The organism is Bradyrhizobium sp. USDA 4510, from assembly GCF_054059095.1.
Map to the genome: position 1 here is coordinate 2,291,717 of NZ_JBSSBT010000001.1, position 227,754 is coordinate 2,519,470.

The window sequence follows — 227,754 nt, forward strand, 5'->3', positions numbered from 1 at the left end:
CGGCGCCGTGTTCGTCAAGGTGGCGTTGATGGACGGCAACGCGATGCTGTATGCGCCGGCGCCGCAGACGGTCTATGACGACAGCCGTCCGGTCGAGCGGCTGTTCGTGCCGATGGCACCACAGCCGGTATCCGAGCCGTCTGTCGAGGAGCGCTTGACCAAGGAGCTCCGCTTTGATCCCGATGCCTGGATCGTCGAGACCGAGGACCGTGCCGGGCGGCACTTTCTTGATCTGGCGAAAAACTAGCTTCCGGACTTCTGGTTGCGAATGGCGGGCGCGCTGCCGGGCTGCAACGCGGGGCGCGTCTGCGACGCCGTCGCGCGCACGCGATGACGCTCATCGTCATAGAGCGACGAGCGATACCTGGCGCGGGCCACCGCCATGGTCGAGCCGCGCCACGCCGCCAGCATCACCAACGCCGAGCGCTCGCTCAGGCGATCGTAGAGCCGCGACAGCCGATAGACGTAGTTGACCGAGGAGCCGGCTTCCGGATTGAGGAACATCAGGATCCGCTGGAACGCGGCGCTCGACACGTCAAGCGCCCGCATCGCGCAGGCGAGCGGCTCGCCGCCGGGATCGTTGACGACGTCCGCGGCGATCCGCGACGGCAGGATCAGCGCCTCGCCGAGTTCGAGCGTGAAGTTATCGAGGTCCTCGGCAAACGCTGCCATCTCCAGGATATGGATCGCGCGCGCGGCGCGCGCGGCCGGGATCCGCGCCGCGGCCTTCAGCGGCGTCTCCTGCAGATTGTGCAGGATCTGCGCGCGCTCCCTCGTGCTGGCGGCAAAGAACATGTCGGAGATTTCGGCGGCATCGTTTGGCCGCATGGCAAGGCTCGCGGCCATCCGCAGCTCGGCTTCGGTCGGGACCTTGGCCGGCAGCGCTGACGGGGCGGGCGCGGGAATTGGCGTGGCCGCCGGCATCGGCTGGTCGGGACCGACGCGGCGCAGCCCGAGCTTGTCCACGATCCGCGCGGGCGTCGCCGGATAGATCGCAAGCCGCGCGCGGACCGCGGCACGCGTCGCGTCGTCGACCTCGTCGATCAGGCGCGTCGTCAACTCGACGAACTGGCGCTCTTCATCGGCGGAGTGGGCGCTCGCCTGCACATAGAGGTCGGTCAGGACGCGCAGCAGCGTCGGGCGGATGTCGACGCCCTCGCGACGGGAGAGCGTCATCAGCCCATCGAAACCAGGAAATAGCGGAGCTGCGCTCATCTCGGGCGTACGCGACTTGCCAGTGAACTTCGGTTTGAAAGCCTTGTGGCAGCGAGCCTACGCAGGCTGTTTTAAGAGGCAGTTAAGGAAAACAAGCCGTGAAGGTGAATGCTCGAATTTGCGCGTGTCTATTAAGGCACAGCGCCATATCCGTAACCGTCCGTACCGGCGGCTTAAGATGTCATTAACCATGCGCGTTCTTAACTCGGCGTGCGCGGGGCAAATCATGTCCGTGCGGGGCCAGAGAGAACGGAACATGGGCACCATCGTTGAGTTTCCGGCGGATGCGGCTGCACGGCGGCCGGGCATGGCCGGTGCTGCCGGCGAAGGCATGGGGACCGTACTGATCCTTCCCGTCGTCCGGATCGAGCGAACGACGGAGGAGACCGGCGGTGGTCGCGGACCGGAGCAGGGCACTGCGCAGGGCCGCCGTCGCCGACGCCGCTCCTGATCGCGGACATCGGGCAATGCCGGAGCTTGTGCAGCGGACCGTCGCGCGGCGGTCACTCCCGGCGCTGATCCTGCTGCTGGCAGGCTCGGCGCTCGCCGGCTGCAGCGGCGGCGATTTCGGCCGCACCCGCGCCGATTTCCGCAACGACGATATGCATCGCTGGATCGGTGCCGAGGCGACCGGCAGCATCGGCAAGAACGCCTCGCAATTCCAGCTCACCGAACACGAACGTCAGCTGCGCGACCTCGCCTATCAGTTCATCGAGCCGCCGCTGTCGCGTCCGGCGTGGAAGAGCGTATTCGGCGACTACCAGCCGCTGCCTTCGCCGTGGCGGCAGAGGGTCGTGTTCGATCGCACCGCCTATGGCCGCAATTTGATCGACGAGCCGCATCGCTCGTTCGCCTCGCGCTATTCGCTGCTGATCGACGAGGTGCGCGACGACATCACCCGCTTCGAGCCGTTCTTCGCCACCGCGATCCAGGTGATCGAGCTCGATCGCAAGCGCAATGCCAGCCTCCACATGATCGCCGATGTGTCGCCGCGTGAACGCGCCGATGCGGTGGCGCGGATGGAAGAGAACACGCTGATCGTGCAATGGGTCCAGCAGGCCCTGGAGCGGCGCATCTCGTCCTATCGCTGGGCGCTGGAGCGGCTGGTGATCCAGGCGCCAGACGGCATGGCGGCCGACGCCGAGCGCCAGATCAACGAACTCGCCCGGCTCACCGCCAATGCGCCGCTCATCTCCGCGCCGGTGACGGGCCAGGCCGTGGTGACGAAGGGCTAGTCTAGGCACGCTTCGTTTTCTTCGCCGTCGATTTGACCCGGCGACTGTTGGCTTGCCGTGGCAAGCTCGCAATGAATGCCTTCAGCGCATCGGAGGGCGGGTGGGCCGAGGGGTAGGCGAGGCCGACCTGGCGCGTCACGTCGATATCGATCGCGCGCGTCGCGACGTCCGGATTGCCGCGCGCCACGCCCTCGGGGACGATCGCGACGCCGACCCCAGCCGCGACCAGCGCCATCGCCCATTCCTCGGATTCCGCGATCGCCACCGGCTTGCGCGGCGGTGAGGCACCCTTGAAGAATTCCTGCTGCTCGCAATGGCAACGATCGATCATCGGAACGCCGGCGAAGTCGGTGGTCCGGAGCGTCTCCTTCAGCGTCAGCGGATGCGAGGGCGGCAATGCCGCGACATAGCGCTCGCTCCACAGCGGGATGAAGTGCTCGCCGGCGCCGACCATGGTCTTGGCGACGATCCGCGCGTCGGCCTTCTCGCTGGCGCCGACCAGCCGGAGCGCAAGATCGGTATTGCCGGTCAGCGGCTTCAGCAGCGCGATGGTCCGGGTCTGATCGAGCGTCCGCAACAGGCCGAGCGTCAGCGCCTGCCGCGTCGCGGGCTTGCGGAAGAGGTTTCGCGCCGCGTCCGCCTCGTCGATGATCCTGCGGGCGATGCCGTGAAACTGCGCGGCTGAGGCGGTCGGGGCCATGCCCTTCTTGTGCCGGATGAACAGCGTGGTGCCGAGCTCGGCCTCGAGATTGGTGATCGCCGCCGAGATCGACGGCTGCGAGATGAAGCAGCGCTTCGCCGCGGCGGTCAGATTGCGCTCGCGGTAGACTGCGGCGAAGTAGCGGAGTTCGCGGATATCCATAGGCACATCCTATCACATCGATAGAAAGACAATATTTTACCTATGGAAATGCGAGTGGCAAGTCTGCGCCTGTTACAGCGGAGGACTTGTCATGCGCATCCACCATCTCAACACCGGCACGATGTGCCCGATCGGAAAGCGGCTCGTGAACGGCAGCGGCAGCATCTTCCAGCGGGCGCGGATGGTCTGTCATTGCCTGCTGGTCGAGAGCAATGACGGCCTCGTGCTGGTCGACACGGGAATCGGGCTCGACGATATCGGCGACCCACCGCGGCTTGGACGCAAATGGGTGCGGCAGACGACGCCGCGGCTCGATCCGGCCGAGGCGGCGGTGCGGCAGGTCAAGGCGCTCGGCTTCTCGCCGGACGATGTGCGCCATGTGCTGCTGACGCATCTCGACCGCGATCACGCCGGCGGCGTGCCGGACTTTCCGAAGGCCAAGGTGCACGTCCATCGGAAGGAGTACGACATGGCGGTGACGCATCAGGTCGCGCCGCCGCAGGGGCGCTACATCACGGCGCAGTGGCAGCACGGGCCGGACTGGGCGTTCTACGGTGCCGGCGGCGAGGACTGGTTCGGCTTCAAGGGCGTGCGCGCGCTCGGCGACCGCGAGCCTGATATCCTGATGATCCCGTTGCCGGGCCACACGCTCGGCCATTGCGGGATCGCGGTGCGCGACAAGGACAGCTGGCTGCTGCACGCCGGCGACGCCTATTTCCACCATGCGCAGCTCGATGCCAGGCCGCGGATCCCGCTGGTGCTCGGCATGTTCCAGCGCCGGGCGGACATGGATCGCGCGATGCGCATCCAGAACCAGGAGCGGCTGCGGCAATTGAAGGCGGCGCATGGCGCTGATGTGACGATCGTCAACAGCCACGATCCCGTCGACTACGAGACCTGCCGCTGCGGCCGGCACGCGCTCGCCGCGAGCTAGCGCTTGCGTGCCGCAGGCGGCGGGGCCGGCACAGGCAGCGGCGGCGGCGCCTCCTGCTTGGCCGCGACCGGCTCGGTCTGCACCTTGCAGGAGGAGGCGGCGAGCGAGGCCTGCGCCTGCGGCATCAGGCCGGGCTCCGGCGCCAGCGCCTTCAGGAGGATCAGGCCGGTTGAGGTCGGCGAGTCGATGATCAGCCGGTCGGCAGCGGTGATTTCCTCGTCCTCCGGCAGCTCGTTGTGCTGCGCTTCCGTCATCAGGTCGAGCTCGATCACCTTCTTGCCGGCCGAGCGGTCGTTGATCGCGTAATAGGCGACCTCGTTGCGGGTGTAGAACGACACCGACGTATAGGCCTGGCTGACCGGCACGGTGAGCTTGAGCGGCCCGGTCGAGAGATCGTAGCGGCAGATCGCCACCGCGAAGGCCGGATCCATCAGCGGCATCGGCGAATGGCTCGGGTCGGCCAGCGGCAGCTGCGTCACCTCGTTGAGCTTGGTCATCGGCGTCAGTCGCGAATAGGCGTCCTGCGAGGCGATGCGCGGCAGCGCCAGCACGCTGACGAGATGCACCACGCCGCCGAGCAGCACGCCTGCGAGGATGGTGAGCAGCACGCGGATCATGGGCAGCCCGTCGTTGTGATCGACGGCATTGGCGCGTCGCGCTGGGTGCGGGTCGCGACCCCGACCGGCGTGTCGTAGAGCCGCAGCATCAGCGCGTAGCGCTCGATGCCGCCGGTCGGCAGCCAGTTGCCGGCGCGCGAGCGCGAGGCGATGTGGATCTCGAACGTGCCGTCGGAGGCGCGCATGATCTCCTGGCTGGTGAAGCCGTAGCGCTGCAGCGAGTTGGCGACCAGGTGCCCCTTGCGGTCGAACAGTGTCAGCGTCCAGAACCGCGCCGCCGGTGTCACGCCGCTGACCACGATGTCGCAGCGGCCGTCGAGCGGCTTGTTCTTGTCGTCTGTGGTCGCCGAGAACGCGATGCCGTCGCCGGTGCCGATCGGCAGCTCGCCGCTGCGCGCGATGGTGGCGCGCGAGTAGGGATCGACATCGGAGGTGCCGCTCTTCGGCCGCGCGGTCCAGGCACCGATCTTCAGCGTGCCGAGATCGGTGCCGCGGGTCGCCGTCGCGTAGGTCAGGCCGAGGCCGACGGCGGTGGCGATGACGAGTGCCAGCAAAGTGGTGAGGAGGAGCCGCACGTCAGTTCTTGCGTGGCGGTGCCGGTGTCGCGCCGTCCGGCCCGGCCGCGGCAACGTAGTTTTCGGGGAACGCCAGCGCGCTCGAGGACTCGGCCTTGCCGGTCTTCGAGGACTCGTTCAGCGTGGTCTTGCCGGTGGTCTTCTCAGCCGTCCTGGCCGCGTCGTCGAGCAGCTTCTCGACCCGCACCAGGATATCCGCGCCGCGCTTGGTCAAGACCGGCGGCGGGCCCGGCTTGGTCTCCAATACGCGCGGCGCCGCGTTGGCCTGGGCATTGGCCTGCGCCGGCTGCGGCGGCAGCTTCTGGCCCATGCCGACGCCGACGAGCTCCTTGACCTCCACGCCCTGATGCGCCGCGACCATGATGTCGTGCCAGGTCTGCGCCGGCAGCGAACCGCCGGTCATGCGGTTGGTCGGCGAATAGTCGTCATTGCCGTACCAGACCGCGCAGGTGAAGTTGCCGGTATAGCCGACGAACCAGGCGTCGCGATAGGCGTTGGTGGTGCCGGTCTTGCCGGCGGTCGGAATGCCGTCGAGCGCGGCGCGGCGCGCGGTGCCTTCGCTGACCACGTGGCTCATCATGCCCGCCATATCGGCGGCGATGTTCGGCGGAATCGCTTGCCGCGGTTTCGGGCCGTCGCGGTCCCAGCGCCAGACCAGGTCGCCGGCGCCGGTGCGCACCTCGAGCACCGAATGCGGCGTCACTGCCTTGCCGCGGTTCGGGAAGGTCGCATAGGCGACCGCGTGCTCCAGCACCGTGACTTCGTCGGAGCCGATCGGCAGCGATGGCGTATCGGGCAGCGGCGCCTTGAGGCCGAAGCGCCGCGCGACTTCGACGATCTTGGCGCGGCCCGCCTTCGGCCCTTCCTTGCCGCCCATCATGATCGAGAGCTTGACCGGCACCACGTTGATCGAGCGGGTGATCGCCTGCGTCAGCGTGACCTGACCCGAATAGGAATGGCCATAGTTTTGCGGGCACCAGTTGCCGATGCAGACCGGGCCGTCGACGATCTTCGAGTTCGGCGTGAAGCCGTTCAGCAGCGCCGTGGTGTAGACATAGGGTTTGAACGACGAGCCCGGCTGGCGATAGGCGTCGGTGGCGCGGTTGAACTGGCTCGCACCGTAGTCGCGTCCGCCGACCATGGCGCGGATGCCGCCGTCGAGATCGGACACCACGGTCGCGGCCTGCGTCGCGTGATAGTCGCGCCCGAACTGTCGCAGCTGGTTCTCGATCGCTTCCTCGGCCGCCTTCTGCACGTTCATGTCGATCGCGGTGCGGACCACGAAGACGCGCTCGGTGTAGGATTTCGGGAAGGTGTCGACCAGCTTGCGCATCTCGTCGAAGGCGTAGTCGAGATAGTAGTTCGGCGAGTTCTCGTCGCGCCGGTCGACCGCGACCGCCGGATTGCGGCGGGCGCCGAACACCTGGCCCTCGGTCATGAAGCCGGCATCGACGAGGTTGTCGAGCACGACATTGGCGCGGGCGCGGGCCGCGGGCAGGTTGATGTGCGGGGCGTATTTGGTCGGCGCCTTGAACAGGCCGGCGAGCATCGCGGCCTCCGCGAGATTCACGTCGCGCACCGACTTGTTGAAATAGAAATGCGCCGCGCCGTCGACGCCGAAGGTGCCGCCGCCCATATAGGCGCGGTCGAGATAGAGCTTCAGGATCTCGTTCTTGGTGAGCCGCGTCTCCAGCCAGATCGCGAGGAAGGCTTCCTTCACCTTGCGCTCGATGGTGCGCTCGTTGTTCAGGAACAGGTTCTTGGCGAGCTGCTGGGTGATCGACGAACCGCCCTGGCGGACGCCGCCGGCCTGCGCGTTGGTGACCAGCGCGCGGGCAAGGCCCGGCACGTCGATGCCGAAATGGTCGTAGAAGCGGCGGTCCTCGGTCGCGAGCGTCGCCTTGATCAGATTGTCCGGAAAATCTTCCAGCGGGATCGAGTCATTGTGCTTGATGCCGCGGCTGCCGATCGGGTTGCCGTAGCGGTCGAGGAACGTCACCGCGAGGTCGGACTTCTTCAGCCAGTCCTCGTCGGCGGTCTCGCGGAAGGCGGGGATCGCGAGCGTCAGCATCAGGATCATGCCGCCGAGCCCAAGGGTTGCGGCCTCCGACAGCGGCTCGATGAACACCCAGCGCTTCCAGCGGCCGACATAGAAGCGGTCCATGAAGGTGGAATAGCGCTCGTAGAGCTCGCGCAGGCCCTTGCCCGACGAGAACAGCGTCGAGTCGATACGCGCATCGAGGTCCAGGAAGAAGTTCCGGACCCTCTGTTTCCAATGGGACGGCATGATCTGAAAGGACCGGACCCTTGATCAGTTCGACTGCGCTGTGGGCGCCCAAACCGGGCACAGGGCAGCGTCTTGCTTCGATGTTGCGGCAATCCCAAGGCGCTTTTGCGTCGATGGGGACTCGTTCGTTGTTCTATCCGAGCGGCTGCCATAAACCAATGGCGCGGCTTGTGAATTTAATGGGAGCCCTAACGCTGCCCACCGGCTTTTTCGACCCCGCAATACCACCCCCTTGCGCAAGCGTTGCCGGCATCCCAAGAAGAGTTGCACCGCCATTTCAGGGATATCATGACCGCATCGCCCAAGCGCCCGTCGGACCAGGAGGGATTCTTCTGGAAAACCAAGACGTTGGAAGAGATGTCCAACGCCGAATGGGAGAGCCTGTGTGACGGCTGCGCACGGTGCTGCCTGGAGAAGCTCGAGGACGAGGACACCGGCAAGATCTATTTCACCCATATCTCCTGCAAGCTGCTCGATTCCGGCCTCTGCACCTGCAAGGACTACCCGAACCGTTCCGACCAGGTTCCGGATTGCGTCCGTCTGACACCCGAAAACGTCCGGACGCTGAACTGGCTGCCGCCGAGCTGCGGCTACCGGCTGGTGGCCGAGGGGCGGGACCTCTATTGGTGGCATCCCCTGATCTCGGGCGATCCCAACACCGTCCATGAAGCCGGCGTCTCGGTGCGCGGGCGGGTGGAGGGCACCGAGCTCGATGTCAACGACGCCGATCTCGAGGATCATATCGTGCGATGGCCGGCGCTGCTGCCGAAACGGGCACAATTGAAGAAGCGGCCGAAAACGCTGGGCAAGACGACCAAAGCGTGACGTCGTCGCCGCGTCCGCGATCACGTCACCGCGAGAACATCGCGGCGGGATGCACCCATGCGCTGGGGTGCCTGCCTCAGCATTCAATTGCTGCATAAATTGCGAAGCAGAGAATGATTCCATCGCGGGACGCGCCCGCGCAGCAGCATTACGCCTCAAATGAACAAGTATGAACGGCAGAGCCGGATTCCTGCCGACCAAGAGACATTGCCCGACGACATTGCCGAAGAGCTGTCCCGCCTTCCGAGCGAGGTGATCGAACTCAGCGAAGCGCCGCCGCTGGCGCCGCCGGCACCACTCAATCCGGACGAGGTCCGCACCATCGTCATCAGCCTGATGCTGACGATGTTCCTGGCCGCGCTCGACCAGACCATCGTCGCGACCGCGCTGCCGACGATCGGGCGCCAGTTTCACGACGTCACCAATCTGTCCTGGGTGATCACGGCCTATCTCTTGGCCTCGACAGCGGTGGCGCCGGTGTTCGGCACGCTGAGCGACATCTATGGCCGCCGCGTCATGATCATCACCTCGCTCAGCCTGTTCGTGGTCGGCTCGGTGCTGTGCGCGATCGCGCCCAGCATGACGATGCTGATCGTTGCCCGCGGCCTGCAGGGGCTCGGCGGCGGCGGCATCATGCCGGTAGTCCAGACCGTGATCTCCGACGTGGTGAGCCCGCGCGAGCGCGGCCGCTATCAGGCCTATTTCTCCAGCGTCTGGATGGCCGGCGGCATTCTCGGCCCGGTGGTCGGCGGCGTGTTCGCCGAGCATCTGCACTGGTCGATGATCTTCTGGATCAATCTGCCGCTCGCGGCGGCGGCGCTGGCGCTGCTGTTGCCGAAGATGGGCAAGATCCCGGTGTTCCACCGCAAGCGCAAGGTCGACTGGCTCGGCGGCATCCTGCTGATGGCCTCGGCCGTCGTGTTGATGCTGGTGCTGACCTGGGGCGGCACCCGTCTGTCCTGGCTGTCGCCGACCATCACCGCGATGGTGGGCGCCTCGATCGCGCTCGCCGGCGCCTTCGTCTGGCACGCGCGCCGCGCCGACGAGCCGTTCCTGCCGCTGTCGCTGCTCGGCGGCTCGGTGGTGCCGTTCGCGATGGGGGCGGGCGGCTGTGCGCTCGGCGCCATGGTCGGCCTCACCGTGCATCTGCCGCTCTATTACGAGGTGGTCTATCATCTCACCGCCAGCGAGGCCGGCCTCGCGCTGATCCCGCTCGCGGCGATCTCGACCTTCGGTGCGGCGATCGCCGGCCGGACCATGGCGAAGGCCAAGCACTACAAGCGCGTCGCCATCGTCGGCACCTCGGTGGCCGCGATCTGTGCCGTCGGCATGGCGGTGACGACGCTGCCGCTGTGGGGATTATTGCTGTTGATGAGCGTGTTCGCGCTCGGCCTCGGCACCACATTCCCGATCAGCGTGGTGTCGTTGCAGAACGCGGTGGCGCGGCCGCAGGTCGGTACCGTGACCGGCGCGATGAACTTCTTCCGCGCGATGATGGCCTCCTTCACGGTCGCCGCCTTCACTACCATCCTGCTGATGACGCTGGGGACCGACATCTCGCTCGCCGGCGAGCATCATGCCGCCTCCGCCGGCACCGTCAGCGCGATCCCGATGGCCGACATGATCCATGCGTTCCGCTACGTGTTCGGCGCCGCCGCCGTGCTGCTGACCACCGCCTCGATCTGCATGATCACGATGGAAGAGCGCCCGCTCGCTGGTCCCGCCGCCCGCCCGCCGGCGGAGATGGCGGAGTAGAGGCAGTCGACTCATACACCGCTGTCGTCGCCGCGGCGGATGTTGTGAATCGGACTCGTCGTTCCAAATCGCGTAACAATGAGCATCCGTGGTTGTGGGTCCCCGCTTTCGCACTAGGGCATTTACACATCTCTTCGAGGCTAGAAAACCGACTCATCATCAAGGGGTTAGCTACTAGGCGAGAGCCGAAATCGGCGGGCGCAACCCTAGTGCAGATGAGTAAGCTCTCTGCGGTTTTCGGCCAACTCTTTGAGAAGACTCCGGAAAGACTGCGGAGGATATGTATATACGCTAGCGCTTTCGCAGGGACGGCACTGAGCTTGTCGCACGGCCAGCGGGCAACAATCCGCGTTCTCGCGACATGAATTGCCCGAGCCGTGCTTTTCGTTCCGCTCTCTCCGCTTCGCTCGCCCCGCGTAATTTGCGCAGCGGGGAATGACGATCTGAGCGATCGGTGCACCACCACTTTATTCCCCCGCTGCCTCATGTTTGTTCATTTGGTGAGCGCCGACCCACTACTTTAGTCACCGTCCTTGCATGGCGATCTGCGCGCAGTTTCACTTGCTGCGCATTTTGTCGCGGCTATAGTCGCGCCCCAAGAGCTCGAAGCAGCCGAAGAAAAAGAGGAGAGAAACAGGGTGACAAGAACATTGCGACTCCCCGTGCACGCGATGCAGAAACTTGCAGGAGCGGCCATGTTGGGCCTGTTGGCTGCGGCGCCGAGCGGAGCGCTGGCTGCCGACACCCTCAAGATCGGCGTGATCGCCGAAGCGCAGGCGATTGCCGGTGCATCGATCCCACAGGCGGCGCAGCTGGCCGCCGACGAGATCAATGCCAAGGGCGGCATCGACGGCCGCAAGATCGAGATCGTCAGCTACGACAACCACTCGTCCTCGGCGGATTCGGTGCGCGCGTTCCAGCGCGCGGTCAACGAAGACAAGGTCAACGTCGTCATTTCGAGCTACATCAGCGAAGTGGTGCTGGCGCTCGAGCCCTGGGCTTCGCGCCTGAAGACGCCGTTCGTCACGCCCGGCGCCGCCTCCAACGAGATCAGCAAGAGCGTCCACGCCGATTACGAGAAGAACAAGTACACCTTCCACGGCTACCTGACCTCGGCCGCGCTGGCGCTGTCGGTCTGCGACGCCGCCAAGGAGCTGCTGGTCGATCAGAAGCACATGAAGACCGCGGTCATCATGAGCGAGGATGCCGCGTGGACCAAGCCGCTCGATGTCGGCTACGAGGAGTGCCTGCCGAAGATCGGGCTCAAGGTCGTCGACCATATCCGTTTCTCGCCCGACACCACCGACTTCACGCCGATCTTCAACAAGGTCGAAGGCTCCAAGCCCGACGTGATCATCACCGGCATCTCGCATGTCGGCGTGCAGCCGACGGTGCAGTGGAAGAACCAGCAGGTGCCGATTCCGATGTTCGGCATTTCCTCGCAGGCGACCAATGAGACCTTCGGCAAGGACACCAACGACGCGGCGGAAGGCGTGCTGTATCAGGGCGTGTCCGGCCCGAACGTCGCGGTGACGCCGAAGTCGGTGCCGTTCGCGGAAGGCTTCAAGAAGCGCTACGGCAACTATCCGTCCTACGCGGGCTACACCGCCTATGACGAGGTCTACTACATCGCCGATGCGGTGAAGCGCGCCGGCTCGGTCGAGGCCGACAAGATGGTCGATGCGCTGGAGAAGACCGACTGGGAAGGCACCATCGGACGCGTCCAGTTCTACGGCAAGGACGATCCGTTCACCCATTCGATCAAATACGGCAAGGGCCTGATCACCGGACTGATGCTGCAGTGGCAGGGCGGCAAGCAGGTCGCGGTCTGGCCGAAGGAGGTCGCCAAAAGCGATCTCAAGTTCCCGAGCTTCATCAAGGTCACCACGAACTGACCGATGATCATGCTCCCGGGCCCCACCCGGGAGCATCCCTGTTCGGTTCTGTGTCCTCCACAACAGGCAGCCCTGCTGCCGCGGCCAATCTGAGATGCTTGCCTTACAAATCCTGATCGATGGCTTTGCCATCAGTGCGCTCTATGCGCTCGGCGCCACCGGTTTCACCCTGATCTTCGGTGTCTCCGGCGTCCTCAATCTCTCCCACGGTGCCATCATGGTGGCCGCGGCGGTCGCGGCCTGGGCCGCGGCCAGCGTGCTGCACCTCGACATCTACACCGGCGCGCTGTTCGGTGTCGGCGTCGCGCTGATCGTGTCGTTCGCGACCTATTTCGCGGTCGTCAAGCCGATCCAGAATTCAACGCGGATCCCCAACGAGGAAAAGGAAATCTTCGTCCTCACCGGCACCCTGCTGTGGGGCATCATGATCCAGGAGCTGATCGCCTATTTCTTCACCAACAACGCCAAGACGGTGCTGCCGATCGTCGAGGGTGTCGTCGATATCTTCGGCAACCGCACACCGCGCAACAATATCTTCACCGCGCTGGTCTGCTGCCTCGTGATCGGCCTGCTGTGGCTTCTGGTGAACCGCACCAGGACCGGCAAGGCGGTACTGGCGGCCTCGATGAACCCGCGCGGCGTCACGCTGCTCGGGCTCGAGCTCACCCAGATCTACATCGTGGTGTGGGGCATCTACGGCATTCTCGCCGGCATCGCCGGCGTGCTGCTCGGCATGTTCCTCGGCGTCAGCTCCTACAGCGTCGGGCCGCTGACCGCGAGCGCGTTCTCGATCGTCGTGCTCGGCGGCCTCGGCAGCGTGTCGGGCTCGCTGATCGCAGCCTTCGTCGTCGGCTATCTCGAGACCATCACGGCCTACATGATCTCGCCGGCCTATCGCACCATTCCGGCGCTGCTGCTTCTGGTGTTCGTGATGTATATCCGGCCTCAGGGCCTGCTCGGGAGGCGCTGAGATGGCCAGCTTCTTTTCCTCGCGCCTGTTCTTCATTTCGCTGGTCTGCGTGGTGGTCGGCGCGACGCTGCCGTTCTACGTCTCGGGCTACATCCTCGGGCTGCTGACCGTCGCGTTCTATTTCGGCGTGTTCGCGATGGCCTGGGACCTCCTGTTCGGCTTCGCCGGCGAGGTCAATTTCGGGCCGACCTTCCTGATCGGCACCGGCGCCTACACCGCCGGGATCCTCAACAACCAGTTCGGCTGGTCGGTCTATCTCTGCATCCTGCTCGGCGCGCTGGCGTCGGTCGTCGCGGGCTTCGTGCTGGCGCTGCCGGCGCTGCGGGTGAGGGGGCCGTATTTCGGCCTGACCACGCTGGTGGCGGTCTTGATGCTGCAGAACTTCGTCGTGGTGTTCGCCGATCTCACCGGCGGCGAGATCGGGCTCACCATCCCCGACGTCATCACCATCAATGCCGGCGCCAATTACTGGATCGCGCTCGGCTTCATGACCGTGAGCGCGGCCATCCTCTACGGCCTGTCGCAATCGCCGGTCGGCCTCGTGCTGCAGGCGAGCGGGCAGGATCCGGTGCAGGCCGGTGCGCTCGGCTTCAACATCGTCAAGCACAAGCTCGCGGCCTTCATCGTCAGCGCCTTCTTCTCGGGACTGTCGGGCGCGCTGCTCGTGTTCTACTTCGGCACCGCCTCGGTCGGCACCGTGGTTGACGTTGCGGTCGGCGTGAACGTGATCGTTTCCGCCGTGCTCGGCGGCCGGCGCACCGTGCTGGGAGCCGCGCTGGGCGCGATCTTCCTGATCGTGGCCGGCGAGTTCCTGCGTCCGACCGGCGAGCTAGCGACCTTCATCGTCTCGGCGGTGGCGCTGCTCGTCGTCCTGTTCTTCCCCGGCGGTTTCCTCGGAGCGGCCCTGTCACGCGAGGCCCGCTCTTAAATGGATCAGACTGTGACCACCGCAACGCTCACCGTCCGCGGATTGACCAAAAGATTCGGCGGCCTGACCGCCGTGAAGAACCTCTCGTTCGATCTGCATCCCGGCGAGATCCTCGGCCTGATCGGACCGAACGGCTCGGGCAAGTCGACCGCGATGAAGAGCGTGATGGGCATCGAGCGCCCGACCGCGGGCGAGGTGCTGTTCGAAGGCGAGAACGTCGCCGGGCTGCCTGCGCACAAGATCGCGCGCAAGGGCTTCGGCATGGTGTTCCAGCACTCGCGGCCGCTGAACCGGCAGACCGTGCTGGAGAACATCATGGTCGCGCTGTTGCCCGACAGCCTGTTCATGCTGTTTCCCGACAAGGCGCTGACCGAGCGCGCCAAGTGGATCGCCGAGCGCGTCGGGCTAGGGGCAGTGATGGACCGCCGCCCGCCGACGCTGCCGTTCGCCGACCTGCGCCGGCTGGAATTGGCCAAAGCGATCGCGCGCGACCCCAAGGTCGTGCTGGTCGACGAGCCCTTCGCTGGTCTCACCAGCGCCGAGGTTGGCACCTTCTCGGCATTGATCCGCAGCTTCCGCGACGAGGGCCGCGCGGTGATGCTGGTCGACCACAACGTCAAGAGCGTCGCGGCGCTGGTCGACCGCGTGCTCGCGATGTATCTCGGCGAGGAGATCACGACCGGCCGCGCCGAGGACGTGATGAAGAACGAGACCGTGCGGCGGGTCTATCTCGGCGGCGCGATCCAGACGCACGCGCGGCCCGAGACCTCGTTCAAGGACAAGGTGCCGCTGCTGCAGGTCGAGAATATCAGCGTGCATTACGGCAAGGCGCAGGCGCTGGAAAACGTCTCGATCCACGTCCATGAGGGCGAGTTCGTCTCCGTCGTCGGCCTCAACGGCGCCGGCAAGACCACGCTGTTCAACACCATCTCGGGTTTCCTGCCGTATACCGGCGAGATCCTGCGCGGCGGGCAGCCACTGCGCGGCACGGGACCTGCGAAGATCGCTCGCTCCGGCCTCGTGCAATGTCCGGAATCGCGCGAATTGTTCGGCGAGATGACGGTGCGGGAAAATCTCGACCTCGGCGGCCAACATCTCGACGACGCGGCGCGGGCCAAGCAACTCGCCTGGCTGTTCGAGCTGTTCCCGATCCTGAAGGAACGCCAGGGCCAGATGGCGCAGACGCTGTCCGGCGGCGAGCAGCAGATGCTGGCGATCGGCCGCGCGCTGATGATGCAGCCGCAGATCCTGATCCTGGACGAGCCGACGCTGGGGCTTGCGCCTGTCATCCTCGAGCTGCTGTCGAAGGCGCTGGAGAAGCTGCGCCAGACCACCAAGATCACGGTGCTGCTGGGCGAGCAGAACGTGACGTTTGCGCTTCCGCATGCCGACCGCGTCTATGTGCTGGAGCACGCGCGGATCGTCTGGGAGGGCGATCCGGGCCGGTTCGCCGCGGAGGCCGGCAAGGACTTTCTCTGACGTTCGCAGTTTGAAAAGAAGAAAGCAAAGCAAGGGAGATCATGATGACAGCATATTCAACCGCGACCCGCGTGAGCCTGTTGGCCTCGGCGCTCGCGCTCTGCCTCGCGGCACCGGCCTATGCGCAGTCCAAGGACCCGATCAAGATCGGTATCATTGCCGAAGTGCAGTCGATCGCGGGCGCGGCGACGCCGGGCGGCGCGCAGATCGCAGCCGACGAGATCAACGCCAAGGGCGGCGTGATGGGCCGCAAGATCGAGATCGTCACCTACGACAACAAGAGCTCGTCGGCGGACTCGGTGCGCGCCTTCCAGCGCGCGGTGAGCGAGGACAAGGTTTCGGCCGTGATCGCGAGTTACATCAGCGAGGTCGTGCTGGCGCTCGAGCCGTGGGCTGCGCGGCTGAAGATGCCGCTGATCACGCCCGGCGCCGCCTCGAACGAGATCACCAAGGCGGTGCACAACGACTATGAGAAGAACAAGTACACCTTCCACGGCTACCTGACCTCGGCCGCGCAGGCGCAGCTGGTCTGCGACGCGGCCAAGGAGCTGTTGGTCGACCAGCTCAAGTTCAAGTCGGTCGCGATCATGAGCGAGGACGCGGCCTGGACCAAGCCGCTCGACGTCGGCTACGAGGCCTGCCTGCCGAAAGCGGGCCTGAAGGTGGTCGAGCACATTCGCTTCTCGCCCGACACCACCGACTTCACGCCGATCTTCAACAAGATGGAAGCCGCCAAGCCCGACGTGATCGTCACCGGCATCTCCCATGTCGGCGTGCAGCCGACCGTGCAGTGGAAGAACCAGCAGGTGCCGATCCCGATGTTCGGCATCAGCGCGCAGGCGCTGAGCCCGACCTTCTGGGGCGATACCAACGGCGCGGCCGAGGGCGTGCCCTCGCTCGCGGTGGCAACGCCCGATGTTGCGGTAACGCCGAAGACCAAGCCGTTTGCGGCGGCGTTCAAGGCCAAGTTCGGCACGCCGCCGGCCTATACCGGCTACACCGCCTATGACGAGGTCTACATCATCGCCGAGGCGATCCAGCGCGCCGGCTCGACCGATCCGGACAAGATGGTGACCGAGCTCGAGAAGACCGACTTCGAGGGCACGATCGGCAAGATCCAGTTCTATGGCAAGAACGACGAGTTCACCCACGGCATCAAGTCCGGTCCGGGCGCGGTGACCGGCCTCGTGTTCCAGTGGCAGGGCGGCAAGCAGATCACGGTCTGGCCGAAGGCGATCGCCGAGGGCCAGATGAAGTTTCCGAACTTCGTGAAGCTGTCGCAGTAGCAGACGTACTCGCCGTCGTTGCGAGGAGCTCGCGACAAAATTGCGAAGCCATTTTGCGCTGTAGCGACGAAGCAATCCATCTATCCCGGGGTGGATTGCTTCGCGGAGCCTGTCATCCGGCGGCGCTTCGCGCCGACCGGGTGGCTCGCAATGACGATCGGCGAATGTGAGTCCAAACTACTTGCGCGTCGGCGGCGCCGTCTGGATCGTCGGCGCGGCCGCGGCGAGCAGCGCGGCGCGGTCGCCGTTGCGTGGCGGATAGATGCGCTGCTGGTTGATGGTCTGCTTGGTGAGCTTGGCGGCGGCGCCTGTGGTGTGCACCTCGCGGTCCCAGCCGGTGGTGTAGAGCGCACCCCAGGCGCCGAGATCGAGCACCGTCACATACCAGTCGATATTGAGCGGCAGCAACTTCTCGCCAAACAGGTCCGCCACCACATTGTGGCCGGCGAAGCGGCCCATCGGCCGCGCGAACTGGCACGACATCACGGTCGGGTGCTCGCCGTCGATCAGGCAGGCGGCGACGTCGCCGGCGGCGAAGACGTCCGCAAGGCCTTCGACGCGCATGGTATGGTCGACCTTGATGCGGCCGAGCGCGTCGCGCCTGACCGGCAGCGAGGCGGCGAGGGGGCTGGCGCGCATGCCGGCGCACCACACCACGGTTTTGGTCGGAATGATCTCGCCGCTATCGAGCGTGATGCTGTCGGCGCCGACGGCACTGACCCGGACATTCAGCCGCGTCTCGACGCCGAGCGTGGCCAGCGCCTCGTTGATGACCGGGCGGCCATGCGCGCCGAAGGTCGCGCCGACGACGGGATTGGGATCGATCAGGATGACCCGATGATCGCCGGTGATGCCGGCGTGCGCCAGCTTGGCCGGCATCTCGGCCGCGACCTCGATCCCGGTGAACCCTGCGCCGACGATGGCGACGCTCGCGCGTGCTTCTGAGGGCGGCTCGTTGCCGAGCGCCGCCAGATGCGCGTCGAGCCGCATCGCTGCCTCATACGTGTCGACATCGAAGCCGTGGGCGGCAAGGCCCGAAATGGCGGGGCGGACCAGCTCACTGCCGGTGGTCAGCACCAGCCGGTCGTAGCTCAGAACCTCCGCGCCCGCGCTGGTCTTGATCGTGACCGCGCGCGTCGCCGGATCGATCGCCGCGACCTCGGCCACCATGTGGCCGACGCCAACCGGATCGAGCAGGTCCTTGAGCGGCAGCGCGACATCGCCGAGATCGACCTCGTAATTGCGCACCCGGATGTTGTGATAGGCGTTGCGATCGACGACGAGGATCTCGGTGTCCGCTGCCCGTGCACCGATCTCGTCGCGCTTGCGGGCTGCGCCGAGCGCGGCCCATAGCCCGGCAAAGCCGGCCCCCAGCACCAGGATGCGCGCCATCTCTCCCTCCGAAGTTGCACCGGAGGGAGCTTGCCTGCGCTGGCGCGGTCAAATCAAGTGGCAGAGCGGCGTGTGAGTTGCCGTCACGTCCCCGGCCGCGACACCTCGGTCTCCTTGCTGGTGATGAATTCCAGCAGCACCGGCACGCCTTCCTTGGTCTTCTGGATGCCGCGCTTGATCGCGGGGATGATGTCCTCGGGCTTGGTCACCCGTTCGCCGTAGCCGCCGAAGGCCTGGGCCATCGCGGCGTAATCGCCGGAGATGTCGGTCGAGCGGTATTTCTCGGTCGAGATCGGCATTACCTTCAATTCGATCGCCATCGAGAAATTGTTGAGCAGGATCGACATGATCGGAATCCGCTCGCGCACCGCGGTCTCGAAGTCCATCCCCGTAAAGCCGATCGCGGCATCGCCCCAGACATTGATGCAGAGCTTGTCCGGCTTTGCCAGTTTGGCGCCCATCGCAAGGCCGAGGCCGTAGCCTAGCTGCGTGGTCTTGCCCCAGCCGATATAGGACAGCGGCTCGACCGACTTCCAGAACGGCGAGAGCTGGTCGCGCGGGCTGCCGGCGTCGTGGGTGATGATGGTGTTGTGGATGTCGACGGTGTGCTGCAGGTCCCACAGCACGCGGTAGGGATTGAGCGGCGCGTCGTTGTGCGTCAGCTTCGGCATCCACTTGGCGAGCCACTCCTTGTGGGAAGCGGCAATCTCCTCGGCGACCGCACTTGCGTTGCGGTCCGAGGTCACGGTCTTACCGATCTCCTCCAGCAGCGCGTCGAGCACCAGGCCGGCGTCGCCGACCAAACCGACCTTGGCCTCGACATCCTTGTTGATGTGGTTCGGATCGAGCGTCGAATGGATGATGGTCTTGCCATTCGGCATCGCGATGCCGAATGACGTCTCGGTGAAGGAGCAGCCGATGCCGAAGATCACGTCGGCTTCGGAAAGAAATTTCGGCACCGCGCGCGGCACCGCGAGGCCGCCGGAGCCGAGCGAGAGCGGGTGCGTCTCGGGGAAGGACGACTTGCCGCCGAGGCTGGTGGTGACCGGGATCGCGAGCCGTTCGGCGAGGCGCTTCAGCTGCGGCCAGGCCTTTGCATAATGCACGCCCTGGCCGGCATAGATCACCGGACGCTTGGCGCCAACGAGCAGGGCGGCTGCTTCCTTCACATGGACGGGGTCGGCGCCGTAGCGGGTGCGCAGCACCGGCGTGTAGTTCAAAGGCTCCGGCACCTCCTCGTTCCACATGTCGACGGGAATTTCGACGATGACCGGCCCGCCGCGGCCGTTCTTCAATTTTGTAAACGCCCGCCGAAAGATGTTGCAGACCTCGGCTGCGATGTTGATCGGCTCCGACGATTTTGAAAACGCCTTCATCGCCTGGCTGGAATTGAAGTTCGGGTCGATATTCGCCAGCCGACGCGCATAGCCCATCGGCAGCACCAGGACGGGCACGGATTCGCCGTAGCACTGCGCGACGCCGCCCATCGCGTTCTCCGCGCCGGGGCCGTGCTGCATGCAGAAGGCGCCGATCTTCTCGCCCGAGGTGACGCGGGAGATCGCGTCTGCCATGTGCACGCCGATGCGCTCCTGGCGCACCATCACCGGGCGGATGTCGGCATTGGCGGCGTATTCGATCAGGTGGTTGACCGGGTAGCCCGTGAGGATCTCGATCCCCTCGCGCTTCATGATTTCCGCGATTGCGGTGCCGAGCTTCATGACGGTCGCTCCCTTTGCATGCGGCCGGTTCGTTCCGGCCTCGTTGTCGCCTGTCCGATAAAGGAACAGGATTCCGCGGCACCGGTAAAGCGCGGCCGGGGCCGGATCAGGTAGTTCTGATATGCGTTTACGACTGGAGCTGTTTCCGCTCAGACAGGATCAGAACGGAGCTCTAGATACTTGTTTTGACGCGTTTTCTTTGCGCGAGCCGGTGTCCACTTCGCTGGAAAGCGCTCCGGCCGCGGCCAAGTGCCTCGCCCGGCGGCAACCCGATGCAGGCAGAACTAGCACGGAAATTCGCTGCAACTTTTAAGCGACCGTTCATCCTTTCCCTCAATGGGCCGTCAACCAATGTGGCCTAGTTTGGCCGGCATATTACTACGGCGCGGGAGAAAAAGCCGCGAGCGTCGGACAGGAGCTTTTCATGCGCGCGTTGATGGCAAGGTTTCTGCGTGATGAGGTCGGGGCGACGGCCATTGAATACGCCATCATCGCCGGAGGCATCAGCATCGTGATCGTCGCCGGCGTCAGGGGCATCGGCACCAGCGTGAGCGGCCAATTCAATGCCGTCAGCTCGGCATTCAAGTAAGCCCTGCCGGCAGCTCGGCATTTTCCGGATTCAGTCGTCCCCGTTCAACGCGCGCAGCATCGCGATGCGCGCGAACATCAACCAGCCGGCGCCTTGTTCCGCCGCATTGATCAGATGCTCGACCGCGATCTGCCAGCGCGTTTCCTGCTGGGTGTCTTCCGATAGCTTCATGATGTAGTCGGCGGCGTGCTGCAGCGTCACCAGTGTGCCGCCGCGATGCAGCGCGATCGGTTCGTCAAACGGCGTCGACCAGGGCATCTCGACCGGGACATCTCAGGCGCTATGGACCGGGCTCATCTTGCGGTCGCTGCGCTAGCCTGCCTTCTTGCGCGCCGCGGTGCCCTGGGCACGCGTTGTCTTCTCGGCCTTCTTCGGCTCGGGCTTGGCGGCCTCCTTGGGCTCGCGCTTGCCGCTGCCCGAGATCGGCAGCAGCATTTCGCGCTGGCCCTCGATGCGCTTCTTCGGCTTCTTGCCCTTTGCTGCCTTTGCCTCGGCCTTGGCGGGCGCGGCCTGCTTCTCGTTGGCGAGGCTCTTCTTCAGGGCGTCCATCAGGTTGATGACGTTGCCGCTGGTCTTCGCCGCGGGCTTGGCGACCTTGATGCCGTTGCGCTTCTGGTTGATCAGGTCGATCAGCGCCTGCTCGTAGCGGTCCTCGAACTCCTCCGGATCGAAGTCGGCGGACTTCTGCTCGACGATGTGCTTGGCGAGATCGAGCATGTCCTTGGTGATCTTCACATCCTGGATGTCGTCGAAATACTCCTTCTCGCTGCGCACCTCATACGGGTAGCGCAACAGCGTGCCCATCAGCCCGTTGTCGAGCGGCTCGAGCGCGATGATGTGCTCGCGATTGGTCAACACCACGCGGCCGATCGCGACCTTGTTCAGGCTGCGGATGGTCTCGCGGATCACCGCAAAGGCGTCGTGGCCGACCTTGCCGTCGGGAACGAGGTAGTAGGGGCGGATCAGATAGCGGCTGTCGATCTCGCTGCGCGGCACGAATTCGTCGATCTCGATGGTGCGGGTCGAATCCAGCGCGATGTCGTCGAGCTCTTCCTTGGTGACCTCGATATAGGTGTCGGTGTCGACCTTGTAGCCCTTCATGATGTCTTCGGTGGAGACTTCCTCGCCGGTCTCCGCGTCGACCTTGGCGTATTTGATCCGGTGGCCGGTCTTGCGGTTGATCTGGTTGAAGGAGACCTTTTCGGTATCCGATGTCGCCGGGTACAGGGCAACCGGGCAAGTCACGAGCGAAAGGCGCAAAAAGCCCTTCCAATTGGCGCGAGGGGCCATGGGGAAACTCCAGGGAAACTCCGATTACGCAACCGACGGAACGGTCAAGGATAACACCGGGAACCCCAGTTTGAAACAACACGGCCCGGTGAATCTCGCAACGGCGTTAACCGTGTCCTCGCGCTGCGCCCGTTTGACGCGGCGGGCGGGACTGCCGTCGGCCCAGCCGTCAACGCTCTCGGAACATCGCTCCCGATCACGCGTTGGCTGTCGAAGGGGCGCGGCAAACGCCGGAATTACAGGCACTTAAGCAAAGAGGTTGCCATGGCAACGGAACGACACGGTCAAATCGTCGAAACCCCGACCGAGGCACGGCAGGCCGAGCCTGGACCTTCGGTTCTCGCGCTGCTCACGGCCTCGACAGGGCTGGCCGTCCTGATCCTCGGCATTGTCTGGTTCGCCTTTTTCCGCGTGTGAGGCGATTATCATTGGTTGACCGCGTGCGAGGACTTGATTGTTAAACTGAGAGGCAGGGCGAAGCGGGCAGATTGCTCCCGGGAAGAATCCGTTCGGTCGCGCCGGCCTCCGGCGCGCGGCTATCCTGCATGCCGGCCACATCGCATGGTCAAGCTGCACGACCGTCTTGATCGACGTATGTGACGTCGATCGGGCGAGGATCCGAAGGGAAATTCCGGCGCGCGGGCCGCCGCGATCGCCGACGTAAAATTCCTGATCGTGTCGAACGGAATTTCCACTGCGCGATGGCGTGCGGCCTGGCGGCGTTTTGCAGCGGTGATCTGTGATGCGCGATGCGAATGGCTGCTGCGACCCGTCACGAGATCATCGAAATTGACTGCTAGCTGATTTGAATCAGTTACGCCTTGAGCCTGAGATGTTCTACTCGCAAGAAGAAAAAAACTCGTTGCTGGCGCGCTTCAAGGAGAAAAGCGTTTCAGGTGTCTTCGTCGGACTGACGGTGCTGGCGATGGCGGGGTGGATTTATCTTCTCAGCTCGATGTTCCTGAAATTCATGCTCTGGTGGTTCTCCTGAGACGTTCTCTCGCGAGAACAATTATTGTCGACGCCTGATCATTGATGCGTCGTTCGATTGCACAAAAATTCCAGCGGCTGAACAATCTTTCGGCGCGTCCAATCATGATGTCGTCACAACTTCGAATGTTAATAACATCGGGGCGAACGTGGACGGTTGTGATGGTTTCTCCTGCTCTGATTCTCGCGGCGGTGTTCGTCGCAGGCTTCTTCTCCGGTTTCGCCGCGCGCTCGTGGCGGTCGCACAAGCGCCGCGCGCAATATCGGATCTATGCACCGTATGTGGCGCCATCAGCCGCGAAATCGTCGAGGCGGGAACAGCCGGTCAGTGCGTTCGGCCACATGCGTCGCGCGTTCTAGCGGAGTAGTTCGATCGAGGTAGCGCGACGGTGTGCGGTGAGTTGGGGTTGGCTGGCAACATGCAATCGGTCATCATGTCGGCGTCCGTCGCGGCAGGCGGGTTGGTTGCATGCCAGCGTGCCCCTGATCTCGTCGCCAGCCCCGCGGATCGCAAGGGAACTTTCACGTCATGAGTGATCTCAGGGGGCATTCGCCAAGGCGGTATGTCGTCGATGTCAGTGGCAGGCGTGTGCTGGTCGGGCTGACGCTTGAGGAGACGTCGGAGTTCGAGGACCTGGACTCCTCGCTGCCGGGACTGGCGGACGGGCACGATAACGGGACGGGCCTGGTGCCGTCAGCCGGTGAGGGACGGTGGCTCGAGCTCTATGACAAGCACGACAAGGCCTGGATCAAGTGGAAAGCCGACCTGAGGGCCGGGCACGAGGGCAATTCACCCTTTTTTAACTAAGACCGGGCGATTTTGACCTGTGCTGCCTCAATGGGCCCGAACCGGATACTGACAGATGTTTCAGCTGTTTTTGCGGTCTCGCGCGCAGGACCTGATCAAATCGCGGCGCGGCGAGGAAGGTTTCAAGGCACGCTCGGCCGAGCGCGATGCCGAGACCGATCGCGCCCGGATCGGATCGATCATGGCCGCGATCGAGGCCGCGTTGCAGGCGGCCGAAAGCGAGCAATCCGGTCTTGGCCGCCGCGTCGATGATGTTCTGGCCCGTGCCGCGGTGACTCTCGGCAACGGCACTGACGAATATCTGGAACGCGAGGCGCTTGACAACTATCATCAAGACCTGTTTGACGCCGAGATCTCCAACGGCCAGCGCCGGCTGAAGGAATTGGCGACCGAGATTGCGCACTTCAAGTTCATGAAGGCCGCGGTCCTGAGCCGCTTTCCAGACTACAAGCCTCCGGCCGCCAGCAACTGACGCCTGGCGGCGCGCAACGCGAAGACGGCTGCGGCTGCCGCGTGTAACGGCTTATTCGAATGGTCCGGCGCAAGGCGAAAGGCACGGGCAAGACGTGGTGATCGCAGGCAATCTACTCGTCACGGGCTGCGCCGGCTTCATCGGCTTCCATCTGGCGGAGCATCTGCTGCGGGCAGGGCAGCCGGTCATCGGCCTCGACAATCTGAACGACTATTACGACCCGGCGCTCAAGCGCGCGCGCCTCGATCTGCTCAAGCAGCACCGTGGCTTCACCTTCGTGGAGCTCGACCTCGCCGACCGAGCCGGCATGAAGGCGCTGTTCGAGCGTTATCGCTTCGAGGTCGTGGTGCATCTCGCCGCGCAGGCCGGCGTGCGCTATTCCCTGCAGAACCCGCACGCCTATGCGGATTCCAATCTGGAGGGTTTCCTCAACGTCCTCGAGGGCTGCCGGCACACTGCGTGCAGGCACCTGTTGTTTGCGTCCTCATCGTCGGTCTATGGCGCCAACACCAAATTGCCGTTTTCGGTCCACGACAATGTCGACCATCCGGTCAGCCTGTACGCCGCGACCAAGAAGGCCAACGAGCTGATCGCCCATTCCTATAGCCATCTGTATCGCGTGCCGGCAACCGGGCTGCGGTTTTTCACCGTGTATGGGACGTGGTATCGGCCGGACATGGCGCTCTATGCGTTCGCCGACGCGATCACCAGGGGCAAGCCGATCCAGCTGTTCAACAACGGCAACATGCGGCGCGACTTCACCTATGTCGACGACGTGGTTGAGGCGATGGTGCGGTTGATCGGCCGCGCGCCGGAAGGCGACGTCAACTGGTCGGGAGCGCATCCCGATCCGGGCTCGAGCCGGGCGCCGTGGCGGGTCTACAATATCGGCAACAGCAGGCCGGAAGAACTGATGCATGTGGTGGCGCTGCTCGAGCAGGGCTTGGGGCGGCAGGCCGAAAAGCAGTTGATGCCGATGCAACCGGGAGATGTACTGGAGACGTCCGCCGACGTCTCCGACCTGGAGCGTGAAATCGGCTTCCGCCCGCAGACGCGGATCGAGGATGGCATTGCCAGGTTTGTCGCCTGGTATCGGGCCTATCACGACGTCGATCGGACCTAGGCGCCGCGAGAAGCGTCGTCGTGTTCCAGCTCGCGGTCAAAGCTTGATCTTCGCGCAAACGCGATCCGCGTTTTGTTGCGACGGAAGACCGCTTCGCACTTCTCCGGATCATGCTTTAGTGCGCTCATTGCGAGTCCGGGCTCGAGAAAAAAACTGATTCAGTTTGGAACGGAGTGTGGCAATGCGAGTTATCTCGGGTTCTGCGATCGCCTCAGCCGTGATCATGATCTCCAGCGCAATGGTTCCCGCGCATGCGATCGACGTGCAGGTGGCGCGCGCCTGCGATGCCTTGGTCGCGAAGGCATTTCCGCCGCTACAGCCCGGCAATCCCGCTTCCGGGAGCGCGCGGGGAGGCGCCAAAGCCCAGCGGGACTATTTCAACAAGTGCGTCGCCAATGGTGGCAAGATGGACGACGATACGCCTCCTAAATCGAAATAGCGCGCGATCGCGACGCGGGGCGAATTAGCGATGCTTATGGCGAATCTTCGCTGTCGCTGCTGTTCGTGAGGGCTGTGCAAGCGCGTGCGAATGCAGCGACAAGCGCGCGAAAGGCGTCCGCTCCCTTGTTCAAGCCCGACGCTTCGGTCCCGCTCATTTTAATTAGAATAGCGTTAGCGCGGTTGGGTCCGGCGGAGGCGAAATCGCGCTTGATCCGATGTCCAGCGTTGAATTCATTTCGCTGGATTGCTCGAGCGCTTCAAGGCACCGTCAGCCGCTTCAATATTCGCAACCGGTCGAAACACTCTGCGATCCTTGATGGACGTGGCAGCAGCAGATTTTGCGTCTAAGGAGCAGCTTTGGTGGAATATCTTGTGTGCACCTGAGCGCGTCCCTGGAAGCGCGATCGCTGTAACACGGCGACATTGTGATAGCCGGACAATGCACGTTCGGTTGAACGACGCGGCAGCCATCAATGATCACCAAGCAATATCATGCGCTTGGTAGAGCTTCCGACCCACATTGAGCCGCGTTGTCCAGCCGCGCGCCTCATAGCTGCCGCTGCCAACTCATCTGTACGACACATCAAAGGCCGCCGATCGAGCGCTTCGCGATCAGGTTGTGGAACCTGATTGAGAAAATTTAACTCGGAGCCATGTTGGTCGCAAACCTGCCCCATTAACCGCCTTCCATGTGCGCGGAATAACCCTGTCATCGAAACTTCAATCACATCGCTCATACCCTTAACCGCAGAGCGAGGGCGCGCCATGAAGCAGCACAAAGTTCAACATTTGCATCAGCCGATCGAAGAGGCGTTGCTCGCGACCAATCAATCGCTGCGCAACGAAGTCGTTGCGCTGATGCTTGATATCGCTGAGTTACGTGAAATCCAGGAACGCCCGGGCTCGTCGCGTTCGTTCGGCATGTCTCGAGAGCAGAACACTCCGCGCGTCGCGCTGCGCCGGGTTCACAGCTGAAGTCCGTCAGCCTCTTTCTCATCGGCAGAATATGCGGCCACATCCTCGCCAATCCGGCGAGCATGCTCGCGCGCCTGCAGTTGCGGACATTTCAATTCTAAATTGAATGATGCGCTGGCCCGATGCTCGTTTAGGCGAGCTGGCGGACGTTGCTGCGGATAATCGCGGTCGTGAGGGTGGGGGCGGTCAGTGCTCCAGCGGCACGGACTTGCGTGCCCCGACATCGGACAGACGCTCGCGCAGGATCCAATTCTGCAAGACCAGTTCGACCGCGGTATGCCGGAGCTCGCAATTCTCCGCGACGAGGCGTTCCAGGATGTCGGCCGCCTCGCTTGACGCGGGTTGGTTCCCCTCGAAGACCTTGAGACGCGCCATGGTGTCGATCCTCGCAAAAATGTTGATCAGAGGCTGGCTCTGACAAGCGTCAGCACAGAATGGTTCGCGGATTATCGGGCGGACGTGGTTCCGCCTGATGGCCTCGGGTGGGAAAGCGCTTAATTGATAATTCGTGGATCGAGATATGAGCGTTAGGTTTCGTGAAAATAATCCTCAAATATGTTGAAACCCTCGTGACACCTAACATCCTAGTAACTACTGCTGGGCGTGTATGCCCGCAAGCGGCCGGACGCGAAACTCGCGGGATTAATTTGTTAGAAATTTGTGAAAGTTGCGCTTGACCGGTGGGGCGATTATCGCGGCGAGGCATGGCGCACTCACAATCTGTCGAGAGACCGATTGAATATTCTCATTTGCTTCCCGTTTGAGAATGCAAACAGTGCGCCAGTTATCCCGATTAAACTCTCATACACAGAAAGTCGTATAACTTTTTTTATCGGGCCCTTTCAGCGGAGGAATATTCCCCGTATATTCTGCTCAATACCTTGCAGCTTCGGCGTTTCTTCGCACTATGTGTTGCTGCCGACCGGCAAGTTCGAGGCTCCCGAAAGGCCCCCGGGAAACCCTCAATTTGAATTTCCTGTTGCATTTACATAGCTTATAGGCCATGCGATGATTGCTAATCTAGGGGGCAATGAGATGACCAATGAGGCGTCATTCTACTGAGGAGATCAGTTCCAAGGTCAAACAGGCCGAGGAACTCATGGCGCGGGGGCAGTCCCAGGCCCAAGCGTGCAAGGTGCTGGGCGTTAGCGTGATGACGTTTCATCGCTGGCGCAAGCAGGAGGCCGCGCGCGGCCACCAGGCGAATGGTACTGTTACCGAATTCGCCGCTCGCACCGATGATAGAGATGGGATCCCCCCTGTCCATAACCGTATTGATGAATTACGGCTGGAAAATGAACGGCTGCGCCGGATCGTGACCGACTTGCTGCTCGAGAAAATGAAGATCGAGGAAAAGCTTGCGCTCAGGTCCGGCGGCGGGAGCGGCTTGCCCCGCCGTGGTGAAGCCCAAAGCTGACGTAAGCTATCCGTTAGTGGATGCGTGAAGGCCTGGGAGCCAGCAGCAGCTGGTCGCTCAGATGTGCCTTCTCCGACCTTGCGCGCAGCTCTTCGAAGATCGGACGCAGTCTGGCCTGCGCAAGGTCAAGGCCCCTGACGATGTCCTGATTCGGCATGTCGGCCGGGAAGCGCGCCGCGCGCAGCTTTGTCTCGATCGCCTTGACCAGCACCTCGACGTCGTCGCGGTGCTGGCCCGCGACGAGCTCGGCGCCCATCAGGCGGATGAGATGGAGGAGGGCCACCAGCGCGGCCTCGGTTTCGCCAGCCGATGAACTCATGCGCGCTCTCTATCCGATATCCGCAGCAGCTCTTGCGAGCTCACGACCCGCCTGATAATACACATATGAATTGTTAACACGAATGTTAATTCCCGATGACCGACCTTTCGGACGCTCGATTGGCGAAGGTACCGGTTAACTTCGGCGCCTTCTCGTTCGCTTTCGCCTCCCTCGAGGCGTTTGCCGTCGCGTTCGAGATGATAATCGTCGTGCTGTCCAGCATCGTCGGCGGCGCGGCCTATCACCTCTTTTACTACCACACGGTTTATAGCAACAGCTTCGAGGGTTTTCTAGGGATCGGGGTCCTCGCCGCCATCCTTCACATGTTCGTGGCGAAGTCGCAGGGCCTTTACAATGCGCAGGTGCTGGCCGGTCTCGACCGGCGCTGGAGCAGCCTGCTCGGCGGATGGCTGCTGGTCGTTCTGCTGATGACCCTGATCATCTTCCTTTTGAAGGTGGGTTCCGGCGTCTCGCGCGGGTCGGTGCTGTCATTTGGCCTGATCGGCGGCCTCGGGCTGGTCGGCGGACGGATGCTGCTGCAGGCGCCGCTGCAACGCGCGATCGACCGCGGCATGCTGGCAACGCGCCGCGCGGTCGTGGTCGGGATGGCGGACGAATTGTCCCGGGTGCGGCAAGCGAGCCTGCTGCGCGATTTCGGCCTCAGCGAGGTGCGACGGGTCCAGCTCTCCGGATCGTCCGACGACGCCGGCGACCGGGCCGCCGTCGCGTCGGCCATTCTTGCAGCCCGCGAGTGCGGCGCCGACGAGATCATCCTGGCCATGCCCTGGCAGCAGGAGCCGCGCATCCAGTTCGTGTGCGATCAGCTGCGGGCATCGCCGCTGCCGGTGCGGCTGCTGCCGGACCGGACCGCGGAGCGGTTCCTGGCACTGCGGATGGTGGCGACCGGCCCGATCCCGACGCTGGAAATGCAGCGCTCGCCGCTTACTTCGCTCGAGCGCGCCGGCAAGCGACTGTTCGACATCGTGGCGTCCAGCGGCCTCCTGGTGCTGTTCGCGCCGCTGCTGATCGGAACGGCGATTGCGATCAAGCTCGACTCCAGGGGGCCGGTCCTGTTCCGGCAGCGCCGCAACGGCTTCGACGGCAAGCAATTCACCATTCTCAAATTCCGCTCGATGCACGTGCTCGAGGATGGCGCTATCATCACGCAGGCCCGCCCGAACGATCCGCGGCTGACCGGGATCGGCGCGACCCTGCGCCGCCGCAGCATCGACGAATTGCCGCAGCTGGTGAACGTACTGCGCGGCGACATGTCGCTGGTCGGGCCGCGGCCGCACGCGCTGGCGCATGACGACAAATATTCGAAGCTGATCGCGAGCTATGCAGAGCGCCAGCACGTCAAGCCCGGCATCACCGGTCTCGCGCAGGTGCAAGGGCTGCGCGGCGCGACGCCGGCGATCGAGGACATGCAGCTGCGGGTGGCGCATGACCTCATCTACATCAAGAGCTGGAGCTTCGTGCTCGACCTGCGCATCCTGCTGCGCACGGTCGGCGCGGTGTTGCGTCACAAGGGTATCTGACGGCTGGGCATCTGGGCGCCAGGCGCGCGTTACTGCGGAATGCTCTGGTTGGCGTCCTTGAACTCCGCCTCGATGATGCGCCGGTTGGCGTCGCCAGCCACGCGATAGGCCTGCCCGATCGCGCCCTTCAGTTCCGGCGCCCGCGTGAGGATCAGGCGGATCTGCCGCTGCAGCAGGTCGACCAATTCGACATCGCGCGTGGTGTCGACTTGCGCCAGGAGGATCAGGCGCGGCGCGATCAGATCGCTGCGGTTGAAGCCAGTATAGTAGGACATCTTGAGCGCCTTCGACGCGGTCGGGTTCAGCCAGTCGAACCGTCCGGTTGCCGAGGCGAGGCCGAACCAGGCGCCGGCGTCCATCGGCGAGAGGCGAAGCGCCCGCGTGAACGCGGCTTCGGCCGCCTCCGGTGACGTCTGCAATTGGCTCCAGCCGTCGCGCAGCCACAGCTCGCCTCTGACCATGCCGACCTCTGCGGCGATCGCCGGTTTGGCGCGCAATGCATCGGCGGCAAGCCACCAGGCCGACAAGGCCAGCGTCGCCGCGCCGATCGCAGCGGCGGCCGGCACGAAGGCCGGCGAGAGACGCCTCGCATTCCGGCCGATCGCGTCAGCCATCGCATTAGCCATGGCGCGCGGCCCGGTTGCCGGTCATCAGCAGGGTTCGCCGGGCTCCCTCGAGCTTGACGCAGGTCAGGCGGCCGGTCGCATAGGCACCGGTGTCGACATTGATGCGGTTGCGCAGCAGCTCGGCCTCATGCACCGGCGTATGGCCGTGGACCACGACCTTGCCGAAATCATCTTCCGAGATCAGGAAGTCGTCGCGGATCCAGAGCAGATCCTCCTTGCGCTGCTGGTTGAGCGCGACGCCGGGCCTGACGCCGGCATGGACGAAGAAATAGCGTTTGTGCACATAACAGAGCGGCAGCGAGCGCAGGAAGGCGAGATGGGCCGGCGGCATCTGGCGGATCAATTGCCGGGCGAGCGCCCTGCGTTCGGAAGCGTCGGGATTGGGCGAGGGCGTCAGGCCGTAGGACATCAGCGTTTGCAAGCCGCCAAACTGCCGCCATTGCGCGAGCATGTCGGGATTGACGAGAAATTCCAGCAGGCAGGCCTCGTGATTGCCGAGCAGGCAGACCATGCTGCGGGTGCGGCGGCGTTGTTCGAGCATGGCGATGACATCGCGCGAATCCGGTCCGCGATCGATATAGTCGCCGAGGAACACCTGGATCGGTCGCGCCGGCCGGAACCGACGGATGTCGGCATCGATGCGGGCGCAGATCTCGTGCAGCAGGTCGGCATGACCGTGGATATCGCCGACGGCGTAGATGCAGGTCTCGTCGCCCTCATGTTCGAGATCGCCGGTCTGGCCGACAAGACGCTGGAGGAAGCTGCGCATCTGGCGTCTAGCCCGCCTGCGACCGTGAACGGCTGATCCGCTGTGCCAGTCCTGTTCCGATCACGGCTCCCAACACGATCACTCCGGGCAGCGCCGGCAATTCCGGCAAGGTGAAGCTAGCCAGCAGCAGCGTCAGCAGGACGGCTGCGGCCGATGCAGGGTAGGACCAGTCGCGGCCGCGATTGCGCGCACCGGCCGTGAACGCTGCGATGCAGACGATGATAGCCGCGACTAAAGTCCAGAACATGGCGGAACCGAATTGCGCGATCAAGGCCGCGGCGCTGGTCGCAACCACGGGCCGCGTGGTGGCGCCCTGCCAGTCCATATAGGTCGACGCCAGCGTTGCCGTGGTGCCGGCGCCGCTGCCGAGCGCGGGCAGGTCGGCGAGCAGATTGTGGGTCGATTGCACGAACTCGGACGGTGCATGAACAAAGGCGATCGCAAGCGGCACGTCGGGATGACGATTGCCGATCGCCGTCGCCAGGGCGATCAGCGCGATCGCTGTCGCCGCAGCAGCGCTGCTCCAGCGGTGCAGATGAAGTTTCCGCGCGGCGAAGGTCATCAGGACGAGGGCGATGCCCGCGGCGATCGCGATCGCGGCGCCGCGCCGCCCAACCCAGCAGGCGCTGGCGGCGCAGAGCAGCGCGCCGGCAGCGAGCAGCCAGCGCAGCCGTCTCAATTGGGCGGCGGTGCGGCCATCGGCGTGTCCGCCGACGTCGAGCGCGCGCGCAAGGCCGAGCGGAACGCCAACGAGAACGACGACCAGGAATCCGTTTGCCGTCTCATCGCGTGCAGCGCCAGACCAGACTTTGACCGGATCGCTTGATAGCAGCAGGATCAGGGCCGCGACGGCCGCGGTTGCTGCAACGGTGCGGGCCACCATATCGGCGCGGCGGGCGTCGATCGCGACAGCGGCGGCGGTGATCATGGCTGACATGAGTGACAGCCAGATCAGCAGCGCGCCGAAGCTTGCGCCGGTGTCGATCGTGATGCTGCCGCTGAGCTGTGCTCCCAGCGTTTCGCCGGCGAACTTCCACACCGGATGCGCCAGGGCCGCCAGCGGAAACATCTGCAGGACGATCCAGAGCACCGGCAGAAGCGCCACCGCCACAGCGGCACCGGCGACCGACTTCAGGAACGACAGCTCACCTGGACGGATCGCCGCGAGGCTTGCGAGCAGCCCGAGCGACGTCGCCGCGCCGACGAGACCCGTCGCGAGCGATGCGTCGATGAGACCGAGCGGAATCGACGCCCCGATCAAGATGCAGATGAAGGCCGTGACGTTCCACACGAGAGGGGGAGGTCCTGCAGAGGATGAGACGCAAGGCAGCGGGATGCCCCGGGCTTGCCGCGAGGTCAACGGAAATCGGCCACGCCAAAGCGGGCAGTGTCATGCCCTGCTATTGCGAACGGCGCAGGGCGAGACGTGGCGTCGAGGTGCGAGACCAGAACAGCGGCGCGAAGGTGCTCGCCAGATATCCGACTTGCAGCGCCACGATCGCAGCGATCATGAGCAGCGCGGTTTCCGACCACGACAGGCGCGCGACTCCGATGGCGGCCAGCAGCGCGAGTTCCGCGAGCGCCACCTGCGCCAGCACCAGACAGTGCTGGCGCAGACCGAGAACGGTGCCGCCGATCAAATTGCCAAGGAAAGCAAATAACATAACCAAACCCTGCGCCCGCATGATATCGGGCCGGGCCTAAGCCGGGGTTAACCCGCACGTCGCAGAGCCGCCGGCGCGGTGCCGGCCTACGCTCGAATGGCCTGTGGTTTTGTTAGTCAATTAACATTCAGAACGGGCGCAGATCGCCGTAACTATAGGCCGCCCAATAATCGCGGCCGCCATACGGTCCATAGGCGCCATAGAGCGGCGCGCAGGAGTAGCGATCGGGACAGCCGTGCCAGCAAACCCGTTTCCACTGGCAGACGTCGCCACGACAATATTGCAGCCGCTGACAGTTGCCGCTGACCCGTTGCACGGCGCGCGGGGCCGGGGAAACGCTTAGTTCTGCGGCGAAAACCCCGGAGCCGCCGAGGGCGCCTATCAGCGGCAAGGCGACCATTCCCAACGCGATCGCGGGTAGCTTCCTGCGGGCCATCGAACCCTCAATTGGTTAACTCAAACCATCTCATTCACAGATAACGGGGAGATTGGACGAAAGCAAAGCCGGAGTGACGGCGCGCGGGGCTTTGTCTCACGGCGGTGCGCCGGTGTCGCCGAATTGCCTCACCTCGCTAACATTATTTATCAATTGCATCGCAATATATCGCGGAAACTTGTGATTGTGATAGTCGGCGTGTTACGGCACGCCCGGAGTATTTGAATGTCGCGTGCGAATTTCATTCGGGTGATGTTATTGCTTGCGGCCGCCTGTTGGGTCAGCGGTTGCCATTACATGCCGACCAACGGCCCGACGAGCTCCGATGTCGTGGCCGGGCAGCGCGATCCCGAAAGCCTGCCCTATGCGATGGTCAAGATCACACCGCAGATCGAGAACGTGCTGGCGTCATTCGCGCCGCAACTCGCCGGCGGCATTCAGGGCCCGCCGCCGAAGGACATCCGCTTCGGCATCGGCGACGTCGTCAGCGTCACGATCTTCGAGGCCGCGGCCGGCGGTCTGTTCATTCCGGTCGAGGCCGGCGTGCGTCCCGGCAACTACATCACGCTGCCGAACCAGAACGTCGATACCGACGGCAACATCTCGGTGCCTTATGCCGGCGCGATCCGCGCCAAGAACCGCACACCGACCGAAGTGCAGCGCTCGATCGTCGATGCGCTGAAGAACCGCGCGATCGAGCCGCAGGCCGTGGTCGCCCTGATCGAGCAGCGCACCTCGTTGATCTCCGTGCTCGGCGAGGTCAATTCGCCGAACCGCTTCCCCGCCAATGCCGCGGGTGAGCATGTGCTCGACGCCATCACGCGCGCCGGCGGCCCGAAAGGGCAGGGCTTTGACACATGGGTCATGCTCGAGCGCGACGGCAAACGTACCACGGTGCCGTTCGGCCAACTGGTCTACGAGCCCAAAAGCAATATCTACGCCCATCCCGGCGACACCATTTATGTCTACCGCGAGCCGCAGACCTTCGTCGCCTTCGGCGCGTCGGGTGCGCAGGGCCAGTTCAATTTCGAGGCCTGGCGCATCTCGCTCGCCGAAGCCGTTGCCAAGGCGGGCGGCCTGAACGACTCCTCGGCCGATCCGGCTTCGGTGTTCGTCTATCGCGGCGAACTGCCGGAGGTGGCCGCCAAGCTTGGCGTCGACGTCAGCAAATATTCAGGGCCGATCATCCCGGTCGTCTACAACATCAATTTCCGCGATCCGGCCGGCTATTTCCTGGCCACGCGTTTCCAGTTGCGCAACAAGGACGTGCTCTATGCGTCGAACGCGGCATCCGTCGAGGACGCCAAGGTGATGCAGCAGATCCGCCTCGTGACCGCAACGGCGAACGATCCGATCGTGGCCGCCTACAACGCAACCTTACTTCGTAATTCGATCAAGCTTGCGCCCTGATATTGGGGCGTGAGCCGGCACGGCCGGCTTCATGACACGTTTGCGATTAGCTTCCGGCTCAAGCGAGGCGACGGCGTTGCCGTGGCCGGTGCGCTGGTCATCGTGGCTGTTCTGCGCCGTCGTCGCTTTGGCGCCGCTGCCGCTCGGCTCGGTCGGTACGGTTGCGCCCGCGATCTGGTCGATCCTGCTCGGGATTGCACTGCTCGGGGTGTTGCCGATGCGCCTGCGCGGCAGTCAGCTCATGATCCTCGCCGTGACGGCGTTGTTGACGGCGCTTGCCATGCTGGTGCTGCACGAGCAGTCGGTCGTCCGGCCCTGGTCGGGTGCGGCGCCGAACGCGTTGTGGGCGCAGGCCGGCAGATTGCTGCCTGCCGAGCTGCCGCCGGCCGTGTCGATCGCGCGCGGTCAGCCGTTCTATTCGATCGGCGTCGGAATCGTTTGCCTGCTCAGCTTCGCCATCGGCGTCGTGCTCGGTGCCAACCGCGGACTGGCGCGCGGGTTGTTGCGGGCGGTGGCCGCAGCGGGGCTGGTCTATGCGATCTGCGGCATCATCACTTTCGTGATCGATCCCACCCGGATCTACCTGCTGCACGAGAAGCAGGCGCAGCTGGCGTGGCTGACATCTCCCTTCGTCAATCGCAACACTGCCGGCATCTATTACGGTTGCTGTGCGCTGATCTGGCTGTTGTTCGGCTGCGAGCTGATCGAGCGGCATTGGCCGCCGCGCCGTGCCGGCCTGTCACGGCTGCTCGCGCGCCTCGATATGCCGGCGCGGCGCCGGCTCGCCGGCCATGCGTTCGGCTGGCTCACTTGCCTGCTGGCGATGTTTCTGACCGGCTCGCGCGGCGGCGTCGGGGTCTCGCTGCTCGCCGCGGTCGCGGCTGTCGCGATCTTTTTTCGCAACCGGGTGCCGCGCCGCTGCGGCATGATCGTGGCGCTCGGGGTCGGCAGCCTGGTCGCGCTGGCACTGCTGCAGCTTCTCGGCGGCGGTGTCGGCGCGCGCTTCAGCACGATGGGCCTGTCCGATGAGGGACGGTTCTCGACCTATCGCGCAACGTTGCGGATGATCTGGGATCACCCGTGGCTCGGCGATGGTTTCGGGACCTTCGAATGGGTTTACCCGGCCTATCGCACCGACGACATCTCGCTGCGCGGGACTTGGAACCGGGCACACAACAGCTGGCTCGAACTGGCGTCCGACGGCGGAATGTTAATGGCCGGCGCCGCCATGATCGCGCTGCTCGCGGCGTTCGTCGTGCTCGCGCATGGCGTGCGGACCCGTCGCCGCGACGTGATCGTGCCGCTCGCGGCGCTCTGCGCGTCGGTCGCCGGCGCACTCCATTCGATGATCGATTTCTCGCTCCAGATCACCGGCTATGCCGTTGTTATCGCGGCCTTGCTCGGGGCAGGCCTGTCGCAATCCTTCCGCTCCGGCCGGGGCGCCGGCGGTGGCGGCTCCGACCGTGACGCCAGTGTTACGGTCGGGCTGCCGGTTAACGCTGATTTCGCGCGCCACGGCCCGGCCGCGGCCGGCGCGGCTATTTAATTGGCGCGATAACTCTGACTATGCTAACGAACTGTTAGTATTCGTTAGGGAGATAGCTGTGTTCACATTTGAGCGATCCGGCGGCTTTTCCGCCCCGCGCCGCCTGGCGACGTTGGTGGTGATGTTGGTGCTCGCGACACCCGGTGGCGCGGCGCTGGCGGAGACACCTGGCGGGCTTATCCAGCTGTCCCAGGCGGTCACCAATTTCAAGGCCAATCCCGAGCAGCTGCTGACCCAGTATCCGAATGCAGGCGTGGAATTGACCTCGCGGGCGCGCGACTTCGCCCTCAACGATCCGACATCGCTCGATCCGCTGATTGCGCTGCTCGCCAAGGCAAGCAAGGACCAGAAGACGGCGATCGCTGCCGGCCTCGCCCAGGCCGCGCGCATCGTGGTGCGCAGCAACCAGCCCTACGCGACGCGCATCCAGCAGGCGATTGCCGACACCAAGGATCTCGACACCGTGATGGCGTTTGCCGCTGCGTCGGGTGACAGCGGCACCGCGGCGACCGGCGCCGGCGGCGCGGGCAGCGCCGGTGCATCCGGCGGCCAGACCAGCGCGCTGGGCGCCAGCGGCGCCGGCGGCGGAACGCTCGAGGCCATCGACGGCAACAGCGTGAACACCGGCATCTTCAGCTTCACCTCGTCGGTCAGCAGTTCGGGCAGCACGACGACCGGTACCGCCACGGGCACCGGCACCACACTCATTTCAACAGTTACCCCCTGAGCGGACGTCCGATCGCCAATGGAGAACTTTCTGCAGCAACGCGCTTCGGTGTCGGCGGCGGGACGCTTCCCAGGATCATTGGAGGGCGCGAGGGCAGGATCCATCCTGCCGGCGCGGCGATAGGACGAGATGCTTCAGCGCAACCAGATTTCGCCGTCTGTCGATCTGAGAAATCGTCCGGCTGAATTGCCGTCGCTGGCGGAAACCTTTGACGCCTTCGTCACCTATCTGCTCCGGCAATATTGGGTCATCCTCGGGACCGCCGCGCTCTGCCTGTTCGGCGGCATCTGCTATCTGGCGACGGCGGCGCCGAGCTATACGGCGCTTGCCACGATGATCATCGACACGCGCAAATTCCAGGCCTTCCAGCAGCAATCGCCGGTGAGCGAGGCCCCCGTCGATTCCGCCGCGGTCGAGAGCCAGGTCGAAATCCTGAAGTCGGAGAATGTGGCGCTCGCGGTGATCCGCGACCTCAAGCTCAACGAGGATCCGGAATTCGTCGGCTCCAGGGCCGGCGCGGTAGGAGCCGTGCTCGATTTCGTGTCCGGCCTGCTCGCCGGCGGGGCGCCGCCCACCGAATTCGACCGGACCCGGCGCGCGGTCCGCACGTTCCAGAAGCAGCTCGACGTCCGCCGCCGCGGCATGACCTATGTGATCGAGGTCAGCTTCCGCTCGCTCGATCCCGAGCGCGCGGCGCAGATCGCGAACGCCGTCGCCGACGCCTATATCGTCGATCAGCTCGATTCCAAATATCAGGCGACGCGCCGCGCCAGTGTCTGGCTGCAGGACCGCATCCAGGAGCTGCGCACGCAGGCATCCAACGCCGAGCGCGCGGTGCTCGACTACAAGAAGACCAACAACATCGTCACCTCCAGCGGCAAGCTGCTCAACGAGCAGCAGCTCGGCGAACTCAACACCCAGCTGCTCCACGTGAAGTCGCAGGTCACCGACGCCAAGGCCAAGCTCGACCGCATCGAGGCGGTGGTGAAGGGGGGCGTCCCCGATGCGACGGTGGCCGATACCCTGAACAACCAGGTCATCACCAAGCTGCGCTCGCAATATCTCGAGCTGGCCAACCGCGAGGCCGACTGGTCGTCGCGCTACGGCTACAATCATTTGGCCGCCGTCAACCTGCGCAACCAGATGCGCGAGATCCAGTCGTCGATCATCGATGAACTGAAGCGGCTCGCCGAGAGCTACAAGAGCGACTATGCGATCGCCCTGCAGCGCCAGAACGAGATCGAGCGCGCCGTGAACGACTCGGTGTCGCAGTCGCAGTCGACCAACCAGGCGCAAGTCACGCTCCGCGAGCTCGAGAGCTCGGCGCAGACCTATCGCTCGCTCTACGACAATTTCCTGCAGCGCTACATGGAAAACGTGCAGCAACAGTCGTTCCCGGTCAGCGAGGCGCGGGTGATCACCCGCGCCTCGCGTCCGCTCAGCAAGAGCCATCCGCAGACCTTGGTCGTGCTCGCGCTCTCGGCGCTCGGCGGCCTGATCGCCGGGCTCGGGCTCGGCGTGTTGCGCGACCTCTATGACCGGGTGTTCCGCACCGCTGAAATGGTCGAGACGATCCTCGAGGCCGACTGCGTCGCCATCGTTCCCCGCGTCTCGCCGGGCCAGATCAAGGCGCCGGTCGCCAGTCGTCCCAATCTGCCGATCGGTCCGCGCACGATCCGGCGCGGCGACGAGCCGGTGCTATGGGCGGCGATCGATTCGCCATTCTCGCGGTTCTCGGAAGCGATCCGCTCGATCAAGGTCAATGCCGACCTCAACGTCACCAAACCGTCGAAGATCCTCGGGCTGACCTCGGCGCTGCCCAACGAGGGCAAGTCGACGTTGGCCTTCGTGTTTGCGCAACTGGTTGCCCAGAGCGGGGCCCGCGTGCTCCTGATCGATTGCGACCTGCGCAATCCCTCGCTCAGCCGCAAGGTCGCCGCGACTGCCGAGCGCGGCATCCTCGACGTGCTGTCGAACAATGCGACCTTGCAGGACACACTATGGCGCGATCCCGAGACCGGCCTCGCCTTCCTGCCTGGCGCCACGCGATCGCGCATCGCGCATTCGCACGACGTGCTGGCCTCCGACCAGATGAGGGATTTCATCGACGGGGCCCGCAGCCACTATGATTACGTGATCGTCGATTTCCCGCCGCTCACGCCGGTGGTCGATGTCCGCATCACCGCCCACTTCGTCGATTCCTTCGTCTTCATCGTCGAATGGGGCAAGACCCAGGTGCAGGTGGTCGAGCGTGCGCTGCGCAGTGCGCGAGCGGTCAACGAGAACCTGCTCGGCGTCGTGCTCAACAAGGCCGATATCGCCGCGATGAGCCGCTATAGCGGCTATGGCGGCAAGAACTACTATTACAACTCGCACTATGGGCGATATGGCTACACCGAGTGAGACGCACGGCGGGTTGCCCGGGCGCGCAGCCGCCTGGCTTGCGCGCGGCTTGCTGGCCGCGGTCGCGTGCTCGTCCGTCGCCTGGGGCACGACCACCTTGCCGGACTTTGTCGACCAGACCCGACTCGACGGCGCAAAGGACCTGATCCTTCGCAACGTACCGGTCAGCGACGCCGAGCTCGATGACCTCGGTCTGCTGCTGTCGCGCGCCGTGGCGGAGAAGTATTGCATGCCGGCCATCGATCGCAGCGCGGCGGTGATCCGGCTGCGGCTCGCCGAGAACGCGCTCGCATCCGGCGAGCAGGTCGACGCCCGGATGGGCGAGCTTGACGAAGCTGTCCGCAAATCGCTCGGCTGCGCGCCGGCCGATCCCTATCTCTGGCTCGTGCTGTTCTGGCTTCGCAATATACGGCAGGGCTTGAGCGACGCCAATTTCGACCTGCTGCGGATGTCGTACCGGCTCGGACCCAACGAGGGCTGGATCGTGGTCAAGCGCAGCGCGATGGCGCTCGCAATGTTCGACGCGCTGCCACCTGACCTTTCGTCCGACGTGATTGCCGAGTTCGCGCGTCTCGTGAAGACCGAACTGTACACCGAGGCAATCGATCTCCTGAAGGGACCGGGCTGGGCGCACCGCGACAAGTTACTCGCCGGCCTTGCAGCTGTTCCGCAACGGAACGTCGATATCCTGACCCGCACCATGGCTGACATTGGATACGATCTCGACCGCCGCTCGCCGGCGGAACGGCGCAATTGGGAGCACAAATCGAACGACCGCCTCGACGAGCCTGCCCGAATGCCGCCGGAGGCGAGCGCTAAGCCATGACGATGGAATTTTGCATCGGACAGCACAACGCGCATTATGAGGGCGTCTATTCGGCGCAGGAGCGCGACTGGCGCCGCGTCTGCGCGGTCGACAAGGCCGATCATATCGCGGGCTTGCTCGGCGCAGCCGCCGCGAAGGTCGGCAATGTGCTCGAGGTCGGCTGCGGCACCGGCGCCGTGCTGGCGCGGCTGTCGGCGATCGGCATCGGCCGCGACTTCACCGGCATCGACGTGATCGATCCCGCGACCAATCTGGAGATCGACGGCGCCGCTTCAGCCCCGTTTCGCTGGTCCAGCTATGACGGTGCGACGATCCCGTTCGCCGACGGATCGTTCGACCTCGTCTATGCCAGCCACGTCCTGGAGCACGTGTCCGAACCGCGCGCATTCCTGCACGAGCTTGCCCGGGTCGCGCGGACCTTCGTCTATGTCGAGGTGCCGTGCGAGTTGCATGCGCGGACCAATCGCCGGGCGTTGCAATCGACGCTCGACATCGGCCATATCAATTTCTACACACCCGACACGTTCCGCTTGGTGCTGGAGACGGCGGGGCTCCACGTCACGGGCTTCGGCACCTATGACCACAGCCTGCCAGTTCACGCCTTCCACTCGTCGCGGGTGAGGGGGCTTGCCAAAAGCATTGTGCGGAAGTCGCTGTTATCGGTCGGTCAGGCGTTCGCGACCCGGCTTGCGACCTATCATTGCGGGGCGCTCTGCCGGCGCGACGAGGCGCAGGCGCTGCCGCGGGACCGGTAAGCCATGGCGCCGCGCGTGGTCGTCTTCAACAACATGATCACACCTTACACCAACCGTCTCTACAACGAGCTGGTCAGCCGCGGGCTGGATCTCGCCGTGCTGTCCTGCACGCCACAGGAGGCCGATCGCTCCTGGGCCGGCTCGTTCACGCCGCGTTACATCACGCGCACGGTGCCGGGTGTATCGATCCCGCTGTCGCGGTCGCGTCACACCCATGTCAATATCGGGGTCGGGCGCGCCTTGAATGCGCTCGCGCCCGACCTGCTGTTCGTGAACGGTCTTTATCCCTCGATGCTGGCCGGCGCGGCATGGGCGCGCGCCAACGGCAAGGCGCTCGCGCTGACGATCGACGGCTGGCGCGAGACGATGCCCAACACCGCCTATCACCGTCTGGCGCGGCCCTGGCTGCTGCGCCAGTGCGACGCAGTGGTGTGTTGCAGCGACAAGGGCAGGGCGTATTTCCGCGGCGAGGGTGTTCGCGCCGACGACCTGTTCGTGGTGCCGTTGGTGCCGGCATGGGATCCGCCGGCGGTTGTGCCGGCATTCGACGACCGTCCATTTCATCTGCTGTGGTGCGCCCGCCTCAATGACGGCGCCAAGAATGCGATCTTCTTCGAGAACGTCGCGATCGCGCTTGGCCGGATCGTGCCCGGGCTGAAGGTGCGTGTGGTCGGGTCCGGCGCCGCCGAACGGCGCATGCTGGCGCGGCTCGGCGGTGCCGGCATCGATGTCAGCCACGACCGCTACCTGCCGTGGCAGGCGATATCGGACGTTTTTCTGCAGTCGCGGCTGCTGCTGCTGCCTTCACTGCTGGAACCGTGGGGCCTGGTGTGCAACGAGGCCCTGCAGTGCGGGGTTCCGTGCCTGGTGTCGCCCCATGTCGGGGCAGGCGGCGAGTTGGTCCGTGACCATGACAACGGCTATGTTTGCGCGCTCGATGAACAGGTTTGGGTCGACGCGGCGCGCGGCTTGCTCGAACATCCCGCGCACTGGGAGGCGATGTCGCGGCAGGCCCGGCAGAGCGTGCGACGCGATGCGCTTGCCGACGCCGCGGCGCGTTTTGCGGCCGCGGTCGATCATCTCTTGAGGGCTCCGGCCCGGCAGGAGGCCGTGCAATGATCGGCAGATGGTGGCTGCGAACCGATGTCTTTCTGCACGCCTATCTGGTGATGGTGCTCGGCTGCATCTATTTCCTGTTCAATTTCATCGAGGGCATCTCGTTCGCGGAAAGGGCCGGGGAATCCACGCTGTTCCGCGGCGCCTGGCTGCTGCTCTACATCCTCCTGGTGCTGCACATTGCAATCGATCGGAAGCGCTTCGGCCTGCTGATGCTGCAGTCGCATCTCTATCTGACGTTCATCGCCTTCGCCCTGGTATCACTGGCGCTGAGCGCCGACCCCGCCGGCTCGTCGATCAAGTTCGCGATGTATCTGTTGACCACGATGTTCTCGGCGTGGGTCGTGATCAGCTGCCCGGTCGATCGTCTCGTCGATGCGCTGTTCCGGATCGGGATCGTGGTGCTGATCGTTCACGTCCTGCTGTTTCCGGTGATCGGCTCGCAATGGGATTACGACCCGCTGCATCGGCCGACGGTGCTCGGAACCCAGGCCTATGCCGGCGTGTTCGGTCACAAGAACCTCGCGGGCGCATTCTTCGGTCTCATGGTGCTGATCTGCTTCGTGCGCGTGCTGGCAGGACCGCGCCGCCAGTTCGGCTGGACGCTGCTGCTGATGGGATGTCATCTTTTTGCGCTCGCCGCGGCCGGCGCCGCAGGTCCGCTGATCAGCATGTTGACGGCGCTTGCCGTGACCTTCGGGCTCGTGCTCGTGGTGCTCGGGCACAGGGGGGCTGCCTCGATCTATTGGCTTGGCCTCGCTCTTGTTGCGCTTGTCGTGTTCGCCCTGCCGAGCGACGAGTTGTACGGGCTGGTGGGCCGCAGCGGAAACCTGACCGGCCGCTCGTTCCTCTGGTCGGTCTGGCCGCACTTCTTCTGGCAGCACCCCTGGCTCGGCTACGGGTTTTCGGGATTCTTCAACGAACTGCCGAATTCGCCGGTGAACGAGCTGACGAGCATGGCGCCGTGGAATACCGAGTTCGGCTCGTTCGAGAATTCCTATCTTGACGCCTTTCTCCAGTTCGGCCTACTCGGCGGTGCGCTCTATATGCTGCTGCTGGCGCGCGCATTGTGGAACAGCATCGTCTTCGCGTTCGAGCGGAGAGGGATGTACTGCATGGCACCATTCGCGATGCTGCTGTTCGTCGTGATCGCGTCGGCCAATGACTCCAGCCAGCTGCTGCACAATTATTTCGGCTGCGTGCTGGTGTTCTGGTGCTATTTCGGCCCGGAGGCCAGGCTGCAGATGGCGCCGCGGCGGACATTCAACAGATTGCGGGTGAGTGAGGCGTGAGTGCGTTGACCAACAGGCTGGACCGGGCGGCGGCTCAGACCCGGGTCGCCGGTGCCATGAGCGGATTGCTTCGCCGGCTGCGGCATGCCGGGGGCAATGTCGCGCTTGGCCTGATCGATCAGGCGCTGCTGAGCGGGTCTGCCTTCGTGCTGACGATCGTGCTCGCCAACGTGCTCGGCATCAATTCATTCGGCGGGTTCAGCGTCGCCTGGGCATTCTCGGTCCTGATCGAGGCGGTGTTTCTGCGCGGCCTGTTCGACGACGGGCTGCCGGCGACCGCGCATCGCATCCCGAAGTCGCTATGGCCGCAGCTGCGGCTCGGCCTCTATCTGTCGTCGCTGCTCGTCTCGGGTGCGCTCGGCTTGCTGCTGGTGGGTGCGGGGCTTGTGATCGCAGCCGTCGGCGGGGACGCCGGCGGGCTCGTGATCGCAACCGGGCTCGCGATCCCGGCGGTTCGGCTGCAGAGCATGTTCCGCCGGATCTGCTATCTCGACGGGCGACTGCCGCGCGCGCTGGCGTCCTCGCTGACCTATTGCGTGGCGCTGGTCGTCTCGGCCGGGCTGATGATCGCGCTCAAGCTCGCCGGCGCCGCCGCGGCGATGGCGTGTATCGCGATCTCGGCCGCGCTCGCCGGCAGCCTGCTGCTGGCCCACACCCGCGAGCTGGCCTGGCCGCAAGCCAGAATCTTCCGCGGCTCGCTGCGGCGGCTGTTTCGGAACGGGCGCTGGTTCGTCGCGACCTCGCTCACCTACTGGATCGGCAGCATCGGGCTGATCCCGGTCTGCGGCTTCCTGATCGGGCTGGACGCGAGCGCGTCGCTGCGAATCCTGCTGTTGGTGTTCGCACCGCTCAGCCAATTTTGCGCGACGATGTTCTCGGTTCGTCTGCCGGAAATCGCGGCCGAACTGCGCGCCGGCCGGCGCAGCGCGGTAGCCGCTGCCGCGCGCGAAAATGCCCTGTTGCTCGGATCGATCGCCGCGGCCTATGGGGCGGCGGTCGTGCTGCTCGGCCAGCGCATTCTGGCGCTTGTCATCCACGGACAGAGCTATGAGATCGGCACCGGCAGCCTCGCCTTGATGGGCGCTGCGATGGCGCTCGACGCGGTGTGGCTCGGCCTCGCGCTGCCGCTGTTTGCGACCGGCAAGCCGCAGCGGTTCATGCTGAGCCGGATTGCCGGCCTCGTCGCGCTGTGCTGCGTCCTGCCGTTCGCAGCCGAGGCCTGGCAGGTGATGGGCGCGGTTGCGGCGATGGTGGCCTCCAGCGCGGCGTCGGTGATCACGGTTGTGCTGACCAATTCGGCGCGGGAGCGGACATGACCGACGACGCGCGCGGCGGCTCGCTCGAAAAGCTGCATATCGGTGCCTTCAATTGCGGCATCGACGGCTGGATCAATACCGACATCACGATGCACCTGTGGATCGCGCGGGTGCCGTTCGCGGCGAAAGCGCTACATCTCGCCGGCATGCTGAGCGATGCCCGCTATGCCGAGCATCGCCAAGGCAAGTTTGCCGGACTGCGCCACATGAACCTGACCAAGCCGCTGCCGTTCGCGGATCGCAGCCTCTCGGCGGTGTTCAGCGCGCACGTCTTCGAGCACCTGTTTCCCGACGAGGTCGAGCGGCTGGCGCGCGAGATCGCGCGGGTGCTGGCGCCTGGCGGGGTATGTCGCATCGTCGTCCCCGACATGGAGCGGATCGTCGCGCTCTACGATCCGGCGGCGCCGCTGGCTTTCCTCAAGGGCGTTTTCGAGATCGATCGCCGCAAGGAGGCCGCCTTCGCGCATCACTGGGGCTTTACCCGCGCCTCGCTCGCCGCGCTATTCCGCAACGCCGGCTGTTCGGAAACCTACACCCGTGCCTATCGCGAGGGGGTCTGTCCCGACATCGACCGGCTCGACAACCGGCCGGACGAGTCGATCTTCTTCGAGGCCATCAAGTGAGCGCGACAGGAAAATCGATGCATCGTAGCGTGAGGGATCGCGCATGCCGTGCTAGACCGGACCGACCGGTAGCAGGAGACTGACCTTGCTGGGTGCGATTCAAGCCCGATTTTCCAATGCAGCGCGCCAGCGGCGCGGCGAATTCCTCGTTCGCACCGTGAACCTGCCGCTTGATGCGAAAATCCTCGATCTTGGCGGCGGCACCGGCCGCCACATTCGCGCGATCCTGCCGCGCCATACCGACATCACGGTCTGCGACATATCTGCCGATGATTTGAAGGCCGCGCGCGAGCGCTTTGGATTCAAGACGGTCCTGCTCCGGGAGACCGAGCGCCTGCCGTTCGACGATCAGGCGTTCGACTTCTGCTTCTGCTCGTCGGTGATCGAACATGTCACCGGGCCGAAGCAGGATGTCGTGACGATCGAGGACGAAGCGGCGTTTCAGAGCATCGCGCGCGCGCATCAGAACCGTTTTGCGGGCGAGATCTCGCGGGTCGCAAAGTCCTTCTACGTGCAGACGCCGTACCGGTACTTTCCGATCGAAAGCCATACCTGGCTGCCGGGCATCATCGTCTTGCTGCCGAGGCGGCTGCAGATCGCGCTGATCGAGCGATTCAATCGCTTCTGGTTCAAGCGCACCGCGCCCGACTGGCATCTGTTCGACTGGCGCGAGATGACCGAAACGTTTCCGGACGCGAAGATCTATCGCGAACGCTATCTCGGCATGACCAAATCGCTGATGGCGATCAAGGCCTGAGGCAGCTATCCGCCTGCCACGTCAATCGTCGCGCCGGGCCAGGATGTTGATCAGCGTGCCCACTGCGGGCTGGCGATCGAGTGCCGGCGGCAGCGGGGAGCCGGCAAAGCTGCTCCCCAGCATCGTGAAGCCGAGTTGTCGGAGCAGACCCTGCATGGCCGCCGGCGAGGTATCGAATTTGGAGAATGCGAGATAGCGAAACAGCGGCCGCGCCGACACGCGCGAAGAGGCCGCATGCGCGAGCTTGTAGCTCCGGCGCAGCAGCGATCCGCGGTTGGGGATCGAGAGCAGCAACAGCCCGCCGGGCATGAGCACGCGATGCATCTCGGCGAGGCACTGCGCCACGTCGGGAACATATTCCAGCACGCTCGCGCACAGCGCGCCGTCGAAGGATCGATCGGGAAACGGCAGGCTTGCGATGGTCGGGATCTGCCGGAATGTGAGCCGTTCGGCGAGCGTGCCGTCGGCGCGGCGGCCGTGTGCCGCCGCAATCATCGCCGATGAGGCGTCGACGCCGGTGACGTCGCAACCGCGTGCGGCGAGCAGGCGGGACAGCGTTCCGGTGCCGCAACCGGCGTCGAGCCAGCGCTGTCCGTTGAGGTCCGCGTTCCCGAGCAGACCGAACATCGCGGCCGTCCGCGCCTTGAAGGTGCGGCTTTGATGCAGCGTCTCCCACCCCGACGAAATCTCGTCGTGAAAGCGGATTTCGGGTCGCTCGCGGGTCTGGCCCATGGTGGCCATGATATTCCCTACCAGTGAAAGCCGCTCACTTTGGCGCGCACCTGCTCGGGCAATCCGATCTCCGACAGTTCGAGCACGACCTGGTCGGGACGGGTCGCCGTCAGCGCCGCAACGAAGCGTGGATCCGCCGTCGTCAGCACAATAATGTCGGCCCATTCGATGGTTGCCGTCACGTCGTCGTTCAACAGGCCGACCAGTTCCGGATTGCGCATCAGGAAATCCCGGTTGGCGCCGATCAGTTGCGAGAGCTGCACGTTGGGGTCGTAGATCCGGATGTCGCGCCGCTCGCTGCGCAGGCTCTTCACCAGCCTCACGAACGGACTGTCGCGGACGTCGTCGGTGCCGGCCTTGAAGCTGATGCCGAGGAACGCGATGCGGCGGCCCTCATGCGACAGGATCCAGTCGGCGCCGCGCGACATGATCATGTCATTGCTCGGCAGGATGCTCTCGAGCACCGGCGTCGACAGTCCGCGGCTGTGTGCCAAGTGTTTCAGCGCCTTGACGTCCTTGGGCAGGCAGGAGCCGCCGAACGCAAAGCCCGGCCGCAAATAGGCCGGCGAGATGTTGAGCCTTGTGTCCTGCATGAAGATGTTCATGACGTCGCGCCCGTCGATGCCGAGCGTCTTCGCGATCGTGCCGATCTCGTTGGCAAAGCTGACCTTGAGCGCATGCCAGCTGTTGTCGACATATTTCACCAGCTCGGCGGTCTCGACCGGCGGCGTGATCTTGGCGCCCGGCAGGTCCTTGTAGAGCGCCATGACGCGGTCGGCGGTTTCCTGATTGAAAGCGCCGACCACGGTCTTGGACGGCGCGTTGAAATCCGCAATCGCGCTGCCCTCGCGCAGGAACTCGGGATTGAACGCAAGGTCGAAATCGCGTCCGGTCCTGTTGCCGGAGGCTTCCTCGATCAGCGGCCCGACGGTGCCGCGGGTGGTGCCAGGCAGCACGGTGGAGCGGATCGTCACGGTGTGCGGCGCGTTCTTGGCGCGCAGTCCGCGGCCGATCTCGATCGCGACTTGTCGGATCGCGGTCAGGTCGAGGTTGCCATTGCCGGAGGAGGGCGTGCCGACGCAGACCATCGATATGTCGCTGTTGACGATCGCTTCGGTGGCGTCGGTGGTCGCGGTCAGCTGACCGGTTGCCACCGCGCGCGCCACCTTGTCCGAGATGCCCGGCTCGACGACCGGCGACCTGCCTCCGCGGATCAGGTCGACCTTCGCAACGCTCTTGTCGACGCCGATGATCTGGTGGCCGAGTTCGGTGAAGCAGGCGGCGCACACCGTTCCGACATAGCCGAGGCCGAAAATGCTGACGTTCATGCTTCGACCTTCAACAATCCAGGACGTGCGCGTGGCCGCAGCCGCGTCGCGTTTGACGTGAGTGAGGCGGCTGCGCGTTCAAGACGATGCCCGTCCGGAGGCTGCGTTCGCGCTGGAAGGTTGCGAGGTCGGCCGCTCGGCGGGTGCATGCGCGCGCGGTGCGGGGACCTTTCTGGCGAACAACGCCTCATAGGCCGCGAGCAGCTTCGGCTCCTCATGTGTCCACGAGAGCGCGCGCTCGACGCGATTGCGGCCAAACGCCCCCATCGTCTGTCGCAACGACGGATCGTCGATCAACGTGATGATCTTGCTGGCAAAATCCTTTGGATCGTTCTTCGCGGCATAGAGCGAGGCGTCGAGCGCCGAGCGGCGGCCTTCGCGAACGTCGAACTGAACGATCGGCCGTCCGAGCGCCATGTATTCCATGATCTTGTTCATGGTGGAGATGTCGTTCATCAGCGTGACGCGGTCCGGATTGACGCAGACGTCAGCGGTCGAGAGCATCGTGAACAGCGCGTCATCCGCGATGGCGCCGGTGAAGTTCACGTAGTCGGAGAGCTGCATCTCCTCGCAGAGCTTGACCACGGCATTCCACTCTGGCCCGGTGCCAGCGATGTTGAACTGGATGTCGGTGCGGCCGAGATCGTGCACGATGTGGCCGATCGACTGCAGCAGAAGATCGATGCCTTCCGATTGGCCGATCACGCCGACATAGCCGACGCTGTAGCGCCGGCCACGGCGCCAGGCCGGATCGGCCGGCCGCGAGCGCACCCGGTCGAGATTGGGGCCGGATCGCACCACGAAAACCCGGCTGGCCGGCATACCGCCGCGCGTGATCGCGATCTCGCGATAGGATTCGTTAGTCGCGATCGAGATGCTCGCCGTCTTGAAGGTGAGATATTCGACCAGCCGCAGCAGCTGCCAGAAGAAGTCCCTGCGGCCGAATTTCGCCTCGTAGAGCTCGGGATTGACGTCGTGATGATCGAACACGAAGCGCTTGCCGCCGAGTTTGAACAACAGGCCGATCAGGAAGATCAGGTCGGGCGGATTGCAGCCCTGGATCACGTCGAAGCCGTGCTTCCACGCCACCTTGATCGCGAGCAGCGTTTCCCAGAACAGCGCGACCGGATATTCGATCAGGTAGGCGGCGATCCCGCGCGCTTCCACGGGCATCGGATGGCGATAAATGTGAATGCCTTCGAGGCATTCGTAGGATTCGTCATGGCCGCGGCCCTTCGGGCAGATCACAGAAACTTCATAGCCCGCCTTGCGCAGCGACGTTGCTTCGCACCACACCCTGCGATCGAAAGGAACCGGAAGGTTCTCGACGATGAACAGGATCCGCCGCGGTGATGGTTCAGCTCTCGACATCTGAGATGATCTATACCATTGACCTAACAACATCACAATCCGACTAACATCGGCATTAACATGCGCGGCTTCCACTATGCAATCCCGGCACCGATGTGACGGCGACGAGACAGGGACATGGCAGGCAGAGTGAGGGATTGGGGCCAACGGGCATTGATTGCGCTGGTTTTGAGCGCGGTGCTGCCGCTGGCCTACAATTGGCCGCTGCAGTGGAATGGTTCGACGTCAAGCGATGCGCTGAGTGCGAGTCGCGTGAATGCGGTGATCCCGCCGGCGCTGTTCGGCATGACGATCAACGCAATCGGGCAGTCGCAGCCAAAGTCGCAGCCCTGGCCGGAGCTCAAATTCGACGGCGTTCGGCTATGGGGCGCGATCTACTGGGCACAGATCAACCCGGCGCCCGGCATCTACAATTGGGCGCGCTTCGATGCCATCCTGGCGGCGGCCGAGCGAGAACACGTCGAGATCGTTCTCAATCTCGCCTATACGCCGCGCTGGGCCGCGTCGGTGAAGGATGCGCCGCCGGCGTTCACGCCCGGTGCAAGCTCACCGCCGGCCGATCTCGCGTCATGGGACGACTGGGTGCGCGCGGCCGTGGCGCGCGCCGCCGGCCGCATCAAATACTGGGAAATCTGGAACGAGCCCGAGGATCCCAAATATTACTCGGGCGATATCGCGACCATGGTCCAGCTGCAGAAGCGGGCCTACGAGATCATTAAAGCCAGCGATCCCACCTTGACCGTGCTGACACCGCCGTCCAACGGCACGCCGGACGGATATCGCTGGCAACAGGCCTTCATGGCGCAAGGCGGCGGACAATATGCCGATGTGTTCGCCTTCCACGGCTACACGAGCGAACCCGAAGCGGTGATTGGAATCATTGCGCGCTTCAGGAAAATCCTCGCCGCACACGACCTGTCCGCGAGGCCGATCTGGGACACCGAGGCCGGCTGGTCGTCCTATGAGGACAATCCGGACGGGTGTCTGGCGCGCGCCTACATCCTGAAATGGATCAGTGGCGTCGACCGGTTCTATTGGTACGAGTTTGCCGGAGGCGGCAGCGACTTTGGAAAATTATGGGACCCGGCGCGCGGGCTGCTTCCGAGCGGAATTGCCTACCGCACGATCCAGTCCTGGTTGGTCGGTGCAAGCGTCGTGGCGGCAGGCAGGACGTCGCCGTCGACCTGGCGCGTCGAGCTTCGCATGCCGGATGGCCGCAACGGCTTGATCCTCTGGACCACCAAAGGCCGGTCCGTTTATCGGGTCGACCCGCGCTTCAGCCTTTACCAGGGCCTCGACGGCGGCGAAGGGCCTGTCGCCAACGGCGAGGTCGAGATCTCGCCAAAACCGGTCCTGTTGCTGGAATGATAACAATGTTAAGTCTCCGGCAATGAGATAATTATGACGATGATCCTGGCTTCATTGCGGGCGGCAGGCGCGATACAAGGAGCGCTGTTAACTTGAGGCGATTGACCGACCGTGAAGCAGATCGCGCAGAACTATAAGAGCGGCGAGCTCAAGCTGATCGATGTGCCGGCGCCGCGCTGCCGCCCCGGCGGGGTTTTGGTGCGCACGGCGTTCTCGGCGGTGTCGACCGGCACCGAGATGATGAAGTTCACCGAAGGCCGCCTGTCGCTGCTCGGCAAGGCGCGCGCGCGACCTGACCAGGTTGCCAAGGTGGTGCGTTCGGTCCGTCAGCAGGGGTTGGCTGCGACCTATCAGAAGGTGATGAACCGCCTCGATTCCTACACGCCGCTCGGCTACTCGCTGTCGGGCACCGTCGTGGAAGTGGGCGAGGGCGTCGGCGGCTTCTCGGTCGGACAGCGTGTCTGCTGCGGCGGCAATCAATATGCAACCCACGCCGAATATAATTGGGTGCCGGTGAACCTCTGCGTGCCGCTGCCGGACAGCGCTGCGCTGGACCAGGCCGCATTCACCACGATCGCCTCGATCGCGCTGCAGGCGATGCGCCAGTCGGAGATCCGTTTCGGCGAGACCGCCTGCGTGATCGGCCTTGGCCTGATCGGGCAGATCATGGTGCGGTTGCTGCGCAGCGCCGGTGTCGTGGTCGTCGGGCTCGACAGGCTGGAGGCGCGATGCCGGCAGGCGGAGGCTGCTGGCGCCGCGGTCTGTGCCGTCGCATCGGATGATGCCGCGGCCGAATTCCGCGCCCGGATCGACCAGCTGACCGCAGGCAACGGCGTCGATTGCGTGTTCATCACCGCAGGCAGCGACGATCCCGATCTCGCGTCGCGTTCGGCGGCGCTGCTGCGCGACCGCGGCCGCATTGTCGATATCGGCAAATGCACGCTGAACCTGCCGTGGAGCGAATTCTACGACAAGGAGCTCGACGTGCGCTTCTCGCGGTCCTACGGCCCCGGCCGCTACGATCCGCTCTATGAGGAGGGCGGCATCGATTATCCGATCGGTCATGTGCGCTGGACCGAGAAGCGCAATATGGAGGCGATCGTCGCGCTGCTGGCCGACGGGCGGCTCGATTTTTCCTCGCTGATTTCCGAAACGGTGCCGCTGGAGCAGGCGACGTCGGCGTTCGAGCGCATGAGCCGTGGCGAGGTCGGTCTCGGCATGGTGTTCGCCTATCCGGACGCCGCTCCCCGCGCGATGCAGATGACCTATCGTCCGGCGGTTGCCCTGCGCAGCGGCCGGGTGCGGCTCGGCGTCATCGGCGCCGGCAATTATGCCTCCAGCATGCTGTTGCCGCAGCTTGCGAGCAACCAGCGCGTCGATCTCGTCGAGGTCGCCACCAATACCGGCCTGAGCGGCGCCACGGCGGTCCGCAAGTTCGGCTTCGCGCGTGCCTCGACGGATGCGGCCTCGGTGCTCGGCGCCGACGACATCGATGCCGTGCTGATCGCAACGCGCCATGCCTCCCATGCCGACCTCGCGACGCAGGCGCTGCGCGCCGGCAAGGCGGTGTTTGTCGAGAAGCCCTTGGCGATCGATACAAGCTCGCTCGATCGATTGGAGCAGGTGATCCGGGAAACCGGCAACAGCCGGCTGATGGTCGGCTTCAACCGCCGCTTTTCGCCGCTGCTGCAGGGCATGCGCGCGGCATTCGCGCCGGCAGGACCGCAGACCCTGCAATATCGCGTCATCGCCGGGCCGCTGGAGAAATCGTCCTGGTATCTGCAGGCCGAGAGCGAAGGCAGCCGCTTCGTCGGCGAGGGCGGCCATTTCATCGACGTGTTGTGCTGGTGGCTCGGCGCCGAGCCGGTGCGTGTCTCCGCGAGCACGGCGGCCAAGGATGTCGACAATCTCGTCGCCACCTTCGATTTTGCCGACGGTTCGGTCGCGAGTCTCAGCTATCTCACCGGCGGCGATCCGCGGGTTCCGAAGGAAGCGCTCGAGATATCGGCAAGCACGGGTTTTGCCGCCTTCGACAATTTCTCGGGCTTCGAGGTCTGGCACTCCGGACAGCGCACGGCGAAGACAGCGCGGCTCGACAAGGGCCAGCGGCCGATGCTGGATGCCTTCATCGCCGCGGTCGCATCGGGAGCCGCGATGCCGATCGCGCTCGACGGGCTGCTGGCGACCACGCGCGCAACGCTTGCCGTGCAGGAAAGCGCGGCCGCCGGGATGCCGATCAATCTGACGGCCGGCGCGGCAGAACAGGGCGTCGCGCGCGCCTCGACGGCGTGAGATGAATCCGGCCTGGTATCTGCGCAGGCTGCAGCGCATGGAGCCGTCCGAGCTTGCGGGGCGGGTGAACGACCAGGTGCTGCATTTGCTCTGGCGGATCACTCCGCCCGATATCGCGCGGCGTGCCGGCGCCAGGCTCGCTCCCGGCCCGCGGCAGCCGCGCCTGAAGCCGCTGCCTTCGCGGGCGAGCGCCCCGCAACAGGCCGCCGAACGGCTGATCCAGAGCGCCGACCGGATTCTCGTAGGGCACTGGCGGATTTTCGCCAGGGACCATGGGGCCCTCGGCGAACGGCCTGACTGGTTCGTCGATATCAGAAGCGGCAAGCGGGCGCCGGCCGGTGTGCACGCATTCGCGGTTCCCTATCGTGACGAAACCGCGGTCGGAAACATCAAATACATCTGGGAGCCGTCGCGTCATCACCATCTCACGGTGCTCGCGGCCGCGTATTACCTGAGCTCCGACGAGCGCTACGCCGTGCGCGCGGCCGAGCATCTGGTGAGCTGGTGGCGCGAAAATCCGTTCCCGCGCGGCCCGCACTGGATCAGCGGCATCGAGCTTGGCGTGCGGTTGATCTCATGGGCCTGGGTGCGCCAGCTGCTGCAGAACTGGCCCGGCGCTGCCGCGCTGTTCGAGGACAACGAACTGTTCCTGACGCAGCTCTATGCGCATCAATACTGGCTGTCGCAGTTCCCAAGCCGTGGCTCCTCGGCCAACAACCACCTCATCGCGGAGGCTGCCGGGCAGTTCGTGGCGGCTTGCGTGTTTCCGTTCTTCCAGGACAGTGCGCGATGGCGCGAGCAATCGGCCGCCACACTGGCGCACGAAGCCGTTGCGCAGACGCTTGCCTGCGGCAGCAACAGCGAGCTCGCGACCGATTATCATGGCTTTGTTCTCGAACTGCTGCTGGCGGCGGCAGTGCAGGGCGAGTCCTCCGGACATCCGCTTGGCGATGCGGTGTGGACCACGATGTGCCGCATGAGCGACGTCATTGCTGCGATGCTGGACGATCGCGGTCATCCGCCGCGGCAGGGCGATGGCGACGACGGCATCGGCCTGTTGTTCGACGATCACGCCGGCAATCGCTGGCTCGGCTTGCTCGCCAGCGGCGCGCGCCTGTTCGGCGCTCTGCCATGGTGGCCCAAATCGCCGGAGCCCGATCTGCGCAGCTTTGTGCTCACCGACGGCATCGAGGCCCGAGCGATCGCCGGGCGGCCCAAGCGCCGCCCGCATCTGCTCGAGGGGGCGGGACAGACCTTTCTGATCGATTCCGACCGCGCGGTGTGGTGCCGCTGTGACCATGGCCCGCATGGCTTCGGCCGCATTGCCGCCCACGCCCATGCGGACGCGTTGTCGCTCGAATGCAGGATCGGCGGTGCGGAGATCTTCGCCGATCCCGGCACCTATTGCTACCATGGCGATCCGCGATGGCGGGCCTACTTCCGCTCCACGCTGGCGCACAACACGCTGTGCCTGTTCGCGCGCGACCAGTCGGGGTCGGGCGGGCCGTTTCTCTGGACAAGGCATGCGCAGAGCCGGCTTGTCGCAGCCAGCGGCCTGGACGATCGCGATGCGGATGCGAACTGGGTCGCGGAGCATTCGGGATATCGCGACGAAGCAGGTGTCGTGCATCGCCGCTCGGTGCAATTGCAGCGTCGGGCGGCGCGGCTCGTCGTCACCGATACCGTGCTGGCAGATGAAGCGCTTGCGGTGCCGGCGAGCCTCAGCTGGCATCTCGGTCCCGAGGTCGAATGCAGGCTCGAAGGGCACAGGGCGCAGCTCGCATGGCCCGGCGGGCGCGGCGAGCTCGATCTGCCGGCGGCCCTCAGCTGGGTGCCGTATCGGGGTGACGAGACCATGCCGGCCGGCTGGTATTCGCCGTCCTTCGATCTCAAGGTGCCGGCGACGACCTTGATCGGCTGCGGTACGCTCGCGGGCGGGCAAAACCTGGTGACCGAGCTGCGCTGGTTTTCAGACCCGGCCGGATCATGAAGATCCTGGTCGCTCACAACAGGTATCAGGGACGCGGTGGCGAGGATGTCGTGTTTGAAGCGGAAGTCGACCTGCTGCGCGCCGCAGGACACAGCGTTGAAACGCTCACGGTCAGCAACGCGGCGATCAATTCGCTCCCCGCGCGCATCACGACCACGCTGTCGATCGCCGATAATGCGGAGGGAAAGCGGGTCGTGGCGGAAGCGATCGACCGCTTTCGCCCCGACGTTGTGCACGTCCACAATTTCTTCCCGCTGCTGTCGCCCGCCGTGTTCGATCTCTGCCGGCAAAAGTGCATGCCCGCGGTGGCGACCCTGCACAATTATCGCAGCATCTGCACCGGCGGCATGCTGCTGCGCGACGGCCGCATCTGCCACAAGTGCCTCGATCGCGGACACCTCTGGGGCGTCGTGCACCGCTGCTACCGCGGATCGCTTCCGGGCTCGATCGCCTCGGCCTACATGATCGCGCAGCACCAGCGCCGTGGCACCTGGACGCGTCCCGGCCTGCGCCTGATCGCGCTGACGCAGTTCGCCAAAACCCTGTTCACGCAGGCCGGCTTCGACGCCGATCGGATCGACGTGAAACCGAATTTCATGGTCGATCCGGGGGCGCCCGATGCAGCCACGCCGCGCAGCGGGCTACTCTATGTTGGACGGCTGAGCCGCGAGAAGGGCGTCGGCGTGCTGCTCGAGGCCGTTGCGGGGACCGGCGTGCCCTTGCGCGTCGTGGGCGAGGGGCCGGAGCGTGCTGCGTTGGAGGCTCGGGCTTCCGATCATGTCACCTTCCTGGGCGGGCTCTCGCGCGATGAGGTGCTGCGGGAAATGGCGAATGCCCGGGCATTGGTGGTGCCGTCGCTATGGTACGAAGGATTTCCGATTGTCGTGGTCGAGGCCTTCGCGTGCGGCACGCCGGTCATCGCCTCCGAGATCGGCGGACTTGCCGAGGTGGTGAGCGCCGGCAAGACCGGCGCGCTGGTGCCGCCGGGCGACGCGGCCACGCTCCGAAATCGGATCAGTGAGGTTCTCGGCGCCGCCGAACTGACCGCCGCATGGGGACGGGCCGCACGAGCCGCCTATCTCGAGCGCTACGCGCCGGACGAGAACCGCCGGCTGCTCGAGGCCATCTACGCGCGGGCCGCCGGGGGATGATCGCCGCAGGTCGGCGCTCTGCCCGCGATCGGGCATCGCCGGTTCCATGCCGGCGTTGCTAACATATTGCGGCAAATCTGGTGTTAATTTGTTACAGCAGGGTGTCTGAGCGGCATCGCGCCAGGTTTTTGATCTTGCGGTCGAACGGCGCTGATTCTGCGGGTGATTCCGTGGATCTCGCTTGATCGAACCCGCAAACTGCTGCCAAGGGGCGCTATAACACTGGCCGGTGGGGCGCCGGCTGCGAAGTTTGACGCTTTTTTGCAAAACGTCTCATGCGATGCAGAAATATTTTTTTCAGATCAGAAAATCGCGTCGAAGCGCACACGGCATCAGCGAAATTCTGCGCTCCCGCGGTATCCGGGGGCCCCGCGAAACCCCGTATAATCGCTACCCTTTTTTGCGTCGCGGCTAACATTGGCGATGGGCGTGCGTTGAATGTTATGGTGCATTCGAAGTAGTGCTAAGTCCCGCATAAATCTCAGGGAACCAGGTGTTAACAGCGCATTGCTGATTGACACTCCGGCCTAACGGTCTTAACAATGAACTTAACAAGTTCGTAACCTGGGTCCACATTTGAGTTGCGTCGCAACAAACCAGTTGTGAATCAACAGCTTATGTGTGGGCGAGCGGCTTGAATCCTCGTATCCCAAGCAGGGGCTACATCGATGGCGACTTACAATCTAGACCAGACGGACCTCAAACACGCGATCAACGGAACGATCGATCACTCGACCCAGCAACAGATTCTTGACTATCTGATCAACGCGGGGATCGGATACACCAGCCCGGATAACGGCGCGACGATTCCGGTGCAGGAAGGGGCTGGGATCACCAACCCGGATCCGAACGCCAATGTTCTGATCGAAACCAACCCGATTAACACCGTTAACACCGACGCCAACCTGAAGGCGATCATCGAGGACACCAACAAGGACGTCACGCTGACGGTGAACGGCAGCACCCCGGTGCTGGTCGCGACCGGCCACGGCAACGATCAGGTGTTCATCAACAATACCGGCGACACGACGGTTCTCACCGGCTCCGGCAACGACACGATCTTCGGCGGTGCCGGTCACGACTCGATCGATGCCGGCTCCGGCAACGACGTGCTGGTCGACAACGTCTCCGGTCACAGCACGCTGGATGGCGGCAAGGGCAACGATCTGCTGTTCGGCTCCGGTGCCGACACCCTGAACGGTGGCTCCGGCAACGACACGCTCTACGGCGGCAGCTCGTCGCAGTTGAGTGGCGGTGACGGCAAGGACGTGCTGGTGTCCGGCAGCACCGCCGGCAATTCCAGCACGCTGGATGGCGGCAAGGGCAACGATGCGCTGTACGGTGGTGCGGGCAACGACAGCCTGGATGGCGGCGCCGGCAACGACTCGCTGTATGGCGGCTCCGGGGGCGACACGCTGCATGGCGGCAACGGCAATGACCTCCTTGTCGGCGGTGCTCAGACTGCTGCTGAGTTCGGCGGCAACGGCAAGGACGTGCTCTACTCGGGCAGCGATGCGTCGCACGCGACCTCGCTCGATGGCGGTGCCGGCAACGACTCGCTCTATGGCGGTGCCGGCAACGACACGCTGCATGGCGGTTCCGGCAACGATACGCTGGTCGCCGGCTCCGGCACGCAGACGCTGATCGGCGGCGACGGCAAGGACTCGTTCGTCGGCTCCGACACCGGTACGGCTTCGATGGTCGGCGGCTCCGGTCAGGACTACTTCTACCTGAACAACGCCACCAGCAGCGACACCATCGATGGCGGTGGCGGCAACAAGGACTCCCTGACCTTCCTGGATCACGCTTCGACCGACGTGAGCAACATCAGCTCTGGATCGAACGGTTCTATGGACATCACCTTCAGCAATGGTCAGGTGACCCAGATCAGCAACATCGAATACCTGATCTTCAACGATGGTAACTCGACCAAGCTGTAAGATCCTAGGTCTGCACTAAGCGAAAGCGCCGCCCCAACCGAGGTTGAGGCGGCGCTTTTTTCTTTGATCGCCGGCATGGCCGTCAGGAATGGGTAATTGAAATTGAACAATCGAATACGCTGCCGTTGATGATCATGACGCACCTGCGATGAGTTCGACGGCTCGCCTCAAGGGGAAGCGCATGCGCGCATTCCGATTGGAACTTTGTCGGCCGATTCGCGTCGGATGCATCGAATCAATCACAAGTTCCGCCCGGGGCATTTCCGCCAATGGATGTTATAAGTTAGTTCGTCACATTCGGACCACGTAGCTTTTGTAAAGCCGTGCGGCTCGCTTGACACAACGGAGCTGCGCCCGATGGCTATCTGCGGCCCTGGCACCTTTGTTCAAGACGAACGATCGCTGCAGAACCCAGCCGCTTAACGAACTCGCGGAGCTCTCGAATTGGCCAAGAAAAAAATGCTGAATGCCGGCGCTGGATCGACGGTTACCAAGCGCATCCAGCCGCTCCTGACATCGCATGAATGGGACGAGATTCGATTGGACGTCGACGGCGGCGTGAGCCCCGACGTCGTCGGGTCGATTACCGATCTTGCCCGATTGTTCCCGGCGGCCTCGTTCGACGCGATCTGGTGTTCTCATGTCATGGAGCATCTCTACGCCCATGAGGTTCACCCCACATTCGTCCAGTTCCGCCAAGTCCTCAAGCCGGACGGATTCGCGTTGATCATGTCTCCCGACCTCGAGGCGGTCGCGCAGCACATGTTGACGCGCGGCCTCGGCGCGATCGCTTACGTCTCGCCGGCCGGTCCGATCCGGCCATTGGACATGATCTACGGGCATTCCGGCGCGATCGAACAGGGGCGCTATCACATGGCGCACAAGACCGGCTTTTCGACCGAGCGGATGGGAAACCTGCTGCTCAGCGCCGGCTTTCCGACGGTTTCCGTTCGGAGCGGGAATTTTGAGATCTGTGCATTGGCACTGATGCCGGAGGCCAGGGATGAGCGGATCAGGCCGCAGCTGGAGGCCTGCGGATTCGACTTCCAGGAGACGGTGACCGCCGACTCGTGATTTGTCGATGTTAAACAATGTTATAAGGTTCCCTGGTTAAATCGCGCGAGAACGTGCTCGAAATTGGCTTCGCGGCCTGCCGTGAAACATATCTTTTTCGGGTGACGCGCTGAAAATGCTGCGTTAGCGAACTAACAGTGATACGTTATATCTCGCTGGGACCGGACCTTGTGCAGTCGAAACTTCGAGGCATCCATGACCAAACACCTCTCGCTCGTCGGCGCACCTTCGGTGGAGGCGCTGCCACCTTCGGGCCTCGCTTGTCTCGTCATCGTGGCAAGGCAGCATGGCTTGCATCTGACCCCGTCCCAGCTGATCCACGACAACCTCCTGGGCGATCAGGAAGTCACGCTGGCCGAGCTTTTGAAGTGTGCGAATTCCTCGGGCATGACGGCAAAGGCCGTCACGCTGGACTGGAAGGGTCTGAGCCATCTCAAGAGGGCGCTGCCGGCCATCGTTCGGCTGCGCGACGGCAGCCACATGGTGCTGCTGCGCCTCGAAGGCGACGAGAACAGCTCCCGGGTGGTCCTGCAGGATCCGAACGCGAGCGAGGACGCGCTGCTCGTCATCGATCAGCCGCGCTTTGAGGACATCTGGTCGGGCGACGTCGTCATGGCCAAGCGCGACTATGAGATTTCCGACGAGACGCAGCCGTTCAGCTTCGGCTTTGTCACCGCATTGTTGTTCCGCGAACGGCGCATCCTGCGCGACGTCGCGATTGCGGCGCTGATCCTGGGCTTCATGGGCCTGGCACCGATCATGTTCTGGCGGCTGCTCTCGGACAAGGTTATCTTCTACAAGGCCTACAACACGTTCTATGTGCTGTGTACTGCGATGCTCGTGGTCATCGTGTTCGAGGCGGCATTCTCGTTCCTGCGGCAGTATCTGGTTCAGCGTTTGACGGCACGCCTCGACGTCAAACTGTCGACCTACGTGTTCGAGAAGGTGCTCAATCTGCCGATCGACTACTTCGAGCAGAATCCCGTCGGCCTGATTTCCCGGGATATCCGCGAAGTATTTCGAATTCGCGGCTTTCTGACCGGGCAGTTGTTCGGGACCATTCTCGATTCGACGACGCTGTTCTTCTTCCTGCCCGTCATGTTCTTCTTCAGCCCGCTCATGACGCTGATGGTTCTTGCCTTTGCTGCGATGATCGTGACCTGGCTGATCGTGATGCTGCCCGCCTATCGGAAGAAGTCCTCGGCAACCCTGGCGGCCGAAGGGGCACAGGGAGCGTTTCTGATCCAGAGCCTGAACGGCATGCGGACCATCAAATCGCTGGCGCTCGATGCGCGCCAGCGCCACATGTGGGACGTGCTGGTGGCGCGCGTCGCCAAGGCGCGGCTTGCGGAAGGCATGACCGGAACCGCCATCCAGACGCTGGTGAAGCCGTTGGAGCGGCTGGCGGTGAGTGCTCCCTATGCGTTCGGCGTCTACATGGCCGTGTCGAGCGGCGATCCGGTCTATGTTGGCGCGCTGTTTGCCTTTCTGATGCTGTCGCAGCGCGTTGCCGGCCCCCTGATGCAGATGGCCCAGCTCATCAACCAATATGACGAGGCGCGCACCGCGGTCACGATCGTCGGCAGGCTGGTGAATCAGCCGGCCGAGGAGGGACGCTCCGGCCATGGTGTGAGGGTCCCGCTGAAGGGGCTGGTCGAATTCTCCGGCGTCACGTTCAAGTACAAGGGCGCGGTGTCGCCGGCGCTCAACAATATTTCCTTCGAGATTCCGCTCGGTACGACGCTGGGCGTGATGGGCAAGAGCGGCTCGGGCAAGACCACGATCACGCGGCTATTGCAACGCCTGCACTCCGACTATGGCGGACTGATCAAGGTCGACGGTATCGATGTCCGCGAATACGACGTCGACCATCTCCGGCGCAACGTCGGCGTCGTGCTGCAGGAGAACTTCCTGTTCAGCGGCACGATCCGCGAGAATATTGCGGCCGCAAAGCCCGATGCGACCTTCGATGACATCGTCAGGGCGGCGCGATTGGCCGGTGCCGAGGAATTCATCGACAAGCTGCCGCGAGGCTATGAGACCTATATCTACGAGGGATCCACGAATCTTTCCGGCGGCCAGCGCCAGCGCCTCGCGATCGCGCGAGCGCTGATCGTCAATCCGCCGATTCTGATCCTGGACGAAGCGACCAGCGCGCTCGATGCGGAGAGCGAGACGATCGTGAACGCGAATATTTCGCGGATTGCCCATGGCCGCACGCTGATCATCATCTCGCACCGTCTGTCGTCGCTGACGAAGGCCGACGCGATCCTCGTTCTCAACCGCGGCGTCGTCGACGATATCGGTCGTCATGAGGAACTTCTTGAACGGAACGACATCTACAGCTCGCTCTGGTACCAGCAGAACACTCACCTTGCGCCGGCGGGCCGCAATGAAAAGAATTTCAGGAGTCCGACCCTTGTCTCCTAATCAAGCTTCGCTCGCGACCGTTCGCCAGTTCCAGTCCGAGACCGATGCGATCCGCGAGGCCGCCGAGCCGTTGCTGGCCCGCGCAACGCTGTTCGTCCTGGTGGGGTTCCTCGCCGCCGTCGTGGCGATCATGTGCTTCACGCGCGTCGATCGCGTGATCACGAGCGTGGGCGGCAAGATCGTTCCCGTCGATCAGATCAACGTCCTGCAGGCTTTGGACGCGTCCATCATCAAGACGATCGATGTTCGGGAAGGTCAGCAGGTTGAGACGGGACAATTGCTCGCGACTCTGGACTCGACGTTCACGGCTGCCGATGTCACGCAGTACAAGCTGCAGGTTGCGAGCCTTGAGGCGCAGGTCGCTCGGGACGAGGCCGAATTGTCCGGAAAGCCGTTGTCGTACGGCCAATCCAACGATCCTGATGTCACCAGGTACAACTCCTTGCAAAAGGCGCTCTACGACCAGCGCGTCGCGCAGTACCACGCACAGGTGAACAGCTACGATTCCAAGATCAGCCAAACCGAAGCGACGATCCAGAAGTCGAAGAAGGACGACGAGCGGTACAGTCAGCGTGCCGAGATCGCCGGCAAGATCGAGGACATGCGCTCGACGCTCGCCGAAAGCGGCAGCGGGTCCAAGCTGAACCTGTATCTTTCGCAGGACACGCGCCTGGAGCTGTTGCGTCAGATCGACAACACGCACAACACTTTGCTGGAAGCGCAGCACCAGCTGGATTCCTTGAAGGCGGATCGCAACGCCTTCACCGAGCAGTGGAACGCGCAGCTGAGCCAGGATCTGGTCACGACGCGCAACAACCTTGATACGGCCCGCTCACAGTATGACAAGGCGATCAAGCATCAGGACCTCGTGCGGTGGACGGCTGCCGAGCCATCGGTCGTCTTGACCCTCGCCAAGCTCTCGGTCGGTTCCGTGCTGAAGCCGGGTGATCCCTTCATCACGCTGATGCCGCTCAAGACGCGGCTCGAGGCGGAGATCCAGATCCTGTCGCGCGACGTCGGCTTCGTCCGGCCCAACGACCCCTGCACGATGAAGGTCGATGCGTTCAACGCGGCGGAGCACGGTACGGCCGAAGGCAAGATTCGCTGGATCAGCGAAGGCGCCTTCACGAACGACGATGATGGAAAGCCTGTCGACGCCTTCTATAAGGCGCGGTGTTCGGTCGACCAGACCAACTTCAAGGATGTTCCGAAGACCTTCCGCCTCATCCCCGGCATGACGCTGCAGGGTGATGTCAATGTCGGCACCCGCTCGGTGGCGATGTATCTGCTCGGCGGCATGCTGCGCAGCGCAAAAGAAGCAATGCGCGAGCCATGACGGTATCGACGCGTTCCCTTCTCGACTTGCTGCGCCCCGGCTCGTCCCGTTCAGACTCGAAGCCGTTTGAACGGGGGCTGGAGGCGTACGAGAACCAGCAATATCTCGAGGCGTTGCGGTTTTGGCGGCTCGCCTCGCAAGCCGGCGATCCGGAGGCGGATTACCGGATCGGGTTGCTCTATGCGCGGAACGAGGGTGTTATCGGCAGCCTTCCGGATGCGGTCGCGTGGTACGAACGCGCCGCCCTGAAGGGACATACCGAAGCCCAATTCCAGCTTGGCTTGATCTACTTCAACGGCGTCAACGCCACGGTTGGACCGAACAGGCCAGAGATGTGGCGGCAATCCACTGCGGCGCGTCTGGGCGACAAGGCAGTCAACCTCCACGATCTGGTTTTCCCGAACGGAATCGGCGTGCCCAGGGATATCGACGCCGCGTTCCTCTGGTTATCGGTGGCGGCGGAGGCCGGCAAAGCGGAGGCGCAAGCGATCCTTGGCGATATGTACGCCAACGGGCAAGGCTGCACGAAAGATCACGCTGCCGCCCTGCGCTGGTACGAGGCCGCGGCCGAGCAGAAGGCGGCGGCCGGTGAGTTCGCGCTTGGCGATGTGTATTATCAGGGGCGGGGCGTTCCCGTCGATTTCGCGCAGGCCGCGATCTGGTATCACAAGGCCGCGGAACAGGGACATGTGCGCGCACAGGTTGCGCTCGCTTTCATGTGCCTCAAGGGCACCGGGCTTCCCCAAAATGTCGAGGAAGCCGCGCGACTGTTCCAGAGCGCCGCTGCCCATGACGATACGATCGCGCTCTACAACATTGCACTGCTGCGGTTGAGCGGCAAAGGGGCTGTCAAGGATCTCGACAGGGCCGAGACCGCATTGCGCAAGGCGGCGCGGAAGGACTACCTGCCGGCGATCCAGGCGCTGGCTGAGTTCTATGCGCTCGGAACTGCCGCCGAGCCGGATCTGCGCGAGGCGGCATATTGGTACGAGAAGGCGGCCGAGCGCGGCGATACGCAGGCGCAGTTCCTGACCGGACGCTTCTATGCCACCGGCACCGGCGTTCCGCCCAGCATCCGCCAGGCTGCGAAATGGTTCGAGCGTGCGGCGGAGGGCGGCCATGCCACGGCGGCCCACAACATTGCGGTGTTCTATCTCAATGGCAGGGGCGTGGCGCGCGACGTCGCCACTGCGATCAAGTGGTTCGAGCGCGCGTCCGAGGGAGGCATTAGCGCCGCGGGCGTGCAGCTCGGCCGGCTCTACTCGGCGGGCAACGGCGTGCCGCGCGATCAAGTGCGCGCGGCGGAGTGGCTCAGCAAGGCGGCCGACGGCGGCGATGCCGATGCGAAGACGGCCTATGCGATGTTTCTTATCCAGGATGAACCGTCCGCGGAGCGTCTTGCGCAGGCACGTGCGCTGCTGACCGACGCTGCCGAGGCCGGCCATCCGGCCGCGGCATTTCAGCTGGGCGGCCTTCACATGGGAAGATCCGGCGGCGCCGTCGACGTTCCGGCCGCAGCCCAATGGTTCAAACGCGCGGCGAGCGCCGGCCACGTCGAGGCCCAGCACACATTGGCGCTACTGTATTCCGATCCCAAGAGCGGCCTCAAGGATCCGCAGGCCGCCGCCGGCTGGATCGTCAAGGCCGCGGACGGCGGCAACGCTGCGGCGCAGTTCAAGCTTGCGGTAATGTATTGCACCGGACAAGGCGTCGAGCAGGACCTCGCCAACGGCGTCACGTGGTACGAGGCGGCGGCGCGCCAGGGCCATACGACGGCGCAATACAACCTTGCCGTGATGCTGGGCCGGGGACAGGGCCGCGATGCCGATCCGGCGAAGGCGGCCGAATGGTTCGAGGCCGCTGCGAAGCAGGGCATGATCGAAGCCCAACTCGCAATTGGCGATGCGCTGCGCGCCGGCAACGGCGTCGCACAGGATCGCGATCAGGCGCTGTACTGGTATCGACAAGCGGCGCAGCAGAACAACGAAGGCGCGCGACGTCGTCTGCAGGCAATGGGCGAGAGCGTTGGCTGAGATTGTTGGAGGCGGCATCGCGTCGCGCGCAGGCAACGGCAGAGATGATGGACAGCTTTGTTTTTGAGCGCGAAGGCACGGAAGCGGGCAAGTCCGCGTGACAATCTAGGCAGAACTAACAATGGTTTTCACATCGACGACAGAGAGATTGCGCTAATGTTGCGTTCGCGGAAGAAATGCTCATTGTACCTCTGGTTGTGTGGAGATGATCGATAAGGATCAAGAGGTCACGATCCGGGCATGTCAGGCAGCGTGATCTCGGGATCGAACTTCCGCGCGACCGGGAAAGAAACTGGACCCGGCGCTAAGCGTTGGCAGGAGATTGAGTGGCAATGAACAAGATGGTCGAACGGAGCGTCAGGGATACGAAGGATATGTTGCCCGTTGCCAGTCCGGTTCAACAGGACGACCATCCGCAGAGCCTGTTCCTGGATCCCGACGTAGGCGATCTCCAGTCAGGATCGCGTCTGCGCGGCGCGATACTGGAGTATTCGGGGCGTGGGATTTCGGGTTGGATTGTCGATGCCCAGTCGCCCGCTTCAACAGTTTCGATCGCGCTTTTTGTCGGTTCCCACTGTGTCGAGGAGGGACGGACAGGCCGATCTATGCCGGCCCGCGTAGGTCCGCGGAGCGTGATCGGACGTCCCGGATTTCGTATCGATCTATCCGCGCCGGGAGTGCGCCGTCGCTTGGCGCGCGCCCTGAGAAACGCGCTTGTGGAGCCTAAGCGTGCGCAGATCTATTTGCGTATCAGCCTGAATGATGGCGAGTACTACGAAATACCCCTGTTCGAGAACTATACGCCAGGCGAATTGATCGTCGCGCTGGGGTTCTCGACCGCGGACTACGACGACCTGTTGTTTCCGAGCAACAACAGGATCGTTGCTGGACTGGCGGACGCGCCTCCCAAGGAGGTGCGCTACATTTGCTTCTACCTCCCGCAATTCCATTCATTTGATGAAAATGACAGGTGGTGGGGGCCAGGGTTTACCGAGTGGACCAACGTCGCGCGCATGCGTGCCCAGTTTCCGGCACACGAGTCCCCATGGTTGCCGGCCGATCTTGGATTCTATGACGTCCGGCTGCCGGAAACGCGTCGTCAGCAGGGCGAGCTTGCGCGCCAGTACGGCATCGATGGATTTTGCTACTACGTCTATTGGTTCCAGGGCCGAAGGTTATTGGAAAAGCCGCTTCAGCTGCTGCTCGAGGACGGCGAGCCGAACCTGCCTTTCTGCATTTGCTGGGCAAACGAGAATTGGTCTCGTCGGTGGGACGGCTCGGACGCTGAGCTTCTGTTGGGACAAAACCACTCCCTGGACGACGATGTCCGCTTTATCGACGACATGGCCGACCTGCTGCTCGATGAGCGCTACATAACTGTCGACGGTCGAAAGGTCATCGTCATCTACAGGCCGTCATTGTTGCCGGACAAGCAGCGCTTGTTCGAGATTTGGCGCGAGCGAGCCAGAGAACTCGGAATCGGCGAGCTTCTCATTTGCAATGCGATGACGTTCGGAGAGTTCGATCCGCGCGACGTCAATTGCGACGCGGCAATCGAGTTTCCTCCGCACACGGTCTCGACAAGGGAGGTGCCGCCGACCGAAGTCCATGCACCGCCGACCTTCGCTGGAAAGGTGTACGACTATGTCGACGCCATGCGATCGTCGATCGGCAAGATCTACGACTTCCCGTTCTTTCCTGCGGTGATGCCGCGTTGGGACAATACGCCTCGCAAGGGGCCGCGCGGTCACGTCTTTACCAGGTCCAGTCCGGAAGCGTTTGAGGTTTGGCTTCGCGATGCAACCCTGCGTGCCAAGGGCAACAGCTTTTCCGAATCATTGGTGTTTATCAATTCCTGGAACGAGTGGGCGGAAGGTGCGCATCTCGAGCCGGATTCGCGCCATGGACGGGCGTTTCTCGAGGTCGTGCGAAGGGTCGCTTCGGCTGAGCCCATTTCGGCCCAGATTCGAAATAGCCCGGATTTGCTGGATTGCCTGAGTAGGCAGGAGCTCGAGTGGGCGGTAAAAGAAGCCTCGACGCATGTCGAAATGCTCGCAAGCCTGCACCGGTCGGGCCTCACCCATTCGGGGGTGCAGCGCGTAAGAAGCGGCACGCCAGTGGAGGCAGAAGGCGCGTCCGGTAATCCGGCAGGTTCGTTGCTGGTGATCGAGAACATCAATTCTCAAACCGGCGAACGGGTGATTGTCGATCCGCGCTATGAGATATTGGTGCGGGGATGGATTTGCGCGGGCAACGCCTTTGAGGCCAGCCGACAGAGAACGGGATTCCTGGTCCTGTCGGGGCTTACTCCGGATGGCGCAGCAAACGGCGGCTATTGCCTGATCGTAGATTGGCACGAGCGCGTGGACGTGAAGGAGTATATGAAGGCCGAGAGCAAGGACTGCTATTTCGGTTTCCAGCTGTCCTTCTCGATTCGAGATTTGCCGGATGGTGAATATCAACTCGCGGTTCTGGAGGTCGGCGACGGGACTAGTGCACTCGTGCGGTCTCGCCACTCGATCATCGTGAGACGTTGAGGTCGCCACCAATGCTCGCAAGTGTTGTCATCGCGTGCTACAAGCATGAGCAGTATCTTGAGGAATGCCTTGAGACCGTCTATCAACAGACGTTTGCCGACATCGAGCTCGTCATCGTAGACGACAATTCGCCGGACAAGAGTTTTGAAGTCGCGCAGAGGGTCCTCAAGAAGAGGTCGTTCGGAAAGCGCTTTGTTTCCTGCAAGCTGCTCAAGAACCCTCAAAATCTTGGCGCCCACTACACCTGGAACAGGGCATTATCGCTGACGAACGGCGACATGATTTTCCTTTTGAATTCGGACGATGCCTTTTCCAAGGATCGGGTTCGGCTGTTCGCGGATAAGCATGCCAATGATCGGCTGTTCTTCGGCTTCTCGGCGGTTGAGCCAATCGACGAACATGGAAAGTCGATCAGCAACTTCCAGTTTCCAACGCGCCTGCGCTATGCGATCGATCGGGCCCAGATCGCAGGTGCGCCGTTGTCATGGACATTTCTGGATTCTCAGATCGCGGCATCGACCGGAAACTTTGTCTTCAGCCGTGAACTGCTGCGGCAGGTGGGTTGGCTTGCCGATCTCAAATACTGCCATGACTGGGACTTTGCGTTGCGCGCGGTAACCAAGGTCGAGCCGACCTATCTCGAGACCGACCGCTATCTGTACCGACTTCATTCAACCAACAGTTTCCGAAGTCTGAGCAAGGTGGCAGAGAGCGAGACAAAGGCTTGCATGATGTCGTATTGCCTGAATGCAATCGCGTCACGGCCTCAGAACAAGACCTGCCTCAGTCCGTCGAATTTCGGCGATTCATTCTATGACTTCGTGAAGCTGCACCCGAACTTCAACTATTGGGTGAAGCAGATCTACGCGCCCTATCATGTAGAACACCGGACGGTGGAGTCGAACGATCGGACCCGGCCGGTTCGCTGGCGCTGATCGAGCAATGCAAGGCCAGCCTTGTCCGTTCCGACACAATCGGAACGGGGCCTTGATTGGGATGGAGACCGAGCGATTGCTTCATCGCTTCGTCGGCTGGGAGCCTGGCGTCCGATCGAATTGCGCCGACGAGAGGTCTGGAGCGTGCCGCAGCCGCAGCAGGGTGCTGGAACTCAAAAAGCTGAACGCGCCGGGCGGGAGGCTTGCGGATAAACGATGTCAAAAGCATCGTTCTTGTAAGCCCGAACGACTGGCGGACTGCTTCATTCCCGTCGTCCATCGGCGATCTCCGATCGTTCCGGTCCCGTGACGCGGTTTTCGTGCAAATGACGTCGAGCCCCCTTGCTCTATTGTATTGATTTTCCTCGAAATAACCTTACAAGAGTTAATTGTGAGCACTGCGTGTTATAGCCTTATTCTTGTAGGATATGTGCGCTAATAGGGAATTCGTGGTGCGAACCAATGTTAATAGCTTGTTGATCTCGTGGAGCGGCTCAGGTTGGACATGGAAATTCCAGCATTGTCTAGTTTCAGCTCAGGCGTGAATCTCGATACGCTTCCAGCAAGTGAGATCGAGACAAGGCTTAGAGATTTCTTTTCCGGGCGGATCGCAAATCCGAAGCCCGACGAGCTGATCCAATCGGTCAAGCAGTTGGAGCAGCAATTCGGTGATTACAAGGAATTCCAGTTTGCAAAGGCGGCGGCGCTTGTGCAGGCATGCGATTTCGCCGGAGCGCGTGGAATCCTTCTCGACCTCGTCAAGCAGATGCCATCCGACTCGCGGGTGTTGCATCGCCTGGCAATCGCGGCCCTCAATATGGGGTCCGCCCATGAAGCGCAGGATGTCTATCTTGCCGCGCTCATTGCGGCCCCGAAAAGTGAAAATCTGCGGCGAGAGTTTGCCGGCCTCCTGCGCGTGATGGAGGCCAAGAAGCTCTACGCCGGGGTCGATCGGAAGAAGCACGGCTTGGCGGTGGTGTGCGCCATCAAGAACGAAGGCGACGATCTGCTGGAATGGCTACACTTCCACAAACTGGTCGGCGTTGATCACTTCTACCTCTACGACAACGGCAGCACTGATGATACTCGTGCCGTGATCGAGTCCTTCCCGTGGCCGGAAATGATCACCTATCATTTCGTGGAAGGGGAATTCGGCCAGATGCGCGCGTTCTCGCATGCGATCGACAGCTACCGCAATTGTGCCGAATGGTGCGCCTTCATCGATGCCGATGAGTATCTGTTTCCGACGCAGGCCGGCAACATCAAGGACGTCTTGACCGAGCTCGGACCGGCGCCGGCGGTGGCGGTGCATTGGTTGAACTTCGGGTCGAACGGTCACGACGCGAGGCCGGCCGGTCTGTGCATCGAATCTTTCACGCGTCGTGCTCCGGACGATTTCCCGGATCATTTCATCATGAAGTCAATCGTGCGGCCTGACACCATCGTGTCCTATCTGCATCCCCATCAATCGCTTGTCTTGGGTTGCTACGTTCACGAGGACGGCGCGCCTGTCTTCCCGATCGGCGGGCGCTGCACTGCTCCGAAGCGGAACAAGCTCGTGATCAATCACTACTACACGAAGTCGCGGCAGCAATTGCTGAAGAAGCGTGAGCGGGGCAGGCCGCTCGGCGATGGAGATCCTGAAAAGATCCGCGCAATGGAATTCTTCACGTTGCGCGATCGCAACGATGTCGAAGACGCCACGATCCAGAGGTTTCTTCCGGAGCTGAAGAAACTGGTTCAGGGCTGAATTCAAGGGAACAGCGATGTCCTCGCTGGAGGAGGGCGCGCCAGGCGGCGCGCCCGATCGTGTGCTTGAAGTGATTCTTGATCGCCGCGATCGGCTACTCTGGCCGCAGCGATCGGCTACAGCGGTTCCAGCCGGTATTTCGCAAGCAACTGCTGTGCGGCGACGAGATCAATCTCTGCCGGCCTTTGGAAGATCGACATGTTGTTGGCGCGCGCGATTTCGCGAGCGACCGTCCGCACCGAATGGTAGTGGGGACGATTCTCGAAGTCATGAATTGCGATGAAGGCTCCCGGTGCGGCGTGAAGCACGCACTGTACGAAGCAAGCCACGCGAAACCGGCCGTCAACGAAATACAGGTCGGCGGTCTTGCTTTCCGGACGCTCCCAGACACGTTCGTGATACTCGGGCCACGAGCGCTCCTTGTCCTTTTCCACGGGATAACCCCACTCGCGCAGCTTGCCGATATCGACGTGCAGCAGCAAAGGCTTGGTGCTCGCGTCGCCCGTGGCGTCGGCAACGTTGGCGAGCCATTCCGCGGAGGAATCGATGGAAATGACCCACTCCTTCTTGGTTTGACAGGCCAGCCAAGTGCTTCCTCCCGAGCCAAATTCCAGATACCGCGTCGAGAGGTCCACGAAACTTTTGAACAGTGTCAGTTCCTGACCGTCCATTGCGATGTTCATGACGGGATTCCGTGGTTTCTCGAGTTGTTGTCTGGCGGGTGGCTGCCAATCCACCGTCGGAAGGCGGTCGCGGCTCGTCAAGCAGCGATGACATCTGGTTGAGTCGTCATCGCGCTTCTCGACGTCCTGTTGGCGGCCATCCACGCCGGTGATTGGAAAGATCGGCGACTACTGGTTCAGGCCGACGCGCTCCACCTTGTAGCCGCCCTCCAGGATGGCGCGCCACCAGGGTTGCTCGTCGACATACCAGCGCACGGTCTTGGCGATGCCGGTCTCGAAATTCTCCTCGGCGCGCCAGCCGAGCTCGGTTTCGAGCTTGGTGGCGTCGATGGCATAGCGGCGGTCGTGGCCGGGCCGGTCGGCGACGAAATTGATCAGCTGGCGGCGCGGGCCTGCCGCGGCCGGCACGACCTCGTCGAGCAGGTCGCAGATGCTCTCGACCACGTGCAGGTTGGTGCGCTCGTTGCGGCCGCCGACATTGTAGGTCTCGCCGACCTCGCCGCGCTCCAGCACCAGCGTCAGCGCCTTGGCGTGATCCTCGACGAACAGCCAGTCGCGGATGTTCTTGCCGTCGCCATAGACCGGCAGTGGCTCGCCGGCGAGCCCCTTGATGATCATGTGCGGGATCAGCTTTTCGGGGAAGTGATAGGGGCCGTAATTGTTGGAGCAGTTGGTCACCAGGGTCGGCAGCTCGTAGGTCTCGCGCCAGGCCCGCACCAGGTGATCGGACGATGCCTTGCTGGCCGAATAGGGCGAGTTCGGCGCATATGCCGTGGTCTCGGTGAACAGCCCTTCGTCGCCGAGCGAACCGAACACCTCGTCGGTCGAGATATGCAGGAAGCGAAACCGGTCGCGCTTCTCGGGCGAGAGCGAACGCCAGTGGCGCAGCGTCTCCTGCAGGATCGTGAAGGTGCCGACGATGTTGGTCTGGATGAATTCGCCGGGGCCGTCGATCGAGCGGTCGACATGGCTTTCCGCGGCAAGGTTCATCACAGCATCGGGCTGATATTTCTCGAACAGCCGGCGCAGGTTCTGCGCCTCGCAGATGCAGGCCTTCTCGAAGGTGTAATTCAGGCTTTCGGCGGCACGGGGCAGCGAGGCCAGGTTTGCCGCATAGGTCAGCTTGTCGATGTTGACGACGCGGGCGTGGGTGTCGCGCAGCAGGTGGCGGACCACGGCGGAGCCGATGAAGCCGGCGCCGCCGGTGACGAAGATCGTCGATCCCTTAAACCGCATGTTTGAATACCTCCGCCGCGCGCGGCTCGCCGTGGAATGAGCGGTAGACCGACAGCAGGTACTCGCCGTAGCTGCTCTTGGCGGTCTTCTGTGCGACCCTCGCGAACGCCTCGAGCGAGATGTAGCCCTGGCGCAGCGCGATCTCCTCGGGGCAGGCGATGCGCAGGCCCTGGCGCTGCTCCAGGATCTGGACGAAATGGCTGGCCTCGACCAGCGAGGAATGGGTGCCGGTGTCGAGCCAGGCAAAGCCGCGGCCGAGCACCTCGACGTAGAGGTCGCCGCGTTCGAGATAGGCCTTGTTGACGTCGGTGATCTCGATCTCGCCGCGCGGGGATGGCCTGATACCGGCCGCTATGTCGACCACATCATTGTCGTAGAAGTAGAGGCCGGTGACCGCGACGTTGGATTTCGGCCGCTTCGGCTTCTCCTCGATCGAGAGCGCCCGGCCGGTGCCGTCCAGCTCGATCACGCCGTACTGTTCAGGCGCGTTCACGACATAGCCGAACACGGTGGCGCCTTTCTTGCGGATCGAGGCGGACGACAGCATGCTCGGCAGGCCGTGGCCATAGAAAATGTTATCCCCTAACACAAGGGCAACGGAGTCATCACCGATGAAGTCGCGTCCGACGATGAAGGCGTCGGCAAGACCCCGCGGGGTCTCCTGCGTGGCATAGGCGAACCGGACACCCATCTCGCTGCCATCGCCAAGCAAGCGCTGGAACAGCGGCTTGTCCTGCGGCGTGGAAATGATCAGGATATCGCGGATTCCGCCCAGCATCAGCGTCGACAGCGGATAGTAGATCATCGGCTTGTCGAACACGGGCAGCAGTTGCTTGGAGACGACTGTCGTCACCGGATAGAGGCGCGAGCCGGTGCCACCGGCAAGGATAATGCCTTTCATGGTCCCTCACAATTTGACTATCAGAACATAACATATAGCGTGCGCTGCACAAGTTTGTTATGAGAAGGCAATTAACATTTCAAGCGCGTCAAACTGGAACAAATGTTAGATGAACGTCATCAAGACCGAGCTTCCTGAAGTCCTGATCGTCGAGCCGAAGCTGTTCGGCGACCAGCGCGGCTTCTTCCTCGAGACCTACCAGTCTCCGCGTTATGTCGAGCACGGCATCACGCGTCCGTTCGTGCAGGACAACATGTCCCGCTCGGCCTATGGCGTGCTGCGCGGGCTGCATCTGCAAAACCCGGTCACCCAGGGCAAACTCGTCTCCGTGCTGCGCGGCAAGGTGCTGGACGTTGCCGTCGACGTGCGCGTCGGCAGTCCGAATTTCGGCAAGCATGTCGCGGTCGAATTGAGCGAGGAGAACCGCCGGCAATTATGGGTGCCGCGCGGCTTCGCCCACGGCTTCGTGGTGCTCTCGGAGACCGCCGACTTCTTCTACAAGTGCGATGATTTCTACAGCCCCAAGGACGAGCTCTCGATCCGGTGGAATGATCCAGCGATCGGGATCAAGTGGGGCGTCGACAAGCCACAGCTGTCGGCCAAGGATGCGGACGCGCCGCTCCTTGCCGACGCCAGCAACCTTCCGACCTATGGACAAATCTGATGCGGATTTTGTTGACGGGAACACGCGGCCAGGTTGGCAGTGCGCTCAAGCCTTTGCTGGAGAGCCACGGCACGATCATCGCGCCGCCCACCGCGGAGTTCGATCTGTCGAAGCCGGAGATGCTGACGAGCCAGCTTGAGAGTCTGAAGCCCGATCTCATCATCAATCCGGCGGCCTATACCGCCGTCGATCGCGCCGAGGACGAGCGTGAGCTGGCGTTCCTGGTCAACGCGAAGGGACCTGAAGCGATCGCCAAATGGGCTGCAACGAACGGCGTGCCGCTGGTGCATTTCTCCACGGACTACGTCTTCAATGGTTCGGGCGACAGGCCGTGGCGCGAGGACAGCCCGACCGAACCGCTGTCGGTCTACGGCGCCAGCAAGCTTGCCGGCGATGTCGCGATCCAGGCGGCGGGCGGGGCGCATCTGATCGCGCGCACCTCATGGGTTTATGCCGCAAAGGGTACGAATTTCCTGCGCACCATCGCGCGGCTCGCCGGCGAGCGTAAGGAGCTGCGGATCGTGGCCGATCAGATCGGTGCGCCAACCACGGCATCAGCGATCGCCGGTGCGGTCGCCGGCATCGTCCTGCCGAACCTCACCACGTTGCACGATCAGCTCGCGCGCCGGGGCGGTGTCGTCAATCTCGTCTGCGCCGGCGAAACCAGCTGGCACGGCTTCGCAACCGCCATTGTCGGCGGGCTGAGGTCCCGCGGGGTCACGCTGGCGGTCGAGAACATCGCTCCGATCGCAGCAGCCGATTTTCCGACCAAGGCGGTGCGTCCGGGCAATTCGCGGCTGGATCTGTCCCGGCTGAAGGCGCAGTTCGGCGTGGCGATGCCGACCTGGCAGGAAGCGCTGGCGCGCGAACTGGATGCATTTGTCCAGCTCGGCGCGCCCGCCCACGCTTAGGACGGCTTCGGAAGTGGGATGCCGGTGCGCGTGAAGAAAACGCGTCAGACAAGAAAAGAGCCTTGGTTCTGATTTGATCAGAACCAAGGCTCAAGGATTGAACCGGCCGGCGGCTATCGTCGCCGGGCGCGAGCGCTCAGCGCGGCCGACCGATGCTGTCGTAGGTGAAGCCGTGCGCGGCCATCTCGTCCGGACGGTAGATGTTGCGCAGGTCGACGACGACCGGATGCTTCATCTCCTGCTTGATGCGCTTGAGATCGAGCGCGCGGAACTGGCGCCACTCGGTCACGATCACCAGCGCATCGGCCTGGCGCGCGCATTCATAGGCATCCTTGCAGTACTCGATCTCAGGCAATTCCTTGCGCGCCTGCTCCATGCCAATGGGATCGTAGGCACGAACCTTGGCGCCGAAGTCGATCAGGCCGTTGATCAGCGGGATCGAGGGCGCCTCACGCATGTCGTCCGTGTCGGGCTTGAAGGTCAGGCCGAGCACGCCGATGGTCTTGCCGCGCAGTTCGCCGCCGAGCACGTTGGCGACCTTGCGCGCCATCGCGCGCTTGCGGTTGTCGTTCGCGGTCAGCGTGGCCTCGACGATTTTCAGCTGGACGTCGTGGTCGAGCGCGGTCTTGAACAGCGCACGGGTGTCCTTCGGGAAGCAGGAGCCGCCATAGCCGGCGCCGGCATGCAGGAACTTGGTTCCAATCCGGTTGTCGAGCCCGATGCCGCGCGCGACCTCCTGCACGTTCGCCCCGACCCTCTCGGAGAGATCGGCGATCTCGTTGATGAAGGTGATCTTGGTGGCAAGGAAGGCATTCGCGGCGTATTTGATCAATTCCGCCGTGCGTCGCGCGGTATAGAGGATCGGCGCCTGGTTCAGATAGAGCGGACGATAGACTTCGCCCATCACCCTCTTGGCCCGGTCGTCCTCGGTGCCGACGACGATGCGGTCGGGATGGCGGAAATCCTGGATTGCGGCGCCTTCGCGGAGGAATTCGGGGTTCGACGCAACGGCGAAATCGGCGTCGGGATTGGTTTCGCGGATCAGGCGTTCAACCTCGTCGCCGGTGCCCACGGGCACGGTCGACTTGGTCACCACCACGGTGAACTTCTTGAGCGCCGCGCCGATCTCCTTGGCAGCAGCATAGACGTAGCTCAGGTCCGCATGGCCGTCGCCGCGCCGCGAGGGCGTTCCGACAGCGATGAACACGGCATTGGCGTCCGCGACGGCGCCCGCGAGCTCCGTCGTGAAGGTCAGCCGTCCGGCCGCGGCGTTGGTGTCGACGAGCTTATCGAGGTCAGTTTCGTAGATCGGGATCTTGCCGCGCTTCAGGGCTTCGATCTTGCCGGCGTCCTTGTCGATGCAAACGACCTGATGGCCGAAATCGGCAAAACACGCTCCGGACACGAGACCTACATATCCCGTTCCAACCATTGCAATCTTCATGAATCCGCTCGTCGATCAGTGTGGAGAGGAGGAGTTAGCACTAGCACAATTGGCGCCGACAACGCCAAGTTTTATAACGCATAGTTTGTGTTGGAGGTCGGCGGCTTTTTGTGCAAACGGTGATCGCCCCAGTGCAGCTGAGCGCCCGCTAGTCACCTCGGGCGCACCATGGACACATTCTCAACTTGAAATCGACCGACATTCGAGCTGCCGTTTGAGGGTGGACATGAGCATGAAGACGATTAGCAAGCAGAAGCCCTCAGGAGCTGAATACGCGTCGTTGCAAACGCGGTTCTCCAGATCCGATCGCACGACGTTTTCCGGGTTTGTCTATGATCGCGCCGATCTCGGCCGGCGTTACACTGTCGACCTGCTCGTCGACGGCGAGCCATACATGTCATCATTGTGTGACGAGTTCGTAACAGAGCTTGCCGACGCCGGGATCGGCGACGCTCGATTTGGCTTTACGTTCAACGTGCAGGATCAGGTCAGCGCGAACGCCGGGATCATTGAGGCAAGGCTGGCAAATATCGGCACTCCCGTCGGTGCTCCGATTCGCTGCGATGTCGCTGCGCCGGAAGCGCGATGGCACCGGATCGGCGATATCGAGTGGGTCGGAGGTCTGCGCTTCGAAGGCTGGCTTGCTCAGGACATCGACGAGGAAATCGAAATCCTGATCGCGCAACGCCCGGTGATGACCGTGAAGCCGACCGGGTGGACCAACGTTGCGCGGGGCGGCGAGTTCGGCGTCGGCCGCCGGATCGATTTTCATCTGCCCGAGCATTTTGCGGACGGTCGCATGCGCGGACTATCCGCGCGGACGATTTCGGGACGGAGTCTGATCTCGGAGCCGATTTCCTTTGTCGCTTTCGATCGCGGATTGGAGCAAACGCTCGCGGATCTCGGGCGCTGGGATAGCGAGCGGCTTCGTGGAGAGCTGTTCGACCGGGTGCTGCCGGCCTCGATGCCGTTTCACGCCTATCGCGGCTGGAAAGAGCGCTTCTCGCCGACGACACAATCTGAACAGTCTGATGTTGCATCCGAGGCGGCAGTCGTCCTGATCGGCGATGTCAGGGTGGACGAGAGCATCGAAAGCCTCGAAGCCCAACGGCACTCCGCCTGGTCGGCGGTGTCCCTGCCGGCGCGAGCGTTCAGTCAATTCGACCCGAAGGCAGCGCGCGAGTTTGTCGAGGGCGATGCCGCCGGCAGTGCGTTCTTTGTGTTTTGTCTGAGCGGAACGATCCTCGCGGAAGACGCCTTGCAGCGCTTCGCCGATCTCTTCGCGTCCGAGCCCGGCTGCGATCTCGTCTATGGCGACGTCGAGGTCGCTGCAGGCGCCGGCGCAGTCTGGCCGCTGGCGTTCTCCGCATTCGATCTCGAGCGCGCGCTCGAGCAGGGCTATGGGGCGTATTGTTTTGCAGTGCGCCGGGAGCGTGCCGTGGAAGCGCTGCGATCGGCGACGTCGCTCTACGACATCTTCCTTTGCTGCGCGGAGCCGGATCGAACCTATCATCTTCCGGGATCGGTTGCGGCATTGCCGCGGATTGATGCATCGGCCGCAACCTCCGAACTGGTCGCCGCGAGCAAGGCGTATTTTGCCAGAGCCGGCATCGAGGCCAATGTCGAGCCGCGGAAAGCGGGTCTTCTTCCGGCTGTTCAGGTCAAGCGCGCCGTCGATTGGAGCGAGCGCACCACCATCATCATCCCGACCAGAAATCGCGCCGAGCTGCTCAAGCGATGCATCGAGACGGTCATGCCGGCGGCAAATGAGACGAACGCCCGGATCCTTGTCGTCGACAACAGCTCGACCGAGCCGGAAACGCTGGACTATCTGGACAGCCTGTCGGCGCAGGAAATCGACGTCATCTCGGTCGAGGGGCCCTTCAACTTCGCATTCATCAACAACGCCGCCGTCGCTTGCGTCGATACGGAGAACATCTGCTTTCTCAACAATGACGTCGAGGCGCTCGACGACAGTTGGTTGGCGGAGATGCTGTGGCGGCTCGCGGCTCCCGACGTCGGAGCCGTCGGTGCAAAGCTGCTCTGGCCGAGCAGCGTCGTGCAGCACGGCGGAGTGGTGCTGGGAGCCAATTTCTCGGCCGCGCACGCCTTCAACGACCGGATGGATGGTGATCCCGGCTATGGCGATTTGCTTCAGGTGGCGCACGAATGTTCGGCGGTGACGGGGGCGTGCCTCCTGATGCGCAAGCGCGATTTCGTGGCCGTCGGCGGCATGGACGAGATCCGCTTTCCGATCAGCTTCAACGATATCGATTTGTGCCTGAAGCTGCGCCAGCTCGGAAAGCGGATCGTGTTCACGCCGGACGCGAAACTCGTTCATCTGGAATCGGCAAGCCGCGGTCGCGATTCCGCGCCGGATCGCAGGGCACGCTTCAGGCGCGAGCTGTCGATCCTGCGCGCGAAATGGGGCGAGGTGCTGCTCGACGATCCCTATTACAGCCCACTGCTGGGGCTGGATTCGACGCCGTTCTCCTCGCTTGCATGGCCGCCGCGATCATGGAAGCCGCGTGCCAACCTGCCGCCGGTGTCGACCGCTCCTCCGATCGGGTTGTAGCAGGACGTCATCGACCGCCCAGTCGCGTACGGCAGCAATCGTTGCATCGGCATCAAAGCCTGGCTGCAGCTGCAGGTCCGTGCTTCGGCCACGTCCCGGACGAGTTGGACTCCATTCCGTCACGGCGATCGGCAGGCCGGTTGCCAGCAGCGCGTCCACCAACGGATGGCCAAACGCCGGTTTGCCGATGTCGAGAACCAATTTCGTGATGCCGTGACCTTCGATGAGCGTGGCGACGTCGTCGACGACAATATCGCCGGTGACGATGACATTGGTGCGCTGCATCAGCTTGAGATCGTCGAGGGTACTTCCCAGCACGATGATCTCGACGTCTTGGTCGGCGTCGGCCAGTTGATCGCTCAACGCTCGTATGAAGCGAAATTCCGCGGCGTTGGCGTGCAGGACCAGCAGGCCGAGACGCGCGGGGCCGCTCGCGGCGGGATACAGCGCCGGCGGCGCGGGCGGGTCGCTCAGCCTCACGGCTTGCAGGCCGAGAACCCCTTCCGAAAAGGCCGCGCCGTGGTCATCGATCGCAGTCACGCGCCGCGCCCCGGCGACCAGGCTTGCCCAGTCCGGATGAACGCCTGATCCAACCGCCGCGCGCGTTGCAAGCGCGGTGTCGGTGATCAGGAGGTCGTAGGCAAAGTGTTGCGTGAGCTGCGCCAGACATGCGCCGGGAATGCGGTTCGGCTCTGCGATCTCGAGCGATCGGATTCCGAGATCGGCGAGAGACTTCAGAAGAGCTTCGCGGCCCTCAGGCGTCGCAACGTCGAGTACGATCGACTGCGGCGCTCCGCCATCCGGATCGAACATCGCAGCCAGCTGGCGTTGTCCCTCGGAGCGGATCTGCACGACCACACCGTGCTGATCCTCTGCCGCCAACTGCCGGCAGCGCCTGATGGCAATTGCGCGGCCGGCGAACGAGCCGCACAGGATGACGGATGGGCCGATGGCGACCTGCTGGTTCGTGAGCAGCTTGAGCTCAAGCGCGGCCCGGCAATCGCGGAGCGGATCGGCAAGCAGGAATGCGGCGCAGTCCGTCGCATAGCGCCGGTAACGGTGTTCGAGAACGCGAAGATTTCGCATCACGAGCGAACGCTTCTCGCCCAGAAACGAGCGCGAACCCTCGTGTCCGACGAAAACCGAAGGAATGCAGACGTTGCGGAAGCCCGCCTCCGCCGCGCGCAGGCAGAAGTCGACGTCTTCGAGATAGCCGCGATAGAAGTCGTCGGAGAGCTCGCGCACGGCGTCGAGGCATTCGCGGGTAATGTAGAGGCAGAACCCGATGCCGTTGGGGATGTCGATGGCAATCCCGGAATTTGCCCTGCCTGCAAGTTCATCCAGCAATTCGATTTCGCCGGCCGCGGGCAGGGGATTTGACCGGTTCGGGACTGGAAAGCTGGTGTATTCGCCGTTGTTCGACAGCGGGGTCGCCGTGCCTACCCGCGGCGTCGCTTGCACGGCGCTGCGCAGGCGTTGCAGCGCGTATTTCGGCACGATCGTGTCCGAGTTCAGCAGCACGACGTCGCCGGCGCCGGTCTCGCCGAGCGCCCGGTTGACCGCGCCGACAAAGCCAAGATTGTGCTCGTTGGTCAGGAGGCGGATGCGGAACTCGGCGGCGAGCTCGTTGAGTAGGCGCTTGATGTCGGGCTCGGGCGACGCATCATCCACGACGACGATGGTCGAGCCCGGCGTGCAGGCGAGCGCATTCAACGCGCTGTCGATGCAGGCTCGCGTTGCGGCCAGATCCCGGTATACCGGGATGATGATGGTGAGTGGAGGAGGTTCGCCGTTTCGAAGGCGAGCCGGCCGGTGTGGTGCGGTCCGATGATCCGGAACGCGGTTGGCCGGGAGTTGAACACTTGCGATCACCCGGTCCGCCTGCGTGATCTGCAGGCGCTGCGAGGTCGCGGATGCGGGCCGGATCAGACGGAAGCTCGCAGCCTGTCGCCCGTCACGCGCGAATCTGTGGCGTGGATCGGCGGGAAGCTGGATCGTGCTGGATTGATCCGCCTGCGCCAGCGAAAGGTGCGGGTCGTCCGGCCCGCGCCACGTCACCCATCCCTTCACCTCTTCATCGAGAAAGTCGATGCGGGCGCAGCTGTCCTGGCCGCTCTGTTCGAGCAGAAGGAGGGCGCTCCTGACCGAATCCGGATCGCCATCACGCCGCGTGACGCTTCGCGCCGCCTCGATCTGCTGAAGGTCGTCGCCCCAAGCCATCATTCGCCGGGCAGCGACCAGATCGTCCGGCTCGAGCTCGAGCGCCCTCGCCACGCTGGCGATGGCCGCATCCCTGAGATCGAGATGAAACAGCGCTTCCGCGCGCAGCAGATGGGCGCGAGCGCCCGGATGCGGCAGGATCCGGCAGCGGCGGTCGGCGAGCGCGAACGCCAGGCGGAAATCACGCGCCTCGAGCGCCCCGACAGCGGCCCGCTCGAGATCGACGTGGTGGAGCGTTTTGGACGTAAAGGCGATCCTGCGCGCGGCGGCGGTCAAGTGGCGCCCTTATCTGCCCGCATGGTCAGCCTGCCGTCTTGACGGCGCCCTGCCGGCTCCGGAACACGCGCACCCGTCCCTCGAGGCGGGGTCCGTCCTGGTGCGGCATCGGAGCGGCGGGTTCGACGCGCCGTGGCTGCTGGGGCGCGAGCGGGGCTGCCTGCACCCGGCGCTCCTCGAGATTGAGCTTGAGGCCCACCAGCGGTTCCCGTCCGGACGGACCCGACACCACAATCCGGTTCCCGGTGACCCGCAGGGTCGGAGCCCCGAGGAAGATGGTTTCAGCCGCGATGGCGTAGCGATCCGCGCCGGGACCCGAGGCCTCCAGCGAGAACCCCGTGATGGCCAATGCGCGTCCCCGGGTTCCGGCAAAAGTTCCGAGAGGAACGAATTGGTTGTCGCCGCGCTGCGGCCTAGCGAACTTGACCGCATATTGCAGCTGGAGATCCCGCGGCTTGTTGGGCCATTCGAGGGAAATTCCCTCGATCCGGGCCGGCGCGGACGGTCCGGCAATCCAGACATTCGAGCCGACGGTCACGTCGCCCAGGCCCGCGACATGCGCGAGCAGCTTGAGGTCGCTCAACTCGCCGGGGCCGGCCTCCGGCTCGAACATGTCGAATGGCTGGCTGGCCGGCTGCTCAGCCGCCTGTCCCTGGGTCAGCGGCTCGATCTTGATATTGGCGGCGGTCGACCCGCCGACGCGCCCTGCCGTGACCTCGACGATCAGGCGGCTCGGTCGGGCGACCGACACGACCAGCGCGGTCTCGGGCGCGAACAGGGTTCCATTGACCACGTCCGGCCCGGTAATGATATTACAATTGTTAAGACTGGCGCGATCCGCGTATACGCGCACCACCGGAGGTGACACCTTATCATCTGCGCCATTGTATCGAACCAGGAAGAGACCCCGTGCCAGATCAATGGTTTTCTGCTGAATCTGTTCGTTCATTGTCGCCTGCGAGCCTAACGGAATGGATTGGTAAGTCTCCTGCAGTGTGCCCCAAAAATCTGTGTGATAGAAGGGGGCTTAATGTTAATCCGGTAAGATAGTTTCGCTCGCCAATCGATGACATACCGCCGGTGATGATGCAGACCCTGACCCCAATCGAAGACCGCGCGGCCGGGGGGCGCGCTCGCCCGCCAATGAACGTCCTGTTCGTCCACAATAACTTTCCAGCCCAGTATCGCCACATTGCGCGCGCGCTCGCAGAGCAGCCCGGCAACAGGGTCGTTGCGGTCGGTTCATCGACCGCGAGCACGACGCCGGATATCCGGCTGCTCAAATATTCGACGACCAAGACGGATTCCGCGGTCGTCCATCCGTTTGCCCGGCGCTTCGATGTCGAATCGCGGCGTGCCGAAGAGGTTCTGTACGCGCTGTCATCGCTGTCGGGGCAGGGCTTCGTGCCCGACCTAATCTTCGCGCATCCCGGTTGGGGCGAGACGCTGCCGCTGCGCACGATGTTTCCGCGCGCGCGGATCATCCTCTATTGCGAATTCTACTACGGTGCCGAAGGCAGGGACGTCGGCTTCGATCCCGAGTTTCCCATGACGGGCCTTGATGGCAACGTCGCACTCCATCTGAAGAATGCGACCACGCTGCTGGCGCTCACGGAATGCGATACGGGCGTCTCGCCGACGCCCTGGCAGAGGTCGACCTTTCCCGCCGAGTTTCAGAGCAAGATCGAGGTGATCCACGAGGGCGTCGACACCGACGAGGTGAAGCCCAATCCCGTCGCGCGGTTTCAGCTTCCGAACGGCGCGACGCTGTCGGCGGACGACGAAGTGATCACCTACGTCTCGCGCAACCTCGAGCCGGTGCGCGGATTCCATATCTTCATGCGGTCCCTGCCGAGGATACTCGCCGCGCGGCCGAATGCGCAGGTTGTGATCGTCGGCGGCAGCGGGACATCCTACGGGGCGAACCCGCCCAAGGGTTCGAGCTGGAAGTCGATGTTCCTGGACGAGATCAAGTCGGATATCGACCTGCGCCGGGTGCATTTCCTCGGCCGGATTCCTCGGGAACCGTATCTCGAGCTGCTGCAGATTTCCTCGGTGCACGTCTATCTGACCTATCCCTTCGTGCTGTCCTGGTCGCTGCTGGAGGCGATGAGCGCGGGATGTGCGGTGGTGGCATCCGACACCGCCCCGCTTCGCGATATCATCTCGGACGGCAACGGCCTGCTGGTGCCGTTTTTTGATATTGATGCGCTGTCGGATCAGGTACTGTCGGTGCTGTCACGGCCCAAGGCCTTCAAGAAGATGCGGATGAAGGCGCGCAGCTTCGTGCGGGACAATTACGACGCAAAGCGGGTCTGTCTGCCCCGGATGCTGACGCTCGTTGATGAAGGTGTCCTCCCGCGCACGTACGGGGGATAACGCCAGGAGTTTGCGATGCCGCTTGTCATCTCGGTTGCCCAGCGCAAGGGCGGAGTCGGAAAGACGACCCTTGCGGTCTTGCTCGCCGCAGAACTGGATCGGCGCACGGGCGTGGTCGGACTGGTCGACGCCGACTCGCAGGCGTCCGCGTGTCACTGGGCCGAGCCCGGCAATCTGTCGTTCCCCGTCTACCAGCTTGATCCGGAAACCCGGCCGGTCGCCGAATGGGCCAAGCTGATGCGCCAGATTCCGCATCAGATCATCGTGGTGGACTCCGCGCCGAACGATCGGGTGCTGGGCGCGGTGCTCGCGGTCGCCAATATCGTGCTGATGCCGTGCACGCCGTCCGGCCTTGACATCGAGGCCACCGCGCGGACGCTCGACATCGTGCGGGAAGTGCGCGCCACGCGGCGAACGGCGCTCCGTGCCATGATCGTGCCGAACCGCGTCGACCAGCGCACGCTCGAAGGCCAGCAGCTGATCGAGGAGCTTGATACGCTCGACGAGGAGATCGGGCCGATGATCGGCAGCCGCTCGGCCTATGTGCGCGCCGTCGCCTTGGGGCAATCGGTCGCCGATTTCGCCGGCGGGACGCCCGCGGATCTCGAGATCAAGATGCTCGCCGATCTCGTCATGAGCTGGTGCGGGATCGCGCCCAGGCAGCGGGTGGCGATTTAACAGAGCGCGCCGGCGGCTTCACGACAGGCCAACCATGCCGGCATGGGAACGAAAGAGTTCGGGCCGCAACCGGCCCTTGACCTGACGGCGGCGCCCCGCAGGCTTGGTTAACGGATTGCTCGCGCACACCCTCGCATTTGAAACAAATGCCGCCGCGCGCTTGAGCCCAAGCTCAAGACATTTCCCGTACATGCTTCCCGTCACTGTGGGGAGTGATGAATGTACAACGTCAAGAGAGTGATGGCCCTGGTTCTGGCCGTCCTTGCGCTCGGGACAAGCGCACAGAACACCCAGGCTGGAATGGTCGGCTTCCCGCTGCCGCTGCGCGGCGTGATCGAGAAGATCCGCTTCAGCGAGCCGACGCTGGCCCCGATGGCCTACACCATGTTCTGCATGCGCTATGCCGACGAGTGCAAGCCGAAAGCCCGCGTCCGGATGGTGTTCCGCGGCGGCGCCACACGCCTGACCAAGCAGCGCATCGCCGACCTGATCGAGGTCAACGCTTCGGTCAATCGCAGCATCGTGCCACAGCGCAACGAACGCGGCCTTGCCGGCGAGGAATGGGTGATCAATCCGGCGCGCGGCGACTGCAACGACTACGCGGTCAGCAAGCGCCACGAGCTGCTGGCGCGCGGCTGGCCGATGCGCGACCTTCTGCTGAGCGAGGTTGTGACCTCCTCCGGCGAGCATCATCTCGTGCTGGTGGTCCGCGCCAAGGGTGGAGACATCGTGCTCGACAATCTGAATGCGCAGATCCGCAGCTGGTCGCAGGCGCGTTATCGTTGGGTCAGGATGCAGACCCCGGCGAACCCCGACCACTGGGCTGGCGTCGCGCAGGCCGGCGCCTGAATTTCTGAACGAGCCCCATCGATCGAAGGTGGCGCAGCGAGACATTTCGCCGCGCCATTTTTCGTAGCAGCGACGATCGCCAGCGCGCCGCGGCGACATTGCCGGAACGATTGGAGGCATCGACGGTTGACCCCGGTTCAACCCATCGAGGCATCGACATGAAGCTGGCCGGCCTTGTCACAACAGCGGCGCTGGTCGTCGCCCTAGCCACACCGGTGCTTGCACAGGGCACCGGGCAGACCACGCAGGGCACAACACGCTATTCGATCGATGGACCGGGCGGTGGTGTTCCGACATCGCGGCCGCAGGCGACCCAGCCGGTCCCGCCGGCAACACCGGCTTACCCCTATGGCAGAGCGTCGCGGCACGGGCCGCCGGTCGGTCAACGGACCAACGTGCCGCTGGGGTCGCGCTGACCGTCGCTTCGGCTGCAAATCCGTTCAGTCTTAACGCTATTCCCATCGTCATTTTGCCGCCTCGGACGGAATGTCGTACCGATGCGATCACTGCGCCGGTTGAGGCGCGGGATTGGTTCGCGCAGGGCGAAATTTTCAGATGGCGAGCAGGGGTTCAATCCTGATCACGGGTGGCGCGGGATACATCGGATCCCATTGCGCCAAGGCGGTTGCCGAGGCCGGATTTCTGCCGGTCGTCTACGACAATTTGTCCACCGGTCACCGTGATTTCGTGCGATGGGGGCCGCTCGTGATCGGCGACGTCGCCGACCACGACAAGATCGCCGCCACTATCAGCGACCACAACGCGCTCGCCGCGATGCATTTCGCTGCGTTCAGCGCGGTCGGCGAGTCCGTGGCGGATCCGCAGAAATATTTCACCAACAACATTGCCGGCACGCTCGGCCTGCTGCGCGGCATGCGGGAGGCGGGCTGCGACCGCCTGGTGTTTTCCAGCACCGGCGCGGTCTACGGCAACGCCGGACGCGATCCAATTCCCGAGAGTGCCGCAGGTCCGACCGTCAATCCCTACGGCCGCTCCAAATTCATGATCGAGCAGATCCTGGCCGACTACCGCGCGGCCTATCGGTTCAACTCGGTCTGTCTGCGCTATTTCAATGCCTGCGGCGCCGACGCCTCCGTCACCATCGGCGAACTCCGCGATCCCGAGACGCATTTGATTCCGCGCGCGCTGATGGCGCTGCTGGGGCACGTGCCGGACTTTGCCATCTTCGGCGAAGACTATGACACGCCCGACGGCACCGCGGTGCGCGACTACATCCATGTCGATGATCTCGCGAGCGCCCATATCGCGGCGCTCGAGCTGCTGCTGAAGGGCGACGCCGGCGGCGTGTTCAATCTCGGCACCGGCACCGGCTATTCGGTGCGCCAGGTGCTCGACGCGATCCGCGCCGAGACCGGTGAAGCGGTGCCGAGCGTGGTGCGCGAGCGCCGGGCCGGCGATCCGCCGATCCTGGTGGCCGATCCCTCCAGGTCGGAGCGCGGCCTCGGCTTCAAGGCCAGCCGGTCCGATCTCGGCTACATCATTCGCTCGGCCTGGGCCTGGCATCAGAAGGCGCATCCGCGCCGGCGGTAGAGCATGATCCGGAAAATTGCGAAGCGGTTTTCCGACAAGATCATGCTCAAATAACGATCAAGCCGCGAGAGGCTCAGTTCAATGTGATGTAGTGCTGTTCGGCCAATCGCGCGAGGAACGGCATGTCGACAAGGCTTGCCACCAGGAAGACGGCGACCAGCGCCAGCACGAGCAGCATCAGGCCGCGCTCGCCATAGAGCTTCTCGGGCTTCTGCGCCGACGACCCCGGCGACGTCGACATCGAGAAGTAGGTGGTGAACAGCATCACCACCAGCGGCATCGCCAGGACATACTCGATACGGTACTTCACCAGGAACACCGAGAGGAAGAACACCGAGAACAGCGAATAGCTGAGGCACGAGGCCGTCAGCGACACCTCTGTATAGTGCGCGAAGCTAGCGCGGTAGCGCGCCAGCAGCTCCTTGCCATGGGACGCGGCAATCTCGCGATATTCGGATAGCCGCTTGGCCGCCATCAGGAACGCGCCGCCAAACCAGTAGCACAGGATCACCGAGCCCGGCGGCAGCGAGGTCGGATCGATCATCGCCCAGCCGATCAACAGCCGCAGCGGATTGTTGACGGATTCCGAGATGACGTCGAAATAGGCCTTGTCCTTGCTCCGGAGCGGCGGGACATTGTAGACGATGCCCTGCACGGCGAAGATGCCGGTTGCGAACAGCATCAGGCGGCTGCTGGCAGATGCGCAGACGAGGCCGAGCGCGACCAGCAGCAGCCACTCTAGCCCGATGATCTTGCCGTCCATCGCGCTCTGCACCGCGGAGCGCTGCGATTTGGTCGGGTGATGCCGGTCGAAGTCGCGGTCGAACCATTCATTGATCACATAATTGGCCGACGCGATGCAGATCGCGGCCACAAGGCCGAGGACGATAGCGCTTGCGATATGCTCGCCTCTCGGGCCGCGCAACAGCCAGGCAAGGACAATCCCGGGAACGATGAAGATGTGCTTGGTGCTGTGATCGAGCCGCAGGATGGAAAGATACTGCCCGATGCTTGCGGCCGGCGGCTTGCCGGCTTCGACCTTGCTGTCCATCAGCGCCATCGCGCGGTCCTTTTTCTGTCGTCGTTGATCGATCGCCTAGTTGAGGAGGTAGACGTCGAAACTCTCGTCGGTCTTGGCGGGGCCGAAGCGGCGGAGCATCGTGGTCGCTTCGCGGAAATCGCGGATCTGCGCCGCTGAGGCACGGAACGTCCGCCAGTCCTTGCCTTCGTCGTAGGTCCGGTCGGGCGTGATCTCGTCGAGCCAGGCCAGCAGGATGATGACGGGCGTGCGGCTTGTGTCGCGAAGCTCGCGGGCAAGGCGCAGGGTCTCGCCGAGATCGCTGTCCATCTTGCCCTTGCGCGAGAAGATCACGACGCTGCCGAATTTGTGGTCGCGCGCGAGATAGGTCCGGTTCTTGACGTAGTAGGGCAGCGCCTCGACCAGCCATTCCGGCTCGCTGAGGATCACTGCATTGGTGAGATCGGCGCGCGAGGCGATCAGGCGGCCGAGATCGGCGCTGCGGCTCGCGACCACGCCGGTCACCGCGTTGCGCAAATCGTTGATGCCGGCGGCGGTCTGGATCGCGAGCACCAGCAGGAGCGACACGCGTCCGATCGCCGGCAATCGCCGATCGAGCCATGCGCGAGAGCCGGATGGCGCGGTGACCCGGCTCCAGCCGATCCAGTAAAGCGCGATCAGGAAGCTCAGCCAGACCGCGGCATGTCGGTAGGCACCGTTGGCGGCGACGGCGAAGAACAACGACGTCAGCAACAGGGCGGCGATGGCGGCGAGAAAGGCCGGTCGCCGCGGCAAGAGCCCGAGCGTCGCGCCGAACAGCAGCACCGATCCCGCGATCCCCGGCAGCCGATTGGCAAACAGCGCGCCCAGCGACGTCGCGCCGGGGTTCACCAGCGCAAGGATTGCCGCCGCGAGTGGTGACTCGTGCGACCAGTCCCGGGCCGCGGCGTCATTATAGGTCGGCAACATCGTCGCCGCGCAGATCACGACGCCAATCGTCGCGATCGTTGCATTGATCGCGAAATTGGTGAGTTGCGGCGACCAGCGCCAGTCACGGCTCTCTCGGATCTCGAGCAGGTCGAGCAGCCAGAACAGCAGGAATGCGCCGGCCATGATCGCGCCGACGACGTTGGTGTTGGCGAGCAGGAACAGCAGCGCGCCGAGCACCAGACCACGGTCGCGGTGAGCCCGATAGCAGGCCGCGATCGCGAACAGGAACAGGGCCGAGATGCCGTAGTTCCTGGCCATCACGACATATTCAAACAACAGCGCATGGCTCGTGATCAGCAGCAGGACCAACGGCCGCGGGAATGGTGACCGGAAGATCAGCAGTGCGACCGTGATGAGCCCGACCACGAAGGCGACGGCGGGCAGCACCTCGACCCGATCGAATACGGCATGCACGCCGCGCAACAGGAGGTACCAGAGGGCGGGGTGGCCCTCGCCATGCAACCCTCTCAGCATGGCGACCGGATCGTCGCCGTTCAGGGCAATGGTGAGCGCCCGGACCTCGTCGCGCCACATCACGTGACGGCCGATCTGGAAGCCGACCAGCGCGACCCATCCCGCGAGGAGCAGGACGTCCGGCCAGGATCGGCGGTCCCGCTTGGGCGCGAACAACCACTGGTCCAGGATGGGCAGAGAACGGGTCAATGAATCCTGCTGCTGCTCGGATCGGGACGGTCAAACCGGGTCGTCATCTGCCGGCCTGGTGGTTTGTGTTAACAGTAAAATCCACATAGAATGTTGTAACATTATGGGCAAACCAGACTAACATTTATGACGCCGACGCCGGCCCAGAGAACGGTCAGGGACATCGGTCCTGCGCACCCCGAGGTGGAGTTCGCGCTGGTGCTGGCACGAACCATCGATTCCGTGAGCACCGACCCGCAGCAGCTGCGCAGCGCGGTCTACGAGCTCGCGCGGCAGAAGCTGCAGCAGCTCGCGCACGAGGATCCGGCGGAAAAGCAGCGTCTGATGCAGGCGCTGGAAGTGGCGATCGAAGGCGTTGAAGCGCACACGAAGAGCAACGTGATCGAGAAATTCGAGGTGCCGCTGGCGCGGGCGCTGCCCGTATTCCTCGAGGCGGCGGGCGCGGCGCGACGGATCGAGGCGCCGCCCCGGATCGATGCCGAGGCGGCCTTTTTCACGACCCTCGACCGCGTCGAGCCTGCCGCGGTGACGCGTGGTCCGCGATGGTCGTCGTCGGCGCCGCTGCGTTACGTTGTCATGCTGGCGTTCTTCGGGCTGATCGCGGCCGTTGTCCTCCTGCAGCAACGCGGCGTGTCATTGGCTGCGGTCCGCGCGATGATTGCCGGCACGCTGGCATCGGCGCCGCCCGAAGCCCAAAGGCCGGCGGTGGTCGCGGCCGTCCCGGCGCCGGCCGCTGCGGCCGAGCCGCCGGTGCCGAGACGGCCATTGCCGACCGCCTACGGCGTCTACGCCGAGAGCGGCCGCAAGCTTTACGAGCTGCAACTGATCCAGGGGCGTGCGCCGGATCCGCGGGTGGCGATCTCGGCGGCGATCACCAGGCCGAGCGAGACCACGCTGCCTGACGGACATCTCCGCTTCATCGTGTTCCGGCGCGAGGGTGCCGGCGGCGCCTCCGATCCGATCGATGTGCGTCTGATCGCGCATGTGAGCCAGCAGACCACGTTCGACGCGACCGGCAAGCCGGTGGTCTCGCCGGGCGACGACAGCTGGGTGATCCGCAACATCTCGATCCCGTTCCGCGCGGCGCCGCTCAAGGACGATCCGCAGATGTTCGAGGTCCTGCCGCGCGACGACGTGCCGCTGCCGCCGGGACGCTACGCGTTGATCCTGAAGGCGCAGGCCTACGATTTCACGGTCGAGGGCGCGGTCACCGACAAGCGGCATTGCCTGCAGCGGCTGGCGGCCGCAAATGGCGTGTTCTACTCGGAATGCGAGAAACCGTGAGCGGGGTGTCCATCCGGTTCAGTGTCGTGCTGGCGCTCCTGCTGGCATCGCGTGCCGCCGTCGCCGCACCCGCCGCCGAGACCGCAAAGCGCTGCCTGCGCGCGGCCTACATGTTCTACCCCTACAAGCGACCGGGGGCCGTGCCGATGAATGGCGATCGGCTGCATTTCTTTCAGCAATGCATGACGCAAGACGACACGAAGTCGGCGGAAGCGCCGAAGCGCGATTGAGCGCAATGCGCCGGCCGCTCAGTTCGCGGACTGCTCCACGCCCGACCTCAGCCGGCCGAGCTGGTTACGCAGCACGAGCAGCATGAAGCGACCGACGCCGATGCCGGCGAGACCCCCCGCCACCTTGACGATCGCATCGATCAGGCGGCCGTGACGATCCGGTGTCAGGAATTGCATTGCTTCGAGCGTGAACGCGCTGAAGATGACAAGGAGCACGATCAGCGCGGTGCGCCGCGGGTAGCCCAGCACGAAGGCCAGCGCCATCACGGCGAACGCCGCGAAATGCTCGATCTGCGGATGGAATAGCGAGGGACGGTCCTGGATCGGGGACAGTGTCACGAAGGCGATGAGCGCAAGCGCAAGCCAGCCTGCAATCACGCCGAACCTCCGTATCTTTGAAACAAGCAACGCGTTCTTCCCGGTCCATATGCGCTGGGCGCGCCGCCGTTGAATTAGCGCATCGCCGGTGTCTGCGACATGAAAATGGTCGTCGAAGGTTAACTTGCCGGTCGGCTGCAAATGACCCGACATGTTGTCCGCGCTCCGGTCCGCCGGAAGGTTGCCAGCAACAATTGCTTTCAAGTTTATGGTATTAAAATACCCTAAACTGAAACCCAATCTCACTTCGCGCGCATCTCATGGAGGGAACCAGGGATGCTTGCGCGGGTTCCCCGGATGGTGCACCTGACGAAAAAATTAGCGGCGCCTTGCGGGTCCATTCATAAGCCGTTCACGGCGGGAAGCCTCATTTGGTGCCGGAATGTCGTAATGCTCACTCTCGGAGGCCAAAGTGCGTCTGCTCGTCGTTGAGGATGATCCGGATCTAAACCGCCAGCTCACCACCGCGCTGACGGACGCCGGCTATGTGGTCGATCGCGCGTTCGACGGCGAGGAGGGGCATTTCCTTGGTGATAGCGAGCCGTACGACGCGGTGGTGCTGGATATCGGCCTGCCGAAAATGGACGGTATCTCGGTGCTCGAGGCCTGGCGGCGGAACAAGCGGGTGATGCCGGTGCTGATCCTCACCGCACGAGATCGCTGGAGCGACAAGGTTCAGGGCTTCGACGCCGGCGCCGACGACTATGTCGCCAAGCCCTTCCACCTCGAGGAGGTGCTGGCGCGGATCCGCGCGCTGCTGCGCCGCGCGACCGGGCATGCCCAGGTCGAACTGAACTGCGGGCCGGTGGCGCTGAACACCCGCACCAAGCGGGTCACCGTCAACGGCAATCCGATCAAGCTGACCTCGCACGAGTACAATCTGCTCGACTATCTGATGCACCACACCGGGCGGGTGGTCTCGCGCACCGAACTGGTCGAGCATCTCTACGACCAGGACTTCGACCGCGACTCCAACACGATCGAGGTGTTCGTCGGGCGCATTCGCAAGAAGCTGGAAGTCGATATCATCCAGACCGTGCGCGGCCTCGGCTACATGCTTTCGCCGCCGACCTAGAGCATGATCCGGAAAAGTGCGCAGCGGTTTTCCCTGCGACAAACGCGAAGCGTTTGCGCGGGGATCATGCTCTTGAAGCATTTTCGAGCGAAGTGGATGCCGGTTCGTTCGCGTGAAGAAAGCGCGGACCAAACAATGGGATAAGAGCATGTCCTATTCAATCGGATCATGCTCTTAAGGTGCTTGATCGCGATGCGGGCATTGGCATGATCCGCGCCAGGAGGACTGGATTCGCCATGTCTGAACTCGCCTTGTCGCGGCCCGCTGACGCGATGTTCGAGCTCGTGCCCTGATGGGCGGCAGCTCGCTCGCGACACGCCTGTTCGTCTCGGCGACCGCCTGGGTGGTGGTGATCCTGGCGATCACGGGCGTCATCCTGTCGTCGGTCTATCGCGACGCGACCGAGCGCGCCTTCGACCGCCGGCTCAATCTCTATCTGCGCACCCTGATCGCCGAGGTGGCGACGCCGGACGAGCCGGCGGACCGCCAGTTCCAGTCGCTGGGCGAGCCGCTGTTCGACCTGCCATTGTCGGGCTGGTACTGGCAGATCACCCGGACCGATACCGAAAAGGGCGAGACCCGCGCCTCGCGCTCGCTGTGGGACAAGAAATTGCCCAAGCTCGAGGAGCACGGCGCCGAGCTGACCGCTGCCGGGGTCCGGCTCGGCTATGTCGACGGGCCCGAAGGCCAGAGCCTGCGCGTGGTGGAGCGGCCGGTCGATCTCGGCGCCGACGGCAAGTTCCTGGTCAGCGTCGCCGGCGATGCTACCGAGATCTTCGATGAGACGCGCAGCTTCGACTATTATCTCGGCGGCACCTTCGCCGCGCTCGGCATCGTGCTGCTGCTGACCACGATCTTCCAGGTGCGCTACGGTCTCGCGCCGCTCAAGCGAATCTCGGATGCGATCGCCGACATCCGCTCCGGCCGCGCCGAGCGGCTGGAAGGCCGGTTTCCGGTCGAGATCGCACCGCTGGCGCGCGAGACCAATGCGCTGATCGATGCCAACCGGGAGATCGTTGAGCGCTCGCGCACCCATGTCGGCAATCTCGCCCATGCGATCAAGACGCCGCTTTCGGTGATCGTGAACGAGGCGGCCGCCCATACCGCCGATCCTTTCGCCAGCAAGGTGCTGGAGCAGGCCGATCTGATGCGGGATCAGGTCGCGCACCATCTGGAGCGCGCGCGGATCGCGGCCCGTGCCACCATCGTCAGCACCATCACCGACGTCGCACCTGTGATCGAGGCGCTGCGCCGGACCATGGAGAAGATCCATCGCGATCGCGACCTTTCGATCGAGGCGAAGGCCGATCCGGCGGCACGGTTTCGCGGCGAGCGGCAGGACCTCGAGGAGATGGTCGGCAATCTCGTCGACAACGCCTGCAAATGGGCGGATTCGCAGGTGTTTGTCGAGGTGACCGTGGTTCCGCCCGAGGCCTCGGGCGCCGGGCCGAGGCTGCGCATTGTGGTCGACGACGACGGGCGCGGCCTGTCGGAAGCCGAGCGTGCCCAGGTGTCGCGGCGTGGCCAGCGGCTCGACGAGTCGAAACCCGGCTCCGGGCTCGGCCTGTCGATCGTGACCGATCTCGCCGGCCTCTATGGCGGCAATCTCACCCTGAACAACGCGCCGATCGGCGGCCTGCGCGCCGAGCTCACGCTGCCGGCGGTGTAGTGCACGATGACTTTACTCTGAATCGAGCGGCAGATTCCGCTTCACCTCGCCCCGCGCGCGGGGAGAGGTCGGAACGCATCGTTAGATGCGTTCCGGGTGAGGGGGAGTCTCCGTAAACGCAGCTATCACCCGATACGCGGAGGCGGCCCCTCACCCCAACCCTCTCCCCGTAAGAACGGGGCGAGGGAGCGCAGCGCCGCCGCGGTCGCCATCCGACCTAAACCCATCTCGCTCTAGTCGGCCTTGGGAGGCTCGGCGCCGCTATTCTTCCTAAACGGCTTCTTAACGCGCCCGCCGCTATCATTGCGGGCGGACGAGCTGCGGCGCTTGCCGGGGACCAAGCTTTCACGACCGGGCATGAGCCAGAAATCGACCGAGCGGCTGAGGGATTATCTCGCGCAGCTTCCGCCGCAATCGCAGGCGCTGCTGATGCGTGAGCTGGAGCGCGCCGTCGAACGCGGCGATGACGTCGCCGTCGCCAATCTGGTCCTCGAGCAGCTGCGCAAGATCGTGCGCGGGGCTGAGGAGGACGAGCAGATCCAGCCGCGCAGCGACGACCCGGCACGGCTCCTGTTCCGGCCGCTCGAGCCGTTCCTCGCCGAGACCAATTTCCCGACGCGAGCGGGCCAGATCCGGCGCGCCTCGCTGCTGCCGATCTGGCAATGGCTGGCCCGCGAGGGCGCGCCCGAAGCGGCTCGCGCGTTCGAGGCGGCGTTGGCCGCGGCCACGGAGAGCGGTCCGATGGAGGCCGCCGCGCGCAAGTTCCAGCTTGCCGCCGCGGACGCCATCCTCACGATCGCGGCGCCGAGCCAGGACGACCGCCAGCGCGCGCTGTCGCGGGTCGGCCCGCCAAACGTGGTCGAGGACCTGCTGCCGATCGGCCTCGTTCTGCAGGCCCGCGAAGCGCTGGAAACCCTGGGAAGCCGGCTGCCGAGCCAGATCCGGGTATTTGCCGATTCCCAGATCGCCTCCGCGATGGAGGCGCTCAAGCTGCCGTCGTTGCAGACGCCGCAACTGCTGCCGTTTGCGCTGTCATTGATTGCGCAGCGGCTCGCCGCGCCATGGCAGATCATCCGTCTCGCCATCAAGATGGCGGCCTCCGACGACGAACTGCGGGTTGCGGCGACGCCTTACGGCATCGCGGTCACCATCGCGCTGCATGATTTGTCGTTCGTCGCGGCCTGCCTGCGCACCGACATCAGGCGCGGGCATTTCGATTATGTCGGCGAGCAGCTCAAGACCCTGCATGACGGCGTCCGCGGCCTGCGCACCGAGCTCGATCTGCGCAACGATTCCACCTGGGGCCGCCAGCTCACCTCGGTCCGCGCCGATACTTCCAACGCGCTGCAATCGGAGATCGACAGCGTGCCGGGCCGGGTCCGCCGCATCCTGCGCCAGCGCGCCGACAAGGACATTACGGCAGGGGCCAAGATCGATGCGACCGAGGTCGAGGATGCCGCGGCGCTGATCGATTTCGTTGCGGTGTGCCGCACCTATGCCAGCGAGCTCGCCATCAACGAGGTGACGCTGCGGACTTTCTCCGACCTGCAACATTATGTCGAGCAGTCGACCGAAGGGCTGGTGCAGTCGCTGCGCGGCGGCGACGCCCGGGTCCGGGCGTTCCGCCAGCAGCAGGTCAAGGCCGCGATCCGCTTCTGCGAGGTGCTGTTCGGCCACGACTACGCCTCCCTGATGAACCGGGCCGCCGAAAACGCCGTGACCGGCGAGCGCAAGTCGTCGCGCGCGGGGTAGCGAGACCGCGCAATTCGCGAGCATGTTCGACGGTAAGCCGACGAGCCCGCCACGGCGGGATGATAGGCATTTGCGCTATTTCGGAATAATGGAAGTGTGGCACTGAGTTGCCCGACGTGTCAACCGTCAATCGACACCGTCAATCGAGCACCGGCGACCGCCTGCTACTTTGCATGGGGTTGTTTTCGATATTTTGGTCGTGCGCGCCTTCGCCCGGAGACGCCGGCGCAATACCGCCGGAACGGCACCGGAAACCGCCTGATTTCGACCTTCCGCCGATCCAGCAATTGTCAATTGCCGGGCTCGCCGCCGGTAGTGTAAAGCGATTCTAAGGCGGCTTGCCGGAAGCCGCCGTTCCATCCGGGAACCGCTTGATGACGCTGTGGTTTGTGTTCGCGCTGATGACGGTCGCGGCGATCTTTGCCGTGCTGTGGCCGCTCAGCCGCCGCGGGCGCGCGGATACCGGCGGCAGCGAGGTCGTGGTCTACCGCGACCAGCTCGCCGAAATCGACCGCGACATGGCCGCCGGCATCATCGGTGCCGCCGAGGCCGATGCCGCACGGGTCGAGATCAGCCGCCGGCTGCTGGCCGCCGCCGATCAGGGCGGACGTGAGACCCCGGTGCAAGGCAACCTCAATCTGCGGCGCACTGCCGCGATCGTCGGCCTGGTCGGATTGCCGGTGATTGCCTCGAGCTTCTATCTCGCGCTCGGCTCGCCGCGGCTTGGCGACTTTCCGCTCGCCGAGCGCGGCCGGGTGGCCGACGCCAACCAGCCGCTCGCCAATCTGGTCGCGCAGGTCGAGGCGCACCTTGAAAAGAACCCGACCGACGGCCGCGGCTGGACGGTGCTGGCGCCGGTGCTGTCGCGCCTCGGCCGCTACGATGACGCCGTCCGCGCCTATCGCAACGCCATCACCTATGCCGGCGACAGCGCCGATCGCCGCGCCGATCTCGGCGAGGCGCTGATGGGGACTGCCGGCGGCGTCGTCACCGCGGACGCCAAGGCGGAGTTCGAGCGTGCGGTCGCGCTGAATGGCGACGATGCCAAGGCGAACTATTTCCTCGGTCTCGCCGCCGAGCAGGACGGCCGCAAGGCCGATGCCGCGGCGCTCTGGCAGAAGATGCTGGCGAAGGGGCCATCGGACGCGCCATGGCGGCCGCTGGTGCAGGCCGCGCTCGTGCGGGTCGGCGGAAGCGTGCCCGGCGGCGTCAGCGCACCCGGTGGCGTGAGCGCACCGGCGCTGCCGGACAGTGCGGTGGCTGCGGCCAGGGACATGAGCGAGGCCGATCGCGGCACCATGATCAAAGGCATGGTCGATCGGCTGGCGACGCGGCTGAAGACCAATGGCGACGACGTCGAGGGCTGGCTGCGGCTGGTCCGCGCCTATCTCGTGATGGGCGAGCGCGACAAGGCGATGAGCGCGCTCGCGGATGCCCGTCAGGCGGTCGCCAACGATGCGGATCGGTTGCGTCAGCTCAATGAGGGGCTGAAGAATCTCGGGCTGGATGGATAGAGCATGACGCCGAAAAGTGCGCGGCGGTTTTCGGAGGATGTCATGCGCAAGGATGGAACATGACCAGGAAGCAACGGCGTTTGACACTGATCGGCTGCGCGCTCGTCGTGCTCGCGATCGCCGCGGGCCTGGTGCTGAACGCGCTGCGCGATTCCATCGTGTTCTTCTCGACGCCGTCGATGGTCGCCGAAAAGCATCTCGGTCCGGGCAAGCGTTTCCGGCTCGGCGGCCTGGTGGAGCAGGGCTCGCTCAAGCGCGGCGACAATCTCGCCGTGACCTTCACCGTCGGCGACGGCGGCGCGACGCTGCCGGTCGCCTACAAGGGCATCCTGCCGGATCTGTTCCGAGAGGGGCAGGGCGTCGTCGCCGAAGGCGCGCTCGACGCGGGCGGCGTGTTCCGTGCTGACACCGTGCTCGCCAAGCATGACGAGACCTACATGCCGAAGGACGTCGCCGACGCCCTGAAGAAGCAGGGGCACTGGAAGGACGATTACGGTGCCAAATCAGGCAATACGCCGAGCGCCTCCGCGGCGCCGACCCAGGGAGCCGTGCGGTGATTGCCGAAAGTGGACATTACGCCCTGGTGCTCGCGCTCGGGCTGGCGCTGATCCAGTCCATCGTGCCGATCGTCGGCGCGCGCTGGCGCGATGCGGCGCTGATGAACGTCGCGCGTTCGACCGCGCTCGCCCAGTTGCTGTTCGTCGCAGCGTCGTTCGCGGCGCTGGTGACGCTGCACGTCACCTCGGATTTCTCGGTCGCCAATGTCTACGAGAATTCGCATTCGCTGAAGCCGCTGCTCTACAAGATCACCGGCGTGTGGGGAAACCATGAAGGATCGATGCTGCTGTGGGTGTCGATCCTGGCGCTGTTCGGCGGCCTCGTCGCGGCCTTCGGCAACAATCTGCCGCTGTCGCTGCGCGCGCATGTGCTGGCGGTGCAGGCCTGGGTCGCCAGCGCGTTCTATCTGTTCATCCTGATCACCTCGAACCCGTTCCTGCGCATCGCCAATCCGCCGCTGGAGGGACGCGACCTCAATCCGGTGCTGCAGGATATCGGCCTCGCGGTGCATCCGCCGATGCTCTATCTCGGTTATGTCGGCTTCTCGATCTCGTTCTCGTTCGCGGTGGCGGCGCTGCTCGAGGGACGGATCGACGCCGCCTGGGCGCGCTGGGTGCGGCCGTGGACGCTGATGGCTTGGATCTTCCTGACGCTCGGCATCGCGATGGGCTCCTACTGGGCCTATTACGAGCTCGGCTGGGGCGGCTGGTGGTTCTGGGATCCGGTCGAGAACGCATCGCTGATGCCGTGGCTTGCCGGCACCGCGCTGCTGCATTCGGCGCTGGTGATGGAGAAGCGCAACGCGCTGAAGGTCTGGACCGTCCTGCTGTCGATCCTGACTTTCTCGCTGTCGTTGCTCGGCACCTTCCTGGTGCGCTCCGGCGTGCTGACCTCGGTCCACGCGTTCGCCACCGATCCGACACGCGGCGTGTTCATCCTGCTGATCCTGTTCGTCTTCATCGGCGGCAGCCTGTCGCTGTATGCCTGGCGTGCGCCGGCGCTGAAGCAGGGCGGGCTGTTCGCGCCGATCTCGCGCGAAGGCGCGCTGGTGCTCAACAATCTGCTGCTCACCACCGCCTGCGCGACCGTGTTCATCGGCACGCTGTATCCGCTGGCGCTCGAGGTGCTGACCGGCGTGAAGATCTCGGTCGGCGCGCCGTTCTTCAATTTCACCTTCGCGCCGCTGTTCGTGCCGCTGCTGCTCGCGGTGCCGTTCGGGCCGCTGCTGGCCTGGAAGCGCGGCGATCTGCTCGGCGCAGCGCAGCGGCTGATGGTGGCCGGCATCGTCGCGCTGGTTGCGATGGCGCTGGTGCTGGCGTGGACCTATGGCGGCGCGACCTTGGCGCCGCTCGCGATCGGGCTGGCGGTGTTCGTGATCATGGGCGCGCTGTGCGATCTCGCCGAGCGCATCGCGCTGTTCCGGATTCCGCTGTCGCTCTCGTTGCGCCGTGCGCGCGGCTTGCCGCGCGCGACCTGGGGCACCGCCTTCGCGCATGCCGGTCTCGGCGTCGCGCTGATCGGGATCGTCTGCGAGACCACCTGGAACAGCGAATATATCGGCGCGATGAAGCCGGACGACGTCGCTCGCGTCGCGGGCTACCAGTTGCGGCTCGACGGCCTGAACCCGCGGCAGGGTCCGAATTTCCGCGAGATGGTCGCGCAATTCACCGTGACGCGTGACGGCGAGAAGGTCAGCGTGATGACGCCGTCGAAGCGCAACTTCACGACGCGCGGCGCCTCGACGACCGAGGCCGCGCTGATGACGCGCGGCGCCAGCCAGCTCTACATCTCGCTCGGCGATACCTCGGCCGACGGCGCGATCGCGGTGCGCATCTATCACAAGCCGCTGGTGCTGATGATCTGGTGGGGCCCGGTGCTGATGGCGTTCGGTGGTCTGCTGTCGCTGTCCGACCGCCGCTTGCGGGTCGGCGCGCCGAAGCCGGCGAAAGCGGCGCGTGCATTGCAGGCGGCCGAGTGATGCGGTCGCGCGCGCTTGCAGCCGCCGTGCTTGCGACGGCCCTGATGCTCGGCGCGATGCCCGCCCGGGCGGTGCTGCCCGACGAGGTCATGGCGGACCCGGCCAAGGAGGCGAGGGCGCGCGAGCTCTCCAAGGAGCTGCGCTGCATGGTCTGCCAGAACCAGTCGATCGACGATTCGGAGGCGCCGCTGGCGCGCGATCTCCGTCTCTTGGTGCGTGAACGCATCTCGGCCGGCGACAGCGACGCCCAGGTGATCGATTTCCTGGTCGCCCGCTACGGCGAATTCGTGCTGCTGAAGCCGCGCCTCAACGAGCACACGCTGCTGCTGTGGCTGACCCCGCCGCTGGCGCTTCTGCTGGGCGGCTTGGCGCTCTGGCGGCTCGGCCGGCGCAAGGCAAATCCGGCCGCCGGCGGGGGCGATTCCGCCCCTGGACTGACGTCCGACGAGCAGGCGCGGCTGGAACGCCTGCTGGCGGCGGAATCCGCGCCGGACAAGCCGCTTTAGTTCCCTTTTAAGTCCTTTATTTACCTGCGCTATTCTGCCGCAGCGGCGGCCGCCTCGATTACAAAAGTTTAATTCCGCAGCCAGCGCGCCGTAAGGCTGATGACCCCATGTTCAGACCCATCAGGTGCTCGCCCCCGGCACCAATGATTCTGGCCCCTGGAGATTTCAAGACATGACCGACCGTCCCGACCTCTCGACCCTTCCGTCCTACAAGGCGCCGAAGCGCTCGCTGTTCTCTGCCCGCAAACTCGCGCTGATGGCGTCGGTCGTGGCCGGCCTCGGTGCCGCCACCTACGGCTTCAGCCCCTCGCACAACCCCGCCGACCTGTTCACGACGCCCGCGCATGCGCAGGTCAATAACGAGGTCAAGAAGGTTCAGCAGCCGGTCGGATTTGCCGACATCGTCGAGCGCGTGAAACCGTCGGTGATCTCGGTCAAGGTCAACATTCGCGAGAAGGTCGCGAAGGATGACAGCAACAACAATGACGATTCGCCGTTCCAGCCGGGTTCGCCGATGGAGCGCTTCTTCCGCCGCTTCGGCGGTCCGGATGGCTTGCCCCCGGGCCTGCGCGGTGGACCGCGCGGCGGTGGCGTGGTGACGGGCCAGGGTTCCGGCTTCTTCATCTCGGCTGACGGCTTTGCCGTGACCAACAATCACGTCGTCGACGGCGCCGACAAGGTCGAAGTCACCACCGACGACGGCAAGACCTATTCCGCCAAGGTGATCGGCACCGATCCGCGCACCGACCTCGCGCTGATCAAGGTCGAGGGCGGCTCCAACTTCCAGTTTGCCAAGCTTTCCGAAACCAAGCCGCGCATCGGCGACTGGGTGCTGGCGGTCGGCAATCCGTTCGGCCTCGGCGGCACCGTGACCGCGGGCATCGTCTCGGCCTCCGGCCGCGACATCGGCAACGGCCCGTATGACGATTTCATCCAGATCGATGCGCCCGTGAACAAGGGCAATTCGGGTGGCCCGGCGTTCGACGTGTCCGGTGAGGTGATGGGCGTCAACACGGCGATCTACTCGCCGTCCGGCGGCAGCGTCGGCATCGCGTTCTCGATCCCGGCCCAGACCGTCAAGAGCGTCGTCGCCCAGCTGAAGGACAAGGGCGCGGTCAGCCGTGGCTGGATCGGCGTCCAGATCCAGCCGGTGACCTCCGACATCGCCGACAGCCTCGGCATGAAGAAGGCCGAAGGCGCGCTGGTTGCCGAACCGCAGGCCAACGGCCCGGCGGCCAAGGCCGGCATCGAATCCGGTGACGTCATCACCGCCGTCAATGGCGAGCCGGTGAAGGATGCGCGCGAACTCGCCCGCACCATCGGTGGCCTCGCGCCCGGCAACGCCGTGAAGCTGAACGTACTGCACAAGGGTCAGGACAAGACCGTCAACCTCACGCTCGGCCAGCTGCCGAACAACCTGGAGGCCAAGGCTGACACCGACAAGAGCGACAAGGGCAATTCGTCCCGCGGCACCGACGTGCCGAAGCTCGGCCTCACCGTCGCGCCAGCCAACAGCGTGGCCGGCGCCGGCAAGGATGGCGTGGTCGTGACCGAAGTCGATCCCAAGAGTGCTGCCGCTGAGCGGGGCTTCAAGGAAGGCGACGTGATCCTCGAGGTCGCCGGCAAGTCCGTCGGCACCGCCGGTGAAGTGCGGGATGCGATCACCGCGGCGCGCAATGACAGCAAGAACAGCGTTCTCATGCGCGTGAAGAGCGGCGGTTCGTCGCGCTTTGTGGCAGTGCCGCTGGCGAAGGGATAACTATCTATGAGTTGGAAGGCGTCGCCGGCATCAGTCGCCCCCGCCGACGGCGCTTTCCGGGGGGCGGGCCCCTTGCTCGCTCCCTACGTTGCCTTTCGATGGAATATGCCCCCCTCTGTCGGAAGGTCTCAGGGCGGTGAGGTCCCCCAGCTTCACCGCCCACTTTTTTCAAGCAATCGAGAATATGCGCGGTCGTCTTGCATGTGCAGGCCGGCCGCGTCATGCTGACAGAGGGCCAATTCCCGTGACCGCAATCGCTCCGCAAATGCGCATCCTGATCATCGAAGACGACCGTGAGTCAGCCGACTATCTGGTCAAGGCATTCCGCGAAGTCGGCTATATCGCCGATCTCGCCTCCGATGGCGAGGAAGGGCTGTCGATGGCCGAGTCCGGCGACTACGACGTGCTGGTTGTGGATCGCATGCTGCCGAAGCGTGACGGCCTGTCGCTGATCGGCAGCCTGCGCGACAAGGGCAACCGGACGCCGGTCCTGATTCTCTCGGCGCTCGGCCAGGTCGATGACCGCATCAAGGGCCTGCGCGCCGGCGGCGACGACTACCTGCCGAAACCCTATTCCTTCGCCGAGCTGCTCGCGCGCGTCGAGGTGCTGTCGCGGCGCAATGTCGGCCCGGCCGAGGAGACGACCTACCGGGTCGGCGACCTCGAGCTCGATCGGCTTTCCCATCGCGTCGCCCGCGGCAAGGACGAGCTGACCTTGCAGCCGCGCGAGTTCCGCCTGCTCGAATATCTCATGAAGCATGCCGGGCAGGTGGTGACACGCACCATGCTGCTCGAGAATGTCTGGGATTATCATTTCGATCCGCAGACCAACGTCATCGACGTCCACATCTCGCGGCTGCGCTCCAAGATCGATAAGGGTTTTGAACGGCCGCTGCTGCATACCATCCGCGGTGCGGGGTATATGATCCGTGACGGCATTCGGTAAACTGATCCGGACCACGGCGTTTCGGCTGACGCTGGTCTACCTGTTCCTGTTCGCGCTGTTCGCCGCCTCGCTGCTGGCTTACTTCGCCTGGAACACGCGGCGGCTGATCACCGAGCAGATCACGACGACGGTCAACGTCGAGATCAGCGAGATCACCGACATCTACAACCGCCGCGGCCTGCGCGGCCTGCTGGGCACCATGGGCAATCGTGCGCTGCGGCCGGGTGCCAACCTCTATCTGGTGACGGCGCCGAACGGGCAGATGCTCGCCGGCAATGTCGGCGCGCTGGCACCGGGCGTGATGAGCGTGCAGGGCTGGACCGAGACCGCCTATCGCCGGCTCGACGACCAGGACAAGACCGATCACCGCGCGCTCGTGAAGGTCACCGAGATGGAGAACGGCTTCCGCCTGCTGGTCGGGCGCGACCTCGAGGAGCGGCGGCGGCTGTTCGGCATCGTCGCCAAGGCCGCGCAATGGTCGATCCTCGTCGTCGTCGTGCTCGGCATTGGCGGCGGCATCTTCGTCGCCCGCCGCGTGCTGCACCGGATCGACGCCATGACCGGCACCACCAAGCGCATCATGGCGGGCGATCTGTCCGGCCGGCTGCCGGTCGGCCGCAGCGGCGACGAGCTCGATCGCCTGGCGGAAAATCTCAATGCCATGCTCGAGCGCATCGAGGCGCTGATGACGGGGCTCAAGGAGGTCTCCGACAACATCGCCCATGACCTCAAGACGCCGCTGACGCGGCTGCGCAACCGCGCCGAGGAGGCGCTGGCGCGGTCGGGCTGCGAGGCCGACTATCGCGCGGCGCTGGAGCGGACCATCGAGGAATCCGACGGGCTGATCCGCACCTTCAACGCCCTGTTGATGATTGCGCGTGCCGAGTCCGGCCAGGCGCGCGGCAACATGGACGATTTCGACGGTGCCGATGTCGCCAACGGCATCCACGAACTGTACGAGCCGCTGGCCGAGGACGACGGCATGACGCTGCAGGTGAAGACCGTGCCGGCGCCGATTCACGGCAACCGCGAATTGATCAGCCAGGCGGTCGCCAACTTGGTCGAGAATGCCATCAAATACGGCAAGCCCGACGTCAGCGTGCAGCCGCTCAATGCGGATGCGCGGGAGATCCTGATCGAGGCGCGGCGCGAGGGCGACCAGGTCCTGCTCAGCGTCACCGACCACGGTCCGGGCATTCCCGAGGCCGACCGCAAGCACGCGGTCGAGCGCTTCGTCCGGCTCGAGGCGAGCCGGACCTTACCCGGTTCCGGTCTCGGCCTCAGCTTGGCCTCGGCGGTCGCCACGCTTCATGGCGGCGAGCTCAGGCTCGGCGATGCCCATCCGGGGCTGGTCGCCACCCTGGTGCTGCCCGCGCGGGCGGGCGGCAGTGACAGGCTTGCGGCTCAAACGCAGGATGTGCCACAGAAGGCGGCATGAATGCCGCCGCGCCGGGAAACGCGGATCGACATGGTCTGGCCGCGCGGTTCGCGGACGGACCGCGTGTCGCCGCGCCCACATCCGCCGATCAGCGCCTGACCGACTGGTTCGCCGAGCTCGAGCCGGCGCAATTGGCCGCGCTCAATGCGCTGCTTGAACATCCGTTCGCACGCGACATCCTGCGCGGCATCGCCGAGTTCTCGCCCTACCTGTTCGAGCTCGCGCGTGCCGACGCCGCGCGGCTGATCCGGATCCTGTCATGCGACCCGGAGTCGCATCTGGCCAACCTGATCGAGACGACGTCGCGCGAGGTGCTCGCCGCCGGCAGCGAGGCCGACGTGATGGTTCCGCTTCGCCGCATGAAGGCGGAGGCCGCGCTGATGATCGCGCTGTGCGACATCGGCGGCATCTGGCCGGTGATGCGGGTGACGGCGGCGCTGACCGACGTCGCGGTGAATTCGGTGCAATCGGCGCTGCGATATCTGTTCCGGCAGGAAGTGGCCCGCGGCCGGATGACCGCGGCCGATCCCGATCACCCCGAAGCAGGTTCGGGCCTGATCGTGCTCGCGATGGGCAAGATGGGGGCCGGCGAGCTGAACTATTCCAGCGACATCGACCTGATCGTGTTCTTCGATCGCGCGGCCACCTCGCTCGCCGAGGACATTGAGCCGCAGCCGTTCTTCGTGCGCGTCACCCAGGCGATGGCGCGGATGCTACAGCAGCGCTCGGGCGACGGCTATGTGTTCCGGGTCGATCTCAGGCTGCGTCCGGACCCGGCCTCGACCCAGGTCGCGATCTCGACCGACGCGGCGTTGCATTATTACGAACGCGAGGGACGCACCTGGGAGCGTGCTGCGATGATCAAGGCGCGGCCCTGCGCCGGCGATCCCAAGGCCGGCGAGGCGCTGATCGCCGAGCTCGCGCCCTTTGTCTGGCGCAAGCATCTGGATTTTGCCGCGCTTGCCGATGTCCACGACATGAAGCGGCAGATGCAGACCTATCGCGGCCAGAGCGAGATCTCGGTCGAGGGCCATAACGTCAAGGTTGGCCGCGGCGGCATCCGCGAGATCGAGTTCTTCGCCCAGACCCAGCAGCTGATCGCTGGCGGCCGCCATCCGGAGTTGCGGGTGCGGCCGACGCTGGAGGCGCTCAACGTGCTCGCCAACAGCAACTGGATCACCTTTGAAGCGCGCGACGAATTGACGACGGCCTATGAATTCCTGCGCCGGGTCGAGCACCGGCTGCAGATGATCGCCGACGAGCAGACCCATTCGCTGCCCGAAGCGCCTGAGGATGTCGAGCGCTTTGCGCATTTCTTCGGCTACGAAAATCGCGAGGCCTTCGCCAGAGACCTGCTCGGCCAGCTCAAGATCGTGCAGAGCCACTATGGCAAGCTGTTCGAGGGCGACGATCCGACCGGCACCGCAAAGCTGCCGGATATCGACTACGGCGCCGGACCTGACGACGCCCGCCTGATCGAACATCTCGCCAATCTCGGCTTCAAGAAGCCCATTGCGGTTGCCGGCACCGTGCAGCAATGGATCGAGGGCGACTATCGCGCGCTGCGCGTCGAGGCGACGCGCGCCGCGTTCCTGGAATTCATTCCCGGCCTGATCGACGGCCTCGCGCATGCCGAGGAGCCGGACGATGCGGTGGCGGCGTTCGACCGTTTCCTCGGCGCGCTGCAGCGGGGCGGCCGGCTGATCTCGCTGCTCAGCCAGAACCGCGACTTCGTCGCGCTGGTGGCGCTGATCCTCGGCGCGGCACCGCGGCTCGGCGACATGCTGGCGCGGCAGCCGCAGATCATGGACGGCCTGGTCGATCCGCGCTTCTTCGGCGCGATGCCGGACAAGAAGGAACTGTCGGAGCGGCTGGCCGCCACGCTGCAGGATGCGTCGTCCTACGAGGATTTTCTCGATCGTCTGAGATTGTTCGGCCAGGAGAGCCTGTTCCTGATCGGCACGCGGATCCTGTCCGGCACGGTATCGGCGCAGCACGCCAGCACCGCCTTTGCCGATGTGGCCGAGGGGATCGTCCACACCGTGCACGGCCTCGTCACCGACCAGTTCGCCGCGCAATATGGCCGGATCAATGGGCAGGAGACCGCGATCGTCGCGATGGGGCGGCTCGGCAGCCGCGAGATGACGGCGTCCTCCGACCTCGATTTGATCCTGCTGTACGATTTCGATAGCGAGGCGCCGGACTCCGACGGCGAGCGCTCGCTGCATGGCGCGCAGTATTTTGCCCGCTTCACCCAGCGCCTGATCAGCGCCTTCACGACCCGGACCAATTACGGCGTGCTCTATGAGGTCGACATGCGGCTGCGCCCGTCGGGGCGCGCCGGCCCGGTCGCCTCGCGGATCGATTCGTTCTCCGACTACCAGGAGCGCGAGGCGTGGACCTGGGAGCACATGGCGCTGACGCGCGCCCGCGTGATCTCGTCGTCGCCGGAATTCCGCGAGAAGATCGAAGCGATCATCCGCAGCGTGCTGACCCGGCCGCGCGATGCGGCGTCGACCGCGGCCGACGTTGCCGACATGCGGCGCGCGATCGCGCTGGAGAAGGGCGAGGACGACGTCTGGGATCTCAAGCTCGCCGCCGGCGGGCTCGTCGACATCGATTTCATCGCGCAATATCTCCAGCTCGCGCATGCCGCGGTGAAGCCGGAAATCCTCAGCGTCTCCACGCTGCAGGTGCTCGACAATGCCGCCAAGCTCGGCCTGCTCGGCCAGTCCGAGGCGGAGATCCTGCGCTCGGCGGCGCGGCTCTATCATGACCTGACGCAGATCCTGCGGCTCTGCGTCACCGACAAGTTCAATCCGGAGACCGCGGGCGAAGACCTGCTGCGCGTAATGGCGCGGGCCGGGGACACGCCGGACTTCTCCGCGCTGGAAGCCCGCCTGCGCGAGACCCAAAGCGAGGTGCGCCGCGTCTTCAACACGATCGTGGGGTAGGGGAAGCTACGATCTCAATCCCGTCATCCTGAGAGCCTGACTGAAAAATGGGTGAGTGATCTCAGTGGGGTGTGATTCCATCGGATTTGCAAAGATTCGAGGGAGAGCACGATGCCCTGGACCAAGATCACTCGGGAGCAATATCGGCGGGACGATCTGCGTTATGCAAGCGATATGACCGATGCGGAGTGGGCGGTGATCAGACGCCTGTTGCCGCGAGCGAACCGGCGCGGCCGGCCGCGTAAGACGGAGCTGCGTCGTGTGATCGAAGCGATCCTCTATATCGTTTCGACCGGCTGCCAGTGGCGGGCGTTGCCGCAGGAGTTCCCGCCCTATTCGACGGTGCAGGGCTATTTTTATAAATGGCGGGATACAGGCCGGTGGCAGAGGATTGTCAGCGTGCTTGTCCGACGGGCGCGAAAAAAGCTTGGACGGACACCGAAGCCGACGGCAGCCGTGATCGACAGTCAAAGTGCGCCAACCACCCAAGCTGGTGGACCGCGCGGCTACGATGCAGGCAAGCGCATCTACGGCCGCAAGCGGCACATTGTGACGGATACCAATGGCCTCCTCCTTGGGGTTCATGTTCATCCCGCCAACGTTCAGGACTGCCATGGCGCCGTACCGCTGCTGAAGAACGTGCGGATGAACTTCCCCCGGCTGCGCCACGTCTTTGCCGACCGGATCTACCGCGGAAATCAACTCCTCGACGCGCTCTCAGACTGCGGTCCATGGACTGTCGAGATCGTCGAGCGGCCTCAAGGCGTCAAAGGCTTCCAGCTTCTGCCGAGGCGGTGGGTGGTTGAACGCACATTCGCTTGGTTCGGCAGATGCCGCCGCCTCGCCAAGGACTTCGAGGCGACGGTGGCAACCGAAGCTGCCTGGCTGCTGATTGCACACATCAGGCTCCTGACCCGCAGACTCGCGGCTGCAGCTAAGGTTGGGTGATTTATGAGTCAGACTCTGAGGAGCGCGTAGCGCGTCTCGAAGGATGCACGGCCACAGTCGGGCCGTCGACCCTTCGAGGCTCGCTCCGCTCGCACCTCATGGTGACGGTGAGAAACAGTGTGGGGTTTGCAGTTCGCTACGCCTGCTGCTTCAACTTCTGCAAGGCATCGCGGACGTCGGGATCGAGGCCGGTGCCGCCGGCGTCGAGATGGGCGAAGATCTGCTTGCGCATCCGCGGATCCCAGAACTTCCAGATGTGCTCGGAAATGCCCTGCACGGCGCGATCGCGCCCCTGGCTCTGGAAGAATTTTCCGATCTGGTTCGCCATATAGACCAGTTTGTCAGGCGACGACGACATAAGCGGGCTCCTTGCCGGCCATCGCGCCTGTGACGCGTTCCGGATGCGTAAAGATTTCAAATCCATCGGCGCGAGCGATCGCGGCGAGCGTGATGCCGGCGGCATCCGCCATCCGCACCGCAAGCGCGGTCGGCGCCGACACCGCAGCGATCAGCGGCGCGCCGATCGCGGCGGTCTTCTGAACCATTTCGACCGAAACGCGGCTGGTGAGCAGCACCATGCCTTCGCCGGCCATGACCTTGTCGCGGGCCAGCGCGCCGGCGAGCTTGTCGAGCGCATTGTGGCGGCCGACATCCTCGCGCAGCGCCACGATGCCGCGCGCGCCCGTCCAGAACGCCGCGGCGTGCACGGCGCGGGTCTGGTGGTTGATCTCCTGCAGCGGCGCCACCGCCGCCATCGCCGCCATGATCTCGCGCGGCGAGAAGGCGCGGCCGGCGCGTACCACCGCGGCCGGCCGGACTGCCTCGCTGATGGAATCGAGTCCGCACAGGCCGCAGCCGGTCGGTCCGGCGATGTTGCGCCGTCGCTCGGCGATCCGCTCGGCCCTGTCAGGCCTGAGCCACATCCGAAGCTCGATGCCGTCATCGAGCTCGACGATGTCGAGGGTCTCGATCTCGTCGGCCGCTTGCACGATGCCTTCGCTCAGGCTGAAGCCCACGGCGAAATCGCCGAGGTCCTCGGGCGAGCCCATCATCACGGCGTAGGTGCCGCCATTATAGGTCAGCGCGAGCGGCGTCTCCTCCGGGATCAGGCGCGCGCCGTCGCTGAAGACGCCGTTGCGCCAGACCTTCCGGTTCGCCTGATAGACGGGCTCGCGCATCGCTATTCCGCGGCTTCCACCACCGGCGCGGCGATGCGGCGGGAGTGGCGAGCCTGCTCGTCATAGGCCTTCTGCCAGTCGGACGGACCGTTCGACGGCGAGATCTGCACTGCGGTGACCTTGTACTCGGGACAGTTGGTGGCCCAGTCCGAGAAATCAGTCGTGATGACGTTGGCCTGGGTGTCAGGGTGGTGGAACGTGGTGTAGACAACGCCCGGCGCCACGCGGTCGGTGATCTCGGCGCGCAGCGTGGTCTCGCCGGCGCGGCTCGCCAGCCGCACCCAGTCGCCGTCGCGCACGCCGCGCTGCTCGGCGTCGTGCGGATGGATCTCCAGCCGGTCCTCGGCGTGCCACACCACGTTCTCGGTGCGGCGGGTCTGCGCGCCGACATTGTACTGGCTGAGGATGCGGCCGGTGGTGAGCAGCAGCGGGTAGCGCGGGCCGGTGCGTTCGTCGGTCGCGATATATTCGGTGAGGATGAACTTGCCCTTGCCGCGCACGAAGCCGCCGATATGCATCACCGGGGTGCCTTCCGGCGCCTTTTCGTTGCAGGGCCACTGCACCGAGCCGAGCTCGTCGAGCCTGGCATAGGAGACGCCCGCGAAGGTCGGCGTCAGCGCGGCGATCTCGTCCATGATCTCGGATGGATGGGTGTAGTTCATCTCGAAGCCCATCGCCTTGCCGAGCATGATCGTCACTTCCCAGTCGGCGTAGCCGTTGAGCGGCGTCATCACCTTGCGGACGCGCTGGATGCGGCGTTCGGCATTGGTGAAGGTGCCGTCCTTCTCGAGGAAGGTCGAGCCGGGCAGGAAGACATGGGCGTAGTTCGCGGTCTCGTTCAGGAAGAGATCGTGGATGATGACGCATTCCATCGCCGACAGCGCCGCCACCACATGCTTGGTGTTGGGGTCGGACTGCAGGATGTCCTCGCCCTGCACGTAGAGACCCATGAAGCTGCCTTCGATGGCGGCGTCGAACATGTTCGGGATGCGCAGGCCCGGCTCGTTGTTGAGCTTGACGTTCCACATCGCCTCGAACTGCTCGCGCACCGCATCGCCGGCGATGTGGCGGTAGCCCGGCAGCTCGTGCGGGAACGAGCCCATGTCGCAGGAGCCCTGCACGTTGTTCTGGCCGCGCAGCGGATTCACGCCGACGCCGGGCCGGCCGATATTGCCGGTCGCCATCGCGAGGTTGGCGATCGCGATCACCGTGGTCGAGCCCTGGCTGTGCTCGGTGACGCCGAGCCCGTAATAGATCGCGCCGTTGCCGCCGGTGGCATAGATTCGTGCCGCCTCGCGCAGCGCCTTCGGATCGACGCCGGTCATGATCGCGGTGGCTTCCGGGCTGTGCTTGGAATCGGCGACGAAAGCCGCCCAATCCTGGAACTCGCTCCAGTCGCAGCGCTCGCGCACGAAGGTCTCATCGACGAGCCCTTCGGTGACGATGACATGGGCGAGCGCGGTGAGCACGGCGACGTTGGTGCCGGGCATCAGCGGCAGATGCAGCGCCTTCACGTGCGGCGATTCCACCATCTCGGTGCGGCGCGGATCGATCACGATCAGCCTGGCGCCCTGGCGCAGCCGCTTCTTCAGCCGCGAGGCGAACACCGGATGGGCGGACGCCGGATTGGCGCCGATGATCAGCACGACGTCGGTGTCCTCCACCGAATCGAAATCCTGCGTGCCGGCCGAAGTCCCGAAGGTTTGCGACAGGCCGTAGCCGGTCGGCGAATGGCAGACGCGGGCGCAGGTGTCGACATTGTTGTTGCCGAAGCCGGCGCGGATCAGCTTCTGCACCAGATAGGTTTCTTCATTGGTGCAGCGTGACGAGGTGATGCCGCCGACCGCGTCGCGGCCGTATTTCTGCTGGATGCCCTTGAACTTCGCGGCGGCGAAATTCAGCGCATCGTCCCACGACACTTCCTGCCAGGGATCCTCGATCCGCTCGCGGATCATCGGCTTCAGGATGCGCTCCTTGTGGGTGGTGTAACCCCAGGCGAAGCGGCCCTTGACGCAGGAATGGCCGCGATTGGCCTTGCCGTCCTTCCACGGCACCATGCGTACCACTTCCTCGCCGCGCATCTCGGCCTTGAAGGCGCAGCCCACGCCGCAATAGGCACAGGTGGTGACGACCGAGTGTTCGGGCTGGCCGATCTCGATCACGGATTTCTCGGTCAGCGTCGCGGTCGGGCAGGCCTGCACGCAGGCGCCGCAGGACACGCATTCCGAGCCGAGGAAGCTTTCGTTCATGCCGGGCGAGACGCGGCTGTCGAAGCCGCGGCCGGAGATCGTCAGCGCGAAGGTGCCTTGCACTTCCTCGCAGGCGCGGACGCAGCGCGAGCAGACGATGCACTTCGAGGGATCGTAGGTGAAGTACGGATTGGACTCGTCCTTCGGCATCCAGTTGTCGTTTTCGCAGCCGTGCGATTTGGCGAAGACGTGGTTCTCGCCTTCATAGCCGTAGCGCACGTCGCGCAGGCCGACGGCACCCGCCATGTCCTGCAATTCGCAGTCGCCGTTCGCGGCGCAGGTCAGGCAGTCCAGCGGGTGGTCGGAGATGTAGAGCTCCATCACGCCCTTGCGCAGCTTCTTCAGCCGCTCGCTCTGGGTGTGCACGACGAGGCCGGGCATGACCGGCGTCGTGCAGGAGGCCGGCGTGCCGGCGCGGCCCTCGATCTCGACGAGGCAGAGCCGGCAGGAGCCGAAGGCGTCGACCATGTCGGTCGCGCAGAGCTTTGGAATCTGGGTGCCGGCTTCCATCGCCGCGCGCATGATCGAGGTGCCTTCGGGCACCGTGATCTGATTGCCGTCGATGGTCAGCGTGACCATCGTCTCGGATTTGGATTTGGGCGTGCCGAAATCGGTTTCCTGGATCAGCGACATCGTGATTTCCTTGCTATTCCGCGGCCTGCAGCCGGGCCGGTGCGGGACCTAGATCTCCGCCGAAATCTTCCCGGAAGTGTTTCAGTGCGCTCATCACGGGGTAGGGCGTGAAGCCGCCGAGTGCGCACAGCGAGCCGAATTTCATGGTGTTGCAGAGGTCTTCGACAACAGCGAGGTTTTCCGCCACGCGCTCGCCATTGATGATCTTGTTGATGGTCTCGACGCCGCGGGTCGAGCCGATCCGGCACGGCGTGCACTTGCCGCAGGATTCGACCGCGCAGAATTCCATCGCAAAGCGGGCCTGCTTCGCCATGTCGACGCTGTCGTCGAACACCACGATCCCGCCATGGCCGATCAGGCCGTCGCGCGCGGCGAACGCTTCATAGTCGAACGGCGTGTCGAACAGCGCGCGCGGGAAGTAGGCCCCGAGCGGGCCGCCGACTTGAACCGCGCGCACCTCGCGCCCGGTGAAGGTGCCGCCGCCGATCTCGTCGACGAGTTCGCCGAGCGTGACGCCGAAGGCGGTCTCGAACAGCCCGCCATATCTGATGTTGCCGGCGAGCTGGATCGGCATCGTGCCGCGCGAGCGGCCCATGCCGAAATCGGCGTAGGCCTTGGCGCCGTTGTCGAGGATGAAGGGAATCGCCGCGAACGACAGCACGTTGTTGATCACGCTCGGGCGGCCGAACAGGCCCTTATGCGCCGGCAGCGGCGGCTTGGCCCGCACGATGCCGCGGCGGCCCTCGAGGCTTTCCAGCAACGAGGTCTCTTCGCCGCAGACATAAGCGCCGGCGCCGACCCGCACCTCGAGATCGAACTCATGGGCGGAGCCGCCGATGCGCTTGCCGAGCAAGCCGGCGCGGCGGGCGACCACGATCGCCGCGTTCATCGCTTCGACCGCGTGCGGATATTCCGAGCGGATGTAGATGTAGCCCTTGGTGGCGCCTACCGTGATACCTGCGATCGTCATGCCCTCGATCACGACGAAGGGGTCGCCTTCCATGATCATGCGGTCGGCGAAGGTGCCGCTGTCGCCTTCGTCTGCGTTGCAGACGATGTATTTGCGATCAGCGCTGGCCTGCGCCACGGTCTTCCACTTGATGCCGGTGGGGAAGCCGGCGCCGCCGCGGCCGCGCAGACCGGACGTCGTGACGTCGGCGAGGATCTGGTCGGAGGTCAGCGTCAGCGCCCGCTCCAGGCCCTTGTAGCCGCCATGGGCGCGGTAATCGTCGACCGAGCGCGGATCGATCACGCCGCAGCGGGCGAAGGTCAGCCGGGTCTGGCGCTTCAGCCAGGGAATCTCGTCCGTGACCCCAAGCCGCAGCGCGTGCTGACCGTTGCCGGCCATCGCGTCGAGCAGGGGTGGAACGTCCGCCGGCGTCACCGGGCCGAACGCGACGCGACCCTGGGCGGTCGCCAGTTCGACCAGCGGCTCCAGCCAGTACAGCCCGCGCGAACCGGTCCTGACGATCTCGATCGGCATGCCGCGCGCTGCTGCGGCCTGCTCGAAGGCGAGGGCGACGTCGTCGGCGCCGACGGCAACCGCACCGGCGTCGCGGGGAATGAAGATCCGCATTGTCATCGCTGTGCCTCCGCGACCAGCGCGTCGATCCGCGCTTCGTCGAGCCGGCCGACCACGCGGCCATCCAGCATCGCCGAGGGCGCGGTGGCGCACAGCCCGAGGCAGTAGATCGGCTCCAGCGTCACGCGGTCATCCTCCGTGGTATTGCCCAGGGCAACGCCGAGCTTGGCTTCCGCGCGCGCCGCGAGCGCATCACCGCCGGCGGCCTGGCAGGCCTCGGCGCGGCACAGCTTGAGGACGTGGCGGCCCGCAGGTTGCTTCCGGAAATCATGGTAGAAGGTGAACACGCCGTGCACCTCGGCGCGCGACAGGTTGAGCGCCTCCGCCACCATCGGGATCGCAGGCTCCGGCACGTAGCCGAAGGCCTCCTGCAGCGCGTGCAGGATCACCAGCGTGGCGCCTTCGAGCCCGGCGTGCTCGGCGATGATTTCAGCGCCGCGCGCCTTGTCCCAAGGTTCGTATCCCACCGTCATCAGCGCTTCTCACGATCAGTTTTTTGCTTCGCACATGAGAGTTGGAATCCTTCGAAACATCAATAAAGCTGTCTCATGCGGCGATTGCGAAACGCGATTAATAGCGCTGTCGAATGGATCGATGCGGGATCGTAATAATGTTCTGGAATCGCGCACTTCCGGGGCGCTTTGGATTTCGGGATCGCACCCCGATCGTGCTACCTATGGACGTGTTGGGCTGCCGCTTGGGGCGCCGTTTTCCGAAGGGATTTGAACCTTGATCGACAAGCTGGAACTTCTGCTGGCGCTGGCCAAGGAACGGCACTTTGGCCGGGCTGCGGAGGCGTGCGGCGTCACCCAGCCGACGATGTCGACCAGTCTCAAGCAGCTCGAGGAAATCCTCGGCGTCATGCTGGTGCAGCGCGGATCCCGCTTCCAGGGCTTCACGCCGGAAGGGGAGCGGACGCTGGACTGGGCGCGGCGCATCGTCGGCGATGCGCGCGCGATGAAGCAGGAGATCAACAGCCTCAAGGACAAGCTGTCGGGCGAGATCCGGATCGCGGCGATCCCGACCGCGCTCGGCATGGTGGCCTCGCTGACCACGCCGTTCCGGGCGCGCCATCCCGATGTGCGGTTCCGCATCCAGTCGTGCACGTCGGCCGACGTGCTCGGCCTGCTCGAGAATCTCGAGGTCGATGCCGGGCTGACCTATATCGAGAACGAGCCGATCGGCAAGGTCCGCACCATCCCGCTCTATAACGAGAGCTATCGCTTGCTGACGGCGCCGGATGCGATGTTCGGCGACCGCAAGCAGGTGACGTGGAAGGAAGTCGGCACCGTGCCGCTCTGTCTGCTCACGCCCGACATGCAGAACCGCCGCATCATCGATCGCGCGCTGACCTCGGTCGGCGCGGAGGCGACGCCGACGCTGACGTCGAACTCACTGCTCGTGCTCTACACCCACGTGAAGACCGGCCGCTGGGCCAGCGTGATGCCGGCCAAGCTCGCCGAGACGCTCGGCCTTGCGGATGCGGTGCGCAGCATTCCGATCGTCGATCCGGTCGTGGACTACAGCATCGGCCTCGTGATCCCGCAGCGCGATCCGATGACGCCGCTGATCGCAGCCTTGGTGCAGGTCGCACGCGAGGTCGCGCCGACGCTCGAGAGCGCGTAGCTCTCGGCATTCCTTCGTAGCCTTTCCGCCACGGTTCCGGCACAGCAGCAACCGACCACGCGTTGTGTGGTTGCGTTGAAGCAAGTCCTGGTGTTCAGCCGCGAACAATCTTCGCTTGCTCGCAGCAAAGATGGAACTCAGCGCCGGCTCGGCGGTTGCATTGCGGCGTCCCGATCAGCGAGCAGGAGCTGCTTTGAATCGTCGCCAGTTACTCCACGGATCGGCCGTATTGCCGACACTCATGTTCTTGCCACAGCGCCAGGCCGCCGCCGCAGCGAGCGCGACGGACGCACCCTTCAACCCAGGCATGGTCAGGGAGCTTGCGCGCAATCTCGCCGGCAAGTCTTTCGAGGCGCCGGACGAGAAGTTGCCGAACGGCCTGACGGACCTCAACTACGACCAGTACCGCTCGATCCGCTTCACGCCCGAGCGCGCGCTGTGGCGCGGCGCGAAGCTGCCGTTCGAGGCGCAGTTCTTCCACCGCGGCTTCTTCTACAAGAACAAGGTCAAGATCTTCGAGGTCGCCGACGGCAAGGTCAGCGAAGTCAAGTACAGCAAGGACATGTTCACGTTCGGCGAGACCGTACCTGACTTCACCGAGACCGATCTCGGCTTTGCCGGATTTCGCATCCACGCGCCGATCAACAAGCCGAACTACTATGACGAGGTCTGCGTCTTCCTCGGCGCGAGCTATTTCCGCGCGGTCGCCAAGGACGAGACCTACGGCCTGTCGGCGCGCGGCCTGTCGATCGATACCGGCGAAGCCAAGGGCGAGGAGTTTCCGTTCTTCAAGGCGTTCTGGCTCGAGCGTCCCGTGCCCAACGCGACCTCGCTGGTCATTCACGCCTTGCTCGACAGCAAGAGCTGCGCGGCAAGCTACCGCTTCACGATCAGGCCTGGAGCGACCACGGTGTTCGATGTCGAGGCATCGCTCTATCCGCGTGCCGATCTCGAGCACGTGGGCCTTGCGCCGATGACGAGCATGTTCTTCTTCGGGCCCAACGATCGCAACGAGGTCGACGACTTCAGGCCGTCGGTGCACGATTCGGACGGGCTTGCGATCTACAACGGCAAGGGCGAGAGCCTGTGGCGCCCGCTGAGCAATCCGCGCGACCTCCAGATCAGCACGTTCCAGGACGTCAATCCGCATGGCTTCGGTCTGATGCAGCGCGAGAAGAATTTCTTCGCCTATCAGGACATCGAATCGCGCTTCGAGAAGCGTCCGAGCTTGTGGGTCGAGCCGATCGGCGACTGGGGCGAGGGCGCGGTCATCCTGTTCGAGATCCCGACCAAGGAAGAGATCCACGACAACATCGCCGCGTTCTGGCGGCCGAAGGCGCCGCTCAAGGCCAAGAGCGAGACCAATTTCACCTATCGCCTGCATTGGGGGCCGGATGCGCCGAAGCCGCATTCGCTCGCGCGCTTCACGCGCAGCGGCATCGGCGCGCATGGCGAGAACAGCAAGCTGTTCGTGCTCGACCTGTTCGGTGACAATCTGAAGGGGATCGATCCCGGCAGCGTCAAGGGCGTCGTGACGGCCGAGAAGTCCGAGATCACGAATGTCGTCACGCAGCCAAATCCGAATACCGGCGGATGGCGGCTCAGCTTCCAATGTGCCGTCAAGAAGGACCCGGTCGAGCTGCGTGCGCATCTGGCGCAGGATGACAAGCCGCTCTCCGAGATCTGGGTCTATCGATGGGCGCCATAGTCACGTCGCCTCAGTCCGACGTCGCCGCGGCGGCCGACGGCTTCCTGCCACAAGAGAGCCCGCTTGCGATGTCGGCGGCCGATCTCGGCCGGCCGCCGCATGCGGTGAGCACGCCGGTGTCGGTCGGCGCGGGCATGTTGATGCGCCGCGCGTTCGTCCTGATGCTGACGGCGGCGCTGACCGGTGCCGGCGCCTACGAGATGTACATGGTGGTCCAGGTCGGCGGCGTGACGATCATGGAAGGCATGGTGCTGGTGCTGTTCGTCGCGCTGCTCGCCTGGATCGCGTTTTCGTTCGCTTCGGCGCTCGCCGGCTTCTTCGCTCTGCTTCGCCGCAACGGCAACGCCTTGCCGATCCGCGACGACGGTCCCTTGCCGCAGCTCGCGAGCCGGACCGCGGTCCTGCTCCCGACCTACAACGAGAATCCGCATCAATTGATGGCGCGCCTGCGCGCCATCTACGAGTCCGTCGAGGCGACCGGGCAGGGCGACAGCTTCGACTGGTTCGTGCTCAGCGACACCCGCGATCCCGATATCTGGATCGCCGAGGAGAGGGCGTTTCTCGAATTGTGCGAGGCCTGCGGCGCGCAACGGCTGTTCTACCGGCATCGCGCCGACAATACGGCGCGGAAGTCCGGCAATGTCGGCGAGTGGATCACGCGGTTCGGCGGCGCCTATCGGTTCATGATCGTGCTCGACGCCGACAGCCTGATGTCGGGCGACACCATGGTGCGGATGGCGCACGCCATGGAGACCAATCCGCAGGCGGCGCTGCTGCAGACGCTGCCGGTCATCGTCAATGCGCGCAGCCTGTTCAGCCGCCTGCAGCAGTTTGCCGGCCGGCTCTACGGGCCGATGGTCGCGGCCGGTGTCGCGTGGTGGCACGGCTCCGAGGGCAATTACTGGGGGCACAATGCCATCATCAGGATCGAGGCATTTGCGGAGCAGGCGGGGCTGCCCGAGCTCTCCGGACGCAAGCCGTTCGGCGGACATATCCTGAGCCACGACTTCGTCGAGGCGGCGCTGATGCGGCGCGCCGGCTGGGGCATCTACATGGCCCCGATGCTCGGCGGCAGTTTTGAGGAGGTGCCGCCGTCGCTATTGGATTTTGCCGCGCGCGACCGCCGCTGGTGCCAGGGCAATCTGCAGCATCTCGCCGTGCTGAGGACGCGCCGGTTGCATTGGATCTCGCGGCTGCATTTCATGACCGGGATCGGCTCCTACATCACCGCGCCACTCTGGCTGTCGTTCTTGCTGCTCGGAATCCTGATCTCGTTGCAGGCGCGCTTCATTCGGCCCGAATATTTTCCGAAGGGTTTTTCGCTGTTCCCGAACTGGCCGGCGCAGGACCCGGTGCTCGCCGCCTGGGTATTTGGCCTCACCATGGCGCTGCTGATCGTGCCGAAGCTGCTCGGCTTCATCCTGTTGCTGACGCGCTCGGATACGCGCCGGCAATTCGGCGGCGGGTTCCGGGCGCTGACGGGCGTGCTCGCCGAGGTGCTGATCTCGGCGATGATCGCGCCGGTCATGATGGTGTTCCAGTCGATCGCCGTCGTCGAGATCCTGCTCGGCCGGGACGCCGGCTGGCAGACGCAGCGGCGCGACGACGGCGCGGTCGAGCGGCGGGAGTTGTATCGGAAGTATGGCGTTCCCACCGCCTGCGGTGTCGCGATGGCGATAAGCGCCTGGGCGGTGTCGCTGCCGCTGTTGCTGTGGATGTCGCCGGTGATCGTTGGCCTGCTGTTTGCGATTCCGATCGGCGCCTGGACCGCCCGGCCGGCGATGCACGCGCTGTTCGTGACGCCGGAGGAAGCTAAGCCGCCACGCGTGCTGGTCCGCGCCAATGAGCTGGCGGCGTCGCCGGCACACGCATCGGCCCCTGCGCTCGCGACGTTGCGGCAGGATTCCGGGCTGTTGCAGCGCCATCTCTCGTCGCTGCCGCCGGCGCGGCGCGGCGGTCCGGGCGAGATCGATCTTCATCTCGCGGTGGCGCGTGCGCGGATCGAGGCAAGCGACAGCTTCGACCAGGCGGTCCGCCATCTCACGCCTCGCGAGACGTTGGCCGTGCTCGGTGATTCCGCGCTGCTGGAAGGGGTGCTTGCGAAGTAGTGGGGGGCGTCAGGCCGCTTCCGGCAGCTTCGTCTGCAGGGACCGCGGATCGCGCGGCAGCGTGACGCGGACGACGGTGCCGACGCCGAGCTTGGAGCGCAGCCGCATCGAGCCGCCGTGCAAATTGGTGAGCGAGCGCGCGATCGCAAGTCCGAGACCGGAGCCCTGGTAGCTCTTGGTGAGCTGGCTCTCGACCTGCTCGAACGGCTTGCCGAGCCGGCGCAGCGATTCCGGCGCGATGCCGATGCCGCTGTCGGCGATCAGGAGCACGATCGAGTCATCCAGCATCTGGCCGCGCACCAGCACGCGGCCGTGGTCGGGCGTGAATTTCACTGCATTGGAGAGCAGGTTGACGATGATCTGCTTGACCGCGCGGCGGTCGGCGACGACCGAGATCGTGCTTTCGATATCCGACTCCAGCGACAGTCCCTTGTGCTCGGCCCGGCCGGAGACCACGCGCAGCGACTCCGCGAGGATGCCGGAGAGATCGAGCGGCTCCATGTCGAACTTCATGCGGCCGGCCTCGATCTTCGACATGTCGAGGATGTCGTTGATGACCTCGAGCAGGTATTTCCCCGACGTCAGGATGTCGTGGCAGTACTCCGCGTATTTGTCCGAGCCGAGCGTGCCGAACAGGCCGCTGCCCATGATCTCGGAGAAGCCGATGATGGCGTTGAGCGGGGTGCGCAGCTCATGGCTCATATTGGCGAGGAATTTCGACTTCGCGGCGTTGGCGTCCTCGGCGCGAGTCTTTTCCTGCGAATATTTTTCGGCGAGGTCGGCAAGCTCGACGGCCTGCCGCTCCAGCTCGGATTGCGAGCGCTGCAGGTCGATCACCGTGGCGCGCAGGCGCAGGTCGTTGTCGACCAGCTTCTGCTCGTGCGCCTTGATGCGGGTGATGTCGGTGCCGACCGAGACGTAGCCGCCGTCCTTGGTGCGGCGCTCGCTGATGTGCAGCCAGCTGCCGTCGTCGAGCTGGGCCTCGAAGGTGCGGGCGCCGGGCGCCGGCACGCCGCTCTCGTGCAGGCGGGTGCGCACTTCCGGCATGCTGCCGACCTCGATCACGGTCTCGTAGGAGGTGCCGGGGCTGACGGCGGAATCGGGTAGCTTGTGCAGCCGCTGGAAGTGCGAGTTGCAGAGCACGAGAGACGATCGTCGGCGTCCCATAGCACGAAGGCTTCCGGAATGGTCTCGATCGCGTCGCGCAGCCTGAGATCGGCTTCCACCGACTTCTCGGCGAGGCTCTTCTGCTCGGTGATGTCGACCGCGATGCCGATCAGGTGCAGGCCGCCGTCGGCGGCGGCGTGGCTGAGCTCGCAGCGCACGCGCAGCCAGATCCAGTGGCCGCCGACATGGCGCATGCGGAAGCTCTGGTCGATGTGATCGATCTTTCCCGAGATCAGCTGGTCGGCGATGTCGAACAGGTTGATATCGTCCGAATTCACCAGCGCGTTGACCTCGCCGAAGGTGAGGAGGTCGTTGCGGGTGTCGAGGCCGAGCAGCGTGAACATCGACTGCGACCAGAAGATCCTACCGCGCGACAGGTCCCAGTCCCACAATCCGCAGCGGCCGCGGTTGAGCGCGGTGTCGATGCGGCCGCGCACGGCGTCGTTGATCAGGTCGCCCTCGCGGGCGCGGGTCGATTGCCAGTGGAACGCGAAGCCGAGGATCAGCACCACGAAGCTCGTGGTCGCCGACAGCGTCACCGAGAGCGCCGCGTCCGATCCCCAGATTGGCTCGTTCATCTCCTGGATGACGACGACCTGGCCGGGCAGCGACTTGACGAGCTGCGAGATCGCCAGCGCGCCGGTGCCGCCGGGCAGTGTCATGTCGCTGACCGTGCCCTGCTGGCCGGGCGCGACGAGCAGCTGCGCGGTGGAGACGATGTCGAGGATGCGGTCGTTCTCGCCGGCGCCGTCGACCGGCACGCGCGCCAGCACGCGGTGATCGGCGCTGGTGATGATGACGTGGCGGCCATAGGCGATGCCCCAGGACGGGATCAGGTCCGGCAGCAGTTCCTGCATCCGCTCGATGCTGGCGAGCCGGTCGCGCCGCACCGAGGTCAGGCGATCGAGACGTTCGGCGAGGATGTCGGACAGTGCAGCAAGGTCGCGCTTCATCGCGCCGCGCTTCTGCCGGTTCTGGTCGATCACCTGGACGAAGGCGCCGAGGCAGATCGTGATGAGGAAGGCGATGATGAGCGTAGGGACAGCGCGGCGCAGTGCAGGCTCGGCCGTCAGGAGCCTGTGATAGGCCGGTTTCGCGATCGACTGCGCCAATCCCTTGATCGAATCGGATTGGACGCACGCGTTCGCTGCATGCGCGCGCGCCATGCCTGAGACCCCCGCTCTAAGCTGATTTTTTACCCGGACCGGATGCTCCCCACGATGCATCCGAATCATGATCATTTGAATCCAGATTTCCGGGACTGTCGAGAGTCAACGATTCGTTAATGCGAAAAAATTCTTGTCCCGGGAAGAATCATGCGGCGCAAAGCGAGTCCGAAACGGGAACGGCTCCGTAGAATTACGCGCGCGTCGGCTCTGCGTGACTGATCACACGCTTCACGGTGGGGAACGCACGACGCAGTTTGCGTTCGATCTCGTCGACGCTTTCGTGCACCTTGATCACACTCATCGAAGGCTGCGCGCGGCAATGGAAGTTGACGACCTCGCCGGCGTCGGTGTTGCGGACCCGCACATTGTGGATGTCATGGATCGCGCCGCCATCGGCAAAGCCGGTCAGCGCCGCCTTGATGGCTTCGACGCGGTCCGGCGCGGCGTCGGTTCCCCACGGCAGTTCCGGCTCGAGCGGCTCGATATGGGTGTCGACCTCGACGTCCTCGCCGAAATCCTCGCGGATCGCGCGCTCGAGCCCGTGGGCGATGTCGTGCGCCGCGTCGAGCGCCATGTCGCTGTCGACCTCGAGGTCGATGCCGACGATCAGCTTGCCGCCGATGTCGTGCACCGTGACGTGGTGGATGGCGAGGCCGGAATTGCGCGCGATCACCATGATGCGCTCGCGCACGCTCTCATTGTCGCGCGCCACCGGCACCGCGGTGAAGGTGAGGTCGGCGTCGCCGAACGTCTTGGTCAGCGCCGCCTGCGCCCGGCGCTTGATGTCCTCGACGCGGTCGATCGGGTAGGTGCGCGGCACCTTGGCGATGGCATCGATGAAATGCGTCGCGCCGACCATGCGGACGCGCAACCGGTCGACATCGACCACCCCCGGCACGGCCTTGATGGCGGCGGTGGCCTTCTCCAGCGCGCCTTCGGGCGCGCGGTCGAGCAGGGTCTCGACCGTCTCCCGCGCCATGCGCAGGCCGAGCAGGGCGATCATCACCGCGACCGCGATCGCCGCTGCGGCATCGCCCCACCAGAAGCCGAAGCCGGCGAGCACCAGGCCGACGATGACGGCGGTCGAGCCCATCACGTCGGAGGCGAAATGCAGCGCATCGGCGGCCAGCGCCTGGCTCTTGGTGTCGCGCGCGGCGCGGTGCAGCGCGCGGGCCCGCCACAGATTGACGCCGATATCGATGACCAGAACGACAAAGGGAATGGCCGAGATCGACGGCGGCGGCGCGCCCTCGCGCAGATGGCTGTAGGCCTGGACCAGGATGCCGCCGGCCAGCACATAGAGCAGGGCGATGATGCCGAGCGCCGAGACGCTCTCGAACTTGCCGTGTCCGTAATGATGCTCGGCGTCGGCCGGCTGGTCCGACACCCGCACCACCGCCCAGGTGATGATGGTGGCGACCAGGTCGATCGACGAGTGCAGCGCCTCCGAGATCAGCGCCAGCGATCCGATCGCGATGCCGACCACGAACTTCGCCACCGCCATGCTGCCGCTGGCGAGGATCGAGATCGCGGCGACCGATGTCTTGGCGGAGGGTGCGCTGGTGCTGGAAGAGCTCATGGGCGGCGGTTTAGCAGGGAGTTGGTGAACATCAAGTGTCGTTGATGAAACGCAATCGCCACTCAGTTGCAATTGCAGGATTTTGCCAAAATCACGCGGTCGTCCCGGCGGAAGCCAGAATCCACAACCACAGGCTTGTGTGGTTGAAGTGAGCTGTGGCAACCGCATCGCGTCATGACTCGCATTCGGGGTAATGGGTCCTGGCTTTCCGCCAGGACGACGCTGGATGTGTTGCGCGACGTGTCAACCGAACATCTGCGTTCTCGCGGCGCGTTTCGCCCGAGCTTTGCAAAATCGTTTCGCCACGACACAAGAGGGCGCAGGGAATGCCGGGTGCGCGCTGCACCGCCCGTCGTGTCGAATGGGTAGCTCATGCCGCCATCTCGACGCGTAACGTAGGATGGGTAGAGCGCACGAAACCCATCATCTCGGCGTGCGGATGCAATCGATGGGTTTCGCTTCGCTCTACCCATCCTACGAGCTAATGATCCAAAGCGGCCCTTGCCATTTAAGGACCGATTGGTCTATATATCGGCAATGAGCCGCCAAACCACCATGCAGGCGCCCCGTGGCCGCCCGCGAAGTTTCGACGTGGACGCCGCCATCGAACGCGCGATGAATGTGTTCTGGTCGCGCGGCTATCACGCCACGGCACTCCCGGACCTGCTGCGTGCGACAAAACTCTCGCGCGGCAGCCTTTACGCTGCGTTCGGCGACAAGCACTCGCTGTTCCTGCGCGCACTCGATCGCTACATTGCCGATGCCCTGACCCGGATGGATGACGAACTCGATCCCCGCAGAGATCCGGTCGATGGCCTGCGGGCCTACCTTGCCGGTTACGTTGAGCGCACGTGCGGTGCCAATGGCCGGCGCGGCTGCCTGTTGGTGGCGACGGCGATGGAGCTGGCCGGCCAGGATGCCGAGGTTGGTCGTCGCTTCGCGAGCTTCTTCAAAACCATGGAGACCAGGGTGGCGGACGCATTTTCCCGTGCGGAGACCGCGGGCAGATTGGCCGATGGCGTCGAGCCTTCGAGTGCCGCCCGAATCCTGATCTGTTTCCTTTGGGGGCTGCGCGTGGTCGCAAAGACGGCTCCGGCACGTACCACGTCGCAGGCCACCGCTGACGCGCTGCTCGATCGCTTCATCAAATAAGCAACTGTTGGAATGACCCTTGATGTCCTCTGGACGTCTGCGCGATCGGTACGCCCATATATGGACCGATCGGTCTTGAAAGGAAGGATGCGATGTCTGCCATCCAGATCATTTGCGCGGTGGCCGTTCCCCTGCTCTGGGGTTATCAGTTCGTGGTCATCAAGGTTGGCGTCACCGAGTTTCCGCCGCTGTTCTTCCTCGGACTGCGTTTCCTGGCCATCGCGCTGCTGCTTGTTCCGTTCGTCAGAAGGCCGACACGCCAACAACTCGGCCCTGTCTCAGCTATTTCGGTTTTCCTCGGCGGACTGAACTTCGGGCTGTTCTATGTCGGCCTTGGGCTCGGCTCGGGGAGCATGTCGGCGGTCGCCTATCAACTCGCCCCGCCGTTCACCGTGCTGCTCGCCTGGCCGCTGCTCGCGGAGCGGCCGTCGCTCGTCACATCCGCCGGCGTGGTGCTGGCGTTCGTCGGCGTGGTGGTGCTGGCGGCGGGGCCGGGGCTGTCGGCAAACGTGCTGCCGCTGCTGCTCGTGGTTGCCGCGGCGTTCGCATTCGCGGTGTCCACCGTCCTGACGAAACGCTACGGCCCTTTCGATCCCCTGATGCTGATGGGGTGGTCGTCGCTGCTCACCGTGCCGCAGGTCATGTTGATGTCGTTGCTGCTGGAATATGGACAGCTGGCGAGTCTTGGCACGGCGGATCAACGTGGCTGGCTGGCGCTCGCCTACACCGTCTTCATCGGCGGCATTGTCGGGTTCGGCCTGTGGTTCTGGCTGATCGCCCGCTGCTCCATGGCCCGCGTCGCGCCGTTCGGACTGCTGCTTCCGGTGTTCGCGCTGATCTCGAGCGTGCTGTTCCTTGGCGACAGCGTGACGCCGAAGCTGATTGTCGGCGGACTGCTCGCGATCTCCGGAGTCGCCATCACACAAGTCAGACCGGGTGCGTAGGGCGGATCAACGCGGTAGCTGTAGGATGGGTAGAGCGCAGCGAAACCCATCACTCGCTGCCCGGATACATCGATGGGTTTCGCTTCGCTCTACCCATCCTACGCAGCAGTGCGTACCGACTACAGCGTCACCACGATCTTGCCGAGCTGATTGTTGGCTTCCGTGTGCTCGAACGCCTTGCCGATATCGGCGAATTTGTAGACCTGGTCGATCGGCCGCTGCGGCTTGCGCGCCCCGATCGCGGGCGAGATGTCCTTGCGCACCTCGTCGAAGATCGCGCGGATTTCCGCGATCGATCGGGTGCGGAAGGTGACGATACACTCCTCACGCGCTGTCGAAGACAGCTCCATTCAGTCATTTTGCTGACGCAATCTCTGTTTTAGTCGAGCGAGAAACTGAAAACACGGTGTGAGGGCCGCCCAGGTTCTCACGATGGTTCCACCGCCGGAACTGGCACGAATCCGCAAGGAATTGGCACGCGTAAACGCCTCCGCGTTCGCTTGACCATGTTTTGCGGCATCGGGAACCGGACGATCGAAGAAAATCAATCAAGGAGTTATGATGCTGTTCGGCTCGAGCGCCGCAATTTGCGGCGCCCTGGTTGCGCTCGCCTTTTCTGGCACCGCTGCTCGAAGTGAAATCGCTGCGGTTCATTCAAGCGCCGTCGTCAATGCCGCGTGTGGGGATGCAATCGTTGGCGCGGCATCCATGTACAATCCATTCAAGCCCGGCAAGGAGGAGGGCGGTCCGAGCACAGCCTCCGGCGAGCGCTATGATCACTCGGTCTGGGCGGCTGCCATCAAGACGAGTCTGCGCCGGAAGTTTGGTGGGGTCCAATTTGGCGCGAGGCCGAAATATGCCCTCGTCGAGGCCGTCGGCAAGAAGGTCATCGTGAAGATAAATGACGTGGGGCCACTCAGGCCTGGCCGCATCATTGACCTCAATGAGCGGACGATGCGCTATTTCGATCCAAGCCTAGAGCTCGGAGTCATCAGTGGCGTCAAGGTCAGCCCGCTTGCGGGGGACTATTGGATTCCCGGGCCCGTTGGCTGATCCGCCCTTTGCTCGCAGTGACGATGACAATCGCCGGAGGCTGCTGCTACAGCGTCACCACGATCTTACCGAGGTGCTTGTTGGCTTCCATGTGCTCGAATGCCTTGCCGATGTCGGCGAATTTGTAGACCTGATCGATCGGCAGCTGCAGCTTGCGTGCTTCGACCGCGGGCCAGATGTCCTTGCGCACCTCGTCGAAGATCGCGCGGATCTCCTCGATCGAGCGGGTGCGGAACGTGACGCCGATATACTGGATGCGGCGCGCCGCGTGCAGGTCGAAGTTGAAATCGCCATGGGTGCCGCCGAGCCGGCCGACATTGACGATGCGGCCCTTGACCTTGGTCGCCTTGAGGTTCTGGTTCGCGACCGGTCCGGAGACCTGGTCGACGATCAGGTCGACGCCTTCGCCTGATGTCGCCTGCAGCACCTGATCGACCCAGCCGGGATCCTTCGAGTCCACCGCGAGATCGGCGCCGAACTCCTTCAGCCGGCCGCGGCGCATCGCGTCGGTCGATGAGCCCACCACGAGCTTGGCGCCCTTCAGCTTGGCGATCTGCATCGCCATCAGGCCGACGCCGGAGCTTGCGCCCTGGATCAGCACGCTCTGGCCCGGCAGCAGTGCGCCATTGGTGACGACGGCGTTGTGCATGGTGGCGAGCGCGACGGGCAGGGTTGCGGCCTCGTCGAAATTCATGTTCGAGGGCGCGCGGAACAGCCGGCCGTGATCGGCCAGCGTGTATTCGGCGAACGCCGCGCCGCCGGAGCCCATGATCTTGTCGCCGACCTTGACGCCCTTGGCATCGGGGCCGAGCTCGGCGACCTCGCCGGCCCATTCCATGCCGAGCACGGTGCCGACGCCGCCGGCCGCGCCGTGGACATGGCCCTTGGTCATGCCGAGATCGGCGCGGTTCAGCCCGCAGGCATGGACCTTGACCAGCACCTGGGTGCCCTTCGGCACGGGCTTCGCAACGTCGGTGATTTCTGGTCCGTTAGGGCCGTAGACATAGGCTTTCATGGGCTTCTTCTCGTTTGTGTCTAACGCGAGATGACTTGAATTCCGTCATCCTGAGGTGGCCGCTTTTTCGGCGGCCCTCGAAGGATGGGCGGCCCGGCTGATGGCCGTCGACCCTTCGAGACGCGCTTCGCGCTCCTCAGGGTGACGGATGACACTCGTGCTCCGCTCCGGCCTATTCCGCGGCCTGACGCTTGGCGCCGGACATCATCGCTTCCAGCCGCTCGCGAATGATCTCTTCCGCTTCGTGGACGATGCGCGACACCAGCTCGGCGCAGGACGGAATGTCGTGGATCAGGCCCTGCACCTGGCCGGCCGACCAGATGCCTTCGTCGGCATCGCCTGACGCGTAGACCATCTTGCCGCGCGCGCCGGCGACCAGCTCGCGCACATCCTCGAACTTGGCGCCTTCCTTCTCCATCTGCACGACCTTGGTCGAGATCGCGTTCTTGGCGACGCGCGAGGTGTTGCGCATGGTGCGGAAGATCAGCTCGGTCTCGCGCTCGTCATTGGCGACGATGCGTTCCTTTACCAGCTGATGGATCGGGCTCTCCCTGGTGCACATGAAGCGCGTGCCCATGTTGATGCCTTCGGCGCCGAGCGCGAGCGCTGCGACCAGGCCGCGGGCATCGCCGAAGCCGCCGGAGGCGATCATCGGGATCTTCACCTTGTCGGCGGCGGCGGGGATCAGGATCAGGCCGGGGGTGTCGTCCTCGCCGGGATGGCCGGCGCATTCAAAGCCGTCGATCGAGATCGCGTCGGCGCCCATCCGCTCGGCGGACAGCGCGTGGCGCACGCTGGTGCATTTGTGCAGCACCTTGATGCCGTGCTTCTTGAACTCGTCGACATGTTCCTGCGGCTTGTTGCCGGCGGTCTCGACGATCTTGATGCCGCTCTCGATGATGGCCTGGCGATACTCGGCGTAGGGCGGCGGCTTGATCGCGGGCAGGATGGTCAGGTTGACGCCGAACGGCTTGTCGGTCAGCTCGCGGCAGCGCGCGATTTCCTTGCGCAGATCGTCCGGCGTCGGCTGTGTCAGCGCGGTGATCATGCCGAGCGCGCCGGCATTGGCGACGGCGGCAACCAGCTCGGCGCGCCCGACCCATTGCATGCCGCCCTGCACGATCGGGTGGTCGACGCCGAACATTTCGGTGAAACGTGTCTTGATCATTCTGCCCTCGTTTCCATCAGGATTTTCCGTGTCGCGGACGGCGGCGCACGGTGTTGTTATGGATGTCGAGGGGAAGGATGCAGTCCTGTCCGGCAATTGTCTACCGGCGACCTGCGGCGCGCCCATGCGGAAATGACAGGCCGCGGCGGTCGGGCGAGGGCGGGACGGAAATCTTTCGTCATCTGTTCAGGCGCTGGTGATCGAACACGCAACGCCTGGCTGAGAGCAAGGCAAAGCAGGCGCTTGTTACGCCGGCACGGCGTCTTTCTTCGACGCGGCGGTCTCCTCGTCGAACGCGGCGGCGACGTCGCGCATGCTGACGACGCCGATCAGGCTGTAGTTGTCGATGACGGGCACGTGGCGAATGTGGTGCTTGGTCATGAGGTGACGGATGTGCTCGAGCGTGTCGGTCGATGTGCACGAGACCAGCTGCTGCACCGACACGAACTGCGACACCTTCATACTCGCACCGGCCGCGCCGTGCTCGGCGATCGCGCGCACCACGTCGCGCTCGGTGAACATGCCGACGGCGGTGTTACCCTCGGTGCGAACGACATCCTTGACCACGAGCGCGCTGATATTGCTGGCGCGCATCAGCTGCGCGGCGATCGCCACCGTCTCGTTCATGCGCACCGTGGCGACGCGGGGGGTTTTCTTGCGCAGGATATCTCCGACTTGCATGGCAACCTCCTTGGTTATCGTTGACTGGAGTCTGGTATACAAAATGCCAATTGTCAACGTGGCTGTCACAGAAATCTACCATCAGCAAAATGCTTAAATAGGCAGGTTTGCTGACGTTTCCGACGATTGTGAGCGGCCGTGAGCGGCGCGGACGATCTGCCGCACTAAGCGTGGTGGCATCTGGCATCCCTGAGCTGGCAAAAAGAAAAGAGGCGCACCGGATGCGCCTCTGTCCGTTCAGCAGGAAAATTGAGAGCTCAGGCCTTTCCTGATCAGGCCCTCTTGATTCAAGCCGTCTTGGCGCTCGTCGCGGTCTCTTCCGCGGCGGCAGCCTCGTTGCCGTTGATGAAGGCGCGGCGCATCGGCTTGATCACGAACAGCGCCATCAGCGCCGCGGTGGCGTTGAGGGCGACCGCGATCACGAACACCGCCTGCCAACCATAGCTGGCGGCAACGATGCTGGCGGCAGGCACCAAGAGCGCTGCGGTGCCCTTCGCGGTGTAGAGCATGCCGTTGTTGGTGGTCGCGAACTTCGAGCCGAAGGTGTCGCCGCAGGTCGCCGGGAACAGCGAGTAGATCTCCCCGAACACGCCGAAATAGACCGCGGTCGCCAGCACGAACACCACCGGGTTGTGACCCCAGGTGGATAGCGTGAGCAGCATCAGCGCGCCGGTGCCGAACGCAATGAACATGGTGTGCTCGCGGCCGATATTGTCGGACACCCAACCGAAGAACGGCCGTCCGAAACCGTCGAAGATGCGGTCGAGCGAGATCGCAAAGGTCAGCGCGGCCATCTGGAAGCCGGCGAGCGTGACCGGCGTGTTCGCGATCTTGTAGTCGTGCGCGATCGGCGCGATCTGCGCCGCCGCCATCAGGCCGCCGGCGGCGACCATCACGAACACCAGATACATCACCCAGAAGATCGGGCTGCGCAGCACCTGCGGCGGCGTGAAGTCGACCTTGGTCTGCGGCAGATTGAGCTGCTTCTTCTTCGGCGGGATCGAGACCGCGGGCGGCTGGATGAAGAAGGCGAGCAGGAAGACGATCAATCCCTGTCCGATGCCGAAATCGAAGAACGCAGTCTGATAGCCGCTCGCGGCGATCATCTTTGCAATCGGCACCACCGTGAGCGCGGCGCCGGCGCCGAAGCCGGCCGCGGTTGCGCCGGCGGCGAGGCCGCGGCGATCGGGAAACCACTTCAGCGCGTTGCCGACGCAGGTGCCGTACACCGCGCCGGCGCCGATGCCGCCGAACACGGCGGCGGTGTAGAGCAGGGCGAGCGAGTCGGCATAGGAGTTCAACACCCAGGCGAGCGCGATCATGATGCCGCCGAACATGATGACGAGCCGCGGGCCGTATTTGTCGACGAACCAGGCCTCGACCGGCACCAGCCAGGTCTCGGTCACCACGAAGATCGTGAAGGCGAACTGGATCGCCGCGCGGCCCCAGTGATGCGCGCCGTCGATCGGATCGACGAACAGCGTCCAGCCATATTGCAGGTTCGCGATCATCGCCATGCAGACGATGCCCATGACGAGCTGAAGCCAGCGGAAGCCGCTGGACGAAGGTTGAGCTTGTGTGACGGCAGTATTGCTGGAAACCATCAAGTCCTCCCGAGCGCGCTGGTCTTGTGACCGAGTGTCGCAATTATTGTGGCGTATCGTCGCAAGCGCCGGAAGTTGGTATACTATATTCCAGAAAGCAAGCCCTTCATTCCGCTGCAACGCAGCAAATCTGACATTCGACGCGCCGGTCCAGACGGCATCTCGTGGCCAGCCAAAATGAAAAGCGCCCGGCTTTTGGCCAGGCGCTTCGCAGGCTGTGGTGAGGCGGTTGCTCAAGCCGTAGCCGATTTCGCGACCACGATTTTTCGCCAGGGCTTGAGCAGCATGATCGCGAGCAGCGAGGCGAGGATGTTGGCGCCTGCCGCGATGATGAACACCTTGTCCCAGTTGCCCGACGATTGCTGCATGTAGTTGGCGATCGGCACCAAGAGCGCCGCGGTGCCCTTCGCGGTGTAGAGCAGGCCCGCATTCGTGGTGGCGAACTTGGCGCCGAACGTATCGGTGCAGGTCGAGGGGAACAGCGAGTAGATCTCGCCCCAGGCAAAGAACACGAAGCCCGAGAGCAGCACGAACCAAACCGGGTCGTGTCCCCAGAGGTAGAGCATCCAGATGCCGATGCCTTCCATGCCGAAGGCGATGAACATCGTGTTCTCGCGGCCGATCATGTCGGAGATCCAGCCGAAGAACGGACGCGTCAGGCCGTTGAGGACGCGGTCGATGGTTGCCGCGAAGGTGACGGCCGTCATCGTCACCGCCATCAGCGTGACCGGCACGCTGTCGACCTTCCAGTCGACCGCGATCGGCTTCAGGTTCGCCGTCACCATCAGGCCGCCGGCGCCGACGATCACGAACATGAAGTACATCAGCCAGAAGATCGGCTGCCGCAGCACTTCGGTCGGCTGATAGTTACGCCGGGTCTGGATGATGTTGGCGTTCGCCACGACGGCCGGCACCTGTCCGGCCTTCGGCGCCAGCAGGAAGAAGGAGAGCAGCACGATGATGATGCCCTGGCCGAGACCGAAATACAGGAAGGTGGTCTGGAAGCCGGAGTCCTTGATCATCGCCTGGATCGGCGCGACCGTGAGCGCCGAGCCTGCGCCGAAGCCGGCAGCGGTGATGCCCGCGGCAAGTCCGCGCTTATCCGGAAACCATTTCAGCGCGTTGCCGACGCAGGTGCCGTAGACGCCGCCGGCGCCGATGCCGGCGATGATCATGCCGAGATAGTAGCCGTTCAGCGACGTCGCCTGGGCGTTGATCGCCCAGCCGAGTGCGCAGAGGATGCCGCCGACCAGCACGACGATGCGCGGACCGTATTTGTCGACGAACCAGCCTTCGACCGGCACCAGCCAGGTCTCGAACAGCACGAACAGCGTGAAGGCCCATTGGATCGATGCGCGATCCCATCCGAATTTCTTCTGGATGTCGGGGACGAAGAATGTCCACCCGTATTGATAATTTGCGATCATCACCATCGCGGCGACGCCGATCGCGAGTTGCATCCAGCGATAGGTGTCGCTGACACGCGCGGCCGCGGGGGCCGCAGTTGCCTGAACCATGTCCGACATAGATCCTCCCAGTGCGCCCCTTGTCGTTGCTTATGAGCGCGCGATGGCCATCTTGGTATCCGATATGCCAAGGTTCAAGCTGTCGCAGGGGCAGCGCGCGCTTATGCCGCACAGGACTCAGCCGGGCACCCCGGGAGAGTAGTTCAGCGCGCAAGGAAATGGCCCCGAAAATCGGGGCCATTGGTCGAAGGTTCAATGTCAGGTCGCATCTTGCGACGAAAGCTGCATCCGGCGGAGAGCGCCGGAAATCCCTTGGCTTAGAGGCCGAAGCGCGGCAGGTCGCCGTTGCGATTCGAAATCTCCGCGCTCTTCATCAGCAGGCGGTCGATCGAGGCCAGCAGGCGGCCGAACAGGGTGGAGGAGGGCGCAAGCGTCAGTACAGTGGTCTTGGACATTGGTGTCCCCTTTCATTGGAGGCCAGCAATGGGCCGGCTCATCATCTGCAGCCAAATTATGTATACCAGATGCCAGATACAACGGACTTGTTTGCATAGCAGCATGCACGACTGTGCAATGCAGCAAAATCGGCGGATCGGATTCCGGATCGGCGTGGATGGGGCGGAGCCCGGCGGCGACGCCGGGTCAGAATTTCCAGCTAAAACTGGCCTTTACCGAGTGGTCCTGGACCCGGTCGGAAGCTGGCCGACATAGGCGATGCCGATGCTGGCCTGCGGTGCGACCCGCAGGTCGAGGCCGCCTTCGACCAGTGCCGCGTTCCGCGCCAGCGGCACGCCGGCCACGGTGAATCCGGTTCCCAGGCCCTGGAACGCGAGCGCCGATGTCGGGGTCACGTCGCCGAAGGCGTACTGCCACGCCACCGCCTGTTCGCCGGCGTCGGCCGCCTGGTCGATGCGGAGGTGGTGAGCTTCACCGAGTTCCATCGTCCGAGCTGGGATTTCCGGTCGTTGATTTCGGTCGGCGACGATCCGGAGGTTCGTGCCCGCGGCATGCAGGCGTTTGCGAAGCATATGCACTCGCATCCGTTCTGGCAGCACGATCCGGCGTTCGATGGCGAACGCGCGCTGCGCGAGTCGGATTTCTTCAGCGACGAGGAATTCGTCGAGCTGCCGATTGCCAAGGAGGTGTTCCTGCCGTCGGGGGCGCGGCGGATCATGGGGATCGCGTTCGAGCACGCCGGTTATGTGGTCACGGTTGTCGGGCATCGCGTGGTGGGACGGCCGGCGTTCAGCGACGAGGAGCGCGACCGGATGCAGGGTTTTCGTCCGCACATCCTACGCGGCTACCGCCAGGCGCACGAGCGAACGCTGGCGGCGCTGACACCGAGCGACCGCCTGCGTCTGGCATTTCCCGCGCTGACGCCGCGCCAGATCGAGGTGGCGTCGTGGATCGCGCAGGGCAAGTCGAACGAAGAGATCGCTGCTATCCTCGGCGTCGGGCTCGACGCCGTGAAGGCGCACGTCAAGGCGATCAACAGCAAGATCGATTCCGACAGCCGGCGCGCCGCGATCGTCATTGCCCACACCACGCCGCCCTTCGCCGATCTGCCGCCGCTGTGGAAGCTCGGCCTCGAAGGTTGAGGCGGGCGGCGCGTTCATAAAAGAAGGCCGCCCAAATGCGGCGGCCTCGAGTGAGCGGGTTTGCTTTTCTTCTTGGCCGATGAAGGGTCGGGGCCAAGTCCCTTCACCGCATTCCCTTCACCGCGTCCAGTCTTCGCCGGCGCACAGCGTTCCCATGCAGCCGCGAACGTTCAGCGTGCCCGGCGACACCAGCGTCACCGAGCTCTCATAGGTCGTGCCGTCGTCGGCGTTGTAAATCCGGCCGGCCCATTTGTTCGGGCCGGCGGGCTGCATGTTGATGAACAGCGACATGCCTATGACCGGTCGGGTGCGCTGCGCGCGATCGGCATTCTTGTCGTCGAGCTGCGGCTTGCCGGTGGCCTTGTCTGTCGGCTCCTTCAACCAGACGACGCGGCCGCACAGCGCGCTGCCGCAGCGGTGGACCTTGATCCTGGCGTCGCCGGATTGGGTCAGCCAGACGCCGGCCGGATCGTTGGCCTTGTCGCTCGCCTTGGCGGCATCGGCGGGGCTGCCGAGCAGCGGGATGTGGAACGCGGCCACGATCAGGCGGCGCGTGAGGTGAGCGTGGATCAATTGCTTCAGGGCCTTGCGCAGGCCGTTTTGGTCTGGGATTACCGTCATCATCCACCTTCTTCATGAAAAAATTCATGATAAACATCAAATAAATCACGTTTAAGGTTGAGTCAATGACATTGCCTAGGCATGATGCAATCCGGCCGTACCGGCTTTTTGGCAAAGAATTTTTCGGATGGGTGCGATGGGGAAATCGGTTCGTGAGCAGCGCCAGCTCTGGTTTCGCAGGCTCGATCGGGCGTTCTGGTTGATCTGGGCGGCGTTGCCGGTGGTGTTGTGGCTGGCCTATTACCGCACCACCACGGCGTCGGCGACGATCGCCGAGAGCCTGATCGGCGAGCAGGCGAAGTGCGCCAGCATCGTCGCCAACCCGCTCACCATGTCGGCCAAGGGCCAGGTGCTGTTCTGGTCGCTGTTCGCGCTTGGGGTATCGTTTTACGCCGTGCTGATCGGCATCCTACATCGCATGGTGAACCGATTCGCCAACGGACGGATCTTCGTGTCCGAAACGCTGCAGGGTGTCTGGTGGATGGGGATCTTCCTGGTGGTCTGGCCGTTTGTGGATACGATCACGACCATCGCGGTGACCTATGCGCTGTATCAGCTTGGCGACATCAAGTTCTTCCTGCCGAGCTACGGCGTCGACGTCGGCACGGTCGCAGGCGGCGTGTTCCTGATGGCGCTGAAATTCGTGATCGAGCAGGCCATCCTGTTGCAGTCCGAAAACGATCTGACGATCTGAGGGTGATGCTTGTGCCCATCGTGGTGAACCTCGATGTCATGCTCGCAAAGCGCAAGCGCCGCCTCGGAGACCTCGCGGACGCCATCGGCATTTCGATCCAGAACCTGTCGATCCTGAAGACCGGCAAGGCGAAGGCGATGCGCTTCTCGACGCTGTCGGCAATCTGCCGCGAGCTGGACTGCCGGCCGGGCGATATCCTGGAATATGTGCCGGGCGATGAGGGCGGCGAAGGCGAGAGCGGCGAGGGCGGTTGATCCGGCGTGCGGTCGACAGCGGCGCGGGACCGCAAGTTCCTCCCAAAACAAAATGGCCGCGGTTGCCCGCGGCCATTCGTGTTTCTGCTTGAGCGCTGCCTTTACTCGGCCGCCTGCTTGCGCGGCGGGTCGAGCGCGCCGGAGTCGTGGATCTCGGCGACCTGGTGATCGCTGAAGCCGAGCACCTCGCGCAGGATCTCGTCGGTGTGCTCGCCGAGCAGCGGCGAGCGCTGAACGTCGCTCGGCGAATCCGAGAGCTTGATCGGGTTGCCGACCGAGACGTACTTGCCGCGGGTCGGATGATCGACCTCGACCACGGTGCCGGTCGCGCGCAGCGACTGGTCTTCGGCGATCTCCTTCATCGACAGGATCGGACCGCAGGGGATGTCGTCCTTGTTGAGGATCTCCATCGCCTCGAACTTGGTCTTGGTCATCGTCCACTGCTCGATGCGGGCGAAGATCTCGTTGAGGCGCGGCAGGCGGGCCGGCGGCTTGGCGTAGTTCGGATCGGTCTTCCAGGTCGGCTCGCCGATCACGTCGCAGATCTTCTCCCAAACCGGGGCCTGGGTGATGAAGTAAATGTAGGCGTTCGGGTCGGTCTCCCAGCCCTTGCACTTCAAGATGCGGCCGGGCTGGCCGCCGCCGGAATCGTTGCCGGCGCGCGGCACGGCATCGCCGAACGGAATGCCTTCGCCGAACTGGCTGTATTCCTTCAGCGGACCGTGGGCGAGCCGCTGCTGGTCGCGCAGCTTGACGCGGGCGAGGTTGAGCACGCCGTCCTGCATCGCGGCGGTGACGCGCTGGCCCTTGCCGGAGTGGGTGCGATGGTACAGCGCAGTGACGATGCCGAGCGCGAGATGCAACCCGGTGCCGCTGTCGCCGATCTGCGCGCCGGTGACCAGCGGCAGGCCGTCGCGGAAGCCGGTGGTCGAGGCAGCGCCGCCGGTGCACTGCGCGACGTTCTCGTAGACCTTGCAGTCTTCATACGGGCCGGGGCCAAAACCCTTGATCGAGGCGACGATCATCTTCGGGTTGATGGCCTGGATCTTCTCCCAGGGGAAGCCCATGCGATCGAGCACGCCGGGGCCGAAGTTTTCGACCAGCACGTCGCACTGCTTGATCAGCGCGGTCAACACTTCCTTGCCCTTCGGGTTCTTGGTGTCGAGCGTGATCGAGCGCTTGTTGTGATTCAGCATGGTGAAATACAGGCTGTCCACGTTCGGGATGTCCTGCAGCTGGCCGCGCGTGATGTCGCCGACGCCGGGACGCTCGACCTTGATCACGTCGGCGCCGAACCAGGCCAGCAATTGCGTGCAGGTCGGACCCGACTGGACGTGGGTGAAATCGAGAATGCGAACGCCCTTCAGCGCCTTGGTCATAATGTTTGCTCCGTACTCTATATGCCCCTGCACCCGCAGGGAGTGATGGGGGTTAGGGGTTACTTCTTCTTCTGCAGAACGCTCTGCGGATTGAGGTTGCCGATGCGGCCGCTCTCCGAGCCCGCCGCCGGATCGATCACCGCGTTGATCAGCGTCGGCTTGCCGGAATCCAGCGCTGCATTGACCGCGCGCTTCAACTCGTCCGGCGAGGTGGCGTTGACGCCGACGCCGCCGAAGGCTTCCATCATCTTGTCGTAGCGCGAGCCCTTGACGAACACGGTGGTCGCCGGATCGTCGCCGGCGCTGTTGACGTCGGTGCCGCGATAGATGCCGTCATTGTTGAAGATCACGACGCAGATCGGCAGCCTGTAGCGGCAGATGGTCTCGATCTCCATGCCCGAGAACCCGAACGCGCTGTCGCCTTCGACCGCGAGCACGGGCAGGCCGGTCTCGACCGCAGCGGCGATCGAATAGCCCATGCCGATGCCCATCACGCCCCAGGTGCCGACGTCGAGCCGCTTGCGCGGCTTGTGCATGTCGACAACGCCGCGGGCGAGGTCGAGCGTGTTGGCGCCCTCGTTGACGAAGATGGTGTCCGGACGCTCCGCGATGATCGCGCGCAGCGCGCCGAGCGCGCCGTGGTAATCCATCGGCGAAGCGTTGCTCATCAGCTTCGGCGCCATCTTGGCGACGTTGTCGTCGCGCTTCTTGCTGACGGTCGAGAGCCAGTCGGACGGCGCCGCGGTCCAGTTCGCGCCCATGGCGTCGAGGAACGCCGACAAGCAGGAGCCGATATCGCCGACCACGGGGGCGACGATCTCGACGTTGGAATCCATTTCCTTCGGCTCGATGTCGACCTGGATGAACTTCTTCGGGGCTTCACCCCAGGTCTTGCCCTTGCCATGCGAGAGCAGCCAGTTGAGGCGGGCGCCGATCAGCATCACGACGTCAGCTTCCTTCAGCACCGTCGAGCGCGCCGCACCCGCGCATTGCGGATGCAGATCGGGCAGCAGGCCCTTGGCCATGCTCATCGGCAGGAACGGTACGCCGCTCTTCTCGACGAAATTCTTGATCGCCTCGTCGGCCTGCGCGTAGGCCGCGCCCTTGCCGAGGATGATGAGCGGGCGTTTTGCGCTCTTCAGGACGTCCAGCGCGCGCTTGACCGAAGACGGGGAGGGGATCTGCTCGGGCGCGGCGTCGATCACCTTGACCAGCGACTTCTGGCCGGCGTCGGCGTTCATCACCTGCGAGAACAGCTTTGCGGGCAGGTCGAGATAGACGCCGCCCGGACGGCCCGACACCGCGGCGCGGATCGCGCGCGCGAGGCCGATGCCGATGTCCTGGGCGTGCAGCACGCGGAACGCGGCCTTGCACAGCGGCTTGGCGATCGCGAGCTGATCCATCTCTTCATAGTCGCCCTGCTGCAAATCGACGATCTCGCGCTCGGACGAGCCCGAGACCAGGATCATCGGGAAGCAGTTGGTGGTGGCGTGGGCGAGCGCGGTGAGGCCGTTGAGGAAGCCGGGCGCCGACACCGTGAGGCAGACGCCGGGCCGCTTGGTCAGGAAGCCGGCGATCGAAGCCGCGTAGCCGGCATTCTGCTCGTGGCGGAACGACAGCACGCGAATGCCCGCCGCCTGGGCCATGCGGCCCAGGTCCGTGATCGGGATACCCGGCACACCATAGATGGTGTCGATGCCGTTGAGCTTGAGCGCATCGATGACGAGATGGAAGCCATCGGTCAGTTCTTGCTCGGTGCCCGGTGCCTCGGACTTCGTAGCGGTATTCAGCATCGGCATCGTCTCCCTGGTCGTTCTTTGTTCGGACGATCTGATTGTCGTCTGAAGCGGGTGTGGACTCTCAAATTTAAGTGAACGGTTCTCTACGTGAATAATTCTTGGCCGTGCGCCTCGACGTAGGCGGCAAGCCCAAGCGTGTGGTCGCGCGCGCGCTTCTCGGCAAGCTCGGTGTCGCGCGCTTCCAGCGCCTCGATGATCCCGAGATGCTCGGGCAGCGAGGTCGCGGTGCGGTCCTTGCGGCCGATCGTGAGCTGGCGATAGCCGCGCACATGCAGCAGCAGGTCATTGGTGAGGTCGACCAGAACAGGCGATTCCGACAGCGAGATCAGCGCCTGGTGGAAGGCGATGTTGGCCTTGGAATATTCTTCGACGTGATCCTGCGGCAGGCGATCGTCGCTGAAGTCCTTGAAGAAGTCGCGCAGCGCCGAGATGTCCTTCTTGCGCGCGGTGGTCGTGATCAGGCGCGCCGCCATGCTCTCCAGCGCCGCCCAGGCGCGGATCATGTCGACGATCTCCGCCTTGGTGCGGCGGACCACGACGATGCCGCGGCGCGGCACGGTTTTCACGAATCCATCCTGCTCGAGCATCGCGATCGCTTCGCGGATCGGCGTGCGGCTGACGCCGAGGCGCTCGGACAGTGCGCGCTCGTCGAGCATCACCGGCTCCGGCGTCGCGTAGATGTCCATCTTCAGGATCGCTTCCTTCAAGGCCTCATAGGCCTTGTTCTTGAAGCTCGTCTCCGGCGCGATCCGGACGATGGCGATATCTGTGTCAGCCATGGTGGGCGACGCCTTGGTCTGTTTCGGTTCTGGCACGACTCGTCTCCTCCTCTTGGAGACGTCTTCTTAGCAGAAGAAATTACCTTAGATTTTTGGCATGCCAAATACCAGAATGTCAAGCTGCCTATATTTTTCGATCTTTTTGGACCTCGACCGACCTTGACAATTGCGTTTTTGGCATACCAAATGCCACGAAATCTGTCCCAGGAGGAAGCCAATGTCAAATTCGAAGGATGCGGTCCGCAAAATTCTCGATGCGGTCAGGGCCGACAAGCGCACGAGCCTCACCGCGCCCGAAGGCAAGGTGGTTTGCGACGCCTACGGCATTCCGGTGCCGAAAGAGGGTGTCGCCAAGTCGGCGGCCGAGGCCGCCCGCATCGCCTCCGACATGGGCTTCCCGGTCGTGATGAAGATCGTCTCGCCAGACATCCTCCACAAGACCGAGGCCGGCGGCGTGGTGGTCGGCGTCAAGAGCGCCGCCGAGGCCGAGAAGAGCTACGAGACGATTCTCGCCAACGCCAGGAAGTACAAGGCCGACGCCAAGATCGAGGGCATCCAGGTCCAGCAGATGCTGGGCGGCGGCACCGAGGTGATCGTCGGCTCGATCACCGACGGCTCGTTCGGCAAGCTGGTCGCCTTCGGTCTCGGCGGCGTGCTGGTCGAAATCCTCAAGGACATCACCTTCCGCCTCGCGCCCGCGACCAAGGACGATGCGCTGTCGATGCTCGACGGCATCCAGGCGCATGAGATGCTGAAGGGTGTGCGCGGCGGCGAGGCGGTCAATCGCGAGGCGCTCGCCGACGTCATCGTCAAGGTGTCGCAGCTGGTCAGCGATTTCCCCGAGATCGTCGAGCTCGACCTCAACCCGGTGTTCGCCACCAGCAAGAACGCGATCGCGGCCGACGTCCGCATCGTCGTCGACTTCAACTACAAGCCGCGCCCGGCGCCGCGTCCGACCGAAGAGATCGTCGCCGCGATGAACCGAATCATGCAGCCGAAGGGCGTTGCTGTGATCGGCGCCTCCGCCGAGGACGGCAAGATCGGCAACTCCGTGATGAAGAACCTCATCAACGGCGGCTACAAGGGCGAGATCTATCCGATCCACCCCAAGGCCGACGAGATCCTCGGCTACAAGGCCTACAAGAGCGTCAAGGACGTGCCCGGCGTGATCGACACGGCGGTGTTCGCGATCCCGGCGAAATTCGTCGCCGGCGCGCTCGCCGAATGCGGCGAGAAGAAAATCCCCGGCGCGGTGCTGATTCCCTCGGGCTTTGCCGAGGCCGGCGCGCCGGAATTGCAGGCCGAGATCGTCGAGGTCGGCAAGAAGTACAATATCCGCCTGATGGGGCCGAACATCTACGGCTTCTATTATACCCCGGCCAATCTCTGCGCCACGTTCTGCACCGCCTATGACGTCAAGGGCCACGCCGCGCTGTCGTCGCAGTCGGGCGGCATCGGCATGGCGATCATCGGCTTCTCGCGCTCGGCCAAGATGGGCGTGTCGGCGATCGTCGGCCTCGGCAACAAGTCCGACATCGACGAGGACGATCTGCTCGCCTTCTTCGAGCAGGATCCCAACACCAACCTGATCGCGCAGCACTGCGAGGACCTGAAGGATGGCCGCGCCTTCGCGGAAGCCGCCAAGCGCGTCTCCAAGAAGAAGCCGGTGGTCGTGCTCAAGGCCGGGCGCACGTCTGCGGGCGCGAAGGCGGCCTCGTCGCATACCGGCGCGCTCGCCGGCAACGACAAGATCTACGAGGACGTGTTCAAGCAGTCGGGCGTGATCCGCGCCCGCAGCCTGCGGCAGCTGCTCGAATTCGCCCGCGGCGTGCCGGTGCTGCCGACGCCGAAGGGCGAGAACGTGCTGATCATCACCGGCGCCGGCGGCTCCGGCGTGCTGCTCTCCGACTCCGTGGTCGACAATGGCCTGTCGCTGATGCAGATGCCGCCGGACCTCGATGCGGCGTTCCGCAAGTTCATCCCGCCGTTCGGCGCGGCCGGAAATCCTGTGGATATCACCGGCGGCGAGCCGCCGATCACCTACGTCAACACGGTCAAGCTCGGCCTGTCGGATGAGCGCATCCACGCGCTGATCCTCGGCTACTGGCACACCATCGTGACGCCGCCGATGGTGTTCGCGCGCAACATGGTCGAGGTGAAGAAGGAGATGGAGGCCAAGGGCTTCGTCAAGCCGATCGTCGCCTCGCTCGCCGGCGACGTCGAGGTCGAGGAAGCCGCCGAGTATCTCTACCAGAACGGCATCCCGGCCTACGCCTATTCGACCGAACTCCCGGTCGAGGTGCTCGGCGCCAAGTACAAGTGGGCGCGCGGCGCGGGCCTGCTCTGATCTTCTGAATCTGTCGAATACCACAGGCCGCCCCGGACACCGTCCGGGGCGGCCTTTTCATTGGGCTGCCCCCATCTGCAATGGGCCGCCGAGATGAACGGGAAGGGCGCGACCAGCCCGATCGCGCGAAACCAAGCCAGGCCTTCCTGATCTTCCAGCGCGGGTTCCGCACCATCTTCTTTTCCGGACCCGCGCGCGGCTGACGAAGCTTGCCTTCCGCATCTGATGTGCTACTGATATATCAGATCAATGACGGAGGGACCCGCGATGGAGTTGGCTGCAACAGGGATGACCGACCGCCAGCGCAAATATCGCGCGACCTACCGCGAGCGCGTGGTGGGCTGGTACAATGGCTGGCTGCATGTCGTGCTGATCTACACGATCGGCTTCACGGCGCTGTACGTCTATCTGGCCAATGTGCACGACGTGAAATGGTGGGAATACCTCACCATTCCCGTGGTCTTCCTGATCGCAAACTTCTTCGAATGGGCGGTGCATCGCTTCGTCATGCACCGGCCTCGAATGTGCCCTTGCTGCGCGCGATCTACAGCCGCCACACGCTGATGCACCATCAGTTCTTCACCGAGGAGGAGATGCGCTTCGCCGATCATCACGACTGGCGCGTCACCTTCTTCCCGCCCTATGCGCTCGTGTTGTTTACTCTGATGTCGATCCCGCCGGCGATCGTCGCGGGCCTTGTGATCTCGGCCAACACCGGCTGGCTGCTGATCACCACGACGACCTCGATGTACCTGATCTACGAGTTCATGCATTTCTGCTGCCACGTCGAGGAAAATGCCTTCGTGCGCAACATGCCGTTCGTCAACACCATCCGCCGGCATCATACCGCCCATCACAACCAGTCGATCATGATGGAGCGGAACATGAACCTGACCTTCCCGGTGATGGACTATGTGTTCGGCACCTCCGATCTCAATCGCGGCCTGCTTGGCCACATCTTCAACGGCTACAGCACGCGCCATGTGAAGACCGACATGCGCCGGACGGCGCGGACGCCGCGGGTCATGGCGAAGGAGCAATCGGTGCCGCATGCCGCAGCTTGAGCCCAATCTCGCCGGTCTCGCCTGGTTCGGCCTGCTGTGGAGCGTGTGCTGCATCGGCTTCCTGCAACTGGCCGGGATGTACCCGCTGCGCGGGCGCGCCGTCCTGCCGGTGACGATGACCACCGCATTGTGGGTGATGCTGCTCGCCGGCACGCTGGCATTCGCGCTGGCCGAATTGCGCTGGACCACAATCGTTGTCGTCGGCGGCGTGCTGTTCTTGTTTCTACCCGGGCTGTTTCAGGCGCTGCCGGAATGGTGGCGCGACGGACGCGCGGGATTGCGGCTGTCCTGTTGCGCCATGATCGCCGCGCTCGCGCTGCTGGTCCGCGTCGCCGCGCCGTCCTTTTCCACGTGGATAACCTGAAGGGAGGTCTCGATGCCAAGCCACATCAAGCTCATGCTGTCGCTGGCCTGCCTCGCCACGGCAGCCTGCGGATACTTTTTCATGGTCTATCTGGGCCAGCAGGGACCGAGCTATGCGGTCGCCTTCCTCGGCGTGTTCGCCACGGTCGCGATGTGGATCTTCCCCGAGGTCGTCAAGAAGGACCTCAAGATGCGTCCGCCGGGATCCTGACCGAGCTCCTGATATGATGCTGCAGCACAGGGAGGATCCGATGGCGAGCTATACCGGGGACCGCACCATCGACGGCATTTCGGTGCTGGTCGACGGCAAGCCGCTGTCACCGCATTACGACCAGCTTCGTCTCACCGAGCACGGGTTTGAATGGAGCTACGAGGGGCCCGAGCCGGCACAACTGGCCTTCGCGCTGCTCTATGACCATCTGCACGATGCCGCTGCCGCGAAAGCGCTGCACGAGCCGTTCATGCGACGCGTCGTCGCCAATTTCGACAATGAATGGGAGCTCTCTTCGGCCGATCTCGACGAAGCGGTCGCGGCGCTGCGCTCCGGACAGACGGCCTGAGCCCGTGCTGATGTCCCCGGCAGAGAATTCCTGAGATGACCCTGACCTGTCGCGCGGCGGTGCTGCATCAAAGCGGAACGCCGCTCTCCGTCGAGCGCGTATCGCTTGCGCCGCCCATGCCGACCGACGTCGTGGTGAAGGTGCGCGCCGCGGGGCTCTGCCACACCGATCTCGAAGTCATCGACGGATCGTTGCGCTATCCCTTGCCGATAATCCTCGGGCACGAGGCGGCCGGCGTGGTCGAGGAAATCGGCAGCGCGGTGCGCGACATCAGCGTCGGCGATCGCGTCATCCTGTCCTGGAATCCGCATTGCGGGCACTGCTTTCACTGCGACCGCGCGCAGCCGATCCTGTGCGAGACCTATCTCGCGCGGGGCGCGGAAGGCGTGCATTTCGACGGCGCATCGAAGGCGCAGCTCGCGGACGGACGCAAGCTGACGCACCTGATGTTCCTCGGCGCGTTCTCGGAATATGTCGTGCTGCCGGCCCAGCAGGCGATCGTCGTGCCGAACGACATCCCGTTCGACCGCGCGTGCCTGATCGGCTGCGGCGTCATGACCGGCGTCGGCGCCGCGCTGAACGTCGCCGCCATCGGTCACGGCGATACCGTGATGGTCACCGGCTGCGGCGCGGTCGGGCTGGCAGCGGTGCAGGGCGCCCGGCTTGCCGGCGCAGGTGCTGTCATCGCGGTCGACCTCGATGATGCAAAGCTGGCGCTGGCGCGGCAGCTCGGCGCCACGCACGTCGTCAACGCGGCCCGCGAGGACCCGGTCCAGTTCGCAAAGCAGGCGACGGGCGGCCGCGGCGCCGACGTCATCCTCGAGGCGGCGGGCCATCCCAAGGCGTTTCGGCAGACCGCGGAGGCGGTGCGGCCGGGCGGCGAGGTGATCTGGCTCGGCAAGATCGACGTCACGCGGGACGTGAGTTTTCGCTGGGGCGCGTTGATGGGCGAGAAGCGATTTCGCCGCTCGAGCTATGGCGGCGCGCGGCCACGGCGCGACTTTCCCTTTCTGGCGCAGGCCTATCTGGACGGCCGGCTCAAGCTCGACGAACTGATCACAGGCCGCTGCAGCCTCGACAGCATCAATGACGGCTTCGAGGCGCTGCGGCGCGGACGTTCGATCCGCACGGTCGTCGAGCTCTGAGAGCCGTTACAGCGTCGAACGTGCAAAACTCTCGATGTAGTCGATCAGGCTGTCGGACGCCGCGCCCGCGGCGTCGACGCGGCGCTCGGCGATGGCTTCAGCGACGTCGGCATGCAGCCGCGCCGCGAGCGGCAAATCGGCCGCTTCCTTGTAATGCTGGTACCAGAACCGGCGCGACAGGCCATGCATCAGGCCCATGGCGCGGGAGGCGAACTCGTTGCGCGACGCCGCGGAGATCAGGGTGTTGAACTGGTGATCCAGCCGCATGAACAGCAGGTCGTCGGATTTCTCCGCCGCGCGCCGCATGCCGGCGGCGATCTCCGAGAACTGCGTGCGCTGCTCGCTGGTGGCGCGCTCGGCGGCGCCGCGCGCCATCAGCCGTTCCAGCTCGCGCCGGACTTCGAGCAGGCGCAGCTGGGCCCTGAGGTCGATCTCGGACACCAACACGCCGCGGCGGGCCAGGATGTTGACGAGGCCGTCGCGCGATAGGCGCTGCAAGGCCTCGCGGATCGGGGTTCGGCCGATGTTGAGCCGTTTGGCGAGCACGAGCTCGGAGAGCGCGGTGCCCGGCGGCAGTTGCAGCGTCACGATCAGCTCTTCCAGCTCGGCATAGGCGCGATCGGTGAGCGTGACGTCGCTTTGCGGGAGCGGGGCCGGCGCGGAACCGCGCGGCTTGTCGCCGGCGGCGGACGATTGCCGTGCCGGCCGGCGGCTTCCTGCTGTGCGCACGCGCACCGTGCTGGATCGTTTGCTCGAATTTACCATCAGGATCGTGAGTGCTGCTGTACAGCAGATATCTCACACGCCCGATGGCAATGACAAGGCCGGTAGATCGGCGCCGCGCCGAATCGGACGGCGCGCCGCGCGCCCATCAGTGCGAAATGCTTTCCAACGTCCGGCCGCGGGTTTCCTCGCCGAGCAACAGCACCGCAAGCGCCGCCACCACGAACGCGCCGGCGCCGAGCGCAAACACGCCGCCTTGTCCGGCCGCCGGCAGGATCACGCCGATCACATAGGGGCCGATCAGCGAACCGATTCGGCCGACCGCGGAGGCAAAGCCCGTTCCGGTGGCGCGGACATGGGTCGGGTACAGTTCGGGCGTATAGGCGTAGAGCGCCGACCACATGCCGAACAGGAAGAATTGCATGCAGAGGCCGGCAATGATGAGCTGGGTCTGGTCCGCCGCCGAGCCGTAGAAATGGCAGGCGATCGCGCCGCAGAGCAGGTTCATCACCAGCGTCGCCTTGCGGCCCCAGGATTCGACGAGCCACGCCGAGACCAGGAAGCCGGGGATCCCCGCGAGCGAGATCAGGATGGTGTAGAACACCGATTTGGTGATCGGGAAGCCCTTGGCCTGCAGCAGCGCGCCGAGCCACGTGGTCAGGCCGTAGAAGCCGAGCAGCGCGAAGAACCACAGGGTCCACAACATCGTAGTCCGCTTGGCATAGATGCCCGAAAACAGCGTTCTCAGGCCGGTCACTTCGGACGCGGGGGCGGCCACCTGGCGCACCACCGGCGGCAGCTCCTTGCCGCCGAGACGGTCGCGGACCCTGGATTCGATGTCGCGCACGGTCGCTTCGGCCCGCTCCGAATAACCGTGGGACGCAAGCCAGCGCGGCGATTCCGGAACGAAGCGGCGCACCACCAGCACGAACACGGCCGGGATTGCCTGCAGGATGAAGACCCAGCGCCAGTCGGCGACCTGCAGCACGAAGTAGGTCAACAAGCCCGACGCGATGAAGCCGAGCGGCCAGAATCCTTCGAGGAACGCGATGTAGCGGCCGCGGTTGCGCGCCGGCATGATCTCCGAGACCATCGACTGCGCGACCGGAAACTCCATGCCCATGCCGAAGCCGAGCAGCAGGCGGGATGCACCGAGCGCGGTCGCCGTGGTGGACAGACCGCAGCACAGGCTGCCCAGTCCCCAGAAGATCATGCTGACCTGGAAGACGCGGGCGCGGCCGAAACGGTCGGCGAGCAGGCCGGCGGACGCGGCGCCCGCGAACATGCCGAGGAAGCTCGTGCTGGACAGCAGCCCGGTTTCCGCCGTCGACAGGCCGAAGGTCTGGCGGATCGAACCGAGCACGAAGGTGAGCGCGGCCAGATCCATGCTGTCGAAGAACCACGCGGTCGCGATGATTCCGAAGATCCAGCGCTGATAGGAGGTGAGCGGCAGGCGTTCGAGCCGCGCCGCGATATCGGCGACCTGCTGCGCCTGCGCGGTTCGCGCAACGGCGGCCGGAGCCCGGCTTCCGGCTGCCGCGGTGACGTCGGAAATGGTCATTGCTGCCTCCCCAAGTGGACATTGATTGGCTCTTGTCGGCCCTTTTAATAAAATGTCACACAGATAGCAGTGATATGTCAATTGCTGATCACGCACAAACTGGCGGCGCGAACCGGGCTGCCGCACCGGACGGGCCGCGGACACATCGGCGCGTAGCGCGGTCCTCCCGTGATCCGGCCGACCATCCTTGTCGCGTCGAGCATCCTGTGAAGCGGCATCAAGAGCCGGTTAACGGCATCCGAGAAATCGGGGGCTAACGGATAATCCGGCTTTAATGGGGAGCCGACTAAACGTCACGTAGTTGCAAGGTGCCGGATGCCTGGAGGTATCCGATGTTGCGTCGGGCGGAGGCGTTTTCCCCATATGTCAGTTCAGGCCGATCTGGATTTTGCGAGCGACGATCGCGCGAGGGCGCAGATCGGCGCGGCGGTGAACTATCTGCTCAGGGACGCGACCGGCGTCGCGCGTGAGCATGCCGTCGAGACCATTGTCGAGATGGTGCGCGACATCGCAAGCCGGCCGCTCACTGTCGAAGCGGCATCGATTCAGCCGCTGATGAGCGGTGTCGCCTATCGGGATTTTGTCATCGATGCCTACCGGCGCGATGTGGATCGCTGGCGCGCGACCATCCGCCGTTCAAACGGCAAGAAGATCCGGATCGCTTCGCCGCCGTCGGTGCGCGACGAGGCGACGACCACAGCGGACGCGATCACCGCCGAGAAGGCCATCGAGTTCGCCAGGCGGGCGATCGACTTGGGCGAGGTGATCTGACCTCGCCGCCTCAAGGCTGGCATCGCCGCGACGTCTTGGCGATGCCGCCTATGCTTGGGACGCGCGATGTGCTCCGATACGGCAGCTGCGCCGGTTCCGCAGCTGTCTGCGGAATTGTCCATTCATCCTGTCCCAGCCGAGAAATGCCATGCCTTCCGAACTCCGTTCGCCTCGTCTGGCCGTCCTGATCGACGCCGACAACGCATCTGCAAAGATCGCCGATGGGCTGTTCGAGGAGATCGCCAAGATCGGCGAGGCCAGCGTGCGCCGGATCTACGGCGACTTCTCCAATCCCAGGTCCAAGGGCTGGGCCGACATCCTGTCGAAGCACGCCATTATCCCGCAGCAGCAATTCGCCTATACGACCGGGAAGAATGCATCCGACATCACCTTGGTGATCGACGCCATGGACCTGCTGCACAGCGGCCGGTTCGATGGCTTTTGCCTGGTGTCGTCGGACAGCGATTTCACCCGGCTTGCCGCCCGCATCCGCGAGCACGGCATCGACGTGTTCGGGTTCGGCGAGCAGAAGACGCCGGAGAGTTTTCGGCAGGCCTGCCGCCGGTTCGTCTATACCGAGAATCTGCGCGGCGGCGCGCCGAGCAATCAGGATGCCGCCGTGCGGGCGCAGCCGTTGCAGCCGCCGGAGGCTGCCACGCCGATCATCAAGAAGGTCATCAGCCAGATGGCGAGCGAAGACGGCTGGGTCACGCTTGGCGAGGTCGGACGGCAGCTGGCTAATTTCGCGTCGGATTTCGATCAGAGGACCTACGGCTTCCGCACCCTCGGCGAACTGGTGCGCAGGACCAACGCTTTCGAGATCGAGTCGAAAGGCGGGACGATGCGAATTCGCATCAAGCCAGCGGCTGCACCGCCGCCAAGACGGCGAGCTCCGAGACGGCGAGCCGATCAAAAATCGCCGGAATGAACGGCGCGCAGTGCGGTCTGTTCTGCACGATCTCTGAATCTGAACCCAGGATGAATGCTGCTTCGAAGGTTGTTTGGAGCAGCATTTTCGTTCGTGCCGGAATCAAGCGAATTGCGCGCGGAACTGGCGTTGCGCGGGTTGCAGCGTTGGAACTGGAACGTTCTCGTTGCTTGCGATGTTGAGGGGGCATCGATCAATTCGGAGGAGGAGAATCATGAACAAGCGTTTTGCTGTGTCCCTTGTCGCTGCTGCGTCGCTGCTCGCGTCCGGCTCGGCCTTCGCGCAGTCCACGACTGCGGCGGGTGCCGCGAACGGCGCGCGGGCTGGCGGCGAAATCGCGGGGCCTGTCGGCGAGATCGTCGGCGGCACGGTGGGTGCCGCGGTCGGCGCCGGCCTCGAGATTCCGAATGCGGTGATCACGTCGATCCCGCGCAACGAGCCGTCGGTGGTGGTGCGTGAACGCGTCGTCGTCGGCGAGCCGCTACCCGACACCGTCGTGCTGCGCCCGGTGCCGCGCTACACCGAGTATCGCTATGCGGTCGTCAATGATCGCCGCGTGATCGTGGAGCCGCGCACCCGCCGGATCGTCAAGATCATCGACTGATCGCGTCGAGACGTCTGACTACGAAAATCCTCGCGGGCCCATCGCCCGCGGGGATTTTCCTGAGTCCCATGAATACTGGTATGGCACAGGCCCGCTTTTTTCATGAAGCGACCGGTTGGCCTGACGCCGCGATCCCCTAGACTGATCCGCAACGGATGGACGCAGCCAGCGTTCGTCTCAATCAAGAACAGGGGATGGAAGCATGGCTCGGAAGATCGCGATCGTCGGCGCGGGCGCTGTCGGCGGCTACGCCGGTGCGCATATGGTGCAGGCGGGGGAGGACGTCACCTTCATCGATCCCTGGCCCGCGCATGTCGAGCACATGCGCAAGCACGGCCTGCGCGTCACGCACGCGATGGACGTCGCGGAATTCTCGGTGCCGGTGCGCGCGCTTGATGTCACCGACGCGCAGCAGCTGGCGAAAGAGAAACCGGTCGACATCGCCTTCGTCTGCATGAAGTCCTACGACACCGCCTGGGCCACCATGCTGATCCGGCAATATCTGGCGGCGGACGGTTACGTCGTCTCGCTGCAGAACTGTATGAACGAGGAGACCATCGCCGGCATCGTCGGCTGGGGCAAGACGCTCGGCTGCATCGCGAGCAGCATCACCGTCAATTTGCCGGAGCCGGGCCATATCCACCGCGGCGCCGGCAAGGGCGGGGCCGCCCACACCGTGTTTCGCACCGGCGAGGTGCATGGCCGGATCACTGCGCGGGCGGAGGAAGTCTGCCGCCTGGTCGGTTATTCCGACAGCGCCAAGGTCACCTCCAATCTCTGGGGCGAGCGCTGGTCCAAGCTCGTCGCCAACGTGATGGGCAACGGGCTCTCGGCCTGCACGGGTCTGGCGGGCGGCGAGGTGCTGCAAAGCGAACCGCTGCGCCGCTTCTCGACCCGGCTCGGCAGCGAGGCGATCCGCGTCGGCCAGGCGCAGGGTTATCAGCTGGAGGAGATCCTGCATCTGCCGCCCGAGACCATCGCCCGCGCCGGCGAGGGCGACGAGGCCGCAACGCGCGCCTGCGACGAGCAGCGCTTCAAGGATGCCAAGCGCACCTCATCGGCGCAGCGTCCCTCGATGGGCCAGGACATGCAGAAGGGCCGCCGCACCGAGATCGAATTCCTCAACGGGCTCGTGGTCAGCGAAGGCGAGAAGCTCGGCATCGCGTGCAACGCCAATGCCGCGCTGACCGACATCGTCAAGCGCGTCGAACGCGGCGAGCTCGCGCCGGATCCGCGGCACATCACGGAGCTGAGGTTGAATTGAGTGGCCACGGCCGTCATTGCGAGCGCAGCGAAGCAATCCATCTCTCCGCATCTGTGGAATGATGGATTGCCTCGTCACTTCAGCGCAAAGTTGCTCTGCAGTTTTGTCGCGAGCTCCTCGCAATGACGGATGCGCGGCCGCCGGGTCTTGCCTACAGCAGCTGCCGTACCCCCATCCCGTTCATGAACCGCTCGCGGATCTGCACGGGGTCGCGGCGGGTGGTGCCGGTGCCGGGCTTGTCGTCGATGCGGACGCCGATCAGGGTCGGGCCGGAGGTCTGTTTCGACTGTTCGATCAGCCGCTCGAAATCGTCCTCGTCGGCGGCCCATGAGCTGCTCGCGATGCCGCTGGCGATTGCGACCTGAACGATATCGGTATGGCCGGCGGCCGGCGTCGGCTGCGCGCCCGTGATCTGGTAGATACCGTTGTCCATCACCACCATGGTGAGATTCTTCGGCGCCAGTGTCGCGATGGTCGAGAGGCAGCCGAGCTGCATCAGCAGCGAGCCGTCGCCTTCGAGTGCGAATACGCGCCGCTTCGGCTGCGCCAGCGCGACGCCGAGCGCGATCGGGAAGGCGAGGCCCATGCTGCCCAGCATGTAGAAATTCTGCGGGCGGTGGCCGGCGGCCCAGAGGTCGAAATTGGTGTTGCCGATGCCGCCGATCACGGCCTCGTCCTTCAGCCCGGCGACGAGGCGCTGGGTGAGCTCGAAGCGGTTCATCACCTTGGTGTTGCGCGCGGGGGTGCTGGTCATGGCTGATCTCACTTGTCGAAGGTCTTGCCGCCGGTCAGCAGCGGCGAGAGTATCAGCGCCACCGGCGCCTGGGTGGTGACGGCCTGCTTGATCGAGCGGTCGGCGATGAATTCGAGCTCGTCGAGCCGGGTGATGGTGTGATGCTCCATCGCCAGCGAATCCAGCACCGGGCGCATGGTGCGGCAGACCAGCGCCTGGCCGTAGTTGAACTCGCCGAGTGTGCCGCGCTCGGAGACGAACATGATCAACGGGATCTGGTAGGGCACCGCGAGCGAGGCCAGCACATTGGCCAGCGTGGCAAAGCCCGAGGTCTGCATCAGCACCGCGCCGCGCGTGCCCGCCATCCAGGCACCGGAAACGATGCCGACCGCTTCTTCCTCGCGCGCGCTCGGAAATGTCGTGAAATAGGGATCGGCGTGCAGGTCCTTGATCAGCGTGGTCAGCACCCGGTCGGGCACGTAGGGCACGAGCTTGATCTCGTTCCGCTTCAGCGTCTGCAGCACGATGCCGTGCCAGGTGGTCGCCGCATCCTGGGACTTGTCCTTGGCTTTATCTTTGGACGAGGCTTGTTCCGCGGCCGCCATCCTGTTCTCCCTGCTCGCGCGACGCTGGTGGCCGCTTGCCGCACGAAACTTGACGCGGTGCCTGCGATTGTCAACATGCCGCGGCCGCAACGCGATCTGCGGAATTCGGCCATCGCAGCGCCGAACCAACGTGCGATACAGGCGTAACGAAAAAGGGACGGTAGCGATCAAGGGACGGGAGGCGTCGATGGCCGGATGGGTCTGGCGGACCGCCATTGCGGCAGCGGCCATTTTTGTGGCCGGCCTTGCGTCCGCGCAGCCGTTCCCGGCCAAGGCCGTTCACATTCTCGTTCCATATCCGCCCGGCGGCGGCGTCGATGTGCTGACGCGCACGCTCGCCGAAGCCGTGTCGAAGACCTGGACGCAGTCGATCGTGGTCGAGAACCGGCCCGGCGCCGGCAGGGTGATCGCCTCGCAGGCGATCGCGACCTCCGCGCCCGACGGTTACAATCTGATCATGGTGGCGAGCGGTCACGCCACCAATCCGTTCCTTTATCCAAAGCTGCCCTACGACACCTTCAAGGATTTCTCGCCGATCTCGCTCTTGGCGTCGTCGCCGAACGTGCTGCTGGTGCGCGCGGATTCGCCGTTCAAATCGGTCGCCGACGTCATCGCCGCGGCGAAGGCGAAGCCGGGCAGGCTGTCCTTCGCCCATGCCGGCAACGGCACCTCGACCCATCTGGCCGGCGAGCTGCTCAAGAGCCTCGCCAAGATCGATCTCGACGCGATCCCCTACAAGGGCGGCGCGCCGGCGATCAACGATCTGCTCGGCGCGCAAATTCCGATGTCGTTCAACAACGGACCGGAATCGGTCGGGCAGCTGCAGGCCGGCACGGTTCGCGCGCTGGCGGTGACGACCGGCTCGCGTGCGCCGTTCCTGCCTGACGTGCCCAGCATGTCGGAAACCGTGCCCGGCTACGACACAGAAGTGTGGTGGGGGCTGCTCGGGCCCGGCAACATGCCGGCCGACCTCGTCGCCAAGATCTCGCATGATTTCGTCGCGGCCGTGAACACCGATGCCGTGAAGGAGCGGCTCGGCAAGCTCGGTGCGATCCCGATCGGCTCCACGCCGGACAAGTTCGCCGCCAAGATCAAGGCCGACTACGACAAATGGGGGCCGATCATCAAGGCCGCCGGCATGAAGGCGGAGTAGACGATGGCCGCGTCAAAAATTCCCGCCTGCCTGCCGCCGCGTCCGGTGACGCCGCCCAGAGACAAGCTGCCGCCGAAGGCCTGCGATACGCATGCGCATGTGTTCGGCCCGGCTGACCGCTTCCCCTATGCCGGCGATCGCAGCTACACGCCGCCGGACGCGCCGCTCGCGACCTATCTCGGCATGCTTGATGCACTCGGTTTCGCCCGCGGCGTGCTGGTGCAGGGCAGCGCGCACGGCCACGACAATTCGGCGATGCTGGATGCGTTGCAGCGTGAGCCCGCGCGGCTGCGTGGCGTCGCGGTGGCCGATGCCGATGTGGCGGCAGGCACGCTGCGGCAATGGCATGTGCTCGGCGTCCGCGGCCTGCGCTTCAACCATTTCTTCCGCGGCGGGCAGCTGCACTATCGCGGCGGCATTCCCTTGAACGTTGCCGAGACGCATGCGGGCGTGATGGCCGAACTCGGCTGGCATCTGCAGCTCTGGATCGACGTGAAGGATTTGCCTGACACGATCCCGACGCTGAAGACGCTCGGGTTGCCGGTCGTGGTCGATCACATGGGCCGCACCGATGCTGCCGCCGGCATCAACACCGCGGGCTTTCAGAGCCTGCTACGTGCGGTGGACGAAGGCTGGTGCTGGGCCAAGCTCTCGGGCGCGCATCGCCTGAGCCGGCGGGCCCCTGATTATCCCGATGCGCGGCCGTTCCACGAGGCGCTGGTGTCGACCAATCCTGAAAGGCTGGTGTGGGGCGGCGACTGGCCGCATCCGCGGGTCGAAGGCGAAATGCCCGACGCTGGCCATCTGCTGACGCTGTTCCAGGACTGGACGCCCGACGCGACGACCCGGCACCGTATCCTCGTCGACAATCCCGCACGACTCTATGGCTTCCCAAACTGAAAGCTGCTCGAAGACATGACCGTCAACAACAAGCGCGTGTTCTACGTCAAATACCTCGCCCACGAGATCTACGTCGATATCCTGAAGAAGCGGCTGGACGTCAGGCTCGATCGTCTCGAGAACGAGACGCCGGAGGCGACGTTCGCGCCGGTTCTTGCCGACGCGCATGCCTATCAGATCGGCGCGGCGCGCGATGAGCTGGCGCCGCATTTCCATGCCCATGCCGAGCTGTTGAAGCGTGCGCCGAATCTTCTGATCGTGTCGTCGAATGGTGCCGGCTTCGATCCCGTCGATGTCGATGCCTGCACCGCGGCGGGCGTGCTTGTCGTCAACCAGTCCGGCGGCAATGCCAATTCGGTCGCCGAACACGCGCTCGGCATGATGCTGACGCTGTCGAAGCGGATCATCCAGTCCGACCGCAGGCTGCGGCGCGAGGCCAATGTCAACCGCAACGACCTGATCGGCAACGAGCTGAAGGAGAAGACCGTCGGCATCGTCGGGCTCGGCAATGTCGGCCGCCGCATCGCCGAGCTGTGCAGGGGCCTCCTGCACATGAAGGTGATCGCCTACGATCCCTATCTCACGGCGGATGAGATGGCAAAGCGGGGCGGGGAGAAGGTCGAGCTCGACGATCTCCTGCGTCGCGCGGACTTTGTTTCGATCTCGTGTCCGCTGGACAAGAACAGCCGCGGCATGATCGGCGCGCGCCAGTTCGCGCTGATGCAGCCGCACGCCTATTTCGTCACCACCGCGCGCGGCTTCATCCACGACGAGAAGGCGCTGGAGGAAGCGCTGCGTGAAAAGCGAATCGCGGGTGCGGGCCTCGACGTCTGGGACAAGGAGCCGCCGCCGCCGGATCATCCGCTGCTGCAGTTCGACAATGTGCTGGCGAGCCCGCACACCGCCGGCGTCACCCGCGAGGCGCGCATCAACATGGGCCGGATCGCCGCCGAGCAGATCCTCGATGCCCTCGACGGCAAGCGCCCGCCGCGCATCATCAATCCCGAGGTCTGGCCGGTCTACGCAAGACGGTTCGAGAAGGCGTTCGGGTTCATGCCGGGGTAGGGTCGGCAGTGCCCCTGCGGGGCCGCGGCTGCGCGCGGTCAAAAATATCGAAAACAACCCCATGCAAAGGAGCTGGCGGCTGTCGGCGTTCGAGCGGGCATCTTGACGCGTCGGGCAACTCAGGGGTACATTTCCAATATTCAGAAATCGTGCAAGCGCTGGGCTTTGCGGGGGGAGAATACCCGCAAGGGCGGAAGGGAACTCTTCCGCCGGTGCTTCCCTCGCACAAGCGGCCAGCCGTGCGAGCGTTGTTGCGCGGGCAAAAATACCGGAGAAAATCTCCTTCGTTGCAGCCTCGATCGAGGCAATAAACCCACTGCCGAACGACCGCCTCGCAACACGTCCGTTGTTATTTTCCCTGAGATATCGACGGCTTAGCCCGAAATCGCCATTTTCCGTCTGTGCCCGACCATTCCGGGCACGGAAGGAAGAGGTTCATGCGACAGGTCCAGTCATTGCTCCGCAACGCGCCCGCCAGGATCGGCCGCCGTCTTGCGCAGATCGTCGCGATCGCCGCCGCCAGCCTGCCCCAGGCCGGCGCGTAGCTTTTCCCGCTGCGAACAGTCGCACGCGTATCAGCCGAATTAACTCACTACCCTTTCGTGTTAGTGCTAGCGTGGTACCCCCGGGCTCTGCCGGTGCAGCAGGGAGGGTTCCATGTCACGCTTCGTCGTTCATTTCATGAAAGACGTGCTCGGCGGCAATGGCCGCGAGCGCGAGGTTTGCCAGGGTGCGCTTGAGATCGACGCCTCGAGCGAGGGCCAGGCCACCGAGATGGCCAAGGTCAAGTTTTGCCAGGAGCAATCGCTGTGCGACTGGTCATTGCATGCCGACCGCATCCGGATCGAGGCGGCCGACTTGCACGTGAGCTGACGTCACAGGTCGACTACCAGCTACATCCGCAATGCGCTCCCTCTCCCGCTTGCGGGCAGGGGAATCGCATATGAATGAACCGATTCCTCCGCGCCGTCATGGCCGGGCTTGTCCCGGCCATCCACGTCTTTTCTCCGCGTGGAAACGAAGACGTGGATGCCCTGACAAGCCCGGGCATGACGAGTTTGTGGAAACTCCGATTACCTCAAACGGCCATGCGATTGCCCTACGCTTGCGGGGGAGGGCCGGGGTGGGGGCTCGCTCCGCGAGTCGTATTGTGGAAAGAGCCCCCACCCCCGCCGCGCTGCGGACGACGCTTCGCGTCGCTCGTCGCGCGTCGACCTAAGAGCGAGCTTCGCTCGTCTCGACCCCGCAAGCGGGAGAGGTGCAGCAACTCCGCCACGAGAAGCCAAAAGCGGCCGAACGGTTGCCGATCACTCCGGCAGGATGCGAACCGCGCCCTTGGCCGCGCTGCTGGCGAACGCCGCATAGGCCTTCAGCGCGGTTGAGACGGCGCGCTTGCGTGGCGCTGCCGGCTTCCAGGCCGCGTTGCCCCTGGCTTCCATCGCTGCGCGACGGCGCTTCAGCTCGGCATCGTCGACCTTGAGGTTGACCTTGCGGTTCGGGATGTCGAACTCGATGATATCGCCTTCCTCGACGAGGCCGATCAGGCCGCCTTCGGCGGCTTCCGGCGAGACGTGGCCGATCGACAGGCCCGACGATCCGCCCGAGAAGCGGCCGTCGGTGATCAGCGCACAGGCCTTTCCGAGGCCTTTCGACTTCAGATAGCTGGTCGGGTACAGCATCTCCTGCATGCCCGGGCCGCCGCGCGGTCCCTCATAGCGAATCAGCACGACGTCGCCGGCCTTCACCTTGTTGCCAAGGATGGCTTCGACCGATGCGTCCTGGCTCTCGAAGATGCGGGCGGGACCTGAGAACTTCAGAATGCTCTCGTCGACGCCGGCGGTCTTCACGATGCAGCCGTCTTCCGCAAGATTGCCGAACAGCACGGCGAGGCCGCCGTCCTTGGAATAGGCGTGCGCGGCGTCGCGGATGCAGCCCTTGGCGCGGTCGAGATCGACCTCGTCGAAGCGGCGGTCCTGGCTGAACGCCTCCTGGGTCGGCACGCCGCCCGGCGCGGCGCAATAGAAGTTGCGTACCTTGTCGCTTGTGGTCCGCACCACGTCCCAGCGGTTCAGCGCATCGTCCAGCGTTGCTGCATGCACGGTCGGCCCGTCGGTCGTGAGCAGCTTGGCGCGGTCGAGCTCGCCCAGGATCGCCATGATGCCGCCGGCGTGATGCACGTCCTCCATGTGGACGTCCTGCACCGAGGGCGCGACCTTGCAGAGCACCGGCACCTTGCGTGACAGGCGGTCGATATCGGTCATCGTGAACGGCACTTCGCCCTCGCGCGCGGCGGCGAGCAGATGCAGCACGGTGTTGGTCGAGCCGCCCATCGCGATATCGAGCGTCATCGCGTTCTCGAACGACTTGAAGTTCGCGATGTTGCGCGGCAGCACCCTGGCGTCGTCCTGCTCGTAGTAGCGGCGGGCGAGGTCGACGATCAGATGGCCGGCTTCGACGAACAGGCTCTTGCGGTCGGCATGCGTCGCCAGCACCGAGCCGTTGCCGGGCAGCGCGAGGCCGAGCGCCTCGGTCAGGCAGTTCATCGAGTTCGCGGTGAACATGCCAGAGCAGGAGCCGCAGGTCGGGCAGGCCGAGCGCTCGATTACCGCGACGTCCTCGTCCGACACGTTGGAGTCGGCGGCCGCGACCATCGCGTCGATCAGGTCGACCGCGCGCTTCTTGCCCTTGAGCACGATCTTGCCCGATTCCATCGGTCCGCCCGAGACGAACACGGTCGGGATGTTGAGCCGCAGCGTCGCCATCAGCATGCCGGGCGTGATCTTGTCGCAGTTGGAGATGCAGACCATCGCGTCGGCGCAATGCGCATTGACCATGTATTCGACGCTGTCGGCGATCAGCTCGCGCGAGGGCAGGCTGTACAGCATGCCGTCATGACCCATCGCGATGCCGTCATCGACCGCGATGGTGTTGAACTCCTTGGCGACGCCGCCGGCCTTCTCGATCTCGCGCGCGACCAATTGGCCGAGATTCTGCAAATGGACGTGGCCGGGCACGAACTGGGTGAAGGAATTGACCACCGCGATGATCGGCTTGCCGAAGTCCTCGTTCTTCATGCCGGTGGCGCGCCAGAGGCCGCGTGCACCCGCCATGTTGCGGCCGTGGGTGGTGGTGCGGGAGCGATAGGCGGGCATCGTAAATCCTTCTCAAATCCTTGGGCTAAGGGCATTTTTTAGGGGAGTTGGCGCTCCTTATGCCTGCCCGTGGATGCGGATTCAAGCGCGGAACCGCATGGCTGAACCCCGCAATTCGGGCAATGTCGAGCCGGTCGGCTTGATCTCGGTCGGCCCGGTGCATTAGCTGGTCGCACCGACGGCAAGAATAACGAACAAGCAAAAAAGGGAGAGACACGCGTGGCAAGGCTGCCCCTGATTGATCCGGAGACGACGAGCGGAGAGATCCGCGCCTCATTCGACCGCATGCCGGTCAAGCTCAACATCTTCCGCATGATGGCCCATGCCGAGGCCAATATGATCCCGGCGATGCGGCTCGCCAATTCGATCCTGCACAAGCAGAAGCTGTCGGCGGTCAACCGCGAGCTCCTGATCCTGCAGGCCGCGCAGCTTGAGGGCGGCGCCTATGAATGGCGCCAGCACGTGCCGATCGCGCTCGGTGTCGGCGTCACCCAGGCGCAGATCGATGCCGTCGAGCGCGGCGATTACGACGATGCCGCACTCAACGCAGCCGAGCGCGCGCTGCTTCGCTTCGGCCGCGAGGTGGTCGAGAAGGTCCGCGTCGGCGATACCGCCTTTGCCGCGGTGCGCGAGCATTTCAGCGATCAGGAGATCGTCGAGGCGATCGTCGCGCTCGGCTTCTACATGATGATGGCGCGGCTGACCGAGGCGACCGAGACCGATCTCGATCCGGCCGCCGGCATGGCCGTGTTCGAAGGCGGCAAGAAGCAGGGTTGACGAGATGTCGGAGACTTCGCAAGAGGCCAAGCAAGACCCCGAGCCGGAGCGCCATGTCCGTCCGCTGAGCGCGGAATCCTCGGGTACCGCGCCGGGCAGGGGACGCCTCAACGGCCGCCGCATCCTCGTGGTCGGCGGCGGCCAGCGGGTGTTCGATGCCGCCACCGATCCGATCGGCAACGGCCGCGCCATGAGCCTGCTGTTCGCACGCGAGGGCGCGCATGTCGCGGTCGCCGACCTCAACCGCGCCTCGGCCGAGGACACGGTTGCGCGCATCGCTGCTGACGGCGGCCGCGCTTTCGCGATCGCCGCCGATGTCACCAAGGAAGCCAACGTCATCAGGATGATCGACGAGGCGCATCGCACGATGGGCGGGCTCGACGGCATGGTGCTGAACATCGGTACCTTCGGCAAGACCGGGCTCGACAATGTCAGCGCGGAGGAATGGAACAGGATCTACGACGTCAATGTCCGCGGCCCGATGCTGTGCTGCCGCGCGGCCTTGCCGAAATTCGAAGACGGCGGCTCGATCGTGTTCATTTCCTCGATCGCGGCGCTGAAGGCGGGATCGCAGATGGCGGTCTATGATTCCTCCAAGGCCGCGCTCGGCGGCCTGATGCGCAACATCGCACACACGGGCGCGCGGCGCGGCATCCGCGCCAATCTGGTCTATCCCGGGCTGGTCGACACCCCGAACGGCCGCGAGGCCGGCGCGGGCCGGCCGTCGCGCGGCAAGGGGCATATCCCGTTCGGCCGTCAGGCGACGGCGTGGGAGATCGCCTATGCCGTGCTGTTCTTCATGTCGGATGAAAGCGTCTATGTCACCGCGCAGACGCTCGCGGTCGACAGCGGGCTCAGCGGTTTGTGAGCGGCGGGGAGGGCGCATGAGCGCATTGTTCGGCAAGGTCTGTCAGAACGGCTACGTCGTTCGCGACATCGATGCGGCGCTGAAGTTCTGGACCGAGACACTGCGGGTCGGGCCATTCTTCCTGATCCCCTCGGTCAAGGTCGATTGGTTCCGCTATCGCGGCATGGACTCCGCGGTCGAGATGTCGATCGCGCTGGCCAATTCCGGCGATCTGCAGATCGAGCTGATCCAACAGCGCAACGACGCGCCGTCGATGTATCTGGATTTTCTGGCGCGCCACGGCGAGGGCCTGCAGCACATGTCGTACTGGAGCACGGACTACCAGTTGCTCTATGACCGCGCCGTCGCGGCAGGCTTCACGGTCGGTCATGAAGGCCAGATCGGCGGCCCCAGGGGACGCTTCGCCTATTTCGACACCGCCGGCCATGCCGGCACCGTGATCGAGATCTCAGACATCTCGGGATCGAAGGGGCGGTTTTTCGAGACGATCAGGACCGTGGCCGCGACCTGGGACGGCTCGGACCCGATCCGCGTGGTGGGCCGACGCGGTATTATGGCGCAAACGCCACAAGGGTTATGAGGACGAGCACGGCAGTACTGAAAGCTGCAATGCCAAGGCAAATGCGTGCCGGGACAGAATGGGATTCGAAACGTGGCAGTTCAGGCATTGCGCGCTCCACTTGCGTTGCTTGGGGCGAGGCGGGAGCGCGGTGACTGACAGCGATCTCGTCACCGATAGATGCCGAAAGGCCGTGCGGTGATAGAGACAAAGCTGCGCTCTATTTCGTGCGAGCGCCAGCAATATGTTTCTCCCCGATCACGGAACGATCTGAAAACGCCTCAAGGCACTAAGTTGCCGGTTATTGCGGTCAAATCTCCTCCAGCACTACCTGCTCAAGCTCTAGTGCCGCGACGCATGCAAGGAAGAAGATCGCCGTAAACGATCCACGTTTCAGCTTCATGGTTCCACCCGGTATCTGAACAGCCTCGGCGGCCAAACGGAATGCAAGTTAACGAATTTGAATTCATCGCCAGCGGCGAGTTTTCGGATCCATTGCGCAAAGGCGGCAAAACCCTCTGGTTCTATTGCAATTTGGTCTATCTCGAGTTCATACAGGTCCGCCGTGAAAGCGGCTTTTGCTGGCGGAGGGTCGATAATCCCAATACGCACGGCTACTTTGTCGCCGACGCCGCTCCGGCATACAATCAAAAGACTTAAGAGCGTTGCGGCCCAAGCCGCGCGCCGCCACACGGCGCTTCTCCTAGCTCACGGTACCCTCCCGGAATCTAGGAACCGGAGTTTCGGTAGGCTTGTGGCGTTTGCGCCATAATACCGGGCGGACGCGGCTATTCGGCGGCGAGGCTGGCCGGAAGCGGGATGCCGACCCTGGGGCGCGCTTTCACTGCGCGGCGATTCTTCTTGCTGAAGCGGCTGCCGGCCAGCAGCGCCGCGGCGGCGCGCAACTGCTCGCGCAGCCATTGATTGGTGGTGTCGTCCTCGGCGGTGGCGTGCCAGTAGAGATAATTGACGTGCGGACTGATCGGAAACGGGCAGGGGAAGCACTGCAGCAGCCCGGGATCTTCCAGCACGGAGGCGGCGCTCTCCGAGGCGGTCAGCAGCATGTTGCTGCGGCTCACGACGTGGCAGGCGGTTGCGAAATTCTGACAGGTCAGGCGAACAGTGCGGGTCAGGCCGAGGCGCTGGAGCTGAAAATCCTCGAATGACAGGCCGCTGCGCCGCGACGTCACGCAGACATGCTCCATGCGCAAATAAGCCTTCTTGTCGAGCCGGGTGCCGAGCTCGGGATGGCCGCGCCGCGCGAACACCGCGATATGCTCCGTCAGGATCTGCTCGCGCCGCACCTCCGCCGACAGAGGCAACAGCGTATCGATCGCGACGTCGAGGGTGCCGGCGGCAAGCTCGCGCTCGAGATTGTTGCGCTCGCTGCGCACGGTGGCGATCTCGACCAGCGGCGCCACCGTGCTGATGCGGTTGATCAGCGCGCTCAGCATCGGTGCCTCGAGATTGTTGCGCAGCCCGATCACGAACCGCTTCGGCGTCTGCGCCGGATCGAACCGGTGGGTGTGGGTCAGCGTCGTCTCGAGGCCGTTGAGCGCCTGGCGCACCGTGGTGATGATCTGCCGGGCCAGCGGGGTCGGCGTCATCACGTGGTTGCGGCGCACGAACAGCGGATCGTTGAACATCGCGCGCAGCCGGCTGAGCGCATGGCTTACCGCGGGCTGCGTCAGGTTGAGGCGGAAGCAGGCGCGGCTGACGCCGCCCTCGGAATAGATCGCGTCGAACACGACGAACAGGTTCAGATCGACGTCGCGTACATGCATGGAAATGATCAATCCGTATCCGCCGAATGCATTTGACGAATACTAATCGGCACTCTTAAAGTCTCAAGCAAAATAATACCTGGAGGAAACGATGAGCGTGCAATCGCCATCGCGCGGCGTTGCTGTCCCTGCGGCATCATCTCGCCTGGGCGCAATGTTTGCGAAACCGAGCCAGGAGCAGATCGTGCTCCTGATCACCATCGCGCTCCTGATCGTGTTCGGCCTGACGCTGAACGGCTTCGCCACCGTCTCCAATCTCCTGAATTTGTTGCGGAGTATTTCCATCCTCGGCGTGCTCGGCCTCGGCATGGGTCTGATCGTGATCAGCCGCGGCATCGACCTCTCCGAGGTCGCGATCATGGCGGGTTCCTGGGCGATCGCGCTGATCTACATGCAGAACGGCATGCCTGTTTTCACGGCAGTGCTGCTGGCGCTGGCGGTCGCGGTGCTGATCGGCGTCGTCAACGGCGTGATGGTCGCCTTCGTCGAGGCGCCGGCGCTGTTCGTGACGCTGGCTGCCGGTTTCGTGATCTATGGCCTCGCCTTCTGGATCGCGCCGGCCTGGGTGGTCTATGCGCCGAAGGATGCGCCGGGCCTGATGTATCTCGGCGCCGGACGGCTGTTCGGCATCCCGGTTCCGATCCTGGTGTTCGCGGCCTGTGCAATCGCAATGCATTTGTTCCTGTCGCGCACCTCGATCGGCCGCTTCATCTATTCGCAGGGCGACAATCCGGAGGCCGCGCGGCTGACCGGCGTCGCGCTGCGGCCGCTGATCGTGCTCGAGCACGTGCTGGTTGCACTGCTCGCCTGGATTGCGGGCCTAGTCTGGGTCGGCACCACGGGCAGCATGCAGATGGCGATCACCCAGGGCACCATGATCTTCGACGTCGTGCTCGTCGTCGTGATCGGCGGCATCAGCCTAATCGGCGGCCGCGGCAGCGTGTTCAGCGTCGTGGTCGGCTGCATCCTGATCGGCACGCTGCTCAACGCCTTCACCATCATGGACGTCAACAGCGAGGTGCAGAACATCATCAAGGGCGTGGTGCTGCTGGCCGCCATCGTGCTCGACAACTGGCTGCACCCCCGCGACGAGGAGACCGCGCGGCAAGGCGACTAGGACATGAAGACTGGGCGCGTCCCTCGCGCCAATCAAAGCGATTCCAAATCAATCAAAAGAATTTTGTGTGGAGGAGACGATGAAGACGACCAAGTTCTGGACGATCCTGCTCGCCGGGGTGGCGCTTGCCGCGATGCCGTTCGCGGCGTCGGCGCAGGATGAAGGTACCAAGGCCGGGCGCGAGCTGCGCGCAGCGTACGACAAGTCGCTGCAGGGCAAGACCGTCGCCTATCTGCCGATCGCACTCGGCGTGCCGCTGTCCGACGAATGGGGCCGCGTCGTGCAGGAAGAGGCGGAGTGGCGCGGCATGAAATACATCGTGCGCGACCCCAACAACAACCCGTCGGCCATGCAGCAGGCGCTGACCGCGCTGGTCGACCAGAAGCCCGACGTCCTGATCGTGCAGAATCCGAGCGTGACGCTGTTGATGAAGGACCTGAAGCGCGCCGAAAGCCAGGGTACGCATGTGATCCAGGTCAACATGGCCTCGAACTACAAGTCCGGCGCCTTTGTCGGCGTCGACTGGCGCGAGATCGGCAGGATGCTGGCGAACGAAGCCGTGAAGGCCTGCGGCACCGGCTCCGGCAAGTCGGGCAAGGTGCAGATCGTGCAGGGCGAACTGACCGCGGCGGCCAGCGTCGACCAGGTCGGCGCCATCATGGAGGTCCTGAACAAGGATCCCAACATCAAGGTGGTGTCGAACCAGGCCGCGAACTGGGACGCCAACACCGCGCTCAACATCACCGCCACCGTGATCCAGCAGCACCCCGATCTCTGCGCCTCGATCGGCTTCTGGGGCATCATGGAGTCGGGCGCCGCGCAGGCGATCCGCAATGCCGGCAAGATCGACGATGTAAAGGTGTTCGCCTCGGGCGAGGGCTCGCAGCTCGATTGCGACCAGGTCAACTCCGGGAATTTCAGCAAATTCCTCAGCTACAAGGCGACCGAGCAGGGTCACGATCTGATGTTCGCAGCCGAGACGCTGCTGATGTCCGGCGACAAGCCCGGCACCAAAAACCTGTCCTATTACACGCGGCCGATCTGGATCGATAAGACCAACGCCTCGCTCGGCGGCACCTGCTTCGCGCTACCCAAGAAAAACTAACAAGGCGCGAGACAGCCGGCGCGGGGGGGCATTCCCGCGCCGGCTGTATCACGGGTCAGAATCCGGAAACGTTGAAACCGGATCAGGGAGTGCTTTGGCGATGTCGATGGCAGTTGATTCCTTTTCCGCATCGGTGCGGCGGTTCTCACCCCGGCTCCTGCTGTCGGAGCTGTTGCTGAAACAGTGGTTCGAGCCGGTCGTTCCGTTCACCGTGATGATCGGGCTGTGGGCCTATTTCGCGCTCACCATTCCCGACTACGCCTCGGTGCAGAACTCGGTGTCGCTGCTGCGGTTGTTTGCCGAATTCGGTTTCGTCGCGCTCGCGATGGGTTTCTGCCTCGTCACCGGCGGCATCGACCTGTCGGTCGGCGCGATCTTCGCGCTGTGCAATTTCGCGGCGCTGTATTTCCTGCTGGTGCGCGAATGGCCGGTCGGCCTCGCGGTGCCGGCGACGCTGCTGGTCGGTGCGCTGCTCGGCAGCATCAACGGCTTTCTGATCGGCTTCCTGAAGACGCGGCCGTTCCTGACCACGCTGGTGACGCTGATCATCCTGCGCGCTTCGGTCAATCTGCTTAACACCAGCTACGCCCAGGTATTCGCGACCAATTCGGTCGAGAGCGATGCCTGGGATTTCATCGGCGGCGGCAGCGTGCTCGGCATTCCCGTCAATGCGGCGACGCTGTTCGTGGTGCTGCTGATCTGCCACATCTTCCTGTCGCGCTCGCGCTATGGCTGGCATCTCACCGCGATCGGCGCCAGCCGCAAGGCGGCGCGTCATGCCGGCATCCGCGTCCGCCTGATGCTGTTCATGACCTATGTGCTGTCGGGCACGCTGTGTGCGGCGAGCGGCATCTTCTACGCCGCGCGCCAAGCCTCGACGGATTCCACCACGGGCGTGGGATGGGAATTCCAGGCGCTCACCGCCGTGGTGCTCGGCGGCGTGTCGCTGGCCGGCGGCAAGGGCACGGTGTGGCGGGCGATGATCGGCGCGCTGATCATCTTTCTTTTGATCAACGGCCTCGTGCGGATGGGCATCCCGGGCTATGTCACTTCGGCGGTGACCGGCATGATCCTGCTCGCGGCCGTCGGCATCGACGTCAAATGGTCGAAGAACCGCGGCAAGGCGATCCAGAAGATCTATGTCAATCCGGCCTTCGTGCCGCTCGCCTCGGCGCCCGCGGTGCAGCCCGGCGCGGCGTCGCCCTATGCGCAGAACGACCGGCTAATCAATGCGCAGGCGATCGGCGTCGATCAGGTCGAGGGGCCCGAGGATGTCATCCTCGACCGCCAGGGCCGGCTCTACGGCTCGACCCGCGACGGCAATGTGATCCGTTTTTCCGGGCCGAACTTCGAGACCCGCGAGGTGTTCGCCCATATCGGCGGCCGGCCGCTCGGCATGCAGTTCGATCGCGATGAGAATTTGATCGTCGCCGTCGCCGGCATGGGCGTCTACGGCGTCGCGCCCGACGGCCGCATCTTCAAGGTCACCGACGAGACCAACCGCACCTGGTACAAGCTGAACGACGACAGCCGCCTGCGCATGGCCGACGACCTCGACATCGCACCCGACGGCAAGATCTATTTCAGCGACTGCACCACGCGCTACGAGATGACCACCAACACCCTCGACATCCTCGAGGGCCGGCCGAACGGCCGCGTGGTCTGCTACGACCCGGCGACCAGGACCACGCGCACGGTGATCAACCACTTCTATTTCCCGAACGGGATCTGCGTCTCGCATGACGGCAAGTCGATCCTGATCGCGTCGACCTCGCTGTGCAAGGTGTTCCGGCACTGGATCGACGGGCCGAACAAGGGCAAGACGGAGGTGCTGATGGACGAGCTGCCGGGCAACCCCGACAATATCAACCGCGCGTCCGACGGCACCTACTGGCTGGCGCTGGTCGGCATCCGCACGCCGACATTCGACCTTGCGGCGCGAAAGCCCGGCTTCCGCCTGCGCATGGTCAAGCAGGTGCCAACCGACGAGTGGCTGGCGCCGGCGCTCAACCATGGCTGCGTGCTGAAATTCAACGAGCAGGGCGAGGCGCTGGAATCCTGGTGGGACCCGACCGGCATCTCGCATTCGACGTTGACGTCGATGCGCGAGCACCAGGGCTATCTCTATCTCGGCGGGCTCGAGAACAACCGGATTGGCCGCATCAAGCTCGAGGGCGTCGACGACAGCTGGACCGGCTACGATGCCTATTGGGGCGCGAAAAGCAGGGTGACGACGTAATGGGATTTTTCGATCATCTGCTGCGCGACATCCGCAGCGTCATCGACCGCGACGGCGGCCAGAACGCGATCCCGCCGCTCGACGGTGCGCTGAGCCCGAACGACCGGCTCGACAGCGCCACCCCGATCGGCGAGCCGTTGCCCGGCGTCGACGACGTGATCGCCGCCGGCGACGGCGCGGTCTATGTCTCGGCCGGACGCCGGGTGCTGAAGCTCGGCGGCAATGACTTGTCGACACGTACGGTCGTCGCCGAGTTCGAGGATGATGCCGGCGGGCTCGCGTTGCATCCGGACGGCCGCCTGCTGGTCTGCGTCGCGGGCAGGGGCCTTGCCGCGATCGATCCGGCAAAGCCCGATCCGCGCTGGCTGGAGGCTGCCGGCGGCAGCGCGCTCACAGGGCTGCTGTCGGTGACGGCGGCGCCCGATGGCCGCATCTATGCCGTCGAAGGCAGTAGCGGTCGCCGTCCAGGCGAATGGCGGCATGATTTGATGGAGAAGCGCGCCAATGGCCGGCTCGTCAGCTGCGGCGCCGGGCTCGACAATCCGCAGGTGCTGCTGCGCGATCTGCCCTATCCCTATGGCGTGAGTGTTTCGGCCGACGGCAGCAGCCTGTGGCTCACCGAAAGCTGGGCGCATCGCCTCAGCCGGTTCGCGCTCGGCGGCAACGGGCTTGGTCCGCGCGAGACCGTCGCCGGCAACATGCCGGGCTATCCGGCGCGGCTGCATCCGGACGGCCACGGCGGCATGCTGCTCGGCATCTTCGCCCGCCGCACCCATCTGATCGAGTTCGTGCTCAAGGAAGACGATTTCCGCGAGGAGATGATGGCGACGATGCCGCCGGATTACTGGGTCGCGCCGGCGCTCGCCGGCGGCAGCGATTGCCTCGAGCCGATGCAGATCGGCAGCGTCAAGGCGCTCGGCATCCAGAAGCCGTGGGCGCCGCCGCGCTCCTATGGTCTGCTGGTGCATCTCGATGCCGAGGGCGATGCGACCGACGGCCTGCACAGCCGCGCCGGCGGCCGCTTCCACGGCGTCACCGCCGCCTGCGCCACGCCATCGGGCGTCGTGATCGCGGCGCGCGGCGCCGGACGCCTGCTGCGCCATACGGGAGAGCTGCGATGAATGACGGTGTGATGCAGGCGACCCCCGGCGCCAAGACGGCAGAGACCTCCGCAGTCCGCGAGCCGGTGCTGCGGATCACCAACGGCTCGAAGATCTATGGCGGCGTCCACGCCATCGAGGGCGTCAATTTCGACCTCTATCCCGGTGAGGTGCATGCGCTGGTCGGCGAGAACGGCGCCGGCAAATCGACGCTGTGCAAGGCGATCGCGGGCGCGATCCAGCTCACCTCCGGCGACTATCTGCTCGACGGCAAGCCGACCGGTTTCGAGCAGCCGCGCGACGCGCTCAATGCCGGCATCTGCATGGTCTATCAGGAGACCAGCCTGGTGCCGACCATGACCGCCGCGCAGAACATCGAGCTCGGCAACGAAAAGCTGCTGACCCGGTTCCGCACCCTGAACATCCAGGCCCAGCAGCTGTTGCAGTCGCTCAACTTCCACGTCGATCCGGCGACGCCGGTGGCGCTGCTCGGCACCGCCAAGAAGCAGATGGTGGAGATCGCGCGCGCGATCTACAACAAGGCGCGCATCATCATCTTCGACGAACCGACCGCATCGCTGACGCCGGAAGAGATCGTCCACTTCTTCCATCTGGTGCGCGACCTGCGCGCCCGCGGCGTCTCGATCATCTACATCTCGCATGCGCTGGAGGAGTCGCTGCAGATCGCCGACCGCATCACCGTGCTGCGCGACGGCAAGCTGGTGATCACGGCGCCGGCCAGGCAGCTGACGCGCGATGCGCTGGTGCAGCACATGGTCGGCCGCGAGGTGGCGCAGGCGGTCTATGGCGGCAAGGCGAAAACCCATCAACGCCGCGAGAAGGTGCTGACGGTCGAGAACGTCACCATGGGCATGGCGGTCAAGAACATGTCGTTCTCGGTCTATGCCGGCGAGGTGGTCGGCATCGCCGGCCTGATCGGCTCCGGCCGCACCGAGATCGCCAAGATCATCTACGGCGCACTGAAGCGCAATCTGGTCAATGGCGGCACCATCCGGCTGCGCGGCAAGCCGATCCGCTACCGCGTGCCGCGGCAGGCGATCAATGACGGCATCGCCTACATCACCGAGGACCGCAAGGCCAACGGCTTCTTCGAGACCATGGTGGTCGACGACAACGTCTATATCGGCAGCCTCGCCACCGGAAAGGGCTGGAGCTTCCTGCTGTCGCGCGCCCGGCGCAGCAAGCTCGCCAGCTACTGGGTCGATCGGCTGAAGATCAGCGCATTGCAGCGCAAGGCCAGGATCATCGAGCTGTCCGGCGGCAACCAGCAGAAGGTGGTGCTGGCCAAGACGCTGGTGCAGGACCCCTCGATCATCATCTTCGACGAGCCGACGCGCGGCGTCGACGTCGGCACCATCCCGCACATCCACGGCGAAATCCGCCGCCTCGCCGACGAGGGCAAGGCGGTGGTGGTGATCTCGTCCTACCTGCCGGAGATCCTCGCGGTGTCCGACCGCATCCTGGTCGCGCGCACCGGCCGCATCGTCGCCGAGTTCGACGCGGCGGACGCGACGCAGGACAAGATCCTGTACGCCGCGGTGCATTGACGGCGCGCTGCGCGGCCTGGGATCGGCGTAGGGCGGATTAGCGCAGCGCAATCCGCCGTCTTGCCACGCCTTCGACGGGCAAATCAGCGGCAACAAGTTCAGTGTCGTCCCGGCGCAGGCCGGGACCCATAACCACAGATCGTCATTGTTGTACGTCGCTGGAACGACGAGTCCCGCCGACAATTTCTGCTGCGGCGCATGGGTCCCGGCCTGCGCCGGGACGACAGCGTTGGGTGGGGCGCCAACTCCCTTGACAATTATTTTAAGCATAAAATAATATCCCGTATCGGCTCCAGGGGAACGCGCCTCGTCCGTGCCCGCGCCGCCGAAGCCAACGGGAGAACGCCATGCGTATCGTTTGCATTGGGGGCGGGCCGGCCGGGCTTTACTTCGGCATCCTGATGAAGATGCTGGATCCCGCGCACGTCATTTCGGTGGTCGAGCGCAACCGGCCCTACGACACCTTCGGCTTCGGCGTGGTGTTCTCGGATGCGACCATGGACAACATGCGCAAATGGGATCCGGTCACCGCTGACACGATCGAGCAGGCCTTCAACCATTGGGACGACATCGAGGTCCTGATCAAGGGCCGGCGCATGCGCACCACCGGCCACGGCTTCGTCGGCATTGGCCGCAAGCGGCTGCTCAACATCCTGCAGGCGCGCGCCGAGGAGCTCGGCGTCGAGCTGATCTTCGAGCGCGAGGTGAATTCCGATCTCGAATTCCCCGACGCCGATCTCATCGTGGCATGCGACGGCGTCAACTCGAAGATCCGCACCAAATACGTCGAGGCGTTCCAACCCGACATGCTGATGCGGCCGAACCGCTACATCTGGCTCGGCACCAACCGTCCGTTCGACGCCTTCACCTTCGACTTCCGCAAGACCGAGCATGGCTGGTTCCAGGCGCACATCTACAAGTTCGAGGAGGGCGCGGCGACCTTCATCGTTGAGACCACCGAGGAGGCCTATCTCGCCCACGGTCTCGACAAGATGGAGCAGGACGACTCCATCGCGTTCTGCGAGAACGTGTTCGCGGAAATCCTCGAGGGGCATCACCTGGTCTCCAACGCGCGGCATCTGCGCGGCTCGGCCTGGCTGTCGTTTCCCAGGCTGATCTGCGGCAAATGGACCGCGTTCAACGGCAACAGCCATGTCGTGCTGATGGGCGACGCCGCCCACACTGCGCATTTTGCGATCGGCTCGGGAACCAAGCTCGCGCTGGAGGATGCGATCGAGCTCACCAACCAGTTCAAGATCCACGGCGCGACGCGCGACAGCATTCCCGCGGTGCTCAAGGCATACGAGGAGCTGCGCCGGGTCGACGTGGCGCGGATCCAGAACGCCGCGCGCAACGCGATGGAATGGTTCGAAGTGGTCGGCTCGCGCTATGCCGACACGCTGGAGCCGGAACAGTTCATGTATTCGCTGCTGACCCGCTCGCAGCGCATCAGCCACGAGAACCTGCGGCTGCGCGACAAGACCTGGCTCGAGGGTTATGAGCGCTGGTTCGCGGAGCGCAGCGGCGTGGCCGCGACCAACGACCGGGTCACGCCGCCGATGCTGACGCCGTTCCAGATCCGCGGCCTGTCGCTTCATAACCGGATCATCGTCTCGCCGATGGCGATGTATTCGGCGGAGGAGGGCGTGCCGACCGACTTCCATCTGGTGCATTTCGGCTCCCGCGCGCTCGGCGGCGCCGGCCTTCTCTTTACCGAGATGACCTGCGTCTCGCCGGAAGCGCGGATCACGCCCGGCTGCTGCGGCCTGTGGAACGACGCGCAGGCGGCGGCCTACAAGCGCATCGTCGACTTCGTGCATCGGAATTCGCAAGCCAGGATCGGCATCCAGCTCGGCCATGCCGGCCGCAAGGGCTCGACGCGCGTCGCCTGGGAAGGCATGGACGAAGCGCTGCCGGACCACAACTGGCCGCTGGTGTCGGCTTCGTCAGTGCCTTATCTGCCCGACGGCCAGATTCCGGAGCCGATGAGCCGCGCCGAGATGGACGAGGTGCGCGAGCAGTTCGTCGCCGCAGCCAGGCGCGCTGCGGCCGCCGGCTTCGATATCCTGGAGCTGCACTGCGCGCACGGCTATCTGCTGTCGAGCTTCCTCTCTCCGCTGACTAACCGCCGCACCGACGACTACGGCGGATCGATCGAGAACCGCGCGCGTTATCCGCTGGAGGTGTTCCGCGCCGTCCGCGCGGTGTGGCCGGAGGACAAGCCGATGTCGGTCCGCCTGTCGTGTCACGACTGGGCCGAGGGCGGCAACACGCCCGAGGATGCGCTGATCTTCGCAAAGCTGTTCAAGGAGGCGGGAGCCGACCTGATCGACTGCTCCTCGGGGCAGGTCTGGGCCGACGACCATCCGATCTATGGCCGGCTCTACCAGACGCCGTTCGCCGACAAGATCCGCAACGAGGTCGGCATCGCGACCATCGCGGTCGGCGCGATCTCGGAGGCGGATCACGCCAACTCGATCATCGCCGCCGGCCGCGCCGATCTCTGTGCCATCGCGCGGCCGCATCTCGCCGATCCGGCCTGGACGCTGCATGAGGCTGCGAAGATCGGCGTCAAGCAGGTCGCGTGGCCGAAGCAGTATCTGTCGGGCAAGTCGCAATACGAGGCCAATCTCGAACGCGCGGCTGCGGGAGTGAAGGCATGATGAGGTTCTGGCCCAACGCACATGCGCTGGTGACCGGTGCCGGTTCCGGCATCGGCGCCGCGACGGCGATCGCGCTGGCAAATGCCGGCGTGCGCGTCAGCATCGCCGGACGGCGGATCGACGCGCTGAAGGCGACGGCGGCATCGCTCGACAAGCAGGCCGGCGCCGTGGTTTCGATCGACGTGACGGATGAAGCTGCGGTGACCAAGGGTGTCGCGCAGATCGAGGCTGAGGCAGGGCCGATCGATATTCTCGTCAACAATGCCGGCAAGGCCGCGAGCGCGCCGTTCGACAAGACCGGCGCGGCGTTGTGGGCCGACATGCTGGCGAGCAACCTCTCCAGCGTGTTCCTGGTGACGCATGCCGTGTTGCCCGGCATGGCGCAACGCGGCCGCGGGCGCGTGATCAACGTCGCCTCGACCGCGGGTCTCACCGGCTACGCCTACGTCTCCGCCTATGTCGCGGCCAAGCACGGCGTCATCGGCCTGACGCGCTCGCTGGCGCTGGAATATGCACGGCGCGGCGTCACCGTGAATGCGGTCTGTCCCGGCTACACCGATACACCGCTGGTGGCGGATGCCGCCGCGAACATCGTCGCCAAGACCGGCCGCAGCGAACAGGAAGCGCGCGCAGCGTTGGCAAAAGTCAATCCGATGCAGCGGCTGGTGACGCCGGAGGAGGTCGCCGACGCCATCCTCTGGCTTGCCTCCGAGACTGCATCGTCAATCAACGGACAAGCCGTCGCGGTCGCCGGCGGCGAAGTCTTTACCGGGTGAAGGAACACGTCATGTCCGAGATGAAAGCAAAGCTCCGGCCGTTCAAGGATTATCCCGCCAAGCACTTCCGCTGGCAGGTCGATGCGAGCGGCCGTGTCGCGACCATCACGCTGAACCGGCCGGACAAGAAGAACCCGCTGACTTTCGAGTCCTATGAGGAGCTGCGCGATCTCTTCACCAATCTCAAATACGCCGCCGATGTCCGCGCCATCGTGCTGACCGGCGCCGAGGGTAATTTCTGCTCCGGCGGCGATGTGTTCGAGATCATCGAGCCGTTGACGCGGATGGCGATGCCGGACCTGCTGGCCTTCACGCGGATGACCGGCGAGGTCGTGCGGGCGATGCGCAAATGCCCGCAGATCATCGTCGCAGCGATCGACGGCATTTGCGCCGGGGCCGGGGCGATGCTGGCGCTGGCGTCCGATTTGCGGCTGGCGACGCCGCAGGCCAAGACCGCGTTCCTGTTCACCCGCGTCGGTCTTGCCGGTGCCGATATGGGCGCGTGCGGGTTGTTGCCGCGCGTGATCGGGCAGGGCCATGCGGCCGATCTGCTCTACACGGGACGTGCGATGAGCGCCGAGGAAGGTTTTGCGTGGGGCTTCCACAACCGTCTGGTGCCGCCGGCGGAACTCGCCGGTGCTGCGCAAGAATTGGCGCGCTCGCTCGCGGATGGGCCGTGGTTCGCGCATGGCGTGACGAAAACGATGTTCAACCAGGAATGGGCGATGGGCGTCGACGAGATGATCGAGTCGGAAGCGCAGGCGCAGGCGATCTGCATGGTCACCGGCGATTTCCGCCGCGCCTTCGAGGCGTTCGCCGCCAAGCAGAAACCGGCCTTCGAGGGCAATTGAGATGATCGAGATCCTGCAACCCCAAGGATGGTCCAAGCCGATCGGCTACGCCAACGGCATGGCCGCGCGCGGCAAACAGCTCTTCATCGCGGGCCAGATCGGCTGGAACGGACAATGCGTGTTCGAGACCGACGATCTCGTGGCGCAGATCGGCCAGACCTTGCGCAACATCGTCGCGGTCGCCGCCGCCGGCGGCGCCGGGCCCGAGCACATCGTGTCGATGACTTGGTACTTGCTCGACCGCAAGGAATATTCCGCGCGGCTGAAGGAGATCGGTACGGTCTATCGCGACATCATCGGCCGGCGCTTTCCGGCGATGACCGCGATCCAGGTTGCCGGCCTGATCGAGGATCGCGCCAAGGTGGAAATCCAGGCGATTGCGGTGGTGCCGGATTGAGGGCGACGCAGTTCCGCCAATCCCGTCATCCTGAGGAGCCGCGAAGCGGCGTCTCGAAGGATGCACGGCCCGGCTGGTGGCCGTCTACCCTTCGAGGCTCGCTGCGCGAGCGCCTCAGGGTGACGGAGATGGATCGGAGTACGCTGAAGCAATGTTAAGCCTAAGCCCAATCGTCGCGGGCCCGCCCAAGTCCCAGACGACAAACCCGCTTGCGGCCGGACAACGGGGCATGCGACCTTAGCCCAAAGCGTAAAAGCGTCCTGTTGTGAGTGGAGGTGAGGACGATGAAGGCGATTATCGTCGGAGGCGGAATCGGGGGCCTCACCACTGCGCTGATGCTGCGCTCGCGCGGCATCAGTTGCGAGCTGTACGAGCAGTCCGAGACGATCCGCGAGCTCGGCGTCGGCATCAACACATTGCCGCATGCGATCCGCGAGCTGGCGGGGCTTGGTTTGCTCGACAAGCTCGACGAGGTGGCGATCCGCACCTATGAGCTGTTCTATCTGACGCGACATGGCCAGCAGGTCTGGCACGAGAAGCGCGGGCTCGATGCCGGCCACGACGTGCCGCAATTCTCGATCCATCGCGGCCGCCTGCAAAGCGTGATCCATCAGGCCGTGATCGACCGGCTCGGCGCGGATGCGATCCACACCGGCTGCCGGCTCGGCTCCTTCACCCAGGACGAGGGCGGCGTCTCGGCCTATTTCTTCGACCGCAGCGGCGCCCATGTGCGCACCGCGCGCGGCGACATTCTGATCGGCGCCGACGGCATCCACTCGAAGGTGCGGCAGACGCTGTTTCCGGACGAGGGCGGGCCGTGCTGGAACGGCCTGATGCTGTGGCGCGGCGCGACCGACTGGCCGGCGTTCCTGACCGGGCGCTCGATGATCATCGCCGGCGGCCTGAACGCCAAGGCCGTGATCTATCCGATCGCGGCGGGCTCGAGCCCCGCGAGCCGCCTCACCAACTGGGCGGTGCTGGTGCGGATCGGCGACGGCACCTCGCCGCCGCCGCGCCGCGAGGGCTGGTCCAATCTCGGCCGGCGCGACGAGATGATGCCCTATGTCACTGGTTTCACGATCCCGCAGGTCGACTTCGCCGGCCTGATCAACGCGACGCCTGAGTTCTGGGAGTATCCGTGCTGCGACCGCGATCCCTTGCCGTATTGGTCGAGCGGCCGGGTCACGCTGCTCGGCGACGCCGCGCATCCGATGTATCCGGTCGGCTCGAACGGCGCATCGCAGGCGATCCTCGATGCGCGCTGCCTGGCCGACCTGCTGGCGCGGGCGGAGCATCCGCGCCACGCGCTGGCGGCCTATGAGCGGCAGCGGCTGCCGATGACCGCCGACATCGTCGCCTCCAATCGCCGCGGCGGGCCGGAGGGTGTGATCGACGCCGTCGAGCAGCTCGCGCCGCAGGGCTTTACCGACGTCGACACCATCCTCAATTACGAGGCGCGCGAGGCGATCGTGCGCGGCTATGCCGCCAAGGCCGGCTTTGCCGCGCGCGTGGTGGCGCGGCAGTAAGTCCTTTGCAGGAGGAGACGTCCGGCAGGCCATCTCCACACCGTCATTGCGAGGAGCAAAGCGACGAAGCAATCCATCGTTCCGCGATCGCGGAAATATGGATTGCTTCGCTTCGCTCGCAATGACGGAATAAGCTAAGCCTGAGGCGGCGGCAGGAAGTGGATGTTGTGCTCGGCGGCGAGCCGCACCACGTCATCCGGGTTCTGCTCCTTCATGTTGTGGATCGCCCAGAACAGGTCGTAGAGCCTCCGCGTCGGCGACACCCAGAACAGCGTCTTGGCCGGCTGCTGCGACTTGTTGAAGATGCCGTGCGGCTTGCCCATCGGCAGGCGAACCAGATCGCCTGGAGTTGCGGATTCGTCGGCACCGTCGAGCATGAAGTCGAGCTTGCCCTCGAGGATATAGAGGTACTCGTCCTGGTCGGGGTGGATATGCGGAGGAACGAAGGTGCCCGGCGGGAAGGTGGCGTGCCAGGAGAATGAATGCTCGGTGCGGCTCTTCGGCACGTAGGTCTGGCCAAGGATGCTCCAGGAAATGCCCTGCATGCCTTCATTGGCGCGGGTGATGCCCGCAATCTCGTCTTTCATGCTCATGCTTGCTCCTATGATCTACTTCGCCGCGCAGTCCTTGGCGTAGCGATCGCCATAATTCGAAAACACCTTCTCGACGATCTCGGTCTGGAATTTGCCGTCCGGACGCTTCGCGACCTTGGTGAGGTAGAAATCCTGGATCGGATAGCCGTTGTTGCTGAACTTGAAGTTACCGCGCAGCGAGGTGAAGTCGGCCTTCTTCAGCGCAGCCGCGACGGCGTCCTTGTTGGAGAGATCGCCCTTCACGGCTTTCACCGCGCTGTCGATCAACAACGCTGCGTCATAGGCCTGCATGGCATAGGTGCCGGGCACGCCGTTGTAGGCGGCTTCATAAGCCGCGACGAACTTCTTGCTTTGGGGATTGTCGAGGTTGGGCGCCCAATTCGCCCCGCCGAACATGCCGACCGCTGCGTCCTGCTGCGCGGGCAGGGTGGATTCGTCGACGGTGAAAGCGGAGAGCACCGGCACCGTGGCGCCGGCCTGCTTGTACTGCTTCACGAGATTGACGCCCATGCCGCCCGGCATGAAGGTGAACAGCGCGTCCGGCTTCAGCGCGGCGATCTTGGACAATTCGGGCTGGAAATCCAGCGTGTTCAGCGGCGTGTAGGATTCCTCGACGATTTCGCCCTTGTAGTCGAGCTTGAAGCCGGCGACGGAGTCGCGGCCGGCCTGATAGTTCGGCACCAGCAGGTAGACGCGCTTGTAGCCGCGGTCCTGCGCCACCTTGCCGAGGATCTCGTGCACCTGGTCGTTCTGGTACGACGTCACATAGAAGAACGGGTTGCACTCCTTGCCGGCGTAGCTGGAGGGGCCGGCGTTCGGGCTGATCAGGAAGGTCTTGCTGTCGGTGACCGGGCGGTGGATCGCCTGCAGGATGTTGGAGAAGATCGGGCCGACCACGAAATCGACCTTGTCGCGCTCGAGCAGGCCGCGCACCTTGACCACCGCGCCGTCGGGCTTCAGTTCGTCGTCGGCGTTGACGATCTCGACATCGCGGCCGGCCATCTTGCCGCCGAGGTCCTTGATCGCGAGCGCAAAGCCGTCGCGGACCTGCTGGCCAAGCGCCGCGGCCGGGCCCGAGGTCGTCACCAGCACGCCGATCTTGATCTTCTCCTGGGCGGTCGCCGGGGTGACCGCGACACCGAGCAGCGCCGCCAATCCCACGAGCTTCGTCAATTGTTTCATGTCTCTCCCCTAACCACTGGCTCGATGCCTCGGCCGCTTTATTTGGCCGCAGCTTAGTCTGACGCGTGCGATCGCCGCAAGCGATGTGGCATCGCGTCAGGGCGATCGTCGCGCATCATGCAGGCGCAGCCCATGCAAGCGCCGCGCCAATTGCTTGAAGTTTAAAGAAATTGCAGGATTGCCCAGACGGATCAGGCACGATTCGCAATTGTCCTTGCGGGACGCCGCGAATTGCTTGAAGCTCAAAACAATTGGTCCGACTGGAACCCGCCGCGGAGGCACGATCGCCGCATGATCCTCGATTCCGAAACCAAAGCCGTCGAACTGCCCGACGACCACGGCACCGAGCTCAGGCTGTGGCTGCGCCTCTTGACCTGCACCACGCTGATCGAAGGCGAGGTGCGCAGCCGGCTGCGCGAGAAGTTCGACGTCACGCTGCCGCGCTTCGATCTGATGGCCCAGCTCGACAAGGTGTCCGACGGCATGACGCTGTCGGACCTGTCGAAGCGGATGATGGTATCAAACGGCAACGTCACCGGGCTGGTCGAGCGCCTGGTTGAATCAGGCCATCTCGATCGCCGCACCTCGGAGACGGACCGTCGCGTGCAGTTCATCCGGCTCACAAAGCTCGGCCGCGCCGAATTCCGCAAGATGGCCGCCGAGCACGAGAAGTGGATCGCCGATATCTTCGGCGACCTCTCGCCGAAGGATATCCGCGAACTTATGCGGCTGCTCGCCAAGGCCAAGGGCTCGGCGCAGCGCTCCGCCAAGGCAAGGAGCGCTTAAAGCCGTGACCGAGGTCGATTACGAGGTCGAATACAACAACCGGGCGCGGGTGCCGGAAAATCCGGCGCTGATGGCCGGCTGGGCGAGGGACTCCGCGGCCTATCGCGAGCAGCATCCGCCGCGGCGGCTGACCTATGGTCCGGGCAGCCGCAACGTCATCGACCTGTTCGAAGGCGATCGTGACGGCCCGCTCGTGGTCTTCATCCATGGCGGCTACTGGCAGGCGCTCGACGGCTCGTCATCGAGCCACTGCGCGCGAGGGCTCAATGGTCACGGCATCGGCGTCGCGGTGCCGAGCTACGATCTCTGTCCCAATGTCACGGTCGGCGACATCATCGGCGAGATGCGTGCGGCGTGCCGCGAACTGGCCAGACTCGGCCGGCCGCTGGTCGTGTCGGGACACTCCGCAGGCGGACATCTTGCCGCATGCATGCTCGCGACCGATTGGCCGGCCTATGATGGGTCGCTGCCGAAGGACCTGGTCAGGGCTGCTTACGCGATCTCCGGCCTGTTCGAGCTTGAGCCATTGGTCGGCACCTCCATCAACAAGGCGCTTGGCCTCGACCGCGCCGCAGCACGGGCGGCGAGCCCACTGTCCTGGACGCCGCCTGCGGGCGCGACGCTCGATGCCGTCGTCGGCGGCGCCGAGAGCGCGGAATATCACCGGCAGAGCCGGACCATCGTCGATGTCTGGGGCAAAGCGGGCGTCGCAACGCGGTTCGGCGTTGTGCCGGACGCCAATCATTTCACCGCGATCGCGCCGCTCGCCGACCCGGGCTCGGCGATGGTCGCGCGGCTGAAGCAGCTTACGCAAATCTGAGCTTCTTGAAGGATCGGCCGGCGATTGCCGCGCGATTTCCACCCTTGCGCCAAACTATTTTAAGTATAAAATGATTGGCGATTGGAACGCTGCCGGGCGTCCTTGTTCTTCTCGACGTTGGTCTTGGCCTTTCTGGATGGAAAGCGAGGGGCAATCGAATGTCAGGTGAATTTCCCGGGCTCGGCCCATCCGGGCATGTCGACGATTTCGCGCGGCGCAACCTGCCGCCATCAGCGCAGTGGCCGCAGCTGCTGCTTGACCGGCCGGAGTTTCAATATCCGGATTATCTCAACGCCGCGGTCGAGCTGACCGACCGCGTCGTCGAGCAGGGGATGGGCGATCGCATCGCGCTGATCGGCAACGGCCGCCAGCGCACCTACAAGGAATTGACCGATTGGTCGAACCGCCTGGCGCACGCGCTGGTGGAGAATTACGGCGTCAAGCCCGGCAATCGCGTGCTGATCCGCTCGGGCAACAACCCGGCGCTGGTCGCGGCCTGGCTCGCGGCGACCAAGGCGGGCGCCGTCGTCGTCAACACCATGCCGATGCTGCGCGCCGGCGAACTGGCCAAGATCGTCGACAAGGCTGAGATCTCGCTGGCACTGACCGACAGCCGCATCGCGGATGAACTGGTGGCCTGCGCCAAGACCAGCAAGTTCCTCAAGCAGGTCGTCAATTTCGACGGCACGCAGAACCACGATGCCGAGCTCGATCGGATCGCGCTGAACAAGCCGGTCAAGTTCGATGCGGTGAAGACCGGCCGCGACGACGTCGCGCTGCTGGGCTTCACGTCGGGCACGACGGGCGAGCCGAAGGCGACCATGCACTTTCACCGCGATCTCCTGATCGTTGCCGACGGTTATGCGAACGAGGTGCTCAAGGTGACGCCCGACGACGTGTTCGTCGGCTCGCCGCCGCTTGCGTTCACGTTCGGCCTCGGCGGGCTGGCAATCTTCCCGCTGCGGTTCGGCGCCACCGCGACGCTGCTGGAGAACGCGGCGCCGAGCGAGATGATCCGGATCATCGAGACCTACAAGGCGACCATCTGCTTCACCGCGCCGACCGCCTATCGAGCGATGATGGCCGCGATGGACAAGGGCGCCGATCTGTCGTCGCTGCGGCTCGCCGTCTCGGCCGGCGAGACGCTGCCGGCGCCGGTGTTCGAGAGCTGGACCAGGAAGACCGGCAAGCCGATCCTCGACGGCATCGGCAGCACTGAACTGCTGCACATCTTCATCACCAACCGCACCGGCAGCGCCGTCGGCGGCACCACGGGCACGCCTGTCACCGGCTACGAGGCGAAGATCGTCGACGAAGAGATGAACGAGCTGCCGGCGGGCCAGGTCGGCAAGCTGGCGGTTCGCGGTCCGACCGGCTGCCGCTATCTCGCCGACTCCCGGCAGACCAAATATGTCCGCGACGGCTGGAACATCACCGGCGATGCCTTCGTCAGGGACGAGAACGGCCGGCTGTCCTTCGTGGCACGGGCCGACGACATGATCATCTCGGCGGGCTACAACATCGCCGGTCCCGAGGTGGAGGCCGCGCTGCTCGGCCATCCCGATGTCGCGGAGTGCGCCGTGATCGGCGCACCTGACGAGGAGCGGGGGCAGATCGTCTCGGCGTTCATCGTGCTGAAGCAGGGCGCGCGCTGCGACGAGGTCGAGGTCAAGCTTCTACAGGATCACGTCAAGGCGACGATCGCGCCGTACAAATATCCCCGCGCGATCGCCTTCGTCGAGGCGCTGCCGAAGACCCAGACCGGGAAGATCCAGCGCTTCAAGCTGCGCGAGGCAAGCTGACAAGTAAAAGGGGAGGGCGACGGCCCGCGGCCGCCGCCCGACAGATCAATGCGCCGCGCCGCCGCCGGCGGCGTTCTTCGGCTTGCCGGTCAAGAGGATCGCAATCGCGGCGAACACCAGCACGATGCCGATCACGGCAAAGGTGTCGCTGAAACCAAGCACCAGGGCTTGGCGCTTCACGATATTGCCGAGCGCCACGATCGCCTGATGATGCGCGGTCGCCGGATCGGAGATGCCGTGGCTGAGGAAGTAATTGGTCACCTCGGCGATCCGGGTGCGCACTTCCTCGCGGCCGAGGTCGACCGACTGGCCGATGATGTTGGAGTGGAACTGCTCGCGCTTGGTGACGATGGTGGCGAGCAGCGCCGTGCCGATCGCGCCGCCGAGATTACGCATCATGTTGGAGATGCCGGAGGCCGCCGCGGCATCCTGCGGGGCGACGCTGCCGAGGCTGACCGCCGACAGCGGGGCCAGCATGATCGCCTGGCCGATTGCACGGACGATGTTCGGGACGAAGAACTGGTCACCGGAGTAATCGAGCGACATCGCGATGTTCATGAAGGAGGAGACCGCGAACAGGATCATGCCGGTGAAGGCGATGAAGCGCGGATCGAAACGTTGCATCAGCTTCGGGACTAGCGGGATCAGGATCAGCTGCGGCAGGCCGGTCCAGGCCAGCACCTGGCCGATCTGCTCGGCGTTGTAGCGCTGCACCTGGCCGAGATAGGCCGGCAGCAGGTAGACCGAGCCGAACAGTGCGAAGCCGACGAACACCGCCGAGATGGTGCCGAAGCCGAAGCTGCGCTGGGTCAGGAGGCGCAGCCGGATCAGCGGCTTTTCCACGACGAGCTCGATCCAGACGAACAGAGTGAGGCTGACGGCGGCGATCACCGCGAGCTTGACGATGAAGGGCGAGCCGAACCAGTCGTTCTTATTGCCTTCCTCGAGCACGGCCTGCAGCGACGACAGGCCGATCGCCATCGTGGCGATGCCGAGCCAGTCGCCCTCGCGCAGCAGATGCAGCTGCATCGGCTGGCGTTCCAGCGTGAAATAGAGGGTGATGACCATCACCGCGGTCGGGATCACGTTGACGAAGAAGATGGTCTGCCAGCCGTAATTCTCGGTGAGGTAGCCGCCGATGGTCGGTCCGATCGCCGGGGCGAAGGTCACGGCGAGCGCGAACATGGCAAGGCCGACCGGCTGCTGGGCCTTCGGCAGCTTGGTGAAAACCAGCGTGAAGGCCATCGGGATCAGCACGCCGCCGAAGAAACCCTGCAAGCCGCGCATCGCGATCATCGAGGGCAGGTCGTGGGTGAAGGCACAGGCGACCGAGAAGATCGCAAACAGGGTGGCGAAGCCGATGATGATCTTGCGGAAGGAAAACACCCGGCTGAGATAGTCGGTCAGCGGGATCACCACGATCTCGCCGATCAGATAGGAGGTCGAGATCCAGGAGCCGTTGTCGACGCCGGTTCCGATGCCGCCCTCAATGTTGAGCAGCGAGGCGTTGGTGATTTGGATGTTGAGGATCGCCATGAACGCGCCGATCATGGCAGCGACGATGGAGATCCAGACGGCCATGCTGGCGCGGTTGGGATCGACCACTGCGGGTGCCGCGCGGGGCGCAGCAGCCGGGGAGGAGAGCGCGAGATCGGACATGACATCACCTATTTGAAGGAGGCGACAGCGAGCTTGGGAGAGGCGCCGGAGCGCGGCGCCTCGCCAGGTTGCGACAAGGTTGCGATGGTCGGGATGACCGACATGCCGGGCCGCAATTCGACCGCCGTCGCGTCGAGCGCGATCTTCACCGGGATGCGCTGCACCACCTTGGTGAAGTTGCCGGTCGCATTGTCGGGCGGCAGCAGTGCGAATTCCTGGCCGCTGGCGGGCGCGAGACTGTCGACATGGCCGCGCACCACCTGTCCGGGGAACATGTCGACGGCGATCTCGACCGGCTGACCCTTGCGGACATTGGTGAGCTGCGTCTCCTTGTAGTTCGCGATCACATAGGCGCCGGTGGCGGGCACCAGCGACATCAGCTGCGTGCCGGCCTGGACGAACTGGCCGGTGCGCAGGGTGCGGTTGCCGACCACGCCGTCGATCGGGGCTGATATGGTGGTGTAGCCGAGGTTCAACTCGGCCTGATGCTGGAGCGCGGTTGCGCGCGCCTGCGACGCGACCGCCTGGGCAATGTCGGCCTTGAGCAGCTCCACTTGGCGGAGCGCGGAGGCGAGGTTCGCGGTATCGCGGGCGACGGCGGCCTGTGCGCTGGCGTAGCGCGACTGCGCCTGCTGCGCGTTCTGCACGCTGCCGAAGCCGGTGCCGGCGAGGTCGGTGTAGCGCTTGTTCTCCTGCTCGGCGAAGGTCTGCGTCGCGGTGTCGACGGCGAGGGTCGCACGTGCCGCTTCGATCACCGACTGCTGCACATCGAGCTGCGCATGCTTGCTGGCGATCGCGGCTTCGGCGGCCGCGACGTCAGCCTTGGCCTGATCCAGCGCGACCCTGAAATCGCGATCGTCGATCCGCGCCAGCATCTGGCCGGCGCGCACATGCTCATTGTCACCGACCAGCACCGCGCTGAGATAGCCGGAGACTTTTGGTGCGATCGTCGTGTTATCGGCCTTCACATAGGCGTCGTCGGTCGAGACCTGGAAGCGGCCGACCGTCCAGTAATCCCAGCCGTACCAGGCGCCGCCCGAAAGGACGGCGAGCGCCGCGCCGGCCAGCAGGAGGCGGCGAAGCCTGCCCTTGGCGGCGGGCGGCCTGGCGGCCTCCGGATGTGCGATCAATTGCCTGGCGGTCTCGGCCGGAACCTGGCTCTCGGCCTTGAATGATGTCTCATGCTGGCTCATGGCAGTGCTCCCTGATCCGTTCTATCCTGCTGGAAAATCTTGCCAATTTCGGCCGATGCCGGCAGGGTTAATTAGGAAACTTGATGTTTTCCAAAATAGAGCCCATATTGGGAGTGTCAATAGAATGACAGGCATCATTTAAAAGCATGGCTCGCGGATGAACCGGAATGGCAAGGATCAGACTGAGCAAGGCGCGCCGGCGCGGCGGGGCCGGGGGCGGCCGCAGCTGCGTTCCGACGACGAGACGCGCGCGCTGATCCATGACGCCGCGCGGCGCGAGTTCTCCGAGCGCGGCTTTGCTGCGGCCAACATCGCCGACGTGGCCTGCCGCGCCGGCGTCTCCACCAAGACCCTCTATCGGCTGATCCCGACCAAGCTGGCGCTGTTCGAGGGCACGGTGACGGACCGGATGGACCGATTCATATCGGCCGTAAATCTCGGCGCCTGCGACGGCCGCGATATCGCGGCGGCACTGGAGGCCGCACTCTCGACCTGTGGCGAGCTGATCCTCGATGCCGAGGTCATCGCGCTTCAGCGCATCATCCTGGCCGACAGCGACAAATTTCCCGACATCGCCGAGATGTTCTACGAGAAGGCGATGCAGCGGACGCTTGGCGCGCTGGCTGCGTGGCTCGGCGTGCAAAGGCGGAGGGGACGGATCGCGGTGGACGACGCGCAGGCTGCTGCGGGCATGCTGCTCGGCATGCTCGTGTTCCAGCCGCAACGCGACGTGATGTACGGCCACAGGCCGCCGCCGTCGCGGGCGCAGATCGAGGCCCGCGCCAAGGCCTGCGCGGCACTGTTCTTGTCCGGATGCGCCGTGCCGGCCGATCAGATCAAGAAGCAGAACGGAGAGGCGTGACGCCGGCCCTGCGTCACTTGCCCATTGCCGCCGCCGGCGGCTGGGCCAGCACCTGCCGGATCATCCGCGCGAGATCGGATTTGCGGTAAGGCTTCGGCAGCAGCGTTACATCCGGGTCGAGACGGCCGTGGTGGATGATCGCGTCCTCGGTGTAGCCGGAGGTGAAGAGCACGCGCACCGAGGGCAGTTTGGCGATCACGGCGTCGGCGACCTGCCGGCCGTTCATGCCGCCGGACATGATGACGTCGGTGAACAGCACGTCGCAGACGAACCCCTTGTCGACCGCAGCCAGTGCTTCCGGGCCGTTGGCGGTGACCATGGTGCGATAGCCAAGCTGCTCGAGCTGGGCGCTGACGTAATTGCGCACCAGCGGATCGTCCTCGACGACCAGGATGGATTCATTGCCGCCGCGCGTGTCGACCGGAGGAGGCGGCTCGACGTCGATCATGTCGCCGCTGCTGCGCGGCAGATAGAGCTTGATCGAGGTGCCGTGGCCCTCTTCGGAATAGATCTTGAGGTGTCCGTTGGACTGCTTGATGAAGCCGTACACCATGCTGAGCCCGAGGCCGGTGCCCTTGCCGGTGTCCTTGGTGGTGAAGAACGGCTCGAACACCTTGTCGCGGATCCCCGCCGGGATGCCCCCGCCGGTGTCGCTGACCGCGACCATCACATATTCACCCGCCCGCACGTCGGGGTTGGCGACGGCATAAACCTCGTCGAGGATGACGTTGCTGGTCTCCAGCATCAGCTTGCCGCCATCGGGCATCGCATCGCGGGCATTGACCGCGAGATTGAGCAGCGCCGTCGCCATGTGGTTCGGATCGATGAAGGCCGACCAGGCATCGGGCTCGAGCGCGGTATCGATCTCGATCTGCTCGCCAAGCGAGGGGCGCAGCAGCCGCGCGGTGTCCTGCACCAGCGTGTTGAGATTCGCTTCACGCGGTTGCAGCGGCTGCAGCCGCGAGAAGGCCAGCAGGTGCTTGGTCACTTCTGCACCGCGAAACGCCGCATCGGTGATCATCTTGGCGACAGACGACAGCGCCGGATCATGTTCAACGGCTTCCGCGAGGATGTCGATCAGGCCGGTGATGACGGTCAGGATATTGTTGAAGTCGTGGGCGATGCCGCCGGAGAGGTGCCCGACGGCCTCCATTTTCTGCACCTGGCGGAGCTTTTGCTCGGCTTCGAGCTGTTCGCGGGCGGCCTCGACTTCGCGGGCGCGCATGAAGATTTCCGCTTCCATCTGCTCGGTGCGCTCGCGCAACCGGTCGGTCAGCTGGTCCTGCTCGGCACCGCGCTGCTTCAGCTGGATGAAGCTGGTGACGTCTTCGACCCGATGGATGATGTAGGTGAACTGCCCGTTTGGCCCCAACACCGGCGTATTGCGCGGGCTCCAGTAGCGTTCCTCGAAGCCGCCGCCCTCCGACTCGGGCTTGCGGATATCGTATTTCTGCACCGTCATGGTGTCGGGGCGGCGGAACTGAACCACGCGCTCGAGCGAGGCGCGCAGGTTCCGCACGCCGTCGGCGGTCGGATCGTCCGGATTGTCGGGAAACACCTCAAACAGCCCGCGCCCAAGGATCGCGGCGCGCTCGGTCTTGGTGGCGCGCAGATAAGCGTCGCTCACTGCCACGATGCGGAAGTCGGGCTGCGTCAGCACCAGATAAAGGCCGGGCGCCGCCTCGAATAACGCCTTGAAGTCGGGCGTCGGCGGGGACTGGTTCTGCAGTTCAACCTCCCTCGCAGGGTGCGGTCCGCCGGGTGACCGCAGTCAAGATGTGACATGCGTTTCGCGGAACTTCAATGCTTAACATACGGCGCCACCTCGATTTTCTGGCTCGATCGGGCGTTGCGACGTCGCTCGGGCGCTAGTTTGAATTCGGCAGATAGCGCCAGCCCTCTTTGCCGAGGAAATCCAGCATGGCCTGCGCGGGCGGCAGCAGGATCTTGTCGGCGCGCCTGATCGCGTGCCACTGCCGGACGATCGGCAGGCCCTTCACCTTGAGCACCACCAGCCGGCCGTCCTCCAGCTCATGGAACACCGTGTGCTGGGAGATGAAGGCGATGCCGAGCCCGGCCATCACAGCCTGCTTGATGGTCTCGTTGCTGTCCATCGCCATGCCGAGTTTCGGCTCCAGCCCGACCCGCTCGAAATATTGCTGCATCAGCATCCGCGTCCCCGATCCTTGCTCGCGAGTGATGAAGGTTTCGTTGGCGAGCTCCGATGGGGCGACGTGCCGCCGCCGCGCCAGCCGATGATCGGGCGCGGCGACGATGAAGTGCGGATGCCGGCCGAGCGGCTTCATCTCGACCTCGACGTCGGCCGGCGGCCGGCCCATTACCGCGATGTCGAGATCATAGCCGCGCAGCGCGTCGCGAATCTCCTCGCGGTTGCCGATCCTGAGCGTGACCTCGATCTTGGGAAAGCGGCGCGAGAACGCCGCGATCGCGAACGGCACGAAGTATTTCGCGGTGGAGACCGCGCCCATCGCGACGCGGCCGCCGCTGCGGCCGGCGATCATGTCGAGCGACTGCTCGCAATCCTTCAGCGCCGCTTCGATCCGCTCGACCAGCGTCAGCACATGTGCGCCGGCATCCGTCAGCGCCATGCCGTCGCCGGTACGTTGGATCAGCGGCAACCCTGCGAGCGCCTGCAGGTTGCGGAGCTGCAACGTCACCGCGGGCTGCGTCAGGTTCAACCGGTTGGCGGCGGACGTGATCGAGCCTGCCTCGTGCAGGGTCGACAGTGCGCGCAGCTGGCGGATGGTGAGATCCCGCGAGAAGTTGCCGGCCATGACAAGCTCCATAAGAAATACTTTGCTCGGACCAAAGATAATAAAATTTCCCTAATTGGGCAATTCGCGCGTTGATAGGGCGAAGGCGACTCCCCTGAGGTCGCCTCTCGAAGCCTCGGGACAGAGGGCGCGATCATAGGGAGAGGCCGGTGGAGATTCGTCCAGCATTGCATGCCCATCTGGAGTGGCCCGCGCAGCACAACCCGTTGCGCGCCGCGACCGTTGTGGTGATCGAAGCCCTTGCGCGTGCGGCGATCGAGCTCTCGCGCATCATTGCCGCCGGGCCGCTCGCCGGAGTCGGCGGCGAGAGCGGTGGCGTCAATCCCGACGGCGACCGCCAGAAGACCATCGACATCGTCGCCGACGATCTGATGCGGAACGCGCTGCGCACCGCGCCGGTCGCCGCAGTGCTGTCGGAGGAGGTCGAACTGCCTGAGACGCTCGATCCCGACGCGCCGCTCTGTGTCGCGATCGATCCGCTCGATGGATCCGCCAATCTCGAAAATAACATCTCGATCGGCACGATCTTCTCAATCCGGCCGAAAGGAAACGACGTCATCTCGACCTTCTTCGAGCCCGGCACGGCGCAATGTGCCGCCGGCTGTTTCATCTACGGTCCACAGACCGTGCTGGTGCTGGCGATCGACCAGTGCGTCGACTGCTTCACGCTGGACCCGCGAAGTGGCGAGTTCGTCCTGACCGCGCGCGATCTGCGCGTACCGCAGGACGCGTCGGAATTCGCCATCAATGCCTCGAACCGGCGGCACTGGAGCGGCCCGGTGCGCAGCTACATCGACGATTGCCTCGCCGGAGTGAACGGCGAGCGCGGGCAGGACTTCAACATGCGCTGGATCGGCTCGCTGGTCGCTGAAGCCTACCGCATCCTGATGCGCGGCGGCGTGTTCCTGTATCCGGCGGATGCGCGCCAGGGCTACCGCGAAGGCCGGTTGCGTCTGCTGTACGAGGCGCATCCCATCGCACTGATCATGGAATGGGCGGGCGGCGCCGCGTCGAACGGCCGGTCGCGCATTCTCGAACTGTCGGCACGCACGCCGCATCAGCGCGTGCCGCTGATCATGGGATCGGCGCGTGCCGTGCGCGACGTCGATGCGATCCACCTGACCGTCGAGCCGTTGTTCGAAAGCAGCGATGCCCCGCTGTTCGCGCGGCGCGGCCTGTTCCGCTGAGGAGGACCGCATGTCACGTCGACATCCCATCATCTCGATCACCGGCTCCTCCGGGGCCGGCACCACCTCGGTGAAGAAGACGTTCGAGAACATCTTCCGCCGCGAGAACGTGGTCGCCGCCTATATCGAGGGCGACGCGTTCCACCGCTACGACCGCGCCGAGATGCGCAGCCTGATGGCGGAGAGAGCCGAGCGCGGCAACAAGCACTTCAGCCATTTCAGCCCCGAGACCAATTTGTTCGAGGAGCTGGAGAAGCTGTTCAGCGACTATGCCGAGACCGGCACCGGAACCACGCGGCACTATGTGCACGACGAGGAGGAAGCGCGGCTCTACGGCGCCAAGCCCGGCACCTTCACCGCCTGGGAGGCGCTGCCGGAGAATTCCGACCTCTTGTTCTACGAGGGCCTGCACGGTGCCGTGGTCACCGACAAGGTGAATGTCGCGCAGCATGCCGACCTCAAGATCGGCGTCGTGCCGGTCATCAACCTCGAATGGATCCAGAAGTTGCACCGCGACCGCAGCCACCGCGGCTACTCCACCGAGGCGGTGACCGACACCATCCTGCGCCGCATGCCGGACTACGTGAATTACATTTGTCCGCAATTCACCGAGACCGACATCAACTTCCAGCGCGTGCCGACCGTCGACACGTCGAACCCGTTCATCGCGCGCTGGATCCCGACGCCGGATGAATCGATGGTCGTGATCCGCTTGAAGAATCCGCGTGGCATCGATTTTCCCTATCTGCTCTCGATGATCCCGAACAGCTTCATGTCGCGCGCCAATTCGATCGTGGTGCACGGCGCCAAGCTCGACCTCGCGATGCAGCTCATCCTGACCCCGCTGATCCTGCAACTGATCGAACGAAAGAGGCGAACGATATGACCGCACTTGCGTCCGTTGCCAGCCGCCCCGAAATCAGCCACGACGAGATGGCGAACGCCATCCGCTTCCTCGCCGTCGACGCGGTCGAGCAGGCGAAATCCGGTCACCCCGGCATGCCGATGGGCATGGCCGATGTCGCGACCGTGCTGTTCACGGAGTTCCTGAAGTTCGACCCGGCCGATCCGGCCTGGCCCGACCGCGACCGCTTCGTGCTGTCGGCGGGGCACGGCTCGATGCTGCTCTACGCGCTGCTTTACCTCACAGGCTACGAGAGCATGACGCTCGACCAGCTCAAGGCGTTCCGGCAGTGGAGATCGAAGACCCCGGGCCATCCCGAGTACGGCCACACCCCGGGTGTCGAGACCACGACCGGGCCGCTCGGGCAGGGGGTTGCGACCGCGGTCGGCATGGCGCTTGCCGAGCGGCTGATGAACGCCCGCTTCGGCGACGACCTCGTCGACCACTACACCTATGTGATCGCCGGCGATGGCTGCCTGATGGAAGGCATCAGCCATGAGGCGATCTCGCTGGCCGGCCATTTGCGGCTGAACCGCTTGATCGTGCTGTTCGACGACAATCATATCTCGATCGACGGCGCCACCTCGCTGTCCTGTTCGGACGACCAGGCAGCGCGGTTCAAGGCCAGCGGCTGGAACGTCAACCGCATCGACGGCCACGATCCGCAGGCGATTACCGCGGCGATCAGGCAGGCGCGATCGAGCGATCGTCCGTCGTTGATCGCCTGCCGGACGGTGATCGGGTTCGGCGCGCCGAACCGGCAGGGCAGCGAAAAGGTGCATGGCGCGCCGCTCGGTGCCGATGAGATGGCGAAGACCCGTGCCGCGCTGCGCTGGCCGTATCCGGCATTCGAGATTCCCGATGCGGTGCTGGCGGAGTGGCGCGAGCTCGGCGGCCGCGGCCGCGACGCGCGGCGGGCCTGGATCGACCGTTCGCGCAGCGCCTGCAAGGGCGACAGGGCCGAGCGGTCTCCGTTCCACGATGCGCTGAACCGGAAATTGCCCTGCGCCTATGCCGAGGCGATGGCAAAGTTGGTGGAGCGGTTCGCGACCGAGCGGCCGAAGCTCGCCACGCGACAGGCTTCGCAGCAGGTCATCGACGTGATCGCGGAGGCGTTGCCCAATTTGCTGGGCGGCTCGGCCGACCTCACGCACTCCAATCTGACGCTGGCGAAGTCGCAGGTTTCGGTGCGGCCGGAAACGCTCGACGGCAGCTACATCCACTATGGCATCCGCGAACACGGCATGGCCGCGGCGATGAACGGCATCGCCCTGCACGGCGGGTTCATTCCTTATGGCGGCACCTTCCTCAGCTTTGCCGATTACAGCCGGCCGGCGATCCGCCTTGCGGCGCTGATGGGGATCCGCGTCATCCATGTGATGACCCACGATTCCATCGGGCTCGGCGAGGACGGGCCGACCCATCAGCCGGTCGAGCATCTGGCGGCGCTGCGCGCGATCCCAAACGTCCTGGTGTTCCGTCCGGCCGATGCGGTCGAGACCGCGGAAGCGTGGGACTGCGCGCTGAAGGCAGAGACCTCGCCGTCGATCCTCTGCCTGTCGCGGCAGGCGCTGCCGACGGTTCGCGACGGCAGCAAGGACAACCAGGTCGCGCTCGGCGCCTACGTTCTCGTGGAGCCGGCCTTCGCGCGTGACGTCACCCTGATTGCAACGGGTTCGGAGGTGGCGATTGCGCTCGAAGCCGCAAAGCTGCTGGCGGAAGACGGGGTACAGGCCGCGGTCGTCTCGGGCCCGTGCTTCGACCTGTTCCGCCAGCAGCCGAGCGACTATCGCGCCCAGGTGCTGGGCAGCGCCCCGCGCGTCGGCGTGGAGGCTGCGGTCGAGGGCGACTGGGCCCGCTGGCTCGGCGACAACGGTGCGTTCGTCGGCATGGCCGGCTTCGGCGCTTCCGCGCCGGCCGACGTGCTCTACCGCGAATTCGGCATCACGCCCGCGGCAATCGCTGCTGCAGCAAAACAGCTCATTCAACGAGCGAATTGAAAGGAGGACGCCACCATGGCGCGGATAACCCTGAGGCAGTTGCTGGACCACGCCGCCGAACGCGGCTACGGCGTTCCGGCCTTCAACATCAACAATATGGAGCAGGGCCTCGCCATCATGGAGGCGGCGGCTTCCTGCGATGCGCCTGTCATCATCCAGGCCTCGCGCGGCGCGCGCTCCTATGCCAACGACATCATGCTGGCGAAGATGATCGACGCGCTCGAGGAGATGCATCCGCAGATTCCGCTCTGCCTGCATCTCGATCACGGCAATGAAGAGGCGACCTGCGCCACCGCGATCCGCTACGGCTTCACTTCCGTCATGATGGACGGCTCGCTCAAGGCCGACGCCAAGACCGCAGCCGACTATGACTACAATGTCGATATCACCCGCCGGGTGGTCGACATGGCGCACTGGGTCGGCGCGTCGGTCGAAGGCGAGCTCGGCGTGCTCGGCTCGCTCGAGCATGGCGGCGGCGAGCAGGAGGACGGCCATGGCGTCGAGGGCAAGCTGAGTCATGATCAGCTGCTCACCGATCCGGACCAGGCGGTCGATTTCGTCCGCGCCACCAAGGTCGATGCGCTCGCGATCGCGATGGGCACCTCGCACGGCGCCTACAAGTTCACGCGGCGGCCCGACGGCGAGATCCTGGCGATGCGCGTGGTCGAGGAGATCCATACCCGCCTGCCGAACACGCATCTGGTGATGCACGGCTCGTCCTCGGTGCCGCAGCCGCTGCAGGACATGTTCAACCAGTTCGGCGGCGAGATGCCGCAGACCTGGGGCGTCCCGGTCGAGGAGATCGTTCGCGGTATCAAGCACGGGGTGCGCAAGGTCAATATCGACACCGATTGCCGTCTGGCGATGGCGGCGGCCTTCCGCAAGGTCGCCGTCCAGTCGAAGAGCGAGTTCGATCCGCGCAAATTCCTGAAGCCGGCGATGGATGCGCTGCGCGAGCTCTGTCGTGACCGCTTCGAGCAGTTCGGCACGGCCGGCAATGCCGCCAGGATCAAGGTGGTTGCACTGCCGGAGATGGCCCGCCGCTATCGCGCCGGCGCGCTCGATCCGCAAATTGGAAAGATGACCCAGGCCGCCTGAGCAAATGGCGACGAACCACAGGAGATTTCGATGAATATGCAGCAGTCGATCACGGTGCGCGGCAAGGATCGCTACAAGTCCGGCGTGATGGAATACAAGCGGATGGGCTATTGGGAGCCGAACTACGAGCCCAAGGACACCGACGTCATCGCCTTGTTCCGCGTCACGCCGCAGGATGGCGTCGATCCGACCGAAGCCTGCGCGGCGGTGGCGGGCGAATCCTCGACCGCGACCTGGACCGTGGTGTGGACCGACCGGCTGACGGCCGCGGAGAAATACCGGGCGAAGTGCTACCGCGTCGATCCGGTGCCGAATTCGCCGGGCAGCTACTTCGCCTATATCGCCTACGACCTCGACCTGTTCGAGCCGGGCTCGATCTCGAACCTGACCGCCTCGATCATCGGCAATGTGTTCGGCTTCAAGCCGCTGAAGGCGCTGCGGCTCGAGGACATGAGGCTGCCGACCGCCTACGTGAAGACATTCCAGGGCCCCGCGACCGGCATCGTGGTGGAGCGCGAGCGGCTCGACAAGTTCGGCCGTCCGTTGCTCGGCGCCACCGTGAAGCCGAAGCTCGGCCTGTCCGGCCGCAACTACGGCCGCGTTGTTTATGAAGCCTTGAAAGGCGGGCTCGATTTCACCAAGGACGACGAGAACATCAACTCGCAGCCCTTCATGCACTGGCGCGAGCGCTTCCTCTACTGCATGGAGGCGGTCAACCGCGCGCAGGCCGCGACCGGCGAGATCAAGGGGACCTATCTCAACGTCACCGCGGCGACCATGGAGGACATGTACGAGCGCGCCGAGTTCGCTCACGAGCTCGGCTCCAACATCGTCATGATCGACCTTGTGATCGGCTACACCGCGATCCAGTCGATGGCGAAGTGGGCGCGCAGGAACAACATGATCCTGCATCTGCATCGCGCCGGTCACTCGACCTACACGCGGCAGCGCAGCCACGGTGTCTCGTTCCGCGTGATCGCGAAATGGATGCGGCTCGCCGGCGTCGATCACATCCATGCCGGCACGGTGGTCGGCAAGCTCGAGGGCGATCCGAACACCACCCGCGGCTATTACGACATCTGCCGCGGGGACTTCAATCCGTTGCACCTGGAGCACGGCGTGTTCTTCGACCAGAACTGGGCGAGCCTCAACAAGCTGATGCCGGTGGCCTCCGGCGGCATTCATGCCGGCCAGATGCACCAGCTGCTCGATCTGCTCGGCGAGGACGTCGTGCTGCAGTTCGGCGGCGGCACCATCGGCCATCCCCGCGGCATCCAGGCCGGCGCCACCGCCAACCGCGTCGCGCTGGAGGCCATGATCCTCGCCCGCAACGAGGGGCGCGACTACGTCCATGAGGGGCCGGAGATCCTGGCCAAGGCGGCGCAGACCTGCACGCCGCTGCGCGAGGCGCTCGACGTCTGGAAGGACGTCACCTTCAACTACGAGTCGACCGACGCCCCCGATTTCGTTCCCACGCCGAGCATGGCGGTCTGAGAGGAGATACTCATGCGGGTTACCCAAGGCTGCTTCTCGTTCCTGCCCGATCTCACCGACGAGCAGATCGCTGCGCAGGTGCAATACTGCCTCGACAAGGGTTGGGCGGTGAACATCGAGTTCACCGACGATCCGCATCCCCGCAACACCTATTGGGACATGTGGGGCCTGCCGATGTTCGACCTGCGCGATGCGGCGGGCATCATGAAGGAGCTCGCCGACTGCCGACGGGTCTATGGCGACCGCTATATCCGGATCTCCGGCTTTGATTCCAGCCCGGGCTGGGAGTCGGTTCGCATCTCCTTCATCGTCAACCGGCCGCAGGAGGAGCCAGGCTTCCGGCTCGACCGCCAGGAGGCGGCCGGACGCAATCTGCGTTATGCGACCCATTCCTATGCAGCGGGCCGCCCCGAAGGCGAACGCTACACCGATCATTGACCGCGTCCGGCTTGCAAACCAGGCGGGTTGCTCCCTCGACCGTCCTGGTCCGGATGCACTTCTCCGTCGTCGCCGCCGCGGCGACGGAGCTTTTCCAGGCGAGAGGACAATGACGCAAGCGCAAGAACAGATCAGCGAACAAATCCGCGAGACCCCGCTCGAGACCATCGACCTTCGCCATGAATTCGCCGACCTCGGCGTCGGCGACGTGCTCGACCAGCTCGATTCCGAATTGATCGGCCTGAAGCCGGTGAAGACCCGCATCCGCGAGATCGCCTCGCTGCTGCTGGTCGAACGCATCAGGCAGAAGATGGCGCTGGCGACGACGTTTCCGACCCTGCACATGTCGTTCACCGGCAACCCCGGCACCGGCAAGACCACGGTCGCGCTGCGGATGGCCGGCATCCTGCACAAGCTCGGCTTCGTGCGCCGCGGCCACGTCATCAGCGTCACGCGCGACGACCTCGTCGGCCAATATATCGGCCACACCGCGCCGAAGACGAAAGAGATATTGAAGAAGGCGATGGGCGGCGTGCTGTTCATCGACGAGGCCTATTACCTCTATCGCCCGGAAAATGAGCGCGACTACGGGCAGGAGGCGATCGAGATCCTGCTCCAGGTGATGGAGCAGCAGCGCGAGGATCTGGTGGTGATATTGGCCGGCTATGGCGACCGCATGGAGAAATTCTTCCAGAGCAATCCAGGCTTCCGCTCCCGCATCGCGCATCATATCGATTTCCCGGACTATTCGGACGGCGAGTTGCTCTGGATCGCCGAGCTGATGTTGCAGCAGCAGAATTATCGGTTCTCTCCGGAAGCCCGCGAGGCCTTCATCCGTTACATCGCCGTGCGCAAAGAACAGCCGCTGTTCTCCAATGCACGCTCGATCCGCAATGCGCTCGATCGCATCCGGCTGCGCCAGGCCAACCGGATCGTGGCGAAGCTCGACCGCACGCTCACCGCCGACGACGTGATGTCGATCGAGGTCGGCGACGTGCTCGCTAGCCGGGTGTTCGTCAAAGGCGCCGGTGCGCCGGGCGAGGGACGATGAACGAGGCGCTCGCCGTGATCCGGTCCGCCGGGATGCGCGACATCATCGTGAGCGCCCGCGCCCTGATCTTCGATGTCGACGGCACGCTCGCCGAAACCGAGGAGGTGCACCGCCGCGCCTTCAATGAAGCCTTTGCCGAAGCCGGCCTCGATTGGTTCTGGGACCAGGTCACTTATGCGCGGCTGCTTCGGGTGGCCGGAGGCAAGGAGCGCATCCGCGCCTTCGACCAGCGCAACGCGGTCCCAATGCTGACATTCGCCGAGATCGCCGACCTGCACAGGATCAAGACCGCGCGCTACGCCGCGCTGATTGCCTCGGGCGGTTGCCCATTGCGGCCGGGTGTCAGGGCCTGGCTCGCCGGCGCGCGCAGCCGCGGCCAGCGCCTGGCGATCGCAACGACCACCTCGCACGGCAATATCGATGCGCTGCTTTCGGTTTCGCTGGGGCTGGACTGGGCCGATCAGTTCGAGGCGATCGTTGCCGGCGACGACGTGCCGCGGAAGAAGCCGGCGCCTGACGTCTACACCGAGGTCCTGACCCGGCTCGGGCTCGGGCCAGCAGATTGCGTCGCAATCGAGGATTCCGGCAACGGCCTCGCCGCCGCGGCGCGCGCCGGCATCCCCGTGGTCATCACCCGCAGCACCTATTTCAGCGACGACGATTTCACCGAGGCATTGCTGGTTGTTGACGATCTCTCTGACATCGACGCCTGAAGATCGCTGCCGCCGGCCGGCAGCTCAGGCCAATTTATTCAGATGATGAAATAAATGGCGCTTGCATCCATAGCAGGGTGAAGGCACAATCCGGCCAAAGGTTACCAGAAGCGGTGCTGCACCACCTGGGAGGCGATGGGACTTGCCAGCGATTCCGGACAGTACCCCTGCGACCCTCCGCGTCGATCAATTTCTTCGGATAATTAAATAAATGGCCAGTCGGCGCTTGCGTCCACATTGCAGCGGCAACATCAACCAAAGGGTGCAGAAAACGGCAGCGCACCGCCAGACGTCCTGTCGGACGCTGGCACTCGCCAACGATTCCGGGAGACCGGCGCCTCATGATCCTCCACGTCATTCCTGCGCCTCGTTCGTCCAACGACATGGCTCGCGGCTGAACCCGGCATTGCGGGATCGACATGACCGACCATGCGTAGCGAGCATTGGCGCTGTTGACGGGTACGATCGACATTCCGCAATTTCGGTTCGTGACGGTCCCGGCGCCGATCCGACATCGCCGTAGAATCTGAGGCCGGCCCACGAGCGATCGCCGTCGATTGACGCTGTCCACGGCAACTGGAATCCCAACTCAAAAAAGCAAGGGAGTGAAGCATGTTCAAATTGAAGACCACCTTGTTCGCGCTTGCGCTGGCCGGCCTTGCCGCGACGGTGTCGGATCGCGACGCCATGGCCCAGAGCAAGCCGACGATCGGCATCGCGATGCCGACCAAGTCCTCGGCGCGCTGGATCGACGACGGCAACAACATGGTCAAGGTGCTGAAGGAGCGCGGCTACGGCACCGATCTGCAATATGCCGAAGACGACATTCCGAACCAGCTCTCCCAGGTCGAGAACATGGTGACCAAGGGCGCCAAGGTGCTGGTCATCGCGGCCATCGACGGCACCACCTTGTCCGATGTCCTGAAGCAGGCCAAGGCCCAGGGCATCACGGTGATCGCCTATGACCGCCTGATCCGCGGCACCCCCAGCGTCGACTATTACGCGACCTTCGACAATTTCCAGGTCGGTGTGCTGCAGGCCCAGTCGATCGAGAACGCGCTCGGGCTCAAGGAGGGCAAGGGGCCCTTCAACATCGAGCTGTTCGGCGGCTCGCCCGACGACAACAACGCGTACTTCTTCTACGACGGCGCGATGTCGGTGTTGAAGCCCTATATCGACAGCGGCAAGCTCGTGGTCGGCAGCGGCCAGACGGGCATGAACAAGGTTGCGACGCTGCGCTGGGACGGTGCGACAGCGCAGGCGCGGATGGACAACCTGCTCAGTGCGTTCTACGGCAAGAAGCGCGTCGACGCGGTGCTGTCGCCCTATGACGGCCTGTCGATCGGCATCATCTCCTCGCTGAAGAGCGTCGGCTACGGCAGCAAGGACCAGCCGATGCCGTACATCAGCGGGCAGGATGCCGAAGTCCCCTCGATCAAGGCGATGCTGCGCGGCGAGCAATATTCGACCATCTTCAAGGACACCCGCGACCTCGCCAAGGTCACCGCCGACATGGTCGACGCTGTGCTGAGCAAGAAGGAGGTCAGCGTCAACGACACCACCTACAACAACGGGGTCAAGGTGGTTCCGTCCTATCTCCTCAAGCCGGTCGTGGTGGATAAGACCAATTGGGAGAAAGTCCTGATTGACAGCGGCTATTACAAGCGCTCGCAATTCGACTAGAGCGCTTTCGAGCGAAGCGGGTACCGGTTCGCGTGAGGAAAACGCGTCAAAACTAGAATCTGGAGCCCCGTTCCGATTTAATCGGAACGGAATAGGCTTCAGGGCGGATCGCCGGGCAAGCGGCGGCGAGCCGGGCCGGGGGGCGATTGACGCTGCAGGACATGATCCGATGACGGCAATGCTTGAGATGCGCGGCGTCAGCAAGAGCTTTGCCGGCGTGCAGGCGTTGCGCGACGTCAGCTTCACCGTCGAGGCCGGGCTGATCCATGCGCTGGTCGGCGAAAACGGCGCCGGCAAGTCGACCTTGATGAAGGTCTTGAGCGGAGTCTATCCGGCCGGCAGCTACGATGGATCGATCGTGTTCGACGGCGAGGAGCGGCGCTTCCGCGACATCAACGACAGCGAGGCGCTCGGGATCATCATCATCCATCAGGAGCTGGCGCTGATCCCGCTGATGTCGATTGCCGAGAACATCTTTCTGTCGCATCCGCCGTCGCGGTTCGGCGTCATCGACCGCAACGCGGTGCATCGGCGGACCGCCGAACTGTTGGCGCAGGTCGGCTTGCGGGAGCCGCCGGACACGCTGATCACCGACCTCGGCGTCGGCAAGCAGCAGCTCGTGGAGATCGCCAAGGCCCTGTCCAAGCGGGTGCGCCTCCTGATCCTCGACGAGCCGACCGCCAGTCTCAACGAGGCCGACAGCGCCGCCTTGCTCGAGCGTCTCCTGGCCTTCCGCGAGCAGGGCATCGCCTCGATCCTGATCTCGCACAAGCTGAACGAGGTTGCGCGGGTCGCCGACCGCATCACGGTGCTGCGCGACGGCCGCACCGTCGACAGCATCGACTGCCGCACCGAGCGCATCGAGGAGGACCGCATCATCCGCAGCATGGTCGACCGCGATCTGGCGCATCGTTTTCCCGAGCGGAAGGCGGAGATCGGCGAACCCGTGATGACGGTGGAGAACTGGTCAGTGTATCACCCGCTGCATACCGAGCGGCAGGTGATCAAGAACGTCGACTTCACACTGCGCCGCGGCGAGGTAGTCGGTATCGCCGGCCTGATGGGCGCCGGCCGCACCGAGTTCGCCATGAGCCTGTTCGGCCGCGCCTGGGGCACCAACGTCTCCGGCAAGGTCCGCCTCGATGGACGCGAGGCCGATCTGTCCAGCGTGCCGGCCGCGATCGATGCCGGCATCGCCTATGTCACCGAAGACCGCAAGCAGCTCGGGCTGATCCTTGCCGCCGACGTCCGCAAGAACGTGACGGTGGCGAGCCTGCGCCAGGTGTCGGATCGCGGCGTGATCGACGATGTCGCCGAGCTGAAGGCCGCGAGCGACTACCGCACCCGGATGCGGATCCGCTGCTCCGACGTCTACCAGGCGACCGGCGACCTCTCGGGCGGCAACCAGCAGAAGGTCGTGCTGTCGAAATGGCTGATGACCGATCCGAGGGTGCTGCTGCTGGACGAGCCGACGCGCGGGATCGACGTCGGCGCGAAATACGAGATCTACTCCATTATCAACGAGCTGGCGGAGGCCGGCAGGGGCGTCGTGGTGATCTCCTCGGAGATGCCCGAGCTGCTCGGCATCTGCGACCGGATCTGCGTGATGAATGACGGCGCCTTCGTCGGCGAGTTCGCAGGCCACGATGCGACGCAGGAGAAGATCATGCGCGCCATCATGCGCAATGACAGAATGTCCGGACGCGGCGCCGACGAAAGGGCGGCACGCGCCGGAGGAGGGGCACCATGACCGACAAGACGGTATCACTTCCCGAGGCCCCCAGGCATTCCGGCTTCATCAAGAACAATCTGCGCAACTACGGCATGCTGCTGTCGCTGCTCGCGATCATGCTGTTCTTCGAGATCGTGACCGACGGCACGCTGTTGCAGCCGCTCAACCTCACCAATCTCGTGCTGCAGAACAGCTACATCGTCATCATGGCGCTCGGCATGCTGCTGGTGATCGTCACCGGGCATATCGATCTTTCGGTCGGCTCGGTCGCGGGCTTCGTCGGCGCCGTCGCGGCGGTGCTGATGGTGCGCTACCATGTCAGCTACCCGATCGCCTTCGTCGCCTGCCTCCTGGTCGGCGCCGCGATCGGCGCGGCCCAGGGCTACTGGGTGGCCTATTTCGGCATTCCGTCCTTCATCGTGACGCTGGCGGGCATGCTGGTGTTCAAGGGCCTCGCGCTTGCGGTCCTGCAGGGCCAGTCGGTCGGGCCGTTCCCGCCGACCTTCCAGAAGCTGTCGTCGGGCTTCATCCCCGAGCTGTTCCCGAGCGCCGGCACGCTCTATCCGACGTCGCTCGCGATCGGCATCGTCCTGGCGTTTGTCCTGGTGCTGGCGACCGCCAGGAGCCGGGCGCGCGAGCAGGCGCACGGCATCGCCGTCGAGCCCTATGCGTTCTTTATCGTCAAGAGCATCGCGCTGGCGGGCGCGGTGCTCTACTTCACCTATCTGATCGCCTCGCATCGCGGCCTGCCCAACGTGCTCGTCATCATGACCGTCCTGATCGCGCTCTATGGCTTCGTCACGCGGCGGACGGTGATCGGGCGGCAGATCTACGCGGTGGGCGGCAACGCCAAGGCGGCGAAACTGTCGGGCGTCAAGACCGAACGGCTCACCTTCTTCACCTTCGTCAACATGGGCGTGCTGGCCGCGCTCGCCGGGCTGGTGTTCGCAGCCCGGCTCAACACCGCGACGCCGAAGGCCGGCCTCGGCTTCGAGCTCGATGTGATCGCCGCCTGCTTCATCGGCGGTGCGTCGGCCTATGGCGGCGTCGGCCGGGTCGGTGGCGCGGTGGTCGGTGCCATGATCATGGGCGTGATGAACAACGGCATGTCGATCCTCGGTATCGGCATCGATTATCAGCAGGTGATCAAGGGCCTCGTCCTGCTGGGCGCCGTCTGCATCGATGTCTACAACCAGCGCCGCTGACCCGCCACGCAGTCGCAATTCCACGATAGGATGCCGGCGCAACGCAGGAGAATGCCGCGTGAAACTGTCCCATGCCGACGCGCTTGATATCGGAGCCATCCTTGCCGAAGTCGGCCGCAGCGAGATCATGCCGCGGTTCCGCCGCGTGCGGGAGATCGAGGTCCGCACCAAGACGTCGGCATTCGACGTCGTCACCGAAGCCGATGAGCTTGCCGAGCAGGCGATATCGGCGGCGCTGCTGCGGGCGTTTCCGAATGCGGTTGTGATCGGCGAGGAGGGCACCGCGCGTGATCCGGCCGCGCTCGATCAGGTCGGAACCGCGGAGCTTGCCTTCATCATCGATCCGATCGACGGCACGCGGAACTTCACCTCGAGCTTGCCGCTGTTCGGCACCATGGTGGCGGCCACCATGCGCGGCGAGATCGTGCTCGGCGCGATCCATGATCCGGTCAGCAACGACACCGCATTCGCGCTGCGCGGCGAGGGCGCCTGGCTCGCGATGCCGGACGGCCGGCGGCATGACCTGAAAGTGGCTCCCGCCGTGCCGGTCAAGCAGATGGATGCGATCGTCGGCGTCAATTTCCTGCCCGAGCCGCTACGCACAATTGTCGCCGGCAATCTTTCCAGGCTCGGCGGCAGCGCCTGGCTCAGATGCGCCGCGCATGAATATCGCATGGCGGCGTCCGGACATTGCCACCTGCTGTTCTACAACAAGCTGATGCCGTGGGATCATGCCGCGGGCTGGCTGTTGCATCGCGAGGCCGGCGGCTACAGCGCGCATTTCGACGGATCACCCTACCGGCCGGTCAATCTGACCGGCGGCTTGCTGTGCGCACCCGATGAGGCGAGCTGGCACGCGGCGCGAGAGGCGATCCTGATGCCTAGCAGCACAACGTGCGGTTGGTCGCGTTGCGGCGGTTATGAGCCACATTGGTTTTCGGATTCAACTGTCAAACAGCTTGTTCGGTGTCGTCCCTGCGAAAGCAGGGACCCATACCCCGCGGCGGGTGTTGGGAACGGGACTCGTCGTCCCAGCATCGTTCAACAATCAGCATTTGTGGTTATGGGTCCCTGCTTTCGCAGGGACGACACCCAATATGGGTCGTCGTTTGTGGGTCATACCTTCGCTTAGGGCGTCAGGCCTGCACGATTTCGCCGTCCGCCTCGCGTCTTCGCAAAGGGACTTGCCACGTCGGGCAAATCAGTGATTGGCGATTTCGGCCGGAGCATCCCGGAGTGGCAGATGCCTGATGCGGCGCACGACAAGGATGGCAACTGTCGCAGCGGCGATCGGTGCCAGTTGCAGGCCGTTGGCGCCCGCAGGCACCATGGCGAATGGCGTCAAATAAAGCGCCGCGACGGCGATGCGTTCATAGGGCAGCCAACCCTGCGCAAGCGCCTGCGCGATCGGCCACGCGCCCGGGATCGCCAGGATCACGACCTCATAGTTGCCGAGCGATGGTACGCACAGGCCGGTCATCGCCACCATCAGCGCGATCTCGGCGGCGCCGCCGGGACGTTTTCGCAGCACCAGGATCAGGACGGCGATCGCGATCGCGGCCGCGGTCACCTGGACGAGCCAGGCCGTGCTGCTGGATCCGCCGGCCAGCCTGACCGCGGCATAGGGGCTGGCGAACTTCTCGAAACCGGGTCCGCCGCCGAGGCTCCAGGCGCTTGCCTCCGGCAGAACGGCAACAAACTTGATCCACGGGTCGATCCCGAAGAAGGCGGTGGCCGCCAGCACAAGCACGAGCGTCGTTGCGGCCGCAGCAGCCAGCGCGCGCCAGCGCCGCGTCAGGATCAGCACCAGCGGCGCAAGCAGGGCGATCTGCGGCTTGTAGCTGAAGCACCCGAGCAGCGCGCCGGCGATCACCGGGTAGCGGTCCAGCGTGGCGGCCGATCCGCCGAGCAGAGCCGCCGAGAACAGCGAATTCTGTCCGAATAGCGCGCACACCCACACGGCGGGAAAGGCGAGCGCTGGAACGACGGAGCCGCGCTCGAGCATGGCTCTCACCGCGGCTGCATAGGCGGCGCCGGTCGCGAAGATCCAGACGACGGCCGCCGTTGCAAAGGGAACCAGTGCAAAGGGCAGCCAGAACAACAGCGACGTCGGCGGGTAGAAGAACGGTGCGTAGGTGTTCTGACCGAGCACGGCGGCTACGGCGGCGCGGCCTGCGTCGCCATAGGCGTCGCCGGCGCGGCCTTCGAGCGCGAGCTTCGCCGCGGTCCAGAACGCCGCGAAATCATGGCCGACTTCCATTGTCGGCGCGGCCCATGGGATGATCGCGATGCAGGCGATGAACAGGACGAGAAATACGCGGGTGAAGGCGGTGACACGGTCAGCCGTGAGCCAGTCGGCCTCACGCAGCGCGGAGACCAGCACGCCCGCGCCGGACTGCCGTGAATGCGCGATTGCCACCGGCGGCTGACCTGTGGACGTATTCGAGGTTCGGCTGATGGTCACGCGCGGCATCACAGCGTCACGACCTGCGTCATCCGCTGCGAGGTGACGCGCGGCGTCATCAGCGAAGGCCAGCCTGTGTCCCTCGAGGTCCGACTTCTGCGACATCGGCCGCTTCATCCCATTCGCGTCGTGCACGCGCAACATTTGGATCAAATCGTCTAAGGTTGCGTAAACCCGATCGTTGCAATTGGCCGCGGCGCAATCGGAACCGATGATCGACATTGCCCCTTGTCCGCGGCCTGTCACGCCGGGCATGGTAAATGAACCCGCAACGCCGGCGGCAGCGTGCGGGGTTGGATGCGGAGCCCGACGGTCAAGGTTCATCGCGAATGGCGGTATTGCAGCAGTTCGGCCACGACATCTGGATTGCCGGGGGACCGAACCTTGCGGTCGCCGGGTTTCACTATCCGACCCGGATGGCCATCGTCAGGCTGGCGGACGGTGCCCTTTTCATCTGGTCGCCGGTCCGGTTGACCGAGCAAATGCAGGCCGGCGTCGACGCACTCGGCCAGGTCAGGCACATCGTGGCGCCCAACTCGCTGCATCATTTGTTCCTCGCCGAGTGGAAGCACATGGCACGCCAGTCGAAAAGGATGCGCCGGCATTCCTGCGCCGCGCCTTCGCGTGGCTCTCGGCGTGATGATTTCATCGCGGATGTGGCGTCGTTGCGGATCAACCGCCTGAACGGAAATGCCGCGGCGAATGCCGTGTTTCGCGCCGGATCAGCCGGCGGAGGGTCGAGGGCTCGGCATATCCAACCTTGCCCGCGATCTCTTCGACCGACAGGCGCGTGGTCTCGAGCAACGACCGAGCCGTCTCGATCCTGATGCGTTGCACGAATTGAATGGGCGACACGCCGCAGATCGCCTCGAGCCGTCTGGCAAATGTCCGCGGCGTCAGCGCGACGGCAGCGGCAACGTCCCCGATCGTGAAGTCGCGCGCGATGTTGCTGCGCACCCATTTCTCGGCCCGGGCGATCTTGAGGTCCTGGCTGGCAAGATAATTGATTGCCATGAACGGCGCCTGCGAATGCCGCTCGCCAAGCAGCAGGTAATTGGCGCAGCCCTTGGCTAGCGCCGGGCTGCCGAGACGCGTGATCACCGCAAGCATCAGGTCCATCTGCGCCATCGCCGCGCCGGCGGTTGCGATCGGCCAGTCGGCGACCACCATCCGCTCCGTCATCAGCTCGACATTTGGATAGCGTTGCCGAAACAGCGGCGCGAACCACCATGTCGTGGTCGCTCGCTTGCCGTCGAGCAGGCCGGTCTCCGCGAGCAGGAAGCTGCTGGCGCAGGACGCGGCGAGCATCGCGCCGCTCGCGAACGCCGTGACCAGCATGTCGCGGGCGTGCCGACACGCCGGTGTCGCCAGCTTCCGCTCCAGTGCATCGGCCGACGCCGAGCCGAGCCCCGGAACGATGACAAGGTCGGCGCCGCGCAATCGGGCGGCGCGCCGCCTCGGCCCATAACGCAGCGTCGTCACCTCGAAGGGCGCGCGCTTCGACGTACTGATCCGGTTGGCGGTGGCCAGCACGTCGTGGGTGATGGCGGCCGCTGACGCGAGGCAGCCGTCGATCTCGACAACCGCAATCCTGGTCATGTCATAAAATCCGCGATCAATGTCATTTTTGACACTAGCTGCCGGGCCGGAAAATCGCAACTCTGACGCCGAGACGCTGCCGATCTCGATCAGGAGGACCGCCGATGCCGAACCGGCCGATGACCCAGGACGATCCGCTCGAGGATTTCGAGCGCCGCCAGATCACCCTTGATGGTGCCGGCAAGACCGTCCATGTTGGCGGCGGCGGTCCTGCGGTGATCGTGATGGCGGAGATGCCGGGTATCAGCCCGCATGTGGCGCGCTTCGCCCGCTGGGTTCGCGATGCCGGATTCACCGTCTATATGCCATCGCTGTTCGGCCGTGACGGCGCTATTGCGAGCGCAGAGGAGGGCGCCGCGGTGTTTCAGCGCGCCTGCGTCAGCGCCGAGTTTCGCGCGATGGCCGCAAACCAGTCCAGTCCCGTGACGCAATGGCTGCGCGCGCTGGCGCGATTTGCCCATGACGAATGCGGCGGTCCCGGTGTCGGGGCCATCGGGATGTGCTTTACCGGCAATTTCGCGCTCACCATGATGCTGGAGCCGTCGATGCTGGCGCCGGTGCTTTCGCAGCCGTCATTGCCATTGAACGATCCGGCGAGCATCGAGATCGCGCCGGAAGAGGTCAGGGCGGTGCGCGAGCGGTTGGAGCGCGAAGACCTGACCGTGCTGGCCTATCGCTTTGAGGGCGACAAGTTCTGCATGGCGCAGCGCTTTGCGGCCTATCGCGAGGCGCTCGGCGACCGCTTCATCGGGCGAGTGCTTCCCGACAGCGCGGCGAACCGCGATGTGCCGCCGTTCTTCCGGAATTTCGTCACGACACCGCACAGCGTCGTGACTGTGCATCTGATCGACGAGGCCGGCCAGCCGACCATCGTGGCCCGCGATGAGATCCTGGCGTTTTTCAGGCAGCGGCTGTCACCCGCGAGCGGATGAGTTCGGCTGGTCGAAATAGGCGAATGCGGCGCTCGTCAGGCTGCCCAGCAGGGACCAGAACACCAGACTGGTCAGCGTGACGGCGACCATGAACTGATGCGACAGCGACGAAGGCACGTTGGTCTCGACGTGCTCCAGCTCGGGCGCGCCGATCAGATGCGGCAGCATGATCAGGACCACGCCGGCAATGGCGGCCGGCATCGAGCGCCGGAACACGATCAGCCCGAGGCCGGCTGCGGTCGCCAGCACCGCCGTCACCCACCAGATCTGGCGCGAGAGCAATGGAGCGGTGGGGACCCCCGGCAATTCAGGCGGCAGTCCAAGGCCCGGAGCAATGGTGAAGACGGCGAAACCGGCGAGGCCCCACATCAAGCCTTCATGCCACGAGATCCGCTCGCCGGTCGCGCCGCTGCGAACCGCGAGGAAGCCGCAGAGCAGAAGCGCAAAACCGATCGCGGTCAGGATGTTTGCCCCCGCGGTATAGACGTTGCGTTCCAAACCGTCGCGGGGCTCCCAGGCCTCCGCGCCATGATCATGATCCGCATGATCATGGACGAGGATCACCTGCGGTGGCGCGGCGGCGTCATGCTTGTGCGTGGCCGCCTTCTCGTAGACCTCGGCCCTGAGGATCAGGGGAACGGTGCCGAACTGCTGGACCGCCGTGACGATCAGGCCGACGATGAATCCGGCAATGACCGACGAGAAGACGATCGAGCGAAACGTGCTCATGCCAACGAGATCAGTGGCAGGGGAAGGCGTTGGAATGGCGCACGTCATGCGCGGCGTTGTGGATCACGTCGATGTGCGAGAAGCCGACCACGCCGACGATGAACAGGCCGAGCGTCATGGCCATCAACGACTGTACAAGCCGTCCGACCTGTCGGGTAGCGATCGGCAGATGCGTGACCTGAGCTTGAGTAACCTGGGTTTGCGCGGTCTGGGACTGGCTCATGGTCGTTCTCCACATTCGATTTGATCGGCTTCTAGCAGCTTTCGGGTGATGTCGCGACTGGTAAGATGCAAATTTGTTCCAAGAGGAATGCGCTTGCGCTCGATCTTGGCGCGTGCGGCTGCCTTGAAGGCTGGTTCAAACCGCCTGAAATGGGCGAGACATGCGTCCACCGTCGGATCGGTGCCCAGCAGCGTGCGAAAGGCGCCCCGATGCACCGCGCAGATAGCGCGGTGCTCCGGCACGGGAAAGACCAGCGAGGCGATGTCGGCGCGCCAGTGCGCGTCACAGCTCAAGGTGCCGTCGCCGGCAGGGGCTCGGTCAGCGTCGGATGGTGAATTCATCCGGACCTCGCCGCGATTCCCATTTGGCCTGTTCGAGCTCCGGGCGGTCGCACTCGGTCTGCGGGTAACCGATGCAGAGATAGCCGATAAATTTCCAGGAGTGCGGGATTTCCAGAACGCCATGAATGCGTTCTGGATTGAGGATCGATACCCAGCCGATGCCGATGCCTTCGGCGCGCGCGGCAAGCCACATCGAGCAGATCGCGGCCACCACGGAATATTCCGACGTCTCCGGCATCGTCGCGCGGCCGAGACCGGCGCCGATCCGGTCGGTCTTCTCGGCAAACACGGCGAGATGTCCCGGCGCCTCCTCGAGGCCCGATAATTTCAACGCGGCATATTTTGTGGCGCGCTCGCCCGAATAGGACCGCAGCGCATCGGCATTGCAGGCCTTGAAGTCGTCGATGACAGCGCGGCGGCGTGTCTCGTCGTCGACAATGACGAACCGCCAGGGCTGGCTCAGGCCGACCGAAGGCGACAGGCAGGCGATCTCGATCAGCCGCTCGATCGTGCCATCCGGCAGCGGATCGGTTCGGAACCGCCGCACGTCGCGCCGCCACACGAACAGTTCGTGCAGTTGCCGGCGAAACGTATCGTCGAATGAGACCATTGCGGGGCCTTTGGCAGGATCGATCTCGGACTTCATTTAAGCTTCATCGGCAGGCCCGCAACGACGAACTCGACCTCGTCTGCGATGCCGGCGATGGTCTGGTTCATGATTCCTGCGGCGTCGCGGAACGTCCGCGACAATGCGTTGTCCGGCACGATGCCGAGACCGACTTCGTTGGTGACCAGCACGATCGGGCCGTGCTGGCGCGACAGCGCATCCGCCAGCCGCGTCACTTCCTGCGACCAGTCGCGCCCGGCATGCAGCAGATTGGATAGCCAGAGCGTCAGGCAATCGACCAGCCTTGCACCAGCGCCATCGGTCCCGGACAGCGCTTCAACCAGATCGAGCGGCACCTCGCGCTCGATCCAGTCGCCGCCGCGCCGCGCGCGATGTTTGGCGATCCGCTCATCCATTTCCGCGTCGAGCGCCTCGGCGGTCGCGATATAGACCGGCTGTCCCGGAAAGCTGCGCGCACGAAGTTCGGCGCGCCGGCTTTTGCCGGACCGCGCTCCCCCCGTGATCAGAATGACGGCCATATCATCTCCTGTGCGACCGGTACGCACGTCGTTCACAAACGCTCTAACCACCAATCGCGGAGAAAGACAAAGCCGAAATCCGTCACGGAGGGCTTGCACTCGGCCGATGTCTTGCGCATCAGGGGGACCGCGGCGCGGAGAGGATTATCGTGGGTTTTGCGGGAGCGATGGCGGTGGCGATGGCGGTGGATGCCCTGATCGGCTGGCCGGCGTGGCTGTTTGCCCGCATCGGCCATCCCGTGACCTGGCTCGGCCGGCTGATCAATCTTGTCGATAGCGCCTGGAACCGCGCCTCCGACCCGCCGGCGTTTCGTCGCGTGGCTGGCATTGCGGCTGCGATCCTGGTGATCGCGCTGGTGATTGCGCTCGGTTGGGCCGTTCAGTCCGCGCTCGCATCCGGATGGGTTCGCATTGTCCTTGTCGGCGTCCTGGCATGGCCGCTGGTTGCCGTGCGCTCGCTGCATGACCATGTCGCCGCGGTGGCAAGTCCCTTGGTATCCGGCGACATCACGGCCGCACGTTCGGCGGTCGCGCAGATTGTCGGGCGAGATCCGGCAACGCTCGACGATTTCGGCATCGCGCGCGCCACCATCGAGAGCCTCGCCGAGAATGCATCCGACGGCATCGTGGCGCCGGTGTTCTGGGGCGCGCTGTTCGGCCTGCCGGGAATCCTTGGCTACAAGGCGATCAACACGCTGGACTCCATGATCGGCCACCGCACCGAGCGGCACGAAGCCTTTGGCTGGGCAGCCGCCCGGATCGACGATCTCGCCAATCTCATTCCGGCGCGGTTGACGGGTGTTCTGTTCGTGCTGCTCGCGCCGAACCGTTCGCAGGCGTGGTCATGCATGTTGCGCGATGCGCGCCGGCATCGCTCGCCGAATGCCGGCTGGCCGGAAGCTGCGATGGCCGGCGCGCTCGGCGTGCGGCTCAGCGGTCCCCGCATCTATCACGGGCACGTCGCCGATGAGCCCTGGCTGAACGAGGGGGCGCGCGATCCGGCTGCCGCTGACGTCCTCACCGGGTTGAAACTCTATCGCTACGCCATGGTGCTGTTGGCTGCGGCGTTTGTCGCCCTGGCGCTGGCGTGAAGGAGCGGCGCATGCGTGAGCACGGCGGGAACCTTGATGTCGCCCGGCAGCGCTTCGGCGGCGCCGCGGACGACTGGATCGACCTGTCGACCGGGATCAATCGGGTGCCGTATCCCTTGGTCGATGTCGAGCCGCGGCAATGGAGCGCGTTGCCGTCGCGATCCGATCTTGAATCGCTGCACGACGCTGCGCGGCAGGCCTATGTCACCAAGGCGCCGATCGTGGCGATGGGTGGTGCGCAGGCCGCGATTCAGTTGCTGCCGCATCTGGCGCTCAAGGGGCGGGCGCGGATTCTGGCGCCGACCTACAATGAATATGCCGCGGTGTTGTCGGCCGCCGGCTGGGACGTCGCCGAGGTGTCCGATCTCGCCGCGCTGGCGGGAGCGGACATCGCCGTCGTCGTCAATCCGAACAATCCCGACGGACGACGCCATGACCGGCGCGAGTTGCTGGCACTGCTGCCGCGCGTTGGCCGGCTCGTCATCGACGAGAGTTTTGCGGACGCCGTTCCTGACCTGTCCCTTGCACCGGAAGCAGGACACGCGGGGCTCCTGATCCTGCGCTCCTTCGGAAAGTTTTACGGACTTGCCGGCTTGCGCCTCGGCTTCGCGATCGGCAGCGAGGCGGACGTCGCCGCGCTTGCGGCGAGGGCGGGCCCATGGCCGGTTTCGGGAGCAGCAATCGCGATCGGGCGGCGCGCGTTGCTCGATCACGACTGGGCCAAGGCCACGGCCGCGCGGCTCGCGGACGACTGCGTCAGGCTCGATGCAATAGCGCGATCGCAGGGTTGGACGCTGCTCGGTGGCACGTTGCTGTTCCGGCTCTACCAGACGGGCGATGCATTGGCTGCGCAGGAGAAACTTGCCCGTGCGCAGATCTGGTCGCGGGTCTTCCAGCAGAAACCGGGATGGCTGCGCCTCGGCTTGCCGGGCAGTGAGCCCGAGTGGTCGCGCCTTTCCGCCGTGTTGTCGCGCTGATTGCGACGGCGCTGCGCTCCCTCTCCCCGTTCTTACGGGGAGAGGGCTGGGGTGAGGGGCCGCATCCGCATATTCGGCGACAGCTGCGGTTGCGGAGACTCCCCCTCACCCGGAACGCATCTAGCGATGCGTTCCGACCTCTCCCCGCTTGCGCAGGGGTGTCCGGGGAAATTCAGGCATAGCGGAGCTCCATCTGGTCAGGTGAGATGGTTGATTTCCGACGGCTGGGGTTGATGGGCGGAGGTTTGTCGATGGCAGCGAGGGATCGACGCGTGAGCAGGAGCTGGCCGACGAGTTCGGCGAACCTGAGCGGGAGCATTTTGATGCAGTTGGTGTGAGCGGCGATGCGCAGCAGCAGGTAGGCAATCATCGCAGCGAGCACCTGAAGGCGGATCGCGTTGTCGTTGGCGCCGAGGAACTTGCGAATATCGAGATGCTGCTTGATCCAGCGGAACAGCAGCTCGATTTGCCATCGGCTCTTGTAGAGGGCGGCGATCTCGACGGCGCTACGGGCAAGGTCGTTGGTCAGGAGTGTGATCTTGCCGCCTTTCTCGCGTCTGATCTTGATGCGGCGGAGCGGGATTGGAAGGCGCGAATCGCCCTTGCTGGTGAGCTTCACCTCGTCATCGGCAAGGATTTCGAAGCCATCCCCGTTACGCTTGCGGATGGCGCGATGCCTGAGCGAGCGAAGACGGATGCTCGTCTTCGCCCGGGTAACGAAGAAAGCCTTGCTATCATTGATCTTCTGCCACCAGTCGAAACGGCAATAGCCCTTGTCAAACACATAGGTGGTGGCGGGCTGGATTGGGGTCTGTCGGCCGATCTCGATGTCATTGACGTTCGCGGCCGTCATCTCGACGCAGGTCGGGACATCGCTCCTTGGGTCGTAGACGACATGCAGCTTCATGCCGCGGATGCGGCCGTTCCACGTCGCCCAACTGCAGACCTTGCCGAGCGGGATCGGACTGGCGTCGATCAGACGCACCATCTCCATGCCTTCACTCCGCAGCTGGCGACGCGCCATCGCCGACAGCGCCGCAAAGGTTTGCGCGAAAATGCCGATCGGACGGCGGGCATTGGCATCGGACAACGTCGAGCGCAACAGCTTGCCGGTTCCCAAGTGATAGTGATGCTGCGAATTGGCGTTGAAGCCAGTCACCACCCCGCGCAGACTGCTGTTGCCGCTAAGCTGGGCATAGATCAGCGTCACCAGATGATCCCAGCTCCTGAACGACTTGTCGTAGGCATCCCCGTCCAGACGATCCACAACCGTCTGAAACTGCCGTCGATTGATCGGTTCAAGCAGCCTTCCAAAAATGCTACCGCGATATCGCATGCTCGGCCCTCTGTGTCTCGACAACCAGAAAAGACCGATTTGCCTCGGTCCTGCCGAGCATGCACCGCGACACAGTGAATCATTCCCCGGACACCCCTGCCGCACGCGGGGCGAGGTGAGAAGGAATCATCTCGCTTTAACGCGCCAGCGCGAGCAGGCCTTCGACATCGAGATGGGTCTCGATGTGCTCGGCAAGCGCGTCGAGCGCGCTCTCGACCCTGGCGCCGTAGGGCTGATCAGCCGCCGCGATGTCGAGTTGCGCGAGGAAAGCCTTGCGAAATTCGTCCGAGGCGAACAGGCCGTGCAGATAGCTGCCGTGAGCGCGCCCATCTGCGGAAACCGCGCCCTCAGCCGTACCGTCGAATGATGCAAAAGGCCGCGCGCGATCCGGGCCGTCGGTGCGCCCGATATGGATTTCATAGGCGTTGATCGGCTGGCTGGTCGCAGCATGCACCGCGCTGACGCGCGTCAGCGTCTTGTGTTCGGTCATGGTGGTCGTGACATCGAGCAGCCCGAGGCCGCGTGTTTCGCCGGCGGGCCCCTCGATCCCTTCAGGGTCGGCGACGCTGTGTCCAAGCATCTGGTATCCGCCGCACAGGCCGAGGACATGGCCGCCGCGGCGATGATGCGCGAGGAGGTCGATGTCCCAGCCCTGCGCGCGCAGGAAGGCGAGATCGCCGCGGGTCGATTTCGAGCCGGGCAGGATGACGAGCTTCGCATCACCCGGGATGGCTTCGCCCGGACGTACCATCACGAGATCGACGCCGGGCTCGAGCTTCAGGGGATCGAGGTCGTCGAAATTGGCGATCCGCGACAACGCAAGGAATGCGATCTTGTGCTGGCCGGGCTTGCGCGCCTCGCCGAGCCCGAGCGCATCTTCGGCCGGAAGCTCGCCGGCGCGGACGAACCAGGGCAGCACGCCAAATCCGCGCCAGACGGTGCGCTCTTCGATCAAGCGATAGCCGTCATCGAACAATGTCGGATCGCCGCGGAATTTGTTGATGACAAAGCCCTGGATCATCGCCGCATCGTCAGGGTCGATCACCGTCTTGATGCCGACGAGCTGCGCGATCACGCCGCCGCGGTCGATGTCGCCGACCAGCACCACTGGCACGTCGGCTTTGCGCGCAAAACCCATATTGGCGATATCGGACTTGCGTAAGTTAACCTCGGCGGGACTGCCGGCGCCCTCGACCAGCACCAGATCGGCGCGCTGCTTCAGGCGCGCAAAACTCTCCAGCACCGCGCCCATCAGCGATGGTTTCATGCCGGCATATTCGCGCGCGCGTGCGGTGGCGATCCGTTTGCCGTGCACGATGACCTGGGCGCCGACATCGGTCTCGGGCTTCAGCAGCACCGGGTTCATGTCGGTGTGCGGCTCGACGCCGGCGGCGAGCGCCTGCAACGCCTGTGCGCGGCCGATCTCGCCGCCATCGACGGTCACCGCGGCGTTGTTCGACATGTTCTGCGGCTTGAACGGCAGCACGCGCAGGCCGCGCCGTCTCGCGGCGCGGGCGAGGCCGGCGACGATGAGCGATTTGCCCACGTCCGAGCCGGCTCCCTGGATCATCAATGCGCGCGCCATCGTGATGCCCGTCAGAACTCGACGCCCGGCTGGGCCTTGATGCCGGAGCGGAACGGATGCTTTACCAGCGTCATCTCGGTGACGAGATCGGCAATCTCGATCAGCTCCTCCTTGGCGTTGCGCCCGGTGAGCACGACATGGGTCATCGGCGGCTTCGACGTGGTCAGGAAGTCGACGACATCGGCGATCGCAAGGTAATCGTAGCGTAGCGCGATGTTGATCTCGTCGAGCACGACCATGCGCAGGCTCGGGTCTGCGATCAGCTGCTTGGCCTTTTTCCAGCCGGCTTGCGCTGCCGCGATGTCGCGGGCGCGATCCTGCGTCTCCCAGGTAAAGCCTTCGCCCATTGCGTGGAATTGACAGAGATCGCCGAAATGCCCGGTGAGCAGGCGGCGCTCGCCGGTATCCCAGGCGCCCTTGATGAACTGCACCACGGCGCAGGGAAAGCCGTGCGCCACACAGCGCACGATCATGCCGAACGCGGAGGACGATTTTCCTTTGCCGGCGCCGGTATGAACGATGATCAGGCCCTTTTCACCGCTCTTGGTCGCCATGATGCGGTCGCGGGCGGCCTTCTTTTTCGCCATCTTGTCCGCGTGGCGCGCATCCGGCGAAAGATCGGTGCCGACGGCGCCGTCTTCAGCGCCCTTTCCATCAGAAGTCATCACATTCCTTCGGCTTGACAAGTGCGAGGCTTGGACGAATGGTGGTCCTGCGTTGGTTCCTGTCCTACGACAGGCGAAGAGGGAATGCGATAGGGCTCCGCTAAATCGGGCCCGAAGCGCAGCCGCCCCCGCGACCGTGACCGGAGAGATGCCCAAGCCACTGATTCCATACGGAGTCGGGAAGGTGGGCATCGAAGGGTAAAACCTGCTCCGCAAGCCGGGAGACCTGCCAACGCAGCATGTTGTGAAACCGGCGGACGGGGTGTTCCGCGACGGGGAACGAACCTGTCCAAAATCGGTTCGTGTGCCTCATCGCTTCCCGCTGTCAATCCAGGAAGGGCGATGAGCGTTACACTTCATGTCTGCATCACCTGCCGCGCCGGCCAGACGCCGGCGGAAGGTGAGCTCGCGCCCGGTGCACGCCTGCATGCCGCGCTTGTCGAGGCCGGCGTGCCTGATGACGTCAATCTGGTTCCCGTCGCATGCCTGTCGGCCTGCAGCCAGGGTTGCTCGGTCGCGCTCAGCGCGCCGGGGCGCTGGTCCTATGTCTACGGCCGACTGTCCGCTGATAATGCCGCGGATGTGATCGCCGGTGCCTCCGCCTATGCGGCGGCGCCCGACGGCATCGTGCCGTGGCGCAGCCGTCCGGAAATCTTCCGCAAGCAATCGCTCGCCCGCATTCCACCTCTTCCCGTCGTGCCGGAGGCCGCAGAATGACCACGCTCGCCAAAATTCCGGTCACCGTCGTGACCGGCTTTCTCGGCTCCGGCAAGACGACGCTGATCCAGCATCTGATCCGCAATGCCAACGGCAAGAAGCTCGCGGTGCTGGTCAACGAATTCGGCAGCGAAGGCGTCGACGGCGACATCCTGAAGTCGTGCGCCGACGCCAATTGTCCGGCCGAGAACATCGTCGAACTCGCCAATGGCTGTATCTGCTGCACCGTCGCCGACGATTTCATCCCGGCGATGGAGCAGTTGCTGGCGCGGAACGTGAAGCCCGATCACATCGTGATCGAAACTTCCGGGCTCGCGCTGCCGAAGCCGCTGCTGAAAGCGTTCGACTGGCCGGAGATCCGTTCGCGGATCACGGTCGACGGCGTGATCGCGCTCGCCGACGCCGAGGCCGTCGCCGCCGGCCGTTTTGCGCCTGATCCGGCCGCGGTGGATGCGCAGCGTGCGGCGGACGACAATCTCGACCACGAGACGCCGCTGTCGGAAGTGTTCGAGGACCAGATCGCATGTGCCGATATCGTGCTGCTGACCAAGGCGGACCTCGCGGGGGCGGAGGGGATCAAGGCAGCGAAAGAGGTGATCGCGGCCGAGATGCCGCGCGAGGTGCCGATGTTGCCCGTCGTCGACGGCACGATCGACGCGCGCGTAATCCTCGGGCTCGGGGCGGCGGCGGAAAGCGATCTCGCGGCGCGGCCGTCGCATCACGATGGCGAGGAGGAACACGAGCACGACGATTTCAATTCCGTCGTGATCGATCTTCCGGAAGTTTCGGATGTCGACGCGCTGGTCGCCTCGATCAAGGGGCTGGCGCGCGAGCAGAACGTGCTGCGCGCCAAGGGCTACATCGCGGTCGAAGGCAAGCCGATGCGGCTGTTGGTGCAATCGGTCGGCGAGCGGGTGCGGCATCAGTTCGACATGCCCTGGGGCGCCCGGGCGCGGCAGTCGAAGCTCGTCGTGATCGGCGAACATGCCGACATCGATGAAGCCGCGATCAGGGCACGGCTTGGTGTCTGATGCACGTCGTCTTCCGCGAGAGCCGCGGCCTTGAGGAGACCGCGACGCCAAGGGACCTCGGCCAGGATCCGGCCGATCTCGTGGTGTTGTCGTTTTCCGACAGCGATCTTGCTGCCTTCGCGGCCGGCTGGCGGCGCGGCCGTGCTGCGCTGCCGTCGCTGCGGCTCGCCAATCTCGCGGAGCTGCGCCATCCGCTGTCGGTCGATACCTATATCGAGCGGACGCTCTCGCACGCCCGCGGCATTCTGGTGCGGCTGATCGGCGGCGAGCCCTATTGGTCATACGGGCTGGCCGCGGTGCATCGGCTGGCGAAGGAGCGCGGCATTGCCCTGGTGGTGCTGCCGGCGGATGGCCGCGACGATCTGCGGCTCGATGAATTCTCGACCTTGCCGGTCTCGACGCTGCGCCGTCTGAAGGTGCTGTGCGACAAGGGCGGCCCGGTTGCCGCGCAGGCCGTGATCGCGCAACTGGCGCTGGCGTCCGGACTCTATGCCGGGCCGGTGGTCGGCGAGATCGATCTTCCCGAGATCGGCGTCTACGATTCCCGGCGCGGTGCCATCACGGCGTTGCCGGCACCGGACGGCCGGCCGCGCGTGCTGGTGACGTTCTATCGTTCCTACCTCGCGGCAGGCGATACGGCGCCGGTCGATGCATTGATCGATGCATTGCGTGAGAGGGGCTTTGATGCCCACGGTGTGTTCGTCACCTCGCTGAAGGCGGCGGGCGTGGCCGATTGGCTGCGCGCTCAGTTTGCGCAATGCGCTCCAGCGGCGATCGTCAATGCGACCGCGTTTTCCGCGGCCGGTGACGACGGCACGACGCCGTTCGACGCTGCATCATGCCCGGTGTTCCAGGTCGCGCTGTCGACCGCGCGGCGCGAGGATTGGGCCTTGTCGCTCCGCGGGCTCTCGCCCGGCGATCTCGCGATGCATGTGGTGCTGCCGGAGGTCGACGGCCGCCTGTTCACAGGGGTCGTGAGCTTCAAATCGCCTGGTGAGCGCGATCTTGAGCTGCAATTCGCGCATCTTGCGCATCGACCGGATGCCGAGCGCGTCGCTGCAGTTGCCGCACGCGTGGCCGCCTGGCATCGGCTTGCCAGCAAGCCGGCACAGGAGAAGCGGCTCGCGCTGGTGCTCTCGAACTATCCCGGCCGCCCGCATCAGATCGCGCATGCCGTCGGCCTCGATGCGCTTGCCTCGGTCGGGGCGATGCTGGCTGATCTTGCGGGCGCGGGATTTGACCTTGAGCCGGTGGAGTCACTGGGCGACATTCTTTTGCGCAGGAATTTGACGTGGAACGTCGCCGACTATCGTGCGGCGCTTTCCGGCCTTCCCGAGCTGCTGCAGGGCGATCTCAGCCGCGCATGGGGCGCGCCGGAAGATGATCCCGATTGCCGTGACGGCGCATTTCATTTCGCGGCGATCTGCTGCGGCAAATCGGTCATCGCCGTTCAGCCGGAGCGCGGTGAGGTGGGACAGCGCGACGCCGACTATCACGATCTGGCGCGCACGCCGCGCCATGCCTATGTCGCGTTCTATCTGTGGCTCAGGCGGCAGGCCATCGATGCCGTCGTCCACATCGGCGCGCACGGAACGCTGGAATGGCTGCCCGGCAAGTCGGTTGCGCTGTCGCCCGCATGCTGGCCGGAGGCGCTGATCGGCGATCTGCCTGTTGTCTATCCCTTCATCGTCAACGATCCCGGCGAGGCGGCGCAGGCCAAGCGCCGGATCGGTGCCGTGACGATCGGTCATCTGCCGCCGCCACTGGCACAGGCCGCGGTCCCCAAGGGCTTGCGCAATCTTGAGCGCTTGCTCGATGAGTATTCGACCGCCGATGGTCTCGATCCGGCGCGCCGGCAGCGCCTGATCGCCGCGATCCGCGACGAAGCGCGCATCGCCGGGCTGGAGGACGATCTCGGTCTCGCCGCGTCGGTCTCCGCGGCCGAGGCCATTCCGCAGATCGATCGTTTCGTCTGCGACCTCAAGGAAAGCCAGTTCGGCGACGGCCTGCATGTGTTCGGGCAGGGAGCTTGCGGTGAGGCGGAGAAGGAGGCGTTGCTTGGTGCGCTCGCCGGCCGGCGTGTTGCGCCGGGGCCGTCGGGCTCGCCCTATCGCGGGCGCAGCGACGTGCTCCCGACCGGGCGCAATCTGTTTGCGGTCAATCCGCGCGCGGTGCCGACGCCGTCGGCGCATGCGCAAGGCGTGAAGCTTGCTGAAGAGCTGCTGCGCCGTCATTTGCAGGATCACGGCGACTGGCCGAAGGGACTCGTGGTCGACCTCTGGGGCTCCTCGACGATGCGCACCGCCGGCGAGGACTTTGCGATGGCCCTGCATCTCGCGGGCATCGCGCCGCGCTGGGATCACGGCTCGGGGCGGGTGTCGGGCTACGACATCATCGCGCCGGCAGAGCTCGGCCGGCCGCGCATCGACGTCACGCTGCGCGTGTCGGGGCTGTTCCGCGACGTCTTCTCAGGGCTGGCCCAGTTATTCGAAGCCGCGGCGGAGGCGTTGTCCGAACGCAGCGACGAGGCGGACGAGAATCCTTACCGGCAGCGCATCGCGCGCGTGTTCGGTCCTCGCCCCGGACATTATGGCGTTGGCATTTCGTCGGTCCCCGACGTCTTCACACCGGAGGCGCGCGAGGCGGCCGGCGAAGCCTGGTTGTCGGCATCGTCGTGGGCTCTCGCATCCGACGGCGAGATGCGGCCCGATCGCGCCGGCATCGAGGCGCGGCTCGCGGCTGCGGACAGTTTTGTTCACACCCAGGATCTGCCGGAGACCGATCTGCTGCTGGCGGCCGACTACGCCGCGCACGAGGCGGGCATCGCGGCGGCGGCGAGGCGCCTTGGCACGAAAGCCCCATCGCTCTATCACCTCGATGCGACGCGGCCGGATCAGCCGCATGCCCGGGCGTTGACCGAGGAAATCTCACGGGTGGTGCGAGTGCGCGCGGCCAACCCTGCCTGGATCGCGGGCATGATGCGCCATGGCTTCCGTGGTGCCGCCGAAATCACAGCGACGTTGGAGCACATGGCGGCGTTCGCCCATCTTGCCGGCGCGGTGCCGCCGCATCTGTTCGATCTCTACTACGATGCGACGCTCGGCAATGACGAGGTTCGCGGCTTCATGGCGCGCGAGAACCCGGCGGCGCTGGCTGCGATCGAAACCTGCTTCGCGAGATTGCATGAAGCCTCGCTCTGGCAGACGCGGCGCAATTCGATCGCGGCTGCGCTGCAGGAGGCCTCATGAGCGCGGTTGCGGTCAAGGGCTGGTGTCCAGGCGCGCTGCGGCCGATGCAGTCAGGCGATGGCCTCGTGGTGCGCATTCGCCCGCGCGGCGGACGGCTGGACGCGGCGCAGGCAGCGGGAATCGCCAGGCTGGCGGCGCGATACGGCAACGGCCTGATCGACCTGACCAGCCGCGCCAATCTCCAGATTCGCGGCGTCAGCGATGAAGCTTATCCGCCCCTGGTCGATGGGCTCGCTGAACTCGGGTTGCTGGACACGGACTCGAATACCGAGGCGCAGCGAAACATTCTGGTGACGCCGTTCTGGACTGTCGCCGACGAGACGCGCTCGCTTGCGACCGAGCTTGAGCAGGGGCTTGCCGGTGCCTCGTTTGATCTTCCAACCAAGTTCGGCTTCGCAATCGATGATGGCAATGCGCGGATGCTGGCGGATGCGTCCGCCGATATCAGGATCGAGCGCGATCGCGGCCGGGGACTGCTGGTGCGGGCCGATGGCGCGCAGCGCGGGCTTTCGGTCATGCGGAGCGAGGCCGTTCAGGTCGCGTTGGCGCTGGCCGAATGGTTTGTCACCTCCGGCGGAACCAGGGGTGAGCGGCGACGGATGGCGGCTCATCTCGCCGGCGGCGCGAGCCTGCCGCAGTCGCTTCGCGGTGATGCCGAACCAGTCGGCCAATCGTCGAGTCCCGTGCCGGGCATCTATCCAATGGGCGCGATGGTTGGCGTCGCCTTCGGGCAAATGCCGCACCAGACGCTCAACGATCTCGCCGGCTGCGCGCGGGCTCTCCGCATGACGCCGTGGCGGATGATGCTGGTGGAGGGGATGCGCGAGATGCCCGGTGGGGCGGACCTCGTGACTGATGCCGGCGATCCGAGGCTTCGTGTGGTCGCCTGCAGCGGCGCACCGCGCTGCGGCGATGCGCATGCGGATACGCGTATGCTGGCGTCGGCGCTCGCGCGGCATATCCCACCTGATGCGCGGCTTCACGTCTCCGGCTGCGCCAAGGGCTGTGCCCATTCCGGTGCTGCGGATGTTACCCTCGTTGCGACAGACAACGGCTTTGATCTGATCCGCCGCGGCACGACGCGGGATGCGCCGGTCATCCGAGGGTTGAGCAGTCCGTACCTCGTCGCAAATCCCTCCGTGCTGACGGGAGGCCGCTGATGCCGCACGTCTACGAGACCGACGGCGCAGCGATCTATCGCCAGTCCTTTGCCACCATCCGCTCCGAGGCCGATCTTGCCCGCTTCACGCCAGACGAAGAGCCGGTGGTCGTGCGCATGATCCATGCCGCCGGTATGGTAGGCTTGGAAGCGCATGTGCGCTTCACATCAGGCATGGCTGCGCGCGCGCGAGCCGCCTTGCAGGAGGGCGCGCCAATCCTCTGCGACGCGCGCATGGTGTCGGAGGGAATCACGCGCGCGCGGCTGCCGGCCGGCAATGCCGTGATCTGCACGCTCGGCGATGTCAAGGTACCTGCGCTTGCGCAATCGATACGCAACACGCGCTCCGCGGCAGCGCTCGAGCTGTGGCGGCCGCATCTGGCCGGTGCCATCGTCGCGATCGGCAATGCGCCGACGGCGCTGTTCCATCTGCTCAACATGCTGGAGGATCCGGATTGCCCACGGCCGGCGGCGATCATCGGCTGTCCGGTCGGCTTTGTCGGCGCGGCGGAATCCAAGGCGGCATTGATGGCTGAGCCCCCCGCGCCGGCGCTGACGGTCGAGGGACGGCTCGGTGGTTCGGCGATCACGGTTGCCGCCGTCAATGCGCTGGCGAGCCGGAGCGAATAGCGATGGGACGCATCATCTGCTGCGGCCTCGGCCCAGGCGATCCGGACCTGATGAGCGTGCGCGCCGACCGCGTTGTGCGTGCCGCGAAGCACGTCGCCTATTTTCGCAAAAAGGGCCAGCCGGGGCAGGCTCGCCGCATTGTCGAAGGCTTGCTCGCCGCAGACGTCAGCGAATATCCGATGGAATATCCGGTCACCACGGAAATCGCGTTCGACAGTCCGGACTATGCGCGGCTGCTTGCCGACTTCTATGACGAATGGGCCGAGCGCCTGGCGCGATTTGCGCGCGCGGTCGACATCGTCGTGCTCTGCGAGGGCGATCCCTATTTCTATGGTTCATTTATGCATCTGCATGCACGGCTGCAGGGGCGTGTCGAGATCGAGGTGATCGCCGGCATTCCCGGCATGGTCGGCTGCTGGAATTCGGTGGGTCAGCCGATTGCGCTGGCCGACGATGTGACGACCGTTCTGATGGGGACGCTGCCGGAGGCGGAGCTCGCCGAGCGGATGCGCAGCTCCGACGCGCTGGTCGTCATGAAGACCGGTCGCAATCTTCCGAAGATTCGCCGCGCGCTGGCGTCCGCGGGGCGCCTCGATGATGCGTGGCTGGTCGAACGCGGCACCATGCCGGATCAGCGCGTCGCACGGCTTGCAGATGTCGGCGAGGCCGATTGTCCGTATTTTGCGATCGTGCTGGTGCACGGGCAGGGACGGCGAAGGGAGGCCGCGCAATGACCGGCACGCTGACCATCGCGGGGCTCGGACCGGGCGCCGAGGCGCTGATCACGCCGGAGGTCGCTGCTGCGCTCGCGGCCGCGACCGACATCGTCGGCTATGCGCCCTATGTGACGCGCGTGCCGCCGCGCGCCGGGCTCACGCTGCATCCCTCGGACAATCGCGTGGAGTCGCAGCGCGCCGCTGACGCGCTGCGGCTCGCGTCGGAAGGAGGCCACGTCGTCGTGGTTTCCTCGGGCGATCCCGGCGTGTTTGCGATGGCATCGGCCGTGTTCGAAGCGCTGGAGGACGCGCCGCAATGGCACGACCTGCCGATTCGCGTTCTGCCCGGCGTGACGGCGATGCTGGCGGCGGCGGCAAGCGCCGGCGCGCCGCTCGGTCATGATTTCTGCGCGATCAATCTCTCCGACAATCTCAAGCCCTGGCCGCTGATCGAGAAACGCCTGCGGCTTGCGGCCGAAGCGGATTTCGCGATCGCGATGTACAATCCGCGCTCGGCCAGCCGGCCGGAAGGTTTTGGGCGCGCGCTCGAGATCTTGCGCGAGGCCGGCTGTGACGAGCGGATCGTGGTGTTCGCGCGCTCCGTCAGCACGCCCGAGCAGCGGATCGAGACGGTCGAACTGCGCGACGCAAGGCCAGACATGGCCGACATGCGGACGCTCGTGATCGTCGGCAATTCGGCGACACGGCGGGTCGGCCGCTGGGTCTATGCGCCGAGGCAGGTCCGATGACCGAGCCATTGCATCGCCTCGCTCACGCTTTCCACCCGCGGCCTCTCGGGCAACAGTGGCCGCGTGATCATGATGACGGGAAGGCCGAGCACGCGGGCGGCGTCGATCTTGGCGCGCGCGCCGGTTCCGCCGGAGTTGCGGGCGACGATCCACTCGATGCGACGCGTGCGCATCATCGCGAGCTCACCCTCGAGCGTGAAGGGGCCGCGCGAGACGATCACGTCGGCATCGGGCAATGGAAGCGCTTGCTCGGGCGGGTCGACGAACCGCAACGTATAGGCATGCTGCGGCCGGGCGCCGAACGGCGCGACGTGCTGGCGGCCGATCGCGAGGAACACGCTGGCGCGGCTGTCCGGCAAGGCCGCGGCCGCGGAGACGACGTCCGCGACTTCGATCCAGCGATCGCCCGCGGCTTTGTCCCAAGGCGCGCGCTCAAGCGCGAGCAGGGGCGTTGCGGTTTGCGCGCAGGCCGCGATGGCGTTGCGGCTCATCTCGGCGGCGAAGGGATGCGTCGCATCGACCACATGCGTGATGGCTTCGCGGTGGAGATAGTCGGCAAGACCGTCGACGCCGCCGAAGCCGCCGATCCTGGTCGGCAGCGGCTGGTCGGCTGGCGTGCGGGTGCGGCCGCCATAGGAATAGACCGCATCGATCCCCGCGCGTGCGATCGCAGCGGCGAGCAGATTGGCATCGGCCGTTCCGCCCAGGATCAGGGCGCGCATCATGGATAATCCCTGGTTGACCATCATCGGCATCGGCGAAGATGGCCTTGCCGGCCTCTCCGATGCAAGTCGAAAGGCGCTCCGTGAAGCCGAAACAGTTTTCGGCGCCCAACGGCACCTCGCGCTCGTCGGCATCACCGACCGCGGCCGTGCCTGGCCGGTGCCGTTCGATGCGAACATCGTGCTGAGCTGTCGCGGCCGTCCGACGGCGGTGCTCGCGTCGGGCGATCCGTTCTGGCATGGCGTCGGCGGAAGCCTTGTCGAGAAGCTGCAGGCCGGTGAGTGGGTCGCGCACTCCGCGCCGTCGACGTTCTCACTGGCGGCGGCTCGTTTGGGCTGGCGTATCGAGAATGCTGTCTGTCTCGGTCTTCATGCCGCGCCGTTCGAGCGGCTGTTGCCGCATCTCGTGCGCGATGCGCGGATCATCTGCCTGCTGCGTGACGGCAAGGCAGCTTCCGACCTTGCGCGCTGGCTGACGGAGCGTGGTTGGGGGGCGTCGGCAATATGGACGCTTGCGGCGCTTGGCGGACCGCGTGAATGCATCACGCAGCATCGCGCCGACTCGTATGCGGGTGATTCAGGCGAGAGCCTGGTCGCGATCGCGCTGGAGGCGCGGGGAGCGCAGGGAATCGCACGCAGCTCAGGTCTTGCCGATGCGCTCTTTGTGCATGACGGGCAACTGACAAAGCGGCCGGTCCGCGCGCTTGCGCTGTCGGCGCTTGCGCCGCGGCCCGTTGAGCGGCTGTGGGATGTCGGCGCGGGCTCGGGCTCGATCTCGATCGAATGGGCGCTGTGTGGAGGGACGGCGATCGCCGTCGAAGCCCGCACCGAACGCGCCGCCAACATCCGCAGCAATGCGGCGAGCTTCGGCTTGACGCATCGGATCACCGTCATCGAGGGCGAGGCGCCCGGCGCTTTATCGGACCTCGCGGCGCCCGATGCGGTGTTCATCGGCGGCGGCCTCGACGCTGATATGTTCGATGCGATCTGGTCGCAGATCGCGCCGTGCACGCGGCTGGTCGCGCATGCGGTGACCCTGGAGACAGAGGCGCTGCTCTGCGATCTGCACCGGCGTCATGGCGGCGAGTTGATGCGCCTCGAGATCGCGCAGGCCGAGCCATTGGGCCGCTATCGCGGCTGGAAGGCCGCGCGGCCGATCGTGCAATGGAGCGCGCTCCGATGAAGGTCGCTGGTCTCGGATTCAGGCGCAATGCCAGTGTCGCGTCCTTGCGCGGCGCCCTCGACGCGGCCGGCGGGCCCAAAGGCCTTGCGGCAATTGCAACGGTGAGTGACAAGGCCGATGCGGCGGCATTGAGGGACTTGGCGCGGGAATTGGGGCTGCCGGTCCGGAGTATTCCCGCCGGGGTCCTGGCTGAAATAAAGACTGCAACGCAATCTGAGCTTATCAAAGCGAGGTTCGGAACGGGCTCGGTCGCCGAGGCTGCGGCGATCGCTGCAGCAGGGCGCGGTGCGCGCCTGATCTCGGTCAGGGCCGCGTCACGGGATCGGATGGCCATCGCGGCGATCGCGGAAGGAGACGGCGAATGACGGTGCATTTCATCGGCGCAGGGCCTGGCGCTGCCGATTTGCTGACCCTGCGCGGGCGCGATCTCATCGCCTCGTGCCCGGTTTGTCTCTATGCCGGATCGCTGGTGCCACCGGATGTTCTGGCGCATTGTCCGCCGGATGCGCGCATCGTCAACACCGCGTCGCTGTCGCTCGACCAAATCATTGCCGAGATCGCTGCCGCGGATGCGGAGGGCAAGGACGTTGCGCGGCTGCATTCGGGCGATCTCTCGGTCTGGTCGGCGATGGGCGAGCAGCTGCGCCGGCTGCGCGCGTTGCAGATTCCGTATTCGGTCACGCCCGGGGTGCCGGCCTTCTCGGCGGCTGCGGCGGCGCTGGAGGCCGAGCTGACGCTGCCGGGCCTTGCGCAATCGGTGGTGCTGACGCGCACGCCGGGCCGAGCGAGCGCGATGCCGGATGGCGAGACGCTCGCAGCCTTTGCCGCGACCGGCGCGGTGCTGGCGATCCATCTTTCGATCCATCTGCTCGACAAGGTCATGGCCGAGCTCACGCCGCACTACGGCGCGGATTGCCCGGTTGCGATCGTCTGGCGCGCGAGCTGGCCGGACCAGCGCATCGTGCGCGGCACGCTCGCGACGCTCGATACCGCCGTCGGCCCCGAGCTCGAACGCACTGCGCTCATTCTGGTCGGCAAGACGCTCGGCGCGGACGAATTCGCCGAGAGCCGTCTCTATGCAGCTGACTATGACCGTCGCTACCGTCCGGTCGGGGCGGCGCCGCGTTTTCCGGAATCGTCGCCGGAATCATCGCAATGACCGCGGCGCTCGTCATCTCTGCGCCGGCATCCGGTGTCGGCAAGACGACGCTGACCCTGGCGTTGGCGCGCGCCTATCGCAATCGTGGTCTCAAGGTACAATGCCTCAAGAGCGGGCCTGATTACATCGATCCCGCCTTTCACGCGGTCGCCACGGGACACCCGTCGGTCAACATCGATAGCTGGGCGATGGCGCGCGAAGCGATCGCGCATTTGGCAGGCCGCGGCGCGGACACCGATCTCGTGCTGGCGGAAGGCTCGATGGGACTGTTCGACGGCGTCGCCGCGCGGGGCGTCTCGGGGACCGGCGCCACCGCCGACATCGCCGAGATGATGGAGTGGCCGGTGTTGCTGGTGATCGATCCCTCCGGTCAGGCGCAGACCGCGGCGGCGGTCGCGGCTGGATTGCGTGATTTTCGCGCCGGCGTTCGGCTTGCGGGCGTCGTCCTCAATCGCGTCGCGAGCGCGCGGCATGAAGCGCTGGTGCGCAGTGCCATGGCGGGCGCGGGCATTCCGGTATTGGGATCGCTGCCGCGCCACGCCGAGATCGCCTTGCCGAAGCGTCACCTGGGCCTGGTACAGGCCGAAGAGCAGGCTCAGATCGACGGTCTGATTGACGAAGCCGCACGCTTCGTCGCCGAGCATGTCGATCTCGACGCCGTGCTGAAATCGGCCGAGGTCTGGTCGCCGCAATCCGCCGTGCCCAGCCCGGACATCACGCCGCCCGGCCAGCGCATTGCGCTGGCGCGCGATACCGCATTCTCGTTCGTCTATCCGCACATGCTGGAAGCCTGGCGCGCGGCCGGCGCTGAGATCGTGACGTTCTCGCCGCTTGCGGACGAAGGCCCCGACGCGGACGCCGATGTGTGCTGGCTGCCCGGCGGCTATCCCGAACTGCATGCCGGCCGGCTTTCGGCCAACAGGCGATTTTTCGGGCGGCTCCGCGCCTTCGCCGCGACGCGGCCGGTGCACGGCGAATGCGGCGGCTACATGGTGCTGGGCGCCGCGCTGACCGACGCCGACGGCGTGCGCCACGAGATGGCGGGCCTGCTCGGCCTTGAGACGAGCTATGCCAAGCGCCGCATGCATCTGGGCTACCGGCTCGCCGAGCTTGCCGCGCCGATGCCCGGCCACGGCCCGGGCGCACGGCTGCGCGGCCACGAGTTTCATTATTCGACGATCATCGCGCAGCCCGACACGCCGCTCGCGGTGGTGCGTGATGCGACCGGTACGATCGTTGCGGAGACCGGATCGCGGCGCGGCTGTGCGACGGGTACATTCTTCCATCTGATTGCGGAGGACCGGTGAGCGGATTCGTTTCCTTCGTCTCGGCCGGTCCCGGCGATCCCGAACTCCTGACCATGAAGGGAGCGGCGCGGCTGCGCAAGGCCGATGTGGTGCTCTATGACGATCTTGCCTCGGGCGCGATCCTCGATCTCGCGCGCGCCGGCGCCAACCTCGTCGCGGTCGGCAAGCGCGCCGGCCGCCTGTCGGCGAAGCAGCACCATGTCAGCCGGCTGCTGGTCGATTATGCCACCGCCGGCGTGCGGGTCGTGCGGCTGAAATCCGGCGACGCCGGTATTTTTGGACGGCTCGAGGAGGAGATCGAAGCGCTGCGCGCGGCCGGCATCGGCTACGAAATCATTCCCGGTGTGACCTCGGCCTCGGTTGCCGCCGCGCAGGCCGGCATTCCGCTGACGCGTCGGCTGACCTCGCGCCGGGTCCAGTTCGTCACCGGCGCCGATGTGACGGGCGAATTGCCCGCGGATCTGAACTGGGCGGCGCTGGCCGATCCGGAAGCGACCACCGTCGTCTACATGGGGCGGCGGACCTTCCCGGCATTGGCCGCAAGGCTGATCGCGCACGGCCTCGCGCCCGACACGCCCGCACTGCTGGCGGAATCGCTCGGGCACACCGACGAGCGGCTGCTTCGCACCACGATCGCAGCGCTGGCCGAACAGCTCACGCATGCCGGCGCGGCCACGGCGGCTGCCGTTATCCTGTTCGGTGCGCTGGCGCCGGAACAAGGGTGACGCGGCCATGTTGACGCTGTCCCTGATCGGCATCGGTTGTGGTGATCCCCGGCAGCTCACTTTCGCCGCGACCGCCGCGATCAATGCCGCCGACCTGATCCTGATCCCGCGCAAGGGGACGGCGAAGTCGGATCTCGCCGAGTTGCGTCGCACC

At 64.8% G+C, this 227,754-nt stretch carries 206 protein-coding genes, 2 pseudogenes and 1 riboswitch (2 of these 209 only partly in view); of the genes and pseudogenes, 136 read left to right on the forward strand and 72 right to left on the reverse strand.

Annotated elements, in window-relative coordinates:
- Positions 1–247 carry the 3' portion of a DUF1491 family protein gene (locus ACVMDN_RS10105; protein ID WP_456784350.1) on the forward strand. It extends 98 nt beyond the left edge of the window, so 247 of the gene's 345 nt are visible here — the last part of the coding sequence; its start codon lies off the left edge, out of view; the stop codon is at positions 245–247.
- Here the strand turns inward: ACVMDN_RS10105 and ACVMDN_RS10110 are convergent.
- A complete protein-coding gene (locus tag ACVMDN_RS10110) occupies positions 244–1,176 on the reverse strand; it encodes a DUF2336 domain-containing protein (RefSeq protein WP_143271184.1) in 933 nt (310 codons plus the stop codon). The two genes, ACVMDN_RS10105 and ACVMDN_RS10110, sit on opposite strands and share 4 nt — an antisense overlap.
- Before the next feature lie 295 nt (positions 1,177–1,471).
- Between ACVMDN_RS10110 and ACVMDN_RS10115 the strand changes: the two genes are divergently transcribed.
- Positions 1,472–1,666 carry a hypothetical protein gene (locus ACVMDN_RS10115; RefSeq protein ID WP_026192521.1) on the forward strand — a complete coding sequence of 65 codons (195 nt, stop codon included), beginning with the start codon at positions 1,472–1,474 and terminating at the stop codon, positions 1,664–1,666.
- A gap of 16 nt (positions 1,667–1,682) precedes the next feature.
- Positions 1,683–2,450: a hypothetical protein gene (locus ACVMDN_RS10120; RefSeq protein WP_038379546.1), complete on the forward strand. Its 768-nt coding sequence runs from the start codon at positions 1,683–1,685 to the stop codon at positions 2,448–2,450.
- A gap of 1 nt (position 2,451) precedes the next feature.
- Here ACVMDN_RS10120 and ACVMDN_RS10125 read toward each other — a convergent pair whose 3' ends face one another.
- A complete protein-coding gene (locus tag ACVMDN_RS10125) occupies positions 2,452–3,312 on the reverse strand; it encodes a LysR family transcriptional regulator (protein WP_316394526.1) in 861 nt (286 codons plus the stop codon).
- A 91-nt stretch (positions 3,313–3,403) separates the two neighbouring features.
- Here ACVMDN_RS10125 and ACVMDN_RS10130 point away from each other — a divergent pair, with 91 nt between their 5' ends.
- Positions 3,404–4,246, forward strand: coding sequence for an MBL fold metallo-hydrolase (locus tag ACVMDN_RS10130; protein ID WP_456835269.1), 843 nt, complete (start codon positions 3,404–3,406; stop codon positions 4,244–4,246).
- On the opposite strand, the gene ACVMDN_RS10135 is transcribed toward ACVMDN_RS10130, so the two are convergent.
- Genes ACVMDN_RS10135 through ACVMDN_RS10145 form a run of 3 tightly spaced genes read right to left on the reverse strand, consistent with a single transcriptional unit; the run spans position 4,243 to position 7,725 of the window.
- Positions 4,243–4,863, reverse strand: a complete 621-nt coding sequence (locus ACVMDN_RS10135) for a DUF1254 domain-containing protein (protein WP_057020197.1) — start codon at positions 4,861–4,863, stop codon at positions 4,243–4,245. The genes ACVMDN_RS10130 and ACVMDN_RS10135 overlap by 4 nt on opposite strands.
- Positions 4,860–5,438 (reverse strand): DUF1214 domain-containing protein, encoded by a 579-nt coding sequence (locus ACVMDN_RS10140; RefSeq protein WP_456835268.1) that lies wholly within the window; start codon positions 5,436–5,438, stop codon positions 4,860–4,862. Before ACVMDN_RS10140 ends, ACVMDN_RS10135 begins: the two co-directional genes overlap by 4 nt.
- A gap of 1 nt (position 5,439) precedes the next feature.
- Complete coding sequence (locus tag ACVMDN_RS10145) at positions 5,440–7,725, reverse strand: transglycosylase domain-containing protein (protein WP_456835267.1); 2,286 nt, start codon at positions 7,723–7,725, stop codon at positions 5,440–5,442.
- A 288-nt stretch (positions 7,726–8,013) separates the two neighbouring features.
- Between ACVMDN_RS10145 and ACVMDN_RS10150 the strand changes: the two genes are divergently transcribed.
- The 7 genes from ACVMDN_RS10150 (at position 8,014) to ACVMDN_RS10180 (ending at position 16,863) form a co-directional block, all read left to right on the forward strand.
- Positions 8,014–8,550, forward strand: a complete 537-nt coding sequence (locus tag ACVMDN_RS10150) for a YcgN family cysteine cluster protein (protein WP_057020199.1) — start codon at positions 8,014–8,016, stop codon at positions 8,548–8,550.
- Positions 8,551–8,709: 159 nt separating this feature from the next.
- Entirely contained in the window at positions 8,710–10,305 is a 1,596-nt protein-coding gene (locus ACVMDN_RS10155) for an MDR family MFS transporter (protein ID WP_057020200.1), read from the forward strand.
- A 695-nt stretch (positions 10,306–11,000) separates the two neighbouring features.
- The gene (locus ACVMDN_RS10160; RefSeq protein WP_244620850.1) at positions 11,001–12,200 is read left to right on the forward strand and encodes an ABC transporter substrate-binding protein; all 1,200 of its coding nucleotides are present in this window, start codon (positions 11,001–11,003) and stop codon (positions 12,198–12,200) included.
- A gap of 94 nt (positions 12,201–12,294) precedes the next feature.
- A complete protein-coding gene (locus ACVMDN_RS10165; RefSeq protein WP_050424320.1) occupies positions 12,295–13,170 on the forward strand; it encodes a branched-chain amino acid ABC transporter permease in 876 nt (291 codons plus the stop codon).
- A 1-nt stretch (position 13,171) separates the two neighbouring features.
- Positions 13,172–14,098 carry a branched-chain amino acid ABC transporter permease gene (locus ACVMDN_RS10170; RefSeq protein ID WP_456835266.1) on the forward strand — a complete coding sequence of 309 codons (927 nt, stop codon included), beginning with the start codon at positions 13,172–13,174 and terminating at the stop codon, positions 14,096–14,098.
- The gene (locus ACVMDN_RS10175; protein WP_141342550.1) at positions 14,099–15,577 is read left to right on the forward strand and encodes an ATP-binding cassette domain-containing protein; all 1,479 of its coding nucleotides are present in this window, start codon (positions 14,099–14,101) and stop codon (positions 15,575–15,577) included.
- A gap of 41 nt (positions 15,578–15,618) precedes the next feature.
- On the forward strand, positions 15,619–16,863 hold the full coding sequence (locus ACVMDN_RS10180; RefSeq protein ID WP_076833195.1) for an ABC transporter substrate-binding protein: 1,245 nt from the start codon (positions 15,619–15,621) through the stop codon (positions 16,861–16,863).
- 177 nt (positions 16,864–17,040) lie between these two features.
- Here the strand turns inward: ACVMDN_RS10180 and ACVMDN_RS10185 are convergent, their stop codons facing one another.
- Positions 17,041–18,255, reverse strand: coding sequence for an NAD(P)/FAD-dependent oxidoreductase (locus ACVMDN_RS10185; RefSeq protein WP_456835265.1), 1,215 nt, complete (start codon positions 18,253–18,255; stop codon positions 17,041–17,043).
- Between the two features lie 83 nt (positions 18,256–18,338).
- Positions 18,339–19,973 (reverse strand): thiamine pyrophosphate-requiring protein, encoded by a 1,635-nt coding sequence (locus ACVMDN_RS10190; protein ID WP_168856471.1) that lies wholly within the window; start codon positions 19,971–19,973, stop codon positions 18,339–18,341.
- 424 nt (positions 19,974–20,397) lie between these two features.
- On the opposite strand from ACVMDN_RS10190, the gene ACVMDN_RS10195 reads away from it, so the two are divergent.
- Complete coding sequence (locus ACVMDN_RS10195; protein ID WP_016841801.1) at positions 20,398–20,562, forward strand: Flp family type IVb pilin; 165 nt, start codon at positions 20,398–20,400, stop codon at positions 20,560–20,562.
- 30 nt (positions 20,563–20,592) lie between these two features.
- Here ACVMDN_RS10195 and ACVMDN_RS10200 read toward each other — a convergent pair whose 3' ends face one another.
- Together ACVMDN_RS10200 and ku are read right to left on the reverse strand one after the other, a co-directional pair.
- On the reverse strand, positions 20,593–20,820 hold the full coding sequence (locus tag ACVMDN_RS10200) for a hypothetical protein (protein ID WP_016841800.1): 228 nt from the start codon (positions 20,818–20,820) through the stop codon (positions 20,593–20,595).
- A gap of 54 nt (positions 20,821–20,874) precedes the next feature.
- Complete coding sequence (ku, locus tag ACVMDN_RS10205; RefSeq protein ID WP_026192523.1) at positions 20,875–21,852, reverse strand: non-homologous end joining protein Ku; 978 nt, start codon at positions 21,850–21,852, stop codon at positions 20,875–20,877.
- Positions 21,853–22,116: 264 nt separating this feature from the next.
- On the opposite strand from ku, the gene ACVMDN_RS10210 reads away from it, so the two are divergent.
- The 8 genes from ACVMDN_RS10210 to ACVMDN_RS10245 all read left to right on the forward strand — a co-directional run bounded on the left by ACVMDN_RS10210 (position 22,117) and on the right by ACVMDN_RS10245 (position 26,661).
- Positions 22,117–22,269 (forward strand): hypothetical protein, encoded by a 153-nt coding sequence (locus ACVMDN_RS10210; protein ID WP_016841798.1) that lies wholly within the window; start codon positions 22,117–22,119, stop codon positions 22,267–22,269.
- Positions 22,270–22,684: 415 nt separating this feature from the next.
- The gene (locus ACVMDN_RS10215; protein WP_168856472.1) at positions 22,685–22,843 is read left to right on the forward strand and encodes a hypothetical protein; all 159 of its coding nucleotides are present in this window, start codon (positions 22,685–22,687) and stop codon (positions 22,841–22,843) included.
- A 44-nt stretch (positions 22,844–22,887) separates the two neighbouring features.
- On the forward strand, positions 22,888–23,202 hold the full coding sequence (locus ACVMDN_RS10220; protein ID WP_141342555.1) for a hypothetical protein: 315 nt from the start codon (positions 22,888–22,890) through the stop codon (positions 23,200–23,202).
- A 169-nt stretch (positions 23,203–23,371) separates the two neighbouring features.
- On the forward strand, positions 23,372–23,650 hold the full coding sequence (locus tag ACVMDN_RS10225) for a hypothetical protein (RefSeq protein ID WP_456835264.1): 279 nt from the start codon (positions 23,372–23,374) through the stop codon (positions 23,648–23,650).
- 55 nt (positions 23,651–23,705) lie between these two features.
- Positions 23,706–24,122, forward strand: coding sequence for a hypothetical protein (locus ACVMDN_RS10230; protein WP_057020208.1), 417 nt, complete (start codon positions 23,706–23,708; stop codon positions 24,120–24,122).
- 94 nt (positions 24,123–24,216) lie between these two features.
- The gene (locus tag ACVMDN_RS10235; RefSeq protein ID WP_430641113.1) at positions 24,217–25,245 is read left to right on the forward strand and encodes an NAD-dependent epimerase; all 1,029 of its coding nucleotides are present in this window, start codon (positions 24,217–24,219) and stop codon (positions 25,243–25,245) included.
- Between the two features lie 223 nt (positions 25,246–25,468).
- Positions 25,469–25,684, forward strand: coding sequence for a hypothetical protein (locus tag ACVMDN_RS10240; RefSeq protein ID WP_038374314.1), 216 nt, complete (start codon positions 25,469–25,471; stop codon positions 25,682–25,684).
- A 767-nt stretch (positions 25,685–26,451) separates the two neighbouring features.
- On the forward strand, positions 26,452–26,661 hold the full coding sequence (locus ACVMDN_RS10245) for a hypothetical protein (RefSeq protein ID WP_016841790.1): 210 nt from the start codon (positions 26,452–26,454) through the stop codon (positions 26,659–26,661).
- A 186-nt stretch (positions 26,662–26,847) separates the two neighbouring features.
- Here ACVMDN_RS10245 and ACVMDN_RS10250 read toward each other — a convergent pair whose 3' ends face one another.
- Entirely contained in the window at positions 26,848–27,036 is a 189-nt protein-coding gene (locus ACVMDN_RS10250; protein ID WP_028331611.1) for a hypothetical protein, read from the reverse strand.
- Between the two features lie 667 nt (positions 27,037–27,703).
- Between ACVMDN_RS10250 and ACVMDN_RS10255 the strand changes: the two genes are divergently transcribed.
- A complete protein-coding gene (locus tag ACVMDN_RS10255; RefSeq protein WP_018270679.1) occupies positions 27,704–28,078 on the forward strand; it encodes a helix-turn-helix domain-containing protein in 375 nt (124 codons plus the stop codon).
- Between the two features lie 13 nt (positions 28,079–28,091).
- Here ACVMDN_RS10255 and ACVMDN_RS10260 read toward each other — a convergent pair whose 3' ends face one another.
- Positions 28,092–28,397: a hypothetical protein gene (locus ACVMDN_RS10260; RefSeq protein ID WP_016841787.1), complete on the reverse strand. Its 306-nt coding sequence runs from the start codon at positions 28,395–28,397 to the stop codon at positions 28,092–28,094.
- A 119-nt stretch (positions 28,398–28,516) separates the two neighbouring features.
- On the opposite strand from ACVMDN_RS10260, the gene ACVMDN_RS10265 reads away from it, so the two are divergent.
- A complete protein-coding gene (locus ACVMDN_RS10265) occupies positions 28,517–29,935 on the forward strand; it encodes an undecaprenyl-phosphate glucose phosphotransferase (RefSeq protein ID WP_456835263.1) in 1,419 nt (472 codons plus the stop codon).
- 29 nt (positions 29,936–29,964) lie between these two features.
- Here ACVMDN_RS10265 and ACVMDN_RS10270 read toward each other — a convergent pair whose 3' ends face one another.
- The 5 genes from ACVMDN_RS10270 to ACVMDN_RS10290 all read right to left on the reverse strand — a co-directional run bounded on the left by ACVMDN_RS10270 (position 29,965) and on the right by ACVMDN_RS10290 (position 33,430).
- Positions 29,965–30,549 carry a hypothetical protein gene (locus ACVMDN_RS10270; RefSeq protein ID WP_057020211.1) on the reverse strand — a complete coding sequence of 195 codons (585 nt, stop codon included), beginning with the start codon at positions 30,547–30,549 and terminating at the stop codon, positions 29,965–29,967.
- 4 nt (positions 30,550–30,553) lie between these two features.
- On the reverse strand, positions 30,554–31,330 hold the full coding sequence (locus tag ACVMDN_RS10275) for a metallophosphoesterase family protein (protein WP_082654012.1): 777 nt from the start codon (positions 31,328–31,330) through the stop codon (positions 30,554–30,556).
- A 7-nt stretch (positions 31,331–31,337) separates the two neighbouring features.
- The gene (locus tag ACVMDN_RS10280) at positions 31,338–32,621 is read right to left on the reverse strand and encodes a hypothetical protein (protein ID WP_456835262.1); all 1,284 of its coding nucleotides are present in this window, start codon (positions 32,619–32,621) and stop codon (positions 31,338–31,340) included.
- A gap of 109 nt (positions 32,622–32,730) precedes the next feature.
- Positions 32,731–33,015 (reverse strand): hypothetical protein, encoded by a 285-nt coding sequence (locus tag ACVMDN_RS10285; protein ID WP_456835261.1) that lies wholly within the window; start codon positions 33,013–33,015, stop codon positions 32,731–32,733.
- 106 nt (positions 33,016–33,121) lie between these two features.
- A complete protein-coding gene (locus tag ACVMDN_RS10290) occupies positions 33,122–33,430 on the reverse strand; it encodes a hypothetical protein (RefSeq protein ID WP_456835260.1) in 309 nt (102 codons plus the stop codon).
- A 225-nt stretch (positions 33,431–33,655) separates the two neighbouring features.
- Here ACVMDN_RS10290 and ACVMDN_RS10295 point away from each other — a divergent pair, with 225 nt between their 5' ends.
- From ACVMDN_RS10295 to ACVMDN_RS10345, 11 genes are all read left to right on the forward strand, one after another.
- Complete coding sequence (locus ACVMDN_RS10295) at positions 33,656–34,840, forward strand: polysaccharide biosynthesis/export family protein (RefSeq protein WP_199805349.1); 1,185 nt, start codon at positions 33,656–33,658, stop codon at positions 34,838–34,840.
- Positions 34,841–34,871: 31 nt separating this feature from the next.
- Positions 34,872–36,386: an O-antigen ligase family protein gene (locus ACVMDN_RS10300; RefSeq protein WP_456835259.1), complete on the forward strand. Its 1,515-nt coding sequence runs from the start codon at positions 34,872–34,874 to the stop codon at positions 36,384–36,386.
- Between the two features lie 58 nt (positions 36,387–36,444).
- The gene (locus ACVMDN_RS10305) at positions 36,445–37,113 is read left to right on the forward strand and encodes a hypothetical protein (protein ID WP_456835258.1); all 669 of its coding nucleotides are present in this window, start codon (positions 36,445–36,447) and stop codon (positions 37,111–37,113) included.
- Between the two features lie 129 nt (positions 37,114–37,242).
- Positions 37,243–39,516, forward strand: coding sequence for a polysaccharide biosynthesis tyrosine autokinase (locus ACVMDN_RS10310; RefSeq protein WP_253587367.1), 2,274 nt, complete (start codon positions 37,243–37,245; stop codon positions 39,514–39,516).
- On the forward strand, positions 39,500–40,342 hold the full coding sequence (locus ACVMDN_RS10315; protein ID WP_456835257.1) for a hypothetical protein: 843 nt from the start codon (positions 39,500–39,502) through the stop codon (positions 40,340–40,342). Before ACVMDN_RS10310 ends, ACVMDN_RS10315 begins: the two co-directional genes overlap by 17 nt.
- The gene (locus ACVMDN_RS10320) at positions 40,339–41,097 is read left to right on the forward strand and encodes a class I SAM-dependent methyltransferase (RefSeq protein ID WP_456835256.1); all 759 of its coding nucleotides are present in this window, start codon (positions 40,339–40,341) and stop codon (positions 41,095–41,097) included. The genes ACVMDN_RS10315 and ACVMDN_RS10320 overlap by 4 nt, the downstream gene beginning before the upstream one ends.
- 3 nt (positions 41,098–41,100) lie before the next feature.
- The gene (locus ACVMDN_RS10325; RefSeq protein ID WP_456835255.1) at positions 41,101–42,216 is read left to right on the forward strand and encodes a glycosyltransferase family 4 protein; all 1,116 of its coding nucleotides are present in this window, start codon (positions 41,101–41,103) and stop codon (positions 42,214–42,216) included.
- On the forward strand, positions 42,213–43,505 hold the full coding sequence (locus ACVMDN_RS10330) for an O-antigen ligase family protein (RefSeq protein WP_456835254.1): 1,293 nt from the start codon (positions 42,213–42,215) through the stop codon (positions 43,503–43,505). The genes ACVMDN_RS10325 and ACVMDN_RS10330 overlap by 4 nt, the downstream gene beginning before the upstream one ends.
- Positions 43,502–44,821: an MATE family efflux transporter gene (locus tag ACVMDN_RS10335; protein WP_168856478.1), complete on the forward strand. Its 1,320-nt coding sequence runs from the start codon at positions 43,502–43,504 to the stop codon at positions 44,819–44,821. Before ACVMDN_RS10330 ends, ACVMDN_RS10335 begins: the two co-directional genes overlap by 4 nt.
- Positions 44,818–45,444, forward strand: a complete 627-nt coding sequence (locus ACVMDN_RS10340) for a class I SAM-dependent methyltransferase (protein WP_057020219.1) — start codon at positions 44,818–44,820, stop codon at positions 45,442–45,444. Before ACVMDN_RS10335 ends, ACVMDN_RS10340 begins: the two co-directional genes overlap by 4 nt.
- A gap of 85 nt (positions 45,445–45,529) precedes the next feature.
- Positions 45,530–46,201, forward strand: a complete 672-nt coding sequence (locus ACVMDN_RS10345) for a class I SAM-dependent methyltransferase (protein WP_057020220.1) — start codon at positions 45,530–45,532, stop codon at positions 46,199–46,201.
- A gap of 21 nt (positions 46,202–46,222) precedes the next feature.
- Here ACVMDN_RS10345 and ACVMDN_RS10350 read toward each other — a convergent pair whose 3' ends face one another.
- The 3 genes from ACVMDN_RS10350 to ACVMDN_RS10360 all read right to left on the reverse strand — a co-directional run bounded on the left by ACVMDN_RS10350 (position 46,223) and on the right by ACVMDN_RS10360 (position 49,632).
- A complete protein-coding gene (locus ACVMDN_RS10350; RefSeq protein WP_253587362.1) occupies positions 46,223–46,942 on the reverse strand; it encodes a class I SAM-dependent methyltransferase in 720 nt (239 codons plus the stop codon).
- Positions 46,943–46,950: 8 nt separating this feature from the next.
- Positions 46,951–48,261: a nucleotide sugar dehydrogenase gene (locus ACVMDN_RS10355; RefSeq protein WP_456835253.1), complete on the reverse strand. Its 1,311-nt coding sequence runs from the start codon at positions 48,259–48,261 to the stop codon at positions 46,951–46,953.
- A 78-nt stretch (positions 48,262–48,339) separates the two neighbouring features.
- Positions 48,340–49,632 (reverse strand): glycosyltransferase family 4 protein, encoded by a 1,293-nt coding sequence (locus ACVMDN_RS10360; RefSeq protein WP_456784365.1) that lies wholly within the window; start codon positions 49,630–49,632, stop codon positions 48,340–48,342.
- A gap of 117 nt (positions 49,633–49,749) precedes the next feature.
- Between ACVMDN_RS10360 and ACVMDN_RS10365 the strand changes: the two genes are divergently transcribed.
- The 12 genes from ACVMDN_RS10365 (at position 49,750) to ACVMDN_RS10420 (ending at position 70,468) form a co-directional block, all read left to right on the forward strand.
- The gene (locus ACVMDN_RS10365; RefSeq protein ID WP_456784366.1) at positions 49,750–51,000 is read left to right on the forward strand and encodes a glycosyl hydrolase; all 1,251 of its coding nucleotides are present in this window, start codon (positions 49,750–49,752) and stop codon (positions 50,998–51,000) included.
- Positions 51,001–51,111: 111 nt separating this feature from the next.
- Entirely contained in the window at positions 51,112–53,292 is a 2,181-nt protein-coding gene (locus tag ACVMDN_RS10370) for a bi-domain-containing oxidoreductase (protein WP_456835252.1), read from the forward strand.
- 1 nt (position 53,293) lies between these two features.
- Positions 53,294–55,282, forward strand: coding sequence for an alginate lyase family protein (locus ACVMDN_RS10375; RefSeq protein WP_456835251.1), 1,989 nt, complete (start codon positions 53,294–53,296; stop codon positions 55,280–55,282).
- A 50-nt stretch (positions 55,283–55,332) separates the two neighbouring features.
- On the forward strand, positions 55,333–56,433 hold the full coding sequence (locus tag ACVMDN_RS10380; protein WP_456835250.1) for a glycosyltransferase: 1,101 nt from the start codon (positions 55,333–55,335) through the stop codon (positions 56,431–56,433).
- Between the two features lie 668 nt (positions 56,434–57,101).
- Positions 57,102–58,373, forward strand: a complete 1,272-nt coding sequence (locus ACVMDN_RS10385; RefSeq protein WP_456835249.1) for a calcium-binding protein — start codon at positions 57,102–57,104, stop codon at positions 58,371–58,373.
- A gap of 459 nt (positions 58,374–58,832) precedes the next feature.
- Positions 58,833–59,447 carry a class I SAM-dependent methyltransferase gene (locus tag ACVMDN_RS10390; RefSeq protein WP_057020229.1) on the forward strand — a complete coding sequence of 205 codons (615 nt, stop codon included), beginning with the start codon at positions 58,833–58,835 and terminating at the stop codon, positions 59,445–59,447.
- A gap of 195 nt (positions 59,448–59,642) precedes the next feature.
- Positions 59,643–61,877 carry a peptidase domain-containing ABC transporter gene (locus tag ACVMDN_RS10395; protein WP_057020230.1) on the forward strand — a complete coding sequence of 745 codons (2,235 nt, stop codon included), beginning with the start codon at positions 59,643–59,645 and terminating at the stop codon, positions 61,875–61,877.
- Positions 61,867–63,213 (forward strand): HlyD family type I secretion periplasmic adaptor subunit, encoded by a 1,347-nt coding sequence (locus ACVMDN_RS10400; RefSeq protein WP_076833256.1) that lies wholly within the window; start codon positions 61,867–61,869, stop codon positions 63,211–63,213. The genes ACVMDN_RS10395 and ACVMDN_RS10400 overlap by 11 nt, the downstream gene beginning before the upstream one ends.
- Positions 63,210–65,246 (forward strand): tetratricopeptide repeat protein, encoded by a 2,037-nt coding sequence (locus ACVMDN_RS10405; protein ID WP_229190042.1) that lies wholly within the window; start codon positions 63,210–63,212, stop codon positions 65,244–65,246. The genes ACVMDN_RS10400 and ACVMDN_RS10405 overlap by 4 nt, the downstream gene beginning before the upstream one ends.
- Before the next feature lie 332 nt (positions 65,247–65,578).
- A complete protein-coding gene (locus tag ACVMDN_RS10410; RefSeq protein WP_456835248.1) occupies positions 65,579–67,783 on the forward strand; it encodes a glycosyltransferase WbsX family protein in 2,205 nt (734 codons plus the stop codon).
- An 11-nt stretch (positions 67,784–67,794) separates the two neighbouring features.
- Positions 67,795–68,718 carry a glycosyltransferase family 2 protein gene (locus ACVMDN_RS10415; RefSeq protein WP_168856486.1) on the forward strand — a complete coding sequence of 308 codons (924 nt, stop codon included), beginning with the start codon at positions 67,795–67,797 and terminating at the stop codon, positions 68,716–68,718.
- 505 nt (positions 68,719–69,223) lie between these two features.
- Complete coding sequence (locus tag ACVMDN_RS10420; protein WP_057020235.1) at positions 69,224–70,468, forward strand: glycosyltransferase family 92 protein; 1,245 nt, start codon at positions 69,224–69,226, stop codon at positions 70,466–70,468.
- Positions 70,469–70,584: 116 nt separating this feature from the next.
- Here ACVMDN_RS10420 and ACVMDN_RS10425 read toward each other — a convergent pair whose 3' ends face one another.
- The 3 genes from ACVMDN_RS10425 to rfbA all read right to left on the reverse strand — a co-directional run bounded on the left by ACVMDN_RS10425 (position 70,585) and on the right by rfbA (position 73,288).
- Positions 70,585–71,151, reverse strand: a complete 567-nt coding sequence (locus ACVMDN_RS10425) for a hypothetical protein (protein ID WP_225161215.1) — start codon at positions 71,149–71,151, stop codon at positions 70,585–70,587.
- Positions 71,152–71,319: 168 nt separating this feature from the next.
- Positions 71,320–72,387 carry a dTDP-glucose 4,6-dehydratase gene (gene rfbB / locus ACVMDN_RS10430; RefSeq protein ID WP_057020236.1) on the reverse strand — a complete coding sequence of 356 codons (1,068 nt, stop codon included), beginning with the start codon at positions 72,385–72,387 and terminating at the stop codon, positions 71,320–71,322.
- The gene (rfbA, locus tag ACVMDN_RS10435) at positions 72,377–73,288 is read right to left on the reverse strand and encodes a glucose-1-phosphate thymidylyltransferase RfbA (RefSeq protein ID WP_018270712.1); all 912 of its coding nucleotides are present in this window, start codon (positions 73,286–73,288) and stop codon (positions 72,377–72,379) included. The genes rfbB and rfbA overlap by 11 nt, the downstream gene beginning before the upstream one ends.
- 109 nt (positions 73,289–73,397) lie before the next feature.
- Between rfbA and rfbC the strand changes: the two genes are divergently transcribed.
- Together rfbC and rfbD are read left to right on the forward strand one after the other, a co-directional pair.
- Positions 73,398–73,952, forward strand: a complete 555-nt coding sequence (gene rfbC / locus ACVMDN_RS10440; RefSeq protein WP_028331576.1) for a dTDP-4-dehydrorhamnose 3,5-epimerase — start codon at positions 73,398–73,400, stop codon at positions 73,950–73,952.
- Positions 73,952–74,863 (forward strand): dTDP-4-dehydrorhamnose reductase, encoded by a 912-nt coding sequence (gene rfbD / locus ACVMDN_RS10445; RefSeq protein ID WP_456835247.1) that lies wholly within the window; start codon positions 73,952–73,954, stop codon positions 74,861–74,863. The genes rfbC and rfbD overlap by 1 nt, the downstream gene beginning before the upstream one ends.
- Positions 74,864–74,999: 136 nt before the next feature.
- Here the strand turns inward: rfbD and ACVMDN_RS10450 are convergent, their stop codons facing one another.
- Complete coding sequence (locus tag ACVMDN_RS10450; protein ID WP_456835246.1) at positions 75,000–76,307, reverse strand: UDP-glucose dehydrogenase family protein; 1,308 nt, start codon at positions 76,305–76,307, stop codon at positions 75,000–75,002.
- Here ACVMDN_RS10450 and ACVMDN_RS10455 point away from each other — a divergent pair.
- On the forward strand, positions 76,306–78,882 hold the full coding sequence (locus ACVMDN_RS10455) for a glycosyltransferase family 2 protein (RefSeq protein ID WP_456835245.1): 2,577 nt from the start codon (positions 76,306–76,308) through the stop codon (positions 78,880–78,882). The genes ACVMDN_RS10450 and ACVMDN_RS10455 overlap by 2 nt on opposite strands.
- Here the strand turns inward: ACVMDN_RS10455 and ACVMDN_RS10460 are convergent.
- The gene (locus ACVMDN_RS10460; RefSeq protein WP_456835881.1) at positions 78,823–80,754 is read right to left on the reverse strand and encodes a glycosyltransferase family 2 protein; all 1,932 of its coding nucleotides are present in this window, start codon (positions 80,752–80,754) and stop codon (positions 78,823–78,825) included. The two genes, ACVMDN_RS10455 and ACVMDN_RS10460, sit on opposite strands and share 60 nt — an antisense overlap.
- Here ACVMDN_RS10460 and ACVMDN_RS10465 point away from each other — a divergent pair.
- Positions 80,710–81,420 carry a hypothetical protein gene (locus ACVMDN_RS10465; RefSeq protein WP_456835925.1) on the forward strand — a complete coding sequence of 237 codons (711 nt, stop codon included), beginning with the start codon at positions 80,710–80,712 and terminating at the stop codon, positions 81,418–81,420. The genes ACVMDN_RS10460 and ACVMDN_RS10465 overlap by 45 nt on opposite strands.
- On the opposite strand, the gene ACVMDN_RS10470 is transcribed toward ACVMDN_RS10465, so the two are convergent.
- Positions 81,404–82,327, reverse strand: a complete 924-nt coding sequence (locus tag ACVMDN_RS10470; protein ID WP_456835244.1) for a hypothetical protein — start codon at positions 82,325–82,327, stop codon at positions 81,404–81,406. The two genes, ACVMDN_RS10465 and ACVMDN_RS10470, sit on opposite strands and share 17 nt — an antisense overlap.
- Positions 82,328–82,521: 194 nt before the next feature.
- On the opposite strand from ACVMDN_RS10470, the gene ACVMDN_RS10475 reads away from it, so the two are divergent.
- The 4 genes from ACVMDN_RS10475 (at position 82,522) to galE (ending at position 86,835) form a co-directional block, all read left to right on the forward strand.
- The gene (locus tag ACVMDN_RS10475) at positions 82,522–83,757 is read left to right on the forward strand and encodes a glycosyltransferase family 4 protein (RefSeq protein WP_057020241.1); all 1,236 of its coding nucleotides are present in this window, start codon (positions 82,522–82,524) and stop codon (positions 83,755–83,757) included.
- Between the two features lie 15 nt (positions 83,758–83,772).
- The gene (locus ACVMDN_RS10480; RefSeq protein WP_028345280.1) at positions 83,773–84,435 is read left to right on the forward strand and encodes a ParA family protein; all 663 of its coding nucleotides are present in this window, start codon (positions 83,773–83,775) and stop codon (positions 84,433–84,435) included.
- A 219-nt stretch (positions 84,436–84,654) separates the two neighbouring features.
- Positions 84,655–85,284 carry a transglutaminase-like cysteine peptidase gene (locus tag ACVMDN_RS10485; RefSeq protein ID WP_057020242.1) on the forward strand — a complete coding sequence of 210 codons (630 nt, stop codon included), beginning with the start codon at positions 84,655–84,657 and terminating at the stop codon, positions 85,282–85,284.
- A gap of 555 nt (positions 85,285–85,839) precedes the next feature.
- Complete coding sequence (galE, locus tag ACVMDN_RS10490) at positions 85,840–86,835, forward strand: UDP-glucose 4-epimerase GalE (protein WP_253587352.1); 996 nt, start codon at positions 85,840–85,842, stop codon at positions 86,833–86,835.
- Between the two features lie 73 nt (positions 86,836–86,908).
- Here galE and ACVMDN_RS10495 read toward each other — a convergent pair whose 3' ends face one another.
- Positions 86,909–87,895: a UbiA family prenyltransferase gene (locus ACVMDN_RS10495; protein WP_229190050.1), complete on the reverse strand. Its 987-nt coding sequence runs from the start codon at positions 87,893–87,895 to the stop codon at positions 86,909–86,911.
- Positions 87,896–87,931: 36 nt separating this feature from the next.
- Complete coding sequence (locus tag ACVMDN_RS10500) at positions 87,932–89,506, reverse strand: hypothetical protein (RefSeq protein ID WP_456835243.1); 1,575 nt, start codon at positions 89,504–89,506, stop codon at positions 87,932–87,934.
- A gap of 126 nt (positions 89,507–89,632) precedes the next feature.
- Here ACVMDN_RS10500 and ACVMDN_RS10505 point away from each other — a divergent pair, with 126 nt between their 5' ends.
- Both ACVMDN_RS10505 and ACVMDN_RS10510 read left to right on the forward strand, forming a co-directional pair.
- Entirely contained in the window at positions 89,633–90,790 is a 1,158-nt protein-coding gene (locus ACVMDN_RS10505; protein WP_456835242.1) for a hypothetical protein, read from the forward strand.
- Positions 90,787–91,020, forward strand: a complete 234-nt coding sequence (locus ACVMDN_RS10510) for a hypothetical protein (RefSeq protein WP_456835241.1) — start codon at positions 90,787–90,789, stop codon at positions 91,018–91,020. The genes ACVMDN_RS10505 and ACVMDN_RS10510 overlap by 4 nt, the downstream gene beginning before the upstream one ends.
- Positions 91,021–91,038: 18 nt before the next feature.
- Here the strand turns inward: ACVMDN_RS10510 and ACVMDN_RS10515 are convergent, their stop codons facing one another.
- Positions 91,039–91,638: a VanZ family protein gene (locus tag ACVMDN_RS10515; protein WP_210263074.1), complete on the reverse strand. Its 600-nt coding sequence runs from the start codon at positions 91,636–91,638 to the stop codon at positions 91,039–91,041.
- Between the two features lie 172 nt (positions 91,639–91,810).
- On the opposite strand from ACVMDN_RS10515, the gene ACVMDN_RS10520 reads away from it, so the two are divergent.
- The 12 genes from ACVMDN_RS10520 to ACVMDN_RS10575 all read left to right on the forward strand — a co-directional run bounded on the left by ACVMDN_RS10520 (position 91,811) and on the right by ACVMDN_RS10575 (position 108,495).
- Positions 91,811–92,473, forward strand: coding sequence for a response regulator transcription factor (locus ACVMDN_RS10520; RefSeq protein ID WP_016841655.1), 663 nt, complete (start codon positions 91,811–91,813; stop codon positions 92,471–92,473).
- A 292-nt stretch (positions 92,474–92,765) separates the two neighbouring features.
- The gene (locus ACVMDN_RS10525; protein WP_141340776.1) at positions 92,766–94,142 is read left to right on the forward strand and encodes a sensor histidine kinase; all 1,377 of its coding nucleotides are present in this window, start codon (positions 92,766–92,768) and stop codon (positions 94,140–94,142) included.
- 357 nt (positions 94,143–94,499) lie between these two features.
- The gene (locus tag ACVMDN_RS10530) at positions 94,500–95,894 is read left to right on the forward strand and encodes a hypothetical protein (RefSeq protein WP_253640261.1); all 1,395 of its coding nucleotides are present in this window, start codon (positions 94,500–94,502) and stop codon (positions 95,892–95,894) included.
- Between the two features lie 374 nt (positions 95,895–96,268).
- Entirely contained in the window at positions 96,269–97,408 is a 1,140-nt protein-coding gene (gene ccmI / locus ACVMDN_RS10535; RefSeq protein WP_168858112.1) for a c-type cytochrome biogenesis protein CcmI, read from the forward strand.
- A gap of 59 nt (positions 97,409–97,467) precedes the next feature.
- Positions 97,468–97,965, forward strand: coding sequence for a cytochrome c maturation protein CcmE (gene ccmE / locus ACVMDN_RS10540; protein ID WP_141340773.1), 498 nt, complete (start codon positions 97,468–97,470; stop codon positions 97,963–97,965).
- Entirely contained in the window at positions 97,962–99,944 is a 1,983-nt protein-coding gene (locus tag ACVMDN_RS10545) for a heme lyase CcmF/NrfE family subunit (RefSeq protein ID WP_141340772.1), read from the forward strand. The genes ccmE and ACVMDN_RS10545 overlap by 4 nt, the downstream gene beginning before the upstream one ends.
- Positions 99,944–100,450 carry a cytochrome c-type biogenesis protein gene (locus ACVMDN_RS10550; RefSeq protein ID WP_141340771.1) on the forward strand — a complete coding sequence of 169 codons (507 nt, stop codon included), beginning with the start codon at positions 99,944–99,946 and terminating at the stop codon, positions 100,448–100,450. The genes ACVMDN_RS10545 and ACVMDN_RS10550 overlap by 1 nt, the downstream gene beginning before the upstream one ends.
- Before the next feature lie 172 nt (positions 100,451–100,622).
- Positions 100,623–102,209, forward strand: a complete 1,587-nt coding sequence (locus tag ACVMDN_RS10555; protein ID WP_057020253.1) for a Do family serine endopeptidase — start codon at positions 100,623–100,625, stop codon at positions 102,207–102,209.
- A gap of 265 nt (positions 102,210–102,474) precedes the next feature.
- A complete protein-coding gene (locus ACVMDN_RS10560; RefSeq protein WP_028331552.1) occupies positions 102,475–103,155 on the forward strand; it encodes a response regulator transcription factor in 681 nt (226 codons plus the stop codon).
- Complete coding sequence (locus ACVMDN_RS10565) at positions 103,139–104,593, forward strand: sensor histidine kinase (protein WP_057020254.1); 1,455 nt, start codon at positions 103,139–103,141, stop codon at positions 104,591–104,593. The genes ACVMDN_RS10560 and ACVMDN_RS10565 overlap by 17 nt, the downstream gene beginning before the upstream one ends.
- Positions 104,590–107,547, forward strand: coding sequence for a bifunctional [glutamine synthetase] adenylyltransferase/[glutamine synthetase]-adenylyl-L-tyrosine phosphorylase (locus ACVMDN_RS10570; RefSeq protein ID WP_141340770.1), 2,958 nt, complete (start codon positions 104,590–104,592; stop codon positions 107,545–107,547). The genes ACVMDN_RS10565 and ACVMDN_RS10570 overlap by 4 nt, the downstream gene beginning before the upstream one ends.
- A 111-nt stretch (positions 107,548–107,658) precedes the next feature.
- Positions 107,659–108,495, forward strand: coding sequence for an IS5 family transposase (locus ACVMDN_RS10575; protein WP_229191985.1), 837 nt, complete (start codon positions 107,659–107,661; stop codon positions 108,493–108,495).
- Positions 108,496–108,631: 136 nt separating this feature from the next.
- Here the strand turns inward: ACVMDN_RS10575 and ACVMDN_RS10580 are convergent, their stop codons facing one another.
- Genes ACVMDN_RS10580 through ACVMDN_RS10600 form a run of 5 tightly spaced genes read right to left on the reverse strand, consistent with a single transcriptional unit; the run spans position 108,632 to position 114,610 of the window.
- Positions 108,632–108,853, reverse strand: a complete 222-nt coding sequence (locus tag ACVMDN_RS10580; RefSeq protein WP_028331549.1) for a formate dehydrogenase subunit delta — start codon at positions 108,851–108,853, stop codon at positions 108,632–108,634.
- Complete coding sequence (gene fdhD, locus ACVMDN_RS10585) at positions 108,837–109,673, reverse strand: formate dehydrogenase accessory sulfurtransferase FdhD (RefSeq protein ID WP_141340902.1); 837 nt, start codon at positions 109,671–109,673, stop codon at positions 108,837–108,839. Before fdhD ends, ACVMDN_RS10580 begins: the two co-directional genes overlap by 17 nt.
- Before the next feature lie 2 nt (positions 109,674–109,675).
- Entirely contained in the window at positions 109,676–112,555 is a 2,880-nt protein-coding gene (gene fdhF / locus ACVMDN_RS10590) for a formate dehydrogenase subunit alpha (protein WP_141340901.1), read from the reverse strand.
- 13 nt (positions 112,556–112,568) lie between these two features.
- Entirely contained in the window at positions 112,569–114,137 is a 1,569-nt protein-coding gene (locus ACVMDN_RS10595; protein ID WP_141340900.1) for a formate dehydrogenase beta subunit, read from the reverse strand.
- Entirely contained in the window at positions 114,134–114,610 is a 477-nt protein-coding gene (locus ACVMDN_RS10600) for a formate dehydrogenase subunit gamma (RefSeq protein WP_141340899.1), read from the reverse strand. Before ACVMDN_RS10600 ends, ACVMDN_RS10595 begins: the two co-directional genes overlap by 4 nt.
- Before the next feature lie 256 nt (positions 114,611–114,866).
- On the opposite strand from ACVMDN_RS10600, the gene ACVMDN_RS10605 reads away from it, so the two are divergent.
- The 3 genes from ACVMDN_RS10605 (at position 114,867) to mdoH (ending at position 119,579) form a co-directional block, all read left to right on the forward strand.
- Positions 114,867–115,763, forward strand: a complete 897-nt coding sequence (locus ACVMDN_RS10605) for a LysR family transcriptional regulator (RefSeq protein WP_018270739.1) — start codon at positions 114,867–114,869, stop codon at positions 115,761–115,763.
- Between the two features lie 241 nt (positions 115,764–116,004).
- Positions 116,005–117,471 (forward strand): glucan biosynthesis protein G, encoded by a 1,467-nt coding sequence (locus tag ACVMDN_RS10610; RefSeq protein WP_141340898.1) that lies wholly within the window; start codon positions 116,005–116,007, stop codon positions 117,469–117,471.
- Positions 117,459–119,579 carry a glucans biosynthesis glucosyltransferase MdoH gene (mdoH, locus tag ACVMDN_RS10615; RefSeq protein WP_141340897.1) on the forward strand — a complete coding sequence of 707 codons (2,121 nt, stop codon included), beginning with the start codon at positions 117,459–117,461 and terminating at the stop codon, positions 119,577–119,579. Before ACVMDN_RS10610 ends, mdoH begins: the two co-directional genes overlap by 13 nt.
- A 9-nt stretch (positions 119,580–119,588) precedes the next feature.
- Here mdoH and ACVMDN_RS10620 read toward each other — a convergent pair.
- A pseudogene (locus ACVMDN_RS10620) lies at positions 119,589–121,912 on the reverse strand (ATP-binding protein).
- A 193-nt stretch (positions 121,913–122,105) separates the two neighbouring features.
- Positions 122,106–123,494: a cation-efflux pump gene (locus ACVMDN_RS10625; protein ID WP_141340895.1), complete on the reverse strand. Its 1,389-nt coding sequence runs from the start codon at positions 123,492–123,494 to the stop codon at positions 122,106–122,108.
- Between the two features lie 555 nt (positions 123,495–124,049).
- Between ACVMDN_RS10625 and ACVMDN_RS10630 the strand changes: the two genes are divergently transcribed.
- Together ACVMDN_RS10630 and ACVMDN_RS10635 are read left to right on the forward strand one after the other, a co-directional pair.
- Entirely contained in the window at positions 124,050–124,646 is a 597-nt protein-coding gene (locus tag ACVMDN_RS10630) for a TetR/AcrR family transcriptional regulator (RefSeq protein ID WP_076833590.1), read from the forward strand.
- A 92-nt stretch (positions 124,647–124,738) separates the two neighbouring features.
- A complete protein-coding gene (locus tag ACVMDN_RS10635; protein ID WP_141340894.1) occupies positions 124,739–125,590 on the forward strand; it encodes a DMT family transporter in 852 nt (283 codons plus the stop codon).
- A 119-nt stretch (positions 125,591–125,709) separates the two neighbouring features.
- Here the strand turns inward: ACVMDN_RS10635 and ACVMDN_RS10640 are convergent, their stop codons facing one another.
- Complete coding sequence (locus ACVMDN_RS10640; protein ID WP_246786746.1) at positions 125,710–125,940, reverse strand: zinc-binding dehydrogenase; 231 nt, start codon at positions 125,938–125,940, stop codon at positions 125,710–125,712.
- Positions 125,941–126,148: 208 nt separating this feature from the next.
- On the opposite strand from ACVMDN_RS10640, the gene ACVMDN_RS10645 reads away from it, so the two are divergent.
- Positions 126,149–126,643, forward strand: a complete 495-nt coding sequence (locus ACVMDN_RS10645) for a septal ring lytic transglycosylase RlpA family protein (protein ID WP_199805353.1) — start codon at positions 126,149–126,151, stop codon at positions 126,641–126,643.
- Positions 126,644–126,689: 46 nt separating this feature from the next.
- Here the strand turns inward: ACVMDN_RS10645 and ACVMDN_RS10650 are convergent, their stop codons facing one another.
- The 7 genes from ACVMDN_RS10650 to ACVMDN_RS10680 form a co-directional block, all read right to left on the reverse strand.
- Positions 126,690–127,658 (reverse strand): zinc-binding dehydrogenase, encoded by a 969-nt coding sequence (locus ACVMDN_RS10650; protein ID WP_141340892.1) that lies wholly within the window; start codon positions 127,656–127,658, stop codon positions 126,690–126,692.
- A gap of 172 nt (positions 127,659–127,830) precedes the next feature.
- The gene (locus ACVMDN_RS10655; RefSeq protein WP_141340891.1) at positions 127,831–128,826 is read right to left on the reverse strand and encodes an NAD(P)H-dependent flavin oxidoreductase; all 996 of its coding nucleotides are present in this window, start codon (positions 128,824–128,826) and stop codon (positions 127,831–127,833) included.
- A gap of 246 nt (positions 128,827–129,072) precedes the next feature.
- On the reverse strand, positions 129,073–129,507 hold the full coding sequence (locus ACVMDN_RS10660; RefSeq protein WP_141340890.1) for a CBS domain-containing protein: 435 nt from the start codon (positions 129,505–129,507) through the stop codon (positions 129,073–129,075).
- Between the two features lie 287 nt (positions 129,508–129,794).
- Positions 129,795–131,111, reverse strand: a complete 1,317-nt coding sequence (gene oxlT, locus ACVMDN_RS10665; RefSeq protein ID WP_028331533.1) for an oxalate/formate MFS antiporter — start codon at positions 131,109–131,111, stop codon at positions 129,795–129,797.
- Between the two features lie 233 nt (positions 131,112–131,344).
- Positions 131,345–132,637: an oxalate/formate MFS antiporter gene (gene oxlT, locus ACVMDN_RS10670; RefSeq protein ID WP_076833351.1), complete on the reverse strand. Its 1,293-nt coding sequence runs from the start codon at positions 132,635–132,637 to the stop codon at positions 131,345–131,347.
- A 257-nt stretch (positions 132,638–132,894) separates the two neighbouring features.
- Complete coding sequence (locus ACVMDN_RS10675) at positions 132,895–133,032, reverse strand: hypothetical protein (RefSeq protein WP_167350443.1); 138 nt, start codon at positions 133,030–133,032, stop codon at positions 132,895–132,897.
- Positions 133,033–133,245: 213 nt separating this feature from the next.
- A complete protein-coding gene (locus ACVMDN_RS10680) occupies positions 133,246–133,518 on the reverse strand; it encodes an autotransporter domain-containing protein (protein WP_141340889.1) in 273 nt (90 codons plus the stop codon).
- Here ACVMDN_RS10680 and ACVMDN_RS10685 point away from each other — a divergent pair.
- Complete coding sequence (locus ACVMDN_RS10685) at positions 133,498–134,175, forward strand: helix-turn-helix transcriptional regulator (RefSeq protein WP_456843637.1); 678 nt, start codon at positions 133,498–133,500, stop codon at positions 134,173–134,175. The genes ACVMDN_RS10680 and ACVMDN_RS10685 overlap by 21 nt on opposite strands.
- A 117-nt stretch (positions 134,176–134,292) precedes the next feature.
- Here ACVMDN_RS10685 and ACVMDN_RS10690 read toward each other — a convergent pair whose 3' ends face one another.
- The gene (locus ACVMDN_RS10690; protein ID WP_141340888.1) at positions 134,293–134,799 is read right to left on the reverse strand and encodes a DUF2147 domain-containing protein; all 507 of its coding nucleotides are present in this window, start codon (positions 134,797–134,799) and stop codon (positions 134,293–134,295) included.
- A gap of 133 nt (positions 134,800–134,932) precedes the next feature.
- On the opposite strand from ACVMDN_RS10690, the gene ACVMDN_RS10695 reads away from it, so the two are divergent.
- Positions 134,933–135,490: a DUF2975 domain-containing protein gene (locus tag ACVMDN_RS10695; protein WP_159109482.1), complete on the forward strand. Its 558-nt coding sequence runs from the start codon at positions 134,933–134,935 to the stop codon at positions 135,488–135,490.
- A gap of 11 nt (positions 135,491–135,501) precedes the next feature.
- Positions 135,502–135,744: a helix-turn-helix domain-containing protein gene (locus ACVMDN_RS10700; RefSeq protein ID WP_057020304.1), complete on the forward strand. Its 243-nt coding sequence runs from the start codon at positions 135,502–135,504 to the stop codon at positions 135,742–135,744.
- 101 nt (positions 135,745–135,845) lie between these two features.
- On the opposite strand, the gene frc is transcribed toward ACVMDN_RS10700, so the two are convergent.
- The 3 genes from frc to ACVMDN_RS10715 form a co-directional block, all read right to left on the reverse strand.
- Positions 135,846–137,123: a formyl-CoA transferase gene (gene frc / locus ACVMDN_RS10705; RefSeq protein WP_057020269.1), complete on the reverse strand. Its 1,278-nt coding sequence runs from the start codon at positions 137,121–137,123 to the stop codon at positions 135,846–135,848.
- Positions 137,124–137,182: 59 nt separating this feature from the next.
- Positions 137,183–138,916, reverse strand: a complete 1,734-nt coding sequence (gene oxc, locus ACVMDN_RS10710) for an oxalyl-CoA decarboxylase (protein ID WP_141340886.1) — start codon at positions 138,914–138,916, stop codon at positions 137,183–137,185.
- An 89-nt stretch (positions 138,917–139,005) separates the two neighbouring features.
- Complete coding sequence (locus ACVMDN_RS10715; RefSeq protein ID WP_050387017.1) at positions 139,006–139,701, reverse strand: GntR family transcriptional regulator; 696 nt, start codon at positions 139,699–139,701, stop codon at positions 139,006–139,008.
- A gap of 217 nt (positions 139,702–139,918) precedes the next feature.
- Between ACVMDN_RS10715 and ACVMDN_RS10720 the strand changes: the two genes are divergently transcribed.
- The 6 genes and pseudogenes from ACVMDN_RS10720 to ACVMDN_RS10745 all read left to right on the forward strand — a co-directional run bounded on the left by ACVMDN_RS10720 (position 139,919) and on the right by ACVMDN_RS10745 (position 145,180).
- A complete protein-coding gene (locus ACVMDN_RS10720; RefSeq protein WP_057020270.1) occupies positions 139,919–142,048 on the forward strand; it encodes an acetate--CoA ligase family protein in 2,130 nt (709 codons plus the stop codon).
- A 267-nt stretch (positions 142,049–142,315) separates the two neighbouring features.
- Positions 142,316–143,112 (forward strand): annotated as a pseudogene (locus ACVMDN_RS10725) (sterol desaturase family protein).
- On the forward strand, positions 143,099–143,476 hold the full coding sequence (locus tag ACVMDN_RS10730; RefSeq protein WP_057020272.1) for a hypothetical protein: 378 nt from the start codon (positions 143,099–143,101) through the stop codon (positions 143,474–143,476). The pseudogene ACVMDN_RS10725 and the gene ACVMDN_RS10730 overlap by 14 nt, the downstream one beginning before the upstream one ends.
- Before the next feature lie 12 nt (positions 143,477–143,488).
- Complete coding sequence (locus ACVMDN_RS10735; protein WP_024579640.1) at positions 143,489–143,686, forward strand: hypothetical protein; 198 nt, start codon at positions 143,489–143,491, stop codon at positions 143,684–143,686.
- A gap of 40 nt (positions 143,687–143,726) precedes the next feature.
- The gene (locus ACVMDN_RS10740) at positions 143,727–144,035 is read left to right on the forward strand and encodes a DUF6166 domain-containing protein (protein WP_076833594.1); all 309 of its coding nucleotides are present in this window, start codon (positions 143,727–143,729) and stop codon (positions 144,033–144,035) included.
- A gap of 35 nt (positions 144,036–144,070) precedes the next feature.
- On the forward strand, positions 144,071–145,180 hold the full coding sequence (locus ACVMDN_RS10745; RefSeq protein ID WP_141340885.1) for a Zn-dependent alcohol dehydrogenase: 1,110 nt from the start codon (positions 144,071–144,073) through the stop codon (positions 145,178–145,180).
- Positions 145,181–145,186: 6 nt separating this feature from the next.
- On the opposite strand, the gene ACVMDN_RS10750 is transcribed toward ACVMDN_RS10745, so the two are convergent.
- The gene (locus tag ACVMDN_RS10750; protein ID WP_057020274.1) at positions 145,187–145,945 is read right to left on the reverse strand and encodes a GntR family transcriptional regulator; all 759 of its coding nucleotides are present in this window, start codon (positions 145,943–145,945) and stop codon (positions 145,187–145,189) included.
- 106 nt (positions 145,946–146,051) lie between these two features.
- Positions 146,052–147,464 (reverse strand): MFS transporter, encoded by a 1,413-nt coding sequence (locus tag ACVMDN_RS10755; protein WP_456835240.1) that lies wholly within the window; start codon positions 147,462–147,464, stop codon positions 146,052–146,054.
- A 363-nt stretch (positions 147,465–147,827) separates the two neighbouring features.
- On the opposite strand from ACVMDN_RS10755, the gene ACVMDN_RS10760 reads away from it, so the two are divergent.
- The 4 genes from ACVMDN_RS10760 to ACVMDN_RS10775 all read left to right on the forward strand — a co-directional run bounded on the left by ACVMDN_RS10760 (position 147,828) and on the right by ACVMDN_RS10775 (position 151,031).
- Complete coding sequence (locus ACVMDN_RS10760; protein WP_076833366.1) at positions 147,828–148,235, forward strand: hypothetical protein; 408 nt, start codon at positions 147,828–147,830, stop codon at positions 148,233–148,235.
- A gap of 148 nt (positions 148,236–148,383) precedes the next feature.
- The gene (locus ACVMDN_RS10765) at positions 148,384–149,163 is read left to right on the forward strand and encodes an NYN domain-containing protein (protein WP_057020277.1); all 780 of its coding nucleotides are present in this window, start codon (positions 148,384–148,386) and stop codon (positions 149,161–149,163) included.
- 214 nt (positions 149,164–149,377) lie between these two features.
- Positions 149,378–149,767 carry a DUF1236 domain-containing protein gene (locus ACVMDN_RS10770; RefSeq protein ID WP_016842369.1) on the forward strand — a complete coding sequence of 130 codons (390 nt, stop codon included), beginning with the start codon at positions 149,378–149,380 and terminating at the stop codon, positions 149,765–149,767.
- 202 nt (positions 149,768–149,969) lie between these two features.
- Positions 149,970–151,031 carry a ketopantoate reductase family protein gene (locus ACVMDN_RS10775; RefSeq protein WP_141340884.1) on the forward strand — a complete coding sequence of 354 codons (1,062 nt, stop codon included), beginning with the start codon at positions 149,970–149,972 and terminating at the stop codon, positions 151,029–151,031.
- 151 nt (positions 151,032–151,182) lie between these two features.
- On the opposite strand, the gene ACVMDN_RS10780 is transcribed toward ACVMDN_RS10775, so the two are convergent.
- Together ACVMDN_RS10780 and ACVMDN_RS10785 are read right to left on the reverse strand one after the other, a co-directional pair.
- Positions 151,183–151,785: a thiamine pyrophosphate-dependent enzyme gene (locus tag ACVMDN_RS10780; protein ID WP_057020279.1), complete on the reverse strand. Its 603-nt coding sequence runs from the start codon at positions 151,783–151,785 to the stop codon at positions 151,183–151,185.
- Between the two features lie 8 nt (positions 151,786–151,793).
- Positions 151,794–152,369 carry a thiamine pyrophosphate-binding protein gene (locus tag ACVMDN_RS10785; RefSeq protein ID WP_141340883.1) on the reverse strand — a complete coding sequence of 192 codons (576 nt, stop codon included), beginning with the start codon at positions 152,367–152,369 and terminating at the stop codon, positions 151,794–151,796.
- Between the two features lie 187 nt (positions 152,370–152,556).
- Between ACVMDN_RS10785 and ACVMDN_RS10790 the strand changes: the two genes are divergently transcribed.
- From ACVMDN_RS10790 to ACVMDN_RS10805, 4 genes are all read left to right on the forward strand, one after another.
- A complete protein-coding gene (locus ACVMDN_RS10790) occupies positions 152,557–153,522 on the forward strand; it encodes a Bug family tripartite tricarboxylate transporter substrate binding protein (RefSeq protein ID WP_456835239.1) in 966 nt (321 codons plus the stop codon).
- A gap of 3 nt (positions 153,523–153,525) precedes the next feature.
- Positions 153,526–154,422 carry an amidohydrolase family protein gene (locus tag ACVMDN_RS10795; RefSeq protein ID WP_141340881.1) on the forward strand — a complete coding sequence of 299 codons (897 nt, stop codon included), beginning with the start codon at positions 153,526–153,528 and terminating at the stop codon, positions 154,420–154,422.
- A gap of 15 nt (positions 154,423–154,437) precedes the next feature.
- The gene (locus tag ACVMDN_RS10800; RefSeq protein WP_141340880.1) at positions 154,438–155,487 is read left to right on the forward strand and encodes a hydroxyacid dehydrogenase; all 1,050 of its coding nucleotides are present in this window, start codon (positions 154,438–154,440) and stop codon (positions 155,485–155,487) included.
- Positions 155,488–156,144: 657 nt separating this feature from the next.
- Entirely contained in the window at positions 156,145–156,360 is a 216-nt protein-coding gene (locus ACVMDN_RS10805; protein WP_028331505.1) for a hypothetical protein, read from the forward strand.
- A 434-nt stretch (positions 156,361–156,794) separates the two neighbouring features.
- Here ACVMDN_RS10805 and ilvD read toward each other — a convergent pair whose 3' ends face one another.
- On the reverse strand, positions 156,795–158,639 hold the full coding sequence (gene ilvD / locus ACVMDN_RS10810) for a dihydroxy-acid dehydratase (protein WP_076833416.1): 1,845 nt from the start codon (positions 158,637–158,639) through the stop codon (positions 156,795–156,797).
- Between the two features lie 219 nt (positions 158,640–158,858).
- Between ilvD and ACVMDN_RS10815 the strand changes: the two genes are divergently transcribed.
- Genes ACVMDN_RS10815 through ACVMDN_RS10825 form a run of 3 tightly spaced genes read left to right on the forward strand, consistent with a single transcriptional unit; the run spans position 158,859 to position 160,864 of the window.
- Positions 158,859–159,416: a carboxymuconolactone decarboxylase family protein gene (locus ACVMDN_RS10815; RefSeq protein ID WP_141340879.1), complete on the forward strand. Its 558-nt coding sequence runs from the start codon at positions 158,859–158,861 to the stop codon at positions 159,414–159,416.
- A gap of 4 nt (positions 159,417–159,420) precedes the next feature.
- Positions 159,421–160,284, forward strand: coding sequence for an SDR family NAD(P)-dependent oxidoreductase (locus ACVMDN_RS10820; RefSeq protein WP_456835238.1), 864 nt, complete (start codon positions 159,421–159,423; stop codon positions 160,282–160,284).
- A gap of 16 nt (positions 160,285–160,300) precedes the next feature.
- Entirely contained in the window at positions 160,301–160,864 is a 564-nt protein-coding gene (locus tag ACVMDN_RS10825; protein ID WP_141340877.1) for a VOC family protein, read from the forward strand.
- Between the two features lie 289 nt (positions 160,865–161,153).
- On the opposite strand, the gene ACVMDN_RS10830 is transcribed toward ACVMDN_RS10825, so the two are convergent.
- Entirely contained in the window at positions 161,154–161,246 is a 93-nt protein-coding gene (locus ACVMDN_RS10830) for a DUF6471 domain-containing protein (RefSeq protein WP_229159983.1), read from the reverse strand.
- Positions 161,247–161,287: 41 nt separating this feature from the next.
- Here ACVMDN_RS10830 and ACVMDN_RS10835 point away from each other — a divergent pair, with 41 nt between their 5' ends.
- Entirely contained in the window at positions 161,288–161,503 is a 216-nt protein-coding gene (locus ACVMDN_RS10835) for a hypothetical protein (RefSeq protein WP_076833423.1), read from the forward strand.
- Between the two features lie 128 nt (positions 161,504–161,631).
- On the opposite strand, the gene ACVMDN_RS10840 is transcribed toward ACVMDN_RS10835, so the two are convergent.
- The gene (locus tag ACVMDN_RS10840; RefSeq protein WP_244558976.1) at positions 161,632–162,639 is read right to left on the reverse strand and encodes a LysR family transcriptional regulator; all 1,008 of its coding nucleotides are present in this window, start codon (positions 162,637–162,639) and stop codon (positions 161,632–161,634) included.
- Between the two features lie 172 nt (positions 162,640–162,811).
- Between ACVMDN_RS10840 and ACVMDN_RS10845 the strand changes: the two genes are divergently transcribed.
- The 10 genes from ACVMDN_RS10845 (at position 162,812) to ACVMDN_RS10890 (ending at position 175,969) form a co-directional block, all read left to right on the forward strand.
- Complete coding sequence (locus ACVMDN_RS10845; RefSeq protein ID WP_229191388.1) at positions 162,812–163,744, forward strand: ABC transporter permease; 933 nt, start codon at positions 162,812–162,814, stop codon at positions 163,742–163,744.
- A gap of 79 nt (positions 163,745–163,823) precedes the next feature.
- Positions 163,824–164,849, forward strand: a complete 1,026-nt coding sequence (locus tag ACVMDN_RS10850) for a sugar ABC transporter substrate-binding protein (protein WP_076833596.1) — start codon at positions 163,824–163,826, stop codon at positions 164,847–164,849.
- 106 nt (positions 164,850–164,955) lie between these two features.
- On the forward strand, positions 164,956–167,088 hold the full coding sequence (locus tag ACVMDN_RS10855; RefSeq protein ID WP_309143786.1) for an ABC transporter permease: 2,133 nt from the start codon (positions 164,956–164,958) through the stop codon (positions 167,086–167,088).
- The gene (locus tag ACVMDN_RS10860) at positions 167,088–168,209 is read left to right on the forward strand and encodes an SMP-30/gluconolactonase/LRE family protein (protein WP_141340875.1); all 1,122 of its coding nucleotides are present in this window, start codon (positions 167,088–167,090) and stop codon (positions 168,207–168,209) included. Before ACVMDN_RS10855 ends, ACVMDN_RS10860 begins: the two co-directional genes overlap by 1 nt.
- Before the next feature lie 11 nt (positions 168,210–168,220).
- On the forward strand, positions 168,221–169,756 hold the full coding sequence (locus tag ACVMDN_RS10865) for a sugar ABC transporter ATP-binding protein (RefSeq protein ID WP_076833429.1): 1,536 nt from the start codon (positions 168,221–168,223) through the stop codon (positions 169,754–169,756).
- Between the two features lie 347 nt (positions 169,757–170,103).
- Positions 170,104–172,419, forward strand: a complete 2,316-nt coding sequence (locus ACVMDN_RS10870; RefSeq protein WP_141340874.1) for a bifunctional salicylyl-CoA 5-hydroxylase/oxidoreductase — start codon at positions 170,104–170,106, stop codon at positions 172,417–172,419.
- Positions 172,416–173,195, forward strand: a complete 780-nt coding sequence (locus ACVMDN_RS10875; protein ID WP_076833432.1) for an SDR family NAD(P)-dependent oxidoreductase — start codon at positions 172,416–172,418, stop codon at positions 173,193–173,195. Before ACVMDN_RS10870 ends, ACVMDN_RS10875 begins: the two co-directional genes overlap by 4 nt.
- An 11-nt stretch (positions 173,196–173,206) precedes the next feature.
- Positions 173,207–174,046: an enoyl-CoA hydratase family protein gene (locus tag ACVMDN_RS10880; protein ID WP_199805355.1), complete on the forward strand. Its 840-nt coding sequence runs from the start codon at positions 173,207–173,209 to the stop codon at positions 174,044–174,046.
- 1 nt (position 174,047) lies between these two features.
- Positions 174,048–174,443, forward strand: coding sequence for a RidA family protein (locus ACVMDN_RS10885; RefSeq protein ID WP_141340873.1), 396 nt, complete (start codon positions 174,048–174,050; stop codon positions 174,441–174,443).
- A gap of 284 nt (positions 174,444–174,727) precedes the next feature.
- Positions 174,728–175,969 carry a flavin-dependent oxidoreductase gene (locus tag ACVMDN_RS10890; RefSeq protein ID WP_141339867.1) on the forward strand — a complete coding sequence of 414 codons (1,242 nt, stop codon included), beginning with the start codon at positions 174,728–174,730 and terminating at the stop codon, positions 175,967–175,969.
- Positions 175,970–176,103: 134 nt separating this feature from the next.
- Here the strand turns inward: ACVMDN_RS10890 and ACVMDN_RS10895 are convergent, their stop codons facing one another.
- Both ACVMDN_RS10895 and ACVMDN_RS10900 read right to left on the reverse strand, forming a co-directional pair.
- A complete protein-coding gene (locus ACVMDN_RS10895; protein WP_141339932.1) occupies positions 176,104–176,556 on the reverse strand; it encodes a cupin domain-containing protein in 453 nt (150 codons plus the stop codon).
- Positions 176,557–176,577: 21 nt separating this feature from the next.
- Positions 176,578–177,744: an ABC transporter substrate-binding protein gene (locus ACVMDN_RS10900; protein WP_076833441.1), complete on the reverse strand. Its 1,167-nt coding sequence runs from the start codon at positions 177,742–177,744 to the stop codon at positions 176,578–176,580.
- A gap of 291 nt (positions 177,745–178,035) precedes the next feature.
- Here ACVMDN_RS10900 and ACVMDN_RS10905 point away from each other — a divergent pair, with 291 nt between their 5' ends.
- The 3 genes from ACVMDN_RS10905 to ACVMDN_RS10915 all read left to right on the forward strand — a co-directional run bounded on the left by ACVMDN_RS10905 (position 178,036) and on the right by ACVMDN_RS10915 (position 181,152).
- A complete protein-coding gene (locus ACVMDN_RS10905) occupies positions 178,036–178,530 on the forward strand; it encodes a MarR family winged helix-turn-helix transcriptional regulator (protein WP_016845834.1) in 495 nt (164 codons plus the stop codon).
- 4 nt (positions 178,531–178,534) lie between these two features.
- Positions 178,535–179,350 (forward strand): alpha/beta hydrolase, encoded by an 816-nt coding sequence (locus ACVMDN_RS10910; RefSeq protein WP_141339868.1) that lies wholly within the window; start codon positions 178,535–178,537, stop codon positions 179,348–179,350.
- A 158-nt stretch (positions 179,351–179,508) separates the two neighbouring features.
- The gene (locus ACVMDN_RS10915; RefSeq protein ID WP_141339869.1) at positions 179,509–181,152 is read left to right on the forward strand and encodes a benzoate-CoA ligase family protein; all 1,644 of its coding nucleotides are present in this window, start codon (positions 179,509–179,511) and stop codon (positions 181,150–181,152) included.
- Positions 181,153–181,197: 45 nt separating this feature from the next.
- Here the strand turns inward: ACVMDN_RS10915 and ACVMDN_RS10920 are convergent, their stop codons facing one another.
- Both ACVMDN_RS10920 and ACVMDN_RS10925 read right to left on the reverse strand, forming a co-directional pair.
- Positions 181,198–182,811 carry a DHA2 family efflux MFS transporter permease subunit gene (locus ACVMDN_RS10920; protein WP_083715182.1) on the reverse strand — a complete coding sequence of 538 codons (1,614 nt, stop codon included), beginning with the start codon at positions 182,809–182,811 and terminating at the stop codon, positions 181,198–181,200.
- 8 nt (positions 182,812–182,819) lie between these two features.
- Positions 182,820–184,004: an HlyD family secretion protein gene (locus ACVMDN_RS10925; RefSeq protein WP_168857120.1), complete on the reverse strand. Its 1,185-nt coding sequence runs from the start codon at positions 184,002–184,004 to the stop codon at positions 182,820–182,822.
- A 157-nt stretch (positions 184,005–184,161) separates the two neighbouring features.
- Between ACVMDN_RS10925 and ACVMDN_RS10930 the strand changes: the two genes are divergently transcribed.
- Complete coding sequence (locus ACVMDN_RS10930) at positions 184,162–184,866, forward strand: TetR/AcrR family transcriptional regulator (protein ID WP_456835237.1); 705 nt, start codon at positions 184,162–184,164, stop codon at positions 184,864–184,866.
- A gap of 13 nt (positions 184,867–184,879) precedes the next feature.
- Here ACVMDN_RS10930 and ACVMDN_RS10935 read toward each other — a convergent pair whose 3' ends face one another.
- Positions 184,880–186,637 carry an ATP-binding protein gene (locus ACVMDN_RS10935; RefSeq protein WP_338132258.1) on the reverse strand — a complete coding sequence of 586 codons (1,758 nt, stop codon included), beginning with the start codon at positions 186,635–186,637 and terminating at the stop codon, positions 184,880–184,882.
- Positions 186,638–186,734: 97 nt separating this feature from the next.
- The gene (locus tag ACVMDN_RS10940; protein WP_028331483.1) at positions 186,735–187,661 is read right to left on the reverse strand and encodes a LysR family transcriptional regulator; all 927 of its coding nucleotides are present in this window, start codon (positions 187,659–187,661) and stop codon (positions 186,735–186,737) included.
- 155 nt (positions 187,662–187,816) lie between these two features.
- On the opposite strand from ACVMDN_RS10940, the gene ACVMDN_RS10945 reads away from it, so the two are divergent.
- The 12 genes from ACVMDN_RS10945 (at position 187,817) to ACVMDN_RS11000 (ending at position 202,298) form a co-directional block, all read left to right on the forward strand.
- Positions 187,817–188,848 (forward strand): class 1 fructose-bisphosphatase, encoded by a 1,032-nt coding sequence (locus ACVMDN_RS10945; protein ID WP_433994791.1) that lies wholly within the window; start codon positions 187,817–187,819, stop codon positions 188,846–188,848.
- A 10-nt stretch (positions 188,849–188,858) separates the two neighbouring features.
- Complete coding sequence (locus tag ACVMDN_RS10950; protein WP_028331481.1) at positions 188,859–189,734, forward strand: phosphoribulokinase; 876 nt, start codon at positions 188,859–188,861, stop codon at positions 189,732–189,734.
- Positions 189,731–191,752 (forward strand): transketolase, encoded by a 2,022-nt coding sequence (gene tkt, locus ACVMDN_RS10955; RefSeq protein WP_456835236.1) that lies wholly within the window; start codon positions 189,731–189,733, stop codon positions 191,750–191,752. Before ACVMDN_RS10950 ends, tkt begins: the two co-directional genes overlap by 4 nt.
- Positions 191,753–191,767: 15 nt before the next feature.
- Positions 191,768–192,850 (forward strand): class II fructose-bisphosphate aldolase, encoded by a 1,083-nt coding sequence (fba, locus tag ACVMDN_RS10960; protein ID WP_076833454.1) that lies wholly within the window; start codon positions 191,768–191,770, stop codon positions 192,848–192,850.
- Between the two features lie 36 nt (positions 192,851–192,886).
- A complete protein-coding gene (locus tag ACVMDN_RS10965) occupies positions 192,887–194,344 on the forward strand; it encodes a form I ribulose bisphosphate carboxylase large subunit (protein ID WP_456835880.1) in 1,458 nt (485 codons plus the stop codon).
- 12 nt (positions 194,345–194,356) lie between these two features.
- Positions 194,357–194,782, forward strand: coding sequence for a ribulose bisphosphate carboxylase small subunit (locus tag ACVMDN_RS10970; protein WP_076833455.1), 426 nt, complete (start codon positions 194,357–194,359; stop codon positions 194,780–194,782).
- A gap of 109 nt (positions 194,783–194,891) precedes the next feature.
- Positions 194,892–195,833 carry a CbbX protein gene (gene cbbX, locus ACVMDN_RS10975; RefSeq protein ID WP_456835235.1) on the forward strand — a complete coding sequence of 314 codons (942 nt, stop codon included), beginning with the start codon at positions 194,892–194,894 and terminating at the stop codon, positions 195,831–195,833.
- Positions 195,830–196,546, forward strand: a complete 717-nt coding sequence (locus tag ACVMDN_RS10980; RefSeq protein WP_456835234.1) for an HAD family hydrolase — start codon at positions 195,830–195,832, stop codon at positions 196,544–196,546. Before cbbX ends, ACVMDN_RS10980 begins: the two co-directional genes overlap by 4 nt.
- Before the next feature lie 612 nt (positions 196,547–197,158).
- Complete coding sequence (gene chvE, locus ACVMDN_RS10985) at positions 197,159–198,229, forward strand: multiple monosaccharide ABC transporter substrate-binding protein (protein ID WP_456835233.1); 1,071 nt, start codon at positions 197,159–197,161, stop codon at positions 198,227–198,229.
- A gap of 169 nt (positions 198,230–198,398) precedes the next feature.
- Positions 198,399–199,979, forward strand: a complete 1,581-nt coding sequence (mmsA, locus tag ACVMDN_RS10990) for a multiple monosaccharide ABC transporter ATP-binding protein (protein ID WP_456835232.1) — start codon at positions 198,399–198,401, stop codon at positions 199,977–199,979.
- The gene (gene mmsB, locus ACVMDN_RS10995; protein ID WP_168857111.1) at positions 199,976–201,166 is read left to right on the forward strand and encodes a multiple monosaccharide ABC transporter permease; all 1,191 of its coding nucleotides are present in this window, start codon (positions 199,976–199,978) and stop codon (positions 201,164–201,166) included. The genes mmsA and mmsB overlap by 4 nt, the downstream gene beginning before the upstream one ends.
- A 58-nt stretch (positions 201,167–201,224) precedes the next feature.
- The gene (locus ACVMDN_RS11000) at positions 201,225–202,298 is read left to right on the forward strand and encodes an inositol monophosphatase family protein (RefSeq protein ID WP_456835231.1); all 1,074 of its coding nucleotides are present in this window, start codon (positions 201,225–201,227) and stop codon (positions 202,296–202,298) included.
- A 69-nt stretch (positions 202,299–202,367) separates the two neighbouring features.
- On the opposite strand, the gene ACVMDN_RS11005 is transcribed toward ACVMDN_RS11000, so the two are convergent.
- The 3 genes from ACVMDN_RS11005 to ACVMDN_RS11015 form a co-directional block, all read right to left on the reverse strand.
- Positions 202,368–203,735 carry a glycosyltransferase family 87 protein gene (locus tag ACVMDN_RS11005; RefSeq protein ID WP_456835230.1) on the reverse strand — a complete coding sequence of 456 codons (1,368 nt, stop codon included), beginning with the start codon at positions 203,733–203,735 and terminating at the stop codon, positions 202,368–202,370.
- A 215-nt stretch (positions 203,736–203,950) separates the two neighbouring features.
- Positions 203,951–204,178 carry a hypothetical protein gene (locus ACVMDN_RS11010; protein ID WP_156436101.1) on the reverse strand — a complete coding sequence of 76 codons (228 nt, stop codon included), beginning with the start codon at positions 204,176–204,178 and terminating at the stop codon, positions 203,951–203,953.
- A 124-nt stretch (positions 204,179–204,302) separates the two neighbouring features.
- Positions 204,303–205,229, reverse strand: a complete 927-nt coding sequence (locus tag ACVMDN_RS11015) for a GlxA family transcriptional regulator (protein WP_456835229.1) — start codon at positions 205,227–205,229, stop codon at positions 204,303–204,305.
- A gap of 104 nt (positions 205,230–205,333) precedes the next feature.
- Here ACVMDN_RS11015 and ACVMDN_RS11020 point away from each other — a divergent pair, with 104 nt between their 5' ends.
- Positions 205,334–206,161 (forward strand): dienelactone hydrolase family protein, encoded by an 828-nt coding sequence (locus ACVMDN_RS11020; RefSeq protein WP_456835228.1) that lies wholly within the window; start codon positions 205,334–205,336, stop codon positions 206,159–206,161.
- Here the strand turns inward: ACVMDN_RS11020 and ACVMDN_RS11025 are convergent.
- Genes ACVMDN_RS11025 through cobU form a run of 5 tightly spaced genes read right to left on the reverse strand, consistent with a single transcriptional unit; the run spans position 206,144 to position 208,600 of the window.
- The gene (locus tag ACVMDN_RS11025) at positions 206,144–206,890 is read right to left on the reverse strand and encodes a CbtA family protein (RefSeq protein ID WP_456835227.1); all 747 of its coding nucleotides are present in this window, start codon (positions 206,888–206,890) and stop codon (positions 206,144–206,146) included. The genes ACVMDN_RS11020 and ACVMDN_RS11025 overlap by 18 nt on opposite strands.
- A gap of 10 nt (positions 206,891–206,900) precedes the next feature.
- Positions 206,901–207,113: a CbtB domain-containing protein gene (locus ACVMDN_RS11030; RefSeq protein WP_456784431.1), complete on the reverse strand. Its 213-nt coding sequence runs from the start codon at positions 207,111–207,113 to the stop codon at positions 206,901–206,903.
- Complete coding sequence (locus ACVMDN_RS11035) at positions 207,110–207,454, reverse strand: hypothetical protein (protein WP_283062422.1); 345 nt, start codon at positions 207,452–207,454, stop codon at positions 207,110–207,112. The genes ACVMDN_RS11030 and ACVMDN_RS11035 overlap by 4 nt, the downstream gene beginning before the upstream one ends.
- Positions 207,432–208,064 (reverse strand): 5,6-dimethylbenzimidazole synthase, encoded by a 633-nt coding sequence (gene bluB / locus ACVMDN_RS11040; protein ID WP_456835879.1) that lies wholly within the window; start codon positions 208,062–208,064, stop codon positions 207,432–207,434. Before bluB ends, ACVMDN_RS11035 begins: the two co-directional genes overlap by 23 nt.
- Before the next feature lie 32 nt (positions 208,065–208,096).
- Entirely contained in the window at positions 208,097–208,600 is a 504-nt protein-coding gene (cobU, locus tag ACVMDN_RS11045; RefSeq protein WP_456835226.1) for a bifunctional adenosylcobinamide kinase/adenosylcobinamide-phosphate guanylyltransferase, read from the reverse strand.
- A gap of 149 nt (positions 208,601–208,749) precedes the next feature.
- Here cobU and cbiB point away from each other — a divergent pair, with 149 nt between their 5' ends.
- Positions 208,750–209,691, forward strand: a complete 942-nt coding sequence (gene cbiB, locus ACVMDN_RS11050; protein ID WP_456835225.1) for an adenosylcobinamide-phosphate synthase CbiB — start codon at positions 208,750–208,752, stop codon at positions 209,689–209,691.
- Positions 209,692–209,702: 11 nt separating this feature from the next.
- The gene (gene cobD, locus ACVMDN_RS11055) at positions 209,703–210,668 is read left to right on the forward strand and encodes a threonine-phosphate decarboxylase CobD (protein ID WP_456835224.1); all 966 of its coding nucleotides are present in this window, start codon (positions 209,703–209,705) and stop codon (positions 210,666–210,668) included.
- A gap of 172 nt (positions 210,669–210,840) precedes the next feature.
- Here the strand turns inward: cobD and ACVMDN_RS11060 are convergent, their stop codons facing one another.
- The 3 genes from ACVMDN_RS11060 to cobO form a co-directional block, all read right to left on the reverse strand.
- Positions 210,841–212,004, reverse strand: a complete 1,164-nt coding sequence (locus ACVMDN_RS11060; RefSeq protein ID WP_456835223.1) for an IS4 family transposase — start codon at positions 212,002–212,004, stop codon at positions 210,841–210,843.
- A gap of 136 nt (positions 212,005–212,140) precedes the next feature.
- Entirely contained in the window at positions 212,141–213,589 is a 1,449-nt protein-coding gene (locus ACVMDN_RS11065) for a cobyric acid synthase (RefSeq protein WP_456835222.1), read from the reverse strand.
- An 11-nt stretch (positions 213,590–213,600) separates the two neighbouring features.
- Positions 213,601–214,254: a cob(I)yrinic acid a,c-diamide adenosyltransferase gene (gene cobO, locus ACVMDN_RS11070; RefSeq protein WP_456835221.1), complete on the reverse strand. Its 654-nt coding sequence runs from the start codon at positions 214,252–214,254 to the stop codon at positions 213,601–213,603.
- Between the two features lie 36 nt (positions 214,255–214,290).
- Positions 214,291–214,502, forward strand: a riboswitch (cobalamin riboswitch).
- Positions 214,503–214,596: 94 nt separating this feature from the next.
- On the opposite strand from cobO, the gene ACVMDN_RS11075 reads away from it, so the two are divergent.
- Genes ACVMDN_RS11075 through cobJ form a run of 7 tightly spaced genes read left to right on the forward strand, consistent with a single transcriptional unit; the run spans position 214,597 to position 222,504 of the window.
- Complete coding sequence (locus ACVMDN_RS11075; RefSeq protein WP_028331460.1) at positions 214,597–214,971, forward strand: DUF1636 family protein; 375 nt, start codon at positions 214,597–214,599, stop codon at positions 214,969–214,971.
- Positions 214,968–216,002, forward strand: a complete 1,035-nt coding sequence (gene cobW / locus ACVMDN_RS11080) for a cobalamin biosynthesis protein CobW (protein WP_057015891.1) — start codon at positions 214,968–214,970, stop codon at positions 216,000–216,002. The genes ACVMDN_RS11075 and cobW overlap by 4 nt, the downstream gene beginning before the upstream one ends.
- Entirely contained in the window at positions 216,002–219,250 is a 3,249-nt protein-coding gene (gene cobN / locus ACVMDN_RS11085) for a cobaltochelatase subunit CobN (RefSeq protein WP_141339888.1), read from the forward strand. Before cobW ends, cobN begins: the two co-directional genes overlap by 1 nt.
- On the forward strand, positions 219,247–220,410 hold the full coding sequence (gene cobG, locus ACVMDN_RS11090; protein ID WP_141339889.1) for a precorrin-3B synthase: 1,164 nt from the start codon (positions 219,247–219,249) through the stop codon (positions 220,408–220,410). The genes cobN and cobG overlap by 4 nt, the downstream gene beginning before the upstream one ends.
- Positions 220,410–221,039: a precorrin-8X methylmutase gene (locus tag ACVMDN_RS11095; RefSeq protein WP_141339890.1), complete on the forward strand. Its 630-nt coding sequence runs from the start codon at positions 220,410–220,412 to the stop codon at positions 221,037–221,039. The genes cobG and ACVMDN_RS11095 overlap by 1 nt, the downstream gene beginning before the upstream one ends.
- Positions 221,040–221,041: 2 nt before the next feature.
- Positions 221,042–221,773 (forward strand): precorrin-2 C(20)-methyltransferase, encoded by a 732-nt coding sequence (locus tag ACVMDN_RS11100; protein WP_057015895.1) that lies wholly within the window; start codon positions 221,042–221,044, stop codon positions 221,771–221,773.
- The gene (cobJ, locus tag ACVMDN_RS11105; RefSeq protein WP_076833496.1) at positions 221,770–222,504 is read left to right on the forward strand and encodes a precorrin-3B C(17)-methyltransferase; all 735 of its coding nucleotides are present in this window, start codon (positions 221,770–221,772) and stop codon (positions 222,502–222,504) included. Before ACVMDN_RS11100 ends, cobJ begins: the two co-directional genes overlap by 4 nt.
- On the opposite strand, the gene ACVMDN_RS11110 is transcribed toward cobJ, so the two are convergent.
- Positions 222,480–223,229 carry a cobalt-precorrin-6A reductase gene (locus tag ACVMDN_RS11110; RefSeq protein ID WP_456835220.1) on the reverse strand — a complete coding sequence of 250 codons (750 nt, stop codon included), beginning with the start codon at positions 223,227–223,229 and terminating at the stop codon, positions 222,480–222,482. The two genes, cobJ and ACVMDN_RS11110, sit on opposite strands and share 25 nt — an antisense overlap.
- Here ACVMDN_RS11110 and cbiE point away from each other — a divergent pair.
- The 6 genes in view from cbiE to cobF are tightly spaced (at most 7 nt apart) and all read left to right on the forward strand, a layout consistent with a single transcriptional unit that may run on beyond the window.
- A complete protein-coding gene (cbiE, locus tag ACVMDN_RS11115; RefSeq protein ID WP_076833500.1) occupies positions 223,228–224,409 on the forward strand; it encodes a precorrin-6y C5,15-methyltransferase (decarboxylating) subunit CbiE in 1,182 nt (393 codons plus the stop codon). The genes ACVMDN_RS11110 and cbiE overlap by 2 nt on opposite strands.
- The gene (locus tag ACVMDN_RS11120; RefSeq protein WP_253624102.1) at positions 224,406–224,774 is read left to right on the forward strand and encodes a cobalamin biosynthesis protein; all 369 of its coding nucleotides are present in this window, start codon (positions 224,406–224,408) and stop codon (positions 224,772–224,774) included. The genes cbiE and ACVMDN_RS11120 overlap by 4 nt, the downstream gene beginning before the upstream one ends.
- Complete coding sequence (gene cobM, locus ACVMDN_RS11125) at positions 224,771–225,568, forward strand: precorrin-4 C(11)-methyltransferase (RefSeq protein WP_076833501.1); 798 nt, start codon at positions 224,771–224,773, stop codon at positions 225,566–225,568. The genes ACVMDN_RS11120 and cobM overlap by 4 nt, the downstream gene beginning before the upstream one ends.
- Positions 225,565–226,875, forward strand: a complete 1,311-nt coding sequence (locus ACVMDN_RS11130) for a cobyrinate a,c-diamide synthase (RefSeq protein ID WP_456835219.1) — start codon at positions 225,565–225,567, stop codon at positions 226,873–226,875. Before cobM ends, ACVMDN_RS11130 begins: the two co-directional genes overlap by 4 nt.
- Positions 226,872–227,600, forward strand: coding sequence for a uroporphyrinogen-III C-methyltransferase (gene cobA, locus ACVMDN_RS11135; RefSeq protein WP_057015901.1), 729 nt, complete (start codon positions 226,872–226,874; stop codon positions 227,598–227,600). Before ACVMDN_RS11130 ends, cobA begins: the two co-directional genes overlap by 4 nt.
- 7 nt (positions 227,601–227,607) lie before the next feature.
- Positions 227,608–227,754: the 5' portion of a precorrin-6A synthase (deacetylating) gene (cobF, locus tag ACVMDN_RS11140; protein WP_456835218.1), read on the forward strand. Its footprint extends 603 nt past the window's final position; the window shows 147 of its 750 coding nt (coding positions 1–147); its start codon is at positions 227,608–227,610; its stop codon lies off the right edge, out of view.

Bases quoted from the DNA above. Each gene is read 5' to 3' on its own strand.
- ACVMDN_RS10795 (WP_141340881.1), top strand. From the start codon at position 153,526: ATGGCCGCGTCAAAAATTCCCGCCTGCCTGCCGCCGCGTCCGGTGACG.
- ACVMDN_RS10925 (WP_168857120.1), bottom strand. From the start codon at position 184,004: ATGAGCCAGCATGAGACATCATTCAAGGCCGAGAGCCAGGTTCCGGCC.
- ACVMDN_RS10970 (WP_076833455.1), top strand. From the start codon at position 194,357: ATGCGGGTTACCCAAGGCTGCTTCTCGTTCCTGCCCGATCTCACCGAC.
- ACVMDN_RS10890 (WP_141339867.1), top strand. From the start codon at position 174,728: ATGAAGGCGATTATCGTCGGAGGCGGAATCGGGGGCCTCACCACTGCG.
- ACVMDN_RS10800 (WP_141340880.1), top strand. From the start codon at position 154,438: ATGACCGTCAACAACAAGCGCGTGTTCTACGTCAAATACCTCGCCCAC.
- cobM (WP_076833501.1), top strand. From the start codon at position 224,771: ATGACGGTGCATTTCATCGGCGCAGGGCCTGGCGCTGCCGATTTGCTG.
- fdhD (WP_141340902.1), bottom strand. From the start codon at position 109,673: ATGCGCGAGCCCGTCTATCAGGCGAACCGGAAGGTCTGGCGCAACGGC.
- cobO (WP_456835221.1), bottom strand. From the start codon at position 214,254: ATGACTTCTGATGGAAAGGGCGCTGAAGACGGCGCCGTCGGCACCGAT.
- ACVMDN_RS10940 (WP_028331483.1), bottom strand. From the start codon at position 187,661: ATGGCCGGCAACTTCTCGCGGGATCTCACCATCCGCCAGCTGCGCGCA.
- ACVMDN_RS10365 (WP_456784366.1), top strand. From the start codon at position 49,750: ATGGCAGGCAGAGTGAGGGATTGGGGCCAACGGGCATTGATTGCGCTG.
- ACVMDN_RS10290 (WP_456835260.1), bottom strand. From the start codon at position 33,430: ATGGCCCGCAGGAAGCTACCCGCGATCGCGTTGGGAATGGTCGCCTTG.
- ACVMDN_RS11005 (WP_456835230.1), bottom strand. From the start codon at position 203,735: ATGTCGCAGAAGTCGGACCTCGAGGGACACAGGCTGGCCTTCGCTGAT.
- ACVMDN_RS10320 (WP_456835256.1), top strand. From the start codon at position 40,339: ATGACGATGGAATTTTGCATCGGACAGCACAACGCGCATTATGAGGGC.
- cobU (WP_456835226.1), bottom strand. From the start codon at position 208,600: ATGGCCGTCATTCTGATCACGGGGGGAGCGCGGTCCGGCAAAAGCCGG.
- cobW (WP_057015891.1), top strand. From the start codon at position 214,968: ATGACCACGCTCGCCAAAATTCCGGTCACCGTCGTGACCGGCTTTCTC.
- ccmI (WP_168858112.1), top strand. From the start codon at position 96,269: ATGACGCTGTGGTTTGTGTTCGCGCTGATGACGGTCGCGGCGATCTTT.
- ACVMDN_RS10475 (WP_057020241.1), top strand. From the start codon at position 82,522: ATGAACGTCCTGTTCGTCCACAATAACTTTCCAGCCCAGTATCGCCAC.
- ACVMDN_RS10805 (WP_028331505.1), top strand. From the start codon at position 156,145: ATGTCACGCTTCGTCGTTCATTTCATGAAAGACGTGCTCGGCGGCAAT.
- ACVMDN_RS10645 (WP_199805353.1), top strand. From the start codon at position 126,149: ATGATGCTGTTCGGCTCGAGCGCCGCAATTTGCGGCGCCCTGGTTGCG.
- ACVMDN_RS10300 (WP_456835259.1), top strand. From the start codon at position 34,872: ATGACACGTTTGCGATTAGCTTCCGGCTCAAGCGAGGCGACGGCGTTG.
- tkt (WP_456835236.1), top strand. From the start codon at position 189,731: ATGACCGCACTTGCGTCCGTTGCCAGCCGCCCCGAAATCAGCCACGAC.
- ACVMDN_RS10680 (WP_141340889.1), bottom strand. From the start codon at position 133,518: ATGGAACTCGGTGAAGCTCACCACCTCCGCATCGACCAGGCGGCCGAC.
- ACVMDN_RS10730 (WP_057020272.1), top strand. From the start codon at position 143,099: ATGCCGCAGCTTGAGCCCAATCTCGCCGGTCTCGCCTGGTTCGGCCTG.
- ACVMDN_RS10175 (WP_141342550.1), top strand. From the start codon at position 14,099: ATGGATCAGACTGTGACCACCGCAACGCTCACCGTCCGCGGATTGACC.
- ACVMDN_RS10385 (WP_456835249.1), top strand. From the start codon at position 57,102: ATGGCGACTTACAATCTAGACCAGACGGACCTCAAACACGCGATCAAC.
- ACVMDN_RS10860 (WP_141340875.1), top strand. From the start codon at position 167,088: ATGGGATTTTTCGATCATCTGCTGCGCGACATCCGCAGCGTCATCGAC.
- ACVMDN_RS10855 (WP_309143786.1), top strand. From the start codon at position 164,956: ATGGCAGTTGATTCCTTTTCCGCATCGGTGCGGCGGTTCTCACCCCGG.
- ACVMDN_RS10485 (WP_057020242.1), top strand. From the start codon at position 84,655: ATGTACAACGTCAAGAGAGTGATGGCCCTGGTTCTGGCCGTCCTTGCG.
- ACVMDN_RS10195 (WP_016841801.1), top strand. From the start codon at position 20,398: ATGCGCGCGTTGATGGCAAGGTTTCTGCGTGATGAGGTCGGGGCGACG.
- ACVMDN_RS10640 (WP_246786746.1), bottom strand. From the start codon at position 125,940: ATGGAGCTGTCTTCGACAGCGCGTGAGGAGTGTATCGTCACCTTCCGC.
- ACVMDN_RS10600 (WP_141340899.1), bottom strand. From the start codon at position 114,610: ATGACGGTGGGATACGAACCTTGGGACAAGGCGCGCGGCGCTGAAATC.
- ACVMDN_RS10410 (WP_456835248.1), top strand. From the start codon at position 65,579: ATGAACAAGATGGTCGAACGGAGCGTCAGGGATACGAAGGATATGTTG.
- ACVMDN_RS10360 (WP_456784365.1), bottom strand. From the start codon at position 49,632: ATGTCGAGAGCTGAACCATCACCGCGGCGGATCCTGTTCATCGTCGAG.
- ACVMDN_RS10330 (WP_456835254.1), top strand. From the start codon at position 42,213: ATGATCGGCAGATGGTGGCTGCGAACCGATGTCTTTCTGCACGCCTAT.
- ACVMDN_RS10225 (WP_456835264.1), top strand. From the start codon at position 23,372: ATGAGTGATCTCAGGGGGCATTCGCCAAGGCGGTATGTCGTCGATGTC.
- frc (WP_057020269.1), bottom strand. From the start codon at position 137,123: ATGACCAAGGCGCTGAAGGGCGTTCGCATTCTCGATTTCACCCACGTC.
- ACVMDN_RS10560 (WP_028331552.1), top strand. From the start codon at position 102,475: ATGCGCATCCTGATCATCGAAGACGACCGTGAGTCAGCCGACTATCTG.
- ACVMDN_RS10340 (WP_057020219.1), top strand. From the start codon at position 44,818: ATGACCGACGACGCGCGCGGCGGCTCGCTCGAAAAGCTGCATATCGGT.
- ACVMDN_RS10610 (WP_141340898.1), top strand. From the start codon at position 116,005: ATGTTCTTGCCACAGCGCCAGGCCGCCGCCGCAGCGAGCGCGACGGAC.
- ACVMDN_RS10930 (WP_456835237.1), top strand. From the start codon at position 184,162: ATGAACCGGAATGGCAAGGATCAGACTGAGCAAGGCGCGCCGGCGCGG.
- ACVMDN_RS10210 (WP_016841798.1), top strand. From the start codon at position 22,117: ATGGCAACGGAACGACACGGTCAAATCGTCGAAACCCCGACCGAGGCA.
- ACVMDN_RS10915 (WP_141339869.1), top strand. From the start codon at position 179,509: ATGTCAGGTGAATTTCCCGGGCTCGGCCCATCCGGGCATGTCGACGAT.
- ACVMDN_RS10185 (WP_456835265.1), bottom strand. From the start codon at position 18,255: ATGGCGCGCATCCTGGTGCTGGGGGCCGGCTTTGCCGGGCTATGGGCC.
- cbbX (WP_456835235.1), top strand. From the start codon at position 194,892: ATGACGCAAGCGCAAGAACAGATCAGCGAACAAATCCGCGAGACCCCG.
- ACVMDN_RS10570 (WP_141340770.1), top strand. From the start codon at position 104,590: ATGAATGCCGCCGCGCCGGGAAACGCGGATCGACATGGTCTGGCCGCG.
- ACVMDN_RS10675 (WP_167350443.1), bottom strand. From the start codon at position 133,032: ATGTCCAAGACCACTGTACTGACGCTTGCGCCCTCCTCCACCCTGTTC.
- fba (WP_076833454.1), top strand. From the start codon at position 191,768: ATGGCGCGGATAACCCTGAGGCAGTTGCTGGACCACGCCGCCGAACGC.
- ACVMDN_RS10350 (WP_253587362.1), bottom strand. From the start codon at position 46,942: ATGGCCACCATGGGCCAGACCCGCGAGCGACCCGAAATCCGCTTTCAC.
- ACVMDN_RS10690 (WP_141340888.1), bottom strand. From the start codon at position 134,799: ATGATGACGGTAATCCCAGACCAAAACGGCCTGCGCAAGGCCCTGAAG.
- ACVMDN_RS11020 (WP_456835228.1), top strand. From the start codon at position 205,334: ATGCCGAACCGGCCGATGACCCAGGACGATCCGCTCGAGGATTTCGAG.
- ACVMDN_RS11065 (WP_456835222.1), bottom strand. From the start codon at position 213,589: ATGGCGCGCGCATTGATGATCCAGGGAGCCGGCTCGGACGTGGGCAAA.
- ACVMDN_RS10275 (WP_082654012.1), bottom strand. From the start codon at position 31,330: ATGCGCAGCTTCCTCCAGCGTCTTGTCGGCCAGACCGGCGATCTCGAA.
- rfbD (WP_456835247.1), top strand. From the start codon at position 73,952: ATGCGGATTTTGTTGACGGGAACACGCGGCCAGGTTGGCAGTGCGCTC.
- ACVMDN_RS10775 (WP_141340884.1), top strand. From the start codon at position 149,970: ATGGCTCGGAAGATCGCGATCGTCGGCGCGGGCGCTGTCGGCGGCTAC.
- oxc (WP_141340886.1), bottom strand. From the start codon at position 138,916: ATGCTGAATACCGCTACGAAGTCCGAGGCACCGGGCACCGAGCAAGAA.
- ACVMDN_RS10145 (WP_456835267.1), bottom strand. From the start codon at position 7,725: ATGCCGTCCCATTGGAAACAGAGGGTCCGGAACTTCTTCCTGGACCTC.
- ACVMDN_RS11010 (WP_156436101.1), bottom strand. From the start codon at position 204,178: ATGATGCAGCGAGTTGGGCGCCACGATGTGCCTGACCTGGCCGAGTGC.
- ACVMDN_RS11030 (WP_456784431.1), bottom strand. From the start codon at position 207,113: ATGAGCCAGTCCCAGACCGCGCAAACCCAGGTTACTCAAGCTCAGGTC.
- ACVMDN_RS10745 (WP_141340885.1), top strand. From the start codon at position 144,071: ATGACCCTGACCTGTCGCGCGGCGGTGCTGCATCAAAGCGGAACGCCG.
- ACVMDN_RS10450 (WP_456835246.1), bottom strand. From the start codon at position 76,307: ATGAAGATTGCAATGGTTGGAACGGGATATGTAGGTCTCGTGTCCGGA.
- rfbA (WP_018270712.1), bottom strand. From the start codon at position 73,288: ATGAAAGGCATTATCCTTGCCGGTGGCACCGGCTCGCGCCTCTATCCG.
- mmsA (WP_456835232.1), top strand. From the start codon at position 198,399: ATGACGGCAATGCTTGAGATGCGCGGCGTCAGCAAGAGCTTTGCCGGC.
- oxlT (WP_076833351.1), bottom strand. From the start codon at position 132,637: ATGTCGGACATGGTTCAGGCAACTGCGGCCCCCGCGGCCGCGCGTGTC.
- ACVMDN_RS10785 (WP_141340883.1), bottom strand. From the start codon at position 152,369: ATGGCGGCCGCGGAACAAGCCTCGTCCAAAGATAAAGCCAAGGACAAG.
- ACVMDN_RS10110 (WP_143271184.1), bottom strand. From the start codon at position 1,176: ATGACGCTCTCCCGTCGCGAGGGCGTCGACATCCGCCCGACGCTGCTG.
- mdoH (WP_141340897.1), top strand. From the start codon at position 117,459: ATGGGCGCCATAGTCACGTCGCCTCAGTCCGACGTCGCCGCGGCGGCC.
- ACVMDN_RS10555 (WP_057020253.1), top strand. From the start codon at position 100,623: ATGACCGACCGTCCCGACCTCTCGACCCTTCCGTCCTACAAGGCGCCG.
- ACVMDN_RS10835 (WP_076833423.1), top strand. From the start codon at position 161,288: ATGCAAGTTAACGAATTTGAATTCATCGCCAGCGGCGAGTTTTCGGAT.
- ACVMDN_RS10415 (WP_168856486.1), top strand. From the start codon at position 67,795: ATGCTCGCAAGTGTTGTCATCGCGTGCTACAAGCATGAGCAGTATCTT.
- ACVMDN_RS10655 (WP_141340891.1), bottom strand. From the start codon at position 128,826: ATGATCAAGACACGTTTCACCGAAATGTTCGGCGTCGACCACCCGATC.
- ACVMDN_RS11060 (WP_456835223.1), bottom strand. From the start codon at position 212,004: ATGCGATATCGCGGTAGCATTTTTGGAAGGCTGCTTGAACCGATCAAT.
- ACVMDN_RS10395 (WP_057020230.1), top strand. From the start codon at position 59,643: ATGACCAAACACCTCTCGCTCGTCGGCGCACCTTCGGTGGAGGCGCTG.
- rfbC (WP_028331576.1), top strand. From the start codon at position 73,398: ATGAACGTCATCAAGACCGAGCTTCCTGAAGTCCTGATCGTCGAGCCG.
- ACVMDN_RS10895 (WP_141339932.1), bottom strand. From the start codon at position 176,556: ATGAAAGACGAGATTGCGGGCATCACCCGCGCCAATGAAGGCATGCAG.
- ACVMDN_RS10130 (WP_456835269.1), top strand. From the start codon at position 3,404: ATGCGCATCCACCATCTCAACACCGGCACGATGTGCCCGATCGGAAAG.
- ACVMDN_RS10695 (WP_159109482.1), top strand. From the start codon at position 134,933: ATGGGGAAATCGGTTCGTGAGCAGCGCCAGCTCTGGTTTCGCAGGCTC.
- rfbB (WP_057020236.1), bottom strand. From the start codon at position 72,387: ATGCGGTTTAAGGGATCGACGATCTTCGTCACCGGCGGCGCCGGCTTC.
- ACVMDN_RS10245 (WP_016841790.1), top strand. From the start codon at position 26,452: ATGAAGCAGCACAAAGTTCAACATTTGCATCAGCCGATCGAAGAGGCG.
- ACVMDN_RS10505 (WP_456835242.1), top strand. From the start codon at position 89,633: ATGACGCCGACGCCGGCCCAGAGAACGGTCAGGGACATCGGTCCTGCG.
- ACVMDN_RS10715 (WP_050387017.1), bottom strand. From the start codon at position 139,701: ATGGCTGACACAGATATCGCCATCGTCCGGATCGCGCCGGAGACGAGC.
- ACVMDN_RS10355 (WP_456835253.1), bottom strand. From the start codon at position 48,261: ATGAACGTCAGCATTTTCGGCCTCGGCTATGTCGGAACGGTGTGCGCC.
- ACVMDN_RS10720 (WP_057020270.1), top strand. From the start codon at position 139,919: ATGTCAAATTCGAAGGATGCGGTCCGCAAAATTCTCGATGCGGTCAGG.
- ACVMDN_RS11095 (WP_141339890.1), top strand. From the start codon at position 220,410: ATGCCGCACGTCTACGAGACCGACGGCGCAGCGATCTATCGCCAGTCC.
- ACVMDN_RS10470 (WP_456835244.1), bottom strand. From the start codon at position 82,327: ATGAACGAACAGATTCAGCAGAAAACCATTGATCTGGCACGGGGTCTC.
- ACVMDN_RS10405 (WP_229190042.1), top strand. From the start codon at position 63,210: ATGACGGTATCGACGCGTTCCCTTCTCGACTTGCTGCGCCCCGGCTCG.
- ACVMDN_RS10650 (WP_141340892.1), bottom strand. From the start codon at position 127,658: ATGAAAGCCTATGTCTACGGCCCTAACGGACCAGAAATCACCGACGTT.
- bluB (WP_456835879.1), bottom strand. From the start codon at position 208,064: ATGGTCTCATTCGACGATACGTTTCGCCGGCAACTGCACGAACTGTTC.
- ACVMDN_RS10530 (WP_253640261.1), top strand. From the start codon at position 94,500: ATGAGCCAGAAATCGACCGAGCGGCTGAGGGATTATCTCGCGCAGCTT.
- ACVMDN_RS10755 (WP_456835240.1), bottom strand. From the start codon at position 147,464: ATGACCATTTCCGACGTCACCGCGGCAGCCGGAAGCCGGGCTCCGGCC.
- ACVMDN_RS11130 (WP_456835219.1), top strand. From the start codon at position 225,565: ATGACCGCGGCGCTCGTCATCTCTGCGCCGGCATCCGGTGTCGGCAAG.
- ACVMDN_RS10155 (WP_057020200.1), top strand. From the start codon at position 8,710: ATGAACAAGTATGAACGGCAGAGCCGGATTCCTGCCGACCAAGAGACA.
- ACVMDN_RS10920 (WP_083715182.1), bottom strand. From the start codon at position 182,811: ATGTCCGATCTCGCGCTCTCCTCCCCGGCTGCTGCGCCCCGCGCGGCA.
- ACVMDN_RS10580 (WP_028331549.1), bottom strand. From the start codon at position 108,853: ATGTCGTCGTCGCCTGACAAACTGGTCTATATGGCGAACCAGATCGGA.
- cbiE (WP_076833500.1), top strand. From the start codon at position 223,228: ATGGATAATCCCTGGTTGACCATCATCGGCATCGGCGAAGATGGCCTT.
- ACVMDN_RS10480 (WP_028345280.1), top strand. From the start codon at position 83,773: ATGCCGCTTGTCATCTCGGTTGCCCAGCGCAAGGGCGGAGTCGGAAAG.
- ACVMDN_RS10830 (WP_229159983.1), bottom strand. From the start codon at position 161,246: ATGAAGCTGAAACGTGGATCGTTTACGGCGATCTTCTTCCTTGCATGC.
- ACVMDN_RS10980 (WP_456835234.1), top strand. From the start codon at position 195,830: ATGAACGAGGCGCTCGCCGTGATCCGGTCCGCCGGGATGCGCGACATC.
- oxlT (WP_028331533.1), bottom strand. From the start codon at position 131,111: ATGGTTTCCAGCAATACTGCCGTCACACAAGCTCAACCTTCGTCCAGC.
- ACVMDN_RS10390 (WP_057020229.1), top strand. From the start codon at position 58,833: ATGCTGAATGCCGGCGCTGGATCGACGGTTACCAAGCGCATCCAGCCG.
- ilvD (WP_076833416.1), bottom strand. From the start codon at position 158,639: ATGCCCGCCTATCGCTCCCGCACCACCACCCACGGCCGCAACATGGCG.
- ACVMDN_RS11035 (WP_283062422.1), bottom strand. From the start codon at position 207,454: ATGAATTCACCATCCGACGCTGACCGAGCCCCTGCCGGCGACGGCACC.
- ACVMDN_RS10900 (WP_076833441.1), bottom strand. From the start codon at position 177,744: ATGAAACAATTGACGAAGCTCGTGGGATTGGCGGCGCTGCTCGGTGTC.
- ACVMDN_RS10310 (WP_253587367.1), top strand. From the start codon at position 37,243: ATGCTTCAGCGCAACCAGATTTCGCCGTCTGTCGATCTGAGAAATCGT.
- ACVMDN_RS10630 (WP_076833590.1), top strand. From the start codon at position 124,050: ATGCAGGCGCCCCGTGGCCGCCCGCGAAGTTTCGACGTGGACGCCGCC.
- ACVMDN_RS10495 (WP_229190050.1), bottom strand. From the start codon at position 87,895: ATGGCGCTGATGGACAGCAAGGTCGAAGCCGGCAAGCCGCCGGCCGCA.
- mmsB (WP_168857111.1), top strand. From the start codon at position 199,976: ATGACCGACAAGACGGTATCACTTCCCGAGGCCCCCAGGCATTCCGGC.
- ACVMDN_RS11015 (WP_456835229.1), bottom strand. From the start codon at position 205,229: ATGACCAGGATTGCGGTTGTCGAGATCGACGGCTGCCTCGCGTCAGCG.
- ACVMDN_RS10880 (WP_199805355.1), top strand. From the start codon at position 173,207: ATGTCCGAGATGAAAGCAAAGCTCCGGCCGTTCAAGGATTATCCCGCC.
- ACVMDN_RS10625 (WP_141340895.1), bottom strand. From the start codon at position 123,494: ATGAGCTCTTCCAGCACCAGCGCACCCTCCGCCAAGACATCGGTCGCC.
- ACVMDN_RS11075 (WP_028331460.1), top strand. From the start codon at position 214,597: ATGAGCGTTACACTTCATGTCTGCATCACCTGCCGCGCCGGCCAGACG.
- cobD (WP_456835224.1), top strand. From the start codon at position 209,703: ATGCGTGAGCACGGCGGGAACCTTGATGTCGCCCGGCAGCGCTTCGGC.
- cobN (WP_141339888.1), top strand. From the start codon at position 216,002: ATGCACGTCGTCTTCCGCGAGAGCCGCGGCCTTGAGGAGACCGCGACG.
- fdhF (WP_141340901.1), bottom strand. From the start codon at position 112,555: ATGTCGCTGATCCAGGAAACCGATTTCGGCACGCCCAAATCCAAATCC.
- ACVMDN_RS10455 (WP_456835245.1), top strand. From the start codon at position 76,306: ATGAATCCGCTCGTCGATCAGTGTGGAGAGGAGGAGTTAGCACTAGCA.
- ACVMDN_RS10260 (WP_016841787.1), bottom strand. From the start codon at position 28,397: ATGAGTTCATCGGCTGGCGAAACCGAGGCCGCGCTGGTGGCCCTCCTC.
- ACVMDN_RS10850 (WP_076833596.1), top strand. From the start codon at position 163,824: ATGAAGACGACCAAGTTCTGGACGATCCTGCTCGCCGGGGTGGCGCTT.
- ACVMDN_RS10125 (WP_316394526.1), bottom strand. From the start codon at position 3,312: ATGGATATCCGCGAACTCCGCTACTTCGCCGCAGTCTACCGCGAGCGC.
- ACVMDN_RS10870 (WP_141340874.1), top strand. From the start codon at position 170,104: ATGCGTATCGTTTGCATTGGGGGCGGGCCGGCCGGGCTTTACTTCGGC.
- ACVMDN_RS10215 (WP_168856472.1), top strand. From the start codon at position 22,685: ATGTTCTACTCGCAAGAAGAAAAAAACTCGTTGCTGGCGCGCTTCAAG.
- cobG (WP_141339889.1), top strand. From the start codon at position 219,247: ATGAGCGCGGTTGCGGTCAAGGGCTGGTGTCCAGGCGCGCTGCGGCCG.
- ACVMDN_RS10575 (WP_229191985.1), top strand. From the start codon at position 107,659: ATGCCCTGGACCAAGATCACTCGGGAGCAATATCGGCGGGACGATCTG.
- ACVMDN_RS10230 (WP_057020208.1), top strand. From the start codon at position 23,706: ATGTTTCAGCTGTTTTTGCGGTCTCGCGCGCAGGACCTGATCAAATCG.
- ACVMDN_RS10865 (WP_076833429.1), top strand. From the start codon at position 168,221: ATGCAGGCGACCCCCGGCGCCAAGACGGCAGAGACCTCCGCAGTCCGC.
- ACVMDN_RS10635 (WP_141340894.1), top strand. From the start codon at position 124,739: ATGTCTGCCATCCAGATCATTTGCGCGGTGGCCGTTCCCCTGCTCTGG.
- ACVMDN_RS10425 (WP_225161215.1), bottom strand. From the start codon at position 71,151: ATGAACATCGCAATGGACGGTCAGGAACTGACACTGTTCAAAAGTTTC.
- ACVMDN_RS11120 (WP_253624102.1), top strand. From the start codon at position 224,406: ATGAAGGTCGCTGGTCTCGGATTCAGGCGCAATGCCAGTGTCGCGTCC.
- ACVMDN_RS10750 (WP_057020274.1), bottom strand. From the start codon at position 145,945: ATGGTAAATTCGAGCAAACGATCCAGCACGGTGCGCGTGCGCACAGCA.
- ACVMDN_RS10255 (WP_018270679.1), top strand. From the start codon at position 27,704: ATGAGGCGTCATTCTACTGAGGAGATCAGTTCCAAGGTCAAACAGGCC.
- ku (WP_026192523.1), bottom strand. From the start codon at position 21,852: ATGGCCCCTCGCGCCAATTGGAAGGGCTTTTTGCGCCTTTCGCTCGTG.
- ACVMDN_RS10740 (WP_076833594.1), top strand. From the start codon at position 143,727: ATGGCGAGCTATACCGGGGACCGCACCATCGACGGCATTTCGGTGCTG.
- ACVMDN_RS10780 (WP_057020279.1), bottom strand. From the start codon at position 151,785: ATGACCAGCACCCCCGCGCGCAACACCAAGGTGATGAACCGCTTCGAG.
- ACVMDN_RS10270 (WP_057020211.1), bottom strand. From the start codon at position 30,549: ATGGCTGACGCGATCGGCCGGAATGCGAGGCGTCTCTCGCCGGCCTTC.
- ACVMDN_RS10135 (WP_057020197.1), bottom strand. From the start codon at position 4,863: ATGATCCGCGTGCTGCTCACCATCCTCGCAGGCGTGCTGCTCGGCGGC.
- ACVMDN_RS10200 (WP_016841800.1), bottom strand. From the start codon at position 20,820: ATGCCCTGGTCGACGCCGTTTGACGAACCGATCGCGCTGCATCGCGGC.
- ACVMDN_RS10170 (WP_456835266.1), top strand. From the start codon at position 13,172: ATGGCCAGCTTCTTTTCCTCGCGCCTGTTCTTCATTTCGCTGGTCTGC.
- ACVMDN_RS10760 (WP_076833366.1), top strand. From the start codon at position 147,828: ATGTCAGTTCAGGCCGATCTGGATTTTGCGAGCGACGATCGCGCGAGG.
- ACVMDN_RS10190 (WP_168856471.1), bottom strand. From the start codon at position 19,973: ATGAAGCTCGGCACCGCAATCGCGGAAATCATGAAGCGCGAGGGGATC.
- cobJ (WP_076833496.1), top strand. From the start codon at position 221,770: ATGACCGGCACGCTGACCATCGCGGGGCTCGGACCGGGCGCCGAGGCG.
- ACVMDN_RS10240 (WP_038374314.1), top strand. From the start codon at position 25,469: ATGATCTCCAGCGCAATGGTTCCCGCGCATGCGATCGACGTGCAGGTG.
- ACVMDN_RS10420 (WP_057020235.1), top strand. From the start codon at position 69,224: ATGGAAATTCCAGCATTGTCTAGTTTCAGCTCAGGCGTGAATCTCGAT.
- ccmE (WP_141340773.1), top strand. From the start codon at position 97,468: ATGACCAGGAAGCAACGGCGTTTGACACTGATCGGCTGCGCGCTCGTC.
- ACVMDN_RS10375 (WP_456835251.1), top strand. From the start codon at position 53,294: ATGAATCCGGCCTGGTATCTGCGCAGGCTGCAGCGCATGGAGCCGTCC.
- ACVMDN_RS10295 (WP_199805349.1), top strand. From the start codon at position 33,656: ATGTCGCGTGCGAATTTCATTCGGGTGATGTTATTGCTTGCGGCCGCC.
- ACVMDN_RS10595 (WP_141340900.1), bottom strand. From the start codon at position 114,137: ATGACAATGCGGATCTTCATTCCCCGCGACGCCGGTGCGGTTGCCGTC.
- ACVMDN_RS10325 (WP_456835255.1), top strand. From the start codon at position 41,101: ATGGCGCCGCGCGTGGTCGTCTTCAACAACATGATCACACCTTACACC.
- ACVMDN_RS10765 (WP_057020277.1), top strand. From the start codon at position 148,384: ATGCCTTCCGAACTCCGTTCGCCTCGTCTGGCCGTCCTGATCGACGCC.
- ACVMDN_RS10905 (WP_016845834.1), top strand. From the start codon at position 178,036: ATGATCCTCGATTCCGAAACCAAAGCCGTCGAACTGCCCGACGACCAC.
- ACVMDN_RS10820 (WP_456835238.1), top strand. From the start codon at position 159,421: ATGTCGGAGACTTCGCAAGAGGCCAAGCAAGACCCCGAGCCGGAGCGC.
- ACVMDN_RS10875 (WP_076833432.1), top strand. From the start codon at position 172,416: ATGATGAGGTTCTGGCCCAACGCACATGCGCTGGTGACCGGTGCCGGT.
- ACVMDN_RS10120 (WP_038379546.1), top strand. From the start codon at position 1,683: ATGCCGGAGCTTGTGCAGCGGACCGTCGCGCGGCGGTCACTCCCGGCG.
- ACVMDN_RS10165 (WP_050424320.1), top strand. From the start codon at position 12,295: ATGCTTGCCTTACAAATCCTGATCGATGGCTTTGCCATCAGTGCGCTC.
- ACVMDN_RS11100 (WP_057015895.1), top strand. From the start codon at position 221,042: ATGGGACGCATCATCTGCTGCGGCCTCGGCCCAGGCGATCCGGACCTG.
- ACVMDN_RS10885 (WP_141340873.1), top strand. From the start codon at position 174,048: ATGATCGAGATCCTGCAACCCCAAGGATGGTCCAAGCCGATCGGCTAC.
- ACVMDN_RS10660 (WP_141340890.1), bottom strand. From the start codon at position 129,507: ATGCAAGTCGGAGATATCCTGCGCAAGAAAACCCCCCGCGTCGCCACG.
- ACVMDN_RS10180 (WP_076833195.1), top strand. From the start codon at position 15,619: ATGATGACAGCATATTCAACCGCGACCCGCGTGAGCCTGTTGGCCTCG.
- ACVMDN_RS10465 (WP_456835925.1), top strand. From the start codon at position 80,710: ATGATCCGGAACGCGGTTGGCCGGGAGTTGAACACTTGCGATCACCCG.
- chvE (WP_456835233.1), top strand. From the start codon at position 197,159: ATGTTCAAATTGAAGACCACCTTGTTCGCGCTTGCGCTGGCCGGCCTT.
- ACVMDN_RS10735 (WP_024579640.1), top strand. From the start codon at position 143,489: ATGCCAAGCCACATCAAGCTCATGCTGTCGCTGGCCTGCCTCGCCACG.
- ACVMDN_RS10285 (WP_456835261.1), bottom strand. From the start codon at position 33,015: ATGCGGGCGCAGGGTTTGGTTATGTTATTTGCTTTCCTTGGCAATTTG.
- ACVMDN_RS10550 (WP_141340771.1), top strand. From the start codon at position 99,944: ATGCGGTCGCGCGCGCTTGCAGCCGCCGTGCTTGCGACGGCCCTGATG.
- ACVMDN_RS10250 (WP_028331611.1), bottom strand. From the start codon at position 27,036: ATGGCGCGTCTCAAGGTCTTCGAGGGGAACCAACCCGCGTCAAGCGAG.
- ACVMDN_RS10315 (WP_456835257.1), top strand. From the start codon at position 39,500: ATGGCTACACCGAGTGAGACGCACGGCGGGTTGCCCGGGCGCGCAGCC.
- galE (WP_253587352.1), top strand. From the start codon at position 85,840: ATGGCGAGCAGGGGTTCAATCCTGATCACGGGTGGCGCGGGATACATC.
- ACVMDN_RS10950 (WP_028331481.1), top strand. From the start codon at position 188,859: ATGTCACGTCGACATCCCATCATCTCGATCACCGGCTCCTCCGGGGCC.
- ACVMDN_RS10790 (WP_456835239.1), top strand. From the start codon at position 152,557: ATGGCCGGATGGGTCTGGCGGACCGCCATTGCGGCAGCGGCCATTTTT.
- ACVMDN_RS11110 (WP_456835220.1), bottom strand. From the start codon at position 223,229: ATGATGCGCGCCCTGATCCTGGGCGGAACGGCCGATGCCAATCTGCTC.
- ACVMDN_RS11025 (WP_456835227.1), bottom strand. From the start codon at position 206,890: ATGAGCACGTTTCGCTCGATCGTCTTCTCGTCGGTCATTGCCGGATTC.
- ACVMDN_RS10115 (WP_026192521.1), top strand. From the start codon at position 1,472: ATGGGCACCATCGTTGAGTTTCCGGCGGATGCGGCTGCACGGCGGCCG.
- ACVMDN_RS10825 (WP_141340877.1), top strand. From the start codon at position 160,301: ATGAGCGCATTGTTCGGCAAGGTCTGTCAGAACGGCTACGTCGTTCGC.
- ACVMDN_RS10965 (WP_456835880.1), top strand. From the start codon at position 192,887: ATGCAGCAGTCGATCACGGTGCGCGGCAAGGATCGCTACAAGTCCGGC.
- ACVMDN_RS10160 (WP_244620850.1), top strand. From the start codon at position 11,001: ATGTTGGGCCTGTTGGCTGCGGCGCCGAGCGGAGCGCTGGCTGCCGAC.
- ACVMDN_RS10150 (WP_057020199.1), top strand. From the start codon at position 8,014: ATGACCGCATCGCCCAAGCGCCCGTCGGACCAGGAGGGATTCTTCTGG.
- ACVMDN_RS10525 (WP_141340776.1), top strand. From the start codon at position 92,766: ATGGGCGGCAGCTCGCTCGCGACACGCCTGTTCGTCTCGGCGACCGCC.
- ACVMDN_RS10770 (WP_016842369.1), top strand. From the start codon at position 149,378: ATGAACAAGCGTTTTGCTGTGTCCCTTGTCGCTGCTGCGTCGCTGCTC.
- ACVMDN_RS10220 (WP_141342555.1), top strand. From the start codon at position 22,888: ATGCGTCGTTCGATTGCACAAAAATTCCAGCGGCTGAACAATCTTTCG.